Origin of the sequence: Halomonas urumqiensis (assembly GCF_003028575.1) — a bacterium.
Taxonomy (GTDB): domain Bacteria; phylum Pseudomonadota; class Gammaproteobacteria; order Pseudomonadales; family Halomonadaceae; genus Halomonas; species Halomonas urumqiensis.
The window spans coordinates 1-230686 of the sequence record NZ_PYUD01000001.1 but is presented as its reverse complement, the minus strand read 5'-3'; the positions used below and the strand labels follow the sequence as shown (position 1 = coordinate 230686).

Annotated in this window: 185 protein-coding genes, 8 tRNA genes, 3 pseudogenes and 1 riboswitch (1 of these 197 cut by a window edge); of the genes and pseudogenes, 64 read left to right on the top strand and 132 right to left on the bottom strand. The window is 62.7% G+C overall.

The genetic code is table 11. The features are described 5' to 3' along the window. From C6V82_RS00965 to C6V82_RS00925, 9 genes are all read right to left on the bottom strand, one after another. A protein-coding gene (locus C6V82_RS00965) for a PrkA family serine protein kinase (protein WP_102588415.1) crosses the window boundary here: on the bottom strand, positions 1-1601 show its 5' portion. Its footprint begins 322 nt before the window's first position; 1601 of the gene's 1923 nt are visible here — the first part of the coding sequence; it begins with the start codon at positions 1599-1601; the stop codon falls past the left edge of the window. Positions 1602-1800: 199 nt separating this feature from the next. After that, on the bottom strand, positions 1801-2376 hold the full coding sequence (locus tag C6V82_RS00960; RefSeq protein ID WP_102588416.1) for a hypothetical protein: 576 nt from the start codon (positions 2374-2376) through the stop codon (positions 1801-1803). Between the two features lie 101 nt (positions 2377-2477). After that, positions 2478-3419 carry a hypothetical protein gene (locus C6V82_RS00955; RefSeq protein WP_219724515.1) on the bottom strand — a complete coding sequence of 314 codons (942 nt, stop codon included), beginning with the start codon at positions 3417-3419 and terminating at the stop codon, positions 2478-2480. Positions 3420-3598: 179 nt separating this feature from the next. Next, a complete protein-coding gene (locus C6V82_RS00950; protein ID WP_102588418.1) occupies positions 3599-5059 on the bottom strand; it encodes a WD40 repeat domain-containing protein in 1461 nt (486 codons plus the stop codon). Positions 5060-5143: 84 nt separating this feature from the next. Further along, positions 5144-5941, bottom strand: a complete 798-nt coding sequence (locus C6V82_RS00945) for a hypothetical protein (RefSeq protein ID WP_102588419.1) — start codon at positions 5939-5941, stop codon at positions 5144-5146. Positions 5942-6028: 87 nt separating this feature from the next. Then, positions 6029-8248 carry a bifunctional UDP-sugar hydrolase/5'-nucleotidase gene (locus C6V82_RS00940; RefSeq protein ID WP_102588420.1) on the bottom strand — a complete coding sequence of 740 codons (2220 nt, stop codon included), beginning with the start codon at positions 8246-8248 and terminating at the stop codon, positions 6029-6031. Positions 8249-8261: 13 nt separating this feature from the next. Next, positions 8262-10619, bottom strand: a complete 2358-nt coding sequence (locus C6V82_RS00935) for a hypothetical protein (RefSeq protein WP_146009676.1) — start codon at positions 10617-10619, stop codon at positions 8262-8264. A 62-nt stretch (positions 10620-10681) separates the two neighbouring features. Further along, positions 10682-12514, bottom strand: a complete 1833-nt coding sequence (locus C6V82_RS00930; RefSeq protein ID WP_102588422.1) for a hypothetical protein — start codon at positions 12512-12514, stop codon at positions 10682-10684. Continuing rightward, complete coding sequence (locus C6V82_RS00925; RefSeq protein ID WP_102588423.1) at positions 12511-17928, bottom strand: vWA domain-containing protein; 5418 nt, start codon at positions 17926-17928, stop codon at positions 12511-12513. The genes C6V82_RS00930 and C6V82_RS00925 overlap by 4 nt, the downstream gene beginning before the upstream one ends. Positions 17929-18145: 217 nt before the next feature. On the opposite strand from C6V82_RS00925, the gene C6V82_RS00920 reads away from it, so the two are divergent. From C6V82_RS00920 to C6V82_RS00910, 3 genes are read left to right on the top strand one after another with little or no spacing between them, the layout of a single operon-like run. Next, the gene (locus tag C6V82_RS00920; RefSeq protein ID WP_180978286.1) at positions 18146-18610 is read left to right on the top strand and encodes a putative pterin-binding protein; all 465 of its coding nucleotides are present in this window, start codon (positions 18146-18148) and stop codon (positions 18608-18610) included. Then, positions 18610-19977 carry a sensor histidine kinase gene (locus C6V82_RS00915; protein ID WP_180978287.1) on the top strand — a complete coding sequence of 456 codons (1368 nt, stop codon included), beginning with the start codon at positions 18610-18612 and terminating at the stop codon, positions 19975-19977. The genes C6V82_RS00920 and C6V82_RS00915 overlap by 1 nt, the downstream gene beginning before the upstream one ends. Beyond that, positions 19946-21046, top strand: coding sequence for a response regulator (locus tag C6V82_RS00910; protein WP_219724516.1), 1101 nt, complete (start codon positions 19946-19948; stop codon positions 21044-21046). Before C6V82_RS00915 ends, C6V82_RS00910 begins: the two co-directional genes overlap by 32 nt. A gap of 13 nt (positions 21047-21059) precedes the next feature. On the opposite strand, the gene C6V82_RS00905 is transcribed toward C6V82_RS00910, so the two are convergent. From C6V82_RS00905 to C6V82_RS00875, 7 genes are all read right to left on the bottom strand, one after another. After that, complete coding sequence (locus C6V82_RS00905; protein WP_180978288.1) at positions 21060-23072, bottom strand: FAD-dependent oxidoreductase; 2013 nt, start codon at positions 23070-23072, stop codon at positions 21060-21062. A 145-nt stretch (positions 23073-23217) separates the two neighbouring features. Further along, positions 23218-23294: transfer RNA gene (locus tag C6V82_RS00900), tRNA-Asp, on the bottom strand. A 3-nt stretch (positions 23295-23297) separates the two neighbouring features. Further along, positions 23298-23374: transfer RNA gene (locus C6V82_RS00895), tRNA-Val, on the bottom strand. Positions 23375-23441: 67 nt separating this feature from the next. Beyond that, a tRNA-Asp gene (locus tag C6V82_RS00890) sits at positions 23442-23518 on the bottom strand. 101 nt (positions 23519-23619) lie between these two features. Beyond that, positions 23620-23696 (bottom strand) — tRNA-Asp (locus C6V82_RS00885). A 40-nt stretch (positions 23697-23736) separates the two neighbouring features. Further along, positions 23737-23812 (bottom strand) — tRNA-Val (locus C6V82_RS00880). 42 nt (positions 23813-23854) lie between these two features. Beyond that, positions 23855-24580 carry an alpha/beta family hydrolase gene (locus C6V82_RS00875; RefSeq protein WP_229843079.1) on the bottom strand — a complete coding sequence of 242 codons (726 nt, stop codon included), beginning with the start codon at positions 24578-24580 and terminating at the stop codon, positions 23855-23857. 175 nt (positions 24581-24755) lie between these two features. Between C6V82_RS00875 and ccoN the strand changes: the two genes are divergently transcribed. From ccoN to fnr, 10 genes are all read left to right on the top strand, one after another. Continuing rightward, positions 24756-26180 carry a cytochrome-c oxidase, cbb3-type subunit I gene (ccoN, locus tag C6V82_RS00870; protein WP_102588425.1) on the top strand — a complete coding sequence of 475 codons (1425 nt, stop codon included), beginning with the start codon at positions 24756-24758 and terminating at the stop codon, positions 26178-26180. Between the two features lie 23 nt (positions 26181-26203). After that, positions 26204-26812 (top strand): cytochrome-c oxidase, cbb3-type subunit II, encoded by a 609-nt coding sequence (gene ccoO, locus C6V82_RS00865; RefSeq protein ID WP_102588426.1) that lies wholly within the window; start codon positions 26204-26206, stop codon positions 26810-26812. Positions 26813-26814: 2 nt separating this feature from the next. Further along, positions 26815-27054 (top strand): cbb3-type cytochrome oxidase subunit 3, encoded by a 240-nt coding sequence (locus tag C6V82_RS00860; protein ID WP_102588427.1) that lies wholly within the window; start codon positions 26815-26817, stop codon positions 27052-27054. Further along, complete coding sequence (ccoP, locus tag C6V82_RS00855) at positions 27051-27980, top strand: cytochrome-c oxidase, cbb3-type subunit III (RefSeq protein ID WP_102588428.1); 930 nt, start codon at positions 27051-27053, stop codon at positions 27978-27980. Before C6V82_RS00860 ends, ccoP begins: the two co-directional genes overlap by 4 nt. Before the next feature lie 137 nt (positions 27981-28117). Further along, on the top strand, positions 28118-29557 hold the full coding sequence (gene ccoG, locus C6V82_RS00850; protein ID WP_229843080.1) for a cytochrome c oxidase accessory protein CcoG: 1440 nt from the start codon (positions 28118-28120) through the stop codon (positions 29555-29557). 1 nt (position 29558) lies between these two features. Then, the gene (locus tag C6V82_RS00845) at positions 29559-30080 is read left to right on the top strand and encodes a FixH family protein (protein WP_102588429.1); all 522 of its coding nucleotides are present in this window, start codon (positions 29559-29561) and stop codon (positions 30078-30080) included. 22 nt (positions 30081-30102) lie between these two features. Beyond that, positions 30103-32577, top strand: coding sequence for a heavy metal translocating P-type ATPase (locus C6V82_RS00840; RefSeq protein ID WP_102588430.1), 2475 nt, complete (start codon positions 30103-30105; stop codon positions 32575-32577). Next, on the top strand, positions 32574-32804 hold the full coding sequence (gene ccoS, locus C6V82_RS00835; protein WP_102588431.1) for a cbb3-type cytochrome oxidase assembly protein CcoS: 231 nt from the start codon (positions 32574-32576) through the stop codon (positions 32802-32804). The genes C6V82_RS00840 and ccoS overlap by 4 nt, the downstream gene beginning before the upstream one ends. After that, complete coding sequence (locus tag C6V82_RS00830) at positions 32804-33502, top strand: sulfite exporter TauE/SafE family protein (RefSeq protein ID WP_102588432.1); 699 nt, start codon at positions 32804-32806, stop codon at positions 33500-33502. The genes ccoS and C6V82_RS00830 overlap by 1 nt, the downstream gene beginning before the upstream one ends. Before the next feature lie 173 nt (positions 33503-33675). Further along, positions 33676-34416 carry a fumarate/nitrate reduction transcriptional regulator Fnr gene (gene fnr / locus C6V82_RS00825; RefSeq protein ID WP_102588433.1) on the top strand — a complete coding sequence of 247 codons (741 nt, stop codon included), beginning with the start codon at positions 33676-33678 and terminating at the stop codon, positions 34414-34416. Between the two features lie 116 nt (positions 34417-34532). On the opposite strand, the gene ttcA is transcribed toward fnr, so the two are convergent. The 3 genes from ttcA to C6V82_RS00810 all read right to left on the bottom strand — a co-directional run bounded on the left by ttcA (position 34533) and on the right by C6V82_RS00810 (position 38047). After that, positions 34533-35453: a tRNA 2-thiocytidine(32) synthetase TtcA gene (ttcA, locus tag C6V82_RS00820; RefSeq protein ID WP_102588434.1), complete on the bottom strand. Its 921-nt coding sequence runs from the start codon at positions 35451-35453 to the stop codon at positions 34533-34535. 98 nt (positions 35454-35551) lie between these two features. Further along, complete coding sequence (locus C6V82_RS00815; RefSeq protein WP_102588435.1) at positions 35552-36178, bottom strand: 3'-5' exonuclease; 627 nt, start codon at positions 36176-36178, stop codon at positions 35552-35554. Between the two features lie 48 nt (positions 36179-36226). Then, complete coding sequence (locus C6V82_RS00810) at positions 36227-38047, bottom strand: putative nucleotidyltransferase substrate binding domain-containing protein (RefSeq protein ID WP_102588436.1); 1821 nt, start codon at positions 38045-38047, stop codon at positions 36227-36229. A 518-nt stretch (positions 38048-38565) separates the two neighbouring features. Here C6V82_RS00810 and C6V82_RS00805 point away from each other — a divergent pair. From C6V82_RS00805 to C6V82_RS00790, 4 genes are all read left to right on the top strand, one after another. Next, the gene (locus C6V82_RS00805; protein WP_102588437.1) at positions 38566-38826 is read left to right on the top strand and encodes a DUF4212 domain-containing protein; all 261 of its coding nucleotides are present in this window, start codon (positions 38566-38568) and stop codon (positions 38824-38826) included. Positions 38827-38832: 6 nt separating this feature from the next. Further along, on the top strand, positions 38833-40629 hold the full coding sequence (locus tag C6V82_RS00800; protein ID WP_102588438.1) for a sodium:solute symporter family protein: 1797 nt from the start codon (positions 38833-38835) through the stop codon (positions 40627-40629). Positions 40630-40724: 95 nt separating this feature from the next. Then, entirely contained in the window at positions 40725-41240 is a 516-nt protein-coding gene (locus tag C6V82_RS00795) for a hypothetical protein (protein WP_102588439.1), read from the top strand. A 64-nt stretch (positions 41241-41304) separates the two neighbouring features. Then, complete coding sequence (locus C6V82_RS00790; RefSeq protein ID WP_102588440.1) at positions 41305-45252, top strand: hybrid sensor histidine kinase/response regulator; 3948 nt, start codon at positions 41305-41307, stop codon at positions 45250-45252. Here C6V82_RS00790 and C6V82_RS00785 read toward each other — a convergent pair. The 3 genes from C6V82_RS00785 to C6V82_RS00775 all read right to left on the bottom strand — a co-directional run bounded on the left by C6V82_RS00785 (position 45249) and on the right by C6V82_RS00775 (position 48862). Next, complete coding sequence (locus tag C6V82_RS00785) at positions 45249-45911, bottom strand: LuxR C-terminal-related transcriptional regulator (RefSeq protein WP_102588441.1); 663 nt, start codon at positions 45909-45911, stop codon at positions 45249-45251. The genes C6V82_RS00790 and C6V82_RS00785 overlap by 4 nt on opposite strands. Before the next feature lie 283 nt (positions 45912-46194). After that, positions 46195-48144 (bottom strand): acetate--CoA ligase, encoded by a 1950-nt coding sequence (gene acs, locus C6V82_RS00780; protein ID WP_102588442.1) that lies wholly within the window; start codon positions 48142-48144, stop codon positions 46195-46197. A gap of 163 nt (positions 48145-48307) precedes the next feature. After that, complete coding sequence (locus tag C6V82_RS00775; RefSeq protein ID WP_102588443.1) at positions 48308-48862, bottom strand: SprT family zinc-dependent metalloprotease; 555 nt, start codon at positions 48860-48862, stop codon at positions 48308-48310. Between the two features lie 74 nt (positions 48863-48936). Between C6V82_RS00775 and C6V82_RS00770 the strand changes: the two genes are divergently transcribed. After that, positions 48937-49611, top strand: a complete 675-nt coding sequence (locus tag C6V82_RS00770; protein ID WP_102588444.1) for a YecA/YgfB family protein — start codon at positions 48937-48939, stop codon at positions 49609-49611. 165 nt (positions 49612-49776) lie between these two features. On the opposite strand, the gene C6V82_RS00765 is transcribed toward C6V82_RS00770, so the two are convergent. Then, a complete protein-coding gene (locus C6V82_RS00765; protein ID WP_102588445.1) occupies positions 49777-50898 on the bottom strand; it encodes a phospholipase D-like domain-containing protein in 1122 nt (373 codons plus the stop codon). A gap of 125 nt (positions 50899-51023) precedes the next feature. Here C6V82_RS00765 and plsB point away from each other — a divergent pair, with 125 nt between their 5' ends. Continuing rightward, positions 51024-53492 (top strand): glycerol-3-phosphate 1-O-acyltransferase PlsB, encoded by a 2469-nt coding sequence (gene plsB, locus C6V82_RS00760; RefSeq protein ID WP_102588469.1) that lies wholly within the window; start codon positions 51024-51026, stop codon positions 53490-53492. A 15-nt stretch (positions 53493-53507) separates the two neighbouring features. Here plsB and C6V82_RS00755 read toward each other — a convergent pair whose 3' ends face one another. The 6 genes from C6V82_RS00755 to ampD form a co-directional block, all read right to left on the bottom strand. Continuing rightward, positions 53508-54314, bottom strand: coding sequence for a class I SAM-dependent methyltransferase (locus tag C6V82_RS00755; RefSeq protein ID WP_102588446.1), 807 nt, complete (start codon positions 54312-54314; stop codon positions 53508-53510). After that, positions 54311-55015: a tRNA (adenosine(37)-N6)-threonylcarbamoyltransferase complex dimerization subunit type 1 TsaB gene (gene tsaB / locus C6V82_RS00750; protein ID WP_180978289.1), complete on the bottom strand. Its 705-nt coding sequence runs from the start codon at positions 55013-55015 to the stop codon at positions 54311-54313. The genes C6V82_RS00755 and tsaB overlap by 4 nt, the downstream gene beginning before the upstream one ends. A 279-nt stretch (positions 55016-55294) precedes the next feature. Beyond that, complete coding sequence (adk, locus tag C6V82_RS00745; RefSeq protein WP_102588448.1) at positions 55295-55951, bottom strand: adenylate kinase; 657 nt, start codon at positions 55949-55951, stop codon at positions 55295-55297. A gap of 295 nt (positions 55952-56246) precedes the next feature. Further along, complete coding sequence (aceF, locus tag C6V82_RS00740; RefSeq protein WP_102588449.1) at positions 56247-58226, bottom strand: pyruvate dehydrogenase complex dihydrolipoyllysine-residue acetyltransferase; 1980 nt, start codon at positions 58224-58226, stop codon at positions 56247-56249. Positions 58227-58304: 78 nt separating this feature from the next. Next, a complete protein-coding gene (gene aceE, locus C6V82_RS00735) occupies positions 58305-60977 on the bottom strand; it encodes a pyruvate dehydrogenase (acetyl-transferring), homodimeric type (RefSeq protein ID WP_102588450.1) in 2673 nt (890 codons plus the stop codon). 352 nt (positions 60978-61329) lie between these two features. Continuing rightward, positions 61330-61899: a 1,6-anhydro-N-acetylmuramyl-L-alanine amidase AmpD gene (ampD, locus tag C6V82_RS00730; protein ID WP_102588451.1), complete on the bottom strand. Its 570-nt coding sequence runs from the start codon at positions 61897-61899 to the stop codon at positions 61330-61332. A gap of 125 nt (positions 61900-62024) precedes the next feature. On the opposite strand from ampD, the gene nadC reads away from it, so the two are divergent. Beyond that, positions 62025-62867: a carboxylating nicotinate-nucleotide diphosphorylase gene (nadC, locus tag C6V82_RS00725; protein WP_102588452.1), complete on the top strand. Its 843-nt coding sequence runs from the start codon at positions 62025-62027 to the stop codon at positions 62865-62867. A 31-nt stretch (positions 62868-62898) separates the two neighbouring features. On the opposite strand, the gene C6V82_RS00720 is transcribed toward nadC, so the two are convergent. Continuing rightward, a complete protein-coding gene (locus C6V82_RS00720; RefSeq protein WP_102588453.1) occupies positions 62899-63444 on the bottom strand; it encodes a GNAT family N-acetyltransferase in 546 nt (181 codons plus the stop codon). Between the two features lie 152 nt (positions 63445-63596). On the opposite strand from C6V82_RS00720, the gene C6V82_RS00715 reads away from it, so the two are divergent. After that, positions 63597-64472: a tRNA (N6-threonylcarbamoyladenosine(37)-N6)-methyltransferase gene (locus C6V82_RS00715; RefSeq protein ID WP_229843081.1), complete on the top strand. Its 876-nt coding sequence runs from the start codon at positions 63597-63599 to the stop codon at positions 64470-64472. Here the strand turns inward: C6V82_RS00715 and C6V82_RS00710 are convergent. The 11 genes and pseudogenes from C6V82_RS00710 to C6V82_RS18400 all read right to left on the bottom strand — a co-directional run. After that, the gene (locus tag C6V82_RS00710; RefSeq protein WP_180978290.1) at positions 64453-65484 is read right to left on the bottom strand and encodes a fimbrial protein; all 1032 of its coding nucleotides are present in this window, start codon (positions 65482-65484) and stop codon (positions 64453-64455) included. The genes C6V82_RS00715 and C6V82_RS00710 overlap by 20 nt on opposite strands. Further along, complete coding sequence (locus C6V82_RS00705) at positions 65474-68029, bottom strand: fimbria/pilus outer membrane usher protein (protein WP_219908164.1); 2556 nt, start codon at positions 68027-68029, stop codon at positions 65474-65476. Before C6V82_RS00705 ends, C6V82_RS00710 begins: the two co-directional genes overlap by 11 nt. A 72-nt stretch (positions 68030-68101) precedes the next feature. Continuing rightward, entirely contained in the window at positions 68102-68812 is a 711-nt protein-coding gene (locus C6V82_RS00700; protein WP_102588456.1) for a fimbrial biogenesis chaperone, read from the bottom strand. Positions 68813-68919: 107 nt separating this feature from the next. Continuing rightward, positions 68920-69477 carry a fimbrial protein gene (locus tag C6V82_RS00695; protein ID WP_102588457.1) on the bottom strand — a complete coding sequence of 186 codons (558 nt, stop codon included), beginning with the start codon at positions 69475-69477 and terminating at the stop codon, positions 68920-68922. Positions 69478-69824: 347 nt separating this feature from the next. Further along, positions 69825-72200, bottom strand: coding sequence for a CHASE2 domain-containing protein (locus tag C6V82_RS00690; protein ID WP_102588458.1), 2376 nt, complete (start codon positions 72198-72200; stop codon positions 69825-69827). Next, positions 72184-73257, bottom strand: coding sequence for a FecR family protein (locus tag C6V82_RS00685; protein ID WP_229843082.1), 1074 nt, complete (start codon positions 73255-73257; stop codon positions 72184-72186). Before C6V82_RS00685 ends, C6V82_RS00690 begins: the two co-directional genes overlap by 17 nt. Before the next feature lie 594 nt (positions 73258-73851). Continuing rightward, entirely contained in the window at positions 73852-74694 is an 843-nt protein-coding gene (locus C6V82_RS00680; protein ID WP_229843083.1) for an SH3 domain-containing protein, read from the bottom strand. A 226-nt stretch (positions 74695-74920) separates the two neighbouring features. Next, positions 74921-75247 carry a hypothetical protein gene (locus C6V82_RS00675; RefSeq protein ID WP_146009677.1) on the bottom strand — a complete coding sequence of 109 codons (327 nt, stop codon included), beginning with the start codon at positions 75245-75247 and terminating at the stop codon, positions 74921-74923. Between the two features lie 122 nt (positions 75248-75369). Then, positions 75370-76227 carry an OmpA family protein gene (locus C6V82_RS00670; protein ID WP_180978291.1) on the bottom strand — a complete coding sequence of 286 codons (858 nt, stop codon included), beginning with the start codon at positions 76225-76227 and terminating at the stop codon, positions 75370-75372. A 14-nt stretch (positions 76228-76241) separates the two neighbouring features. Beyond that, positions 76242-84374, bottom strand: a complete 8133-nt coding sequence (locus tag C6V82_RS00665; protein WP_146157036.1) for a YadA-like family protein — start codon at positions 84372-84374, stop codon at positions 76242-76244. Positions 84375-84440: 66 nt separating this feature from the next. Beyond that, a pseudogene (locus tag C6V82_RS18400) lies at positions 84441-84530 on the bottom strand (ESPR-type extended signal peptide-containing protein); the annotation flags it as partial. A 1027-nt stretch (positions 84531-85557) separates the two neighbouring features. Here C6V82_RS18400 and C6V82_RS00660 point away from each other — a divergent pair. Then, positions 85558-86301 (top strand): response regulator transcription factor, encoded by a 744-nt coding sequence (locus tag C6V82_RS00660; RefSeq protein ID WP_180978209.1) that lies wholly within the window; start codon positions 85558-85560, stop codon positions 86299-86301. 84 nt (positions 86302-86385) lie between these two features. Here C6V82_RS00660 and purC read toward each other — a convergent pair whose 3' ends face one another. From purC to dapA, 4 genes are all read right to left on the bottom strand, one after another. Then, complete coding sequence (purC, locus tag C6V82_RS00655) at positions 86386-87099, bottom strand: phosphoribosylaminoimidazolesuccinocarboxamide synthase (RefSeq protein WP_102586951.1); 714 nt, start codon at positions 87097-87099, stop codon at positions 86386-86388. A 61-nt stretch (positions 87100-87160) separates the two neighbouring features. Next, positions 87161-87922 carry an MBL fold metallo-hydrolase gene (locus tag C6V82_RS00650; protein WP_102586952.1) on the bottom strand — a complete coding sequence of 254 codons (762 nt, stop codon included), beginning with the start codon at positions 87920-87922 and terminating at the stop codon, positions 87161-87163. Positions 87923-87957: 35 nt separating this feature from the next. Continuing rightward, the gene (locus C6V82_RS00645; RefSeq protein WP_229843084.1) at positions 87958-88947 is read right to left on the bottom strand and encodes a lipoprotein, NlpB; all 990 of its coding nucleotides are present in this window, start codon (positions 88945-88947) and stop codon (positions 87958-87960) included. A 30-nt stretch (positions 88948-88977) separates the two neighbouring features. Next, complete coding sequence (dapA, locus tag C6V82_RS00640; RefSeq protein ID WP_102586826.1) at positions 88978-89862, bottom strand: 4-hydroxy-tetrahydrodipicolinate synthase; 885 nt, start codon at positions 89860-89862, stop codon at positions 88978-88980. A gap of 213 nt (positions 89863-90075) precedes the next feature. On the opposite strand from dapA, the gene C6V82_RS00635 reads away from it, so the two are divergent. Beyond that, positions 90076-90549, top strand: coding sequence for a peroxiredoxin (locus tag C6V82_RS00635; RefSeq protein WP_102586827.1), 474 nt, complete (start codon positions 90076-90078; stop codon positions 90547-90549). A 65-nt stretch (positions 90550-90614) separates the two neighbouring features. On the opposite strand, the gene C6V82_RS00630 is transcribed toward C6V82_RS00635, so the two are convergent. Both C6V82_RS00630 and C6V82_RS00625 read right to left on the bottom strand, forming a co-directional pair. Next, positions 90615-91712 carry an AI-2E family transporter gene (locus C6V82_RS00630; protein WP_102586828.1) on the bottom strand — a complete coding sequence of 366 codons (1098 nt, stop codon included), beginning with the start codon at positions 91710-91712 and terminating at the stop codon, positions 90615-90617. Beyond that, a complete protein-coding gene (locus C6V82_RS00625) occupies positions 91709-91957 on the bottom strand; it encodes a sulfurtransferase TusA family protein (protein WP_102586829.1) in 249 nt (82 codons plus the stop codon). Before C6V82_RS00625 ends, C6V82_RS00630 begins: the two co-directional genes overlap by 4 nt. 307 nt (positions 91958-92264) lie before the next feature. On the opposite strand from C6V82_RS00625, the gene C6V82_RS00620 reads away from it, so the two are divergent. Then, positions 92265-93734: a M48 family metalloprotease gene (locus C6V82_RS00620; RefSeq protein WP_102586830.1), complete on the top strand. Its 1470-nt coding sequence runs from the start codon at positions 92265-92267 to the stop codon at positions 93732-93734. Between the two features lie 113 nt (positions 93735-93847). Here the strand turns inward: C6V82_RS00620 and nadA are convergent, their stop codons facing one another. From nadA to C6V82_RS00595, 5 genes are all read right to left on the bottom strand, one after another. Then, complete coding sequence (gene nadA, locus C6V82_RS00615; RefSeq protein ID WP_102586831.1) at positions 93848-94876, bottom strand: quinolinate synthase NadA; 1029 nt, start codon at positions 94874-94876, stop codon at positions 93848-93850. Between the two features lie 693 nt (positions 94877-95569). Then, entirely contained in the window at positions 95570-95800 is a 231-nt protein-coding gene (locus tag C6V82_RS00610; RefSeq protein WP_102586832.1) for a hypothetical protein, read from the bottom strand. A 135-nt stretch (positions 95801-95935) separates the two neighbouring features. Beyond that, complete coding sequence (locus tag C6V82_RS00605; RefSeq protein WP_219724472.1) at positions 95936-96349, bottom strand: PRC-barrel domain-containing protein; 414 nt, start codon at positions 96347-96349, stop codon at positions 95936-95938. A gap of 22 nt (positions 96350-96371) precedes the next feature. After that, positions 96372-96539: a CsbD family protein gene (locus C6V82_RS00600; RefSeq protein ID WP_102586833.1), complete on the bottom strand. Its 168-nt coding sequence runs from the start codon at positions 96537-96539 to the stop codon at positions 96372-96374. A gap of 300 nt (positions 96540-96839) precedes the next feature. After that, positions 96840-98057, bottom strand: a complete 1218-nt coding sequence (locus tag C6V82_RS00595; protein ID WP_102586834.1) for an NAD(P)/FAD-dependent oxidoreductase — start codon at positions 98055-98057, stop codon at positions 96840-96842. 241 nt (positions 98058-98298) lie between these two features. Between C6V82_RS00595 and C6V82_RS18340 the strand changes: the two genes are divergently transcribed. Beyond that, positions 98299-100662, top strand: coding sequence for a catalase (locus C6V82_RS18340; RefSeq protein WP_180978210.1), 2364 nt, complete (start codon positions 98299-98301; stop codon positions 100660-100662). 168 nt (positions 100663-100830) lie between these two features. On the opposite strand, the gene C6V82_RS00585 is transcribed toward C6V82_RS18340, so the two are convergent. After that, positions 100831-101100 carry a GlsB/YeaQ/YmgE family stress response membrane protein gene (locus tag C6V82_RS00585; RefSeq protein WP_102586835.1) on the bottom strand — a complete coding sequence of 90 codons (270 nt, stop codon included), beginning with the start codon at positions 101098-101100 and terminating at the stop codon, positions 100831-100833. Between the two features lie 200 nt (positions 101101-101300). Between C6V82_RS00585 and C6V82_RS00580 the strand changes: the two genes are divergently transcribed. After that, entirely contained in the window at positions 101301-102593 is a 1293-nt protein-coding gene (locus tag C6V82_RS00580; protein WP_102586836.1) for a DUF2254 domain-containing protein, read from the top strand. Between the two features lie 124 nt (positions 102594-102717). On the opposite strand, the gene C6V82_RS00575 is transcribed toward C6V82_RS00580, so the two are convergent. The 3 genes from C6V82_RS00575 to C6V82_RS00565 form a co-directional block, all read right to left on the bottom strand. Beyond that, positions 102718-103398 (bottom strand): PRC-barrel domain-containing protein, encoded by a 681-nt coding sequence (locus tag C6V82_RS00575; RefSeq protein ID WP_102586837.1) that lies wholly within the window; start codon positions 103396-103398, stop codon positions 102718-102720. A 264-nt stretch (positions 103399-103662) separates the two neighbouring features. After that, positions 103663-104850, bottom strand: coding sequence for an AI-2E family transporter (locus C6V82_RS00570; protein ID WP_102586838.1), 1188 nt, complete (start codon positions 104848-104850; stop codon positions 103663-103665). A 137-nt stretch (positions 104851-104987) separates the two neighbouring features. Then, complete coding sequence (locus C6V82_RS00565) at positions 104988-105167, bottom strand: CsbD family protein (RefSeq protein WP_102586839.1); 180 nt, start codon at positions 105165-105167, stop codon at positions 104988-104990. 270 nt (positions 105168-105437) lie between these two features. Here C6V82_RS00565 and C6V82_RS00560 point away from each other — a divergent pair, with 270 nt between their 5' ends. Further along, positions 105438-105917 carry a PRC-barrel domain-containing protein gene (locus C6V82_RS00560; protein ID WP_180978212.1) on the top strand — a complete coding sequence of 160 codons (480 nt, stop codon included), beginning with the start codon at positions 105438-105440 and terminating at the stop codon, positions 105915-105917. Between the two features lie 231 nt (positions 105918-106148). Here the strand turns inward: C6V82_RS00560 and C6V82_RS00555 are convergent, their stop codons facing one another. Further along, positions 106149-106871: a Crp/Fnr family transcriptional regulator gene (locus C6V82_RS00555; RefSeq protein WP_102586841.1), complete on the bottom strand. Its 723-nt coding sequence runs from the start codon at positions 106869-106871 to the stop codon at positions 106149-106151. 215 nt (positions 106872-107086) lie between these two features. Continuing rightward, positions 107087-107671, bottom strand: coding sequence for a Crp/Fnr family transcriptional regulator (locus C6V82_RS00550; protein ID WP_229843085.1), 585 nt, complete (start codon positions 107669-107671; stop codon positions 107087-107089). Here C6V82_RS00550 and C6V82_RS18205 point away from each other — a divergent pair. Next, positions 107663-107812 (top strand): immunoglobulin domain-containing protein, encoded by a 150-nt coding sequence (locus C6V82_RS18205; RefSeq protein WP_229843087.1) that lies wholly within the window; start codon positions 107663-107665, stop codon positions 107810-107812. The genes C6V82_RS00550 and C6V82_RS18205 overlap by 9 nt on opposite strands. A 487-nt stretch (positions 107813-108299) precedes the next feature. Beyond that, the gene (locus tag C6V82_RS00545; RefSeq protein WP_180978213.1) at positions 108300-109310 is read left to right on the top strand and encodes a diguanylate cyclase domain-containing protein; all 1011 of its coding nucleotides are present in this window, start codon (positions 108300-108302) and stop codon (positions 109308-109310) included. A gap of 476 nt (positions 109311-109786) precedes the next feature. On the opposite strand, the gene C6V82_RS00540 is transcribed toward C6V82_RS00545, so the two are convergent. The 6 genes from C6V82_RS00540 to radD all read right to left on the bottom strand — a co-directional run bounded on the left by C6V82_RS00540 (position 109787) and on the right by radD (position 114791). After that, positions 109787-109862, bottom strand: a tRNA-Lys gene (locus C6V82_RS00540). A gap of 30 nt (positions 109863-109892) precedes the next feature. Then, positions 109893-109968: transfer RNA gene (locus tag C6V82_RS00535), tRNA-Lys, on the bottom strand. Between the two features lie 107 nt (positions 109969-110075). Continuing rightward, a complete protein-coding gene (gene rluB / locus C6V82_RS00530) occupies positions 110076-110927 on the bottom strand; it encodes a 23S rRNA pseudouridine(2605) synthase RluB (protein WP_102586844.1) in 852 nt (283 codons plus the stop codon). After that, entirely contained in the window at positions 110924-111793 is an 870-nt protein-coding gene (gene scpB, locus C6V82_RS00525; protein WP_102586845.1) for an SMC-Scp complex subunit ScpB, read from the bottom strand. The genes rluB and scpB overlap by 4 nt, the downstream gene beginning before the upstream one ends. Beyond that, positions 111790-112725 carry a segregation and condensation protein A gene (locus tag C6V82_RS00520; RefSeq protein WP_102586846.1) on the bottom strand — a complete coding sequence of 312 codons (936 nt, stop codon included), beginning with the start codon at positions 112723-112725 and terminating at the stop codon, positions 111790-111792. Before C6V82_RS00520 ends, scpB begins: the two co-directional genes overlap by 4 nt. A 254-nt stretch (positions 112726-112979) precedes the next feature. Continuing rightward, positions 112980-114791: a DNA repair helicase RadD gene (radD, locus tag C6V82_RS00515; protein ID WP_102586847.1), complete on the bottom strand. Its 1812-nt coding sequence runs from the start codon at positions 114789-114791 to the stop codon at positions 112980-112982. 388 nt (positions 114792-115179) lie between these two features. Here radD and C6V82_RS00510 point away from each other — a divergent pair, with 388 nt between their 5' ends. After that, a complete protein-coding gene (locus C6V82_RS00510; protein WP_102586848.1) occupies positions 115180-115704 on the top strand; it encodes a hypothetical protein in 525 nt (174 codons plus the stop codon). 104 nt (positions 115705-115808) lie between these two features. On the opposite strand, the gene purL is transcribed toward C6V82_RS00510, so the two are convergent. Continuing rightward, on the bottom strand, positions 115809-119777 hold the full coding sequence (gene purL, locus C6V82_RS00505) for a phosphoribosylformylglycinamidine synthase (protein WP_102586849.1): 3969 nt from the start codon (positions 119775-119777) through the stop codon (positions 115809-115811). Between the two features lie 169 nt (positions 119778-119946). On the opposite strand from purL, the gene mltF reads away from it, so the two are divergent. Further along, the gene (mltF, locus tag C6V82_RS00500; protein WP_102586850.1) at positions 119947-121410 is read left to right on the top strand and encodes a membrane-bound lytic murein transglycosylase MltF; all 1464 of its coding nucleotides are present in this window, start codon (positions 119947-119949) and stop codon (positions 121408-121410) included. A 9-nt stretch (positions 121411-121419) separates the two neighbouring features. Continuing rightward, the gene (locus C6V82_RS00495) at positions 121420-123381 is read left to right on the top strand and encodes a GGDEF domain-containing protein (protein WP_102586851.1); all 1962 of its coding nucleotides are present in this window, start codon (positions 121420-121422) and stop codon (positions 123379-123381) included. On the opposite strand, the gene tadA is transcribed toward C6V82_RS00495, so the two are convergent. Then, positions 123373-123846 (bottom strand): tRNA adenosine(34) deaminase TadA, encoded by a 474-nt coding sequence (tadA, locus tag C6V82_RS00490; protein WP_102586956.1) that lies wholly within the window; start codon positions 123844-123846, stop codon positions 123373-123375. The two genes, C6V82_RS00495 and tadA, sit on opposite strands and share 9 nt — an antisense overlap. 63 nt (positions 123847-123909) lie before the next feature. On the opposite strand from tadA, the gene C6V82_RS00485 reads away from it, so the two are divergent. From C6V82_RS00485 to C6V82_RS00475, 4 genes are all read left to right on the top strand, one after another. Beyond that, positions 123910-124728: an acyl-CoA thioesterase gene (locus C6V82_RS00485; RefSeq protein ID WP_102586852.1), complete on the top strand. Its 819-nt coding sequence runs from the start codon at positions 123910-123912 to the stop codon at positions 124726-124728. Between the two features lie 134 nt (positions 124729-124862). Further along, the gene (locus tag C6V82_RS00480) at positions 124863-125579 is read left to right on the top strand and encodes a zeta toxin family protein (RefSeq protein ID WP_102586853.1); all 717 of its coding nucleotides are present in this window, start codon (positions 124863-124865) and stop codon (positions 125577-125579) included. Positions 125580-125584: 5 nt separating this feature from the next. Next, positions 125585-125755, top strand: coding sequence for a hypothetical protein (locus C6V82_RS18065; RefSeq protein WP_180978214.1), 171 nt, complete (start codon positions 125585-125587; stop codon positions 125753-125755). Between the two features lie 187 nt (positions 125756-125942). Beyond that, positions 125943-126018 (top strand) — tRNA-Thr (locus tag C6V82_RS00475). A 48-nt stretch (positions 126019-126066) separates the two neighbouring features. Here C6V82_RS00475 and C6V82_RS00470 read toward each other — a convergent pair. Both C6V82_RS00470 and C6V82_RS00465 read right to left on the bottom strand, forming a co-directional pair. Beyond that, complete coding sequence (locus C6V82_RS00470; protein ID WP_102586854.1) at positions 126067-127344, bottom strand: Y-family DNA polymerase; 1278 nt, start codon at positions 127342-127344, stop codon at positions 126067-126069. Beyond that, entirely contained in the window at positions 127341-127799 is a 459-nt protein-coding gene (locus tag C6V82_RS00465) for a LexA family protein (protein ID WP_180978215.1), read from the bottom strand. Before C6V82_RS00465 ends, C6V82_RS00470 begins: the two co-directional genes overlap by 4 nt. 290 nt (positions 127800-128089) lie before the next feature. Between C6V82_RS00465 and C6V82_RS00460 the strand changes: the two genes are divergently transcribed. Next, a complete protein-coding gene (locus C6V82_RS00460) occupies positions 128090-129370 on the top strand; it encodes an MgtC/SapB family protein (protein ID WP_102586855.1) in 1281 nt (426 codons plus the stop codon). A gap of 58 nt (positions 129371-129428) precedes the next feature. Next, the gene (gene nfo, locus C6V82_RS00455) at positions 129429-130274 is read left to right on the top strand and encodes a deoxyribonuclease IV (RefSeq protein ID WP_102586856.1); all 846 of its coding nucleotides are present in this window, start codon (positions 129429-129431) and stop codon (positions 130272-130274) included. A 52-nt stretch (positions 130275-130326) separates the two neighbouring features. Here the strand turns inward: nfo and C6V82_RS00450 are convergent, their stop codons facing one another. Further along, positions 130327-131334, bottom strand: coding sequence for a zinc-dependent alcohol dehydrogenase family protein (locus C6V82_RS00450; RefSeq protein ID WP_102586857.1), 1008 nt, complete (start codon positions 131332-131334; stop codon positions 130327-130329). 93 nt (positions 131335-131427) lie between these two features. Beyond that, positions 131428-132303: a LysR family transcriptional regulator gene (locus C6V82_RS00445; RefSeq protein ID WP_102586958.1), complete on the bottom strand. Its 876-nt coding sequence runs from the start codon at positions 132301-132303 to the stop codon at positions 131428-131430. Between the two features lie 87 nt (positions 132304-132390). Between C6V82_RS00445 and C6V82_RS00440 the strand changes: the two genes are divergently transcribed. Continuing rightward, positions 132391-133140 (top strand): NAD(P)H-dependent oxidoreductase, encoded by a 750-nt coding sequence (locus C6V82_RS00440; protein ID WP_102586858.1) that lies wholly within the window; start codon positions 132391-132393, stop codon positions 133138-133140. A gap of 51 nt (positions 133141-133191) precedes the next feature. On the opposite strand, the gene C6V82_RS00435 is transcribed toward C6V82_RS00440, so the two are convergent. The 4 genes from C6V82_RS00435 to C6V82_RS00420 all read right to left on the bottom strand — a co-directional run bounded on the left by C6V82_RS00435 (position 133192) and on the right by C6V82_RS00420 (position 138605). Beyond that, positions 133192-135057 (bottom strand): ABC transporter ATP-binding protein, encoded by a 1866-nt coding sequence (locus tag C6V82_RS00435; protein ID WP_102586859.1) that lies wholly within the window; start codon positions 135055-135057, stop codon positions 133192-133194. A gap of 83 nt (positions 135058-135140) precedes the next feature. Then, on the bottom strand, positions 135141-136532 hold the full coding sequence (locus tag C6V82_RS00430; protein ID WP_102586860.1) for a uracil-xanthine permease family protein: 1392 nt from the start codon (positions 136530-136532) through the stop codon (positions 135141-135143). A gap of 199 nt (positions 136533-136731) precedes the next feature. Beyond that, positions 136732-137412 (bottom strand): PAQR family membrane homeostasis protein TrhA, encoded by a 681-nt coding sequence (gene trhA, locus C6V82_RS00425; RefSeq protein WP_102586861.1) that lies wholly within the window; start codon positions 137410-137412, stop codon positions 136732-136734. A 5-nt stretch (positions 137413-137417) separates the two neighbouring features. Then, positions 137418-138605 (bottom strand): M24 family metallopeptidase, encoded by a 1188-nt coding sequence (locus tag C6V82_RS00420; RefSeq protein ID WP_102586862.1) that lies wholly within the window; start codon positions 138603-138605, stop codon positions 137418-137420. 171 nt (positions 138606-138776) lie between these two features. Here C6V82_RS00420 and C6V82_RS00415 point away from each other — a divergent pair, with 171 nt between their 5' ends. Next, positions 138777-139508: a YebC/PmpR family DNA-binding transcriptional regulator gene (locus C6V82_RS00415; protein ID WP_102586863.1), complete on the top strand. Its 732-nt coding sequence runs from the start codon at positions 138777-138779 to the stop codon at positions 139506-139508. 49 nt (positions 139509-139557) lie between these two features. Here the strand turns inward: C6V82_RS00415 and C6V82_RS00410 are convergent, their stop codons facing one another. The 5 genes from C6V82_RS00410 to C6V82_RS00390 form a co-directional block, all read right to left on the bottom strand. After that, a complete protein-coding gene (locus C6V82_RS00410) occupies positions 139558-140316 on the bottom strand; it encodes a creatininase family protein (RefSeq protein ID WP_102586864.1) in 759 nt (252 codons plus the stop codon). A 40-nt stretch (positions 140317-140356) separates the two neighbouring features. Continuing rightward, positions 140357-141226: a PA4780 family RIO1-like protein kinase gene (locus tag C6V82_RS00405; protein ID WP_102586865.1), complete on the bottom strand. Its 870-nt coding sequence runs from the start codon at positions 141224-141226 to the stop codon at positions 140357-140359. Between the two features lie 17 nt (positions 141227-141243). Next, a complete protein-coding gene (dbpA, locus tag C6V82_RS00400) occupies positions 141244-142677 on the bottom strand; it encodes an ATP-dependent RNA helicase DbpA (protein ID WP_229843088.1) in 1434 nt (477 codons plus the stop codon). Positions 142678-142867: 190 nt separating this feature from the next. Continuing rightward, positions 142868-143428 (bottom strand): cytochrome b, encoded by a 561-nt coding sequence (locus C6V82_RS00395; protein WP_102586866.1) that lies wholly within the window; start codon positions 143426-143428, stop codon positions 142868-142870. 100 nt (positions 143429-143528) lie between these two features. Further along, positions 143529-144167, bottom strand: coding sequence for a transglycosylase SLT domain-containing protein (locus C6V82_RS00390; protein ID WP_102586867.1), 639 nt, complete (start codon positions 144165-144167; stop codon positions 143529-143531). 239 nt (positions 144168-144406) lie between these two features. Here C6V82_RS00390 and C6V82_RS00385 point away from each other — a divergent pair, with 239 nt between their 5' ends. Continuing rightward, the gene (locus tag C6V82_RS00385) at positions 144407-144718 is read left to right on the top strand and encodes a hypothetical protein (RefSeq protein WP_102586868.1); all 312 of its coding nucleotides are present in this window, start codon (positions 144407-144409) and stop codon (positions 144716-144718) included. A 75-nt stretch (positions 144719-144793) separates the two neighbouring features. Here the strand turns inward: C6V82_RS00385 and C6V82_RS00380 are convergent, their stop codons facing one another. Beyond that, positions 144794-145195 (bottom strand): HIT family protein, encoded by a 402-nt coding sequence (locus tag C6V82_RS00380; protein WP_102586869.1) that lies wholly within the window; start codon positions 145193-145195, stop codon positions 144794-144796. Positions 145196-145510: 315 nt separating this feature from the next. Between C6V82_RS00380 and C6V82_RS00375 the strand changes: the two genes are divergently transcribed. Continuing rightward, positions 145511-145891, top strand: coding sequence for a septal ring lytic transglycosylase RlpA family protein (locus C6V82_RS00375; RefSeq protein ID WP_102586870.1), 381 nt, complete (start codon positions 145511-145513; stop codon positions 145889-145891). 3 nt (positions 145892-145894) lie between these two features. On the opposite strand, the gene C6V82_RS00370 is transcribed toward C6V82_RS00375, so the two are convergent. After that, complete coding sequence (locus C6V82_RS00370; RefSeq protein ID WP_102586871.1) at positions 145895-146512, bottom strand: LysE/ArgO family amino acid transporter; 618 nt, start codon at positions 146510-146512, stop codon at positions 145895-145897. 132 nt (positions 146513-146644) lie between these two features. On the opposite strand from C6V82_RS00370, the gene C6V82_RS00365 reads away from it, so the two are divergent. Then, entirely contained in the window at positions 146645-147514 is an 870-nt protein-coding gene (locus tag C6V82_RS00365; RefSeq protein WP_102586872.1) for a LysR family transcriptional regulator ArgP, read from the top strand. 9 nt (positions 147515-147523) lie between these two features. Here C6V82_RS00365 and yghU read toward each other — a convergent pair whose 3' ends face one another. The 3 genes from yghU to C6V82_RS00350 form a co-directional block, all read right to left on the bottom strand. After that, the gene (gene yghU, locus C6V82_RS00360) at positions 147524-148399 is read right to left on the bottom strand and encodes a glutathione-dependent disulfide-bond oxidoreductase (RefSeq protein ID WP_102586873.1); all 876 of its coding nucleotides are present in this window, start codon (positions 148397-148399) and stop codon (positions 147524-147526) included. A gap of 149 nt (positions 148400-148548) precedes the next feature. Beyond that, entirely contained in the window at positions 148549-149100 is a 552-nt protein-coding gene (locus C6V82_RS00355; protein ID WP_102586960.1) for a hypothetical protein, read from the bottom strand. 358 nt (positions 149101-149458) lie between these two features. After that, positions 149459-150361 carry a PhzF family phenazine biosynthesis protein gene (locus tag C6V82_RS00350; protein ID WP_102586874.1) on the bottom strand — a complete coding sequence of 301 codons (903 nt, stop codon included), beginning with the start codon at positions 150359-150361 and terminating at the stop codon, positions 149459-149461. 101 nt (positions 150362-150462) lie between these two features. Here C6V82_RS00350 and C6V82_RS00345 point away from each other — a divergent pair, with 101 nt between their 5' ends. Then, positions 150463-151401, top strand: coding sequence for a LysR substrate-binding domain-containing protein (locus tag C6V82_RS00345; RefSeq protein ID WP_102586875.1), 939 nt, complete (start codon positions 150463-150465; stop codon positions 151399-151401). A gap of 114 nt (positions 151402-151515) precedes the next feature. Here C6V82_RS00345 and C6V82_RS00340 read toward each other — a convergent pair whose 3' ends face one another. The 7 genes and pseudogenes from C6V82_RS00340 to C6V82_RS18200 form a co-directional block, all read right to left on the bottom strand. Beyond that, the gene (locus tag C6V82_RS00340; protein ID WP_180978216.1) at positions 151516-152727 is read right to left on the bottom strand and encodes a DNA glycosylase AlkZ-like family protein; all 1212 of its coding nucleotides are present in this window, start codon (positions 152725-152727) and stop codon (positions 151516-151518) included. Positions 152728-152755: 28 nt separating this feature from the next. Beyond that, on the bottom strand, positions 152756-153286 hold the full coding sequence (locus C6V82_RS00335; RefSeq protein ID WP_102586877.1) for a GDYXXLXY domain-containing protein: 531 nt from the start codon (positions 153284-153286) through the stop codon (positions 152756-152758). Continuing rightward, the gene (locus C6V82_RS00330; RefSeq protein ID WP_102586878.1) at positions 153283-154359 is read right to left on the bottom strand and encodes a DUF4401 domain-containing protein; all 1077 of its coding nucleotides are present in this window, start codon (positions 154357-154359) and stop codon (positions 153283-153285) included. Before C6V82_RS00330 ends, C6V82_RS00335 begins: the two co-directional genes overlap by 4 nt. Then, positions 154356-155324, bottom strand: a complete 969-nt coding sequence (locus C6V82_RS00325) for a DUF2157 domain-containing protein (protein WP_102586879.1) — start codon at positions 155322-155324, stop codon at positions 154356-154358. Before C6V82_RS00325 ends, C6V82_RS00330 begins: the two co-directional genes overlap by 4 nt. Positions 155325-155520: 196 nt before the next feature. Beyond that, complete coding sequence (locus C6V82_RS00320) at positions 155521-156045, bottom strand: helix-turn-helix transcriptional regulator (RefSeq protein WP_180978217.1); 525 nt, start codon at positions 156043-156045, stop codon at positions 155521-155523. Between the two features lie 269 nt (positions 156046-156314). Then, positions 156315-156776, bottom strand: coding sequence for a YchJ family protein (locus C6V82_RS00310; protein ID WP_102586880.1), 462 nt, complete (start codon positions 156774-156776; stop codon positions 156315-156317). 45 nt (positions 156777-156821) lie between these two features. After that, positions 156822-156944, bottom strand: a pseudogene (locus C6V82_RS18200) (ectoine hydroxylase); the annotation flags it as partial. A 215-nt stretch (positions 156945-157159) separates the two neighbouring features. Here C6V82_RS18200 and C6V82_RS00300 point away from each other — a divergent pair. Together C6V82_RS00300 and C6V82_RS00295 are read left to right on the top strand one after the other, a co-directional pair. Then, the gene (locus tag C6V82_RS00300; protein ID WP_146157035.1) at positions 157160-157444 is read left to right on the top strand and encodes a hypothetical protein; all 285 of its coding nucleotides are present in this window, start codon (positions 157160-157162) and stop codon (positions 157442-157444) included. A gap of 146 nt (positions 157445-157590) precedes the next feature. Continuing rightward, positions 157591-158589: an NADP-dependent oxidoreductase gene (locus C6V82_RS00295; protein WP_102586882.1), complete on the top strand. Its 999-nt coding sequence runs from the start codon at positions 157591-157593 to the stop codon at positions 158587-158589. A gap of 37 nt (positions 158590-158626) precedes the next feature. Here the strand turns inward: C6V82_RS00295 and C6V82_RS00290 are convergent, their stop codons facing one another. The 7 genes and pseudogenes from C6V82_RS00290 to guaB form a co-directional block, all read right to left on the bottom strand. After that, positions 158627-159004, bottom strand: coding sequence for a VOC family protein (locus tag C6V82_RS00290; protein WP_229843089.1), 378 nt, complete (start codon positions 159002-159004; stop codon positions 158627-158629). A gap of 284 nt (positions 159005-159288) precedes the next feature. Next, positions 159289-161022, bottom strand: a complete 1734-nt coding sequence (locus tag C6V82_RS00285; RefSeq protein ID WP_102586884.1) for a hypothetical protein — start codon at positions 161020-161022, stop codon at positions 159289-159291. Then, entirely contained in the window at positions 161019-162713 is a 1695-nt protein-coding gene (locus tag C6V82_RS00280; protein ID WP_229843090.1) for a hypothetical protein, read from the bottom strand. Before C6V82_RS00280 ends, C6V82_RS00285 begins: the two co-directional genes overlap by 4 nt. A 298-nt stretch (positions 162714-163011) precedes the next feature. After that, positions 163012-163170, bottom strand: a pseudogene (locus C6V82_RS00275) (GMP synthase (glutamine-hydrolyzing)); the annotation flags it as partial. 176 nt (positions 163171-163346) lie between these two features. Further along, positions 163347-164351: a virulence RhuM family protein gene (locus C6V82_RS00270; protein ID WP_102586886.1), complete on the bottom strand. Its 1005-nt coding sequence runs from the start codon at positions 164349-164351 to the stop codon at positions 163347-163349. Positions 164352-164428: 77 nt separating this feature from the next. Continuing rightward, complete coding sequence (gene guaA, locus C6V82_RS00265) at positions 164429-166006, bottom strand: glutamine-hydrolyzing GMP synthase (RefSeq protein ID WP_102586887.1); 1578 nt, start codon at positions 166004-166006, stop codon at positions 164429-164431. A 101-nt stretch (positions 166007-166107) separates the two neighbouring features. Then, a complete protein-coding gene (gene guaB, locus C6V82_RS00260; protein ID WP_102586888.1) occupies positions 166108-167577 on the bottom strand; it encodes an IMP dehydrogenase in 1470 nt (489 codons plus the stop codon). A gap of 162 nt (positions 167578-167739) precedes the next feature. Here guaB and C6V82_RS00255 point away from each other — a divergent pair, with 162 nt between their 5' ends. Then, on the top strand, positions 167740-168318 hold the full coding sequence (locus C6V82_RS00255) for a PRC-barrel domain-containing protein (RefSeq protein WP_229843092.1): 579 nt from the start codon (positions 167740-167742) through the stop codon (positions 168316-168318). Between the two features lie 172 nt (positions 168319-168490). Further along, positions 168491-169843 carry an exodeoxyribonuclease VII large subunit gene (xseA, locus tag C6V82_RS00250; protein ID WP_102586889.1) on the top strand — a complete coding sequence of 451 codons (1353 nt, stop codon included), beginning with the start codon at positions 168491-168493 and terminating at the stop codon, positions 169841-169843. On the opposite strand, the gene C6V82_RS00245 is transcribed toward xseA, so the two are convergent. Beyond that, positions 169821-171902, bottom strand: coding sequence for an EAL domain-containing protein (locus tag C6V82_RS00245; protein WP_102586890.1), 2082 nt, complete (start codon positions 171900-171902; stop codon positions 169821-169823). The two genes, xseA and C6V82_RS00245, sit on opposite strands and share 23 nt — an antisense overlap. Before the next feature lie 339 nt (positions 171903-172241). Between C6V82_RS00245 and C6V82_RS00240 the strand changes: the two genes are divergently transcribed. Next, on the top strand, positions 172242-172895 hold the full coding sequence (locus tag C6V82_RS00240; RefSeq protein ID WP_102586891.1) for a peroxiredoxin: 654 nt from the start codon (positions 172242-172244) through the stop codon (positions 172893-172895). A 102-nt stretch (positions 172896-172997) separates the two neighbouring features. Here the strand turns inward: C6V82_RS00240 and glrR are convergent, their stop codons facing one another. Genes glrR through C6V82_RS00225 form a run of 3 tightly spaced genes read right to left on the bottom strand, consistent with a single transcriptional unit; the run spans position 172998 to position 176475 of the window. Beyond that, positions 172998-174353 (bottom strand): two-component system response regulator GlrR, encoded by a 1356-nt coding sequence (glrR, locus tag C6V82_RS00235; RefSeq protein ID WP_102586892.1) that lies wholly within the window; start codon positions 174351-174353, stop codon positions 172998-173000. 59 nt (positions 174354-174412) lie between these two features. Next, positions 174413-174976 carry a hypothetical protein gene (locus C6V82_RS00230; RefSeq protein ID WP_102586962.1) on the bottom strand — a complete coding sequence of 188 codons (564 nt, stop codon included), beginning with the start codon at positions 174974-174976 and terminating at the stop codon, positions 174413-174415. A 5-nt stretch (positions 174977-174981) separates the two neighbouring features. Next, a complete protein-coding gene (locus tag C6V82_RS00225) occupies positions 174982-176475 on the bottom strand; it encodes a sensor histidine kinase (protein ID WP_102586893.1) in 1494 nt (497 codons plus the stop codon). Here C6V82_RS00225 and C6V82_RS17970 point away from each other — a divergent pair. Continuing rightward, entirely contained in the window at positions 176474-176800 is a 327-nt protein-coding gene (locus tag C6V82_RS17970; protein WP_146009659.1) for a hypothetical protein, read from the top strand. The genes C6V82_RS00225 and C6V82_RS17970 overlap by 2 nt on opposite strands. 616 nt (positions 176801-177416) lie before the next feature. Here the strand turns inward: C6V82_RS17970 and argA are convergent. From argA to C6V82_RS00210, 3 genes are all read right to left on the bottom strand, one after another. Further along, complete coding sequence (gene argA / locus C6V82_RS00220) at positions 177417-178730, bottom strand: amino-acid N-acetyltransferase (RefSeq protein ID WP_102586894.1); 1314 nt, start codon at positions 178728-178730, stop codon at positions 177417-177419. 244 nt (positions 178731-178974) lie between these two features. After that, entirely contained in the window at positions 178975-180240 is a 1266-nt protein-coding gene (locus tag C6V82_RS00215; RefSeq protein WP_102586895.1) for an inorganic phosphate transporter, read from the bottom strand. A gap of 71 nt (positions 180241-180311) precedes the next feature. Continuing rightward, complete coding sequence (locus C6V82_RS00210; protein ID WP_102586896.1) at positions 180312-180992, bottom strand: TIGR00153 family protein; 681 nt, start codon at positions 180990-180992, stop codon at positions 180312-180314. 104 nt (positions 180993-181096) lie between these two features. Between C6V82_RS00210 and C6V82_RS00205 the strand changes: the two genes are divergently transcribed. Then, entirely contained in the window at positions 181097-181930 is an 834-nt protein-coding gene (locus C6V82_RS00205; RefSeq protein ID WP_102586897.1) for a CYTH domain-containing protein, read from the top strand. 73 nt (positions 181931-182003) lie between these two features. Continuing rightward, the gene (locus C6V82_RS00200; RefSeq protein ID WP_102586898.1) at positions 182004-182933 is read left to right on the top strand and encodes an ion transporter; all 930 of its coding nucleotides are present in this window, start codon (positions 182004-182006) and stop codon (positions 182931-182933) included. A gap of 40 nt (positions 182934-182973) precedes the next feature. On the opposite strand, the gene C6V82_RS00195 is transcribed toward C6V82_RS00200, so the two are convergent. Continuing rightward, positions 182974-183597 (bottom strand): L-threonylcarbamoyladenylate synthase, encoded by a 624-nt coding sequence (locus tag C6V82_RS00195; RefSeq protein ID WP_102586899.1) that lies wholly within the window; start codon positions 183595-183597, stop codon positions 182974-182976. Between the two features lie 17 nt (positions 183598-183614). Beyond that, positions 183615-184604, bottom strand: coding sequence for a PHP domain-containing protein (locus C6V82_RS00190; protein ID WP_102586900.1), 990 nt, complete (start codon positions 184602-184604; stop codon positions 183615-183617). Positions 184605-184723: 119 nt separating this feature from the next. Between C6V82_RS00190 and C6V82_RS00185 the strand changes: the two genes are divergently transcribed. Both C6V82_RS00185 and mnmC read left to right on the top strand, forming a co-directional pair. Further along, positions 184724-185023, top strand: a complete 300-nt coding sequence (locus tag C6V82_RS00185) for a YciI family protein (protein ID WP_102586901.1) — start codon at positions 184724-184726, stop codon at positions 185021-185023. Positions 185024-185346: 323 nt separating this feature from the next. Then, positions 185347-187368 carry a bifunctional tRNA (5-methylaminomethyl-2-thiouridine)(34)-methyltransferase MnmC2/FAD-dependent 5-carboxymethylaminomethyl-2-thiouridine(34) oxidoreductase MnmC1 gene (gene mnmC, locus C6V82_RS00180; RefSeq protein ID WP_102586902.1) on the top strand — a complete coding sequence of 674 codons (2022 nt, stop codon included), beginning with the start codon at positions 185347-185349 and terminating at the stop codon, positions 187366-187368. A gap of 46 nt (positions 187369-187414) precedes the next feature. On the opposite strand, the gene C6V82_RS00175 is transcribed toward mnmC, so the two are convergent. The 13 genes from C6V82_RS00175 to ccmA form a co-directional block, all read right to left on the bottom strand. Next, the gene (locus C6V82_RS00175; protein ID WP_102586903.1) at positions 187415-187681 is read right to left on the bottom strand and encodes a YheU family protein; all 267 of its coding nucleotides are present in this window, start codon (positions 187679-187681) and stop codon (positions 187415-187417) included. Beyond that, entirely contained in the window at positions 187678-189762 is a 2085-nt protein-coding gene (gene ligA, locus C6V82_RS00170; RefSeq protein ID WP_102586904.1) for an NAD-dependent DNA ligase LigA, read from the bottom strand. The genes C6V82_RS00175 and ligA overlap by 4 nt, the downstream gene beginning before the upstream one ends. Positions 189763-189913: 151 nt before the next feature. Then, a complete protein-coding gene (gene zipA, locus C6V82_RS00165) occupies positions 189914-191608 on the bottom strand; it encodes a cell division protein ZipA (RefSeq protein ID WP_102586905.1) in 1695 nt (564 codons plus the stop codon). Positions 191609-191833: 225 nt separating this feature from the next. Further along, positions 191834-195349 carry a chromosome segregation protein SMC gene (smc, locus tag C6V82_RS00160; protein WP_102586906.1) on the bottom strand — a complete coding sequence of 1172 codons (3516 nt, stop codon included), beginning with the start codon at positions 195347-195349 and terminating at the stop codon, positions 191834-191836. A gap of 19 nt (positions 195350-195368) precedes the next feature. Next, positions 195369-196613: a c-type cytochrome biogenesis protein CcmI gene (ccmI, locus tag C6V82_RS00155; protein ID WP_102586907.1), complete on the bottom strand. Its 1245-nt coding sequence runs from the start codon at positions 196611-196613 to the stop codon at positions 195369-195371. Then, positions 196610-197101 (bottom strand): cytochrome c-type biogenesis protein, encoded by a 492-nt coding sequence (locus C6V82_RS00150; RefSeq protein WP_102586908.1) that lies wholly within the window; start codon positions 197099-197101, stop codon positions 196610-196612. The genes ccmI and C6V82_RS00150 overlap by 4 nt, the downstream gene beginning before the upstream one ends. Next, positions 197092-197622, bottom strand: coding sequence for a DsbE family thiol:disulfide interchange protein (locus tag C6V82_RS00145; RefSeq protein ID WP_102586909.1), 531 nt, complete (start codon positions 197620-197622; stop codon positions 197092-197094). Before C6V82_RS00145 ends, C6V82_RS00150 begins: the two co-directional genes overlap by 10 nt. Continuing rightward, complete coding sequence (locus tag C6V82_RS00140; RefSeq protein WP_180978225.1) at positions 197619-199613, bottom strand: heme lyase CcmF/NrfE family subunit; 1995 nt, start codon at positions 199611-199613, stop codon at positions 197619-197621. Before C6V82_RS00140 ends, C6V82_RS00145 begins: the two co-directional genes overlap by 4 nt. 24 nt (positions 199614-199637) lie before the next feature. Further along, a complete protein-coding gene (ccmE, locus tag C6V82_RS00135; protein ID WP_102586911.1) occupies positions 199638-200156 on the bottom strand; it encodes a cytochrome c maturation protein CcmE in 519 nt (172 codons plus the stop codon). Next, complete coding sequence (gene ccmD / locus C6V82_RS00130; protein ID WP_102586912.1) at positions 200153-200383, bottom strand: heme exporter protein CcmD; 231 nt, start codon at positions 200381-200383, stop codon at positions 200153-200155. Before ccmD ends, ccmE begins: the two co-directional genes overlap by 4 nt. Beyond that, the gene (locus C6V82_RS00125; RefSeq protein ID WP_102586913.1) at positions 200383-201123 is read right to left on the bottom strand and encodes a heme ABC transporter permease; all 741 of its coding nucleotides are present in this window, start codon (positions 201121-201123) and stop codon (positions 200383-200385) included. Before C6V82_RS00125 ends, ccmD begins: the two co-directional genes overlap by 1 nt. A gap of 63 nt (positions 201124-201186) precedes the next feature. After that, a complete protein-coding gene (gene ccmB / locus C6V82_RS00120) occupies positions 201187-201927 on the bottom strand; it encodes a heme exporter protein CcmB (RefSeq protein ID WP_102586914.1) in 741 nt (246 codons plus the stop codon). Then, positions 201920-202558 carry a cytochrome c biogenesis heme-transporting ATPase CcmA gene (gene ccmA, locus C6V82_RS00115; RefSeq protein WP_102586915.1) on the bottom strand — a complete coding sequence of 213 codons (639 nt, stop codon included), beginning with the start codon at positions 202556-202558 and terminating at the stop codon, positions 201920-201922. Before ccmA ends, ccmB begins: the two co-directional genes overlap by 8 nt. Before the next feature lie 244 nt (positions 202559-202802). Here ccmA and lexA point away from each other — a divergent pair, with 244 nt between their 5' ends. The 9 genes from lexA (at position 202803) to C6V82_RS00070 (ending at position 218002) form a co-directional block, all read left to right on the top strand. Next, complete coding sequence (lexA, locus tag C6V82_RS00110; RefSeq protein WP_102586916.1) at positions 202803-203303, top strand: transcriptional repressor LexA; 501 nt, start codon at positions 202803-202805, stop codon at positions 203301-203303. A 64-nt stretch (positions 203304-203367) separates the two neighbouring features. Continuing rightward, a complete protein-coding gene (locus tag C6V82_RS00105; protein ID WP_102586917.1) occupies positions 203368-203991 on the top strand; it encodes an IMPACT family protein in 624 nt (207 codons plus the stop codon). A gap of 317 nt (positions 203992-204308) precedes the next feature. Continuing rightward, positions 204309-204389: riboswitch (cyclic di-GMP riboswitch) on the top strand. A gap of 86 nt (positions 204390-204475) precedes the next feature. Next, the gene (locus C6V82_RS00100; RefSeq protein WP_180978218.1) at positions 204476-210007 is read left to right on the top strand and encodes a cupredoxin domain-containing protein; all 5532 of its coding nucleotides are present in this window, start codon (positions 204476-204478) and stop codon (positions 210005-210007) included. Beyond that, positions 210004-212037 carry a YncE family protein gene (locus C6V82_RS00095; RefSeq protein WP_102586918.1) on the top strand — a complete coding sequence of 678 codons (2034 nt, stop codon included), beginning with the start codon at positions 210004-210006 and terminating at the stop codon, positions 212035-212037. Before C6V82_RS00100 ends, C6V82_RS00095 begins: the two co-directional genes overlap by 4 nt. An 8-nt stretch (positions 212038-212045) precedes the next feature. Then, a complete protein-coding gene (locus tag C6V82_RS00090) occupies positions 212046-212729 on the top strand; it encodes an SCO family protein (RefSeq protein WP_180978219.1) in 684 nt (227 codons plus the stop codon). Next, entirely contained in the window at positions 212726-213415 is a 690-nt protein-coding gene (locus tag C6V82_RS00085) for an SCO family protein (protein WP_102586920.1), read from the top strand. Before C6V82_RS00090 ends, C6V82_RS00085 begins: the two co-directional genes overlap by 4 nt. Further along, positions 213415-215046, top strand: a complete 1632-nt coding sequence (locus C6V82_RS00080) for an ABC transporter substrate-binding protein (RefSeq protein WP_102586921.1) — start codon at positions 213415-213417, stop codon at positions 215044-215046. The genes C6V82_RS00085 and C6V82_RS00080 overlap by 1 nt, the downstream gene beginning before the upstream one ends. A gap of 27 nt (positions 215047-215073) precedes the next feature. Continuing rightward, entirely contained in the window at positions 215074-216774 is a 1701-nt protein-coding gene (gene gspE, locus C6V82_RS00075; RefSeq protein ID WP_102586922.1) for a type II secretion system ATPase GspE, read from the top strand. 34 nt (positions 216775-216808) lie between these two features. Then, on the top strand, positions 216809-218002 hold the full coding sequence (locus C6V82_RS00070) for a type II secretion system F family protein (RefSeq protein ID WP_102586923.1): 1194 nt from the start codon (positions 216809-216811) through the stop codon (positions 218000-218002). Positions 218003-218024: 22 nt separating this feature from the next. Here the strand turns inward: C6V82_RS00070 and gspD are convergent, their stop codons facing one another. The 12 genes from gspD to C6V82_RS00010 all read right to left on the bottom strand — a co-directional run bounded on the left by gspD (position 218025) and on the right by C6V82_RS00010 (position 229301). Continuing rightward, entirely contained in the window at positions 218025-220196 is a 2172-nt protein-coding gene (gene gspD, locus C6V82_RS00065) for a type II secretion system secretin GspD (RefSeq protein WP_180978221.1), read from the bottom strand. Between the two features lie 78 nt (positions 220197-220274). Continuing rightward, positions 220275-220778, bottom strand: coding sequence for a hypothetical protein (locus tag C6V82_RS00060; RefSeq protein ID WP_102586925.1), 504 nt, complete (start codon positions 220776-220778; stop codon positions 220275-220277). Next, entirely contained in the window at positions 220775-221356 is a 582-nt protein-coding gene (gene gspM / locus C6V82_RS00055) for a type II secretion system protein GspM (RefSeq protein ID WP_102586926.1), read from the bottom strand. Before gspM ends, C6V82_RS00060 begins: the two co-directional genes overlap by 4 nt. Further along, positions 221353-222444 (bottom strand): PilN domain-containing protein, encoded by a 1092-nt coding sequence (locus C6V82_RS00050; protein ID WP_102586927.1) that lies wholly within the window; start codon positions 222442-222444, stop codon positions 221353-221355. Before C6V82_RS00050 ends, gspM begins: the two co-directional genes overlap by 4 nt. Next, the gene (locus C6V82_RS00045) at positions 222441-223388 is read right to left on the bottom strand and encodes a type II secretion system minor pseudopilin (RefSeq protein WP_102586928.1); all 948 of its coding nucleotides are present in this window, start codon (positions 223386-223388) and stop codon (positions 222441-222443) included. Before C6V82_RS00045 ends, C6V82_RS00050 begins: the two co-directional genes overlap by 4 nt. Then, complete coding sequence (locus C6V82_RS00040; RefSeq protein ID WP_180978222.1) at positions 223385-224029, bottom strand: prepilin-type N-terminal cleavage/methylation domain-containing protein; 645 nt, start codon at positions 224027-224029, stop codon at positions 223385-223387. Before C6V82_RS00040 ends, C6V82_RS00045 begins: the two co-directional genes overlap by 4 nt. Beyond that, positions 224026-224442 carry a type IV pilus modification PilV family protein gene (locus C6V82_RS00035; RefSeq protein ID WP_102586930.1) on the bottom strand — a complete coding sequence of 139 codons (417 nt, stop codon included), beginning with the start codon at positions 224440-224442 and terminating at the stop codon, positions 224026-224028. Before C6V82_RS00035 ends, C6V82_RS00040 begins: the two co-directional genes overlap by 4 nt. Then, complete coding sequence (locus C6V82_RS00030; protein WP_102586931.1) at positions 224432-224911, bottom strand: GspH/FimT family pseudopilin; 480 nt, start codon at positions 224909-224911, stop codon at positions 224432-224434. Before C6V82_RS00030 ends, C6V82_RS00035 begins: the two co-directional genes overlap by 11 nt. Positions 224912-224985: 74 nt before the next feature. Then, complete coding sequence (gene gspG, locus C6V82_RS00025) at positions 224986-225414, bottom strand: type II secretion system major pseudopilin GspG (RefSeq protein ID WP_102586932.1); 429 nt, start codon at positions 225412-225414, stop codon at positions 224986-224988. A 422-nt stretch (positions 225415-225836) separates the two neighbouring features. Further along, positions 225837-227159: a sodium ion-translocating decarboxylase subunit beta gene (locus C6V82_RS00020; protein ID WP_102586933.1), complete on the bottom strand. Its 1323-nt coding sequence runs from the start codon at positions 227157-227159 to the stop codon at positions 225837-225839. A gap of 9 nt (positions 227160-227168) precedes the next feature. Further along, positions 227169-229001, bottom strand: coding sequence for a sodium-extruding oxaloacetate decarboxylase subunit alpha (gene oadA / locus C6V82_RS00015; protein WP_102586934.1), 1833 nt, complete (start codon positions 228999-229001; stop codon positions 227169-227171). Between the two features lie 45 nt (positions 229002-229046). After that, positions 229047-229301, bottom strand: coding sequence for an OadG family protein (locus C6V82_RS00010; RefSeq protein WP_102586935.1), 255 nt, complete (start codon positions 229299-229301; stop codon positions 229047-229049). A 180-nt stretch (positions 229302-229481) separates the two neighbouring features. Between C6V82_RS00010 and C6V82_RS00005 the strand changes: the two genes are divergently transcribed. Then, positions 229482-230453: a tRNA dihydrouridine synthase gene (locus C6V82_RS00005; protein ID WP_102586936.1), complete on the top strand. Its 972-nt coding sequence runs from the start codon at positions 229482-229484 to the stop codon at positions 230451-230453. Positions 230454-230686: the final 233 nt, after the last annotated feature.

Genomic DNA, 230686 nt, shown 5'->3' with positions numbered 1-230686 from the left:
TCCAGTTCCTCGTTGAGCGCCTGTCGGTTGAACAGCTCACCGGTCTCCGGATCACGATACTCCTGATCCTGTATCCAGAAGTCAGCGTAGGTGACGTAACGATCGAAGATGTTCTGCCCGTACTCTGAGTAGGACTCGAGATAGGCGGTCTGAATCTCCTTGCCGATGAAATCAACGTAACGCGGCGCCAGGAACTCCTTGATAAAGCGCAGGTAGCGCTCGAAGGTCTCCTTGGGAAGTTGTTCCTGTTCGAGCCGCTGCTCCAGCACATAAAGCAGGTGCACCGGGTTGGCGGCCACCTCGAGACTGTCGAAATTGAATACCTTGGAGAGAATCTTGAAGGCAAAGCGTGTCGAGAGCCCTTGCATGCCTTCATCCACACCCGCGGAGTCACGGTACTCCTGGATCGACTTGGCCTTGGGGTCGGTATCCTTGAGATTCTCGCCATCGTAGACGCGCATCTTGGAGTAGATGCTCGAGTTCTCCGGCTCCTTGAGTCGCGAGAGTACCGAGAACTGCGCCAGCATGCGCAGGGTGTCCGGAGCGCACGGGGCATGGTTCAGCGAGGAATGCTCGAGCAACTTCTGGTAGATCTTCACTTCCTCGGAGACACGCAGGCAGTAGGGCACCTTGACGATGTAGACACGGTCGAGGAAGGCTTCATTGTTGCGGTTATTGCGAAACGCCTGCCACTCGCTCTCGTTGGAGTGGGCCAGCACCACGCCCTCGAAGGGAATCGCCCCCATGCCCTCGGTGGGGTTGTAGTTACCCTCCTGGGTGGCGGTCAGCAATGGATGCAGCACCTTGATCGGTGCCTTGAACATCTCGACGAATTCCATCAGCCCCTGGTTGGAACGGCACAGGCCACCCGAGAAGCTGTAGGCATCCGGATCGTCCTGGGAGTAGAGCTCGAGCTGGCGGATGTCGACCTTGCCGACCAGCGAGGAAATGTCCTGGTTATTCTCGTCGCCGGGCTCGGTCTTGGAGACGGCGATCTGGTTGAGGCGTGAAGGATAGAGCCTGACCACCCGAAACTGGGAGATGTCGCCACCGTACTCCTTCAATCGCTTGGCCGCCCACGGCGACATCACGCTCTTGAGGTAACGCTGGGGAATGCCGAACTCCTTCTCGAGCAACTCGCCATCCTCCTCAGGCGAAAACAGCCCTAGCGGCGATTCATACACCGGGGAGCCCTTGATGGCATAGAACGGAACCTTCTCCATCAACAACTTGAGCCGCTCGGCCATCGATGACTTGCCGCCGCCCACCGGCCCCAGCAGGTAGAGGATCTGCTTGCGCTCCTCGAGCCCTTGGGCGGCATGCCGGAAGTAGGCAACGATCTGCTCGATCGCCTCCTCCATGCCGTAGAACTCGGAAAACGACGGGTAGCGACGAATCACCTTGTTGGAGAAGATGCGCGAGAGCCGCGAATCCTTGGCGGTATCAACGACCTCTGGTTCACCGATGGCTTCGAGCATCCTTTCAGCCGCGGAGGCATAGGCCATGGGTTCCTTGCGGCAGAGTTCCAGGTACTCCTGCAGGCTCATCTCTTCCTGCTGGACACGCTCAAAGCGATTCTGCACATGATCGAAGATGCTCATCGATGCCTCCTGTAATCCCGTTGTCTCGATACCATCCACTAGGGTTCGCACGAGAGGGGTACCTTCAGCGTAGACAGCCACCCACGGTACAAACGGATAACCAATCAACGCTTTGGGCATACCCCTATGAACATCGGGTCGCAGCGAGGTTCTGGATCAAATGTGCAGAATTTATCAACGTTATAAGGACGCAACCGCCTCAGCGAGCCGCCTGTTCACGCACCGCATCGATATCCCATGCCTTGAGGAGATCGACCGCCACGTCCTGGGATTCGAGGTTCTGCCCCTTGACCTGCATCAGAATGCGGCCATCGAGCAGCAAGGTGACCTCGGCACGCGCGCGATCGGATTCCCACTTGACCATCGCCGATTCCCGCCCGATACGCACGCGTTCGGTGTTGGGCTGGGCGGCCATCATCGCAGGGTTATTGAGGATACCGGCCATGGCCTGGATCATCGGGTTGTCGATCATCAGTGAGGCTTCCAGACTGGCGTTCCCGCCTTCCTGGCGATACTGGCGCTGCAGCGTGGTGCCGCCACCTCCCATCATCGCCGCCGCCCCTGCACCGGAAGCGGACTCGGACTCGGCTTCGCTTGCGGTCCACCCTTCTGGCGCCTCGGGAAAGGTCGAGGCAATACGCCCGGACACCAGCTTGCGCAGGTCATTGATGGCGAACTCAAGCTCGGTGATGGCGCCGCCGTAGTCCTGCTCCTGATAGAGCTCGAGCCCCAGCTCGATCTGCTCGATGATCTCATTCTCCTGGGCTTGAGCCATCAGAGGAAGGCTCAGGACAACGGTCAATATCCCCAAACCCAGATGTGTTTGCACGCTACGCATAGGTCATCTCTCTCATTGGTTGGTCCCACTATCGGTCGTTACTCGGAGGCTGGATGCGCGTCGCCTTGCGGCTGACCACCGACCGCCTTTTCCTTTAGCTTGCGAAACTTGCTGGACATGCCATCCAACTTCGATTCCCACTCTGCATCGGGGGCCTGACCCTCGATCACCTTGAAATAGGCCTGCATCATGCAGGTGATGGCGAAAGGCTCGAGTACCGCCACCTTGACACTCCAGGCAAACAGCAGCGCCACCACCACCCCGGTCGCCGACCAGCCACCGGGAATCAGGTACGCCACTGCCGCCGCCGGTGCCAACATGACCAGGAAGACGACGAAGGAGAGCCCATAAACGATCAGCGCCAGCCAAGCCGCATTCTTGAGCATTGGCTTGGCATTCTGGCCATACAGCACCAAAGCATCACGGGAAGAGGCCCAGGCATTTGTCGAGCCTGTGCGAATACAGTAGGCAAGAATCACTTCATCGATGAATCCCACCGCGATCTTCAGGAAAGCTTCGATGAGCCGGATGAACTGTCGGGCGCCAGGAATCGGCACCAGGCCGAAGATTCCCCGCGCAAGGCCAGTGATGGTCCGCAGTACGCCCTTGATCAACTGGTCGATACCGAACAACAGGCTGGCCTGACCGAAGCGCTCCTTGACAACGCTCGAGGCATGATCGATCTGGCCCCGTCCTTGCGGCAGCGATTGGCCATCGATAAGCTCAACCAGCACGGCGATATGCCCTGCCTTGACGAGGTAGAGCAGATACTCGCGTAGCGCATACATCACCGCGCCCACGATACCGAAGCCAACGACACCCCCCCAGAAGGTCGAGGCCGCTCGGAACCCCTCATCGCCCATTCCACCAACCCCCCAGCCGACGCCTGCGCCCACGCCCGTCATCAGCACATAGGCCAGGGCAACGCCAAAGTAGACGACCAGTCGGAAAACGATGAACGGTAGTGTCTTGAGCATCATCCCCAATGCCCGACCAACCTGAAAATCCCACATAGTTCCCCCGGCTTCACTGCAATGGTGTGGCTGGATACGCGTTCCAGTGCCACCCAGACTAGCCAGAAGCACAACGCCCCACCCCGTTGATTCAAAGGGGGCGCCTGAAAAACGTCTCCCTCGCAGGTGGCTGATGCGAAAGAGGCTCATGGACAGAGCTGCGTGATCCACTCGTCAGGATCGATGCCACCTCGCCGACACCGCTGCTGCCGCCCTACCTCGTCGAGTCGCCAACGTCCCTCGTCCGCCGGAGTGAAGTGAAGCCGGTAGCGGATGGCACGCACCGAGTCATCCTTGAGCCCATCCAGGCGCAGCGTGACCACGCTGTCACCACCCGACAGCCTCCGCAGAGTGACCGTTTCCTCGATGAGCGCGTTGGGCTCGCGCAGGCCGTAAAGCTCCCGCGCGAGCGCCACCGGATCGTCAGTGGTCCCTGCTTCGGGCAGCTCGATGACCTGGTAGTCGCTTTCCCCCGTTTGGCCAGGGGCTTGGTTGGCTGTCTTGGTCCGCCACAATCGCACCACCGCTGTGGGAAAGGTCGGCGGTTTGCCCGCCCACACAACCTCCTCGCCCGACGGCCCAAAGGCCAGTGCATCGGCGCCGCCTTGCTGACGAATCAGGATGCCATGCTCGAGCGGTGTGCCATCGAGTGCCAGTAACAGGCCATCACGGAAACCGCCCGCCAGGATCGTGCCATCCGGGCTCATGGCGACCGGCGTCGAATCCAGCAGTGCATGTCGATGGACAATGACGGCACGCTGCCAGTCCCATACCGTCACCTGCCGCGGAGTTTGGCGTTGCTCATCCCCCTGGCCTTGCGCTACCAGGTGGCGACCGTCGGGAGTGAAGGCGAGATCGGTGACACTGGCACCCACCTCGAGAACACCGATCTGGTTGGCTCCCTGCCGCGACAACCCCCACAGCACGATACGCTGGCTGACCTCGGGGTCGGGCCCTACGTTGGCGGCTACGCTGGCCAGGATCTCCCCCTCGGGATGCAAGGCAATGGCCTCGACGGGGCGATCACCCAGGTCACTGGTCATCTCGCCATTCGCCAGGGAATAGCGCTGCACGCCTGCGCCACAGGAGGCCCACAACGCCGTTGCATCGGGCGTGAAGGCCGCGTCATGGCATCCCTGCCCCTCGGCCAGGGCCAGGCGCGCTTCGCCTGTTGCCAGGTCCCAGAGTATCAGCGATGCCTCCGGGGACACTCCCTGACTCCAACTGGTGGTGGCCAGCAACCGGCCATCGGGGCTGAAGGTCAGCGACGAGACCGGCAACGCCATGTCCATGCCGGCGGCAAGGTGTCCAGACAATCGATGACGATGCTCACCCAATTCCATGCCGAAGACGTCCAGTTGCCCTTGCGCCGTCATCGCCAGGTGCAGGCCATCAGGAGACACGGCGATAGTGTCCAGCCGTTCCTCCCCCCATTCGATTTCAAACACCAGTTCAGCACTCCGCCAGTCGGGCATCTCGGCCAGATCATCCTGACCCACGGCATCGGCGAGACCCGCCATCCCCAGCAGCCCGGCGCTGGCCAGCACCAGCAACTTCCGATGACTGTTCAAGACCGATGGCATCGGCCATGCGCTGCGCTGCTTCATGACGCCCCCCCCCTGGCTGACTGGGCAATTGACTCGACAAGCCGAATGGTGACGGTGACGCCTTGAGTGCGGCACCTATCACGCTCAGCGATCCAGGCCGAGCCCGAATTCCAACTGCGTCACCTGTTGAACCGAGGATGACTCGGGAATTTCCATCTCGAGCGTGACATCCTGCCTGTCGCCTACCACCACCAGATTGGACTCGGCATGGGAAGGCTCTGGCGTATCGTCCTGGCCAAGCGCGGTGATGCCCAGCAGGGAGCCTTCCCGCATGAAGCAGAAGAGTTCGAGTGGCTCATCATCCGGTCGCTCACGGCGGTCGTCACGACAGGTGACGGTGTGCCCGCCCGCGTCAATGTCCACGCCCCACCCCGGTATATCAGTGAAGTCGATGTTGTCGACCGTCACGTGTCGAGCGCCGTCCCCGGCAAGCGCAAGCTCCAGTTCAAGTTCAAGTTCAAGTTCAAGTTCAAGTTCAAGTTCCATGCTCAACGATGTCGCTTCCCGATCAGGCACGTCCGGGGCAAACACCGGCACACGCAGCCACTTTTCTTCAAGATTGCTGGTGATCTGATGCCTCATCAAATAGCCATTTTCCGCGGGGTCGAAACCGAATTGCGCCTCTGGCGACACCTCTGTTTCCAGCAAATCGTTGCCCTGGTCATCTTCGAGCGATACGACCCTGGAGTCGTCACCAAGGCTTGCGATACCCGGCAACGAAATCCATAGATCCAGCATCGTATGTTGTTGGTCGGTATCCGTGGCGGGGTGGGTGATCGTCAGCTTTTCTACCTGCACATCGGCCGTCTGCGCCTGAGCCACAGTGACGGTGACGGCCAGCAGGCTCCCCGTGAAAACCACGCGTGGGATGGAATACCACATCATGCTTCTCCTCTTCGTCGACTCTCTTGCGACTTCCTCGAATCGCCATGGTGTGTGAACGGCCTGGCCTGATGCTGGCCATCCACGTCATTCAACGACGACCTGATCGACGTCCCAGGCAATCGGTCGGGACGGGTTGTCGGCAAGCCCACGCACATCGATCAGCCCCTCGCCGGATGGCTCGTCCAAGGGGAAATGCAGGCGCATCCGCCGTGGTTCTCGCGGTGGCAGGTGAGCATTCCAGGCCAATGGCGTGCCATGGGGGTCGGTGATCGCGCTCGGCGTGACTCGCCTCTGGGTAGTGGATGAAGTGATCCCCAGGCGTGATTCCATGGGCCAGAACCCAGGCCCGTCGGTTTCGTTGAACACCTCAACCTCGACTTCCAGCCCCTGCTCGGTGCGCTCCAGGTCGGTGATCCTGACGCGGAGTTGCTCAAGCCCAAAGTCGACAACGGTGTCTCGCTCCTGATAGGCAAAGTCCTCGGCGTTTTCACCGAAGAACATCGGCTCGGGGAAGCCCTGGGTGCCTTCGGTAAGAGTGCCGAAATTGGGGAAATACAGGGAGACACGATAGTCTTCGACTGCCTCGGGCAGCGAAAACACCAGCTGTCCGCCGGAAAGCAGGTCGGGAAGGAAAGTGGGAATACGCTCCATATCACTGAACTCCCAATCCGGCAGGTAGACGTAGCCATCCGAACTGACCAGTTGGATGTGCAGGTCCGCGTAGAGATAGGGCACCACACGCGGGGTCTCCACAGTGGCCTCCGGGTCGGCATCGCCATCATGGTGGTTGGCTGGATTGGTGCGCGTCAGCTGGCTCCGGCCCAGCAGGTCCATCGCCACGACTCGCCGGTCATCGGCCGGTCGGCTCAACTGGCCGGCATCGAGCTCTTGCAGATTGGCAATGCCGAGTTCCAGAAATGGATGCCGCTGAAGGTCGACCTCGCGCTGCACCCATGATGGCTGCTCCGCCTCCTGAATCGTCGCGGCCATGGGCGGGTATTCGCCATGGTAGTAGCGCAGCGACATTGAGCCCGATGTGGTGCCCGTCACCCGGTACGCCACCTTGCCACGCCTCACCTCACCAGGTTGGGGCAGCTCGAAGGTGTCGGGTAACAGGTCATCTCCCGGAAGCTCACGATTAAGCGCGGCATGGGTCTTGCCGCCAGCCAGCAGCACGAGATTCTGATGAAGATTGCCGACTTTCAAGGCACGCTGGCCGCTATCCTGCAGGATCAGATCAAAGGGCTTGCGGTTCTCGAACAGCAGATCCAGGACCAGATAGGCGTCGCCGTTTTCCACGACCTCGCCGTGCCATTCCGTGTGGGTCTCGATGCCCAGCACGCTCATGCCCATGACACGATTGTCCTGCTCGAGCAGCAAGGGGGCAGCGAAGGGTGGCGACAGGTCGGAATCTGTCGACAGGGAGATACCGGGGCGAGACTCTTGCGCCGGTGGCGCATGACGCAGCCCGGCACTCTCCAAGGCCTGGGCCACGGATTCATTGACCGGCGCGCTCAGCGTCACCGGGTGATAATCAGGGGCAAGATCGGGCAACCCTAGCCAGGTGACACGTCGCCCACGCTGGCTACGCGCATCGATCACTCCCTCGGGCGGGACGCTATACAGGTTACCGAACCCGCTGCCCATCACGAAGGCATCGACACGCTCTCCTGCCTGGTCGATGAGGCTGCGCAGAATGCCGTGATCGCCGGCATAGAGCACCACGACCCGGTCGACCTCACCCGGCAACCCATCGAGGGCGTCATTCAAGGCCTCCCCCGCTTCACGCAGCCGAAACAACTCACCGAATGACTGCCAGGCGGGTAGCTGGCGGTACTCAGGCGGCACACCCGAAATGCCGATCACGCCGATTCGTTGGTCGCCCTGCTCTACCACCAACGACGCCGGGACCAATGGCTCTCCCTGACCATCGACGAGACTCGCCGAGATGAGCGCCGGGCTCGAGCCGGAGAGCGCCTCGACCAGGGCCGGACTGACATCCCGCCAGGTCAGATGCAGGGCCTGGATACCCAGACGATCCGCCAGTGCCAGGCTCGCCTCCAGGCCCAGTCGATCCACTTCGCCCCCATCGAGAAAGCCACCGGCATCCAGCCAGATACCCTCATCGGCCTTGTCACGCATCACGCCCACCTGGCGTGCCAGGCCCGGCTCCGACGTCTCCAGGCACTGGAAGCAGGGCAGCAGGGCGCCACGGATATCGCCGGTGATCCAGAGCCCGGCCTGGGCACTGAATGACAGCGCAGTGGCGGCGAACAGGCTCAGCGCCATCAATGAACCCTTCATGCTATACCCTCCGTCATGAGCCACCGGATATCCGATTGTTGACGACATTCGCGCAAAAATTGGCGACTCGTTCAGCCTGGCCACTCGCTTCACTCAAGCTCCAATGAAGGTCATTCCCGAGGCTCGAATAGAGCTTCAACGAGGTCAGCGCCACCGCCATCCCACAGACGAGATGGGTGCCGACAGTGCTCTTGGCCACGGTCGGTGCCAGCGATGCCTTGAGCAGATAGAGCCTGGTCTGAAGCATGAGCGAGTAATCCGTAAAGCTTCCCCAGCCCATGCCTCCGTAACCCAGGGCCTGGCCACTCAGCGGGTCAACGCTCCACCAGGCGTGGGGAAAGGGCTTATCTTCGGGCCACTCCTCGAGTGAGGAGATCAGCGGGAAATAGAGGTGTTGACCACGCGCGAGCTGCGCCTGCATGGCCTGCCGTGCGGGTCTGGACAGTGTGAGATCGTCAAGCCCTCTCGCCTGGGCTTGCGTCAGCCACAGCCCCTCTTGCCCCTTGGCCATGGCGGTTTCCAGACGGAGGGCGGCATTCTCGCCGTCAAGCGCCTTCACCCTGTCGACGGGCGGATTCCGCTGCGCCAGAAGCTCTGCTTCCAGCAGGGTTTCCAGGACTCCCTGGGCGAAACGCCACTGCTGAGCGTCGTCGGCCCGGGGATCGTCGTCGGGGATGGCGTGCAGGGGCACATGGGCCAGGTCGATGGCTCGATAATCCCTGAAGCCCTCGGGTAGCTGCTTGAGTCCCACATGCTCGATGAGGATATTGGGCTCGCCGATATACAAACGCCCGGGATGCAGGGAGGCCGTAAAGCGATGCCTGGCGAACTGCATGGCCGTTTTCGGTAGATCCACCAATTCATCGATGGCACCCTGAAGCAGCTCGATATCGTCATCTTCGAGCCCCATCGTCATGCCCTGCAGCGCATAGGCGTTGCGCAGGAAGGACCCCAACTCCATGCGATACAACAGTGCCTCGGAGGGCTCGGCGGTCTGCAGCACCATATTGGTATCGCGGAGCAGCGCAACGCCACGTTGGAGTCGTTGTTCACGTTCGAGCTCGTAGGGGGGCATGTCTTCCGCGGCCAGCGAGAACCAGGGGCGCGACAACCGCTTGACCACCTCATCCCCATGGCGATGCGTCACCTCCAGGGAGAGGCCGATAAAGGCATCGCGAGATTCATCCTGCTCGGCACGCCCGCCAACGCTGATTCCCCCCAGCAGGCTCGAGGCCTCCTCCATCTGCCTGGCCTGGGCGGGTTGCGCAAGATCCCGGACTCGCCCCTGATCATCGATGAGATCACCGAGCAGGCGCTCCTCGCCATAGCGGATATAAGGTACCCAGCCGGTATTCCCCAACAGGTCTTCCGCCAGCGCCTGCTCGCTGTCGCCTGCGTAGAACTCATCGATGTCGAGCTGTTCGGGTACGATACCGACGCGGATCGGCTGCATGGCAAGCCTATGTGCCTGAACGTCATGCTCGAGCAGAGTGACGCGATCGAACCGACCTTCCTGCCAGCGCTCGGCGACGATTGCGATGTCATAATGATGGGCATGACGGGAGCTAAAGGCCGACAGGCTTTGACTCTCGTCAGGCGGAGCGGGGTCTGCCGCACTGAGGTCACCGTCACTCAGGTCGATGGACGACCAGTTTCCCTGGTCATCTTGCCACCAGACGCGCACGTTGGGTTCGCTCGCTGCCCCCTGTTGGCCTGCCTGCTCATGCCAGGCGGGAAAACCGGAACTCTCCGCGAGCCGTTCCATCAGGCTGGCCGCCCGAATCTGGAGGTCCTGATCGAAGCGGTTCCATTCGGGACGCATCGCGACGTCCGGTTGCGGAGGGTCCGAGGGTGAGCCCATGCGCACCAACAGTTCACGTGTGTCGTCGGACAAGGCCACCGGCGGCGGGCGCGGGCGGTCATCCAACGATGTCGGGGAAGGAGCGGGCGCCCGAGTCGACGAGACCTCCAGCCGCACCGCACGACCGGTTTCATCGATCAGCCGAGCGAGCATCATCGCACGGTCCAGATGATTGCCCAGGCGATCCTGAAGCACACCAAAATCGCCTCTCACCAGCCCCTGGTAAGGCACATGGGTCGTGTGCTCACGCACCCAGCGAGCCAGCGCCTCGGGATCATTGTCCACCTCGTCCAGCAGGGCCGGGACATCGAAGGCGTCGTGCCGCAGCACATCACCCAGGATCAAGCGTACCTGGCGCTGGGTGGCGTCCAGCTCAGCCGTCAGTTCCTCTGCCGTTGGAACGCTTCTGTCGGCCATTGCGATACTTGCCAGCCCGGCCATGGCGGCGATCGTCACCAGCATGGCGTTCCGAATGACCGTCAACATGAGATGCAGATTTATTCTCGTCATCATCACTCCTTCCGGGCTGGGCCTTCACGACCCGCTCGTGTTCGCTCGCCTCTGGTCGGGTATCAGAATTCGTCCAGGGCCGCTTCGGCGACAGGGCTGAAGTCGGGGTCCCCCTGGTCCCTGACCCGGGCCAGGAACTCGATCCACTCGGTTTGCGCCTGCGAGTCCCGCGATAGCCAGCCTGGTCGAGCCGTCATGAGATCGGCCAGCACCTCCGGCGGGAAGGGGGCCTGCCAACCGCTGCCGGTATCGAAGATGACCGGCTCGAGGATGCCGATGATGCCCGCAACGCTGTTGTGCTCGAGATTGGCCAGGGCCCCGCCCCCACGGTTACGCAGGAAGTGATCGCCGATATGGGCGAAGTCGGCCTCGGGATTGACCAGAATCCGGCCCATTTCCATGGAAGCTTGCTCTCGGCTCGCCGAGCGCTCGAGCCCCCGGGTCAGCCCGGAGGACATCAACACCCCTACCGCCGGGTTGATGGCCCAGCGGTCGCGATGATCATCGATGGACTCGAGGATGGTATCGACGACCTGCGGGGCGTGCTCGGCCGAACGCATCGGGGTGCCCAGCAGTTGTTCGGGAAGTTCGGCATCACTCGGAGACTCGGCCTTCCAGAGCAGTGCCACCGCACGCTCGATGACATAGCCCGGGTCGGATTCGACGAGGCGGGCCGGCGACCGTTGCAGCGTCGAGGTCGCCTGTTGGCGCACCAGCTCGGACGTATCGGGTTGCTCCAGAACATCGAAGACGGGCCCCAGCGTCGTCGACGGGGGTGTCTGCGGGTGGCGCTGTTGAAACCTGACCAGGCGCTGAATACCGATCAGGCGATGGTCGTCGCTGGGTCCCTGGGCTATCAGGTCGGCCATGGCATCGCTAAAGCCCGTGAGAGCCGGTTCGGCCTGCGCCGACGAACCGAATCCCGCCGCGCCGGTGGCAAGCTCACGGGCGAGTTGTTCCATGCGGTTGGCCAGATGCGCCGTTTCCTGCTGGGTAATCTCGTCGCGCAGTGCCGCAAGCAACCGCCTGAACACAGGCTCTGGGCCCAGCGGACCCCTGGCGAAGCGATCAAAGAGCTCGCCGCGCTGGGCCGGGGACTCATCGATCGCCAGCGCCAGTTCCAGGGCATCCTGGGTACCGATCTGGGCCAGCGCTGCCTGTACCTCGGCCCGATTCTGCGTGGCCAGGTCGGCATGTTCACGCACGTAGTCAAGCCAGGTCGCGTCATCGACAAACTCGAGATCGTCCATTCGCGCCAGGAAGAAGCGGGTGGCGTCCTCGTCATGCTCGGTATGGAAGAGCGCCTCTGCGAGCGGTGAAAGCACGCTGTCGGGGAGGGCATCGGTCACCATCAGCCTTGACGCATGCTCAGGCTTGCTGTCGGCAAGCGCCAGAAGATCCTGACTCAGAGTCTGCTCGTCGAGGCCGGCGGCGACAGCCCCCAACATCAATTCACGTTGCGTTCGCGGGTTGTCGCTGAAGCCCGGATCCAGGATCGCCTGTCGCAGCAAGGCCTCGGCTTCCGGGGCGCGTATCATGTAGAGCGTGTTCAAGGCCGCCAGCCGTAACTGGTCAGCCTGCCTCGCCGTCATCTCATCGCTGCCGTCCTGCCGAAAGACGCGCCGCACCAGATCGCGGGCAGGCAGGCCATCGACCCCCATCGCGCCAATTCGCTCGAGCCCCATCAGCCGCTGGGTAAAGGCATCCGCCATCAGCAGTTCGGCATGCTCGAGTGCCGTCTTGCCGCGGTAGGTCGCCGCGTCGTCGTGCTCCGGCACCGGCTGTTGCATCATCCGCTCGGGGTCGGGCGCCTGATGGGCCAGCGTGGTGGCCGGCAACATCATGGCGAGAAGGCCAGTCACCAGAATACGCCTTGCCGTCGATACCCTCTTCATGGGGAAGACTCCGTTGGGACGTCGTCCAGACGCAGCTCCATCGTCTGACGTGGCGCCATGTTGAATGTCTGGTGACGCTCGCCATCGTGAGCCTCCACCACCAGGGTGTAGTCGCCTGGAGGGAGTGACCTGGCATCGCCGTCGACTCGCCCATGGGCAATGGTTGCCTTCTCGCTGTCGAGCACTCGCCAGGTGGCGGCTAGCGCATCGGCAAGCCCCTGGCTCAGCTCACTCCCATCCTGGCTGTCGAAATACTCTCCCCCACCTTGGGTGGCAAAACGCTCGAACTCGTCTTGCAGGCCTATCTCGTCGATATGGAAGCCCACGATATTGAGGCGCACATCGACACCCTCATCCACCAGGCGCTCGACCGACTGTTCCAGGTCACCCTCGCAGGTCTCCTCACCATCGGTGAGCATGACCACGAGCCGGCGTTGATCCTGGTAATCCGCCAGGTCGTCGAGTACCACATCCAGGGAATCAGCCAATGGCGTGCGCGCCAGATTGATCGCCTGGATGCCTTCGACGGCACGCCGCACCTGGGCATGGTTGTCATCACCAGGGGCTACCAGCAGCTCGGTTTCGCAGCTATGCGGCTCGGTATGGCCAAAGGCGCGCAGCGCCACGGGCACCGAGGCCGGCACACGCTCGTCGAGCACCCGCTGGACGATGTCTCGGGCAATGTCAATGCGCCGGCCCCCCTCCATCCGCTGCAGCATGGAGCCCGAGGCATCGAAGATCAGTTGCACGGCACCGGCTGCAACGATGGGCGCCTCGCCACTGGTCACCCGCAGGCTGCCGGGCTCGGGAGGTTCCTGATAGCGGCGCTCCACTTCAAGCGCGAAAGTGGTGGGCAGGCGCAGCTCGCGCATGCCCGCCTCGAAGGCGCGGATCAGCTCGCTACGGTTGGTGGTGTAGTCATAGCGGCCATCTGCCACGTTGGCCCAACCGAGCATCTGGTCCTGGTACCAGCGGTACTCCTCGGTATCCCGTCGGCCGCCATGGCCGATTTCCAGGGTAAAGATGCGCGGCCGAACTCCCTCCAGTCGCTGCCAGACCGACATCTCACGACCCAGCTGTTCGGCATCGGTGATCAGGAAGATGGCCTTCTCCCCTTCCTGATTCGCCAAGGCGCGTGAGGCTAGAGCGAGTGCCGGGTCTGAATCGGAACCTGAGAAGCGCCCGTTGTAGGCATTCAGGGTCCGGGCGACCTGGGCGGGAGATTCTGCCCAACCATCGATCAACAGCGGCCCCCCCAGGGGCAGCAAGTTGGCGACTTCCCTGCCCGGCTTCAACCCCTCGGCGAAGCGATTGAGTGCCTGATAGATAGACGGCTGGTGCTCGGAGACACTGCCGCTGCCATCCCACAGGAAGACCACCGAGCGAGGCGGCTCGGCGACTGACAGCCGATAAGTTCCCGGCGTCAGATCCACGGCCTCGGCATGGCGCTTTCCGCCTTCGACATCCCGCCAGTTGAGCGCCTCCTCGGCGCCCTCGGGGCCGGTCAAGCTTGCCTGCAGCCGACCGCGCTGTGACTCCTGCAGCGCAAACGCCAGCGTATTGTCACCTTCCTCCAGATCGATTCGATAGTGGCGTGTGTCACCTGGCTCCTCGACCCTGCCAGTGATTCGCCTCTCCACTACCAACGGCTCATCGGCCTGGCTGTGGGTGTCCTCGACCTCGACCAGCGAAAGCTCGCCAGGGGGCTGCTCGGCTTCCAGCGGCCCACGCGAGTGGTCCATGCCCCAATGCCCCAGTACCGAGCGGCCGCTGCCCAGGCTATCCGCCTCATAGGCCTTCAAGGCTTCAGGAATGCGCCAAGTGGCACGTCGCTCACCCTCGGGAACCTCCGGCTCATCGAAGACCAGCCGGACATAGCGTGCGCGGGGCGACTCGGGCAGTTCCAGGCTGGCCACTCCTTCGTCGTCGCGCTCGAGCGTCCAGTCCGCCTGTGCTTGCCAGGGCCCCACCGGGCTCTCGGTGGCGGTATAAACCTTCACTCCCGCAACAGGCAGGCCTTCCCAGTCGAGGTTTTCCACCCACTGCAGCTCGTCGAGTCGCGCCGCGCGCTGATGCAGGAAGGCAAAGACCATCTCGATGGTGCGCCCTCGGATACGCTCACCGCGGCGGACCGCGCGCTCATCCATGACGCTCCGGTTGGTGGAGCGGTGGCCCTGGACCCCATACAGCGAGCCGATATCCGGTAGCGTGTAGACCCAGTGCCCCCCCAGGTCGTGGTCGAGCAAGTCGTGACGCCGCTCGGCCAGTTCGCCCTCAGGTTCGCCGAGCACGCGCAGCAACCCGGTGCCATGGGCATTGCGGCGAGCCTGGTCATCGCCCCAGACACTCCGGGGCCTGAGCTGGGCATAACGCGCCTCATGGGGTGCCTGGAGCTCGAAGAACTGCTCACCGTCGGCTGAGGAGAGCTCAAGCGTATCGACCACTTCCAGGGTGTCGTGACGATCCCCCAGGGCAATGTCCACTTCGCGCCAGCGGTCTTTGTGATCGTGGTTCGAGCGTTGATTGAAGGCGATGCCCTTGACCCGGCCACCCTCGCCGGCCAGGCGGATCGGCGGCAGCGCTTCACCCAGATCGCGTTCCACCCGGATCGAACTACCGGAACCGGCCATGCCATCGATCAGGAAATGTGCGTAGCCGCTGCGCCGCTGCAGCAGGTCATCGATGGGTTCACCACTTGCGGGATCCACGAAGGTGGCGCCCAACGTATTCCATGCCAGGTCAGTGAGCCCCACCAGCGACGCCGGCACATCCGGCACCACGGAGGGCTCGACTGGCGGCACCCGTGCATCCAGCGCCAGCTCATGGCGCAGCACCTCGTCACCGGCCTTGATGTAAAGCGTCAGCGGTGCACTTTCCAGCATGTTCGGCGGGAACGTCCAGTCAAGCGGCAACTCGGCCTCCTCACCGGGAGCGAGTTCGATGGAATCCGGCAACCCGGACACCGTCGCCCCGCCATGGCTGACATGGGACTCAAGGTCAAGCTCCAGTGATTCTTCACCAGGGTTGTCAAGGATCAACCGCGATCCCAGACGCTGCTCCGTCGCCGCAAAGGGGGGCAGGCGCTCGGCGTCCATCTCCAGGCGCATCTCCAGCGGAGGCGGTGCCGGCAATGGATAGGCCGGATCGGACACCGACACGTCCCGCGATGCCCGACCGAAGGAGACTTCCAGGATCACCGCCTCGCCACCGGGTATCGTCACCACATGCCGACCACGGCCTTCGGCCTCGCCAATCTCCAGCACTTCCCCCCCCTCGGTGCGGAATTCAAGACCGGTAAAGGCACTGTCCAGGCTATCGATGCGCCCTTCGAGGTGGATGTGGCGATCCTGGTCGGTGATCGGCAGGCGTAGCAAGCCACCGCCTGTGCTGACGCCTCCCATGTCACTACTGAGAACGGCATTCTCAGGAAGCAGCGGTGCGTTGGAGGCCACTGAGGAAGGCGCCGGCATGTCATCATGGGTCCACGGATCGGACACCGACACCTTGGCTTGGTAGCGGGCTCGGGATACCCGGTCGCCTTCCAGCACCAGAATGTAATCACCGGGAGGTAGCCACTGGTCCACTGACAGGGGCTCATCCTGGCCGGACACCCTCAACATAGCCTGTTCCTGCCAAAACAAGCGGGCATCCAGCTCCCCGTCCTCGGGCGGGTTCAGCTCGAGCGCCACACGGTTCCATCCCGGCAAGTGAAAGTGGAAACGATCCTCGTCTCGCAAGGCATGGAAAGACCCCTGCACCTGCTCGCCCAACCAGAGCGGATTGGCATCACTATCGTCGTCGTTGGGCTCCTGCTCCCCACCTGGCTGGGGCTGGCCCGTCGGCGAGGCCTGCAGGCGATACTCGGTCTGCTCACCCACCAGGCGCAGCAGATAGCGCCCCGGCAACAGGCGGACATGTTCCAGCCACAAGTCCTCATCGCCGCTTCGCGTGCCACGATTGTCGATGAACGCTGCATTTTCACCGTCATGGTAGAGGGACAGGCGTTCCAGCGACTCGCCCTTGGAGGAAATTTCCCACTGCTGGGTCTCGCCACTGACCTGCAGGGCGAACCAGGCTTCGCGGTTTGCATCGAAGTGCCCACGAACCGGCTCATCGGCGACCAACGGCAGCGCCCATTCCCGGGCGTCGTTGGGACGACTGACAACACCCTGGGCGACCGGCTCGTCCTCGTTGAGACTCAAGGTATACGCAAGCGACTCGTCGCTGCGCCCGCGCCGACGCAGTGCCAGCGCATAATCACCGGCGGGCAGGCTCATCCGCTCGAACAACGTCTCGCTAACACCCTCCCGGCACACCTCATCGGAACCGCCGATCTCGCGCAGACAAACCTCGAGGGGGGGCTCGGCATCTTCGGCGCTGACACCGAATGTCAGCGCCTCTTCTTCCCTTACCTGAAACGCGAGGTAGCGGCGGTCATTGCGACCCATTTCCAGGGTCAACGCTTCGCCGGCCTCGAGCCACAGCCGCGTTTCGGGAGAGCCTGCCACCGTCGGTGCTTGCTGGTCTGGGTCGTGTCCCGCCTCCGCTTCGTCAGGACTCGTTTCCTCCTGGCGCCGGCCATCCTCGACGACCCTGGCACCCAGTCGGCCAATGACACCGCCTTCACTGTGGCGCAGGTGCATCGAAGCACCTTCCGGCAACTCAAGCTGACCCCACTGCTGCTGAAGTGGGGTTCCTTCCATGGCCTCGGCGATAATTTCGCCGTCCGCATCTTCGATCCATGCCTCGAGCGGTACACCCAGTTCACCAAGCACGACCACGCGCCACAGTTGGCGCGCATCATCCTCGGCAACCAGTGGTATGGCTAACTCGGGCACATCGAGCTGGAAATACCATTGTCGCCCTGCCTCGACGGCGATCTCATCGGCCTCGTCCGGCCCAACGGTGCCGCGAATATTGATCCGTTCGTCGGACGTCAGTGTCAGGTGGTACTCCCCCCCCGAACCTTTCGGCAGCATACGAATGAGATGTTCACCTGCCGGCACCATCAACGACCCGCGACGCGCCTGGTCAACGCCAGGTGACACCGCGAGCCGTAAAAGCGAGACATCCTCGCTGGCCTGTGTCTCAGGCTCGGCACCGAAGGTGGTGACACCCGAGGTCTCTGGCGCTTCGCCAGGCCACAGGAATTCCACCTGGAGCTCCCCCTCGCCATCACCCTGCAACTCGAACGTCCAGAGTCGATCGGTCTCTGCATCATCCAGTTGCCAGGCAAAGTGATCCCGATCATCGCCCGACACCTCGCCCACCAATCGGGCTTCTCCACGGAACGACGGAGCCTGCTCGACGCTATCATCGGGTTCCTGGGAAAACATCATGCGTGGAAAGGCCTGGACCTGCTCGAACACCAATAGAGCGGACAGCAAACAGGCTGGAATGGCGACCAGACGCATGGTTGTCTCCAGAGAATCCAAGTGGGCTGACACCCCAGACTAGAACAGCCCCGCTGGTTCGCCCCCCTGCGTTTGAACGGGGTCGGAAAGATGAGGGAAATTTAAGATAGTGTGACGCTGCGTAGACTAAGGTAACCAGGGACATCCGACCGGAGAGGGGTCCGCCATGCAGGCCATCCGCACGACAACACTCAGCCTGACTCTCGCGACAATCATCATGCTTTCTGTCATCGCCCGTGCCGACCCGTTGGCGGAACCTCAGGAAAGCCCGCTACTGCGCATCAGCGGCAACATCGAGCGAACCAACGTGGGTGACGAGGCGCACTTCGACCGAGCCATGCTCGAAAGGCTGCCCAGGAGGACGCTTGCCACCTCCACCGTGGTCACCGACGGCATCAACCATTTCGAGGGATTCATGCTGCGCGACCTGCTCGAGTGGGTGGGTGCCGATGGCCAGCGTGCCATCGCCTCGGCGCTCAATGACTACGAGATCGACATCCCCATGGCCGACTTCCACACCTTCGACGTCTTGCTGGCGGATACCATGGATGGCGATCGCCTGACCGTTCGCGACAAGGGTCCGCTGTGGATCGTCTACCCGCGGGATGATCATGCCAAGCTGCAGGATATCCGTTACGACTACCGTTGGGTCTGGCAGCTCAATCACCTCGAGATCCAGTGATGCCATGGCCTCGACGGCGTCCCGTGCAGGCCATACCGGCCCTCGCCATCCTGGCCTTTGCGGTCTTCCTGACCTTCGCGCTGACCCGCTTGTTTCAGGTCGAACAGGAAATGCGCAGCAATGTCAGCGAAAACATGCTGTGGGTGGTCACTCAGGCGCAGGTGGCCAGTCACCGACTCGATGAGGCGGTCCATCGACGGGTACTGGGTGACAGCGATGTCCAGCCGACGCTGCGCTTCGATGTGCTGGTCAGTCGCCTGACGTTATTGGATGAAGGCCCGCAACGGCGCTATATGGAAGCTCTCGGCTTCGGTGGCGAGTTGTCGATGGCCTTCCAGCGTCTGGAGGCCATCGAGGCCAGGCTGGGTGACGTCGAACCGGGCGCCACTGACGCCGCTGACGACATCCATGCGGAGTCCGAACCGCTGCTCAGGGAACTCAACCGGATTGCCAACGCGGTGATGGTGGAAGAATGGGAGTCCACTGGGGCTCGGCTCGACAAGCATCGCGACAGCCTGGTGCAGGCCATTGCCTCGGTGATGGGCATCACACTCAGCGGCTGTTTGCTCGCCATTCTCCTGCTGGCCTCTCTGCGAGACCGCCTCGAGACGCAACGCCTCGAGCGCTCTCTCGAGCAGGAAAAGCAAGCCAGCGATTTCTACCGTAGTTTCGCCGCCATGGTCTCCCATCAGTTCAGAACGCCCCTGGCGATCATCGATTCCGGCTTGCAGAGGCTACTGCGACGCGGCGAGACGATGACCCAGGAACAGCGTCACACGCGCTACCAGCGCATGAGAGAGGCGATCGCCCAGATGACACGCCTCCTGGAGAGCTCCCTTGCCACCGCGAGACTGGACGGTGGCAAGGTAGAAGCACGCCCCGAAGCCTGTGACCTGGTCGCCCTGACGAAGGTTGCCTGCCACTTGCAGGAGGAAGCAAGCGCACAGCGGCGCATCGAGGTGCACGCCTCGGCCCCCAGTATTCTGGCCTGGTGCGACCGCTCACTCGTCGAGCAGGTGCTGGCCAATCTGCTGTCCAATGCCATCAAGTATTCTCCACCGGACACAGAGATCACCGTTGGCCTGGATGTCGATGGCCAGGGTCGCGTGGTCTGCAGCGTAGCGGATCGCGGCATGGGAATCCCGGCGGATGAGCTGCCGCGGCTGTTCGAACGCTACTTTCGCTCCCGCCATGTGACCAACACGTCGGGTATCGGCCTGGGGCTCAACATCGCAAGGCACCTGTCGCGCCTCCAGCATGGTGATCTGGAGGTTCGTTCACAGCATGGCGAAGGCACTACCTTTACTTTGACTCTGCCCGGCATGAGAGGGAGGCATGAGCATGTCGATCATCAAGCCACCAACTGATGCAAGGCCCTTGGTACTCTGCGCCGAGGACCATGGCGAGCTGCGTCTCGATATCTGTGATGAACTCAGGGAAGCCGGCTATGCCGTCATCGAGGCGGCGGACGGTGATGAGGCTCTCGAGCAGATCGACAACCTGGCAGCACCCCCTGACCTGATCCTTTGCGACATCAACATGCCAGGGCGCAATGGTTACCAGGTTCTCGAGACGCTGCGGGATGACTACCCGAGCCTTGCGGACATGCCCTTCGTGTTTCTGACCGCGTTGTCGGATTCTCGAGACGTCATCGACGGCAAGCGGCTAGGCGCCGATGACTACCTGTCCAAACCGATCGACTACGACCTGATGCTCGCCACCGTGGAAGCACGCCTGCGCCAAGTCAGACGGATACGCGAGCAGACCAACCGCGAGTTTGACACCCTGCGCCAGGCCATGAATGAGCTTCGCCGCAAGGCCTCTCGCCAGGGCTTTGAGTCTACCCTTCGTGCTCTGGACCTGGTCTCCCCCGGCCTGGTGCTCATCGATGAGAATGGTCATGCACTGTTCGCCAATCGCCAGGCCAGGCAACTGATCTGCCAGGCCAATGGCTTGCGACTGGAGAGAACGCTGACAGCATTTGGCGGGGATCGCGCACGCGAGCTTCGCGGCACGCTTCGGACTGCCCTGAAAGCCAGTCAAGCCGGTGAGGAGACGGTCTCCTGCCTGCGCCTGGCACGCCCCGGAGAGCGTCGCGACCTGCTGGTACTTGCCTGTTCCTTGCCAAAAGCCCAAGGCTCGGACCCGAGTGAGCCAGCCGCGGTCATCCTGTTGGCCGACCCCGAACAACGCGCCCGTCTGCCCCAGCAGGTGCTGGCCAACCTGTTCGGGCTGACGCCCACCGAAGCACGCATCGCTCTGGCGCTAGCCGAGGGAAAACGCAGCGAGGATATCGCCGCACAACTATCGATCGCCGCCACCACCGTGGCGTTCCACCTTCGCAACCTGTTCCAGAAGACCGACACTCACCGTCAGGCCGACTTGATCGCCCTGGTGTTGTCCGGCGCCATGTCGGTCTCTCTCGAAGAGGATTGAACGCACATCGCCATCACAGGCTCGCCGCCACCCGCGTCCCCTGGTCGATGGCGCGCTTGGCATCCAGCTCCGCCGGCTCGAAGGCGCCACCGATAACGTGCACCTCAAGGCCCTCGGACTGGAGCGGGGCGAGCAGTTCCTGCACCGCCTCTTGGCCGGCACAGACGACGACGGTATCGACCTCGAGCAGGCGCGGCTCACCGGCGACACGCAGGTGCAGCCCGTCAGCGTCGATGCCCAGGTACTCGCAGCCGGCCAGCGCCTCGACACCCCGGTGCTTGAGCGAGGCGCGATGTACCCAACCGGTGGATTTGCCAAGCCCCTTGCCAGGCTTCGAGCTCTTGCGTTGCAGGAGATAGACCTCGCGCGGCGTTTCAGGGCGGCTTGGGGCCTTGAGTCCACCTGCCTCATTCACGGCAAGATCCACCCCCCACTCATCGCACCACGCCTCGATCACCTGGGCGGGGTGGCCGACATGGGTCAGCAGTTCGGCCACATCGAAGCCGATGCCGCCGGCGCCAATGATCGCCACGCGCCTGCCTACCCGTTCGGGATGGGTGATCGCCGTGGTGTAGCTCACCACTTTCGGATGCTCGATGCCCGGCATGTCCAGGCGGCGTGGCCGGACGCCAGTGGCCAGCACCACCGCATCGAAGCCACGCAACTGATGAGGCGTTGCCTCGACACCCAGCCGCAGCGTCACCGCATGCTTTTGCAGCATCACCCGGTAGTAACGCAGCGTCTCGTCGAACTCCTCCTTGCCGGGGATCTTTCGCGCGTAGTTGAACTGACCACCCAATTGGTGATCGCGCTCGAACAGCGTCACCCGGTGGCCACGGCTGGCCGCGGTGAGCGCGGCCGCCATGCCGGCCGGTCCACCACCGACTACGGCGATATCGCGCGGAGAGTCGCTGGGGGCGATGACAAGCTCCGTCTCATGGCCGGCACGTGGATTGACCAGGCACGAGGTCACCTTGCCCTGGAAGGTGTGGTCGAGACAGGCCTGGTTGCAGGCGATGCAGGTATTGATCTCGTCCCCGCGACCCTCCGCCGCCTTGGTCACCCAGGCCGGGTCGGCCAGGAATGGGCGCGCCATGGAGACCATGTCGGCATGGCCTTCGGCCAGTACCTGCTCGGCCACTTCTGGCATGTTGATGCGATTGGTGGTGATCAACGGGATCGACAGCGCCTCCCTGACCTGGCGCGTCACCTCGGTGAAGGCGGCGCGTGGCACGCTGGTGACGATGGTCGGCACCCGCGCCTCGTGCCAGCCGATCCCGGTGTTGATCATGTCGGCCCCTGCCGATTCGATGGCTCGACCGAGTGCAACGACCTCATCGTGGGTGCTGCCATCCTCCACCAGATCGATCATCGACAAGCGGAAGATCACCAGGAAATCATCCCCCACCGCGGCCCTCACCCGGCGCATGATCTCCACGGGAAAACGGATGCGGTTGTCGAAGCTTCCACCCCAGCGATCCTCACGATGGTTGGTGCGACGACAGACGAACTGGTTGATCAAATAGCCTTCCGAGCCCATCAGCTCGATGCCGTCATACCCCGCTTCCTTGGCCAGGGTCGCACAGCGCACGTAATCGTCGATCTGCTTTTCGATGGCTTCAGCGTCGAGTTGCCGTGGCTTGAAGGGATTGATTGGCGCCTGAATCGCCGAGGGAGCCACCAGTTCCGGGGTGTACGCATAGCGCCCGGCATGCAGGATCTGCAGGCAGATTCGCCCACCTTCGCGGTGCACGGCCTCAACCACCCCCAGATGATCAGCCACCTGCTCGGCCCGCTCCAGGGTCGTCGCGCCCTGGAAGAGCGCGCCCTCGGCATTCGGCGCTATACCGCCGGTAACGATCAGGCCTACCCCCTCCCGTGCACGCTCGGCATAGAAGGCCGCCAGGCGCTCGAAGCCACCCGGCAGCTCCTCGAGGTTAGTATGCATTGACCCCATCAGGATGCGGTTCGGCAGCGTCAGCTGGCCTACCTCGAGGGGGCGGAACAGGTGGGGATAGGGGGTCACGGCTAGCTCCTCGCGGGAATCGGGGATCTCGGCACCAGGCCGGAATTCAAACAACTGTATGACAGCCTGGCGAGATACGCAAAGGTTGCCGCACACGAAAACCCCGATGTCCATAGGACATCGGGGTCGAAATTCGTTATGCAGATGGCGGACCGGACGGGACTCGAACCCGCGACCTCCGGCGTGACAGGCCGGCATTCTAACCAACTGAACTACCGGTCCGCGTGGTGGGTGATACCGGATTCGAACCAGTGACCCCCAGCATGTGAGGCTGGTGCTCTAACCAACTGAGCTAATCACCCACGTGAACTGCTTCTTCAAAACTACTTACACTAGTGCTGCACTGCTGCCGTGCTTGCCTGGACATCGTGGCGGACCGGACGGGACTCGAACCCGCGACCTCCGGCGTGACAGGCCGGCATTCTAACCAACTGAACTACCGGTCCACAAGATGACGCTTGCAATACACTTTCTTGCAATACACTTTCCAGAAATACTGCTTTCCGGAAAAAACCACTTTCCTGGAATACCACTATTGAAACCACGTTGGCGGACCGGACGGGACTCGAACCCGCGACCTCCGGCGTGACAGGCCGGCATTCTAACCAACTGAACTACCGGTCCGCTGCGTGCTTCCTACGTATTCGGGCACTGCACGAGGCAGTGGTGGGTGGTACAGGGTTCGAACCTGTGACCCCCAGCTTGTAAGGCTGGTGCTCTCCCAACTGAGCTAACCACCCCCGGTCACGTGGCGCTGCATTCTACAGGGGCCAAAGTCAAAGTCAACGCGTTTTTGCCTCACTCATGAAGGCCGCGACCACCGCCGCGCCTTCGTCGATCAGCTCATCCTGACGACGCCCCGAGGCACGCCGCGGCTTCCAGTCATGGTCACCATCTTCCAGAATGTGAACACTGGCACCCCAGAGATCATAGCTGGCAAGCTCCTCACGGCTGCCGAAGGGGTCCCGACTCCCCTGCACCACCAGAGTGGGACAGGCAAGCAACGGCCAGTGCGAAAGCCTCAACGCATCCGGCTTCGCCGAAGGGTGGAAGGGGTAGCCGAGCAACACCAGTCCGGCTGCCTGATCTCGAGCCGCCAGCAGGCTTGCTGCCCGTGCGCCCATCGACTTGCCACCGAGCCACGGTGCAGACAAGTCATTGTGCGTCACAAGGTCGCACCAACGCGACAGTTCGTCGACCAGTCGATCGATGCGCGGGGGTGGCCTGCGACGAGCCTCGCGACGCATCTGCCGCATGTAATCGAACTCGATGGCCAGTGTCTGCACCCCCTTGTTCGCCAGTGCCACGCGCACACGTTTCAGGAAGGCGGAATCCTGCCCGGCTCCCGCACCATGCGCCATCAGCAGGCGCCCATGACGTGGCTCTCCAAGAATCTCGAGCGCGCCGTGACCCTTGACCAACACACCACCGGCAAGCCCCGACAACAGCCGCTCGGGAAGCTCCGTCGTGGTCACGCGCTCCTCGATCGGACAAAAGAATTCCGACACTCGCCTCTCCCTTCGAGTTCATTAATCTGGTGAATGATGGCTATGGTATGTTCAGGTTGTGGGCACGCTGCGCTAGAATCCTCGCGGGATTATGACCTGCATCATCACAGCGGGAGGCGCACTGGGGCAGAATGCCACGGAGCAACCCGACTACCGCGTTCGATGGGAACCTGACATGAGCACAGCATTAGAACACCCGACCTACAACTACAAGGTAGTTCGGCAGTTCGCGATCATGACAGTGGTGTGGGGCATCGTGGGCATGACCCTCGGTGTCGTCCTAGCCGCACAACTGGTATGGCCGGAACTGAACCTCGGATTGCCCTGGACCAGCTTCGGGCGCCTTCGCCCGCTGCATACCAATGCCGTGATCTTCGCCTTTGGTGGTTCGGCACTCTTCGCCACCTCCTATTACGTCGTACAACGCACCTGCCAGACGCGCCTGTTCTCCGACAAACTGGCGGCGTTCACTTTCTGGGGCTGGCAGGCGGTCATCATCTCCGCCGTGGTGAGCCTGCCGCTGGGCTACACCACCACCAAGGAGTACGCCGAGCTGGAGTGGCCGATCAATATCCTGATCGCGGTCGTATGGGTCAGCTATGCCATCGTCTTCCTGATGACGGTCAAGCAACGCAAGACGCCTCACATCTACGTGGCGAACTGGTTCTTCGCGGCGTTCATCCTGACCGTTGCCGTGCTGCACATCGTCAACAACGCGGCGATCCCGGTGTCCGCCATGTACTCCATCTCCATCTACTCCGGTGCCATCGATGCCATGGTGCAGTGGTGGTACGGCCACAACGCGGTCGGTTTCTTCCTGACCGCGGGCTTCCTCGGCATGATGTATTACTTCGTGCCGAAGCAGGCTGAGCGCCCGGTGTACTCCTACCGCCTGTCGATCGTCCACTTCTGGTCACTGATCATGGTATACATGTGGGCCGGCCCCCATCACCTGCATTACACCGCACTGCCCAACTGGGCGCAGTCTCTGGGCATGGTCATGTCGATCATCCTGCTGGCCCCCTCCTGGGGCGGCATGATCAACGGCATGATGACCCTGTCGGGCGCCTGGCATAAGCTGCGCACCGACCCTACCCTGCGCTTCCTGGTGGTTGCCCTGTCATTCTACGGCATGTCGACCTTCGAAGGGCCGATGATGGCGGTAAAAACCGTCAACGCACTGTCCCACTACACTGACTGGACCATCGGACACGTTCATGCAGGCGCCCTGGGCTGGGTGGCGATGATCACCATCGGCTCCATGTACCACCTGATTCCGCGCCTGTTCGGCCGCAACGAGATGTATTCGGTGAACCTGATCGCCGTGCACTTCTGGCTGGCCACCATCGGTACCGTGCTCTACATCGCCGCGATGTGGGTGAATGGCATCCTGCAGGGCCTTATGTGGCGCGCCATCAATGACGATGGCACCTTGATGTACACCTTCATCGAGTCCGTCGAGGCCAGCGGGCCAGGCTACATCGTGCGCCTGATTGGCGGCCTGTGCTGGGTACTGGGCATGCTGATCATGGCCTACAACGTCTTCATGACCGTACGGCGTGGTGAAGGTGCCCGTCAGCCGCTTCCGCAGACCGCCTGAGCCAAACAGGGAACGAAACACCAATGAGACACGAGATCGTCGAAAAGAACGTGGGCCTGCTTGCAGTGCTGATCCTGGTGATCATCAGTTTCGGCGGGCTAGCCGAGGTCGTGCCACTGTTCTTCCAGAAGCAGACTACGGAACCCGTCGAGGGGCTGCGCCCACTCACTGCCCTGGAACTCGAGGGGCGAGACATCTACCGTCGAGAGGGCTGCGTTGGCTGTCACTCCCAGATGATTCGCCCGTTCCGCGCCGAAACCGAACGCTACGGCCACTACAGCGTGGCCGGCGAGTCGGTCTACGACCACAACTTCCTGTGGGGTTCCAAGCGCACCGGCCCGGACCTTGCCCGCGTCGGTGGTCGCTACAGCGATGACTGGCACCGCGCGCACATGTACAACCCGCGGGACGTGGTACCCGAGTCGATCATGCCGGCCTACCCTTGGCTCTTCGAGCGCACCCTCGATGGTGAATCCACCCCACGCAAGATGCAGGCCCTGCGTGCACTGGGCGTGCCATACACCGAGGAAGACATCGCCGGCGCGACCCGCGAGGTGCGTGGCGAGCAGGAGATCACCGCATTGATCGCCTACCTGCAGCAACTGGGCACCGTGCTCGAGGGAACCCGCTGATCATGGATACCGGGACCTTTCGAGGCATCATCACCGGGCTTCTGATCCTGGCTTTCATCGGCATTACCGTGTGGGCCTACTCCAGGCGGCGCAAGCCGGACTTCGACGAGGCGGCCAACCTGCCGTTCGCCGACGAAGATGAGCTGAACCGTGATGCACACCACTCGCCGCAGCAGCCTAAGAGCGAGGGCGATTCCCGACACGTGGATTCCCGCAAGAACAAGGGAGACAGGAACACATGAATAATCTCTGGGGTGACTCCCTTTCCAGCTTCTGGAGCGCCTGGATCATCATCGTCACGCTGGGCTCTATCGGCCTTGCCTTCTGGCTGCTCTATGCCAACCGCAAGACCGACAAGATCCCCGATGAACAGGGCAACGTGGACACCACCGGGCACGCCGCCGATGGTATCGAGGAGTACGACAATCCCCTGCCACGCTGGTGGTTTCAGCTCTATGTCGCCACCGTGATCTTCGCGCTGGGTTATCTGGTGCTCTACCCGGGACTGGGTAACTTCAGCGGCGTGCTTGGCTGGAGCCAGGAGAGTCAGTGGGAGGAAGAGGTCGCCCAGGCCGAAGAGCGCTTCACTCCCATCTTTGCCCAGTACCAGGAAGTACCGATCCCCGAGCTCGCCGAGGACAGCGAGGCGATGCAGGTTGCCGAGCGCATCTACCAGAACAACTGTGCGGTGTGTCATGGGGCCAACGCCCAGGGCGGTTATGGCTTTCCCAACCTGACCGACGACGACTGGCTGTATGGTGGCGAGCCGGAAAACATCCTCACCTCTCTGAACCAGGGACGTAACGGCCTGATGCCTTCCTGGCAGCAGTTGGGCGAGGAGAACATCGAAAACGTCACCCAGCACGTGCTGTCTCTGTCGGGTCTCGACCACGACGCCGAGCGTGCCGAGCAGGGTGCCGCGGTGTACGGCTCGGTGTGTGCCGCTTGCCACACGGCGGAAGGCACCGGCAACCAGGCCCTGGGCGCGCCCAACCTGACCAACGACATCTGGCTCTATCAGGCGCCGGGCCAGAGTGTCGCCGATTCGGTTCGCCAGACGCTGCGCAATGGTCGCAACGGCCACATGCCCGCCCAGGCGGCCTATATTGGAGAGGAACGAGTGCACCTGGTGGCCGCCTACATCTACAGCCTGCGCCTCGACGACTGAACGTCGCGAGGCAAGACGCCACTAGCGTGACCGGGAAAGGGTGCGGCGCCGAGTCGCACCCTTTCTCGTGGCAGAACGCCGTCGATACAATATGTGCGTAGGCCATGCCCCCCTCCTCCGCCTGCCGCGAGCCTGACATGAGCGACAAGATTCCGACCCGTGACGTCACCCCGGATCCGGTTGGCCATCATCCGGCCAACGGTGCCGTGCAGCAGGAGATGTATGCCAAGCGCCGACATCTTTACGTGCGTGAGATCAAGGGGCTGTTCCAGCGTCTGAGGCGTGGATCGAACTGGCTGTTGATGCTGGCGTTCTTCCTGCTGCCCTGGTGGCAGTGGGGTGATCGCCCGGCGATATGGTTCGACCTGCCGGGCCGCGAATTCCATATCTTCTCGGCCACCTTCTATCCTCAGGAATTCATCCTGCTATCCTGGCTGTTGATCATCTGCGCCTTCGGGCTGTTCTTCATCACCGTGTTCGCTGGGCGGGTATGGTGTGGCTATACCTGTCCGCAAAGCGTATGGACCTTCCTGTTCATCTGGGTCGAGCACCGTATCGAGGGACCTCGCCATCGGCGTATCAAGCTCGACCGCCAGGCGATGGACCGCGACAAGCTGGCACGCAAGTCCGCCAAGCATGCTGTGTGGCTGATCATTGCCCTGGCGACTGGCGTTACCTTCGTTGGCTACTTCACGCCGATCCGCCAGCTGGTGGTCGACCTGCCGACGCTCGAAGCCCATGGCTGGTCATATTTCTGGGTAGGCTTCTTCCTGGTCTTCACTTACCTGAATGCCGGCTGGCTGCGCGAGCAGGTATGCATCTACATGTGCCCCTACGCACGCTTTCAGGGCGTGATGTTCGACCGCGATACCTTGATCGTCTCCTACGATACCGCCCGTGGCGAACCGCGCGGCCCTCGCAGGAAGGCGCTCTCGCATGATGACGTGCGTGCCCAGGGCCTGGGTGACTGCATCGATTGCGATCTATGCGTGCAGGTCTGCCCTACCGGCATCGACATCCGCGACGGCCTGCAGTATGAATGCATCACCTGTGCGGCCTGCATCGACGCCTGTGACAGCGTGATGGACAAGATGGGCTATCCGCGCGGGCTGATCCGCTATACCACCGAGAATGCCCTGGAGGGCAAGCCCACCCATATCCTGCGGCCGCGCCTGCTCGGCTACCTGGCCGCGCTGGTGGTGATGATCGGCGTGTTCGCCTGGTTCATCGCCGATCGCATGCCACTGGACTTCGAAATTGAGCGGGACCGCAATGCCCTATACCAGTTGACCCGCGAAGGACGCCTGAGCAATGTCTACACACTAACCGTGCGCAACCGCGACGATACCCACCACGTCTATCGGCTGGATGCCTCGGGCCTTGCGGGCATGACGCTCGACACCGACCGCATCGAGGTGCCCGCGGGCGCCGCGCGCAGCAGAGTGGTCGAGATCACCGTCGACCCTGAACAGATCGATATGCCCAGCCATACCATCGAGCTGCGTCTGCAGGCCATCGACGACGACGATATCGGCCTGACGCGTGAAACGCGGTTCATCGGACAGACCCGGAGATGACATGTCCCACCCCGTAACCCCCTGGTACAAGCAGTTCTGGCCCTGGTTCCTTATCGGCTTGCTGGCGATGGCGATCAGTGTCAGCACCACCTTCGCCGTGCTTTCCGTCCGCACGTTCGATGGCATGGCGCAAGAGGATTACTACGAACACGGCAAGGCCATCAACATGGTGCTGGCCAAGCAGCGCACCGCCGCTGACCATGGCATCAGTGGACAACTGCGACTCGACCCGTTGACCAGTGACCTGGTGCTCGACCTGGAAGGCGAGGCACGCCCGGAGCGGCTGATCCTGAAGCTTATCTTCCCCACCGAGGATGACCGCGACATGGCACTGACACTTACTCACGTGCGCGATGGCCGCTATCTCGGCCAGGCGCCGGACAACCTGCGCTACCGCTGGTACCTGCAGCTCGAACCCGACAGCGCATCGCCCGAGTGGCGACTGGTCGGCGAGGCGCGCTTCCCTACCGAGAGCCATATCACGCTGACCCCGGGCCGCGCCGCCACCTCGGATGACGCGTGAGCGGCGCCTACCCAACGTGCCAATGAGCCCCGATGCCACCACGCCGCCGGTCACGGACTGCTATCACTGCGGCAGCCAGGTGCCGGCCGGCGCCCCCTGGTCGATCCGCCTGGACGAGCGGCGCCACCCGCTCTGTTGCCCTGGCTGCGAGGCGGTGGCCCACGCCATCGTCGAAGGGGGCCTTGCCAGTTACTACCGCTATCGCACCGAACTACCCGAGCGCCCCGACGATCGCCAGGCGGTCAAGGCCGAGACCTGGGCGGTATTCGATGATCCCGCCCTGCAGCGGGAGTTCGTGCACCCCGAGGCCGAAGGCGACGCGGTCCATGCCACGCTTGCCGTGGATGGCATCACCTGCGCGGCCTGCGCCTGGTTGATCGAGCACCGCCTGAATGCGCTTGCCGGGGTTGCCGCCAGCGCCGTGAACCTCTCCCATCACCGAGTTCGCGTCAGTTGGAATCCCGCCGAGATCGCGCTTTCGCGGATACTTGCCGAGATGGCGTCGATCGGCTATCAGGCCCAGCCCTACGAGCCGGATGCCGCACAGGCCCGGCTGCAGCACGAGGAGCGCATGGGCGTGCGCCGGCTGATCATCGCCGCGGTGGGCATGGCCCAGGTGATGATGTTCTCGATCCCGATCTACATGTCCGGCCCCGGAGAGATCAGCGAAGACTTCCTGGCGCTGTTCCACTGGCTCTCCTTCGCCCTGGCCACCCCGGTAGTGGTTTTCTCGGCCCAGCCGTTCTTCGCCGGTGCCCTGCGCGACCTGCGCACGCGGGTGCTGGGCATGGACGTGCCAGTATCGATCGCCATCGGCGGCGCCTACCTCGCCAGCGGTTATGCGGTGATCACCGGGCTTGGCGAGATCTATTTCGACTCCGTGGCGATGTTCACCTTCTTCCTGCTGTTCGGGCGTTATGTGGAAGCTCGCGCGAGGCGCCGCAGCGGGCATACCGGCAACGCCCTGACGGGTGCCCTGCCGCTTTCGGCGACACGACTAGACGATGCTGGCGCCGAAAGGATACTGCCGGCAAACGCCCTGACGGTAGGCGACCGGGTACTGGTCAAACCCGGCCATGGCGTGCCGGCCGACGGCGTGATCGAAGACGGTGAATCGAGCCTCGACGAATCGATGCTGACCGGCGAATACCTGCCGGTGACCCGGCGGGTGGGTGACACCGTCAACGGCGGTAGCCAGAACATCGAAAGCCCACTGGTGGTGAGGGTCACACACGCCGGGCGTGATGCTCGCGTCGCCGGCATTGTCGACCTCACCGACCGCGCCTTCGCCAGTCGCCCGCGGATTGCTCGGATGGCGGAGCGCATGGCGCACCTGTTCGTGCTACGCCTGCTGATGGTGAGCGCCGGTGTGGCGATCGCCTGGTGGTTCATCGACCCCTCGCGGGTGCTATGGGTGACACTCTCGGTGCTGGTGGTGACCTGCCCCTGCGCCCTGGCGCTGGCTACCCCAACGGCACTGACCGCCGGCCATGGGCAGCTGCGCAGACGCGGCGTGCTGATCACTCGTGCCGACGCCATCGAGGCACTTTCCCAGCTTGACCGGGTGATTCTCGACAAGACTGGCACGCTGACCACTGGCCGCATGAGCCTGGTCGAGACCCGACCACTCGGTGAGCTTTCCGCCGAGCGGGCACGCGTTGTGGCCGCCGCCCTCGAGGCGCATTCGGAACATCCCATCGCCAGGGCCTTCCATCCCTTCCGTGAGTACACTCAGGCGGCAAGTGCGCTTGCCAGCCAGGCTGGCCAAGGGCTCTCCGGCAGCATCGACGGAAGACGCTGGCGGCTCGGCAAGCCCTCTTTCGCCGCCCCGCAAGCGGGCGTGGAAGCCCCCGACGATGGGCAGTGGCTGCTGCTTGCCGAAGAGGGCGAGCCACGCGCGTGGTTCGCCTTGCAGGATCATGTTCGTGAGGACGCCGCCGACACTGTCGCCGGCCTCAAGGCACTGGGCCTGGAGGTGGAACTGCTCTCCGGCGACACTCCGTCGGCCGTGGGTGCACTGGCCGAGCGGCTGGGGATCGACACCTGGCAGGCGAGCGCCAGCCCCGAGGACAAGCTGGCGCGGATTCGCGAGCGCCAGGCCGCGGGTGAGAAGGTCGCCATGGTCGGCGACGGCATCAACGATGTGCCGGTGCTGGCCGGCGCCGACGTGGCGATCGCCATGAACGGCGCCACCGACCTGGCGCTGACCCGCGCCGATGCCGTCTTGCTCAGCCCGCGGCTGATCCGTATCGTCGAGGCCATCGAGATCTCGCGCGCCACCAGACGGGTCATGCGGCAGAACATGCTGTGGTCGGTGTGCTACAACGCCTCGGCCATGCCGCTCGCCGCCATCGGCATCGTACCGCCGTGGCTCGCCGCCATCGGCATGTCGGCGAGTTCGCTGGTGGTGGTCGGCAATGCCCTGAGACTCAACCGGTTCAAGCTCGCCCCGCCACATGCAGGAGTTCGCATGGCCTCCCGACAGGTGAACGCATGAGCATTCTCTACCTGCTGATTCCTCTCTCGCTGATCCTCCTTGGTCTGGCCGTGTGGGCATTCTTCTGGGCGGTGAAGCATGACCAGTTCGAGGACCTCGAGGGCCCCGCCCACCGTATCCTGTTCGATGAGGATGACAACGACCTGACCGAGGCGGAGCGTGAACGCCGGCGCCAGGGCACCCAAGACGACGCCACGGGCGCGGATCAGGACGAGACGCCGCGCTGATGGATCCCACCGGCCTTGGCCTGCCACCCATGCTGGCGGCCTTCGTCTTCGGGCTGCTGGGCGGCGCCCACTGCATTGGCATGTGCGGTGGCATCATGAGCGCGCTGACCTTTGCCGTTCCCCCCAGCATGCGCTCACCGGCACGGCTGTCGGGACTTCTGCTCGGCTACAACCTGGGGCGCATCGCCAGCTACATGGTCGCCGGTGCCCTGGTGGCAGCGCTCGGCACGCTGATCGCCATCACCCCCCTCGCCCGCCTGGTGCTGCAAGTCCTCGCCGCAGTGATGCTGATTCTGATGGCGCTGTACATCGCCAACTGGTGGAAGGGGCTTCTGGCAGTGGAAGCCGTCGGCAGGCGCCTCTGGCGTCACCTGGAACCGCTGGGCCGCCGCCTGATGCCGGTGATCAAGATCCCCCAGGCACTGGCCCTGGGCGCGGTATGGGGCTGGCTGCCCTGCGGGCTGGTCTACTCGATGCTGGCATGGAGCCTGGCGGTGGCCGACCCGCTTCATGGCGCCGTCCTGATGGCCGCCTTCGGGCTCGGCACGCTTCCCGCGCTACTGGTCACTGGGCTGGCGGCCCGCCAACTGGGAGACTTGATTCGGCACCGTACCACCCGGACCCTGGCGGCGCTTTCGATCATCGCCTTCGCGCTGTGGCAATTGTGGCGCGTGCTGCCGGCCATGACGCACGGCTGAGGAGCGCCGGCTTGACCTGGCGCAATACGCCACCCTCGTCACGCGGCTAGGCTTGACTCACAGCTGAGCTGTACTCAACACCATTGGACTGCCACTGCCTTTGGTGCACGGCTATGCCCTTTGTGCTGATTCCTCCATACTAGCGTTATGCTATTTTTCATGGAGGATTGGTCATGCCTGATGTCCTGGCCCAGCAACGGCGCTCCCTGTTGCACGAGACCCATTGCCAGACCTGCAGCCTGAGCTCGCTATGCCTGCCCCTGGCGCTGGAGGTCCAGGACATGCAGCAGTTCGATGCCATCATCCGCCGACGTGCGCCACTCAAGAAAGGCGAGGCACTGTTCCGCCAGAACAGCCCGTTCAACAGCGTCTACGCGGTGCGCTCGGGAAGCCTCAAGCAGGTGACCACCGAAGGCAGCGAGGATCAGTTGACCAACTTCTACCTGCCCAGCGAGCTGGTCGGACTGGATGGTATCGATAGTGACCGCTATCCCGGCGCGGTGATCGCCCTGGAAACCACCACCGTCTGCGAGATCCCCTTCGACCGTCTCGATGCGCTCTCGGAATCGCTACCGGAGCTGCGCACGCAGCTCTACCGCAGCATGAGCAAGGAATTACGTGATGACCGGCGCATGATGCGCCTGTTGTCGCGCAAGACCGCCGACCAGCGCCTGGCCAGCTTCTTCATCGGGCTATCGGAACGCTTCCGCCGGCGCGGCTATTCGCCCTTCAGCTTTCGCCTGTCGATGCCGCGGGCGGACATCGGCAACTACCTGGGGCTCGCCGTGGAAACGGTCAGCCGCATTCTGGGACGCTTCCAGAACCAGGGGCTGATCGCCGTTTCCGGCCGCGAGGTGAATATCCTCGATATGGATGGCCTGGTGCATGTCGCCGAGGAGGAAGGGGCGAAATGAAAGGCGTGTGAGTCGTGAGTCGTTGAGTCGTGAGTCGTGAGTCGTGAGTCGTGAGTCGTGTGCCATTCTGAGCCGAATCGCCCCGTGACAAGGTCACGGGGCGATTGTCCAGTGACTCAGCGCTCCTGCTGGATATCGATCCGCGCGGCGCGCTGCCGGGCCTGCTTCTCCTCGAGGCCCACGAAGTCGAACAACTCGCGGTCGGCAAGTTGCGACGGGGCCACGTTGGTGACCGCCTTGAACATGTTTTCAAGCCGCCCGGGGAACTTCTTGTCCCACTCGACGAGCATCTCCTTGACCACCTGCCGCTGCAGGTTGGGCTGTGAACCGCACAGGTTGCAGGGAATGATCGGGAAGTCCATCAGCCGAGAGAACTCGGCGATATCGGCTTCGCGGCAGTAGGCCAGCGGGCGGATGAGGATATTCTTGCCGTCGTCGGAGAGCAGTTTCGGCGGCATGGCCTTGAGGCTGCCACCGAAGAACATGTTGAGAAACAGCGTCTCCAGGATATCCTCGCGATGGTGCCCAAGCGCCACCTTGGTGGCACCGATCTGCTCGGCGAAGCCATACAACGAGCCGCGCCGCAGTCGCGAGCAAAGCGCGCAGGTGGTCTTGCCTTCCGGCGTCTTTTCCATCACCACCGAATAGGTGTCACGCTCGAGGATGTGATACTCGACGCCGATGCGCTCGAGGTATTCCGGCAACACGTGCTCTGGAAAGCCAGGCTGCTTCTGGTCGAGATTGACCGCCACCAACGAGAAATCGACAGGCGCATTGCGCTGCAGGCTGCGCAGGATCTCGAGCATGGTGTAGCTGTCCTTGCCACCCGACAGGCAGACCATCACCCGATCCCCCTCATTGATCATCCCGTAATCGATGATTGCCTTGCCCACCTGGCGCCGTAGCCGCTTCTGCAGCTTGTTGAATTCACGCTTGGCCTTGGCATCCAGCAGAGCCTCGGACTCGCTGGCGTCGGTTTCAAGGGCTTGGGTTTCAAGGGCATCGACGTCAGGGTCGAAGGTCACGGCATCTTGCATGGTCACGGCGCTGCCTGAGCGGACAGAAATGTAAGGGGGCAAATTCTACCATTGCCACCGCCGCGAGGCGACGACCCCGTATCCCACTTGCCCGGGCATCACGAAGGGCGCCTGGCCAGCAGGACGCCACGTGTCAGCCGCAGGTGCATCAGTGCTGTGGTCACCGCGTCACCCAGCGCCGTGTTGCGCCCCATTACCGGCACCCCGAGTGCCTCGGCGACCGACTCGAAGCACAGGACAGGGTCGACCTCGGGATGACGACGGCGCAGTAGACGCTGGTAACTCTGCGCCACGTCGATGGTGGCATTGGGCAACGCGAAGCCGAATCGCGGACGCAATTCGCGGTTGATGATCGCCAGGTCGAAATCCAGGTGCCAACCGACCAACGGCCGGTTGCCGACGAAGTCGATGAACCGGCCAAGGGCGGCATCGATCCCCTCCCCATCCGCCAGGTCGATACCGCGCAAGCCATGGATGCGAATCGAATCTCCGGTGAGGCTGGCCGGGCGGGCCAGGCGCAGATCGAGCGATTCGCTGGTCAGCACCCGATCATGGCGCAGCTTGACGGCGGCGAGCGACACCAGTTCGGCGTTTCGGGTATCGAGCCCGGTGGTCTCGGTATCAATGACCACCATCTCGTCACCCGTATACGGATGGAACAACCAGGCATAGTGCCCGTTGGCCTGACGTCGTCGGTCGGCGGCACGCCGCAAGGCCCTGATCATGTCACTGTCTCCATGTGCAATCGTCATCCCGAGGCTGATGGCCTAGCCTCATGAATACTCCAGATGAAAGCGGTGCGAGAGCCGCTGCTTGAAATCCTTGACGATGTGCAGCGCTTCGCGCAGCAGGTCGCGCTCAAGCGACGAGAGCTCCTGCACCACCACCCGGTCGGGATGCCGGGTCGACTCGTTCCCCTCGAGACGCGTGAGTTGCTGCCTCAGGCGCAACTCGGTGAACAATGACAGTGCCTCGCCAAGATCTTCGGCGAAACGCGCCTCGAGCCGACCGTCGGCCGCCAGGGCATCGAGGCGCTCGAGGGTCGAGGTCACGCGGATACCACGTTCTAGCGCCATGGCGCGCACACCATGCACGATGGGGAAGATGCCACCCTTCTTGATATCGATGCCGTGCTGGGGCTTTTTCAGCGAACCGAACAGCGTCAGCGGGGTGGAAAAACTCAGCACCGCACGCGCCAGGTAGGAAAGCAGAATCTCGTCACGCGAGCAGCGCTCGAAGAGTTCATCGCGGATGCGGTCGAGCAGTGCCGGATTGCCGGCAACCGCATGGGCATCGAGCATGATGGCAAGCTTCATCAGGCTGTCACCGTCACGCGCGCTGGCCCAGCCGGCAATTCGCCCCCGCCACTGGGATTCCGTACCCACCCACTCGGGGTTGGACACCATGATATTGCCAGGGCACGGCGGGTAACCGAGATCGATCAGTGTGTCGGTCAGGCGCTGCATGTGCTCGGCGCACTCCGGCCAGGCCAGGTCGTCTTCGAGGATCAACCCATTGTCCTGATCGGTCTTGAGGATCTGTTCACCGCGACCTTCACTGCCCATCACCATCAGGCAGCTGTGCTGGTGGTAACGCTCATCGATGGTGAATGTCCAGGCCTTGTTGATGATTCGCCCATTCAGCGCCGCCAGCAGGCCCATGGCGAAGCGCAGCTTGACACCCTGCGCCATCAGCGCGCGCACCAACTCAGGCGTGCGCTTGCTGGCAACGGCCAGTGCCTCGAGGTCATTGGCCTGCTCCACCTGCAGACTGACCACGTAGCTGCGGCTGGAGAAGTAACTCAGCACATCGGTGAGTTCCACCACCCCAACGGGCTTGCCCCGCTCGATGACCACCACCCGCTCGACCTTGTGGCGGGTCATCATCACCAGCGCCTCGAAAAGGTACTGCCCGGGGGCAACGGTCACCAGTTCGCGATGCGCGATGCCATCAAGCTCGCTTTCGACTCCCTGCCGCTCGACCACCAGGGCATTGAGCAGATCGGTCTTGGTCACCATTCCCGGCCCAGCAGCGCCCTCAACCAACAGGCTGTCCGCATGCCGTTCATTGATATATGCCACGGCCCCGGCAATGGTAGTGGCGGCTGGCACCAGCAAAGGTTCGCGCATGCATTCGTCGACCCGCGCCAGCATGAAACCCGCCATGGTGACGCCGCCTTCGGCACGCTGCTCGGTCAACAGCCGGGTCTTGTGGGCCAGCGACTGGCGGAAGAATTCGGCAAACGCCGGGTAGCTCTCGCACAACGCGAGGAACAGCGACTTGGGCAACAGGTAGCAGAGGCTCTCCTGCTCGGCGCGGAATCGGTAGCGGCTCTTGCCATTGAGAATGCTGATGGCCCCGAACAGATCGCCAGCGGTGTAGTGGCCAATGCGTTGACGCGCGGCCGGCTGGGTGGTGTCGAGTTCGGCAACCTCGCCCTTGTGAATGAGAAACACGAATTCGCCTGGCTGGCCGGTTTCGAGAATGATCTCGTCATGATCGTAGTAGCCAAGGTCGATACCATGACGTACTCGCTGGCGTCCCTCGTCATCGAGAAGCGTGAAGGGGGGGTGAGACAGATCGACATCGACCATGCGGCTACCCAGGCTAGCGTCATGGACATTGCAAAAGCAGCCATGACATGAATGATCATTGCAGAATAGCAAACGGCTCATTTCATATAATAGCTAGACAATCGTCCCATCCATTGGTGCGTTAGACTATTGTCCAACTAACGACAATCGACACATGAAAGCCTAGACAAACGTCTATGTCCGGCAATGCCATAACACGCTATACCAACGTCCTATCCACTAATGGAACGGGCTGACATCGCATCGGGAAAAATAAAATAAACCACTGAAAATAAAGGATTAGTCTAAAGCACTATTAATCGATTTATTCTCATGATACCAAAGTCTGGGATTTATTTTTCGACCTCATTGACCAGAATTCTCGGTGCGACATGCAGGGCAATCGCACGTCTACCTATTGGCGTGGCAATCGACCAGCATCAACAACTACGCATGCAGCCGACGGGCGATTGCCCTGAAAATCCATCAAACTCGCGACACTAAGCCCCACCTCTCAATAACAAGTGGAGAGCAAGACCATGGCAGAAGATAAATCCAATGCCGAAGCTTACTGGAAGGCGAACGTCCGCCTGATCACGGGGTGCCTGATTGTCTGGGCATTCGTGTCCTATGGCTGCGCCATATTGTTCCGGCCTCTGCTGGCCGGCATTCCCGTGGGGGGAACCGACCTGGGGTTCTGGTTCGCTCAGCAGGGTTCCATCCTGACCTTCATCTGCTTGATCTTCTTCTACGCCTGGAAGATGAACAAGCTGGATGAAAAGTTCGGCCTGGGGGAGTAAGCCAGCATGAGTCAATTCGCTATCAACCTGCTGTTCGTGGGCGCTTCATTCGCCCTTTATATAGGTATCGCGATCTGGGCCCGCGCAGGGTCGACCAAGGACTTCTATGTCGCCGGGGGTGGCGTACACCCCATCACCAATGGCATGGCCACGGCTGCCGACTGGATGTCCGCCGCCTCGTTTATTTCCATGGCCGGCCTGCTGGCCTCCGGAGGTTATGCCAACTCGACCTTCCTGATGGGTTGGACCGGCGGCTACGTGATCCTGGCCATGCTGCTGGCGCCGTATCTACGCAAGTTCGGCAAGTTCACGGTGCCTGACTTCATCGGTGATCGTTTCTACAGCAGGGCCGCCCGGCTGGTCGCGGTGATCTGCCTGATCGTCGCTTCGGTGACGTACGTCATCGGCCAGATGACCGGTGCCGGCGTTGCCTTCTCGCGATTCCTCGAGGTCAGCAACACCTGGGGGATCTGGATCGCGGCCTTCATCGTGTTCCTCTACGCGGTATTCGGTGGCATGAAGGGCATCACCTACACCCAGGTCGCCCAGTACATCGTGCTGATCATCGCCTACACCATTCCCGCCGTGTTCATCGCCATGCAGCTGACCGGCAACCCCATTCCGATGTTCGGCATGTTCAGCACCCATACAGAATCCGGTGTGCCGCTGCTTCAGAAACTCGATGATGTCGTCAACGCGCTGGGCTTCAGGGATTACACCGCCGATGTCGACAACAAGCTGAACATGGTGCTGTTCACCCTGTCGCTGATGATCGGCACCGCGGGCTTGCCCCACGTCATCATCCGCTTCTTCACCGTGCCGAAGGTGGCCGACGCACGCTGGTCAGCGGGCTGGGCTCTGGTGTTCATCGCGCTGCTGTACCTGACCGCGCCGGCGGTGGGCTCCATGGCTCGCCTCAACCTGATGACCACCGTCTACCCGGAAATGTCCGGCCAGGTGGAAAACTACGAAGAGGCCGCCAGCAACCCGATTCTCTATGAGGATCGACCTGAATGGGTGCGTACCTGGGAAGAAACCGGGTTGATCACCTTCAACGATGCCAATAACGATGGCCGCATCCAGTTCTACAACGATGGCAACGCGGACTTCGCCGAAACCGCCGAATCGCGTGGCTGGGAAGGCAGCGAATTGACGGTCAACAACGATATCCTGGTACTCGCCAATCCGGAAATCGCCAACTTGCCCGGCTGGGTCATCGGCCTGATTGCCGCCGGGGGTATCGCCGCGGCATTGTCCACTGCGGCAGGCCTGTTGCTTGCGATCTCGTCGGCGATCAGTCATGACCTGATCAAGACAATGATCAACCCCAATATCACCGAGAAGGGCGAAATGCTTGCCGCGCGGATATCCATGGGGGGGGCCATCCTGCTGGCGACCTACCTTGGGCTCAACCCTCCGGGCTTTGCCGCCCAGACCGTGGCACTCGCCTTCGGGATCGCCGGCGCCTCGCTGTTCCCGGCGCTGATGATGGGGATCTTCTCCAAGCGAGTGAACAACAAGGGCGCGGTCGCCGGCATGCTGGCGGGTCTGCTGACCACCCTGCTGTACATCTTCACGTACCTGGGTTGGTTCTTCGTACCCGAGACCAACATGCTGCCCAATACACCGGACAACTGGATACTCGGCATCTCGCCGCTGTCCTTCGGTGCGATTGGTGCGATGTTCAACTTCGCGGTTGCCTACCTGGTATCCAATGCCACCGAAGAGCCGCCCCAGGAGATTCAGGACCTCGTCGAAAGTGTCCGCTACCCGAAAGGCGCTGGCGGTGCCGTCAGCCACTAAGCCATAATGGCACGCGGCCAGGCCCGACCTGGCCGCGGAATCTCACCCGATCGGGCTTCCCATGGGAAGCCCGATTTCGTTGACAAGGTCGAGTTATGATTTGGCACCTGATTGCAGCCATCTTCGCCGGTCTCGGCGCTGCGGGTATCGGCATGCTGCTGCGCCTGCTCAGCGGCAAGCGCCTTCCCCGCTGGATCATCCCGGCCTTCGCGGGCCTTGGCATGCTGGGCTACCAGATTCACTATGAATACGCGTGGTTCGATCACAAGCTGCAGCAATTGCCCGCTACCGCCCACGTGGTCGAGGTGGAGCAGGATGCCATGTTCTGGCGCCCCTGGACCTACCTCCACCCCATGACGACCGGCTTCAGTGTGGTCGATGAACAGAGCATGTCGGTACGAGAGGAGGACGGCGAGCGGCGGGTCGAGTTCCTGCTGTACCGTTTCGAGAAGCAGCTCCAGGACCGGGTCAGCCACCAGACATGGCTGATGAATTGCGCTAGCCGGGAGGTCCTGCCACTGGAGGGCGAGGGGCGCGAGCCGCGCCTGGACGAGATGCGCCGCCTGGGCGATCAGGCCCCCCTCTACCGTGCCATCTGCCGGGAAGCCTGATCGCCACCTGCCCACGGCGGCACCATTGCCCTAGAATGGGCGCCCACACCGTGGGAGGAAGCTCATGTTTTCTGGTTGGTTGCTGGTTGCCATCTCGCTTGCGTACATTGCCGTGCTGTTCGGTATCGCCTGGCGTGGCGATCGGCACGCCCGCCGCCATGGCGCCAGTCGGCGACGTCCGGTGGTCTACAGCCTGGCGCTGGCCATCTACTGCACATCCTGGACCTTCTACGGCGCGGTGGGCCAGGCCGCCACCGCCGGCTGGTCCTTCGCCAGCATCTACGTGGGACCGATCCTAACCTTCCTGCTGTTCTGGCCGGTGCTGGCCAAGATGATTCGCGTCGCCAAGCACCAGAATGTCACCTCCATCGCCGATTTCATTGCCTCGCGCTACGGCAAGACTCAGTCACTGGCGGCGTTCGCAAGCCTGGTCGCGCTGATCGGTACCTTGCCCTATATCGCCCTGCAGCTGAAAGCCGTCTCCACATCGTTCAGCGTACTGACTGACGCCTCGGACATCACCCGCACGCCACTGTTCGGCGATACCGCCTTCTATGTCGCCATGGTAATGGCCGCCTTCGCCATCCTGTTCGGCACCCGGCACACCGACGCGACCGAGCACCACGAGGGACTGATCCACGCCGTGGCCTTCGAGTCGTTGGTCAAGTTACTGGCCTTCCTGCTGCTCGGCGCCTACGTCACCTGGGGCATGTTCGATGGACTTGGCGATCTGCTCGCGCGGGCCGAAGTCCAGCTGGAACTGCAGCGTCAACTGGCCCAGCAGGACTTTGGCCAGAGCTTCTGGGCGCAGACCTTGCTTGCCATGCTGGCGATACTGTGCCTGCCCCGACAGTTCCATGTCGCGGTGGTCGAAAATACCCACCGTGACGACGCCACCAAGGCACGCTGGCTGTTTCCGCTCTACCTGCTCGCCTTCGCCTTCTTCGTCATACCGCTGGCCGCCGCCGGCCTTACCCTGTTCGCCGGGACGGGTGTCGAGCCTGACACCTATGTGCTGGCCCTGCCCATGGCGGCGGGCAACGAATGGCTGACCCTGCTGACCTTCATCGGCGGTTTCTCGGCGGCCACCGGCATGGTGATCGTGGCCGCCGTCGCGGTATCGATCATGATCTCCAACGAGATCGTCATCCCGGCCCTGTTCAGACTGCGCTGGTTTGACACCAAGGCCCGCGACTACGGCCGGCTGGTGCTGCGCGCGAGGCGCATCACCATCGCCGCGGTGCTGGCCATGGCCTATGGCTTCTACCAGTTGATCGGCGAGTTCACGTCGCTTGCCTCCATCGGCATGCTGTCATTCGCCGCCGCTGCCCAGTTTGCCCCGGCACTGATCGGTGGGCTCTACTGGAAACGCGGCAACCGGCTGGGGGTGATCGTCGGCATGAACGCCGGGTTCGCGATCTGGGCCTACAGCCTGCTGATGCCTTCGATGATCGGTGCCGGCGTGCTGCCCACCGACTGGCTCGATGGTGGCCCATTGGGGCTCGCCTGGCTGGCTCCCACCTCGCTGTTCGGTCTCAATGTCGGCGACGGTTTCACCCACGGGGTCATGCTGTCGCTCGGGGTCAATCTTTTCTGCTACATCTTCGTCTCCCAGGTCACCTCGCAACGCGTGGTGGAACGCATCCAGGCTTCGCTGTTCGTCGATAGCGTCGAAACTCGCCAGACCTCGGTAAACCGCCCCTGGACCGGCGCCACCACGGTGGGCGATCTCAAGGTATTGTGCGAGCGTTTCCTGGGTGCCCAGCAGGTCAATCGCGCCTTCGATGACTACGCCCGACGCAACGGTACGACGCTCGAGGACGGCACCCGCGCTTCCATCGATGTGATCCAGTTCACCGAGCGCTTCCTGGCCTCGGTGCTGGGGGCCTCCTCGGCGCGGATCGTCGTCAACTCGGCACTGCAGGGACGCGGCATCGGCATATCGGATGTCATCTCGATCGTCGACGAGGCTTCCCAGGTCCTCGAATTCAACCGCGCGCTGCTGCAGGCCACCATCGAGAACATCAATCAGGGCATCAGCGTGGTCGACCAGAACCTGCGCCTGGTGGTCTGGAACCAGCGCTACCTGGAGCTGTTCCGCTTCCCTGACCATCTGATCCGGGTCGGCGCCCCCATCGACCGGATCTTCCGCTACAACGCCCACAACGGCGAGTACGGTCCGGGAGACCCCGAGGAGCATGTCCAGCTGCTGCTCGACAACATCCGCGAGGGCCAGCCGCATCGCTATGTACGCTACCGCCAGGACGGCAGCGTGCTTGAAGTGCAGGGCAACCCGATGCCGGGTGGCGGCTTCGTCTACACCTACCAGGACATCACCCAGCAGAAGCGAATCGAAGAAGCGCTGATCCGCTCCGAGAACAATATCCGCATCTATACCGACAACGTGCCGGCGCTGATCGCCTACTTCGACAAGGAGTGCCGCTACCTCTTCACCAACCGCGCCTATGAACAGGCCTTCGGCATCGATCGCAACGCGGTGATCGGCAAGCGCGTGGAACAAGTGATCTCGGAGGAGATGGCGCGCGAGCGCGAACCCTGGATCGCCCGCGCTCTGGACGGTGAACGAGTCAGCTTCGAAGTGTCGTTGACGCTGCCCGAAGGGCGGCGCTACATGCTGGTGACCTATACCCCGCACTTCGGTGACAGCGGTTCTATCCTCGGTTTCTTCGCGCTCTATCAGGACATCACCGAGCGCCGCCTGGCGGAAGTGGCATTGAAGGAGACCAATGAGACCCTCGAGGAGCGCGTGCGCGAGCGTACCCAGGCGCTCTCCGAAGCCAACGCCGCGCTACGCCAGGAAAACCGTGTGCGCGCCGAGGCGGAACTGGCACTGCGCCAGGCCAAGCAATTGGCCGAGGATGCCAACGCCTCCAAGACCCGTTTCCTGGCCGCCGCCAGCCATGACCTGCTGCAGCCACTCAATGCCGCGCGACTGTTCACCTCGGCCTTGTCGCAAGAGATGGAAGCACGCGACATGAAACGCACCATCGGCCATATCGATAACTCACTGCAGGCCGCAGAGGAGCTTCTGGGCACGCTGCTCGACATCTCCAAGCTGGATGCCGGCGCCCTGACACCCCGGCGCAGCCACTTCGCGCTGGCTGACATCTTCCGTCCGTTGCGTGCCGAGTTCGAGGTGATGGCCGAAGAGCGTGGCCTGGACCTCGTCGTGGTGCCGACCCGCGCCTGGGTCGATAGTGATGCCCAGATGCTGCGAAGAATCGTCCAGAACTTCCTCTCCAACGCCATTCGCTACACCCAGGAGGGCCGCGTGCTGTTGGGCTGTCGGCGTCAGGGAGCGCGCTTGACCATCGAGGTCTGGGACAGCGGCCCGGGCATTCCCGAATCCAAGCAGGCGGAAATCTTCCAGGAGTTCCGCCGCCTCGATCAGGCCTCGCGACACAAGGAGAGCGAGAAGGGATTGGGGCTCGGGCTTTCGATTGCCGACCGCATGAGCCGAGTGCTGGACCACCCGATCCAGGTTCGCTCACGGGAGGGTCATGGCACCATGTTCTCGGTTTGCGTGCCAGTAGTAGAGGCGCGTAGTGAGGCGCAGCAGGCCGAGGATGCCGCATCGCCGCGACGCGTCGGCAACAAGCTCTCGGGGACGCGTATCCTGTGCATCGACAATGAGACACTGATACTGGAAGGCATGAAAGCGATGTTGTCGGGCTGGGGCTGCGAAGTGTTCACCGCGACTACCATCGGCGGCGCGAAGTCGGTGATGCGCCACCTCGACGGCGACCCCGACGCGATACTCGCCGACTACCACCTGGACAACGAAGTCACCGGCCTGATGGCGCTAGACGCGCTGGCCGAACGACTGAACGGTGCAGTGCCTGGCATCGTGATCACCGCCGACCGCACCGAAGAAGTCGCCGAAGAGGTCAAGCGAGCCGGCTACCAGTTGCTGCTGAAACCCGTTCGGCCTGCCGCCCTTCGCGCGCTACTGACTCGCACTCTACAGGCCAGCCGGGCGTCGACCCCCTAGGACTCCACCTTCGGCGGCTCGACCTCGAGCTTCTGGGCGGCGATCACCGCCTGGGTGCGCGAATGTACGCCGAGCTTGCGAAGAATCGCGGTGACGTGTGCCTTGATGGTCGCCTCGGAGACATTCAGCTCGTAGGCGATCTGCTTGTTGAGCAGGCCTTCGGTGAGCATGTTGAGCACCCGAAACTGCTGCGGGGTCAACGAGGCAATGGCTTCGGCGAACTTGGTCTCTTCCTCGTCGGCCTCGCCCATCACCTCGGCAAGTTCCGCCGGCAACCACACCTCACCATCGAGAATCTCGCCGACAGCCTCGGCGATCAACTGCAGTGACGAGGACTTGGGAATGAATCCCGAGGCGCCGTAATCAATGGCACGGCGCACCACATGGGGTTCGTCGCTGCCGGAGACCACCGCGACGGGAATATCCGGGGTCTGGCCACGCAGTTGAATCAGGCCGGAGAAACCATGGGCGCCCGGCATGTGCAGGTCAAGCAGGATCAGGTCAGCATCAGGGTGACGCGTCACCACCTCGGCGGTGGCCTCCATGGTATCGGACTCGACGATCTCGGCCTGGGGCGCCAGTTGTCGCAGCGCCTGGGTCAAGGCTGCACGGAACAGCGGATGGTCATCGGCAACGATGAATTTCTGGGCAAACGCCATGGATCTTCCTCCGGTTCCTCGAGTAGCGCCAATCGCCGCCACGCTGAACACATCTATATTGTGAAGGCATGTTACCCCATGGCATCGGCGATTCCCAAGCACATCACAGCGCTTGTGACACTCGCCGCCGACGCCACGCCTGGCACAGCACCGCGAATACCTGGATCGCCCAGCCACCTACACGCAGAGGCCGGCACCTGGGCCGGCCTGTTGCACGGCCCGGTCGACGCCGGGCCTTGGGGATTTGCAAGGCAAACCCGGGGGTAGCGCCCCCCGGGATGCATCACCGATTGACGCGGTGCTCGATCAGCTCGTCGACCACCGACGGGTCGGCCAGGGTGCTGGTGTCACCCAGGCCATCGCACTCGTTGGCGGCGATCTTGCGCAGGATACGGCGCATGATCTTGCCCGAGCGGGTCTTGGGAAGGCCCGGCGCCCACTGGATGACATCCGGCGAAGCGATCGGACCGATGTCCTTGCGCACCCACTGGGTCAGTTCCTTCTTGAGCTCGTCGCTGGGCTCCACACCATCGGTCAGGGTCACATAGATATAAATCCCCTGGCCCTTTATGTCGTGTGGGAAGCCCACCACGGCGGCTTCGGCCACCGATTCGTGAGCCACCAGCGACGACTCGATCTCGGCGGTGCCCATGCGGTGCCCGGACACGTTGAGCACATCATCGACGCGGCCGGTGATCCAGTAATAGCCATCCTCGTCACGCCGGCAGCCATCACCGGTGAAGTAGACCCCCTGGTAGGTCGAGAAATAGGTCTGCACGAAGCGTTCATGGTCGCCCCAGATGGAGCGCGCCTGCCCCGGCCAGGAGTCGGTGAGCACCAGGTTGCCATCCACCGCGCCCTGGAGCTCCTTGCCCTCGCTGTCGAATAGCGCCGGCTGCACGCCGAAGAACGGCAAGGTGGCGGAACCAGGCTTCAAGTCGGTGGCGCCGGGCAGCGGAGTGATCATGATCCCGCCGGTTTCGGTTTGCCACCAGGTGTCGACGATCGGGCAGTTGGAATTACCGATCACGCGGTAGAACCATTCCCACGCTTCGGGGTTGATGGGCTCGCCCACCGAGCCGAGCAGACGCAGGCTGTCGCGCTTGCTGGAATCCATGACCGCATCGCCATGGGCCATCAGCGCACGAATCGCGGTCGGCGCGGTATACAGAATGCTGACGTCGTGCTTGTCGACGATCTCCCCCATGCGACCATGAGTCGGGTAACTCGGCACCCCCTCGAACATCAAGGTGGTGGCGCCATTGGCCAGCGGCCCATAGACGATATAGCTGTGGCCGGTGACCCAGCCGACATCGGCGGTGCACCAGTAGACCTCGCCATCCTGATAGTCGAACACGTACTGGTGGGTCAGGCTCGCGTAAACGAGGTAGCCGCCGGTGGTATGCTTGAGCCCCTTGGGGGCACCGGTGGAGCCGGAGGTATAGAGGATGAACAGCGGATCCTCGGCATTCATCTCGACCGCCTGGCACTCGGTGGACTGCTTGTCGACGCATTCGTGATACCAGACATCGCGAGCATCATTCCACTCGATCTCACCACCGGTGCGCTTGACCACCAGCACCTTCTCGCACACCTCGGTGCCCTTGCGGGTCAAGGCGGCATCGACGTTGTCCTTGAGCGGCACCTGCTTGCCACCACGCACGGATTCATCGGCGGTGATCACGAGCTTCGAGTCGGCACCGATCACTCGCTGAGCAAGCGCGTCCGGGGAGAAGCCTCCGAATACCACCGAGTGCACCGCGCCGATGCGTGCGCAGGCAAGCATGGCCACGGCGGCTTCGACGATCATCGGCATGTAGAGCGTGACCACATCGCCCTTGCCGATGCCCAGTTCCTTGAGCGCATTGGCAAGCTGGCAAGTCTGAGCGTGCAGCTCGCGGTAACTGACATGCTTGGAATCATTGGGGTCGTCGCCTTCCCAGATGATCGCGGTCTGGTCACCACGCTTCTCCAGGTGGCGGTCAAGACAGTTGACGCTGGCGTTGAGGGTACCGTCCTCGAACCAGCGAATATCCACATTGTGCGAGTCGAAACTGGTGTGCTTGATCTTGGTCGGCGCCTTGAACCAGTCGACGCGCTTGGCCTGCTCGGCCCAGAACGCATTCGGGTCGTCCACCGACTGCTGGTACATGGCCTGGTACTTGGCCTTGTCGGCCCAGGCCTTGGCGGCGAAATCGTCGCGCACGGGATGTACGTTGTGCTGATCGCTCATGGAATTGCCTCTGTCCTGGGGGTGGCCCCGTCGGTGAGTGAAGCCGATCGAAAAAAATACGATCGGCGCCAGCAAATAGTGCGCTCAGCATAACCTCGCCGAAGCCGACTTCCCTTTAGACATTGGTATGAGCGCTTTTTATTTTCATAACAATGACTTATGATCAGCTTTCAAACACGACCCGGCCTTGATAGACCAAGGTCTCAGCGCAATGGCGGCAGCGATACGCCCGCCCCCGGCGGGCCAGGGCATGGCGGCGCGGGGTGAAGTCATGCTCGCGACAACCACAGGCATAACGGTGCGGAGCAGGGCTTGCCCGGCCGGTATCGAAACGGTGCGTGGTGAGGGGCTCGAGACCGAACAACCGGCGCATCACGGTCTGCCATTCATGGCCATGCGCCCGTGCCAGGTGACCATCCTTGAGGTGATGCACCAGCCAGTGGGCCATTTCGTGGGGCACCACCTCGACCAGAAAGGCCAGGCGGTTCTCCTCGAACAGCACCGGATTGAAGCGCAACCCGCCACGCCCAAAGTGCGCTTGTCCGGCACCCTTGCCACGCAGGTCACACCACACCTCGGGCCTCGGCAACTGAGGATGAACCTCCCGGCATAGCCGCCAGGCGGCCTCGACCCGCGCATGCAGGGTCGCATACAACGCCTGGCGATCGAGTGACGCCAGGGTGTCGGAATCGGGAGTAGGCAGCGCCGGACGGTTCATGGGGTGGTAGAATGGCCCTTCGACCGGCGGCCGTAAACCCCGCCATCCAAAGACACCGTCACAGAGACCCCGTGATGTCCGATACACCGCCAGCGCGCCCGCAGCCCGAGCCTTTACTCGATGACGAGGACCTCGACCTGTTGGATGACTTCCTGGATTCCGAGCGGGTCGGCGAAGATGCCCTCGACCTGATCAGCGCCCACGGCTACCTGGTGGCGCTGGCCGTCGCCCCGCGCGATGTCGAACCCGCAGCGTGGATCGCCGAATTGTTTCAGGGCGAGCCCGTGTTCTCAGATGACGCCGAGCGGGAACAGATACTCGGGCTGCTGGAGCAGTTGCGCCGTAATGCCATCGCCGCCCTCGAGCAGGGCCTGCTGCCGGAACTTCCCTTCGAGTTGACCCTGGACAGCATGGCACCGGAAGAGACACCGATCGGCGACTGGTGCGCCGGCTTCATGGAAGGCGTCTTTCTTGACGAAGCGGCATGGTTCGAGGAGGACGAAGAGGCCACGGCAACGCTTTTGCTACCCTTCATGGCACTCTCCGGGCTCTTCGACGATGAGCCGGACATGGCCGAGTTCACCGCCAACACCTCGCGCCTGGACACCCTGGTGGGCCAGTTGCCGGAACTGGTGCTCGACCTCTACCTGCATTACCGAGTACCACCGGAGGCACCCAAGCCGAAGCCACGCCGCAAGCAACCGGCTGGGCGGGGCCCTGGAGGCGGAAAGGGCAACCGCAAACGCTAGGTACCTGCGGGCAGCCCATAGCGGAAAGCTAGAAGCCCTTGGCCCGCGGCTCGACGGCGACAGACCTTAAGCGGACACGCTGTGAACCCCTCCCTGGGCGCTAACTTTTTCGTCCCTGAAAAAGATGTCCGCTACGGGCTGTCCCCTGCGCCGCTCGGCCTGCAGCTAGCGCAATCTGGTAAGCCAACCGTCCAGGGTACCGAACAGCCACTCCTTGAGACGTTGCCAGCGGGGTCGCCGCGCCCATTGCGCCGGGTCGATCTCCTGGCTGGTGGCGAAGTTGCGCTCGAAGAGCCCGGCGACGTCCTCGGCGAAGCGATGATCCGCCACTTCCTGGTTGGCTTCCAGATTCCACTGCAGGCTCCAGTGGTCAAAGTTGCAGGAGCCAAGGCTCACCCAGTCATCTGCCAAGGTGAACTTGGCGTGGATGAAGGTCGGCTGGAACTCGTAGATGCGCACGCCCGCACGCAGCAGACGACCATAGAATCGCTGCCCGGCATAGCGAATCCCCGGGTGGTCATGCAGCTCGCCGGGCAACAGCAGGCGCACGTCGACACCACGCCGCGCGGCACGCGCCAGGCGAATGCGCAGGCTGATGGTCGGCACGAAATAGGGGGTGCAGATCCAGATACGCTGACGCGCCATGGCCACCTGCCGCTGCAGCGAATGGCGAATCGCCTGATAGCGATACCCCTGGCCCCACACCACGCGCCCACGCATGCCGTGATATCCCTGGCGGGGAGCCACGTCGAGCCCCAGCCCGTGCACCAGCGACGCCGCACCACTGCCGCGGGTCAGCGGGGAATCCCACAATCGGCAGAACAACCGTACCCAATCGGCAACCACCGGCCCCTCGATGCGTACCGCCACTTCGTACCAGGCGTCGAGAAACTCATCCACCGCCCCGAATCCGCCGGTGAAGGCCAGGCGTCCATCCACCACAACCAGCTTGCGGTGGTCACGACTCAGGTTGCGGGCCAGCGAATGGAAGCCCAGGGGATTGAAGAAGCGCAATGCCACACCGCCCTCCTCCAGGCGCTCGCGGTCGTCGCTGGCAAGGCCCATGGCACCGTAGCCATCGAGCAGCAGCAGTACCGTCACACCGCGTTCCACGGCACGCACCAGCGCATCCACCATCGCCGTGGCAAGCTTGCCAGACTCCATCAGGTAGAGCTCGATCAATACCGAATCGCGTGCCTGTTCGAGCGCCTGGAACATGGTCGGCAGAAAACGTGCCGACTCGGGCAGCAGTTCGAACTGGTTACCGTCTCTCCACATGCCGTGCATGGCTGCATCCCTGTTTGCTTGCAAGTCGCGTCCGCGCTGACAGTGCTCGAGCACCTGACCCACCCCACCGCAATGACTATACTGGCCCACTCATGGGCTTTGCCACTCAACGCCGGGGCGATTCGATGGCCAATCTGACCTTTCTGACCACACCCTGGCGCGTCTTTACCGCCAGGCTGATTCGCGCCTGGGTCGCCCCCCGGTTGATCGAGCCCGAGCCCACGACGCTTGATCTGGATCCCGAGCTTCCGGTGCTCTACGTGTTGCCACGTCCCGCCTTGAGCGATGCCCTGCTGCTGGCGTCTCTGACCCGGGAGCAGGGCCTCCCAAGTGCCGCGGGGCGACGCCGGATCGGCCGGGTCGAGTTGCCGGCGTGTGTTTCGCTGCCGGTCTCTCGTCGGCGCCTCTGGCGGCGTGGCCAACGCGCACAAGCCCCCTTCCAGCCGCTGATCGAACAACGCATGTCGGATCCGGCTTACGAGGTGCAACTGGTGCCGGTCAGCGTGTTCTGGGGACGGGCCCCGGGCAAGCCATTCGGCTTCTGGAGGTTACTTGCCGCCGACAGCTGGCAATTGACCGGCCGGCTGCGGCGAGCCCTGTCGGTGCTGGTCAATGCCAAGAGTGTCGAGGTCCACTTCGGCGCGCCACTGACCCTCGGCGCCTTGCTCGATGAGCGCGACCCCAGCCTGACCAATCGCAAGGCGGCACGCCTGCTGCGCGTGCATTTTCGTCGCAAGCGTACCCAGGTGCTCGGCCCCGACCTGTCACACCGCCGTACCCTGATCGAAGGGGTGGCGAAAAGCCCCGAGGTCCGTCGGGTCATCGACGAATTGGTCGCCGAGGACCAGCGTGGCCGGCCGATCTCTCGCCAGCGCCTCGAAGGTCGCGCGCGTCGTTACGGCCGCGAGATCGCCTCCAACATGACCTACCCGGTGCTGCGTTTCATGGACGGCCTGCTGCGCCGGCTGTGGAATCGGCTCTATGCTGGGGTCGAGGTGCGTGGCATCGAGCGGGTAAAGGCGCTGGCCGGCGACCACACGCTGGTCTATGTGCCCTGCCATCGCAGCCACATCGACTATCTGCTGCTCTCATACGTACTCTATCGGGACGGGCTGATGCCACCCCATGTGGCGGCTGGGCGCAACCTCGACATGCCAATCATCGGGCCGCTGCTTAGGCGCGGCGGCGCCTTCTTCCTGCGCCGCAGCTTTCGCGACAACCGCCTGTATGGCGCCGTCTTCAACGAGTACCTGCACCGGCTGATCTCACGTGGCCATCCGCTCGAGTACTTCATCGAAGGGGGTCGCTCGCGCAGCGGGCGCATGCTACCGGCACGCCCCGGCATGCTGCTGATGACACTGCGCTCCTTCCTGCGCAGCGCGGCCACCGGCAGCCACCGGCCGCTGGCCTTCGTGCCGGTCTACATTGGTTATGAACGCATCATCGAGAACGCCAGTTATCAACGCGAATTGCGCGGTGCCAGAAAACGCAAGGAGAGCCCGTTGGCGCTGCTGCGCGTGCTCGGCAAGCTGCGCCAGCCGTTCGGCCAGGTGGCGGTCAATATCGGCGAGCCGTTGTTGCTGGGCTCATGGCTCGATGAACACGCACCGCAGTGGCGAAAGCCCAGTGGCGAGCCACGCCCCGCCTGGCTGACACCGCTGATACCGCGGCTGGGCGCGGAGCTCGGCCGTCGCACCAATGCCGCCGCAGCGCTCAACCCGGTCAATCTGGTTGCCCTGGTGCTGCTGGCCACCCCACATCACGCCATCGAACGGAGCCTGCTTTCGCGCCAGCTGGAACTGCTTGCCGAGCTGCAACGCCATCAGCCGGGTGGACAATACGCCAGCCTGCCGGAGGGCAACCCCGAGTCATGGATCGAGCAGGTCGAGGCGCTGGGCATGGTCGAGCGGCGCCCGCATCCACTCGGCGACCTGATACTGGCCAATGCCGAACAGGCCGGCCTGCTGGGCTGGTACCGCAACAACGTGCTGCACCTTTTCGCCCTGGCGGGGCTCGCGGCATTCGCCTTTCGCCACCAGCAATGCCATACCCTGCAAGAACTTACCGATTTGCTGGCGCCCGGCTGGCCGATTCTGGCCCGGGAGCTCACCGTCGAGCCACCGGCGGCACTCGACGCAGCACTCGGCGACACCCTGGCCCTGCTGGGGGAATATGGGCTAATCGCCAGCGACGGTGAGCGCTGGCAGCGTATCGAGCATTCGCTGGAAGCGGGAGAGTGTCTCGACCTGCTGGGTCAGTTGATGCAGCCTTCGCTGGAGCGTGGTTACCTGCTGCTGTCGGTGCTGCTGGCGTCTCCGCCTGGCCAGCTCAGTGCCGAGCAGTTGGCCGACCAGAGCCGTCGGTTGGCCGAACGCCTGGCGTTGCTGTCCGGCCTCGATGCTCCCGAGTTCTTCGATACCCAACTGTTCGCGAGCCTGGTGGAGAGCCTCGAAGCACAAGGCTGGCTGTGGCGAGAGCAACAGCAGCTTTGCTACGGCGAATCCCTGCGCGACGCCGCCCAGCGCTCTCACCGGTTGTTCGACCCGGCGCTGCGCCATCGCCTGCAGCTGATCACGCGGCAACCATCGGCATGAGGCGTCGGGGGACACTCAACTCAAGGCGCGATGCACATAGAGATCATAGCGACTGGTCTTGCCCTCGATGACATGCCGCGGCGGCGGGCCATCAATGGGCGGCGCCTTGCGCGGACGCTTGACCACCACCCGATGGCTGGCCACGTCCAATGCCGCCTCGAGCAGCCGGGGGGCATCGGCATCGTCGCCGGCCAGCAGGCGAAACAGCCGCATCTCCTTCTTGACCAGCGCTGACTTGTCGCGGTGGGGAAACATCGGATCGAGATGAATTACCTGGGGGGCCACGCCTGACGCCGCCACCAACGCGTCCAGGTCACGGCTGGCATCGCCATGGGCCAGGTGCATCCGGGCGGCGATCTCACCGGTCTGAGGGTCGGCCAGGGCGCGGGCCACGCCATCTTCCAGCAGCGCCATGATCGCCGCGACGCGCTCGACCAACAACACCTCGGCCCCCAGGCCCGCCAGTACGAAGGCATCCCGCCCGAGCCCCGCCGTGGCATCCACCACCGACGGCGTCACCCCCTTGCCAAGGCCGCAGGCGCGCGCCACCAGTTGACCTCGCCCGCCACCATAGCGACGCCGATGTGCGGCGCGGCCGGCGGCGAAATCCACCGCCAGAGGATGACCAAACACCTGAGGGTCGCCACCCAGCGTCAGGCAGCCATCACGCATTTCCAGAGCCAGTTCGGATGCCCCGCCAAAGGGCAAGCCGAGCCGGTCGGCAAGCCCCCGCAGCGCTTCACCGCGGACCGTCACCGGCACGGCCGGTGACTTATCCTCCAACCTACCCGGTGAGGCAATCACAGGTGGGGAGTCACTCATCGAGCCTTCTTCCACGCCACCTGGTCGCGCAAGTAAACGGGCTGCACTTGATCGGCCGGAAGGCCTCCACCGGCACCGAATTCCCTGGCGGCGAGCAACACCATATCAGCGGCATCGGCCTCCATATCGGGCAAGTGCTGGCCCAGCGCAGCCTTCACCTCGGTGGGCATCGCATCCCACAGCGTCCAGCCCGAGCCGACGCCGACCCAGTCGTGGTCTTCGTGCTCTGCCGGCAATCTCAGGCGCTCGGGTGGCATGACCGCCTCGTCGCTGAGCGCCTCGGGCATCCCGTCACGGCACTGCCAGGTGGCCACGTAGATCTCGCCCATGCGGGCATCCAGCGCGGTGACCAGGTAACGGAAATGATGGCGGCGGTGAGCCCCGAGGGCCAGGGCGGCCAGGGTCGAGACACCGATCAGCGGCCGGTCCAGGCCATAGGCGAGTCCCTGGGCGGCACCGGCGGCAATGCGCAGGCCGGTGAAGGAGCCAGGGCCGCGTCCATAGGCAACCGCGTCCAGCGCCTGGGGGGTGATACCGGCTTCGGCAAGCACCTCGTCCACCATCGGCATCAAGCGGCGGGTATGCGCACGCGGCGCCATCTCGAAGCGCGAGAGCAGTTCATCGTCGGCACCTGGACGACGGCGCAACAGCGCGGCGGAGCAGGCGCTCGAGGAGGCATCCAGGGCCAGAAGAGTCGACATGGGCAACGCCCTTCACAGGAAATCAGCTGGCCATTATACGGATCATAGGCCAGAACGACGATGGCCCGCGGGTGCGGGCCATCATAGGGCCGAATGCGGCATTACCCATCGCTTCAGGATCGGGGCTGATCCGGCGACAGGCTCCGGGGTGCCGGACCATCGAGGAGGCGCTGTAAATACATCCCTGTACGCTACCGATTCCATCCCTGGAATCGGACCTCCTCTTCAGCCTGTCCCCGGCGCCCCTTGATCAGCCAGCTGCGGTTTCTATGAAAATGCTCAGCCCTCGAGGGCCTCGATCACCTGCCCGGTAATCTCATCGACGCTGCCGACACCCTCGACGCGATGATAAGCCGGGGCAACGTCAGGGTCCTTGGCGGCCCAGGCCTGGTAGTAGTCGACCAGCGGTGCGGTCTGCTCGTGGTAGACGGCCAGACGGTTACGCACGATGGATTCACGATCATCGTCACGCTGGATCACCGGCTCGCCGGTGACATCGTCCTTGCCGGCTTCCCTGGGGGGGTTGTACTCGACGTGATAGACGCGCCCGGAGCCCGGGTGCACACGGCGACCCTCCAGCCGCTTGACGATCTCCTCGTCTTCGACGGCGATTTCGAGCACGTGGTCGAGTTTCACGCCCGCTTCCTTCATCGCATCGGCCTGGGGAATGGTCCGCGGGAACCCATCGAACAGAAAGCCATTCTGGCAATCGGGCTGGCTGATGCGCTCCTTGACCAGCGCGATGATGATGTCATCGGACACCAGGCCACCGCTGGTCATGATCTCCTTGACCTTAACGCCAAGCTCGCTGCCTTCCTTGACGGCGGCACGCAGCATGTCACCGGTGGAGATCTGCGGGATATTGAAGCGCTCGCAGATGAACTGGGCCTGGGTGCCCTTGCCGGCGCCGGGGGCGCCCAACAGGATCAAACGCATGTTTATGTTCCTCGTAAAATAAGTGGTCGTAAGGAATGAAGAATTGGATGGGAAGGAACGATAACCGTGGCTTCGTCGCCAGACAAGCAACCGGGGCTGAACATCTTCATGAAAAACCGGGAAATCGTTTTCAGATCAAGCCGCTGACGACAAAGTTGCACTTTGGTCTTCCCCGGCCGAATACGCCTCGTGTAGCACAGAACATACTGAACATGTCGCACGTGAACAGTACGCGACCGGAAACACAAACAGCGACGGCGCCTTGCGGCGCCGTCGTCGAATCATCGGCCTGAGTTTACAGCAGCAGGCGACGGATATCAGTCAACAACTGCCCCAACAGTGCGGTGAAGCGCGCCGCATCGGCGCCATTGACCGCCCGGTGGTCGTAGGAAAGGCACAGTGGCATCATCAACCGCGGCTCGAAGGCCTTGCCATCCCACACCGGCTTCATCTGCGCCTTGGAAATGCCGAGGATGGCCACCTCCGGTGCATTGACGATCGGCGTGAACGCCGTGCCGCCGATGGAGCCAAGGCTTGAGATGGTGAAACAACCACCGGTCATCTCGTCGCGCTTGAGCTTCTTCGACTGCGCTTTCTTGGCCAGTTCCACGGACTCCTTGGCGATGTCGATCAGCGATTTCTTGTCGGCATCACGAATCACCGGGACCATCAGACCGTCCGGGGTATCCACCGCCAGGCCGATGTGGACGTACTTCTTCCACACCACTGTCTCGCCATCCGCCTTGAGGCTGACGTTGAACTGCGGGTACTGACGCAGTGCATAAGCACAGGCCTTGACCAGGAACGGCAGCGGCGTGAGCTTGGCACCCTGGGCTTCGGCCTCGGCCTTCATCGACTTGCGGAAGGCCTCAAGCTCGGTGATGTCGGCTTCATCGAACTGCGTGACATGCGGCAGATTGACCCAACTGCGATGCAGGTTGGTCGCGCCCATCTTCATCAGGCGGCCCATGGGTTTCTCTTCCACCTCGCCGAACTGGCTGAAGTCCTGGTCGGGGATCGGCGGAATACCGCTTCCGCCCGCGGCCGCTGCCGCCGAGGCTGCCTGAGACTTGCCCTGCCCCGCCATCACCTGCTTGACGTAGTTGTGCACGTCTTCCTTGAGCACACGCTCCTTGGGGCCGCTGGGCTTGACCAGCCCAAGGTCGACCCCCAGTTCGCGAGCCAGCATGCGCACAGCCGGGCCTGCATGGACCAGCTTGCCGTCACGCGGCTTGTGGGCGGCCATCTGCGCCTCGGGGCTGGGACTGCCCGCAGGTGTCGGCTCAGGGGCCTTGGCCGCGGGTGCCTGCTGCTCGGCCTTGCTGGCAGCCGGCTGGGGCTTGGCGGCGCCGGCCACCTCGATGTAGCCGATAAGGTCACCCTCGGAGACCGTATCGTCCTCCTTGACGGTGAGCTCGAGAAGCTTGCCCTTGTAAGGGCTCGGCACGTCCATGGAGGCCTTGTCGGACTCCAGGGTGATCAACGGATCTTCCTCGTTGACCTCGTCCCCTGCCGCCACACCGATCTCGATGATCGGCACGTCACTGGATCCGGACAGGTCCGGCACACGAATCTCGCGGCGCTCGGGCTCGCCGGAACCACTGGCCTGTTCGGCCGGCGCTTGCTGCTCGGCGGCGGCGGGTTCGGGAGCCGATTCAGCCGGTGCGGCCTCATCGCCACCGCTTTCGCCTGCAATCTCCATGGTGCCGATCACATCGCCTTCAGAGACGGTATCGCCCTCCTTGACGGTGAGGCTGACCACCTTGCCCGCGTGCGGACTCGGCACATCCATGGACGCCTTGTCGGACTCCAGCGTGATCAGGGTCGCTTCCTGCTCGACCTCCTCACCTTCCGACACCGCCACCTCGATGATCTCGACATCCGAGGAGCCACCCAGGTCCGGCACCTTGATATCGACGGTCTGCTTGCCACCGCCGGCGGCCTTGGGGGCCGGTTTCTCGGCAGCTTCGGGGGGAGCCTTCGGCGCCTCGGCGGCCGGTTCCTCCTTCGGTGCCTCAGGTTCGGCGTCACCCCCACCCTCGACTTCCAGTTCGACGATATCGTCACCCTCGGAGACGCTGTCGCCCTCCTTGACCAGTACTTTCAGCACCTTGCCGCCCTTCGGCGCCGGCACATCCATGCTGGCCTTGTCGGACTCCAGCGTGATCAGGGTGTCCTCGGCCTCGATCACGTCGCCTTCCGACACCGCAATCTCGATGATTTCGACATCGGTATCGCCACCGATGTCGGGAACTTTGATGATTTCGCTACTCAAGGTCGCGCTCCTTCCAAATCGTGCCTGGAACAGGCGGGCCTGCTGCGCCCGCCGTCACCGGATCAGTCGATCGACGCCTCACACCACCAGCGGGTTGGGCTTGGCCGGGTCGATGCCATACTTGGCGATGGCTTCACCGACCACCTTGCGATCCAGCTCACCACGGTCCGCCAACGCCTTGAGCGCCGCCAAGGTGACGAAGTAGCGGTCGACCTCGAAGAAGTGACGCAGCTTCTCGCGGGTGTCGGAGCGCCCGAAACCGTCTGTCCCCAGTACATAGTAGTCGCTGGGCACCCAGGCGCGGACCTGGTCGGCGAACAGGCGCATGTAGTCGGTGGAAGCCACCACCGGTCCCTCGCGCCCGGTCAGGCACTTCGTCACATGTGGCTTGGCGGGCTCGGCATCCGGATTCAGGAATGCCTCGCGCTCGAGCCCCAGCGCCTCGCGACGCAGCTCATTGAAGCTTGTGACGCTCCAGATGTCGGCGCCCACGCCCCACTCATCGCTGAGCATCTCGGCGGCCGCCTCGACTTCGCGCAGGATGGTACCGCTGCCAAGCAGCTGGAGACGCGCCTTGTCTCCCTTGGTCTCGCGCAGCAGGTACATGCCCTTGACGATATCCTCGGCGGGAACCGTCTCGAGTTCGGGCTGCTCGTAGTTCTCGTTCATCACTGTCAGGTAGTAGAAGCAGTTCTCCTTGTCGGTGAACATGCGCTTCAGGCCATCCTGAAGGATCACCGCGACCTCATGGGCATAGGTCGGGTCGTAGCTGCGGCAATTCGGGATGGTCGACGCCTGCAGGTGGCTATGGCCGTCCTGGTGCTGAAGGCCCTCGCCATTGAGCGTGGTCCGCCCCGCGGTACCGCCGACCAGGAAACCGCGCGCCTGGAGGTCACCCGCCGCCCAGGCCAGGTCGCCGATACGCTGGAAACCGAACATCGAGTAGTAGACGTAGAACGGCACCAGCGGCAGGTTGTGGTTGCTGTAGGAGGTCGCCGCGGCGATCCACGCCGACATGGCGCCCGCTTCGGAAATGCCTTCCTCGAGGATCTGGCCCTTCTTGTCCTCGCGGTAGAACATGATCTGGCCCTTGTCGACGGGCTCGTACTTCTGGCCCTCGGAGGTATAGATGCCGAGTTGTCGGAACATCCCCTCCATGCCGAAGGTACGGGCTTCGTCAGGCACGATCGGTACCACCTGCTTGCCGATCTTCTTGTCCTTGACCAGGCCATTGAGCACGCGAACGAAGGCCATGGTAGTAGACACTTCACGGCCCTTGGAGCCGCCTGTCTGTGAGGCGAAGGTCTTGTCCTCCAGCGACGGAATCGGCAGCGACTCGAAGTCGCTGCGACGCCACGGCAGGTAGCCGCCCAGGCGCTCGCGCTGCAGGTGCATGTACTTCATTTCCGGCGAGTCGTCTTCCGGCTTGTAGTACGGCACGTCCTTGAGCTGCTCGTCGGAGAGCGGAATACCGAAGCGGTCGCGGAAGGTGCGCAACGCCTCGTACTCCATGCTCTTGACCTGGTGGGCTTCGTTGGCCGCTTCGCCATCGCCGCTGCCCATGCCGTAGCCCTTGACGGTGTGCGCAAGGATCACGGTCGGGCGGCCGTTGGCGTTGTTCACTGCCTGGTGATAAGCCGCGTAGACCTTGAACGGGTCGTGCCCGCCGCGGTTGAGCTTCCAGATATCCTCATCGGAAAGATCCTTGACCAGCTCGGCGGTCTCCGGGTACTTGCCGAAGAAATGCTCGCGTGTGTAGGCGCCGCCGTTGGCCTTGTAGTTCTGGTACTCGCCGTCGACCGCTTCATCCATGCGCTTCTGCAGGATGCCCTTCTTGTCCTTCTCGAAGAGCGGATCCCACAGGCGGCCCCAGACCACTTTCAAGACGTTCCAGCCGGCACCACGGAATACGCCCTCGAGCTCATCCATGATCCGCGAGTTGCCGCGCACCGGGCCATCGAGACGCTGCAGGTTGCAGTTGACCACGAAGATCAGGTTGTCGAGCTTCTCGCGGCTGGCCAGGTGGATGGCGCCAAGGGATTCCGGCTCATCGCACTCGCCGTCGCCCATGAAGCACCAGATCTTGCGATCATGCATGTCCTTCATTTCACGTGAATGCAGGTACTTCATCACGTGGGCCTGGTAGATGGCCTGGATCGGGCCAAGGCCCATGGACACGGTGGGAAACTGCCAGAAATCCGGCATCAGCCAGGGGTGCGGGTAAGACGACAAACCGTCACCATCGACCTCCTGACGATACTTGTCCATCTGGGTCTCGGTCAGGCGACCTTCCAGGTAAGCGCGCGAGTACACCCCCGGCGCCACATGGCCCTGGATGTACACCAGGTCACCCTCGAAATCGCCATTCGGCGCACGGAAGAAGTGGTTGAAACCCACGTCATACAGGGTTGCCGCCGACATGAAGCTGGCAATGTGGCCACCCAAGCCAGGGTTCGCACGGTTGTTGCGGATCACCTGGGCGATCGCGTTGTAGCGGATCAGCGAGCGGATTCGCCGCTCCATGAACAGATCCCCCGGCATGGGGGCTTCGCGATGCACCGGGATGGTGTTGCGGTGCGGGGTAGTCACCGAGAAGGGGGCCTGGGTTCCATCCCGGCGCAAGCGATCAGCCAGGCGGGTCAGCAGGTATCGGGCGCGTTCCTCGCCCTCACGATCGACGACCGATTCCAGGGATTCCAGCCATTCCGTGGTTTCGACCGGATCGAGATCTTCTCTTGCCTCCAGACTCATAGACGTCTCTCCGAATGACGATGGGGGGTGTCGGGTGCCCCGCAGCGCAGGGGGCCTGGGTGCGCTCTCTTGTGAAGAGGCCTACACGCCGCATGTCGGGGGTTGTGTAGTAGTTTTACAAGACGACGCGATCTAAGTGCCGCTGTTGCCAGGAAGATACCGTAAACGCCTGTGCCTGCCAATTCAAGAAAAGATGGAAATTATTTCCGTAAAACCAATATTGCATCGCAACACAAGGCATTACATGCACATGCCTCAGGGGAATTCGACCAAGGACAAGGAGTTGTAGCCGAACTACCGTATGATTCAAAGCCAAGTCACTTAATCGATTAATCCGCTATGTTTTTTCACTCTATTGGGGATTTGCGACCCTACCCAGCATTTGCCGGAAGAATGCCCAGTCGAACGCGGCGCCCGGATCGGTCTTGCGCAGAGGGGCTACATGGGCATGACTGGTGATCCGTTGGGCGTTCAAGGCAGGGTAATGCTCGAGCAAGCTCCACGTCACCGCCGCGAGTGTACGGTACTGAAAAAGCGTGTAGGGCGTGAGTTCATCGCCCTCGAGCTCGATGCCTATGGAGAAGTCATTGAGCGCGTCACGTTCGCGGCCACCATCGCGCCAGCGCGAGCGCCCTGCGTGCCATGCCCGGCCGTCGAAGGGCACGAACTGCACGCACTCGCCATCGCGACGAATCAGCAGATGGGCCGATACTTTCAGGCCCTCGATGGTGGCATAGAAGGGATGCTCCGCCGGGTCGAGCTGGTTGGTGAACAGCTGCTCGATGGCGACCCCACCGAACTGCCCCGGCGGCAGGCTGATAGAGTGAAGCACCAGCAGCGAGATCTCGCCGCTTGGGCGGGTATCGAAATTCGGCGATGGCACCCATCGCGCCCCATCCAACCATCCTTGATCAATCGACATTCCCTTGATCGACATCTCCCCCCCCCTGACGCATCGCTTATCGATTCCCTATAATGAACGTCCAAGACGACCACTGCCTAGCTGTCTCGCCGACCAAGGCTTCACTACGAGAGTGACATTTCGCCATGCATTACCAGGACGCCCTTGCCGAAGAGATTCGCGACGCCGCCGCCCGTTTGCTGGCCGAGGATGTCGGCGCAGGCGATATCACCGCCCAGCTGATTCCCGCCCGCCAGCATGCTCGCGCCCGCGTGATCACTCGCGAAGCGGCAGTGCTGTGCGGCGTGGCCTGGGTGGACGAGCTGTTCCGGCGCCTGGATGCCAGTGTTGCCTTGCATTGGCAGGCAGCCGACGGCGATGCCCTCGAGGCCGGGCAGGCATTCCTCGAACTGGAGGGACCGGCGCGCAGTTTGCTGACCGGCGAGCGCTGCGCGTTGAACCTGCTGCAGACGCTTTCCGCCACCGCTACCCGCACTCGACACTATGTAGAGCTGCTGGCAGGCACCGGCGTTCGGCTGCTCGATACCCGCAAGACACTGCCCGGGCTTCGCCTGGCGCAGAAATATGCGGTGACCTGCGGTGGCGGCCACAACCACCGCATCGGGCTGTTCGACGCGTTTCTCATCAAGGAGAACCACATCGCGGCATGTGGCGGCATCGAGGGGGCGGTCAAGGCCGCACGTTCAATAGCCCGTGAACTTTCCGTGGAAGTCGAAGTGGAAACCTTCGATGAACTGGACCAGGCCCTGGCGGCTGGCGCCGACATCATCATGCTCGACAACTTCTCGCTTGCCGACATGCGCGAAGCAGTCCGGCGCACCAGCGGTCGCGCCATTCTGGAGGCATCCGGCAATGTCGACGAAACCACCTTGCGCAACATCGCCGAGACTGGCGTGGATTGCATCTCAAGCGGCGCGCTGACCAAAGATGTCAAAGCCATCGACCTGTCGATGCGCCTGATCGACTGAACACTCCCGAGCCCCCTAAAAGTCGGCCGCTTCAGGTTTCGACGGCCACCAGGCGCTTCTCGAGGCGCATACGACGCAGTTGCTCGCCGCCCCGCTCCACCGTCTCCTGGCCAAGCTGGATCCAGCCGCGCCGCAGTAGCCCATCGGCCAGCACCAGGCTCGCATCGAGGATCACCCGACTCGCACCGTGCTCCACCAGCAGGCGTTCCGCATGCACCAGGAGATTGCTGCCGATGCCACGCCGGGCCAGAGACGGCCAGACATACAGGGTGACAATGCGTTGCCCCGAGAGATCCAGCTCCAAGAAGCCAACGCAACGCCCATCGCAGCTAGCCACCAGCGTTGTGTAGAGCGCGTGGCGTGCCGCCCAGGCACTGGCATCGCGCGGCAGGGCACTGGCCCAGGCCTCGCGCTGCGCGACATCATAATGCGCCATGGCCCCCTGCATCACCGCATGATGGAAGACCTCAGCCTGGTCGGCGGCATCACGGGCCTGGGCTTGGCGGTAGACGATACGAGGGGCGGTAGGGTGCCTGTCGAGCGCTGCTGACACGTCCTGAGGAATGGTTTGTATCATTATTGACATCAACCCTGCATAGGTAGCGATTCGGCGAGCAAGCGGCAAGACGCGACGCTCCCTGTGCGCAGCCGACACGGCAGACTACACAACTGCAAGAGGCTGGCCAATCCCCTCTCGTCGCGATGCCAGCGAGCAGGCATACTTGCGCCATGTCAACGCACGATCACATGCCCCCCGACGCCTTAACGCTGACCCCCATCGGGGTCATCAAGAGCGACTACCCCGACAAGTTCGGCATTCCACGCCAGCCAGGGCTTGCCCCAGCGGCCCAGGCGAGCCTGGTACTGCTACCGCCCTACGATGACCCGCTGGCGGTGCGCGGCCTGGATGACTTCAGCCATATCTGGTTGACCTTTATCTTTCATCTCAGCCCTGAGCGGGGGTTCACGAACAGCCCTGGGCGGGGGTTCACGAACAGCCCTGGGCGGGGGTTCAAGAACAGCCCTGAGCGGGGTGGAAAAAACAGCCCTGAGCGGGGTGGAAACAACAGCCCCGAACACGGGCCAGAAAAGTGGTCGCCGTTGGTTCGCCCGCCTCGTCTGGGGGGTAATGCCAAGGTCGGGGTATTCGCCAGCCGCAGCACTCATCGCCCCAACCGGCTCGGCCTGTCGCTGGTCGAGCTCGTTGACATCGATACCCGGGGCGGCGTGCGCCTGCATCTGAAAGGTGCCGATCTGGTCAACGGCACCCCAGTACTCGACATCAAGCCCTACTTGCCCTGGGCGGAAGCCCATCCGGAAGCCCGGGCGGGCTTCGCGCCGCAAGCACCTGTTTGCCTGGCCGTCACGTTCTCTGACCAGGCTGAAGTGGACCTGGCCAACCACCCCCACGCCGCCGCGTTGCGCGAGCTGATCGTTCAAGTCCTCGCCCAGGATCCACGCCCCGGCTACCGCAAGGGGGGTGACACCCGACGCTATGGGGTTCGCTTGAGAGACGTGGACGTGCGATTCAGCGTCTCGACGACCGAGGGCCACGAGACGCTGGTGGTGGAAGCTATCGTTTCGTTCAACGATATTCGATATTGAAGGTGGCCTGGGCGCGGGTCAGCCCGGACGTCACGTTTGCCTGCGTCTGGTAGTAACGGGCACGCATATCCTGGGTGAATTGACGTTCCTGGCCGGCCTGTACGGTGCCCAATTCAAGTACCTCGCCATTGGCCACCGGCGCTTCGCCGGGCATTCCCAGCAACTGGATACCCATGCCACTGGCGGCATCGACTCCCTGCTGCAGGCGAATCACGCCCGCCGCCGCAGGGGCAGCGGTGTCGGCCGTGTACTCGAACGACAACGCCGCGACATCCTCGCCGACATTCGGCCCGTTGCAGGTCATGCCGATCGAGAAATCCCGCGGGGTATGGGTCACCCCGACCCCGGTGAAACGGGCACTGGGCACACTGCCGAAATCCACAGCGATATTGCGCGAGCCGGCATCCAGCTTGCAGGACGACGACACCACGGTGATGCCCTCGCCCACGACCTCGGAGGTCAAAATCGGTGTGTCTTGGTAACCGCCAATGTAATAACTGGTGTACTGACCTGGTAACAACGGACCCGACCCAGTCTGCTGGGCGATCTTGAAAATCTCGACGCGAAAATAGCCCTCCGCAAGGCTGTAATTGGTATTGGGATTAAGAGAAAATGTATGTGGATAAACCACCAGATCAGCCAGGCTACTGCCAACGAGCCTACGAGACAGTCGGATCCCCACGCCCTGAACATTGGTGGTATAAATTTCAGGGTCAATTGCACTGGGCTGTTGGCCTGACTGAATATCCCCATAGGCGAAACCACCGCTGCTTCCGCAATCAATGATATCTGCCACTCGTGTGATAGGAAATTCCTGGGCGGCCAGCATCTCACCCACCTCGGCATCCGGGGGAATGATCACCTGACCCAATTCCATGATGATATTCTGGGCCTGATGATACGGATCATTCATCGTGCATGCCTTGGCCGCTTCCGGCAACAGCAGCACCGTAGCCAACAGCGAAAACAATCCGGCCTTGTGCATCTTGGTGCTCTTGAGTTCAGCGTTCACAGTGGGCCTCCAGATGAGTATAGCCAGAATCGGATGGCGTCCCGGACGCGACGCTGTAGTCGAGGTAACAGTCGGGTGCATCGCCCTCGCCTTCGACTCTGAGACGCCCGCTCTCGGCCTCGGTCCGCAGGTAAATACGCCCTCCCTGGGTCACGATGGCCACCGGCTGGCCGGTTTCATCGTAGACCTGGGAGCCGAACTGCAACGGCTCGCCATCGGCGGTCCGCACGCGAATCAACAGCGCACGCCCTGCCACGGTCTCGAACTTGACGTGGGCGATGGCACCGGCATAAGGCGCCACTGTCTGTCGGGTGTTCTTCAGTTCGACCTCGGTGGACATGCCATTGGGGTCCAGCGACACCACGTTCTGGCGGTAAGGAGACACGAACGGCACCACCGCATACCCATTGCCATCGACACGTACGCCAGCTGAGCTGGCCACTTCCGCGCCGGCGGCGCCATCCGCCTCGACCAACACCAGGGTATCGCCACGCTGGGGCGAGAATGTCACTCCCCCGCCATGCGCCACCACGGTGCCACTGGCGCCCAAGTTGGTCTGTCGAGAATTGCGGCTAACACTCTGCGAAGCCCGCAACTGCGCGATATCGCTGCGGTACTGCCCGGTCACGCTGCCCTGGGGGTCGCGGTTCGCGCCGTCACTGGCCGTCACGTTGTAGTTGAAGCGTCCCTCATCACCGGCGCGCCCCGACAAGCCGATACGGCTGCTGTCGTAATCGCCATCCCGCAGGCCAAGGGAACTGGACAGACTTGCCGAGCCGGCACCAGTGGTGATCGGCATCGACAGGTTCAGCGAGTACTGCATGTCATCATCGCCAAACGCGTCGGTGGTGCGCAGCGCCGAGATGCCGTAGTTCACAATGCCCCAACGGTTGTTGTAGCCCACCTGGAAATTCTGAGTGTCGCCTTCGTCATCCCAATAATCCCGCCAGGAGCCGGTGAGGTACAGCGAACCATAGTGTTCCGGCAAGCTTTGGCTGATCGTCAATTGCAGTTCGCTACGCCGACGGCGCAGCGCATCGATATCCAGCCCTTGTTGTTCCAGGTCACGAGCGAGCACCGCCTCGCGCAGGCCGAGGAAGCCTTGAGTAGCATATCGATAGGCGGCCACGCTGATATTGGTGCGTGTCGGGTCAACCAGCTTGCTGTAGCCGAGCCGGTAACTCTGCCCTTGCCGAGTGGGGTTATCGTCGAACTTGGTCTTCGCCTGGGTCACGTCGAAGGAGACCGCCCCCACCGGCGTGGCCACCGCCGCGCCACCTTGAACCGACACATAGCCATCACTGACATTCATGCCGGTGTAGCCGGTCAGGGAGTTGGTCAGGCCGTGTTCGTAGGTCCACTGGGCCAGCATGGGGTCGCTTTGCACGCTCGCCTCGCGCACTTCACCCACGGTGATATCGTAGCGCTGGTGGCCTTCGCGCAGCATGCGCGGAACGGCGGCAAAGGGCACGCTGAAGTTACGCTCGCGACCATCCGCCTCTATCACCGTGACATCCAGGTCACCGCCATAGCCGGTCGGGTAGAGGTCATCGATCACGAAGGGTCCGGCGGAGACTGCGGTCTGGTAGATGAGCTGACCACGCTGGCGCACCTCGACCCGCGCCTCGCTCTCCGCCGTGCCGCGAATCACCGGGGCGTAACCACGCAGCGAGTCTGGCAGCATGCGGTCATCGGTGGCGATGTTGACGCCGCGAAACCCCACCGAGTCGAACAAGTTACCATCGGTGAAGCTGTCCCCCAGCAGCAGTTCGCTGTGCCAACCAGGTAACGGCCGCTTGGCATAGGTGGCGATGTTCTGCCAATCGGCGTCGCCGTCACGCACGCTGTAACTGGCGCTATGGCGCAATTGCCAGGCGCCCAGATTGTAGCCCGCATCCATGTTCAGCAATGCCAGATCCGAGGTGTTCCAGCGATCCACCAGGGTGCCGTCGTCGGCCGCCACGCTGCCCCGGGAGCGGTTATGAAAGGCGTTGAAATTGTAGTTCAGGAAACCGGCATTGATACCGGGCTCCCAAAGCCTCGGGTCGACATAACCACGTGCCGAGCGGCGCATGCTGGCCTGGGGAACGCTGAGGTCGAGCCGCTGCACGCCGGTATCGAAGCGCGCGAAGGCACCTTCTACCCAAGCCTCAAGGGGCAGGCAGGTATCGAGGTTGACATCAGGCAAGTCGAGTTTCTGGGTATCGACGCCTAGCTGGTCAAGACGCTCAAGCGTAAAGCAGGTGCGCGCGTCCTCTTCTCCCTCGGGCACCTTGAACTCCACCTCTTCCCGCCCAAGCCAATCGCCATTGATGTAGACATCGGCCAAGTAGCGCCCCGCCATCACCGGCGAGCCCTCGGCGAAGCGGCTCACATCCATGCCGCGCGATTGCCCCTGGAGAAAGCCACTATCGAAATCAAATCCCTGGCCTTGCGCTTGCTGAGCCTGCGCAGTATTACAGGCGAAGCCCGCCCCCATCACCACCAAGGAGAGAAGCAGACGAGGCACGCTGTGCCCACTTTCCGCGGAGTACCACATAACCATCACCTAATCCTCTCCGGTGCTGTTTCTTTGTAGCGGGAACGTCACTACTACAGGCCTATCTCTACGACTCTCCTAGAAGGAGAACTCCCGCGTGGCGCGGCCACCATAATCATTGATGAAGGTCAGTTCGCCCTGGCGCGGTGATGAAACGCCAGCGGGCAGCGGGTAGGTGGTACTGCCCCGTGGTGGAATCAGGCCCTCGCCAATATCCACCTCGCGGCCGCCGACTATCAGGCCACTGAGATTCACGTGGTACGGAGTGGGGTTATCGACCCGCAGCTCCCCGCCCGCCACGCGCCAGCGCAACTGTTCCGGTGCACCGCTAGCGCGGCCCTCCAGGCTTGCGGGGCGATAGAACAGCTTGATGCGCGAGCGAAATGCCAGTTGCATGAAGTTGCGTGAGCCCTCTTCACCGGCCTGGGGGCGTGGCGGAATATCCAGCACGTTCAACCAGAACAGCGATTCACGATCAGCGGGCAGGCTGCCTTCGCCACTGAAGACAAGCCGCAGCGTCTGCCCGGCATCGGGCTCGACGCGGGAAATCGGGGGAAAGATGACGAACGGCGCGGCGCTATCGTCGGGGCTGACACTGGCATCGCCCTCGTCGACCCAGGCCTGTACCAGCGACGGGGTGTCACCGGAGTTGTTCAACGCCACCGACACCTCACGTTGATTCTCCGGGTAGATGACCCGGGTACCGCCGATCACGATGCTCGCCTGAGTCAACGACGACCAGCCAAACATCAGGCACAGAGTGACAATGGCCAGACGTGTGCGTCGCATGGAAATCTCCTGGTGCGTAATCAAAACCTTGGCTTGCGGTGGCTGCTATTGAATCGGAATGATCCTGCAAGGGTCGCGGCCAGTGGCCACGACCCCGGGTCAAACGATTAACGATAGGAGATGGTGTACTGCACGCTGGACTCGACCAGACCGGGGATGGCGGCCGCTTCGGCGTAGTACTCGGCGTAATAATTCAGGTCGGCGGTACCGGAAGCCTCATCAACAGTGACCCACTGGGAGTTCTGCTGATTGCCATCGGCGCCGATGGCCTGAATCGGCAGGAAGCCGCTGTTCTGCCCCAGCAGCTGGATCATCACGTTCTGGGCGCCGTCCGCTGCCGGATCGACCTGGTTGATCAGGCGGCCGCTAGCGAAGTCGACGGTCGGGCCCGGCTCGAAGTACGTGGACACCTCGGTGGCATCTACACAATCAGTGAGGCTGATGGTGAACGGGGTGCGGCCAGCGGTTTCACCGGCGCCACTCAGCGTCGCGGAGGATACAGTCGGCAGAATCACCGAGAAATCCGGCGCGCCGCTGTTGATGGTGCAGCTGGCCGCGGTGACTTCGCCTTCGAAGTCGATGGTGCCGTCGGCGGCGTTGACGTTGGCGGCCAGGGAAGCGAGGCCGATGGCCAGACTCAGAGTCGCGATTTGCTTGGTGTTCATGTTGAGTTAAGTCCTGTACGTGCGTATGGGCGTTGCGTCTCGACATCCGGCTTGGCCGGTAGTGTGCAAGACAGTGCCGATCCACAATTCAGGGCATCTCATCCACCACGCCGCATGATTTATGAATGAATCATGAAACGGTTATAGTGGTGTTGATTCCTGACTTGCACGAATCGCGACGCAAGGTTCGCAGATTACAGAACTCACACAATAGCTTTTACACTAGTTCACAGCGGAATTAACTGTTGTTTATTTGAAATCGTTTTCACCATAATCGATGTAGGTTATGTCCTACGTCGAGTTGTCTTTGTATTACTCCATCAAGGCTCATTCAACATGAAAAAATATTAATCGATACGATCCCTTTCCGCACCGGTCACCATGTCTTCCTCATCTTCGACATCGATATCTTCACAACGTGGGAGTGTGATCCAGAAGCGGCTTCCCTTTCCCTGCTGGCTTTCACAATTCACGCCCCCGCCGTGCCGTTCCAGCACCGTCTTGACCAGGGCCAGTCCCAAGCCATACCCACTGGCCACCTCATCGGTGTGACTACGGCGATAGCTCTCGAAGATGTAAGGTAACGCCTCACGCTCGATGCCCAGCCCCTCGTCGCTGACTTCCAGCATGACCGACTGTTCGCACTGGTATATCGAGACGTCCACCCTGTCACCCTGCTCGCTGTACTTGATGGCGTTCTCGACGAGATTGTAGATGGCCCGGGAAAGGTAGCTCCTCTCGCCCATCACCGGCCCGCCGCTGTCGTCCTTCATATGGCTCTCGAGATGAATGCCGCGGGTGCGTGCCAGTGGCAAGGCCTGATCGAGCACTTCGAGCAGCACGTCTTCCAGCAGCACGAACCGGAACTCGAATTGAAACGACTCGAGCCGTGTGATCTGGATGAAGTCATCGGTCAACAACAAGGCTGTACGAATACGCTGCTCGAGACGTTCATGAAAAAGCGTTGGTGGCAGGCTCGTGCGTGGGTTGCGCTGCAGATCGATCAACGCCAGGGCGCTGGTTTGTGGTGACTTGAGATCGTGGGAAAGGAAACGCAGCATCTGGCTACGCTGCTCTTCTGCGCGTACCTCGACGGTAAGGTCGACGAACCCCAAGAGCCAAACTCCACCCACCTGACCCGCTGACGTTCGCAGCGCCGAGACTTCGATTCGAAAGCAGTGCTGCCGGGAATCGATGCAAATCTGGCCATGCAGGTCACCCAGGTGCTCATTCCATCCGCCTGGCCTTGTTGTGGTGCCCTCGGCACGGTTCAACATCGCTGCCAGCAGCGTCTCGATATTGGCGAGAGGCCGTGAGAATTCCGTTGCCCGAAGCTCCTGCGCCAGGCGGTTGGAGAGCAGCACATCACCGGTTTCGCTGGTGATGAATACCGCCACCGGCAAGGAGTTCATGGCATCCGTAATGAAACAGCGGGCATCCTTGAGGCGTTGCAGGGCGTGATCCAATGCCAATAGCTTTTGCTGCAGACGCCCACCCCATTGGTCGCGTTCAATATCGTAATGATCGGGTAACACATCCGGCGAGTAGGACAACGATTTCAGTTCATGCTGGAACCAGGACAGTGCCTCCGCCTGGCTTCGCCAACTGAACAGCACGACTACCACCACCAGGCCCAGCAGGCTGACCGTGGGCGGCCACCACCAACCCAATGTCATGGCGCCGCCGACACCCAATAAGGTCGCGAATCCAATGGCAGCGCCCCATCGGGCCAGATAACGAAATCGCCCGATCAACAGGGCAAGCAATAGCGCAAGCGCCGGCAGACACGCCATCCAGGCGCCGAGTTTCCTGTCCACTTCAAGGATGAACGTGCGGTCGCGTAGCGCATCCAGAAGCTGCGCCTGGATCTCCACACCCGGCATGACACCTTGCCCAAGCAAGGAGACGGCATATCGATCCCCCATGCCGAGCGCGGTCATACCGACCAGCACGATGCGCCCTTCGAGCAACGACGCGGGCACTTCGCCGGCCAACACACTGGCATAGGGAACCGAGGCGTAATGGCCCGCGTGGCCACGATAGGGAATTCGCACTCGCGAGCTGTCTCGCTCACGCCAGGGCGGAGTCGAGGCATTGGCGGTCGCCTCGCTCGACACGACGCCCTGCGCTTCGAGCCATTCATGCAGGCGAAGCATCAGTTGAGGCAGGCGCACGCTCTCGAGTTGTTTCTCCAGTTCGATATTTCGTACCACACCATCGCGATCCACCTGCACATCGATATGACCGAGCCCGGTGGCCGCAAGACGCAGTGGCTCGATCGGCAACGTGACCCCGCCCGGCACACCCGCAATGGAAGAGTGAGTGGTGAGAGGCAGGAATACGCCACCATGACGCTCGATGGCGGCAGCAAAGGCACGGTCTTCCTCGGGGTCTTGCGAAGGTTCGAGAAACAGCACATCAAAGGCCACGGCGCGCGCTCCGCCCGCTCGCAACCGATCCAGCAGCCGTGCATGGGTGCTTCTCGACCACGGCCAACGACCTAGTCGAGCCAGACTGCGCTCATCGATATTGACCAGCAGGATATCCGGGGACGCCGGTTCGGCGTGCCAGGAAAGCAACCAATCGTAGAGGTAGTCGTCCGTGAAGGGACGCGATTCATGGTGCAGCCACCAGGTGGCCGGCAACAGCACGACAAGCAGCAGGCACCAGACGCCGAGGAATCGCCGGTATAGGGTTCGATCCCGCCTAGCGAGGGTCGACATTCACACTGCCCGAATCGAGAAGTCGTGTCGGCTCAACGTCGTCATCTTCACGCCATGACTCCAGTTTCCAATACAGGGTACCCGCCGGTAGACGGTTCAAGCGCACAGGCCCGGATTCGTCGGTCTGCACCGCTACCAGTTCATGGCGGTGTGCGGGGTCCGCGGAAAGCTGCAAGCGATACTGAACATCAGGCGACGATGCCCAATCGAACGACCAACTGTCACCGTCCAGCTCGCGGGCCATGACCTGGGTGGGGCGATGATAGATGATTCGCGTGAGGTAGCGGCCTTCCAGCCCCTGCTCATCTAGGGCGGAAGCTCGAACATGGTAGAAGCCTTCATCGACATCGACCAATCTGAGCTCGTCATCTGCCACATAGGCTTCACGGCTAATGGTCAGGAAACCGGGGTCTTGCGAGAGCTGGACGCGATAAGACGCTGCACCATCGACCGACGCCAACTCCAGCAATAGATCTTTCCGTTGGCTGACAATGTCCAAGCGCTGTGGCGCCTCCAGTAGATCGACGACATTCTGGCCACCCTGAGCGTCGATTAGCACACCTTGACCGGCATCCACCAAGCGAGCTGACGCCGAGCCTTGCGTCGATGAGTTGATCCTTCCCTCGAGCACACTTCCTAGCGAACGCGATGGCGTATGGTTAACGCGAAAGTGCGTGCCACGCACCCCAATGACGCCCAATGGTGTGGTCACCTCAAAGCGCTGACGGGGCAATCGGCGCTTGGGAACCAGCGACTCCACCTCCCCTTCCAGCAGTTGGACGCTCAGGCCGTTTTCGTCATCGCTTGCCAGTGTGACGCGCGATTTCGACGGCAACACGACACGTGACGCATCGTTCATCATCAACGTCACGAACGCGTTGCCGCCCGTCTCCAGGGTATCCCCGTTATGGATGGTTTGACCATGCACCAAGGGGTCGGCCTCTCCCTCCCGAATCAGCCAGGCCTCTCCCGAGAGATGAGCGACCGTGACGGGAAAGGGATCGACTTCGCCGAGGTCTATCATCTGGCCTGGCTGAAGGTGACGCGGTTCATCCACCGCGTTGATATCCTGGAGCAAAGGCCATGAGGATGACTCACCAAAATAGGTTTCGGAAATGCCCCAAAGCGTGTCTCCCGGCAGTACCTTGTGGTAAAGGGTGGCAGAGTCGGATGGTTCAGTCGATGGTTGTGCGTGGACCATGCCCGCCAAGACCCCAACACTCATTGCCAGTGTGAGCACGCTCCTTGCGATGCAATCCATGGCTTACCCCCCTATAGGCAATGTCTCAAAAAACCATGATATTTTACATTGCCGCAAATACCACCATGGGATTGATTCTCCAGCACATAATTCACTAAATTTTATACTTGTCCGCTTGTGGAAAATCAACTAACCCTTAGAATCCTGCCTTGCCAACATCAAGGACGTGACACAGGCACGACACCAGGATGTGTCCGATTCCGCATGGACAGCGGAATGTGCATCAAGACTGCCCGGCCAAGGAAGGCCTTCTGATGCTTTAAGCTTAATTAATTCAGGCCGTATAAACGAACCCAAGTCGATCAATGCGTTATTACCTTTTATTTTTTTAATCTAATAAAGCAGTCACAATAAAATACATCCATCAAAATAAGTTCGACCACTCACTGGTTAGTCGAGCAAATTCGACGACACCCAGCCAAGCGTTGGAGTACCTTCGACCTCCAGGTAAATCTGGCTCCATCCGTCCACACTCCCCAACTCCTTGACGTCTTCCCCTCGATCCATGGTGGTGAGGATTTGGCTGTCCGTACCAGCAGCCGCCCTGATGTTCACTCGGCTTCCGGCGATGGCACGTGCCTCGAGATGCTCCAGGCTTGTCTCCAGATTGTCTCTAGCCTGTTGATTGCCCGCCTGAGCCGACATGGCAAACCAGAAGACCGCCCAAGCATGATTTCGCTCGGTGCCACGCCCCCTGGCATGCATCGCTCCCAGGTTGTTCTGGGCCAGGCTATCGCCTTGCAGTGCAGCCTTCTCATACCATTCGATGGCGCGAGTGTCGCTTTGCACGACACCGCGCCCCGCCTCATACAGGCTGCCAATATTGTTCTGCGCTCCCGTATGGCCTTGCTCAGCCGCCACCTCGAGCCATCGCGCCGCCTCGCGTTCATCGACTGAGACACCCGAGCCTTCCAGGTAAAGCAGCCCCAGCTGGAATTGAGCGACGTCATCGCCCGCTTCCGCCGCCTGGCTCAACCACTGAATGGCATCCTCGGGCTTCCCCTCCAGACGCCCAGCGAGATAAAGCTGTCCCAACCTCACCTGCGCGAACGTGTTACCGCTCTCCGCCGCAAGACGAAACCACTTGCCTGCTTCCTCCAGGTTTTCACGAACCCCGAGACCCTGCTCGTACATCCTGCCCAACGCGAACTGGGCTTCGGGGTCCCCACGCTCCGCTGGATCCCGCCACTCGTGAATGGCCGATGCATAGCGCTGTTCCTGGAAGGCGTTCATTCCGGCCTCGAAATCCGCTTGCACGGCTGGTACGGACAGCGACAGCCACGCCAACACGCCATAGGCGCAATGGCGCCACCCACCTACTCGCCCAGCAGATAACCGGAGGGCTGGCTGTCTGACAGGCGAGCGCGGCTCGATGGATGAAACATCCGCAAACGTCATGATGCCACCTTGTCGCCATCTCCATGGACTTTGTGTCGACCCCATGCGCTCAAACCTCTTTCTACTCCTCTTCAGGCGTAGAGATACGCTCATGGGTCAGTATGCAGAGCACTCCGGCCTTGGTCTGGTGGATGGGGTGCTCGATATCACAGTAGAGTGCCATGGTGTTCAACAGGCGGTTCTCCATCATCAAGGTGTTCAGTTCACCCTCCTGCTGGCTCAACCTTGCCATGAACAAGGCACCCTCTGGACAATCCAGCGCCTGTTGATCACTGTTGGCGACACACACTTGGCTTTGATCGATGGAGCTCTGGGCCGGCGCTTCGTGCTGGTCGGCTTCAGCGAAGCCTCCCAGGCTCGCGAGTGAAATGCCTACCGCGGCTATCACCGACACTCCAAATGTCACTATATGGCCATAGTTGATCATGATCAGACCCCTTTTCGCTTTGCTCCAATGTACGCGATGCTGATGCTTACTCGCTTGACTCTCGACACATCATCGAGCCGGTGTCAGGGCGGTGAAGGTTCTGCCCCTTCAGTGACTTCGATGTCGACTCGCCTGTTGGGCTGGAGGCATTCCGTCAACGCCGACGTCACCCTGACACCCGAACACTCGACGACTGGCTCAGCATCGCCTTTACCCTCTGATGTGATGGTGGATGCCTCTACCCCCTGAGCGACCAGATAGGCAGACACGACTTGTGCACGCGACCGGGACAACCCCAGGTTGTAGTCATCATCGCCCAGGCGGTCGGTGTGGCCCATCACGGAGATCGACGGCTGATCGAAGTCCCGATCCAGTATTTCGGCCACCCTATCCAGTGCCCTTCGCCCTTCGAGTTCCAGTTCATCGCTGTTGAAAGAAAACAGTACGTCGGAGGCAAGCGTGAGTTGCTGGACACGTTCTTCCCGCTCGTTCAGCTTCTCCACTTCGATGGGTACCAGCAAGGCGGGGCACTGAGGGGTACGCCAACGCGTTTCATCCACACGCATCTCATCGTCGAACACGACCTTGTACTGGCAAGTGATGTATTCCCGGTCATTGCCCGTATAGACATTGCCCGTATAGAAATTGAAGACATAGTCCCACTCCCGCACCCCAAAGAACCCTTCGCTGAAATGCGGACTGTCGAGCAGTTGCCGAACCTGGTCCTTGTTCTGCCCTCTTGACACTCGCATGACAGCATCGGGGTCGACGAACTTCCCTTCCCCATGCCAGTTGCCTTCGATATCCGGAAACCCATCGTCAGGTGCCCCTTCGCCCACCAAGGAAGATGACGATCCCGCACAGCCTGACAAGGCGACAGCAAGCGCCATGAGGGCCGCAATCGTAGGGGCCTGCCAGCCCCTTGCATCACGCATGTTCATCACTCGGATTCTCCTTACCAGTGCCATCCGGCACCCACCCCGGCACCGAAATTGCTCTGACTATCGCCCGTGGCATTCAGCTTGATCACCCAACGGCCATTGTCCGAAAGACGCGAGACACCCACGGACACCGCGGATTCCCCGCTGTAGGTGCCGGCACCCACCGACACCATGCTCTTGCCGGGCATGAACGCCTGAGGCACCGAAGCCGCGGCAATGGCACTCGCCGCACCGGCATTGGCATTACGTTCGACGCGATCGATTCGGCCATTAACACCATCGAGTTCGCTCGCGAAACGCTGGCCCAACTCTTGAAGCTGGCCCACATTGGCGGCATCGGTGGCATCGACACCCGGCGCGACATTACGCATACGAGTCGGCGTGCCTTCCCGGCCAAGCGTGACCGAGCTGTAATCGACACTGCCATCCTCGTTGCGGTCATAGTTCACCGCCCCGGCCTGCACCGACTCCAACTGCCGCACATTGACCGCATCGGTGGCTTCGGTGCCCCCCGCGACGTTGGTGATCTGGCGTTCGTTGCCCTGGCTGCCCACGGAAACCGCACCCTGGCTCGAGGCGACTTCAACATCGGAGAAGCGTTCGCGCTGGCCATTCATGCCTTCACGGTCGGCGACGGAATCGGCACCCAAGGCGACACCGCCTTCCACCTCGGCCCGCGCCCCGTCGCCTGCGGCAACACTACGATCTCCCTGAGCCACACTGCCGGAGCCCATGGCGATGCTGTCCCCGCCCTGTGCTTCGGCCGCCGGCCCATCGCTATTGGCGCTGAAATACTTCGATCCGCCTTGCTCGATATTGGTGACCTGGTCCTGTAGATCCCAAAGCTGCCCGCCGTTGACGGCGTCGACACTGTTCTCGCTGATATCGCCATCGGCCACATTGGTGATGGTGGTACCGGCATCTCCCGCCAGCGTGATGGTCTCGTAATCGACGCTTCCATCCTCATTGGTGTCGTACTTCACCGCCTGATCATTCAGCGCGTCGACATTGTCTCCCAGGTTGGCCACATCGCCCTCGACGAGGGTCACGCGGTCGCCGAGCTGGCTGACGTCACCCTCGACACCATCGATCCTGCCTTCGACGGCATTCACCGCCTGGTTGGTGGCATGCAACTGACTGCCATTTACCGCATCGGTGCTGTTCGGCGACAGCCGCCCGGCCGCCACATGGGTGATGGTTCGCTCGGCACCGGTGCTACCGACACTGACCGTGGCCACCGGCTGCGTGCCCGCGAATTGATAGGTTCGCCCGGCGATGGTGACAGACTGCGTACCCACCGCGGCACTGGTCTGGGCACCAGCACCCAGCGCCACGCTACCCTGATGCGATGCCACCGCGCGATACCCCATGGCGAGGCTCTCATCCGCCGAGGCAAGCGCCTCATAGCCTACCGCCGTGGCACGCGGCGCTTGTGCGAAAGCATCGCTCTCGTCAATCCCGCTCTCATTGGTACGGACATAGCGGATACCGGTCCCGTTAGTCTCGGTGAAGGTCTCGCTGGTATCGCCACTGACCAGGGTGAAAGCATCACCCAACTCCTCGAGCACCAGGTTGGTGGTATACAACTGCGAGCCATTGATGCCATCGGTGCTGTCGGCCTCGATGCGGCCCGCCGCCATATTGGTCACGGTCCTTTCCAGCCCATCGTCGCCGATACTCAGCGTCGCGAACGGGTTCTGGCCGGCGAAGCTGTAGGTTACCCCCTGAAGCGTTACACCGCTGGTCGCCTGTGCCGCCTGAGTGACACTGTTGCCCCCCAGGGCGATACTTCCCGCCTGACCAGCCGTTGCGCCAGCGCCCAATGCCAGGGCCTGCTCCCCCGTGGCGGAAGCCTGGGTGCCCATCGCGACCGCATCGGCGAGGGTAACAGTGGCCTGTTGCCCGAGCGCCATGCCGCCAGGGGCGGTTGCTTCCACCAGCGCCTGATTGCCCATGCCGATCCCGTTGTCGCCATTGACGATAGTCAACGGACCCACGGCGATCGACTCCTGCCCCACCGCCAGGGAGTCCCCTGCAGTGGAATTGGCATGGAAGTAACGCGTATCCGTCACCGAAGCCGAACCGATGGCGCCCTGTAACTGGCGAATGGTGACCGCATCCTGAGACTGCGTACCGTCGGCGACGTTGGTCACTTGGCGATAGGCGGAGTCATGCCCCACCGATATCGCGCCCATCAGATCTCGATCGGTGGTATTGAAGGTAATTGCCGCCGACCCCGCCGGCAGCGTACCCGAAGTCGGCGCCGTGGCACGGCTGGCCACAGAGTCACTGCCCAACGCCACACTGCCGAGAATCATCGACTCCGAGTCGCGGCCCAGCGCCACAGCATCCTCGCTCATGGCACGGGCGCCAATGCCGGTGGCCATCGAGAACAGCCCAGTGGCACCATCGTTCTCGAAGTTGTCCCTCGCGGTATTGCCATCGTTGACGCTGTAGTAGCGCGTGCGGTTCTCATTGAAGTAAGTCAGGTTGACCGCATCACCCCCATTCACCGGGCCCGCGACATTGCTGATCACCTGGTTGCCGGCATCGATGCCACCACTATTGGTGATGCTGGGACCGCCAACGATCGTCAGGCCGTCATTGTTCAGCGTGCTGTTGCCGGTGGTGACGCTGTCGACGTTGAGGTCGGGGGCCAGGGTAATGTCGATCTGGCCGTCATCGTCCACCCCGCTCTGCGCCACATCAATATTGGCATCACCGCTGAAGGTGACGTTGCCACCGGGGCCGATGTTGGCCGCGTTGGTGCCGTCGGTGACGTTCCAGCCGGCGTTGGCGGCGGTGTTCACCGAGTCAATCGCGTCGTGCACCGTGTCTTGGCCGGTGTTGCCGATGTCGCTGGTGGTGATGGTGCCGTCGGCATTGACGATCGAATTGCCGCCGATGACGGTGTTGATCGAATCGACCGACCCGAACAGCTGGCTGCCGTTGATGGCGTCGGTGCTGGTGCCGCTGACGTCGCCCGCGCCGACACTGCTGATCACTTGATCATTGGCATCGATGCCGCCGCTGGCGGTGATGCTCGGGCCACCGGTGATGGTCAGGCCGTCGTTGGTCAGGTTGGTGACGTTGCCCGCGCCGTCGTCAATGGCCAGGCCATTGGTGTCCAGCACGCTGTTGCCGGTGGTGACGCTGTCGACGTTGAGGTCGGGGGCCAGGGTAATGTCGATCTGGCCATCATCGTCCACCCCGCTCTGCGCCACATCGATGTTGGCATCACCGCTGAAGGTGACGTTGCCATCGGGGCCGATGTTGGCCGCAGTGGTGCCGTCGGTGACGTTCCAGCCGGCGTTGGCGGCGGTGTTCACCGAGTCAATCGCGTCGTGCACCGTGTCTTGGCCGGTGTTGCCGATGTCGCTGGTGGTGATGGTGCCGTCGGCATTGACGACCGAATTGCCGCCGATGACGGTGTTGATCGAATCGACCGAGCCGAACAGCTGGCTGCCGTTGATGGCGTCGGTGCTGGTGCCGCTGACTTCACCCGCACCGACACTGCTGATCACTTGATCATTGGCATCGATGCCGCCGCTGGCGGTGATGCTCGGGCCACCGGCAATGGTCAGGCCGTCGTTGGTCAGGTTGGTGACGTTGCCGGCGCCATCGTCGATAGCCAGGCCATTGGTGTCCAGCACGCTGTTGCCGGTGGTGACGCTGTCGACGTTGAGGTCGGGGGCCAGGGTAATGTCGATCTGACCGGCATCGTCCACCCCGCTCTGCGCCACATCAATATTGGCATCACCGCTGAAGGTGACGTTGCCACCGGGGCCGATGTTGGCCGCAGTGGTGCCGTCGGTGACGTTCCAGCCGGCGTTGGCGGCGGTGTTCACCGAGTCAATCGCGTCGTGCACCGTGTCTTGGCCGGTGTTGCCGATGTCGCTGGTGGTGATGGTGCCGTCGGCATTGACGACCGAATTGCCGCCGATGACGGTGTTGATCGAATCGACCGACCCGAACAGCTGGCTGCCGTTGATGGCGTCGGTGCTGGTGCCGCTGACCTCACCCGCACCGACACTGCTGATCACTTGATCATTGGCATCGATGCCGCCGCTGGCGGTGATGCTCGGGCCACCGGCGATGGTCAGGCCGTCGTTGGTCACATCGGTGGTAGTGGCGCCATCGGTCACGCTGATACCGCCGGCGGTGGTGCTGGTGGTATCGGTGCCGTCGGTGACCTCGCTGCCGGTGGCCGCGTAGCTGGCGACATTGCCCGCGCCGTCGTCAATGGCCAGGCCATTGGTGTCCAGCACGCTGTTGCCGGTGGTGACGCTGTCGACGTTGAGGTCGGGGGCCAGGGTAATGTCGATCTGACCGGCATCGTCCACCCCGCTCTGCGCCACATCAATATTGGCATCACCGCTGAAGGTGACGTTGCCACCGGGGCCGATGTTGGCCGCGTTGGTGCCGTCGGTGACGTTCCAGCCGGCGTTGGCGGCGGTGTTCACCGAGTCAATCGCGTCGTGCACCGTGTCTTGGCCGGTGTTGCCGATGTCGCTGGTGGTGATGGTGCCGTCGGCATTGACGACCGAATTGCCGCCGATGACGGTGTTGATCGAATCGACCGACCCGAACAGCTGGCTGCCGTTGATGGCGTCGGTGCTGGTGCCGCTGACCTCACCCGCACCAACACTGCTGATCACTTGATCATTGGCATCGATGCCGCCGCTGGCGGTGATGCTCGGGCCACCGGTGATGGTCAGGCCGTCGTTGGTCAGGTTGGTGACGTTGCCCGAGCCGTCGTCAATGGCCAGGCCATTGGTGTCCAGCACGCTGTTGCCGGTGGTGACGCTGTCGACGTTGAGGTCGGGGGCCAGGGTAATGTCGATCTGGCCGTCATCGTCCACCCCGCTCTGCGCCACATCAATATTGGCATCACCGCTGAAGGTGACGTTGCCACCAGGGCCGATGTTGGCCGCGTTGGTGCCGTCGGTGACGTTCCAGCCGGCGTTGGCGGCGGTGTTCACCGAGTCAATCGCGTCGTGCACCGTGTCTTGGCCGGTGTTGCCGATGTCGCTGGTGGTGATGGTGCCGTCGGCATTGACGACCGAATTGCCGCCGATGACGGTGTTGATCGAATCGACCGACCCGAACAGCTGGCTGCCGTTGATGGCGTCGGTGCTGGTGCCGCTAACCTCACCCGCACCGACACTGCTGATCACTTGATCGTTGGCATCGATGCCGCCGCTGGCGGTGATGCTCGGGCCACCGGCGATGGTCAGGCCGTCGTTGGTCAGGTTGGTGACGTTGCCGGCGCCATCGTCGATAGCCAGGCCGGCGTTGTTCAGCACGCTGTTGCCGGTGGTGACGCTGTCCACCGCCAGGTCGTCGGCCAGATCGAAGGTGACGTCCTCCTGTGCCCCGTCGGCGGCGTTCTTGGCGATCACCAGGTTGCCATCGGTGTTGCTCAAATCGACCGTATCGCCCGGCGCGACGTTGGTGCCGTTCACGCCCTCGGCAGTCAGGTTCCAGCCGGTGTTGGCGATGGTTTCCACCGCGTCGAGCTGGCTGACGTTGACCGCGTCGTTGTCAGCCACACCGTCGGATACATTGCTGATCACCTGACTGCCCGCATCGATGCCGCCAGTGGTGACGCTCGGGCCGCCAGAGATGGTCAGGCCGTCACTTGTCACATCAGTGGTGGTGATGCCATCGGTCACGCTGATTCCATCGGCACTGGCCACACTGGTGTTGCCGGCACCATCATCATAGGTGGTGTCAGCGGCCGTGGTGGTCGTGGTGTTGGTGCCGTCGGTGACCTCGCTGCCAGTGGCGGCGTAGCTGGCCACATTGCCAGTACCGTCGTCGACTTCCGTGCCTGTGGCCGTCACGTTGGTGACATTGCCCACGCCGTCATCAATGGCGAGGCCGTCGTTATCCAGCGTGCTGTTGCCGGTGGTCACGCTGCCGGCAGCGCCCAGGTCGACATTCTCGGCGAGCTGGATCTCCAGAGTGTCGGTGCCATCGCCCACCACGCCGATGTTTCCGCTGGTCAGGGTGCCGGTGGCGCCACCATTGATGTTCAATGTCTCGCCGAGTTGGCGCTCCACATCGGTGCCGCTGTCACCGGCGAAGGTCAGCGGCGTATCTCCCAGCGCTTGCAGTTGCGCCACATTGACGGCATCGGTTTCGGCGGCACCCGCGGCCACGCCGGTAATCTGGCGAGTCAGGTCATTGGCGGCATCGCCCACACTGATGGCACTCGCGGTGCTCAACCAGGTACTGCCGATATCTGTGCTTGGGGCGCCGCTCAATGGATCATAACCGGCAACCCCGCTGTCGGTGTCGGCAAGCGTACCGCTGCCGATCGCCACGCCGCCATCGACGGTGACATTGGCGTCGTTACCCAGAATGAACGCATCGGCGGCGGCAATGGGTGTGATGGCATCACCATTACTGTTGCCGATAATCCGGCTACCCGTGGCGGTCGCGCCCAGCACGTTGTCGTTGCCGAAGGTACCCGCTTCATCAGCATCGATAGTGTTGTCGTTGCCCAGGGCGTAGGAGCCGCTACCGTTGATGATATTGGGGTCACCGACGGCACCACTACCCGTACCACTCACCTGATTACCCAAGCCGATGCTGATCGACTGGTCACCAGAAGCGGTTGCCCCCGTACCGATGGCAATGGCATCGACACCGCCTGCGGTAGATTCTCCTCCCACGGCAATGCTGTTGACACCCTCGGCCAGCGCCCCCCTGACGGTATTGCCACCAATGGCGGTGGCGCCATCAGCCGTCGCCTGGGCCCCTTGAAAGGACCCCTGCACTCCCCCTCCGCCAAGCGCGGTGGCACTGGCGCCGTCGGCAATCGCGAAATTACCGAAGGCCGAAGCGCCAACACCCAACGCGTCCGAAGAATTACCCACAGCCGCCGAATTGCGACCTGTCGCTTCGGAAAAATTACCCACTGCCATGGAAAAATCCGCTGAGGCTGTTGCGCCGGACCCCGTCGCCATAGAACGAATTCCTGCGGCGTAAGACTCGGCACCAATGGCCAAGGATCGTTGTCCTTCGGCGTGATTCATGGTGCCGATGGCGGTCGAGAACTCGCCTTCCGCCAGCGAGGCGGTACCGACCACCGTTGAGCCAACCGCGTAGGCCACGGAAGAGGTGCCCACCACGGTGCTGCCCAGCTCTCGCGCCTGGCTTTTCAAGAAACCAGAGGGCGTGCCAGTGCCCGTCAACGGATCGATGGAGTCATCATTTTGTTGATAGAGCCAACCCTTGTCCGCGATAAAGTCGACAAAGGTAGAGTCGGCACCATCCAGGTCATCGCCGCCGATCGCGACAGCGGCATAGCCAATGGCACTGGTATCATTGCCAATGGCAATGCCCTGGGATGCTGTGACTCGCGCCCGGGAACCGATAGCGGCAGCCTGCTGGCCTGATGCCAGGGTCTGGTCACCCAGCGCGATTGCTCCTCGAGTGCCCAAGCCACTTGCTGCAGTTGCCTCGAAACCAAGCGCCACATCGAACACACCCGATGACGTGGCGGTTTGGCCTATGGCGATTGTATTGTTTGCCTGAGCCTGAGCCCCGCGGCTTGCCCCACCACCGATGGCAATGGCATCCGTGCCATTGGCACGGGTTTGGGTGGCGGCGTCATAGTCACCCGACTCATTACGCCCCCCGATGGCGATGGCACGGGCACCCTGGGCATTGGAATTGACGCCGATCGCCATGCTGGCCGCGCCCTGGGCGTAAGACACGCGCCCCAACGCCAATGAGTACTGCCCTTCGGCCGCGCTTTGCCGCCCCACCGCAAATGCGCTTCCGCCCGAGGAGATAGAATGGGCGCCGATCGCCACCCCCGAATTGACCGCATAAGCATTGGTGCCAAGGGCGACAGCCCCCCAAGTACCTGTAGATTCAGCTGTGGAGCCTGCACCAATGGCAATCAAGCCATGGGAGTTGCCACTATTTGAGATGGTTCCGGCACCGTCGCCTATGGCGATGGCGCAATCGACATCGGTGTCGTCGTAGAAAGCCGCGACACCCGGATTGCCATAAAATGACCAAGTCCCGCCTGGGCAAACATTAGCGCTACCGCCACCCGCAGAATAGGATTGCGCCTCGGCATTCATCGGCGCCATGGCCCACGCCATGGCCAACACCAGAGTAGAAGGCATCAACCGCAGACTCGACCCCACAGGGGAAGACTCAAGCCCGACAAGACCCACGCAGCCTGACTGCCCGGCCGATTTCCGAGAAGCCCGCGCGGCCTCGGACGCCACCACCAGTCGCCGCAGAGTACGATTCCACACCAGACGAAAAACTCTATTCACAGCCTTGCACTCCTCGATGGGCAGCTGGCACCGCGGCGCACCAGCAGCTCAGACAACCCGATAAAATAACAGCAGGGAACGATCGAAGAATGGTCAACGGTTATCTCCCTGCAAGATAACCCGCCATAGAGGGGAATACGCAGATCCGCGAGCAACGGATGCACTGCTTGGCATATTATTTTGTAAGCAAGCTCATATTTATTTGTAGGAAATTTCTTACAAAGCTTGTAGTATTTATATAGGAAGAAGATTCGCATACGCTCGTTTTATGCCGTTTTTACATGGGCATCATTTCGCATGCAATGAAATGTGACAATTGTTCATATTTACGCTAACTCGTTAGCAGGGTCGCTCATTTAATATCAATAAAAACAATAAATTGACTTTCCCATCGCCGTACAATGACACACTTTTTCATAGTCAATATTCATTTCAGCTGCTAGGGCCTTCCTTGAGGCGGCAGCCCCATCACTCGCTTTAACCCCCATGGGCGAACGGGCATAATACTGGCCCTCACTGAATGGCAAGACTCGTCAGGTGTCGTCAGCACATGCGCCGCAGGCCGTTCATGCAAGTTTACTATGTACCCAGGACGTCAGAGCCGAGATGCAGTAAGGTCGCAATGCTCATGTGGTCGCTCTGCATGAGTTCCCTGCTTTGGGCCTAGGCTTTCTAGGCCTTTTTTTAGTTTTCAACAGGCATTTCACTTTCAGCACAACCCAGCAGCCTGCCTGACAATGAACAAGAACCGATACCCATATCGTCACGCTGATCCACTCACACAGCCACGCCGCAACGCCCATGTCCGGTGATCGGGATCGAACTCCAAGAATCGAATAAGGCGTGGGAACCAAGCGGAAGCCAAACACTCTCAAGATGGCGGGTCAGCATCTTGGATTTCACTGAGCCCGGGAAAATGCTATGAATACCCCTGTGCCAAAAGTGGTTAAGCTTTCCGTGCCAAGCGACATAGTCAAGCCCCCAGACGATCATGGAGAGCTTAGGGAATGACACAGAGGGCCAAGTGATGCGCATTGCCGTAGTGGATGATGACAAGATTGCACTGGAGCATATTGCTCGGACGCTCGAGGCCAATAGCCTGGACATGGAAAGGCGGCCTGACATCCAGTCGTTCGGCACCGCCAAGGATTTCACGCGAGCCGCGGTGCGTGACACCTTCGACCTGGTGGTGCTCGACTGGCAGCTACCGGATGGTGATGGCATCACCTTGCTGGGATGGATGAAGAGCTTCTTCGAGATGCCACCGGCAGTGATCATGCTTACCAACCGACAGGCCGAGGCGGATGTCGTGGAGGCGTTGAGCGCCGGCGCCGAGGACTTCATCAGCAAGCCCTATCGTCCCAAGGAACTTCAGGCGCGGGTCATGGCGGTGCTGCGCAGAAAAAACGCCCATACGTCCCTGGGTAACAAGGCAGGCGGAGTGATTCAGCACGGCAACATCCAGATTGACCTCGGTCGGGAAGCCATCTTCGTGAATAGCGCCGAGATCAAGCTGACGCGCCAGGAATATCGGCTTGCCTATCAGCTGTTCAGTCAGCTGGGCTGCCCCTTGTCGCGCTCCTACCTTTACGAATACGTATGGGGCCGAGCCGATCATCCCAATTCCAGGACCTTGGATGTGCATATCTACCGGGTCAGGAAGAAGCTGGGCCTCACTGCGGAATACGGCTGGAACCTGGTGTCTGTATATGGGTACGGTTACCGCCTGCAGGCGCAGGGCGATGAGGAAGCCGAGTCAGTGGCTGGCTGAGCGATGCGTGCCACGCATGCGCACCTTCACCCTTGATGGCCCCCCCAGTCTATGTCGACTGGGGAGCTCGCGCCTGGACATGGATCAATCCGCACCGATGCCGATACGACGCCCGACCTCTTCGTAGGCCTCGATGACGCCACCGAGCCCCTGACGGAAACGATCCTTATCGAATTTTTCCCGGGTATCGGCATCCCACAACCGGCAGCCGTCAGGCGAAAACTCGTCACCCAGCACGATCTCGCCATTGAACAGGCCAAACTCCAGCTTGTAATCAACCAGCAGCAACCCACCCTCGGCAAACAGCTGCTTGAGCACGGCATTGACCTTGAAGGTCAGGGATTTCATTTCAGCCAACTGCGCCGGCGTCGCCCAACCGAAAGTATCGGCCAGCGACTCGTTGATCATGGGGTCGTGCAGCGCGTCGTTCTTGAGAAACAACTCGAAGGTGGGCGGCGTCAACTCACGCCCCTCCTCCACTCCCAAGCGCTTGACCAGCCCGCCGGCGGCGACATTGCGCACCACGCACTCGACCGGAATCATCTCGAGCTTCTTGACCAGGCTTTCGGTGTCGGAAAGCCTGCGCTCGAAATGCGTGGGAATGCCCGCCAGTTGGAGTTTCTCCATGATGAAGGCATTGAAGCGGTTATTGACCATACCCTTGCGTTCAAGTGACTCCATGCGTTCACCATCGAAGGCGCTGGTGTCATCACGAAAATTCAGGATCAACAAGTCCGGATCATCGGTGGCAAAGACCGACTTGGCCTTGCCGGCGTAGAGTTCTTGACGCTTTTCCACGGAAGCCTCCCAGGGCTGAATGGCAATGCTTGAGTTGAATCGAGAGGGGTGTGTCACCGCTTCACGCGATGGTTTGCCACGCCACGCCTTCATCCTGCAAGGCGACGATCAGCCGAGAATCATCTCCATCAAGGAGTGGCGTGAGAATTTCCAGCACCCGCTCTGGATGATTGTTGTGCTCCGATAGATGTGAACACACGATAGTCTGCAAGCGCTCGATATCCAGACATGGCAGAAGGCTTGCCGCCTGTGCATTCGACAAATGTCCCCAGTTTCCGCCTACACGGCGTTTCAGACGAGCCGGGTACGGGCCTTCGGCCAACATGCGCACATCGTGATTGCACTCCAGCACCAGGGCATCGCAGCCTCGAAATGCCTGGGCGACGTGCTCGGTGGGATGCCCCAGATCGGTCAACACTCCCAGGCTGCGGCCGGCCCCCCGAAAACGAAACTGCACCGGCTCTCGCGCGTCATGCGGCACGGTCACGGGATCAACCACCACACCCTTGATGGCAAAGCGCGCCTGCGGCGTGATCCAGTGGCGAATCGGCAGCTCACCCATCCGACCCGATGCCCAGGCACCAGGCGTCAAGTAGACCGGCAGCGCATGGCGACGGGCCAGGGGGCCTACCCCACGGATGTGATCACCATGCTCGTGAGTCACCAGGATGGCATCCAGTTGCCTGGGGTGTAGCCCCATCGCCGCCAGCCGCCGTTCGGTGTCGCGCAGACCAAAACCACAATCCACCAGTAGATGGGTCTCGCCATCGCTGACCAGTGTCGCATTGCCCTTGCTGCCACTGCCCAGCGAAGCGAAGCGCATCACGCCGGCGGGAGGTGCTGCCACCCGCCGGGTCATCAGCGCAGCAGGCCAGACACCCGCTCGAGCAGCTCACGCTGGTCTTCGGCGGTGAAGGCCCGCTCGCTGGCGTTTTCGGCCCGCAGCACGGTTTCTTGCGCACCACTGGATTCCAGCACCAGCCGGACCTGTTGAGACATTTGCCTCACATCGGCACTGAATACGACCTGCAGCGGGTTACGGTTACGCTCGCTGAGTGTCATGTAGCTGATCAGGAAGTCATGGGCCGCGGGGTCGCTTTCGAGCAACTCACGCCGCTCTTCCACGGTGAAGTCGCGTTCGAGCTGGTAGCTGAGCTCGGCCCAGGTCCGGTCGATGTCCAGCGGCACCACGACCTGCCAACTATCGCCTTGCTGTTCGAATCTCAGGCGCTCCTCACCGGCCATTCGCTGAGCCGCCAACGAGGTTGCCGAACTGGCGGAGGCGCTACGCGACTCGAAGTATTGCTCGAGCGCTCCGAGACATTGCGCAACGGCTGCGCCGCCCTGTTCACATCGCACTTCGCTGTCACCCGCACGAAGTCCCTGACTGACACTCAAGCGCGCCTGACGGGTTTCGATCACGCCGCGCGAGGAGTCGCTTGCCACGACACCAAGATTCCGGGTGCGGGCGAAGTTCTCCAGCTGCGGCCAGACGCTGCCGGGATCTTCGGCGACCACCAGCCAGCTGTCACTGCCGATGTCACGACGCTCGACGTAACTGCGCTCCAACGCCCGACCAGCGGCGAGGGGTTGCGGACTAGGCGCGCTGAAACGGCCATCCGCCGGTGTGAATTCGCCCGCGGCCTCGGGCACCGGCATGGCATTGCGGTAGCGCTGGGCATTGCGAGTGTCGGGCAACACCAGCGGGGTGCTGTCACTGGCATCGGCGTAATCGACATTGCGATCATGATAATACCCATCGGGACGGGCACAGCCGGTTGCGGCCAGGGCGACGACTGCCACCAACGGCATCCATTTCAGCGCGGTATTCATGCGTCCACCTTGCATCCAGTTCTCCAGGTTCCGGCACAGCGCCGATCAATCATCGATCACTCCGGCCAACTGCAGGGCCTCACTGATGGTGGAGTGGTACTTCTCCGAAAGCCAGGTCAATGGCAGGCGAATGCCTGGCTCCATCAACCCCATACGGTGCAGGGCCCACTTGACAGGAATCGGATTGGACTCGATGCCGAGATTGGTATGCAACGGCATGAGTCGCGTATTGAGCTGATGGGCGAGCTCGGCATCACCCGCCACCGCAGCCACACACAGCTCATGCATGGCACGTGGCGCGACATTGGCGGTCACCGAGATATCGCCATGCCCGCCCATCAGCATGAAGTCACAAGCCGTGCCATCATCGCCCGAATAGAGCATGAAGCCGCTGCCCTCGAGCCGCGAGATCAGGTCCTCGGCACGCTCCAGGTTCCCGGTGGCGTCTTTCAAGCCGATGATGTTGTCGACCTCGGCAAGCCGCAGCACCGTCTCGTTGTAGAGATCGGAGCAGGTGCGACCGGGCACATTGTAGAGGATGACCGGCAGCTTGCTGCCTTCGGCTACCGCCTTGAAATGCTGATAAAGGCCTTCCTGAGTCGGCTTGTTGTAGTAAGGGCAGACGGAGAGACAATAATCCGCCCCCACTTCACTGGCATAGCGCGCCAGTTCCACGGCCTCGGAGGTAGCATTGGCGCCGGTGCCGGCAATCACCGGAATTCGGCCGTTGACCTCTTCCACCACCGCGCGGATCACGTCGAAGTGTTCGGCGAAGGACATGGTAGTGGGCTCGCCAGTGGTACCGGCGGCCACGATACCATCGGTTCCATGCTCGAGGTGGAAGTTCACCAGGCGCCGCAGCGCCTCCCAATCGATGTCGCCATTGACCTTCATCGGCGTCGCCAGGGCGACGATACTGCCAGTGATCATCCTCTTTATCCTCTCGATTCGGCTACGGCGTCTGCGGCTTTGACGGGCCGGGGGCGTATTGCCCCCGGCAGGATACCGGAATCGCCAGCATCCAAAGAGCAAATGGTACTCAGGCGACCAGAGAGTGTACAGCATGGCCTTTACAGAGCGTGTCGCGTTGCGTGTAATCAAGGCTCATTTCGACCGCCATATCACACCTCAGGAGATAGCCCAATGAGCCTTCGTATCGGGCAACCAGTCCCCGACTTCACCGCCACCGCCACAGGCGACACCACGCTACGCCTCTCGGACTTCAAGGGAAAACAGGTCGTGGTCTACTTCTACCCCAAGGCCAGCACGCCGGGCTGCACCACCGAGGGGGGTGACTTTCGTGATCGCAAGTCGGACTTCGATGCAGCCAATACGGTAATTCTGGGTGTTTCCCGGGATGGCATCCGTGCACAGGAAAACTTCAAGACCAAACAGTCGTTCAATTTCGAGCTGATTTCCGACAAGGACGAAAGCGTCTGTCAGCTGTTCGATGTCATCAAGCTCAAGAAACTGTATGGCAAGGAGCACCTGGGCATCGAGCGCAGCACCTTCCTGATCGACGCCGATGGCAACCTTGTGCGTGAATGGCGGGGCGTCAAAGTGCCGGGCCATGTGCAAGATGTGCTCGAAGCCGCCCAGGAGCTTCATGCCAGTTAAGCGTCGCGACGCGTGAATGACGTCTGGCGAGGCCGCAACAACCGCGGCCTCGTCTTGCTCATCGGTTACTCTTCGGTCACCACCTCCCTCGAGGCTGCCTGCCGATACTTGATTCCACGTGGCCAGGCATATACCAGCGCCTTGAGCAAAGTCGCCAGGGGAATCGCGAAGAAGATGCCCCAGAAGCCCCAGATCCCACCGAAGAACAGCACCGCGACGATGATCGATACCGGATGCAGGTTGACCGCCTCCGAGAACAAGACCGGGACCAGCACATTGCCATCCAGCGCCTGGATCACTCCGTAAGCGATCAGCACATAGAGAAACTCGTTGGTCATGCCGAAGTGAAAGCCCGCTACCGCCGCCACCGGCAGGGTCGCCACCGCCGCGCCGATATACGGCACCAGTACCGAGAAACCGACCAGCACCGCCAGCAGCGCCGTGTAAGGCAGCCCGAAGTAGGCGAAAGTAAAGAATGCCACCGTGCCGACGATGATGATCTCGATGAACTTGCCGCGCACGTAGTTGGCGATCTGGTCGTCCATCTCCTGCCAGATGCGGGTCATCAGCGTGCGCTTCTGGGGCATCAGCGAGAGCATGAAGCCTACCAGCGTCTGACGATCCTTGAGCAGGAAGAACACCAGAATCGGCACCAGCACCAGGTAGATGATCAACGCCAGGACGTTGCCAAGCGATGCCAGCGAGAGCGTCAGGGCGCGCTGACCGAACTGCGTCATTTCGCGCCCCGCCACCGCGATCCAGTTCTGGATCTGGTCGGGCGTCACCAGGTTTGGGTAGCGTTCCTGCAAATCGTCGAGTAGTTGCTGCCCACTGGCGAACATGCGTGGCGTCTCCTGAATGAGCCCCACCAGCTGATTCCAGATCAATGGCATCAAGATGAACGCCAACGCCATCAACAAGCCGATGAACCCCAGGAATACCACGATCACCGCCAACAGGTGCGGGGTGCCTCGTCGCTCGAGCCAGCTCACGGCACCCTGCAGCAGAAAGGCAATCACGAGTGCGGTGAAGAACGGCGCCAGCATGCGGCCAAGATAGATCACCGCCGCGAAGCCCAATACCAGCACTACCAGCAGAATCACCGCTTCCTCATCCGAGAGGTAGTGATCGATCCAACGCTTGAAAACCGTACGCAAGCTCATGTATCGCGCGCTCCACCCTTGCGGATCCAGTAGTGGTAGACATCGTCGCGTTCCTCGCGGGCGGGCATTTCATGCTGGCTCTGGGCGACGAAGGTGTCGAAGTCATGCCAGGAGCCCGTGTCGGTGGCCATCACCTCCAGCACCTGGCCCACGTCGAGACGTGACAGCGCTTGCTTTGCCTTGAGTAAAGGCAGGGGGCAGGGAAGACCGCGGGCATCGAGCACGTCGTCGGGTTGTAAAGCCATGTTGTCTCCCGGAAAAATAGCGTGGCCAGCCGATCTCGGATTCAGGTTCGGCTGGAAAAATGTTCTATTGCTCTGACGATAACCTTGCTGCCTACTGCGAGGACCGCTCTTTCGGACAATGTCATACGCTCTGATTGGGTAAACAGCAGGCTATTCGCTTCAGCGGATCGATAAGCTTGTCTCGAAACCCGAATCCCTGGTGACGATCGGTCAAGCCCGACAGGCTCACGGAGATTTAAAGGCACTTTGCGTATCGAATCAATGTCGCAGGGTAACCCCGCCACCCGCCAGAGACGAGAGAAACGTCATGCCGCGCAGAATCACCCTACGCCTTGCCAGCCTGGCACTGTGCCTTGCGCTCGCCACACCTGGCGCCGCGCAATGGACCACCCCGCAATGGAATGCCGATGCCGGCCTGCCCAGCCTTGCCAGTAGCACAAGCCACGCGGCAAGCAACGAGGAGTTCAAGCTTGGACGCGCCTGGATGCGTCAGTTCCGTGCCCGCGCCCCTATCTGGCAAGACCCCATTGCCCAGGACTACATCGAATCGATGGTCGAAAGGCTGCTGCCGCACAGCGGCCTGGGAGGCAATCGCCCGCTGGTCACCCTGGTCGAGAGCCGCCAATTGAATGCCTTCGCCGTGCCAGGTGGGGTCATCGGGGTCAATGCGGGGTTGTTCGCCTTCGCGGATGAGGAAGACGAACTGGTTTCGGTACTTGCCCACGAACTCGGACATCTCTCACAGCGCCACTACGCTCGCGGCCAGGCGCGTGCGGAGCAAACCCAGATCCCCGCCATGGCGGCCATGCTTGCCGGCATGCTGATTGCCGCCAGCGGCGGTGGCGATGCGGGAATCGGCATGGCCATGGGCTCCCAGGCCGCCTTCATCCAAGATCAGCTCGCCTACTCACGGCGTTTCGAACAGGAAGCCGATCGTATCGGCCTGCAAGCCATGGCCGAGGCGGGTTTCGACCCCCATGCCATGGTCAGGATGTTTCGTGCCATGCAGCGCATGGTCAGCCTGCAGGGTGGCAACCCGCCAGAGTTTCTGCTCAGCCATCCCGTCACCGAATCACGCATCAGTGATAGCGAAGATCGTGCCAGACAACTGACGCTCGGCCGAAAGCGTAATGACGGCCCGCGCTACCATCTTGTCCGCGCCCGTGCCCTGCTGGTGATCCATCAACGCGACCCGCAGCAGGCCGCTACCCGCCTGAAGCAGGATGGAGCGCCACAGCAGGCAATGCGCTACCTCGATGCCTTGATCACGGCACGCCAGGGGGATACCGATAGCGCCCTGCAAACCCTGGACGCTCTCGCGCGCGAATTGCCTGATCTGGCGATGTTGCCCGCTACAGCAGCACAGGTCGCCTTCGAAGCCGGCCGCTATGACGAAGCCATTGAGCGCAGTCGCCGGCAGCTGCGCCTGATGCCAGGCTACGTACCGGCGCGCCAATTGCTGGGCGAGGCCTTGCTGCAACGTAACCCCGAGCAGGCCTGGCGTGTACTGCGCGAGCTATCCGAGCAACGCAACGAAGATCCGCAGGTCTTTACGCTACTGGCTGAAGCAGCCGGACGCAGCGAGCGCGAAGGCTGGGGGCACCTCGCCCGTGGCGAGCACTTGCAGCTCTCCGGGCGCATCGATGACGCGATCCGCCAACTGGATGTGGCGAAACGCGTGGCGCAGGAGGAAGGAGATGCCACCGCGGTCAGCCGTATCGAGCAGCGCCGCAGTGACTTCATCGACTACCGGGAGACAATGGAGAAGTTTCAATAGCTGGAAGCCGGAAAAGCTTGCTTCCATCCACCCTGGCGTCACGGGGTTCTCTTCCAGCTTCAAACGCAAGCCCGCGCAGCGGGCGCTCTTCCAGCTCCAACGCCAGGCGATGCCTAGCGCTTGAAGTTCAGCATCCGCTCCAGCGGCTTGAGGGCCGCCACACGCACCGCGTCGTCGACATGAATTTCGCCACTGCCATGGCGCAGGGCGCCAGCCAGGTTGTCCAGGGCATTCATCGCCATCCACGGGCAATGGGCGCAACTCTTGCAGGTGGCGCCATTCCCGGCGGTGGGCGCCTCGAAGAGCGTCTTGCCGGGCACTGCCTGCTGCATCTTGAAGAAGATGCCGCGGTCGGTGGCCACGATCAACTTGTCATTGGGCAGTGACTTGGCGGCGCTGATCAACTGCGAGGTGGAGCCCGCCACGTCGGCCAGTTCGACCACCGACGCCGGGGACTCGGGGTGCACCAGCACGGCGGCCTCTGGATAAAGCGCCTTGAGATCCTCGATGCCCTTCGCCTTGAACTCGTCATGCACGATGCAGGCACCATCCCACAGCAGCATGTCCGCACCGGTCTTGTTGCGGATGTACCCGCCCAGGTGCTTGTCCGGTGCCCACAGGATCTTCTCGCCACGCGATTGCAGGTGTTCGATCACGTCCACGGCGATCGACGAAGTCACCACCCAGTCGGCACGAGCCTTCACCGCCGCGGAGGTGTTGGCATACACCACCACGGTGCGATCAGGGTGGGCATCGCAGAATGCCGAGAATTCATCGGCCGGGCAGCCGATGTCGAGCGAGCAGGTCGCCTCCAGGGTCGGCATCAGCACGCGCTTCTCCGGCGAGAGGATCTTGGCGGTCTCGCCCATGAAGCGGACGCCGGCCACCACCAGGGTATCGGCGTGGTGACGCGCGCCAAAACGCGCCATCTCGAGGGAATCGGCGACACAGCCACCGCTCTCCTCGGCAAGCTGCTGAATGGCATCGTCGGTGTAGTAGTGCGCCACCAGCACGGCGTTGTTGGCCTCGAGAAGCTGCTTGATCTCCTCGACGCGGGCCTCGTCCTCGGACGGAATACGGGTGGGGCAATAGGTACGTGTCAGGTGCTCTCGCACCTCTGCACGGGAGGTCATGATCGTCATCGTGTCTACCACTGTGACTGGCAGGGGCTCCCCCTGCATGATACGGGTGCATCGTGGCCGCGCGCTCCGCGCGGACGATACGCCTGAGGCCACCCCTTGCGTCTCTCGCCAGGTCGACCCGAATCTCTATTCTAGACCAGAATGGTGGGATATTGACCACCCCCGGCCACAAATGCGTCACATGGAAACCATGAGATCTGGCTCGTCGGGGGCAAGAGCCGCCGAAACCGCGTTCAGCCTCGGTGGCGAAGGGTACGCAAGCGCACCGACGTTCGCCTGTCGTCGTGCCAATGTCGCGTTACCGATGCTTCACGACGTCGTGAAGACCGGACAGCAACGCGAGGTTCATCATGTCATCCCCCATTCATCATGCTGCCCCTGCCAAGCAACCCCCTCCTATCCAACGCACAACGCCTACCAAGAATACATTCAAGACGTTCAATCGCCTGCCCGAGCGCGAGCCGGGCGAGCAGCAGCATGGCTACCCATTCAGGCCACAACGTTTGCCTGAAATAACATGCCAATCAGACGCCCCTATCCAGTCGAACCTACCCTCAAATAACTGATAATGAGGCTCTCCCGTGTCAGATTTACTGACACGGGAGATTTCCTACCTTTCGGCGTCACGCAGATACGATGTCAATGTCATCTACGATGCCGGCTGGATACCTGGGTCAGCCTGCGAAAACGTCATCAGCTTTTTTTCTTGGGCTCGTCATTGATATTTGCCAGTACGGTGTCGGCCTTGCCACTTTTCTTACCAGCATCTCCTGACTCGGCTGCATCTTTACCGCTACGCTTTCCGGCGTCGTCATTGATATCTGCCAGTACGGCACCACCCTTGCCATCATGCTTGTCGGATTTAGCCTTGCTTCCCTTGCCCTTCGCCTCACTCGCATGACCTTCAATCTGATTCTTGCTCATGACCCAGCCTCCATAACAATATTTCATTTTCACCCTTCCTCATACAATACACCCATGGTGAAAGCATGAGGTTGCCAAGGGCTGTTTAGTTTTATCTCGCGACCAGACAACGTCGAGCAACTCGATAATTAATGCTCAACTTCCTGCGTGATCAGACGGCCTGGCGTAAAAGGAGTCGATGGTCGAATTCCAGGTAGGATCGGCCATATTCGGCCATTGATCCTTGTCGAAGCCCGGCGCGCTCTTCAACTGGTCAACATCCACATCGAGAATGAAACGGTGGTTTTCCCTGTCTTGTGTCAAGGCCTTCCAGGGGACTGCGAACAGACGATCCCCCAAGCCCAGAAAACCACCCGATGCCAGGACGACATACCGTATTTTTCCCTCGACGGTGTCTAGCATGATGTCCTGTATCTTACCGAGCTTTTCATCCTGCCTATTGCAGACTTCATCACCTGTCATGGTGGATGCACTCAACAGCAAGGATTCAGCCTGCATGCCATCGACGGTATCGTGGCTTCTCTTCGACTGCGTTGCCATATCGCTCATACAATCATCCTCTGGTTAATTTTTACTTCTTCTTTTTGTCACCGCCAGCCATCTTGGCTTTCGCCTTACCAACATATTTCTCGGCTTTTCCCTTGTATTCAGTACTCTTGTCACCAGTCACCTTGCCTGCAAACTCTTTGGCCTTACCTTTCGCCTCGGTCGCATGGCCCTTCACCCGATTCTCTTTCATAAGCGGATCTCCATATGTTTGTCGTGTCGAAATTCTGCTTCTTATCACGAACGCATCTAGAAGCAGGGCGAGATTACAAAGATAGTGGAAGCTTGCAAACCGGTCGGTGCGGCATCGAACATATACGGTGTGGCTTCTCGCTTCGCTGCTGAATCGATGACGACACTGACACGCACGGCCATCCCGGCGTGTCTCGACATTTCGTCACGACACCACCTCGGGCGCCTTGAGTCCTGTAGCAATAGATGTATCACCGTATATTGGTATCGATCATCCAGGGCATCGTCATCCCGCTCCTGGTCAATGATTTCCTAACCGGGCAAAGGCAAACAGCTCGGTCAATGGATGCCGGCGGTGTTCGATCTGCGCGCGTAGCAATCCGGCGCCAAGCATGCTGTAGGTGATGCCGTTACCACCATAGGCCAACGCGAACAGCACGCGCGCGCCATACTCAGGGTGGTGGCCGAACAGCGGCAGCCCGTCGCTGGTTTCAGCGAACGTACCTGCCCAGGCAAAGGCCGGTGGTGCATGGAGATGAGGAAACAAACGGGAGACCTTGCGCTGTAGTGTCGCCGCCTTGCGGTCGACAGACCGGTCCCGTCTCGCGGGCATATCGTGCTCGTCGTCTTCCCCACCGACCAACAGCCGGCCATCGCCGGTAGCGCGGAGATAGATATAGGGCCGAGAGGACTCCCACAGCATCGTATCTGCCAACCAGCCCAGCTCATCGGGATCGACGGGGTCACTGATGTAGGCATAGCTGCTGAGATTCTTCGCGACGCGCTGGCGCAACCATTGCTGAGACTCGTAACCGTTGGCAATCACGACGTATTTCGCTGTTATCGAGATACCATTATCGGTGGTCAAACGAACCGAACGCTCCGTGTCTGTGATTGAGGTCACCTCGGTTCTATCGAATACGCGCGCGCCCTGTTGCTGCATCCTGTGCAGCAGTCGTGAGGCGAGCCGATAGGGATCAACGCGAGCGGCCACCGTACTGAGGATGGCGGACGGCGCCGTCAGACCGTACTCATCCTTGAGAGCCGCGCGATTCAGCCAACGAACCGGAAAGCCATATGTTTCCCGCCAGGCGAATTCGTCGACCAGACCAGGATGATCCTTACGATTGCTGGCGTAGTACAAGCTTTCGCAGGTACCGAAATCGACATCCCCGACCGACTGAGCGATCTGCCCAATCTCGCTGACAGCATTCAAGCTGGATTGGTACGCCAGAAGTGCGGCGTCCTGATCATAGCGCTTGACGAGATCGGTCGCGTGGGTATCGATTTCATACTGCAGCAAGGCGGTGCTGGCCGATGTGCTACCCCAGCAGACGTCGCGCTTATCGAGCACGACGACATCGTGACCGTGGGCTGCCAATTCATCAGCGATCAGCGCGCCGGTGATGCCAGCGCCCATCACCACCACTTCGCAACTCAGGTCAACGTCAAGCGGCGGGAACGCATACATCAAGCCATTCTTGACCGCCCAGAACGGGTATCCACTTTTCAAGTCCATGGCGACTCCGACAAATCATTCCTGGTGCGCAAGGCCTGAGACTCGCTCACGGGCACTCGTACCGTCGGTACGTTGCCACACTGAACACAACGTGGAGCTGGATGAACAAGGTGGAAGCAGCTCGGTGCAAGTGTTCGTTATCGAACAGACGACTCTCGGCTGCGGCATGAAAATCCATATGGGCCAGTCCTTAACCCGGTATAACGCTTGTCCTAATCTCCCACCTCCCCGGAGAAAAGCCATGGCTACGAGTAAGAAACCCGCCCGCGCGTCACGAGGAAAAAGTGCAGGTAGCGACCGCGTGCTCAGAACCAATGACATCGTCGTGAAGCAAGCTCGCGCAAGCGAAGGCTTCGTTGCCGCGATACCCTACAACAGCATCAAGGGGCTCGAGCACGGTCACGACAACGGCGTGGCGCCACCATCCGGAGTGCCGGTAGCGCCGGAGTCCAGCGGGTTGACCGCGAGTACAACCACAGAGAATACCGGGACCGCGAAGACGGGTGGTGCAGCACCGCTCGGAACCAATACGACCAACGAGTCGCTTGACCGAGTCCGGGTCGACGCAAGCGATCAACCATTGACGACAAATCAAGGTGTTTCCATTGGCGATAACCAGAACACCTTGAAGGCCGGATTGCGTGGCCCTTCATTGCTTGAAGATTTTATTCTGCGGGAGAAAATCACCCATTTTGACCACGAACGTATCCCGGAACGAATCGTCCATGCAAGCGGCTCCGGTGCACACGGCTTCTTCGAAGCCTATGACGAGTTCACCCGGTACACTCGCGCGGCGCCGTTCAGTAAAAAAGGCAAGACCACTCCCGTGTTCGTACGGTTTTCTACTGTGGCAGGTGAACGCGGTTCGAAAGATACCGCGCGCGACGCACGAGGCTTCGCCGTAAAATTCTATACCGACGAAGGCAACTGGGACCTTGTGGGAAACAACATACCGGTATTCTTCATCCAGGATGCGATGAAGTTTCCTGACCTGGTCCATGCCGTCAAGCCAGAACCGCATCACGGCATGCCTCAGGCGGCATCGGCACATGACACCTTCTGGGACTTCGTCTCATTGATGCCGGAGTCCACTCACATGCTGATGTGGGTGATGTCGGATCGTGCGATACCACGCAGTTTTCGGATGATGCAGGGCTTTGGCGTGCATACGTTTCGTTTGATCAACGAACAGGGCGAATCAACATTCTGCAAGTTTCATTGGAAACCACAACAAGGAACCCATTCACTGGTCTGGGACGAAGCCGTGAAGATATCGGGCGCCGACCCCGATTTCCATCGACGGGATTTGTGGGAAGCCATCGAGTCGGGCGAATTTCCGGAATGGGAACTGGGGCTGCAGATATTCACCGAGGAACAAGCCGAAGGCTTCAGCTTCGATGTGCTCGACTCGACCAAGTTGGTGCCGGAGGAACTCGTACCGGTTATTCCTGTCGGTCGCATGGTGCTGAATCGCAACCCGGATAACTTCTTCGCGGAAACCGAGCAGGTCGCTTTCTGCACGGCGCATATCATACCAGGCATCGACTTTTCCAATGACCCGTTGCTCGCCGGTCGCATCCATTCCTATGTCGATACACAAATCACCCGACTAGGCGGCCCTAACTTCCACGAGATCCCGATCAACTCGCCACTTGCCTCGGTGCAGAACAACCAACGCGATGGCATGCACCGTCAGGTGCTCAATCGCGGGCGTGTCGCGTACGAACCGAATTCCTTGGCGGGCGGTTGCCCCTTCCAGGCCGGAACAAGTGGGTTCGTGTCCTTCCCCGAGGCCACGACCGAAGACAAAGTCCGTGGAAAGCCAGAGAAGTTTGCCGAGCACTATGCTCAAGCAACATTGTTTTTCGACAGCCAGACAGATGTCGAAAAAGCGCATATCGCAGCCGCATTCCGCTTCGAGCTGAGCAAGGTCGGAGTCTCCGCCATACGTGAGCGGATGCTGTCCTCACTGGTGAACGTTTCGCCAGACCTGGCTGCCAAGGTCGCCGCGGGGTTGGGCATGGAAGTGCCCGATGCCATGCCAAAGGCAATGGATAATCCGCAACCCCCTGAAATCACCCAATCTCCGGCCCTTTCGCTGATGGCGCTACCGGGCGAGTGCGGTGTCCGCACACGCCAGATTGCCGTATTGGTGGAAGATGGCGTCCACCATGCCTCACTCGCCAGCTTGCATAGTGAACTGACCGACGCGGGTGCAGTGGTTCATTTCGTGGGGCCGCGGGTGGGCCTGTTTGTCGGCGACTCCGGCGCAAAGATCGAAGCGGACAAGTCGATGGAGAATGCTCCGGGGTTCCTGTTCGACGCGCTGGTACTGCCCGATGGCAGCAAGGCGGTTCAGGCGCTGACAGATAACGGAGATCCAATGGAGTTTGTCAAAGATCAGTATAAGCACTGCAAAACGATTCTTGCTCTAGGCGCCGGGCGAAAGCTGCTGTCAGCGGCAGGCATCGAGTCAGCCGCACAGCAAGATCCCGGGGTTTTTCTCGCGGAGAGCGCCGATGCGGCCGACATCGCGCCCACCTTCATAGACGCAGTCGCCGCGCACCGCCATCCAGCTCGTGAAATCGATCCACCAACCAAATGAGACGGCAGGATCAGCACTATGGACGCGTAAGATAAGGTGCACGCGGTCATCCTGGGGACTGGCGGCTCGTTCAGCGCTGTCGGGCTGGGCGTCGACGGTCCCCATGAGTGCTGCGAGCCCGCCGATCGGTAATCCTCTACCCTCTCAACCGGTTAGGGAAACGCTGATTTATGAGCGCTTCCTGCTGCGCTGGAACAAGTTCAGGATAGCGAGCAATATTACCGCCCCAATCAGCGACACGATGAAGCTCATGATGGTGATGCCGTCGTTGATGGAGCCAGCACCAAGCAGCGGACCGATCAGAAAACCGCCGATCAGTGCACCGACGATACCGACCACGACGTTGAGGATGATGCCCTGCTGAGCGTTGGTACCCATGATTATGCTTGCAATCCAGCCGACCAGACCGCCCATGACGAGCCATACGATGATGCCCATGATCGTTACCTCCTGTGAACCTCGACGCACAACGAGCGCCAGAGGGTCAAGGGTACGACGACCATGCCGCGGTCACAGTGCGCTATCGCACGCTGGCATCACGGGAAGTGCATGGCACCGAACGACGATGTGCGCACTGCATAAGTGTTTTGGGTTACCTTTGAGATATCCTATGAATTATCGCGGAGAGTGTCATCATCATGGCCCAGTCACCAATCTTCAGTTCGGACAAGCTGCGCTTTATTTTCAGCCGCATAAAAGAACGCCTGTGGGTCAAGCCACTGTTACTTTGCTTACTTTCCATTGGGGGTACATTCAGCGCCAGGCTGGCTGACAATTTGGGCCTTTCCAGCCTCTTGCCCGAGATCACCCTGGAATCCGTCGAGTCACTGCTCACTATCATGGCTTCCAGCATGCTGGTTATTGCGACCTTTGCGGTAGGCTCGATGATTGCTGCCTATGCCTCCGCAAGCGCCGGCGCGACGCCTCGCTCCCTACCGCTGGTCATCGCGGATGATGTCACCCAGAACGCTTTGTCTGCCTTTATAGGCGCATTCATCTTCAGCATTGTTTCCCTGGTAGCCATCAAAAATGACCTGTTTGGCTCAGCAGGACGGTTTGCGATCTTCATTCTGACCCTCATGGTATTTGCCATTGTTATCATCACATTTGTTCGCTGGGTGGACAGAATTGCCCGACTGGGCCGGGTGGTGAACACCATCGAGAAAGCGGAGATGGCAACCAGCGCGGCACTGGATCGCCGGCGCCATGCGCCCACGCTGGGGGCTTTGGAAGTCTTGCCGCATCTGACCATAAACAAGAGTGGGCCGGTATTTTCGCCGACAGTGGGCTATGTACAGCATATTGATATGAAGACGTTACAATCCTGCGCCGAAACACTTGACTGCCACGTTATCGTGACAGCACTGCCTGGTAAGTTTGTCAGTACAAGCTGTGCCCTGCTCCATGTTGTGGACTGCATCGAGGAGTGTGAATCATCAGAAAAAGACGCCTTCGCCAGCGCATTCACGATTAGCCCAAACCGTACCTTTGAAGATGATCCCCGCTTTGGAATTCTGGCGCTATCGGAGATTGCCGACAAGGCGCTATCACCTGGCATCAATGATCCGGGAACCGCGATCAATGTCATTGGCACAATGGTAAGATTATTTACGCTTTGGCAATCGCCGCTTGAGCAGGACCAAATACGGGAAATTACCTACGACCGCGTATCGGTACCGAAGCTTTCGATAGACGATTTGTTCGACGATGCGTTTACTGCAATCGCCCGTGATGGGGCAGGCATCGTTGAAGTGTCCACCCGCTTGCAGAAAGCGCTTAGCACGTTGGCCGAAACAGAAGATAAAGCGATGGGCGCCGCCGCGAAAAGACATTCACGGATGGCACTAGCCCGTTCGGAGCACGCGATGTCACTTCAGGACGATATCGATGCGGTGCGCCTAGCTGCTGGAGGCTGGAGTGCACGCTCATGACAGCATCATTCGCCCGTTTGCTGCTTACCCTCTTACAAAGTGGGCTCAAAAAAATGCGCGGCTTAAGCCGCGCCATTCACCACATACCCGTTCATGCCATGGTTCAGCACTTCATGAACAATGCTTAGTTGCTCTGCATGGCCTCACGAAGGGTCTGGCTGCCATCGACATCCTCGTACCGGTCGCTACCATAGTCACCGGATTCTCCATCATCGCTCGAGCTAACCACAAGATGGTCATCGTCGCGAAGCTCTAGATCGCCCACTGTGTAGCCCATCTCGTCTTTACCGAATCCAAGAAAACCTCCTTTAGTAATCACGACATAGATGTCGCCATTCTGGGTGTCTCGCACCACGCGCTCGACCTCACCGACCTCTTCATCGTCTTCCTGGCTATAGACGGTATAGCCTTCGATCTCGCCAACTTCCCTGCTTACGAGATTATCGCTCTCCGCGGCCTGGTCCTGAGAGGCTTCATCTTGATCCTGCTGCGCCCCATCCCGGTCCTGTTCATCCGGATCATGCATTTCAGCCTCGACCTCTTCAGCACGCTCAACATCGACGCTGGCTTCGCCCGCCTCTTCGACTGTGGCTTCATCCGGTTCTCCATCGATGACAACCTCGGCTCCCTGACCTTGCGTATCCTGGTCAGGATTGCTCTCCTGGGCGCCTTGCTGGGTCGTCTGCTGCTGTTCATCCATCTGTGTCTCATCATCCTGGGCAAACAGGGCCTGGGTCAAGCCGATACTCAGGGCGCCAACTGCGATGGCAATTGCTGTCCTTTTCATTATATTCTCCTTCTTCATTAGTTTATCTTGGCTGCCATTCACCTCTATGATGGAGTCACTCGACACCCTTTGGCGCAAGGTGAATGCATGTATTTCAGACACTTCATTTACCCATCACATAGTAAGCATAGGAGGTAAGCTGGGTGCTTTCTGTTCGCTAGCGAACACGGCCTGATGAATGGGCGAACCTTCCACGCTACCGACTGCCCTACCCCAGCAAGCCAAACTCCTGGCTCAGGTAACACATGCGAGTTCACTCGCATCTCAAGAGGCCCGCTTTCTTCATAGGCTTTCATCTCGGTTGCTCAATGTGTGTTTCAAGCTGGCTTTGATCTCGCCCCAGATAGCAACGAAAAACGCCGTCAGAGGAACCGCCAGTACCAGGCCGATAATGCCATTCAAGGCCGTACCCCAAAAGAACAGGGAAATCACCACGAGTGCGGGATGCAAGCCCGACCGATTGGCCATGATCTTCGGTGTCAGTAGCCAGCTTTCCACCAGCTGTACCCCCGCGAACACCAGTCCGGCAAGGACCAGTAACTCAATGCCGCCTTCCGGCTGCAGATAGGCCATGGGCAGTACCACCACCAAACCGATCAGGCTGCCAAGGAAGGGAACGATATTCAGTAGTCCCAGGACCAACCCGAAGAGCACGCCAAAACTCAGACCGATCAGTGTAAAGCTCATGGCATACAAGGTACCCATGAACATGGCGATGATCAGTTGGCCCTGGAAGAAGGCAGTGACGTACCTGACAAACACATCGATGAAATACAGCGCTTTCTGCTGGGTATGTTTGTTGAATATGGATAACAGTTCAGTTACCTGACCTCGAAGCAATTCCCCCGAGAGCAGGGTGAAGAACAGAAACAGGGGCACGAAGCTCAGACTCGCCAACAGTCCCAGGTAGGACACGAGGGTCCCGCCCGGGTTCTTCACGCCTGGAACGACTGACCCTCCTCCCTCCTCACCACCGCCCTCAATGCGGCTGGCTATCATTGCGCTGAGTTCTGGGAAGTAATAGGAGAAATATTCCTGCCAGCTTGCCAGTGTGTCGGGCAAAACAGTCATCAACTGGACGATTTGACGGGCCACGATAGGGACAAGCAAGACAATAATCCCACCGATAGCCACGAAGAAGACCGCAAGGAGAAGCATGATAGCCAGCAAACGCGGCAGGTGAAGTCGCCTTTCGAGAAACTCAATCACAGGATAAAGCACCATCGCCAGTATACCGGCGATGGAGAGTGACAGCAGAAGATTGTAGAACGTATTCAGCACCCATCCGAAAGACCACACGACGACGCCGATCAGTATCATCAGCGTCACCAGGCAAAACATTACCGCTGTGTAGCGAAACAGGCGTAGCTGAACGTGGTTGAAAAATCCTTTTTCCGGACGTGACGACGCTGCTGTCTTATCATCAATCCCTGCCCCGCCAACGAGGGATTCCTGCGTATCATGGGGCATTGCGAATTCCTGTGTTAGTCGTTCACGGATTTACCGAACGGCAGCGTTACAATACCAACCACTGCAGAAACCACGTCCTGCCGATGGACGATCCGTGCATCTACACAAAGACGCCAAGGTCATTTTTTGCTTGTGGTTCATTTCTTTGTCTTCTTGGCTCCGCTATCCATATCTCCTGACTTGGCTTCAGCCTTGCCAACATGCTTTTCCATTTTCCCTTTGTATTCCTTGCTTTTATCGCCTGTCACCTTGCCTGCAACCTCTTTTGCCTTGCCTTTCGCTTCGTTCGCATGCCCTTTGGTCTGATGCTTGTCCATGAACTGATCTCCAGATGTCTTTACGGGTGAGGCCTGCCTCTTTCATGAACGCATGCTTCATGAATCGATGCGGTATGAGATCGTAAGGATAGTTGAAACACCAGACCTGATCAGTGCGGTGTCGTACATAGGATGGTCAGTTCAGTTCGCAACCGCACCGACAGATCACGCTGTTATGACCAAGATAGAATGGCATTCCCACTGTTCGGGAATGGCATTCTAGACCCAGGTGGGTCCGGAAGAATGCCGTCAATTACTGGAGAAACAATGATGAAGAAGCTAACCGCATTGATACTTTCTGCCGCTTTTGTCCCGGCATTGGCACTAAGCACGGCTGTAGTAGCGGAAAACCACGACGACATGCAGACAGAAACCGAGCATAGTCCCGGCGAACAGAATGGCGAAAAACAGCGGAACGGCGACTGGAATTCCGATAAACAGCATGCCAATGAGGCGCAGTTGAGCGGAGTACCCTCTGGTGCATTCTACGCCACCGACGTCATCGGTAATAATGTGATCCACCGCGGTTCAGATGAAGACGTTGGCGAGATCAATGATCTGATCATCGGCGAAGATGGCCGCATCGTCGGCGTCGTGGTGACAACGAGTGGTTTCCTGGGGCTCGGCGGACAGGATGCTGGGCTGAGTTGGGATCAGATAGAGCACACCATGGAAGATGATGAATCGGTGTTCTACACGGATATGGACGAAGAAATGCTGAAGAACTCACCCAAGTTCGAGCGCGATTGATCCAGCCAAAAACGACTGTTGTACAAGCAACGGGGGCGCATTGCGCCCCCGTTGTTTTTCCATCAGTCGTTTTTACATCAATCGTTTGTACAACCTGTAGACGTTCAGGCCCGAACGCTGCAGTCATCACCCGCGAATCGACACATACACTCAAGCCTCATCATCCTGAAGTCATCCTCCATGCCAGCCCTTCCATACCAGCCCTTCCATACCAGAAGGCACCTGCCAACTTCATGGCACATCCGCTTCGGTGATGATTCGACGGTAAAGACCTCGATCAAACGAATAGCAGCCGCAGGACGCTTCGATCAGTCCTTCACGGTCCAGCACCGTGATATCTCCGCGGTGATAGCGAATCAACCCGCGCGACTGAAGCGCCATGGCGGCCAGGGTGATGCCGGCGCGACGCACCCCCAGCATCATGGCCAGAAACTCATGGGTGAGGTGTAGTTGGTCAGAGTGCGCTCGATCCTGGGTCATCAGCAGCCAACGGGCCAGACGCGCCTCGACCTGATGAAAGTGGGTGCATGCCGCTACCCGGGTCAGTTGATGCATCAAGACATAGAGATAGCGATTCAGCAGCGCCTGGAGCGCGGAGCTCTGTTCCAGATGACGGCCAAACACAGCCACCGGCATACGTAGTGCCGTCCCCTCACCCTGTACCAGGGCAAGCAGAGGAGACTCATCGAGGCCCAGAATCAGCGGTATCCCCAACATGCCCTCGCTGCCGACCATCGCGACTTCCAACCGCTCAGTGTCACTCAAATTGGTAATCAAGGAAATGAAGCTGTCGAGAGGAAAATAGGCGTGCTGGATCTGATCGCCGGGTTCGCTGATCACCTTACCGAATGCCAGGTCGACGGTCTCGCAATCGGCAAGCACTGACACCCTGTCCCGATGCGGCAAGCTGTCGATCAGATGGTTAGTCAATGGGCTGTGAATCGGTGAATTCATGTGCACGCTCCTGGTAGGGAAACCGGCGATCGGCACATGGCAGGAAAACACTAGGCCCCGACGTCGACGTCAGCCAGTGAGTCGTCAGCGTTAGCCAACAAAGCATGACTCACAAGCTACCAAGACATTTTAACATGCACCCTATCCAACCGTCGGTACGCTAGGGTACAGGCGGGGCAGGTTTCGCTCATCAGCCGCACCGGCGACATGCACCTTTATCCGGGGCGGTGATAGCTCAGTAGTCGATCATATTCTTTCTTGACGACGCCATAGCATTCACAGACCCGCGCTTCCAGACCAGGTCTGTCAAGGATGCTGATATGTCCGCGATGATAGGAAATCAGGCCTGCTTTCTGGAGCTTGCCAGCCGACTCCGTGACCCCCTCCCGACGGACACCCAGCATGTTGGCGATCAGTTCCTGGGTCATGACCAGCTCGTCGGTCGGCAGCCGATCCAGACTCAACAGCAGCCAGCGACATAACTGCTGATCCAGGCTGTGATGGCGGTTGCATACCGCCGTCTGAGCCATCTGGGTGATCAAGGCCTGGGTGTAACGCAATAGTAAATGTTGAAGCGTTGATGCATGATCGAACTCATCCTTCAACAGTTCTCCCTTGAGGCGATAGGCGCCGCCGGCACTCTGGACAATGGCACGGCTTGGCGTGGTTTCGCCGCCCATGAACAGCGAAATGCCGACAATCCCCTCGGCGCCCACGACGGCAATTTCCGTCGAATCACCATCCTCCATGACGCACAGTAGCGATACGATGGAATCTGTCGGGAAATAGACATGGCGCATTACCTTTCCCGACTCGGCCAACGACTCTCCCAGCTTCAGCTCGACTCGCTCGAGGCTCGGCATCAGTCGCTGGTACTCATCCCGGGGCAGGGCTCCCAGCAAGCGATTCTGACGAGGATCATGTTGCTGCGCCATGCTTGACTTTCTCCAATAAACAAGCCTGCCGATCGTTTATCACGGCAAAAAGGTTTGTCCGGTAATGATCAACGAAACCGACGCTCTAAGTATGTACGCTAACGCACAGAAGCGCACTCGTCACGCCACTACTCTCGCTATTTGTGGGGTAATGCCTCCTTGACTCGGGCCTGGTCAGGCAAACCGCGTCAACAGGTTCTTACACGGACGCAATGGGGAATCGATTCATGCTGGCGCCAACCCTTCTGATGCTAATGCTGCACAACTATGCGACTCCGGCACCCCACTGGTGCAAGCCGCGCTTGCCTTGCCTTTGGCAGTGCCAGCGATCATTGACGCCTACTCCTGGGCCGAGTGCATGAAAGACGACACCTTGCGGCAGGGCAACACGTGGACGCCGGTCACTGCCGCGGCCCCAAGTGCAGAGGATGTGTTGCGGCAAAGGCATGCACCGACAGTCAAAGGCTTCCCAGAACGAAACGCGAGCCCCACCGTGAGATGGAACGTCTCAAGCGCCCTGGAAGCCGAGAGAGCATGGGCTCGAGTGGCCCTGGATACCATTGGCGATGCCGTCCTGACCACCGACCTTCACGGCACGGTCACCTACATGAACCGAGTGGCGGAAACCCTGACAGACTGGTCGGCGACCGAGGCAATCGGTAAGCCCATTTCCCGAGTCCTTCACCTTGTCGATGATAAGACGCTCCAAACGACCATCACCCCTGGGCGGCGTGCGATGGAGGAAAATCAAGCGAAGGGCTTTGCCATGGGTTGTGTGCTGGTTCGCCAGGATGGCAGCAAGCTCAAGATCGAGGACTCAGCGGCGCCTATCCATGACTGGGAAGGGAGAGTCACCGGTGCCGTGATCGTGTTCCACGACGCCTCCCAGTCACAGGTGATACTGGAAAGGATGGCCTACCTGGCGCAGCATGATGCCCTCACGGGTCTACCCAATCGGGTACTACTCACCGAGCGGCTCACCCTCGCCATTGGCCTGGCCCGACGGCACCAGCACCTGGTGGCCCTGCTCTATCTTGACCTTGATGCGTTCAAGCCCATCAATGACACACTTGGCCATGCCCTGGGTGACAAGCTGCTTCAGGCGGTGGCGGGCCGTCTTCAGGACTGCATGCGCGACATCGACACCGTCTGCCGTCAGGGCGGCGACGAGTTCGTGATCCTGCTTGCCGAGATACGGCAGACTGAAGATGCCTGCAAGGTCGCGGAAAAACTGCGTGCCGTGCTGGGCAGGCCATACCATATCGAAGGTCATGAGCTGGTCATTACGCTGAGCATCGGCATCAGCCTCTATCCGGATGATGCCGATAATGCCGATACCCTCATGCGCAACGCCGACACAGCCATGTACCACACCAAGCGCAATGGTCGAAACGGACACCGCTGCTTCACGGCCAAGATGAATACCCTGGCCATTCAGCGAAAGCCGCATGAGCCCGACCTGCACCCCTCCCTCGCGGCGCCGCAATACTTTTTCGATTTCTAATAGCGGCCCCGGCCGCCCACGATTCTTTTCTGTCGTGCCTGGGCCGCTGATGACGCCAGACGCAATCGCCGAGCCGCCATGTACGCTAGCGCACAGATGCACGGCCAACCATGAGGTATCGTCGATATGAGTGGGGCAAGGGAGACGCCTGTACAGGGAGTTGCACTATGCGTCGCAAGGATTGCGGCGCCACCATGACACAAACAGCCCACGGCACCTGAACCAGAAGTAGCGCGATTCAGAAGCATCTGGAGCCGGAACGTGCGCCACCCAAAAGGAAAGCTTTATGAACAATATCGTGTATATCGTTGGCGCAGTGGTCATCGTGCTGGTGGTTCTGTCGGTGCTCGGCCTGCGCTGAGTCAAGCCGAGCACCACAGGCTAAAGGATTCTGCCGGGCGGAGCTGAAGCCCCGGGGAATGCCCCTAATAAAACGAAGCGCCCTCGTCCTGGACGAGGGCGCTTCGTTAGTAAGCTGGTGGGTCGTGTAGGATTCGAACCTACGACCAATTGGTTAAAAGCCAACTGCTCTACCAACTGAGCTAACGACCCGGTGCTTGCAAGCAAGCATGCAGGTTCGGATGGTGGGTCGTGTAGGATTCGAACCTACGACCAATTGGTTAAAAGCCAACTGCTCTACCAACTGAGCTAACGACCCTTCCGAACGGGGGCAGATAGTACTGACCATACCCCCGTGTGGCAAGGATTTTTTTGCCTTTTGTCGTAACACCCGGTGCATCCCGGCCCCGGATGGCAGGCATGGAACTAGCGACGTTCCTTGGGCTTGCGCATCGCCTGAACCGGCCGGCGCTTGTGCTTGTCGCGGCTCCAGCGGTTCTTCTCGTCCGGCGTCAACTCAGGCACCTTGCGCGCGGGCAGCCCCGCCGACTCCGCCAGATCGTCGACTTCATCCTGAGTCAGTTCCACCCACTCGCCGGCCTTGGCGCGCTTGTCGAGAAAGATATTGCCGTAACGCACCCGCTTCAGGCGGCTGACGGTCAACCCCTGGGATTCCCACAAGCGGCGCACCTCGCGATTGCGCCCCTCCATGATCACCACATGGAACCAGGTGTTGATGCCCTCGCCACCGAATTCCTGAACGTCGGTGAAGCGAGCCGGGCCGTCCTCCAGCATCACCCCTTCTACCATGGCGACAATCTGCTCTTTCTTGACCTCGCCCATCACCCGAACGGCGTATTCGCGCTCGACCTGCGTGGAGGGATGCATCAGCCGGTTGGCCAGCTCCCCGTCGGTGGTGAACAGCAGCAGGCCGCTGGTATTGATATCGAGACGCCCGATGGCGATCCAGCGCTCCCCCTTGAGGCGTGGCAATCGGTCGAACACGGTGCGTCGCCCTTCCGGGTCCTTGCGGGTGCACAGCTCGCCCTCGGGCTTGTTGTACATGATCACCCGCCGCGGCACTTCATCGGCACCGCGCAGAGTCACCGGGCGGCTATCGAAGAGCACCTTGTCGCGCATCTCGATGCGATCGCCCAGGGTCGCGACATTACCATTGACCTTGACCCGCCCATCGGCGATGGCCGTTTCCATCTCGCGGCGTGAGCCAAGCCCGGCCCGCGCCAGGACTTTCTGCAGTTTTTCGCTGGTGTTGCTCATCGGTCATCGTTCTCGCTGGATGTGGATTCCGCCCCCGGTGCAGCGTCATCATCGACGCGGCCCCGGGCGCGTTCGGACAGCCTGGCCTCAAGATCGGCAAAACTCAGCGCTGTCCGCTCTGACGCCGTCCCGGCGTGTTCATCGTCGGCCGTCCCGGCCGTCGTGTCGCCATGCGCGAAGGTCTCATCAGGCCCTTCGTGCACTGGCGTGTCGGTGGATGTCTCGGTGTCTGGCTGCCGAGCATCGTCCTCGTCTTGCGGTTCATCCGCCTGGGCCAGCAGGGCCTCCTGCGGCGGTGGCGGGCCTTCGTCGTCGAACGCTGGCTCGTCGAATGACTTGAGCTCATGCATGGGCGGCAGTTCATCGAGCGTTTTCAGGCCGAAATCATCGAGAAAGCTGCGCGTGGTGGCATACACCGCCGGCCGTCCCGGTACGTCGCGATGGCCCACCACCCGAATCCAGCCACGCTCGAGCAGGGTCCGCATGATCGAGCCACTGACCGTGACACCGCGTACCTCCTCGATGTCGCCACGCGTTACCGGCTGGCGATAGGCAATCAACGCCAGGGTCTCGAGAAGAGCACGCGAATAGCGTTGCGGGCGCTCGTCCCACAGCCGCGACACCCAGGCCGAGAGCCTCGGGCGGATACGCAGCTGGTAGCCCGACGCCGTCTCGAGCAGTTCCAGGGCACCGCGCTCATGGCGCACGCCCAACCGGCCAAGGGCTTCGCGAAGCGCTCGCCTGGGCGGCCGCTCGTGCTCACTGAACAACCCCTCGAGCCGATCCAGGCCAAGCGGCTCGCCGGCGGCCAACAGGGCCGCCTCGAGGATCTCGTCCAGCGCTTCGGGAAACTCCATGGCGGTCATCGGCTCGCCTCACCTCCCCCGTGATCATCCTCGAAGGCGCTTTCGCCCTCGTCGGCGAAGACGTCTTCCTCTTCATCCTCACACGCCACCCGCGCCCGCACATGAATCGGCGAGAGCGGGGCATTCTGCACGATCTCGATCATCGCCTCCTTGGCAAGCTCGAGAATCGCCATGAAGGTCACGATCACCCCGGCTCGCCCCTCCTCGAAGGTAAACAGCGATTCGAAGGACGTGAAGTGCTCATGGTTCAAGCGCGCCATGATCGACATCATGCGCTCGCGGGTCGACAGCACCTCGCGGCTGATCTGGTGCGTCTGGTTGAGCTCGGCACGTCGCAGGATACCGGCCAGGGCACCGAGCAGCTCGTCGAGCTGGACATCGGGGTGGATCACCCGGGATTCCAGCGGCGGCAACGCGGCCTTCGCCGGAAACCAGTCGCGCCCCAGCCGCGGCAGCTCGGCCAATGCCTCGGCGGCATTCTTCAAACGCTCGTACTCCTGCAACCGGCGGATCAACTCGGCCCGCGGGTCTTCCTCCTGGTCGTCGCTGCCCTCTTTCGGGGGGCGCGGCAACAGCGTACGCGACTTGATCTCGGCCAGCATGGCCGCCATCAGCAGGTACTCACCAGCCAGCTCGATCTCCAGCGCCTTCATCAACTCCACGTACTCGATGTACTGGCGAGTGATGGCGGCGACATCGATCGCCAGGATATCGAGATTCTGGCGACGAATCAGGTAAAGCAACAGGTCCAATGGCCCCTCAAAGGCCTCGAGGAACACTCTCAGCGCCTCGGGCGGAATGTACAAGTCTTCCGGAAGCTGGGTAATCGGCTCGTCGAAGAGTCGACCAAGCGCCTCGGCCTGCTGGGCCGCGGCGGCTGGCTGCTCGGGACTGACGGTGTCGGGGCTGACGTTGTCGGGGATAGCGCTCACGCGGCGTGCCTCTCCGGGGACGCTGGATCAACAGGGCAGTCTAGCAAGAGCGCAGCGCCGGAGACAGCGCTGACATTCTCCTTGCCGGCCTACTGCCGGCCTACTGGTAGCGCTCGGGGCTTTCCCGGCGACAGGCCTGCAGGGAGGCGCTATGAATCCCTCCCTGGACGCTACCTCGGCCTTCCCTGGTCCTCGGACCTCCCTTCCGGCCCGTCCCCGGCGCCCCGCACTCACGCTGCCAACGCCTTCCCCTATCATACTTCATAGGCCTTGCGGTAACGCCCGGCGTAATCGAACACCTTTTCGCGCACCTGCCAGTGGCGCCCGACCTTGCGCCCGATCACGAAGTCCGGGGCACGCAGGCGCTTCTGTTCATCGACCACCTCACCGGGGGCGGTCGGGCGAAACGCGCTACCGGGCGCACGCAAGTGGTCACGCAGAAAGACCGCCGCGAAGGCTCCCCGCTGAGCGGGAGTCTCCAGCGCGAACCATTCGATGAGCGACGCGCCATCTTCGTCGTGATAGGTCACCTTCAGGCGTGGAAGGCCCCGTGCATTGGTGGTGCTCTCCAGTTGCATGCCGGCGACGCGCAGCACCCGGGCATCGCGCAGGCGCAGCGCCTCCTTGAGCTTGTCGTCGGCATCCACCAGCAGCGCCTGGCAGCCATGACAGCGGCGCGCGGCAATGTCGTTCTCGGCACCGCAATCGCCACACACCTTGAAGCGGTAGCGAAAGTCGCACTGTTGCACAGCACCCCCTTCGCCGGGCAGGGCGGGCTCTCCCGTTGAGGTATCCACCAGACCCTGGCAGCGCCTGCCGAAGTGTTCGATGACCAGCTCACCGTCGCGGCGTCCCCAGAACAGGTTGGCGTGCCCGCATTCCGGGCACGCCACCTGCACCGGCTCGGTGTCCCCCGCCGGTTTCGGCGCACCGACCTCGGGGGCGAACAGGTCCCAGGGGTTACCGGCATAGTCGAGGATCAGGCAGTCGGTCTTGCCGGGCGAAAGGCGCAGCCCGCGCCCGACGATCTGCTGATACAGGCCCACCGACTCGGTGGGCCTGAGAATCGCGATCAGGTCCACATGCGGGGCGTCGAAGCCGGTGGTGAGTACCGCCACGTTGACCAGGTACTTGAGGTGGCGCGCCTTGAAAGCGCCGATCACGGCATCGCGCTCATGCCCGGGGGTAGCGCCGGTGATGAGCGCCGCTTGCCCCGCCGGCAGATAACCCATGATCTCCTCGGCATGCACCACACTGGCGGCGAAGACCATCACCCCCTGGCGCCCCTCGGCGTGCTCGATCACTTCAGCGATGATGCCTGGCGTGGCACGGTGCCCCGCCACCAAGCGGTTGAGCTCGGCCTCCTGAAACACGCCACTGGCAGAGGGGGTGAGCCGCGAAAAGTCATAGCGCGCTACCGCCGCATCCACCCGGCGAGGTGGCGCCAGGTAGCCCTGCTTGACCATCAGCCGCAGCGGTTGTTCGAACACGCAATCCCGAAAGAAGCACGCCTCATCACCACGCACCATGCCGTGATGGTGGCGGTGATAGACGAAGCCCTGACCAAGCCGGTAGGGAGTGGCCGTGAGGCCGAGGATCTTGAGGTGCGGATTCGTGGCGCGCAGCCGCTCGATGACCTGCCGATAGCTCGAGTCCTCGTCCAGCGATACCCGATGACACTCGTCGATCACCAGCAGCGTGAAGGGGCGCTGCGTGGCATCGGCCCCGCCGAATGCCGCGAGGTTTCTAACCACCGACTGCACCGAGCCGAACACCACCTGGCGGCCGGCTTCCTTGCGACCCAGGCCAGCACTGAAAATATCGGCATCAAGCCCGTAGTCCAGATACTTGGCATGGTTCTGTTCGACCAGTTCGCGAACATGAGCCAGCACCAGCACGCGTCCGCGAGCCAGCCTCGCCAGCTCGGCGATCACCAGCGATTTTCCGCTGCCGGTGGGCAATACCACCACAGCGGGCTCGCTGGATGCCCGGAAGTGGGTGACGACACGCGCCACCGCCTCTGCCTGGTAGGGGCGCAGGCTTACTCCGCCAGCGTGAGCATTCATCGGGCTCGCCTGCCGGGCAACCAGTGATGAGTGGCCAACTCGTTGATGATCAGTCGGTTGCTGGTCATCCTCAGGCTTGCCAGTCGCATGGGGGACATGAGCATCATTTAAAAAACACTGTTCTTTTTCCGAGAGTTACGCGCATCTCACCTGGCCAGACTATAGTCATTAGTCACCAACCTCTGACGCACACCATGGTACGTCCCGGGCGTTGGATCGTACGACAGCCCCGGCGATTCACGACCATCGGGATGGCCACCACCGTCATCACATCCGCCCGCAAGGCTTCGCTGGCCCTGGCTCGGCAGCACGTATTCACCTGCTACCCCGCCACCCTCGAATGCTTCTTCCTGCTCCACACCGGTTTCGCCTACAGGAGGACATTGCCGTGCCGACCACCACCCCCAGTCTCGCCAGGCTCGTACTGGTACTCGACAAGCTTCTCAGCCTCGCCGACACACACGAACGCGACGAACTGGCTCGCTACCGCCAGCTGGCCTTCAGTTTCCTGACCTACGACACCGCCGTGAGCCGCCTGATGGCATCGCTCGGCATCCAGTGCGAAATGCGCCTCGAAACCCTCGAGTGGGTCACCAAGGAATTCGGCCTGCCCCCTCGCGCCTCGCGCCCTTCGTCCCACACCCACCAGGCAAACCGTCAACGAACCGCACGCCTGGTCAACCAGCACTTCTTCATCAACGACCCGCGTATGGCGTGCGATGAGCTAAACCACGCCATCGACAAGGCCGCCTTCTCCCTGCACTTCTACGACAACCTGATGGAAGCCAGCGCCATGCCGGCCCTGACGCCAGTGCTGTCGGCCATCATCAAGCAGAAGCGTACCGAGCATGCGGTTCTCGTGGACTATCTCGACAACTTCGCGGAACGTCAGCGCGAAGCAAGCTCCGCCTGACCAGCAGCGGGACGCGACGCCATCGGACTGCGCCCCCGAACCTCAGCATTCACCACGACAAGGCGGCCTTTTGGCCGCCTTGTCGTGTTGGTAGCGGATGCCGATCAACCCAGCCACACCCGCGCATTGCGGAACAACCGCAGCCAGGCCCCATCACGCTGCCATTCGGCGGGACGCCAGGAGTTGGTCACCGCACGCACCACACGCTCGGGGTGCGGCATCATGATCGTTACCCGGCCATCCGGGGTCGTCAGGCCGGTAATGCCGGAGGGGGAGCCATTGGGATTGGCCGGGTAACGGGTGGTGACCTGGCCATGGTTGTCCACGTAGCGCAGGGCGATCTGGCCACTACCCTGCATGCTGCGAAGATGACCACTGTCGCGGAACTCGGCGCGCCCCTCGCCGTGGGCCACGGCGATCGGCAGCCGCGAACCTTGCATGCCCGAGAGCAGGATCGACGGGCTTTCCTCGACCTGTACCATGGCCACGCGCGCTTCGAACTGCTCGGATTCATTGCGCACGAAGCGCGGCCAGTCGGCGGTACCGGGGATCAGCTCACGCAACTGGGCGAGCATCTGGCAACCGTTGCACACGCCAAGCGAAAAGCTGTCTTCACGGGTGAAGAACGCCTCGAACTGCTCGCGAGCCCGCGTATTGAACAACACTGATTTTGCCCAACCCCCGCCGGCGCCCAGTACGTCGCCATAGGAGAAGCCACCGCAGGCCACCAGACCCTTGAAGGCATCCAGCGTTACCCGGCCTTCGAGGATATCGCTCATGTGTACGTCGACCGCCTCGAAACCGGCACGATCGAAGGCCCAGGCCATTTCCAGCTGGCCATTCACGCCCTGCTCACGCAGCACCGCCACCGCCGGGCGTGCCTGGTGGATGAAGGGGGCGGCGATATCCTCGTCGACATCGAAGGTCGGCGTCGCCGAAAGCCCCGGGTCGCGATCATCCAGCAGGTTGTCGAATTCGCTCTTGGCGCACTCGGGGTTGTCGCGCAGCGCCTGCAGTCGGTAGCTGGTCTCGGCCCAGGTGCGTTGGGCCAGTAGCCGGGTGGTTTCGAGCAGCGGCTCTTCGAACAGGGTGACACGCACCTGGTCGTCGTAGCGCGGGCGGGCGATGACCCCGCATGTCTCGATCCCGGCGGCGGCGAACTGCGCCAGCACCTCTTCGGTGTGCAGGCGATTGACCTGGATCACCGCCCCAAGCTCTTCGGCGAACAGCGCGTCCACCGCCTCGGCGGGCTCGTCCACCAGCCAGTCGAGCTTGATCTCGAGGCCCGCGTGGGCGGCAAACGCCATCTCCAGCAGCGTCACCAGCAGGCCGCCATCGCTGCGGTCGTGATAGGCCAAGAGCTTGCCTTCGGCATTCAGCCCCTGGATGACCGCGAAGAAAGCCTTGAGGTCCTCGGGGTCGTCGAGATCCGGGCACGCATTGCCGACCTGGCCATAGACCTGCGCCAGCGCCGAGCCCCCCAGGCGGTTATGGCCGGCTCCCAGGTCGATCAGAATCAGATCCGATTCATCCTGTTCGAGATTGATCTCGGGTGTCAGGGTGCGCATGGCATCACGCACCGGAGCGAAGCCGGTGATCACCAGCGACAGCGGCGAGGTGACGCTCTTGTCTTCTGTCTTGGTGCCATCGGCGTTGTTCGCCTGCCAGGAAGTGCGCATCGACATCGAATCCTTGCCCACCGGAATGGCCACACCCAGCGCCGGGCACAATTCCATGCCAACGGCATGAACGGCGTCGTACAACGCCTGGTTCTCGCCGGGATGGTCGGCGGCACTCATCCAGTTGGCGGAAAGCTTGATGTTCTCGAGCTTGTCGATGGACGCCGCCGCCAGGTTGGTGATGGCCTCGGCCACGGCGAGCCTGGCGCTGGCCGCCGGGTCGATCAGCGCCACCGGCGGGCGCTCACCCATGGCCATGGCTTCACCGGCATGGGTGTCGAAGCTCGCTGTCGTCACGGCCACATCGGCCACCGGCACCTGCCAGGGCCCTACCATCTGGTCACGGGCCACCTGACCGGTGATCGAGCGGTCACCGATGGTGATCAGAAAACTCTTGGAGGCGACGGTGGGCAGGCGCAGCACCCGCTCCATGGCCTCACGCAGATCGAGATTATCGAGCATCATCCCGGACAGCACGTTGTCCTGGCGCTCGAACTCACGCTGCATCCTGGGTGGCTTGCCGAACAGCACGCTCATCGGCAGGTCGACCGGCCTGGTGTTGATGGACTGAGCCTCGAAGTGGCCATCGCGCACTTCGAGATGATGGGCTTCGGTGGCTTCGCCGACCACCGCGTAGGGGCAGCGCTCGCGCCGACACAAAGCCTCGAAGGTGTCGAGATCCTCAGGCGCCACCGCCAGCACGTAGCGCTCCTGAGCCTCGTTGCACCAGATTTCCAGCGGGCTCATGCCGGGTTCGGCATTGGGCACCGCACGCAGGTCGAAGCGCCCGCCGCGCTCGCCATCCTTGACCAGTTCCGGCAGGGCGTTGGACAGGCCCCCAGCGCCGACATCATGGAAAAAGCGGATCGGGTTGGCCTCGCCCATCGCCCAACAACGGTCGATGACCTCCTGGGCGCGACGCTCGATCTCGGGGTTATCGCGCTGCACGGAAGCGAAGTCCAGATCGGCACTCGAGACACCTGACGCCATGCTCGAGGCCGCCCCGCCGCCCAGCCCGATCAACATCGCCGGCCCACCCATCACGATCAGCTTGCCGCCCACCGGAATCACGCCTTTCTGCACGTGGCCGTCGCGGATATTGCCATATCCGCCGGCGAGCATGATGGGCTTGTGGAAGCCACGCCGCTCGATGCCGTTGGCCCCGAGCGCATCCTGCTCATAGGTGCGGAAATAGCCGGCCAGGTTGGGCCGGCCGAATTCATTGTTGAACGCCGCCCCACCGATCGGCCCCTCGAGCATGATGGCCAGCGCCGACTGCATACGCTCGGGCTTGCCATAGTCGAAGGCCTCCCAGGGCTGCACGAACTCGGGAATGCGCAGGTTGGAGACGCTGAAGCCGGTCAGGCCAGCCTTGGGCTTGCCGCCGATACCCGTGGCTCCCTCATCGCGAATCTCGCCACCCGCACCGGTGGCCGCGCCGGGATGAGGGGCAATCGCCGTGGGGTGGTTATGTGTCTCCACCTTCATAAGGATCTGGATCGGTTCTTGAGACGTGCCGTACACCGCCTTCTCGTCCGCCTTGCCGGTCAACGGCGTGGGGAAGAAACGCCCGGCCTCGCTGCCCTCGATCACCGCCGCGTTGTCGCTGTAGGCGGAAAGAATGCCTCCGGGCGACGCCTGGTAGGTGTTCTTGATCATCTTGAACAGCGAATGCGTCTGCGCCTCGCCATCGATCACCCAGTCGGCATTGAAGATCTTGTGGCGGCAGTGCTCGGAGTTGGCCTGGGCGAACATCATCAGCTCGACGTCCGTCGGGTTGCGCCCCAACCCCTGGAAGGCCTCGAGCAGGTAGTCGATCTCGTCGTCGGCCAGCGCCAGGCCCAGTTCGACATTGGCGGTGGCGAGCGCCTCGCGGCCACCCTCGAGGATATCGACGCTGCCGAGCGGTGCCGGTGCGTGGTGGGCGAACAGCCTGGCCGCGTCGGAGGCGTCGGCAAGTACCGTCTCGGTCATGCGATCATGCAGGCCGGCAATGATGCGCTTGAAGGCTTTCTCGGAGAGCATCCCCTTGAGCTTGACCCGATAGGCGATGCCCCGTTCGATACGACGAATGCCGGCCAGGCCGCAGTTATGGGCGATATCGGTGGCCTTGGAAGACCACGGCGACTGGGTGCCGATGCGCGGCACCACCAGGAACAGCTGGCCTTCCCGAGGCATGGCCGTCTGCGCACCGCTCGCCTCGTCTCTTGCGCCATAATCCAGCAACTGCTTCAGCACCGACAGGTCGTCGTCGGACAGCTCACCGTCATGGTCGATGAAATGCACGAAATGGGCATGCAGGGAGTCGATGTCGGCAACGGAGTCGCGCAGCTCGGCCAATAGCTTGTCATGACGGAAGGCGGATAGGGCGGGCGCGCCTCGCAGTTCGAGCATGTCTTGGAACCTCTGAAGCAGGAAAGTTCGGGGGCCGCGGCCAGCGGCAACGAGGGCACATGATACTGGAAAGCCTGGGGCGGAAGAAATCGAGGCGAGAAATCGCACGGATGACAGCCCACCGCCAACTGGCTTATGGTGTGATGCCATCCTGCCTTGCTCTCGACGAATGCCTGCACCCGCCATCGACCACCTGCGGCATCACTGGCGCGGCTATTCATGCCTGGCCGCCACGCTGCTGCTGAGCCTGCTACCCAGCGGCTTCGACACACCCGATGGGGAACATCTCGAAGGCGTGCTGGCACGTGAATTCCTCACCGTGCACACCCGCAACGCCCCCATGACCTACTACGAAGGACGCCAGGGCCCCACTGGCTTCGAGTACGAGCTGATGCATCGTTTCGCCGACCATCTTGGGGTCGGCCTGAACCTCGATGCCGACCACCAGATCGACGAGGTACTCGATGCGGTGCGCCACTCAGGCGACCTGGGCGCCGCGGCCCTGCCACTGCAGCCAGATACCCCCGGGGTGATCTTCAGCCGGCCAATCCTCGAGCTGCAGCCACTGCTGGTCTATCGCCGCGGCCTTCCCCCGGTGGAGGAACTGGACGATCTCGAGTCTCTCAGCATAGGCACACTGAGGGGTGCCGGCACAGACCGCGTGCTGCGCGAGCTGCAGGCCGAACGCCCCGAACTCAGTTGGCAGGAAGCCAGTGGCATCGAAGCCGCCGAACTGTTGCGCCGGGTCGAGGATGGCAATCTCGATGCCGCGGTGCTCTATGACCACCAGTTTCGCCTCAATCGGCTGTTCTTTCCTGGCGTGGAGCGGGGCTTCGTGCTTGGCAAGCCGCTGTCCATGGCCTGGGCCTTACCGTCCGGAGGCGGGCTTGGGTTGCTCAACGAGGCCAATCGCTTTCTCGCCGACATGCTCGGCAGCGGCGAGCTCGACCAACTGGTGGCGAGCTACTTCGGCCACGACGACTACCTGGAGTATGTCGGGGCCCGCACCTTCATCCAGCATGCCCACCATCGCCTACCCGACTATACCGAGCTGTTTCGTCAGGCCGCCCGCGATTCGGGCTTCGACTGGAAGCTGCTGGCGGCGCTTGGCTATCAGGAATCGCACTGGGACCCCGAGGCCACCTCGCCGACCGGGGTGCGGGGCCTGATGATGCTGACCTTGCCCACCGCCGGTGAACTGGGTGTCGATGACCGGCTGGATCCGTCCCAGAGCATCGATGGTGGCGCCCGCTACCTGCGTCACCTAAAGGATCGGCTTCCCGAGTCGATAACTGGAGAAGATCGCTTGTACATGGCCATGGCAGCCTACAATGTAGGACTCGGGCATCTTTACGACGCACGCCACATCACCGAGATACGCGGCGGCAACCCGAATCTCTGGTCCGATGTACGCGAGTCGCTGCCACTGCTCCAGGAGAGCGAGTGGCACAGTCAAACCCGTCACGGCTATGCACGCGGCGGGGAACCCGTGATCTACGTGCGCAATATCCGCCGCTATCACGAGATACTGACCTACGTCGATCGTACCCAGCAGCAGTTCCACCAGCTCAATGCCCGCTTGCCCGACATGGAAGAGAGTGATGTGTTCCAGATCATTCCGCCGAACCTTTAAGGCGTTTGCATGATGCCTCGCGTCACGCATATCGATCGTCTGGCCCTGCTGCTGGCTCTTCTGAGCCTGGTCATGACCACTTCCTCCGTGGCATCAACAAGCTCCCTGCCCGGCACTCTGCCGATACTCGCCGCTAGCCTTGCCCAGCTCGCCTGGCATGAACATCGACCACGGCTGGCACGCCTGATGCTGATGCCCATCCTGCTGATTCTCGGGCTGTGCCTGGCAAGCCACCTGATTCCCGAGTACTGGCTTGCGCATGCCAGCCTCGACAGGCTCGCGGACTACCTCTCTCCTGGCAGCCTGCTGGTCGACTGGCGCCCTCCGCTGCTGATCACACTGTGCCTCGGCACGCTGTGCCTCAGCCTGCTGGTGCGGACTCGCGCAAGCCTCGGCGCGCCGCTGCTGCTGGGAATGACCGGCATGCTGCTGGTCGTGCAACTGATTGGGTGGAACACTCGGCCAACGTTACTGCCACTGGCCGGCGCGCCCCTCGAACAAGCGGTACTTTGGCTGCTGCTGGTGGCACAGCTTGCCCGTGTGTCGGTAGGCTGGAGGGTCACCCGCCCCAGCATACAGCGGGCGCTTTGGCCGAGCCTGGCGCTGACGCTGCTGACTATCCTGTTCTGGCACCAGCAGATGACCCTGAGCGAGCGTGAGTTGCGGACCCAGACGCAACAGCAGGGCCAACGCATGGCGGAACAGCTATCGCGCGAGATCGATGAGCACCTGGCGGCCATGCGCCGCTTCACCCATATCTGGCGACTCACCGATACCCCGCCCAACGCCGCCCAGTGGCAACGTCAAGCCGCTCCCTATCAACAGGATTTTCGCTACTTCCTCAACATCGCCTACATCGATGCGGACAGCCGTATCCTGCATGCCCACCCGCTCAATGCAGTGAATCGTGGGATCATCGGCAGCCGACTCTACGACGACCAGCCCGCCGGTCGCCCCGCGGTTCGGGCGGCCTTGGAAGAAGGGCGCGAGGGCCGCACCGATATCATCACCCTGCTTCAGGGTGTGCCCGGGATCATTCATTATTTGCCGATCTTCCACGCAGATACCGAACAGCCAGCTGCCGCCGTCGCCATGGTGGTAAGCCTGCCGGTACTCGCCGACACGCTGTTCACACGAACCTCTCCGGATGAGCTTGCACTGACACTTCGCGCAGGACAGGAACTCATCGCCCATCAGCCAGCCACCTCGCGCCTGGGTCCCTGGCAATACGAGACGTCCTTGGCGCTTGAAAGCGAAACCCTGGCGCTGATCACTCAACCAACTCTGGCTCAGTTGCTCGGCCAGTTGCCACGCCTGCCGGTGGTCAGTCTGGCCATTGGCCTGGTGTTGGCGACGCTGCTCTATCTGGCGCTTTTTGCCCATCACCAGATGATCACCCAGCACCATTCAGTCACCCGCTCCAACCGCGAATTGCGTACCGAAGTGCGTGAAAGAACCCGCCTGCAGCAGGAGATCGAGTGGCTTGCCGGCCACGACGAGCTCACCAGCCTGCCCAATCGACGTACCTTCATGAAGGCTCTGGAACGCCATGCCGACCAGCGCCCATTGAGCCTGTTGTTATGTGATATCGACCACTTCAAGCGGCTCAATGACCAGCTTGGCCACCTGGAGGGGGATCGCCACCTGACCGATATTGCCAAGTGTGGACGCAAGGTAGTGGAGCGCGCCGGTGGACTGTTCGCTCGTTTCGGGGGGGAAGAATTCGTCGCCTGCCTGCCGTGTCATGACCACCAGCAGGCCAGCCGCGTGGCGGAATCCCTGCGCCAGGCCGTGGAAGGGTTGGGGCTAACCCACGCGGATGGTACCCCCCTGACCATCAGCGCCGGTGTCGCCACCCAGGTCACTGGCCCATTGCAGACCGATGCGCTGCTGCGCGCCGCCGATGAGGCGCTGTATGCCGCCAAGTCGGCCGGTCGTAACCAGGTGGTGCTTGCCGGCATGTCAATCTGACCCGCCCCTGGCCTCCCTTCGGTCGGCGAAGAACGCCTTGAGCAATTGCGAGGCACGGCCCGCCAGCACCCCGCCCAGCACCTCGACACGGTGGTTATACCAGGGCTGGGCGAACAGGTTGGCCTTCGATTCCACCATACCCGAGTGGGGTTCGGCGGCGCCATAGACCAGCCGCGCCAGACGGGCATGGATGATCGCACCGGTGCACATCAGGCACGGCTCCAGGGTCACATAGAGCGTACAGCCATCCAACCGATAGTTGCCAAGCCGTCCGCCGGCATCGCGTAACGCGCGAATTTCAGCATGGGCGCTCGGGTCATGGCCAGCCACCGGGGCATTGAAACCGTAACCGACGATCTCGCCTTTGGCATCGACCACCACCGCACCTACCGGCACCTCGCCCGCCGCCAGCCCTTCGCGGGCCTGGTCGAGCGCCCGATGCATGTAATACTCATCACTGCGCAATGCCATCGACTCCCTGTAGAATCGAGTGAAACGACTGTCTGTTAGCCAGGAGAGCTTCTCAAGATGACGACTGCCCTGAACGACCTGGTCGGCCTGCTGGCCCTGGAGCCCCTCGAGGAGAACCTGTTCCGTGGCGCAAGCCAGGACCTCGGCCTGCCCCAACTGTTCGGTGGCCAGGTACTCGGCCAGGCGCTATCCGCCGCCAGCCAGACCGTCGACCCGGCGCGCCAGGTGCACTCGCTGCATGGCTACTTCCTGCGTCCTGGCGACCCGCTACGCCCGGTAGTCTATCAGGTCGATGCCGTGCGTGATGGCGGCAGCTTCACCACCCGCCGGGTCACCGCCATCCAGAAGGGGCGCCCGATCTTCTTCTGCAGCGCGTCCTTTCATGTCAGTGAAGCGGGCCTCTCGCACCAACCGGCGATGCCGGATGTTCCCAGCCCCGAGCATCTTGCAGGCAACACCGCGCAACTGGAGAGGTTCCCCGGACATCCCATCGAGTTCCTGCGGGTCGGGGATGACGCCGAGCCCGGCCAACCGGCACGCAAGCGGCTGTGGTTCCGCCTGGCCGGCGAACTGCCCGACGACCCGGCCCTGCACCGCTACCTGCTCGCCTACAGCTCGGACTTCAACCTGCTGACCACCTGCCTGGTGCCCCATGGCCTGCACTTTCGCGACCCGGCACTGCGCATGGCGAGCCTCGACCATGCCCTGTGGTTCCATCACGACCTCAAGATCAACGACTGGCTATTCTACGACATGGACAGCCCATGGGCCGGCGGTGCCCGCGGTTTCACGCGCGGCAGCCTCTATGACCGTGATGGTCGTCTGGTCGCCTCCACCGCCCAGGAAGGGCTGGCGAGGCTGACTCAGGAGACATGAGCCCACGCCCCGGGGCCGACAGACGAACGCGTGATCACCCGAGCGCCTAGGCAAACAGGGGCTGCGCTTCGTATCATCGGCTAGGCGTTCTGGTGGGAAGTGCTATCTGAAGGCGGAACGAACAGGGAGGGGGCATGACGGATGAAGAGGTACGCGAAGCCGCTATTCAGCATGCCCGCCGACACAAAAAGGCCATTGCCAAACGGCTGACCGACAAATCGGTATACCCTCGAGAGAAATTGCCGGTTTCGGTCTTCATGGCCGGCTCGCCTGGAGCCGGAAAAACCGAATCGTCATTAGCCCTGCTGGAAACCTTTCGCGAAAAAGCAGGATTGAAGGTACTGCGGATCGATCCTGACGAGCTCAGAGGTGAGTTGCCCGGCTACACCGGGGGCAACTCCTGGCTATTCCAGCATGCCGTTTCCATCCTCGTGGACAAGATGCATGACCTGGCACTGGAGCAAAAGCAAAGTTTTGTGCTTGACGGCACCTTGGCGAACTACGAAATTGCAAAAAGGAACGTGGAACGATCCACCAGTCGTGGGCGCTTTGTTCAAGTACTGTATGTCTACCAGGAACCGAAGCTGGCATGGCAATTTGTCCAGGCAAGAGAATGCTTGGAGGGTCGACGGATTCCGCTAGAAAGTTTTGTAGATCAGTACTTTGAGTCACGCCGGGTAGTGAACGCACTGAAGCGAGAGTTCAAAAAGCAAGTCCATATTGACCTTTTGATCAAGAACAATGACAACAGTGTGAAATCATCAAGGACGAACATCGACCGGATTGACGGGCATCTTCCCGAAAAGTACACTCGGCAGTCCCTGCTCAGGGACCTCATCCCCCACAGGTGACCACCATGTTCGGACTCTCTAAAAAACCAAAAGCCGATACCACCGCTTTCTCTGATTTTATGCGAACAGCATCCTCACGAGAGAAAAAGCGCATCTACGGCAAGGTTCTTACCAAGGCCATCGAGCGCCAGAACGACGTGATCAAGCGCGTAGAGGTAGAGCGCCAGCACTGCTGACCGAGCTCCCTCCCTTGATGACCGACCCGCCCACAGAGGCGGGTTTTTCGTACATGGCTTGGCCGATCACCTACAGCGCCAGGAGACATGAGCCCACGCCCCGGGGCCGACAGACGAAGGCGTGATAACCCGAGCGCCTAGGCAAACAGGGGCTGCGCTTCGTATCATCAAGGTGGTTCCCGCCCATGCCGGTGTAGCTCAGTAGGCAGAGCAGCGCATTCGTAATGCGCAGGTCAGCGGTTCGAATCCGCTCACCGGCACCATCGAGAGCATGGCAGCCCCGGCACATTGCCGCCATGTCATCGGTACATTCAGCCGGTGCGCACCCGCATCAGTTCCTGCCAGTGGGTGGTATAGCGCGGAGTACGCCGCTGGCATCGCAAGGCCCAGGCATTGTCCTTGCGTGGCAGGCCGAAGCGCACGGTGTCACGCCCCATGTCACGGTTGAGGCGGTCCAGCGTCGCCATCAGCCGTTGGCTGCGGTCGCGCTCGACAGCCTGCCCGGAGCCCTCCAGCAGCGACAGCTGATGGCACTGGCTGTCGACCAGATCGAGCAACATCACCCCGCACTTCTGGTAGCGATACCCCTTGCGGTAGATCGCCGCCAGCCCACGGCCCGCGGCCTCGAGCAGTACGCGGTTATCGGCGCTTGGGCCAGGCAATGCGACCACCACGGCGTTGCGGTACTGTGGCTCGCTCGTCTGAAACGGGTTGGTACGCACGAACACCTGGACCGCCCTTGCCAGGCTGCCCTGGCGTCGCAGCTTCTCCCCCGCCCGGCCCATGTGCTGGCGAACCGCCTCCTGCAGGTCGCGGAACTCGCCGGTCAGGCGGCCGAAGGAGCGTGATACCAGGATGCGCTGGCGTGGCGCATCCATGTCGTCGAGGGTGATCGACGCGCGACCCCGCAGCTCCCAGACCAGCCGCTCCATGACCACCGAGAAGCGGCTGCGTACCCATTGGGGGTTAGCCTCGCGCAGTTGCCATGCCGTATCGATGCCCATCAGCGCCAGCCGCTCGCCGGAGCGCCTCGCCACCCCCCACAGCTCGGTCACCGGCCAGCGTTCGAGTACCCGGCGAGTCACCGGGCCATCGGCATCGAGGAGGCACACGCCCTCGAAGGCCGGTTCGCGCTTGGCCAGGTGGTTGGCCACCTTGGCCAGCACCCGGGTCGGTGCCACACCAACCCCCACGGGAATACCCGTCCAGCGCCGCACCGTCTCGCGCAACCGCCGGCAATGCGCCTCGAGCTCGTGTTCGGGAAAGCCCTCGAGGCCCACGAAGCTCTCGTCGATGGAGTAGAACTCCACATCCGGCGAGAACTCGGCGAGCACCAGGTTGACCCGGCGGCTCATATCGCCATAGAGCGCATAGTTGCTGGAAAGCAGCACCGCCTGGCGGCGGATGCCCGGCGGCAGCAGGTGCAGGGGAGCTCCCATGGCTACGCCCAGCGCCTTCAACTCCTGGGAGCGCGCCACCACGCAGCCATCATTGTTGGACAGCACGCCCACCGGCCGCCCTTCCAGGCGCGGATCGAAGACCCGCTCGCAACTCACGTAGAAGTTGTTGCCATCGACCAGCGCAATCATTGCGCTGCTCCCCCCAGCGCATGCACCACGTGGGTCACCACTCCCCACACCTCGCACTCCCGGCCCGCCAGCGGAATCGGTGCGAAGCGCGGGTTGCTGGCCACCAGGTAGACGCCCCCTTCGCGATGCGCCAGCCGCTTGACGGTGGGCTCGCCCTCCAGGGCAACGATCACCACCCGGCCAGGCAACGGCTCCAGACTTCGATCCACTACCAGAAGGTCGCCGTGGTGGATGCCATCCCCCACCATGGAATCGCCCTCGGCGCGCACGAAGTACGTCGCCGCCGGGCGCTTCACCACATGGGCATGCAGATCGATCTCGGCCTCCAGATGATCATCCGCCGGACTCGGAAATCCGGCGCGCACCCGACACCCCATCAACGGCAAGGCAACCGCATGGCCCTCTGAGCTGGCTCGGCCTAGGAGGCAAAGCGACGGCGCTGCAGCGAATGACATGGGCTCCTCCCGCGATATGCCGCATTCAAAAACTGTATTTAAATACAGTATTCAGCAGAATGCCTCACTTGGCAAATGCATCGGTCGGTAGATCAGCGACAGGCGTGCCATGCTTGGGGAAACACTACACAAATGCCTACGCGAGCGAATCGCTGCGTTGCGCGGTGCGCGGAATCCTCACATATACCCCATATGCTCCGGTTCCTGTGCTCCGTGCGCCTTGCGCTTCATCTCGCTCGCCGATTTGTTCAGCGTTTCCCTTGAGGAGAGATTCTCGTTAAGGAGGTGCCATGGACGATGTCGCCAACCATTTCATCACCACCAACCAGACCGCCATCCAGCTGGCGGTAGCACTGCTGCTGGGTGCATTGATCGGCATCGAGCGCGGCTGGGTGGCCCGCGAGCAGAAATCAGGCGAACGCATCGCCGGGATTCGCACCCATGCCCTGGTGGGGCTGCTCGGCGGCATCAGCGCGCTGCTCAGCGACGCACTGGCAAGCTGGGCCTTCCCGCTACTCTTCCTTGCCGTGGCCATCATCGCCCTGGTGGCCTGGCAGGCGCGGGTCAGGGTCAGCCACGATTACAGCATCACCGGGTTGATCGGGCTGCTGCTGACCTTCTGCTTCGGTGCCGTCGCGGTCGCCGTGGACATGGCACTGGCCACGGCACTGGCGGTGGTCACCGCGGTGATCCTCGACAACAAGCACGAGATCCATGGCCTGCTGGGCAAGCTGCAGGCTCACGAGCTCGATGCCGGGCTGAAGCTGTTGTTGATCAGCGTGGTCATGCTGCCTCTGCTGCCCGACCAGGGGGTCGGCCCCGGCAACGTGCTCAACCCTTACCAGATCTGGTGGATGGTGGTGATGATCGCCTCGATCTCCTTCATCGGCTATTTCGCCATTCGCGTCGGCGGCACCGAAAAGGGCATCCTGTTCACTGGGCTGTTCGCCGGGCTCAGCTCGTCCACCGCGCTGACCCTGCATTTCGCCCGCCAGTCTCGCCATGCCCCCGCCCTTGGCCCGCTGCTCGCCGCTGGCATCCTGCTGGCCTGCGGCACCATGTTCCCACGCATCCTGCTGTATACGGCCGTGATCAACCCGGCGCTGCTGCCAGGCCTGCTGTTGCCGGTGGGGCTGATGGCGTTGCTGCTCTACGTGCCGGCGCTGCGCCTGTGGTGGCGCCACCATCGGGCATCCCAGGTCAAGAAGCCGGTGTTGACCCAGAACCCGCTGGAGCTGCGAACGGCCCTGCTGCTGGGCGCGTTGCTGGCGATCATCATGGTGCTGGGCGAATGGCTGCGGGGCGCGATGGGCGATACCGGCATCTACCTGCTGGCGGCTTCCTCCGGGGTCGCCGACGTGGATGCCATCACCCTGTCGCTCAACCGCATGTCGCGGGGCAACCTCGACATGTCCACGGCGGTGCTCGGCATCATCATCGCCGCCTCGGTGAACAACCTGGTCAAGACTGGCCTTGCCGCCGGTTTCGGCAACCGCCATCTGGGCTGGCAGGTCGGCTTGCCGATGGTGCTCTCGCTGGTCACGGGGCTGGGTGTGGCCTGGTGGATGTGAGGCCACATCCACGATGCTATCGTAGGAACCTTTTGGCCATGCGTTACAAGGAGCTCGCATGAAATACCTCGGCGCCCATGTCAGTGCCGCCGGCGGCCCGGATCAGGCGGTGCTGCGCGCCGTGGAGATCGGCGCCGACGCCTTCGCCCTGTTCACCAAGAACCAGCGCCAGTGGAAGGCCAAGCCACTCACCGACGAGGCCATTGAGGCCTTCCGCGGCGCCTGCCGGACACATGGCTTCGGACCGGGGCAGATCCTTCCCCACGACAGCTACCTGATCAACCTGGGCCATCCCGACACGGCGGGGCTCGAGAAATCCCGCGCCGCTTTCCTCGACGAGATGCAGCGCTGCGAACAGCTAGGCCTTGGCCTGCTCAACTTCCATCCGGGCAGCCATCTCAAGAAGATCAGCGAGCGAGAGTGCCTGACCCGTATCGCCGACTCGATCAATCACGCCCTGGCCGAGACCCGCGGCGTCACCGCGGTGATCGAGAACACCGCCGGCCAGGGCACCAACCTGGGCTGGCGCTTCGAGCATCTGGCCGAGATCATCGAGCAGGTCGATGATAAAACGCGGGTCGGCGTGTGCATCGACACCTGCCACGCCTTCGCCGCCGGTTACGACCTGCGTACGCCGGAGGCCTGCACCGCCACCCTCGATGAGCTCGGCAAGGTGGTCGGCTTCGAGTATCTGCGCGGCATGCACCTCAACGACGCCAAGAGCGCCTTCGCCAGCCGCGTCGATCGCCACCATAGCCTGGGCCAGGGCAATATCGGCCTCGACGCCTTCACCACCCTCATGCGCGACCCCCGCATCGACGACATTCCCATGGTGCTGGAGACCATCGAACCGGCGATCTGGGCCGATGAAATTGCCTGGCTGCGTGCTCAGCAACAGCGCTGAGGCCCCCTACACAAGGCATTTCCAAAAATGAATAGCGCACCATCATCGCTACCTAGTACGCAAGGCAGATCTTGCCGAAGTGGCGGCCCGCTTCCTCATGGCGGAAGGCGTCGGCGATCTCGGCAAGCGGGAAGGTGCTGTCGATGATCGGGCGCACGCCTGTGGCTTCGATGGCACGTACCATCTCCTGCTGGTGAGTGCGGCTGCCGACGATCAGCCCTTGCAGACGCGCCTGCTTGGCCATCAGCTTGGCGGTGGGAACCTCGCCACCGCGCCCCGTCAGCACCCCGATCAGCGAGATATGCCCGCCGATGCGCACGGCCTCGATGGATTGCGGCAAGGTACCGGGGCCACCGACCTCGATCACGTGATCGACGCCCTGACCATCGGTCAGCGCCTTGACCCGCTTGCCCCACTCCGGCTCGGTCTTGTAGTTGAGGGTGTGGTCGGCACCGAGCTCCTTGAGCTTTTCGATCTTGGCATCGGATGAAGAGGTGGAAATCACCCTTGCGCCCATCGCCTTGGCGAACTGCAGGGCGAAGATCGAGACGCCACCGGTGCCCAGGGTGAGCACGGTGTCGCCCGCCTTGAGGTTGCCATCCACCACCAGCGCACGCCAGGCGGTGAGCCCCGCGGTGGTGAGAGTGGCGGCCTCTTCGTGGCTGTAGCCACTGGGTGCGAGGGTGAACCAGGTGGCCGGGCGCACCACCCGCTCGCGAGCATAACCGTCCACGCCGTCGCCGGGGGTGGTCCTGAAATCGCCGACTCGCGCCGGGCCGTCGAGCCAGTAGGGAAAGAAGGTGGATACCACCGCATCGCCCACCGCGAACTCAGTGACGCCCTCGCCGACCGCCTCGACCACCCCCGCCCCGTCGGACATGGGGATGCGCCCCTCCTCGGTCGGCATCTTGCCGGACACCACGCCATAATCGTGGAAGTTGAGCGAGCTTGCGTGCACGCGCACGCGGATCTCACCCGGCCCCGGCTCGCCGGGCGCCTCCCGCTCGACGACTGCCAACTGATCCAGCCCGCCGGGGCTGCTCAGAGTCACGACCTGCATTGCCTACTCCTTCCTCATGGATGTGAATCGTCATCGTCGCTCGCCTATCGCGGGTCGAGCGACACCCAGTGTGGCAGGCGCTGGCGCGGTGCGCTAACCGGTGTTGCCGCCGGTCAGTTGCCGCCCTCGCCCTGCCAGCGCCTCGGCAACGAACGCCAGAAAGGCGCGAATGCGTGCCACCCGGCGCAGATCGGGATGGGTCAGCAGCCACAGGTCGGTGGCAAGCTCGGGGATAGGCTCGCCCAGGCGGGTCAGCAGCGAGTCGTCATCGCCGAGGTAGCACGGCAGCACCGTCCGCCCGAGCCCATCGCGGACCGCGGCGTGCATCCCCATCAGGGTGTCGACGCGATAGCGGCAGCGCTCGTTGGCGCCGTTATCGGCCATCCACGCATCCAGCGCCGCATAGCCTAGATGGCGGTCCGGCCCTACCCAGGCATCACCGCCAGCATCGGCACGCGCATAGACCGCCTGGGCAATGCACCCGACCCGGCGGCCGACCAGATGCTCCGGTGGCGAGCGCGACGGCCGCAGGGCGACATCGGCATCGCGCTGGGAGAGATTGAACAGCTGGTTGGAGACCGCCACTTCCAGCGTGATATCGGGCTGTGCTCGCTGAAATGCCGCGAATACCGGCGACACCAGCCCCATCAGCAGGGTATCGGTCGTCGTGACGCGCACCACCCCGGACAGGCGCAGGTCGCGTCCCACCACCCGCCGTTCGGCGCCCAGCACTTCCGCTTCGACCCGCCGAGCCGCTGCCGCCAGTTCCTCTCCAGCCGCCGTAGCGGCATAGCCCGTTCGTGAACGCTCGAACAGCCTGACCCCAAGCCGCGCCTCGATGCCATTGAGTCGCCGAAACAGCGTCGCGTGACTGGTGCCCATGTAACGCGCGGCCCCCGCCAAGGAGCCGGCCGAGGCGATCGCCAGGATCACCCTCAGGTCGTCCCACTGCATTGCCTGTTCATTCATGCAAAGTCCACTTTCGAAAAATGGGAATGTTCGATCATGAATGAACAGCATAGCCTCCCTCTACCCCCTGCACAGGAGTCACCGACCATGAATGTACTGATCGTGTTCTGCCATCCCGAACCCCGCTCCTTCAATGGCGCCATGAAGGAGATCGCGGTGCAATCGCTCGAGCGCCTGGGCCATCGCGTGGAGGTCTCGGACCTCTACGCCGAGCGATTCGATCCGGTGGAAGGGCCGACGCACTATGCCGAACGGGTCGAGCCCAACACCTTCTTTCCACTCACCGAGCAGCGCCATGCCTTCGAATGCACCGCCCTGCCCGCGGACGTGAAGCGAGAGATCGCGCGGCTAGAGCGCGCCGACCTGGTGATCCTGCAGTTTCCGCTGTGGTGGCACGGTCTGCCGGCCATGCTCAAGGGCTGGTTCGATCGGGTCATGGTCTACGGCGGGCTCTACTCCGGCAGCATGCGCTATGACAGGGGACACCTGGCGGGCAAGCGGGCGATCTGCTCGGTGACCACCGGCTCGCCGGCGACAGCGTTTACCCGCCACGGGCGTGGCGGTGACATGGCGACACTGATGTGGCCAACGCACTGCTCTCTCTACTACCTGGGCATGGAGGTGTTGGCACCGCAGGTGGTGTACGGCGTGCAGGGCGGTGGACTCAGTTATCAGGCCGAAAGTGAGTTTCGCGAGCACCTCGAATGTGCCAAGCAGGCCTGGGCGGAGCGCCTGACGCGCCTCGAGGATGCCAGGCCGATTCCCTTCAGCGGCTGGCGGGATTGGGACGAACACGGCGTACTGCAGAGTGAACACCCGCTTGCCTGGCGGGTGTAACCCCTTTTGCAGGGCCGGGCTACCCGGCGCGCCCCTCTAACTTGCAGCCAGTCACTCAAGTGCGGTTTCTTCCTCGAGCTCGACCCCGATGAAACCGCCGGACTGGCGGCGCCACAGAGCGGCGTAGAGACCATCATGCGCCAGCAGTTCCTGGTGGGTGCCGCTTTCGACGATGCGGCCTTCATCGATCACCACCAACCGGTCGAGCATGGCGATGGTCGAGAGCCGGTGGGCGATGGCGATCACCGACTTGCCTTCCATCAGGGTGTAGAGCTGCTCCTGGATCGCCGCTTCCACCTCGGAATCCAGCGCCGAGGTCGCCTCGTCCAGCACCAGGATCGGCGCATTCTTGAGCAGCACTCGGGCGATGGCGATGCGCTGACGCTGGCCACCGGAAAGCTTGACGCCACGTTCACCGACATGGGCGTCGAGCCCGCGTCGTCCCTCGAGATCGACCAACTCATCGATGAAGCTGTCGGCATGAGCCTGGCGCACCGCCTCAAGCACCTCGGCTTCGCTTGCCTCCGGCGTGCCGTAGCGGATGTTCTCGCGCACCGAGCGATGCAGCAGCGAGGTGTCCTGGGTCACCATGCCAATCTGCCGACGCAACGACGCCTGGGTGACCTCGGCGATGTCCTGGCCGTCGATGATGATCCGCCCACCCTGCAGGTCGTAGAAGCGCAGCAGCAGGTTGGCAAGCGTCGACTTGCCGGCCCCGGAGCGCCCTATCAGGCCGACTTTCTCACCGGGACGAATGGTCAGGTCGAGACCGTCGAACACCGCGGCACCCTCGCCATCCACCGCGCCATAGCCGAATCGCAGCGCCTCTAAGCGGATCTCGCCATGCGGCACGTTGAGTTCACCCGCATGAGGGCGATCCTTGACCGCCGGTTCACGCGCGATGGTGTTGATGCCGTCCTGCACGGTACCGATGTTCTCGAACAGACTCGCCACCTCCCAGAGAATCCAGTTGGACATGAAGCGAATGCGCATCACCAGCGCGATGGCCACCGCAATCACCCCAAGCGACACCGCCTCGAAATACCAGGCGCCGACCGCCATGGCCGCGACCCCGGCCAGCAGCAGCGAGTTGAGCAGCGTCAGGCAGAAGGACAGCAGCGTGGCCAGGCGCATCTGGCGATGTACGGTGACCATGAACCCTTCCATTGCATCGCGCGCATAGGCCTGCTCGCGCTGGGTATCGGCGAACAGCTTGATGGTCTGGATATTGCTGTAGCTGTCGACGATGCGCCCGGTCATGCGTGCCCGGGCATCGGCCTGGGCCATGGAAACCCGGCGCAGGCGTGGCACAAACACCCACATTAGTGCGATGTAGCCGGCAAGCCACAGCACAAGCGGCAACATCAACCATGGCTCGGCCTGGCCCATCAACAGCAGGGCGCCAGCGAGATAGACCATGACGTAGACCATCAAGTCCATCAGCTTGGTCACTGTCTCGCGAATCGCCAGCGCCGTCTGCATCACCTTCTGGGAAACGCGTCCGGCAAATTCGTCCTGAAAGAACGCCATGCTCTGGCCGAGCATATGGCGGTGCGACAGCCAGCGCCCGATCATCGGGTAGTTGCCGAAGATGCTCTGGTGGGTAAGCAGCGACTGCAACAGGGTCAACAATGGCAGTGCCACCACCACCAGCGCCGCCATGCCGGCCAGCCGCCAGCCATACTCGGCGAGAAACCCCTCACGCTGGGCATCCGCCAGCCAGTCGACCAGTTGTCCCATGTAGTGGAAGAACACCACCTCGGTGGCCGACACCAGCGCGGTGAGCAGCGACATCACCACCAGCAGCGGCAACACCGGGCGCGAGAAGTGCAGGATGAACGGCACCAGCCCCTTCGGCGGCGTCTCGGGCTCGCCTGACGGATAGGGGTTCACCAGATTTTCGAAGAAGCGGAACATGACGGATCACCGATGACACGCTGGGCGAGAAGAAAGACGCATAGTATCTCACCATCATCGCCAAGCGTGGCTTATCGGTGAACTCAGGTCACGCGTGGCTCGGCATCCGTGGCGGCGTTCGTGTGGTTCATACGTTGCGCCAACCGCTCGCGCTCGGCGGCCTCGTCGGCCAGTGAACGGCGTGGCAACACCAGGTTGAGACTGAAGGCCACCAATGCGGCGACCACAATGGGGGAGCCGCCCACCACCAGTTGCAGCATCTCGGGGAATGCCTCGATCGACTCGGGTGCCGCGTAGATGCCCATCGCCAGGGCCAGCGAAAGGCTGGCGATGGTCATGTTGCGCGACGACATCTCGTCCTTGGTGATCAACTGGATACCGGTCATGGTGATCATGCCGAACACCGTGATGGTAGCGCCACCGAGCACGGGATAAGGGATGGTGGTCATCAAGGCGCCGAACTTGGGCATGAACCCGGCGACCAGCATGAACAGCGCCGCCAGTGCCAATACGTAGCGGCTGATGACCTTGGTCATCGCCACGATGCCGACGTTCTGGCTGTAGGACGAGGTTGGCATGGCGCCGAACAGCGAACCAATCGCGGTGGTCGCGCCATTGCCCAGCAAGCCACCGAACAGTTCGCGCGTGGTGGGTTCGCGGTTCATGCCGCCGACCGTGGTGGCGGAGAGATCACCGATCGTCTGCACCGAATTGACCACGCAGATGATCACCACCGACAGGACCGCCGCGGGGTGGAATTCCAGCGCGAAGGGCATGACACGCGGAGCACTGAACCAGCCGGCCTCATGCACCGGGGTGAAGTCGACCATGCCAAGCCCCAGTGACAACACATAGCCCACCGCGATGCCGCAGATGATCGCCGCCAGCTTCACGAAGCCGCGACCGAACTGCGAGACGGCGAGTACCGTGACCAGGGTGACAAGCGCCACCATCCAGTTGAGTGGGCTGCCATAGTCGCTCTCACCGATACCGCCGGACATGTAGTGAATGGCGATATCGTAGAGCGAAAGCCCGATCACCAGCACCACGATACCAGCCACCACCGGGGGAAACAGGTGGCGGATACGCGTGATGAAAAGGCCCACCAGGATCATCGTGAACCCGCCGATGACCTGGGCACCCAGGATGCCACCGAGACCATACTGGCCGCCCACGGCCACCAGTGTCGGCACATAGGCGAAGCCCACCCCGAAGATCGCCGGCAACCTGGCACCGAAGCGGCCCACTCCATAGAGCTGAACCAGCGTGGAGATGCCAGCGGCGATCAGCGAAACCTGGATCAGCAGCATCTGCTCGGCCAGGCTTCCGCCCACCGCGCCCACCACGATGATCGGCACGGTCACCGTGCCCATGATCATCGCCAGGATGTGTTGCAAGGAAAGGGGCAAGGCCTTGGCCAGTGGCGGCCGACCCTGGAAATCGAAGACGGATTGGCTGTGTTGTGGTGTGCTCATCGATACGCTCGCTGCTGTTTTTATGTATACAAAATAGCAGCAACACTTTCGCCAATCCACCCATTAAATTGACGCCATTTAACTGTATACAGTTATCTCACCAGCGCATTGGCATCCCTCCTTCTCTGGAAAGGAGCGCCGAGGAAAAAAAGGAACGCCCAGAAAAGAAAGGAGTGCCAGGAATCGGATGGGCTTGGGGTCATCGCCCGTACCAGAGAATGGCGAAGTAGTGACAGGTGGTGCCAAGCATCACGAACAGGTGCCAGACGAAATGGCCATAGCGCAGGCGTTCATCGAGCATGAAGAACACCACCCCTACCGTATAGGCCAGCCCTCCGGCCACCAGCCACACCAACCCGGCCATCGCCATGCGGTCGACCAGCGGCACCAGCGCCACCACGATCAACCAGCCCATGGCCAGATAGAGCCCCGTCGAGACCCAGGGATGCGAGACCTTGCCCAGCGTCTTCTGCGCCACGCCCAAGGTCGCCAGGCCCCATACCGCCACCAGCAATGACCACCCCATGGCGCCTCTCAGCACGCCCAGCGTGAATGGGGTATAGGAACCGGCGATAAGCAGATAGATCGCCGAATGCTCGATCACCCGAAAGACATGCTTGAGGCGCCCCCTGGGCAGGGCATGATAGAGCGCCGAGGCGAAATAGAGCAGAATCGCCGTCAGCGCGAACAGGCTCACCCCGGCCACGAACAGCGCATCGCCATGGCGCATGGCACTGCCGATCAGAAACGGCGTGCCCGCAAGGGCCGCCAACACCCCGAGCCCGTGGCTCACGGCATTGGCGGTTTCTTCCCCGCGGGTCTGATGACGGCTGACAGCGGGAAGTCCCTGGTAGTCCTTGTCTTCTGCTGATTGCCCCATACGATTCACTGGCGCTCGTTGAGCTGCCAGTCATTATCGGTGAGTGGCTCCCCGCCATCGGGAGTGACTCGCACCGTGTCGCTGATCCCGATACCCCACTGGCCGGGCAGGCGCAGACACAGCGGCAGATGGAAGACCATGTCGGCCTCGAACTCACGCCGCTGGCCCTGGGCGATGAAGCCGGTGCCCTCCACCCAGCTTGGCGGGAACTGGGCACCCACGGCATAGCCGAACACACCGGAATGAAAGATGCCGCTGGCATGGGGTGCAAGCACGGCATTGGCGGCCCTGGCGGCGGCATCGAAGGTGTTGCCCGGGCGCATCTCGTCGACCAGCGTCTCGTAGAGTGCGCGGCATATATCACGCACGCGCTGCATCTCGTCGCTGGCGCGGCCAGCCACCGCGGTGCGCATCATGGGTGCGGTGTAGCGCTGGTAGGCGGAGCCGAATTCCAGAAACACCGGGTCATCGCGCTCGATCACCGTGCGCTTGTGATTGACATGGATGATGCTGATGCGCTGGCCGGTGGTGACGATGGGTTGCAGGCTCATGAATTCGCTGCCCGCCGCCAGCAGTGCCCTCGCCCCTTCCGCGGCCACGTCGTTGTCGGTGATCCCCGGGGCGATGATCGCCTCGGCGGCACGCAGGCCCTCCGAGGTGATCCGGGCACTCTCGCGCAGGCAATCGAGCTCGGCGGGTGTCTTGACGATACGAATGCCGTCCAGCAGCGCACCGCCCCCGTCATCAAAGCGCTCGGCACCCAGCCGCGCCTGCAGTTCGCGAATCACCGCATGGCGCAAGCCAGCGCCGTAGATATCCAGGCCGATGTGTCGATAAGACGCCAGGGTATCCGCCAGCGGTGCGATCACCTCGTCGATGCCTTCCCAGCGGTAGCCGAGAATTTCATCGACCGCCGCGGTGACCACCGCAGGCCCGGTCTCGATCGACGGCACCTGCAGCACCAGGCGGTCGTTCGACACCACCAGGCAGGTATGCACCGACACCTCGAAGGTGTGGTAACCGGTGAGATAGAAGATGTCGGCAGGGTCGGTCAACAGCAACGCGTCGAGACCGGTGGCCTGCATGACGGCGCGCACCCGGGAAAGGCGCATGGTGAACTCGCCAACAGGAAACGGCAGCTCCGCCCCCTGCAACGACCCGGACAATGCTCGGCGATAGGCATGATGATCCATTCAGGCTCCTGACGTTCCGTGGGTCTGTGAGCAATGCGACATGGTTCTCACGGCAGTGTAGCCCTGAGCGCCCTTGCCATCCGACAAAATATCCCTGTTCGCCTCCGGCCCCATTTCGTAGAATCCCGGTCACAGAATCCAGCCTCGTTCAGCACGCAACAGGACAATGATATGGGTAGGGCCTTCCAGAACCGCAAGGAATCCATGGCCAAGACGGCCGCCGCCAAGACCAAGGTCTACAGCAAGTATGGCCGCGAGATCTACGTGGTCGCCAAGCAAGGCGGCACCGACCCCGCCGGCAACCTCAGCCTGCGCGGCCTGATCGAACGCGCCAAGAAGGACCAGGTGCCAAGCCATGTCATCGACAAGGCACTGGACAAGGCCAGCGGCGTGGGAGGGGAAGACTTCTCGGCGGCACGCTACGAAGGCTTCGGTCCGGGCAACTGCATGGTCATCATCGATTGCCTGACCGACAATCCAAACCGCACCTTCGGCGACGTGCGCGCCTGCTTCACCAAGACCAAATGCAAGATCGGCACCCCCGGCAGCGTCAGCCACATGTTCGACCACTGCGCGATTCTGGCTTTCACAAGCGAGGATGAGGAAGGGGTGCTGGAAGCGCTGATGGAAGCCGACGTGGATGTCACCGACATCGAGAACGAGGATGGCCTGCTGACCGTCTTCGCCCCGCATACCGAGTATGCCAAGGCCAAGCAGGCGCTGATCGATGCCTACGGCGAGCTCGATTTCGAGGTCGACGAGATTCAGTTCGTGCCGCAGACCACCACGCCCATCGAAGGCGACGACGTGGCGATGTTCGAGAAATTCCTCGACATGCTCAACGAGCTGGACGACGTGCAGAACGTCTTCCACAACGCCGAGCTGCCTGAGCAACCTGAATAGGCACAAGCGCACACCCTGCCGCTGTACCCCTGCCGACCCGCCCGGCTGCTCAGCCGGCGGGCGTGTCGCCCAGAAACGCCTGGTAGGCCTCCCAGGCATCTTCCACGCCCAGCGCCAGAAAACGCTCGCCATGCCGGGCACTGGAAAGCGAGGGGTCGGAACCCATGCGGCCATCCGGAAAACGCTGCCGGAAGGTCTCGGCATCACACTCGGCACTGCCGTTGGGGGCTACACGCGGCGACATCGCCACCGGCTTTTCGGTACCCGCCGCGTACCAGGCGAGAGACACTTCCGAGGCGGTAGCGTGGTAACCCTCGTCATCGGCGTAGAGTTTCGCCGCCAGTTCCCGTCCGCGCCGGCCCATGAACCAGTTGAACAGGCCGAGCGCCAGCGGCGATTCTGCCGAATGCGATCCCCGCAGGCTGCGTTCGCTGTAGACCTCGGCAAAGGCGGCCTTCACGGTGGCGATATTGCCGCCATGGCCATTGATGAAGAACACATGGGTGAAGCCATGGCGAGCCAGCGACTCGATGGTGTCGCGCAGCACCGCCACCAGTGTGCTGGGTCGCAGGCTGATGGTGCCGGGGAAGGCCAGGTGATGCTGCGCCATGCCGATGGCCTGGGTCGGCCCGACAAGCACGCCGTGCTGCTCGCCCAGCGCCCAGGCAATCGATTCCGGGCACAGCGCATCGGTTCCCACCAGACCATTGGGGCCGTGCTGCTCGGTGGAGCCGATCGGCACGATGATGCCCCGGGAGTGCGCGAGATAGGCTTCCACTTCCTGCCAGGTGGCGTGTTGCAGTCGCATGGGCAAGCTCCTTGGTGTGCGGGCGCCTGGCCCATCCCACCTAACGTTCGCTGCTGTTCCTGTCGTCATCAAGCTCAAGTAACGCCTGGCGCTCGGCTTCTTCCTCACGGATATCGTCGATGACACTCATCAGGTCATCCATATCGACCGCCGATGTATCATGGGCAAAGCAGCCGGTCAGGCGGCTCTCCGGGTACAACTCGCCGGCCTCGTACAGCGCCCAGATCTCCTTGGCGTAATCGGTCTCGAGCAGTTCCGGTGCGAAGCGACCGAACCAGGCGCGCATGTTGTTGACGTCGCGCTCGAGCATCATCTCGGCACTGTTGTTGCCGGCCGCATCCACCGCCTGGGGCAGGTCGATGATCACCGGGCCCTCCGAGGCCAGCAGCACGTTGAACTCGGAGAGGTCGCCATGCACCAGGCCGGCGCACAGCATGCGCACCACATCGGCGATCACCTTGGCATAGTACTCACGCGCCTGTTCGGCGGTCAGGGTCACGTCATCGAGGCGCGGGGCGGCGAAGCCTTCTCCATCGTCGATCATTTCCATCAACAGCACGCCATCGACGAACCCATAGGGCTTGGGTACTCGCACATCGGCCGCCGCCAGCCGGTAGAGCGCATCCACTTCGGCGTTCAGCCAGGCCTGCTCCTGCTCCTTCTGACCATAGCGTGTCTTCTTGGCCATGGCCCGCGAACGGCGGCTATTGCGCTCGCGGCGCCCTTCCTGGTACTGCACGGCCTGCTTGAAGCTGCGCTGCTTGGCCTCCTTGAAGACCTTGGCACAACGCCGCTCGTCACCGCAGCGCACCACGTAGACCTGGGCCTCCTTGCCACTCATCAACTGGCTCTCGACGGCATCGATCAAGCCGTCATCCACCAGTGGCTGCAAACGCTTGGGTATCTTCAAGGCTCCTCCTGCCTGTATCAGCGGCTGATGCGCCGGGCGCGAAACGAGCGCCCCTTCAGCTTGCCATTGGCCAGTCGGTCCAGGGCGATACTGGCCACCTCCCGTCGCACGGCCACATAGGCGCTGCGATCAAGTACCTTGATCTTGCCGACCTGGTCTGCGCCGAGCCCTGCCTCGCCGGTCAATGCGCCCAGGATATCGCCCGGCCGCAGTTTGTGCTTCTTGCCACCACCAATCTGCAACGTCGCCATCGGCGGTTCAAGAGGCGAGCGCTCGAGCACGCTGCGCGGTGGCAGCGGCGCCTGCTCGAGCGGCTCGCCCAGAAAATCGGCGAGCCGCTCGAGACGATAGGTTTCATCGTCACCCACCAGGGTGCAGGCCAGGCCGGCATCGCCTGCCCGCCCGGTGCGCCCCACGCGGTGCACATGCACCTCGAGTTCGCGGGCAATACGGTAATTGAACACCGCATCCAGCGCGGCGATATCCAGCCCCCTGGCCGCCACGTCGGTGGCCACCAGGATCGAGGCACTGCGATTGGCGAACAGGACCAGCAATCGGTCGCGGTCTGCCTGTTCGAGATCGCCATGCAACGCCACGGCGCTGAAGCCCGCCTGGCAAAGTGCCTGTGCCACCTCATCGGTCTCGCGACGGGTGTTGCAGAACACCACACTGGACTCTGGCCGAAAATGTAGCAGCAGCCGGCGCAACCCATCGAAGCGCGTGCTGTCGTCGGCGACCCGATAGATTCGCTGGTCAATCGTGGTGGCATCATGGGTGTCGGCCACTTCCACGCTCACAGGATCGCGCATCAGCCCATCGGCAATCGCACGCAAGCCCACGGCGCCCGCGCCGTGCAGGCCAGTCGCGCTGAACAGCAGGGTCTGGCGCGACCTCGGTGTCTCGGCAATGATCCCCTCGATGCTCGGCGCGAAGCCCATATCGAGCATCCGATCCGCCTCGTCGAGCACCAGCGTGGTGATCCCGGAAAGTTCGAGCGTCCCCTTGCGCAGGTGTTCTTCCACTCGCCCGGGGGTACCCACGATCACATGGGCACCATGGGCAAGCGATGCCAGTTGTGGACCGAAAGGCGCCCCGCCGCATAGCGTCAGCACCTTGACGTTAGGCAGGGTGCGCGCCAGCCGACGCAGTTCACCCGCCACCTGGTCGGCCAGTTCACGGGTCGGACATAACACCAGCGCCTGGACCCGAAAGCTCGCAAGCTCGAGGCGCGAGAGCAGCCCGAGCCCGAACGCGGCGGTCTTGCCCGAGCCAGTCTTGGCCTGGGCGATCACATCACGTGCGGCGAGAATATGCGGCAGGCTCTCGGCCTGGATCGTGGTCATCGTGTCGAAGCCGAGTGACGACAGGTTGGCCAACAGTTCCGGTGCCAAGGGCAAGGTAGCGAAGGCGCCGTCGGAGACGACGGTGGCATCGATGGGAATATCTGACACGACGATTTCCTGCAAATATGGGAAGCGCAAGCCGAATGAAACAAGCCGCGCGAACCTGGGCCCCGAGGCGAGTGGCGACGGGACGTGGGGAGGCGAGCACAATAGCAGAAAACCACCCTGGACGCCCTGCCGACTTGACGACCGCCCGGTCACCGAAGCCCCGCAGAGCGCCCTCGGGCCCTGCCAACGCTTAAAAAAGACTCATCCGCTTCATCACACCATCATGCTTGACCAGCCAATGGAACAGCGCCCCGGCGATATGCAGCGCCACAAGGCCCAGAATCACCCACGCCAACCGGCCATGCCACATGAACAACTGCTCCGACAGGGCATCGTCACGGCCAATCAGCCCCGGCAGGCGCCAGTGCAGGAACTGCACCGGAAACCCACCACTGGCGGTGGCCAGCCAGCCGAGTATCGGCATGGCCAGAAGCGCCACGTAGAGCAAGTGATGAACGCTGGTGCTGACTACCCTCTGGAAGGGCGTGAGGGGTGGGTCGTGCACCGGCACCTCGAAGATCAACCGCGTCACCACCCGAGCGATCATCAACGCCAGAATCAGCACACCGAAGCTCTTGTGGGCGGTATAGAGCAGGTCGGTCAGCGACTTGCCCAGGCGCTCCATGGCGCCTTCGAAGCCTAGAAACCCCAGGGTGAGGCCACTTGCCAGAGAACACACCACCACCAGGGCGACCAGCCAGTGCAGCAGGCGATGGGGGTAGGCATAGCGGTCATGATCATGTTCGTGCATGGAGGCTATCTCCCGAAGGCAGTGTGAGAAGCGGCGAGCAACGGATGTTAATCAGCTTAGCGGATGCCCGCTTCCGCCGTGCATCCCCCCTGCCAACGGCTCAGGCACGGCAGAACGGCCATACCTGATAGAAGCGCCGGCACTTGAACTCGGCCTCGCAGGCCGCCAGTTGGTTCTGGTAGCGGCTGGCTCGCGCCGCGACCTGGCTTGCCGATCGAAGCACCTGGGGCTTGCCGCGATGGCTGCCACGACGATAGCCGCCGGCTCCCTCGTGATAGGCAAGATAGAGGTGCTCCGGATTGCCGAGCGACACCCCTACCTGGCGGTGGGTGCGTGCGTTGTACCAGCCGATGAAGTCGGTGGCATGCTTCATATGAGTACGCCGAGAGAACAGGCCACCCGCATCGTCACGATACTCCCCCCACACCGGGTCCTGAGCCTGAGCATACCCCTTCGCAGAAGAGGGGCGCGGCCCCGGAATGAAACCGAGAATGCGCTTGCGCGGCGGGCGCACATGGCTGCGAAAGGACGACTCCTGCTGAATGAAGGCCATCTGAGTGGCGATGGGCGTGCCCCAGCGTTGTTCCGACTCACGTGCATGGTCGTACCAGCCGGGCTGCTCGCGGAAGATCTCGCAGATATTGCTCTGATCCTGGGGTGGTGACGGCGCAAACATGGCGCAACCACTGAAGGTCGCCACCATCATCATCACCAGGATCATCCTCAGCCGAATCGCCATTGTCGCCCCTTTTTCCTTGCCCCTTCCTAAACCCCATTCCTTCGACCGATTGCGTTCGATGCTCAAGGCTCAAGTAGAGCCCAGCGGCCACGTTGATTGCAAAACTTCGCCCGCAAGAGCGATCTTGACCGATGAAGCAGCGCAACCCTCATACAAAGTCTGTATGCTGGTGCTGCAACATTCACCATGACGGAGCAAGACACCACGATCGATCATTCCAAGCCAGCACGGAGGTTCACATGAAGGTCTATAAACCTGAATGGCGGTGCACGTTTAGCGTAAACGAAGGCGCGGAAGAGTCAGCCAGTTGGAAATCGCGTTTAGCCTGGCGACTGAGAGACATCGCTGACCGGATGGAAGGCGGCGGAAGAACGATCAAGATCGACTGTAATGTCAGCCCGGAAGTGAGTCGGCAGGAAATGAATACCTGCCTAGGCAAGGGGTTCGAATTGACCCAGAGCCTGCTCACCCAGCTCGCCCACCAGGCCGCTTGCGAGAACGTGATGCGTGATGCCAAGGCGGAGCTGTTCGAGGAAGATTGCCAACGCTAGGTGCAATATGCCAAGCGATACTACGACACCCCATCCGGCCACCAGGCCCGATGGGGTGTTTTCGTTTACTCAAGCTCAATCTTGCAGGTCCAGCGCCTCGCGCAATCGTGAAGCGGCTTCGCTCAGTGCGTCCGAGGTGGCCTGGGGCAATCCTTCCACGCGTATATCCTGCATCGCATCGATAGGCACCAGATGAATGTGGACATGGGGGACTTCCAGGCCAACCACCAACATCCCTACCCGCTCGCAGGGGAAGGCACGCTTGAGTGCCTTGGCCAGCCGCTGCGACACGCTCATCAGGTGCGCAGCCAGCGCATGGGGCAAGTCATCCCAGTGATCGATCTCCTCACGCGGGATCACCAGCAGATGACCGGGCTTCATCGGATTCAAGGTCATGATCGCCACGCACGCCTCGTCCTTCCAGACAAAGTGGCCAGGGATCTCACCCTGGATGATGCGGGTAAAAATGCTTGCCATGCCGATATTCTCCTGTGGGGGAAACCTCACTATGCCACAAGCCCTGTGTCACGAACCCGTGCGTTTCCGACATCCATGGCTCCAGGCCGGGACCGGCTTTATCGCCGCCCGCCATGCTGCGCTGCAGCAGGAGCATCAAGGAGTTAGGGTCAAGTGCCCCGCTGCTTACATCTGTTCACAACCTGCAGCTAACGTCGCCGAACTCCCGAAAGGTTGCCAGCACTTCGGTGAGCGGTTAACATGCCACTGCCTGACGGCACCTCATCGCATCGATGAACGCGCGATCCGCTACACGAGAACATTGAGGCAACCGCCATGGGATGCACTTCCCGAATCTTGCTCACCTGCTGCCTGGCAGGCCTGCTGACGACTGGCATCGTCGGTAATGCCCAGGCCCATGACGCCGATGGCCAGCAAGGCATCGCGTCCTACTATGGCGACCAGTTCCAGGGCCGCCCGACCGCCAGTGGCGAACCCTTCGATCAGCAGGCGTTGACCGCCGCCCACCCGAGCCTGCCCTTCGGCACCAAGGTGCTGGTGACACGCCCGGATACCGGTACCGAGGTGGAAGTGCTGATCAATGATCGCGGCCCGTTCGTGAAGGGGCGAATCATCGACCTCTCCAAGCGCGCGGCACGCAAGTTGGGCATACTCAACCGCGGCGTGGCGCCGGTAATGCTCACCCTGGTGGATTGACCCTCAGGCCACGGGGACTCCATTCCCCATGGCCAGATTGAACGCGATAGCGGCCATCATCATCCCGATGGCCCCATCGATCAGCCGCCACGCCAGTGGCCGAGTCAGCCAGGGCGACAGTGCAGCGCCTCCCCATGCCAACAGACTGAACCACAGCACCGATGCCGTGGCCGCCCCGGCCAGGAAAGTGGCGGAGCTGGCCTGCTGCGCCCCCACCGAGGGAATCAACAGCAACGTATCGAGGTAGACCTGTGGATTGAGCAGGGTCACCGCCAGGGTGGCGAACACCACTTGGCGCAGCCCCGGCGCCTCGCCGCCAGCCAAGCCCAGCCCCTGCTGCCCGGTCCACGCCCGGCGCAATGCGTGGAAGGCCAGCCAGCAAAGGAACGCCACCCCCGCCCAGCGTAGCACCGCGAGCGTACCCGGCATGGCCAGCAACAGCGCGCTGATCCCGAACATCCCAAGCGTCAGCAGCAGCAAATCCGCGCTCATGCACACCCCCGCCGACCACCAGTGGAACCGACGGCGCGTTGCCAACCCCAGCACATAGGCGTTCTGCGCGCCGATGGCGACGATGATCCCGCCACACACCACCAATCCAGTCAGGTAGCTCTCAAGCATCGCCTCGCCTCCGCCATCATTGTCGAATGGCCGTCAGGTTATCCGGCTTTTGCCATGCACAAAAATCATCCTGTTAATGGTTAATCAGTTTTGCTTATGATGACGTCATGATCATCACCCGGATGAGACATCATGCTGGACTACAAGCTGCTCGAAGCGCTGGCCGCGGTGATCGAGTGTGGGGGATTCGAGCGCGCCGGTGATGCCCTTGGGCTCTCGCAGTCGGCGGTGTCCCAGCGCATCAAGGCGCTGGAGGTGCGACTGGGCCAGCCGGTGCTGGTGCGCACCCCGGCGCTGGCGCCAACGCCCGCCGGCCAGCGGCTACTCAATCATTTTCAGCAGGTGCAATTGCTGGAGCGCGACCTGCGCCAGGCACTGCCCACCCTGGAAAGCGCCTCGCCGCGGCTGCGCATCGCGCTGAACGCGGACAGCCTGGCCACCTGGTGGGCGGATGCGGTGGGAACGCTGTGCCACGCCGAAGGGCTGCTGCTCGACCTGGTCGTGGAGGATCAGGACGTGGGGCTCAAGCGCCTGCGCGATGGCGACGTGGCCGCCTGCCTGTGCGCCAGCCCCCAGCCAATCGCTGGCGCGCGCTGCGTGCCACTGGGCACCATGACCTATCACCCGCTGGCCACACCGGCGTACCGCGCGCACCACTTTCCGGCGGGACCGACGCCCGAGGCCTTTCGCCACGCGCCGGCCATCGTCTACGGCCCCCACGACCAGTTGCAGCACCGCTTCCTGGCGCAACACGGGTACCGCGGCGCCTTCCCCTTCCACCTCTGTCCCTCATCGGAAGGCTTCGTGCGGCTGGCCCGCGCCGGCATGGGCTACGGCATGATGCCGCTGATGCAGGTCGACGAGTGGGTGGCGCAGGGCAAACTGGTCAGCATCGCCCCGGGCGAGGTGCTGGAGGTGCCACTCTACTGGCACTTCTGGCGCCACAGCGGTGAGCTGATCGAGCGCCTGACAGCAGCGTTGAGCGCATTGTCTCTGCGCTGACGACCGCCGCTACTCGACGTCGGCGAGCTTGTCCTGGGTCTTGAGATCGAAATCGCTGGCGTCATGGCGTTCGTGCAGTTGCATCTCGGGGTCACCGAAAGTGCGATTGACCATACGGCCACGTTGCACGGCCGGGCGCACGTCGATCTCCTTCGCCCAACGCAGCACATGCCGGTACTCCTGAACCTGCAGGAACTCCGCCGCGTCATAGAGCCGCCCAAGCACCAGCTGCCCATACCAGGGCCAGGTGATGATATCGGCGATGGTGTAGGTATCGCCCGCCAGGTAACGGTGCTCGGCCAGATGGCGGTCGAGCACGTCGAGCTGGCGCTTGGCTTCCATGGCATAGCGGTCGATGGGGTATTCGAGCTTCTCGGGCGCATAGGCATAGAAGTGCCCGAAGCCACCTCCCAGGAACGGCGCGCTGCCCATCTGCCAGAACACCCAGTTCATGGTTTCGGTACGCGCCACCGGCTCGGAGGGCAGGAATTCACCGAACTTCTCCGCGAGATGCATCAAAATCGAGCCTGACTCGAATACCCGCAGCGGCTCAGGCCCACTGCGGTCCATCAGGGCGGGAATCTTGGAGTTCGGATTGATCTCGACGAAACCACTGCCGAACTGCTCGCCATCACCGATCCTGATCAGCCAGGCATCATATTCGGCATCCTTGTATCCCAGCGCCAGCAGTTCCTCGAGCATCACCGTGACTTTCACCCCATTGGGCGTGGCCAGGGAGTAAAGCTGAAACGGATGCTTACCGACGAGTAGCGCTTTCTCGTGGGTCGGCCCGGCAATAGGACGGTTGATACTGGAAAACTGACCACCGCTGGACTTCTCCCACGTCCAGACCCTGGGTGGCACATAGGCGTTGTCCTTGCTCATGAAGACTCCTGACAAAAATGCATGGCGTGGCTCGGAAGCTGAAAATGAACCACGTGGTACGTTCCTTATGGGACAAAGGATAGGCTGTTAAGGTTTCAACTTCACACCTATCGGTGCGATAGCCTGACAGCATGCACGCGGGCCCCCGGTCACTCGCGATGCTCTGGAGGATCGGTCCGGGTCGACGACTTGGTGACCTTGCTGATCAACTGCGGCACGAAACGCTCCGAGAACCCCGCAACGAATGACCAGAACAGCAACTTGGCCAGGTCAGGCCCGGTTGCCGGGTAGGTTTCCTTGAACACCCGCTGCATGAAAGCTTGACCGGTCACCGGCTCATCGTCGGCGCCGGTGGGCGGGCGCGGGAAATCGAAGGCGGGAAAGAGCTCGCCCGAGATGATATCAGCGAGGAACAACAGATAGAGCACCAGCGCGAAGATGCCACCGAAGATCGGCACCAGCAGGACCTGGAACCAGGAGGCGTCGAGCAGCGCCAACTCTTCGTCGGTGAGCTTGCTGAGGCGCTGCTGAATGCTGACGAAACCACCGATGATGCCGCATACCGGCACCACCCAGGTGACCATGAACTGATGATTGAAGAAGAAGGTCAACCCGAACATCATCCCCAGCACCACCACGGCGGCAGTGGTCATGATGACCAGGCGCTTGGTCACGAGGTTGAGCTGGTGAATGCGATCCATGTGCCACCCTTTGGCCATCATCGTCAGGCACCTGGCCCGTTGACGGCGCCATTGGCGTGAGCGACGGCTCACGTTACCCCTGAACTTAGTGGATCATCCCGTCACCAGCCATACCCGGCTATGCCGATTGGCCGGATACAAGCCGATATCACACGGCAACACCCGGAATCGGCTGAAATGCGCATGGCGGATCGTTATTTGCTGCAATGCAGCAGACAAGGGTCTATGGTGTAAGAAGTCCACTCAGGAGGACTGTTATCATGACCCACTCCAACGCTGTCGCCTTCGACAATGAAGTCCTTGCCTTCTGGTACCAGCAGGCTCAATGGCAACGTGCCGCCTTCGATCGCTATGTCGACTACCTAGGCTGACTGCCTGCCGCAGACGGCTCCGAGTTTCGGCGGCCGTCACCCTCCGGGCCTCCTGGCTCCAGCGAGACCGCCGTGCCGCTTACCCGGATGCCGCCATGTTCGGGAAGCGTCACCTCGAGACGGCTCGGACGTCCCATCGTCTCGCCCTGGATAATCGTCAGGCTCGCAGGCGCCGCGACCAGCCCTGCATCACGCAGGTAGCCACCCAGGGCCGCCGCCGCGGCACCCGTAGCGGGATCCTCCACCACGCCTCCCACTGGGAAGGGGTTACGTGCGTGGAAGACTCCTTCGTCGTCGCGCCAGACCAGTTGCAGCGTGGTCAGCCCCTCCCGCGACATCAGCGCCTCGAGCGCATCGAAGTCGTAATCCAGCCGCGCCAGGCGCTCGTGGCTGGCTGCCGCCAACACCAGGTGCCAGACTCCGGCATAGGCCAACACTGGTGGCAGGTCAGGGTCCAGCTCATCGGGGCGCCAGCCGAGGCACTCGAGCGCCTCGGCTACCAGGGCCGGCGGCGCCGGGCGCTGTTGCGGCGAAACCGATTCCAGGGTGGCCCACCAGGCCCCGCCTTGGTGGGATGCCTCCAACGGCACCTCCCCCACCGCGGTCTCCAGGCGGTAGGTACCCTCGCCCTTCAATGATCCCAGCAGCACCCCGGCGGCTATGCTGGCATGTCCGCAGAAGTCGATCTCCCGGGCAGGGCTGTAATAGCGCGTCATATAGCGGCCCGCCCCAAGCGGGGCCAGGAAGATGGTCTCTGAATAGCCCACTTCGGCGGCAATGCGCTGCATGGCGTCGGCCTGGGGCAGTGTATCGCCCAGCCAGACACCGGCGGGATTGCCGCCCTCCGGGTCTTGGGTGAAGGCGGAAAGACGATGGAGAGTCTCGTTCATGGTCAGCTCACGTATCACGGTGGAAGAGGTTACCATTCTGTCGTTAGCTGGTTTAATGACAACGAATGCTTTCTCACCCTTAGGCTTAGCAGGGCTAACCCATGCACCCGAGACGCCTCCCCCTGGCCACCCTGAATGCCTTCGAAACGGCGGCGCGCCTGGGCAGCTTCCGAATCGCGGCAGAAGAACTGCATGTCACCCCCGCCGCCGTCAGCCATCGCATCAAGGCGCTGGAGGCCGAACTGGGCACACGCCTCTTCGAACGTCGTGCCCGGGGTGTGACCCTGACCCGGGCGGGTGAACGCTACCAGAAGCGCATCGCCGAGGCCTTCGCGATGATCGAACAGGCCACCGCCGAGCTCGGCCAATCCCCCATCGATGGCCCACTGACGATATCGGCCCCCCAGTCATTCACCCGTCACTGCCTGCTGCCGAGCCTCGACGGCCTTCTGCGCCGCCATCCGGGGCTACGCCTCGACCTGATAGGCGCCGACCACCTGGTGGACCTGCACCAGGGCGAGGCCGACCTGGCCATCCGCTTCGGCGGCGGCCACTACCCCGGCCTGCATACCCATTACCTGCTGGGCGATGCCATTACCATGGTGGGACCAGCGGAAGCCGCCGCCGGCGACTGGCGAAACCAGCGCTATATCGAAGATGGTGGCGCCACCGCCACGGAGCCCTGGAGCCATTGGCCCCCCTGGTGGCATGCCGAGGGGCTCCACGACACCGACGACCTGCCCCGCCTGCGGGTCTCCGATGCAGGCCTTGCCCTTGCCGCCTGTGACCAGGGCCTCGGAGTCTGCCTGGCGCGCTTCACGGTGGCCCAGCAGACGCTGCGGCAGGGAACCCTCTTCCCCCTACGGCCCTGGCGGCGCACCGAATTCGGCTACTATCTGGTTGGCCTCCCCGGGGTGATGGCAACCCCTCGGGCAGCCGCCTTCCGCGAATGGTTGCAAAGCGCCCTCGTGCCTCAGGAACAGGCGCTTCAGGCGGCCCTGGCCGGCTCCTCCACGCGCTCTCCTCACCGGTCGGCGTGACGTTGACCGGACAGATTGCACGGATTTCGACGAATGGGGCAGGCAAGGGTTCGACAACGCTCTGCCCTCTTTGGGGATGGCCGGCAAGCCATCATGGCGCGAGCTTGCCGCCCCTCAGTGCACCGCCCGCTGCCAGGCGCGTCGCGCTTCACGCCCCAGCCCCCGGGGCAGCACGACACGGGACGCGCCAAGGTAGTCGACGAACGCACTGGCGGCCCGCTGCAGCGCTTCGGCCAGCCCTTCGGGCAGCCTGGCGGGGTGGATATCGGGTTCCCAGTGCCACGCCAGCAGGGTCAAGGTGCCCTGTCGGCACTTGGCATCGAAGCGGGCGACGAAGCGCTCGCCCCACATCACCGGCAGCACATAGTATCCCCAGCGGCGCAGTTCCTGGGGCTTGTAGACCTCCCAGACGTAATCGAAGCCGAACAACCGGGCGACGCCGCCGCGATCCCACATCAGCGGATCCAGCGGGGCGAGAAAGCGCACGCCCCCGATGCCGGTCGGGGCAGGCGCCTCATCCAGCCGCGAGAGGACCGCAGGCGTGGCCCAGTAGCGCGTGCCTTCCACATCGAGTTCGACCAACTCGCCCTGGGCCACGGCCCGGGCGGCGATGCGATCTCTTTCGCCGCGCTGACAGGGCAATGACCAGACGGCGGCATCGGCGGTGGGACGCAGCAGGCCGGCGGCCTGAACGCGGCGTACCACCAGCCGTTGCAGGGCATCGTCTTGCGTGGCGCTTGCCTCTCCCTTTCCCATGCCCTGTGGCAGCACGCGCTCGGGCAGGTCGTAGGCGTGGCGCCCGCCCACCCGATGGTGGGTCATCAAGTGCCCGGCATCCCATAACGCCTTGAGCAGATGCCGCGAACGCTTGGGCCCGTACCAACTACCGCGCAGGGCGGGGTCGGCCCGTTGATCGCCAAGCTCGAGGCTGGTGGCGGGGCCATGGCGAGCCACCTGCTCGACCAGGGCACGCGCCTCCGGGGCATCGACATCCACGCCGTGCTTTTGCCAGCGCCGGGCGAACCAGCGCTGAAACGGCGCCTGGGCCCACCACTCAGCGGGCTGGATCAGGCTGGCCTGCTTGTCCCAGCCATCGACCAGCAGCCGCCGCTCATAGGCCGCATGCCGCCAGTCACCCTGCCGATACCCTGGCACCCGGGCCTGCAGGACCAGATCCGGATTGGTGCCCACCGGCGCCAGGGGATCGAACTGAATGGTGCCCAGACGACGGATGACGGCTTCCAACGGCGCCGCCTGGAAGTGATAGCGCACCAGCAGACGGCGGGCATCGCCGGCTGCCAGGGTGAAGGGTTGTCGGGCGGTCATCGGGTCTCCTCGTTTCGGCGCCAAACCCTTAACGCTCCATTTCCCCGAGCGGCTCCAGCTCGGGGCCGTGCAGGGCGACCAACAGCGGCTCGCCGCGCTCGTTGACACGGAACAGGCCGTAGCGAGCGGGCTCATAGCGTTCGGCGTGACCCTCCTGAAAGAAGAAGGCATCGGTGGCGAAGCGCACCTGGCCGTTGCGCAGCCGGTAGCGCAGGCGCATCTCGTCGGCACTCAGTGCCTGTTCGCCGGCGCCCAGCCGCTGAAAATGGGCGATCCGCTGGTCGTCCAGACGCACGACCACATGGCCATCGACGGCCTGGGTCTCGTCGTCGAGCCTTTCGTGCAGCGCGCCCCGAATGCGGTTGCCGATCTCGAAGTTCAGCGCCATGTAGTCGCCCTGCATCAATGAACGCGGGTCTACCGGTGCCAGTTCCAGATACACCACCTCGCCCTCGGCCAGGTGGCGCTCCTTGGCCCAGATAGCCCAGTTGACCACCGCCAGAATCAGCAGCATGGCGGCCACTACCACGATCTTGTTCAGCCTGTTTGCCGGCATCATTGGCCCGCGTCCTCCCCTCGCCCGGCCCGCCACCAGTGCCGCAAGGCCCAGCGGATCGCCAACAGCAGCACGCCGAGAACGAGCAGCGTCAGCGCCTTGATCAGCAGTGTCGCGTCGAGCCAGTAGTAGTAGCTCGTTATGGAGAGCAGCAGCAGTACTCCGCCGAGCCCCATGACCAGACGATTGCCGATGGCGAATCCCAGCGCAACCACCACGGCCCCTTGGGTCAAACCATGCGCCTGAAGCGACGCCAGCATCAGCACGGCCACGACGCCATAGGCGGCGGCACGCGCGGACGATGCGACTGTCCGGGTGTGGCGTTGAAATACGTGCCGAAGCAGCAGCAACAGCGCCAGCGTGCCCAGGGCATCCCCCACCCAAGGCTCCAGCCAGGCCAGGCCACTACCGAGGTGGTAGCGCCCGATGAGCAGCGAATGGCCGAAATCTTCCATGGCCTGAATGGCCAAAAGGCCCAGCAGCAGGCCATAGCCCCAGGCCTGCATGGACCGCAGACGGGCCGGCCAGCGAAACTCGTTGAGCCATAGGGCGGTGGCCGCCAACAGCACCAGGCCGCCGGCCAGCGACGGCGCCGAGACGCCTTCGGTCAAGGCCAGATAGAACGCCAGACTGGCGGCGAAGGCGGAGAAGGTGCGATGGGTGAGGCTCGGCATGGCCAGCGCCAGCGAGCCCTGAAGCACCAACAGCCCCCACCAGAATGGGGTATTTGCGTCTTCCAGGGCGGAGACCAGCGCCCAGGCCACCAGCAACTGTCCCGCTAGGCTCGCGGCCAGGGCCAGGTGTTCGACAAAGTCGCCGGGTGCCCGGTGCAGGAGCGCATAGGCGCCAGCGATCATCGCACCACCCAGCACCGCGGAGGCGACGCTGCTCTCGATCACGAACACCACGCCCATGGCGATGAACCCCAGCAGGAACAGCGCCGCCAACCAGCCCGAGAACGCCTGCAGCGTGCGCACGAACCAGGGCATCTCCAGCGGGGGCGCCTCTTGCTCGCCGCTCACCTCGATACCAGCCCGGCCAAGCCTGTATCTCAGTCGCCTCGCAGGGTGAGTCATGACGACATCTCCACGTGGAGCCGCTTGAGCCACAACACCGCCGCGGAACCCAGGCCCAATACCACCAGCGACATCATCAGGAACCCGGCCGCCTCGGCTTGCCCGAACAGGTGCCTGCCGAGGAACAGCGTCGTCACGACAATCGCCGACAAACAGCCCCCCGCCAGCATGAACAGGTCCGGTTTCCAGTGGCGGTAGACGACGTAGAGCGCCAACAGCCACAGGGCATACACCAACAGCGACGGAGAGAAGTCCGCCCGCTCGTTGAAGATGAACGTGATGACCAGCAGCGTGATCGGGATGCCCCCGCCCAGCGCCAGCAGGCGGGTGGGCCACCCGGCCGCGAGCCAATACCAGCGCCGCGCCGCCAACTCCCAGGCAACCAGCGCCAGGGTATTGAGCACGAACAGTCCCCACAGGGCGGCCACGTCGCTGGCGAACAGGCCGAATGCCCCTCCCCAGATGCGGAAATAGAGCGCCAGTGACACATTGAGCAAGCCAAGCCACGCGACCCAGAGCACGTCGAAGCGGGCGACCAGCACCCAGGGCAGCATCAACACCGCCCAAATGAAGAACAGCTGCCAGGGGTCGGCGCCGGTCTGGTACACCTGGCCGAACAGCGCCAGCAGCACGCCCAGCAGCAGCGAAGCCGCCGTCAATGATGCCCGGGCCACCTCCGGCCGCCTCGCCCCCCAACAGTAGACCGCGATAGCCGCCACCAGCGCGACTTGCACCAACCCGAAGCGCAGCCAGCGGGTCATCTCGGCCCAGTTGTAGGCAATGAAGAACAACACCGCGAAGGCCAGCGCCAGCGTGCCCAGCCACAGCAGCAATCGATCCACGAACACGGACCAGGCCCGGCCCGTGGGATGCAGCCCGGAGAGCCGAACGGCGCGCTCCACCTGCTCGCGCGGTATCGCCTCTCGTTCGATCAACCCGACCAGTTCACGGCGAATGGAAGCCATGTCGTTTCCCTGTGTTTGAATCGCCCCAGCCAGTCCAGGCGCCGTTCGAGAACGCCTAATTACTCGTGAACACCCGATACCCTGCCTTGCCACATCAACTCGGATGGCCGTGGCGGATACGTCAGGATAGTAGGGCGAATGCAGTCAGTACGCACGAGTAGAGATGCAGCGACTCCGTTTTCTGGAACGCGAGCCGTCACGAAGCCAGGGCGTCGAAGCGCTGGATATCCTCTGGCGGCAAGCGACGAGTCTCGCGAGCGACGTTGGCCTGCATGCTGACTCTGGCTACCTCACGCAGCGTCTCATCAATCGCCTTGTGATGGTGTGTACCAAACCACTCCAGGACCTCGGCCAGATGCCAGAGTGAGGCTCGCCCTTCATGCAGCGGCAACGGGAAGGTCGCCAAATGTGACTGCAGCAGCTTGCGCATATTCTGGCGGCTGAATTCAAACAGCTCAGCGATATCGGTCACACCCACCAAGTCAGGACCGGCTTCGATCAGGCGCGCTTCTGATATGGCGCACTTCACATCCGCCATGGCGCTGGTGATCGCCTCATGGGCAGAGGCCGCTTCACGTGAAAACTCCAGAGCCAGACGGCCTTTCTGCCCAAGCCCGATAAGTGCATCGTCACAGCCTGCCTCGAAAAGACGGGCTTCCAGCGTTTCCATGTCCAGCACATCAGGAACGGCAAATTTCAGAGTAAAGTCGTAGTGAATCATGGCTTGTCGTCCTCCTCAGAGGATGGACTACCCGTGCAGTTATCAACGACACGGCGTAGCTGCCTGGCATGGTTGGCTGGGTTCTTCGGCGTGCTCCACACGCTCACGATACAGAACTCGCCACAGCGGCATTCACCAAGGCTACTTCGACTTCCTTTTTACTATGGCGAGAACGTGGCATCTAAGCCCCCATGAGCAAAGAATAGGACACATCTCGAATGGTTGTCAATTGACAACCTACGGACAACACTACGACGCAACCTCAACCCTCATACCAGGCCGCAACAGGCCTTGAACTTGCGCCCACTGCCGCAGGGACAAGGCGCGTTGCGGCCGGGCTTGAGCCGATGGATGGCGGGGTTGCCATCGACATAGCACCAGCGTCCCGCCTCGCGCACGAAGCGCGACGACTCCTCCAGCACCGACCAGCGCCTGCCCTCGCGGAAAGTGGCGCGGAACCGCACCCAGCCCCGCTCGCCCTCCTCGCCGCTCTCGAGCACCTCGAGACGCTTCCAGGTGGTCGCGGCGTCCGCTTCCAGGCTCGGCGGCCGGGTGCTCGGGTGCCAGGTCGCCAACAGGTAGTCGGTGAGCTCGAGATCGAAGGCACTGTAGCGCGAGCGCATCAGCGCCTCGGGGGTCGGCGCCGGCTCGCCGGCGTGATAGCGCCCGCAGCAACCGGCGAGCGGTTCGCCGCTTCCGCAGGGGCAGGTGCTGTGATCGTACTGTCTCATGCACACCTCATGGGGTGAGGGCCACTCGTATCAGGCATCCACCAGCGTGCGACCGACACAAGGAATGAAATACTGGTGCAGGCCGGGTATCAACCTCAGGGAGCCATTGAACTGGCCATTGTCCGTCAGAATGATCGAACAGCTCAAAGAGCGCATGCGTGACATGCCAAGCCATACCCAAGTGGTCAGTGAGGCAAGAGGGTGTGTCAGCGCACCGACATCGATCGTAGTTGACGCTATCTTGAACCAATCCTGCCTCTCGATGACCCTACGGCGAGGTTCGGGTGGCGATAACCGCCATCCACAGGAGGCGGGAGCATGAACCAGCACCAAGCCGACGGTAAAAGCCATGAGGAGTAGCAGACGAAATGAAGAATAACCCGATGGACATGATGGTCACATGGATGAAGGTCGCATCTTCCTACAACATGATGATGGTTTCTGCCACTGAAGTGATCTACCGCCGCACCATGATGATGGCCAGCGGCGCCATGACCGGCCCAGAAGCCATGGGCATGGTGATGGAGAAGGCGACAATTTACGCCACCGCGACCGAGCGAGCGGCAGTGGCGGCGGCCCAAGGTGCCGACCCCGCGCGAATCACCGCGGCGGCGCTGAAGCCCTACAGCACCAAGACGCAATCCAACGCCCGCAAGCTGCGTGGCTGAACACAGCCACCTCTTCCCGCGGCGATCGCGGACCAGGAAGCCCACAACGCAACACCGCCACCCGGAGTGATCCGCACGTGGCGGTTTCATTGATGGAGAAAATCGACCACCCTGGCGTGTTAATCGTCATCTGAAGGAGAAACACCATGCAGTCACGCTACTTCTCCATCCGCGACTTTCCCCAGGGCACGCCGAACCGCGAGCTCTTCGAGTTGCACGAGACCGAGCTTCCCGCCCTGGCCGAGGGCGAGGTGCGCATCCGCAACACCTGGCTGTCGGTGGACCCCTACATGCGCGGGCGCATGACCGGGGTGAAGACCTACGTCGACCCCTTCGTCATCGGCGAGCCGCTGGAAGGTGCCGCGGTGGGCGAGGTGGTCGAATCCCGCGACTCCCGCCTGGCCGTGGGCGACAAGGTGCGGCACATGGGCGGCTGGCGAGACATCGCTCAGCTTCCGGGTGACCAGGTCGAACCGCTGCCAAGCATCGAGGTCCCCGAACAGGCCTACCTCGGTGTGCTCGGCATGCCGGGCATGACCGCCTGGACCGGGCTGAACAAGATCGCCGAGATGCGCGACGGCGACAACGTGCTGGTCAGCGCGGCCAGCGGCGCGGTGGGCTCGCTGGCCGTTCAACTGGCCAAGGCCCGAGGTGGCACCGTGGTGGGCATCGCCGGGGCACCCGAGAAACTCGAGTGGCTGGAATCCCACGGCATCAAGGCGGTGAGCTACCGCGACCGTGATACCCGAGAGCTCACCGAAGCACTCACGGCCGCATGCCCCGATGGCTTCGATGTCTACTACGAGAACGTCGGCGGCGTCTGCCTGGAAGCGGCCCTCAACACCCTGCGTACCGGCGGCCGTATCGCCGTGTGCGGGATGATCGCCCACTACAACGCCGAGCAGCCGACACCGGGGCCGAGCAACCTCGCGATGCTGCTGATCCGGCGCCTGCGCATGCAGGGCTTCATCATCTTCGATCACTGGGCCGACTATCCGCGCTTCCTGGAAGAGGTCGGCCCGCAAGTCGCCCGGGGCGAGATCGACTACACGGAAACCGTCGAAGAGGGGCTGGAGCGCACGCCGGACGCCTTCCTGGCGCTGTTCGAAGGCGCCAATACCGGCAAGATGCTAGTGCGGCTGTAACCGGGGCCCTCAACCGAGCCAGGTATTGCCCTGGCCATCAATAGGGATTGTGCGCCACCTCCCAGAGGTGGCCATCGGGGTCGGCGAAATAGCCGGAGTAACCGCCCCACTCCGCCTTGCTGGCCGGCTTGACGATACGCCCGCCGGCGCGCTCCGCTTCGCTCAGCACGCTGTCCACCTCGGCCTGGGAGCCCACATTGTGGGCCAGGCTGATGCCGGTGAAGCCACCGCCTGAATCCGGCACGCCAGCGTCCTTCGCCAGATCGACCCGGGAATAGAGCGAGAGGATCACCCCGTTGAGCAGGAAGAACACCACCTCATCCTCCACGGCCAACCCCACCCGCCAACCCAGCCCCTCCTCGTAGAAGCGGCGCGCCCGCGACAGATCGTCCACCCCCAGAGTGATCAAGCTCATGCGCTGGTCCATACGGACACCTCCCGCTCTGTGGCGGTAGTCAGTAGCATCACCTTAGCAGTGGGAAGCAACGCCCGTGAGGTGACACATCGCACAGACCAACTCCGCCACTCAAGTAGTGGCCACAGAGGCCAGTTGCGCAGACTTCGAGAGTGGCTGAAACGCCATTTAACCAACTTGCGAATCACAAGAATGAGAGTCCGTCCCCAATTGCGGTCTGTTGGGTCTGTCTTACAGCAGAGCGTTTCGAAGCGTGTTCCTACCAAAGACTACCCACCTTGCGACTACTGCATCCCAGGATCCGATACGGATTGATCAGAGGCGGTACTGTCCGGTGAGGAACGATCATGAGCTTGCCAAGCGTGCGGTGGCACAGGCATGCGATAATGGCGGCAGGCCGTAAGGAAAATAGGGATAAGACCTATTCTCACAGCACTTACTCGCTCATGCAGCGGATGCTCCATAATTACGCGATTGATGAGATCAAAGACGGCTTCGAGCGACTCGTTGAGCGGCAGACCTGGTACCGACAGGCCATGTTCTCGGCCACCATCCCAGAAGACCTCATCCGTTTGGCCGTCAGGAATCCAGATTTGGTGTGTCATGTGCGGAGCGTGCTCAAGCAAGGTGCTTCGCAAGCGTTCTGCGCGTTCATTATCTCCAATCATCGCAAGCCAAGCGAGCACAAAAGTGTAAAGAATCCCAGCACGCGTATGCTCTTCGAAGTATGCATCACTGCGGTCTCTGGGATGGGCTAGGACGTCTCGATAATCTGTCATCGGCGTAGGATAGTGCTTCCGAATTCTCAGTCCATTGCACAGGTGATCGGACATCCCACGGATGTAGTCGGCAACATTGGAAATACGGCCACGCACGTCTGCAAGACGCATAAACATAGTCAGTTCAATCGTGAAATCGTCCCGAACGGGGGCGGCAAGCACTGGGTTTGCATTTAGCATCCCAATCGCTATGTTTAGCACCTTATCCGCCCCTTCACTCATTGCCTGCGAAAATGCCTCGTCCTGCGAGGAACTCATGGCATCCAACCATAGTCCGTGCAGAGACAACCTCCCCAGCGTCTCGAACAGTGCAATGTTAATATCGACCGCGTTGCGTGAATTTACGGCCATAGAAAGCGCGTAACGCTTATCGGCGAACGGCCCAATCTTCTCAACGAGAAGAAGGTGGGCAATGATGTTATGAAGCTTCAAGACCTGATCGAAATGAGTTAGCCTCTCCCGTTGTATCGGCCCTTTGCGCAGACGGGTATTATCGCAATGTGGCCAGCTACGTAGTAGTACCAGCTCAGATGCTCGGTACGCCGCTTCAAGGTTGCCCGTATCACGAGCCCATACGAAAAGAACCCAAAGGCAAAGATAGGTCTTACGTAGCTGACGTGTACGCTCTGCCTGGTTCTTAGGCTTGGTGAAGATGGCATTGAGCAAGTCACGGAAATGCCGATATGCGATGTCGGGATGGTCAAGCATCGCTAGCGCCTTCTGGAACGATCCCCGGTTCTCATCCTCAATTAACTCTGCACGCAGCACGCCGCTAAGGATCAAATCCGCGAGGCGTTCTCCGTTCCACTCGGCGAAGTGAACGGTGGCTTTCTCGTTCGTCCGGCAGAAGCCACTCCACTGGGCACGAACATTCTCACGCATCTCGCCACCCATGCAGACACAAATGACGATGGGTAGATCCGATAGGTGGGGAGGGATGCGGTTCGGGATATAGTCATCTAGAACCTGGTTAAGAGACGGCCGAACAGCCTGCTGACCGGTATCCCAATGCTCTCTCGTCAAATCACCGGATTTTATTGTAAACAGGAACAAACTTCTAACGTTATCGCGGTCAGGATTGGGACCGACTGCAGCGACGTCGACACCGGCTTGACCCGTGCCACGGCGGGGGCGGGTTAGAACTTCAAACCCACTCTCAGCCAGAAGATCGGGCAAAATTGCGTCGAGTTCCTCGCGTTCGCGCAGCGAGCGCAGATAGTGCGTCAAGACAAGTTTCATCGCTGTTCTCGTGGCTCAAATTTGAGGTGAACAAGCAAGTAGTCGAGACCAATCGGGTCAACAATATTGAGGAGAGGTAACTCGGACGAGATCGAGAACGACTTCATTTCGTTCTCGGTGAGATGCGTAGCGCCCGCACCGGTATGAATCGGCGTCAGCGACGAGCGGCCATACAGGATGTATTGTTTGGTGAAGAGATTCTCAAATATAGATTCCCGCTTCCCCTGTTCCATGCCCCTTTCCATCTGCTCGTTCCACTGAACACGCTCTGTCTCGCGCTGCATTTCACTAGGGTGCAGTTCGACCAATTTTTCAATGCCTTCCAATGCGTCCTTGAATGCAACCTTTCGGGCGAGCAGTTCCGTAATACCAAAGCCATTCGCTCCGCCATCTTCAACGTAGCGTTCAAGATAGTCCTTCAACTTGCCACCATAACTTAGGAGCAGGGGGTCGTAGATCAGATTGAGGACGTCACTGGCAATATCCTGACATCCGTCGCGAAGTACCGCTAATGGTATGGCAACTGCTGCCAGTGGATCGATAAAGAACCATCCGACAGCCTTCCGGCAAAGGAACAGCTGGTCTGATGAGTCCGTAGGAAGAGAGGACTTGGGGACTGAGAAAGATGGGCCATCTTTCCCAACGCTACACACTTCATTCGCCACGCATTTACGAGTGTATACACCCCCATTGAGCAGCCAATACACAACCGCACTACCAAGCACTTCAGAGCCTGCATGCTTCAACGCATGGCACGTACTTTGGAACGCGTCCAGCGTGATCCGCCCCTCCGAACGATCAAGCAATTCAGCAAGAAGGTGAATCACTTGTTCAGCTCGACCAGCGCTCACAAGTTGGTATGAGGCATGATCGATGTGAGAGATGGTTCCAATATTGTCTGGGTCAACATCTGCAACGGCGTTGAGGCACAGGTCCATGGCGTTCTCTGTAAGGCCCTCTTGGTTACGCCATAGGAGCTCTGCAGCCAAGTGAATCGCTAGCGAACTCTGACTCTGAAGAACCCGTTCGAGTTGTTCGTCGAAACTGGTTGGAGCGGTTACTTTTCGTTTTTCAACAGCGCGGTAGCATGCTTCAAGTGACCGAAGAGCGATGCCCTCATCGTCGCTAGAGGCTCCTTGGAGAAGTGTATCGAGTACCTCATGGTAGCGTTCACCCAATTCCATAGTTCCTAAAGCCGAGATGGCTGCGAGCTTCGCTTCGCGCTCTTGAGCTTGCGCGAAAATTAGGCCTTCCTCGACATCAGCGTTCATTATGAGAACCGTGAATAGTTGACGCAAAGCGAGGTTATCGCCTGTACGTGCTGCCTCATAGACCTTGGAAGATCTGGCTGGGACCTTCTTCGTCCACTCGCCAAAAGCGGTACTCGGAGCGCCAGCAGCCAAATCGTTGCCACCTGTATCGAGCAGGCGCGTGATGAAGGTGAGAAGGACGTCTTGATCTACGTTCAGAAAAGGTATCAGATCGCATAGAACATGCTGGACGCGGAAGAAGCGCGGTCCCTCCAATTCTGCCAGCGCATCTTCGATGTGTAGGTCAATCGGTGGCGCATCGGTAGCGTTCAAGATGGTCGAGAGCGTCTCGAGAAATGTAGAGCGGTTATCATCCAGACGCCAGCACTCTCGATCCGCAACAGTACGAACCAAGCCGCGTGTGCGGAGCTGAGCAGCCAACTCCGACTCGTCTATCGGGGCTCCCTCTGTTGCCATTGTTCTGTCCATTTGACACTTTACTCACAAAAGAGCTTACAAGATTCTCTAAGTCGATTAAATCCCCTCAATCTATTTCGCACTCATGGTGCCACATAAGAGCCTCATTTCCACTAATACTACTTGGCTACCACGCTAAAGCGGTGCTTCCCGCTGCCATTAGTTGCCATATTCTGCCAGACGAAAAAACAAAAAAGCCCATGAACGCATGGGCTTTTTAGGGTTTCTTACCGTCTGGTGCCAGCTAGCGACTAACGCTTGATCACTCCCACTCAATCGTCGCGGGCGGCTTGCTGCTCACGTCGTAGGTCACGCGGGAGACGCCGGCGAGCTCGTTGATGATGCGGTTGGAAACCTTCTCCAGCAGCTCGTAGGGCGGATATGCCCAGCGCGCGGCCATGAAGCCGATGGTTTCCATTGCACAGGACCACCCCCAACGACTACGTTTCTGAGCATCTTCCAGCACTTGCTTCTGGCGTGCACTGGCATTGCTGATGACCTTGGCACGCAGCGCCTACTTCTTCTCATCGGTGACACGTCGATGAAACCAGGTCAGCAAGGTTTGCTCGACCGGTGCTGGCCGGTCGTCGTTCCTGTTCATCCGTTCTTATCCCGCTTGACCTGCTGTTCCAGAGACTCCAGCGCCCGCAAGTCATCAAGATCAGCCTCGGCGGCTTCTCTCTGCCGGCGCTGGGCATCGAACTGCTCATAACGTTCATGGACAATGGTCCTGGCCCGTTCCGCACTGATGTTACCTGAACCCTCAAGTGTCGGGCTGTCGTTGAATGCCAACAGGCGGTCGACATTCTGGCGCCAGTATTCCAGTGTCAGCTCTTTACGTTGCTTGGCCCGCAGCTCCGCCTGTTCGAGGAAGATTACCACCAGCCGGTTAAGGGTATCGATCTCGTCGGCCGTCAGGTAATTCTTGGCCACCGTGACGTCCTGCTTGCGCACCCGTGCCCCCTTCCAGGTGGTCAGCGCCATGTTGGGCGCCCCAGCATCGGCACGATTCACGACGACCTCGGCGGCGGTCTGCTCGGTAACGGCATACAGGAACTTGTTCTGCACCTCGGCAAAGAACAGCTGTGCATCCCGGTCATCAGCACGGTAGTCGCTGCTCAAGGCGAAGAGATCCCGCACCTTCTGATAGAAGCGCTTCTCCGACGCGCGGATATCGCGGATGCGCGCCAGCAGCTCGTCGAAGTAATCCCACCCGCCAGGCTCCTTCAAACGCTCGTCGTCCATGACGAAGCCCTTGATGAGATATTCGCTGAGGTTGGCCGTGGCCCATTGCCGGAACTGCGTGCCGCGTGGCGAGCGCACGCGATAGCCGATCGCCAGAATCATCGGCAGGCTATACCACTTGACTTTGTAGCGCTTTCCATCTGCAGCAGTTGTCAAGGATTCCTTGACAACTGAATCCGGAGATAACTCACCATCTTTCAATATGTTGCGAGCATGAAGGCTAACGTTCTGCTTGGTCGTCGCAAACAGATCGGCGATCTCAGCCTGGGTAAGCCAGACGGTGCCCTCCTCGGCACGCAGGTGGATGGCGGTGCGACCATCCTCGGTCTGATAGAGAATCAGTTCACTAGCATCCATGCGTTCCCCCTCCTTATCTCAGAGACAGAAAACCCGCCATGCAGGCGGGTTTTCTGAAGAGTAGCACTGCGAGAGGCTCACTCCCACTCGATCGTCGCAGGCGGCTTGCTGCTGACGTCGTAGGTGACGCGGGAGACACCGGCGAGCTCGTTGATGATGCGGTTGGAGACCTTCTCCAGTAGCTCGTAGGGCAGGTGGGCCCAGCGGGCGGTCATGAAGTCGATGGTTTCCACGGCGCGCAGGGCGATGACCCATTCGTAGCGGCGGCCATCGCCGACCACGCCGACGGACTTGACCGGCAGGAACACGGCGAAGGCCTGGCTGGTCTTGTGGTACCAGCCCGCGTTGTGCAGTTCCTCGATGAAGATGGCGTCGGCGTCACGCAGGATGTCGGCGTACTCCTTCTTCACTTCGCCGAGGATACGCACGCCGAGGCCCGGCCCCGGGAAGGGGTGGCGGTAGACCATGTCGTAGGGCAGGCCGAGTTCCAGGCCGAGCTTGCGCACTTCGTCCTTGAACAGTTCGCGCAGCGGTTCGACCAGCTTGAGCTTCATGGTCTCGGGCAGGCCGCCGACGTTGTGGTGCGACTTGATGACATGCGCCTTACCGGTCTTGGCGGCGGCGGATTCGATCACGTCCGGGTAGATGGTGCCCTGGGCCAGGAAGTCGACGCCGTCGATCTTGCTGGCTTCGTCATCGAACACGTCGATGAAGGTGTTGCCGATGATCTTGCGCTTGGCTTCGGGGTCGGCCTCACCCTTGAGCTTGTCGAGGAACAGGTCCTCGGCGTCCACGCGGATCACCTTCACGCCCATGTGCCGGGCGAAGGTTTCCATCACCTGGTCGCCCTCGGCCTTGCGCAGCAGGCCGTTGTCGACGAACACGCAGGTCAGCTGGTCGCCGATGGCCTTGTGCAGCAGTGCCGCCACCACCGAGGAGTCCACGCCACCGGAAAGGCCGAGCAGCACATGGCGGTCGCCCACCTGCTCGCGCACGCGGGCGATCTGATCTTCGATGATCTGCGCCGGGGTCCACAGCCGCTCGGCACCGCAGATCTCCAGCACGAAGTGCTCGAGAATGCGCTGGCCCTGCAGGGTGTGGGTCACTTCCGGGTGGAACTGTACGCCGTAGAACTGCTTGGCTTCCCAAGCCATGGCGGCGATGGGGCAGCTCGGCGTGGAGGCGGTGACAGTGAACTCCGCGGGCACTTCGGCGACCTTGTCACCATGGCTCATCCACACGTCGAGCAGGTTCTTGCCGGTGGCGTGGTCGATATGGTCGGAGATATCGCGGAACAGCTCGGTGGGCTCGTCGATGCGGATCTGCGCGTAGCCGAATTCGCGGATGTTGGAGCCCGCCACCTTGCCGCCAAGCTGCTCGGCCATGGTCTGCATGCCGTAGCAGATGCCGAGTACCGGCAGGCCCATCTCGAACACGCACTGCGGCGCACGGGGCGAACCCAGTTCGGTGACCGATTCCGGGCCACCGGCGAGAATGATGCCGTTGGGGTCGTACTCGCGGATCTCGTCTTCGGTGATGTCGAAGGCGCGAATCTCGGAGAACACACCGATCTCGCGCACGCGGCGGGCGATCAACTGGGTGTACTGGGAGCCGAAGTCGAGGATCAGGATCTTGTGGGCGTGAATATCGGTCATCTGGCCGTTCCTTTGAGAGGCAAACATGCCGAAAACGCGAAAGCTGGAAGAGGCAGTGGGCCCACTTCCAGCGTCAAGCGTCCGGCTTCAAGCTTACGGTCTTAGCCCGCCCGGTAGTTCGGGGCTTCCTTGGTAATCTGCACGTCATGCACATGGGATTCGGCGAAGCCGGCCCCGGTGATCTTCACGAACTGCGGCTTGGTGCGCATTTCCTGGATATTGGTGCAGCCGGTGTAGCCCATCGAGGCGCGCAGGCCACCCATCAACTGGTGGACGATGGCGCTCATCACGCCCTTGTAGGGCACGCGACCTTCGATGCCTTCCGGCACCAGCTTTTCGGCACCTTCGCTCTTGTCCTGGAAATAGCGGTCGGCACTGCCCTGATTCTGCGACATGGCACCCATCGAGCCCATGCCACGGTAGGCCTTGTAGGTGCGGCCCTGAAACAGTTCGATTTCGCCCGGGGCTTCCTCGGTACCGGCCAGCAGGCCACCCACCATGATCGCACTGGCGCCGGCGGCGATGGCCTTGGCCAGGTCGCCGGAGAAGCGTATGCCACCATCGGCGATCAGCGGGATATCGAAGGGCTCCAGCGCCGCGGCGACATTGGCAACCGCGGTGATCTGCGGCATGCCGACACCGGCGACAACGCGCGTGGTGCAGATCGAACCCGGGCCGATACCCACCTTCACGGCATCCGCGCCCGCTTCGGCAAGTGCCGTGGCTGCCTCGGCGGTGGCGATGTTGCCACCGATCACCTGAATCTGCGGGAAGTGCTCCTTGGCCCAGCGCACCCGGTCGATCACGCCCTTGGAGTGGCCATGGGCGGTGTCGATGATGATGGCGTCGACACCGGCTTCGGCGAGTGCGGCGATACGATCCGGCGTTTCCGGGCCGGTGCCCACGGCGGCGCCGACCAGCAGGCGGCCATCGGCATCCTTGGCGGCGCTGGGGAAGGTGCGTGCCTTCTCGATGTCCTTGAAGGTGACCAGGCCACGCAGGTGGAACCGATCGTTCACCACCAGCATCTTTTCGACGCGGTGCTCCTGCATCATCGACTTGATGACGTTGAGGTTGGTGCCTTCGGCCACCGTGACCAGACGCTCGCGCGGGGTCATGATGTCGGCCACGCTGTCGCCATGATTGGGCTGGAAGCGCATGTCACGCTCGGTGACGATGCCGACCAGGGTCTCGCCCTCGACCACCGGGAAGCCGGAGAAACCATGCTCGTTGGCCATCGCCAGCAGGTCTTCGAGCTTGGCCTTGGGCCCCACGGTAACCGGGTCCTTGACGATCACGCTCTCGTGCTTCTTGACCTTGCGGACTTCGGCGGCCTGAGAGGCGATGGTCATGTTCTTGTGGATGATGCCGATGCCACCTTCCTGGGCCATGGCGATGGCCAGGCGGGCTTCGGTGACGGTATCCATGGCGGCCGAAGCGAGCGGGATATTGAGGAAGAGGTTGCGGGTCAGGCGGGTCCGGAGGCTGACGTCCTTGGGGAGGACATCGGAGTAGCCGGGCACGAGCAATACGTCGTCGAACGTAAGTGCTTCTTGGGCCATACGTAGCATAATCGGCAACACCCAGTGAGCTGGTGAACGGAGGGGAAGTTAATCAACCATTATAACGGCCAAGGGTGGGTCTCGTCACGGGGGGTATGCAGGTTGCAACGATCTGCTCTAGGGTGGGTCTACACTGCGTCACTGCAGATTCGCAGGATCAAGGAGAGACCCATGACGAAGATGACAACCCCCCTCGCACTGACCATCGCGGCCCTTGCCGCCGGCATCAGTGCCAGTGCTATGGCAGAAAACCATGGCCATCAACCCCAAGGCCATCAACCCCAGGGCCTCTACTCCGCCGAGGACATCATCGATGCCGATGTCTACTTGAGCGCCAACCCCGAAGAGGAAGTCGGTGAGGTCGAGGACATCCTGCTCGACGAGGGCATGGGCGTCGCCGCTCTGGTCATCGAAAGCGGCAGCGTGCTGAACCTTGGCGGGCAAGAGTTTATCGTCAAGGCTGGCCAGTTCAGCCTGACGACCTACCAGGACGACGACGGCGACACCGAGCACCGCGTGATGCTGGATGCCAGCGCCGACGAGATCGAGGGCTATCCGGTCTACGACAACGACTGGTGGCAGCAGGCCCGTGAGCGTTCCCGCGAGGCGTGGATGGAAACCCAGGAAGGCGCCCAAAGCGCTTGGGAAACCACCCAGGAAGGTGCGGAAAGCGCCTGGGAAACCACCCGCGAGAACGCCCAGCGCGCCTGGAATTCGGCCCTGGATGCGATGTCCACCGACGGCAACTGATACGCGACCGAAGGATTCTCGCAGCACCCATCATCAATACCCTTCAGCAAAACCCTTCAGCAAAACCCACCTGCGCCCGGCCCTTGGCCGGGCGCAGCCGTGTCCAACGCCCTGAATTCAATCCATCCGCGGCTGCGTGGTAGTCTGGCGCTTCATCATCAGGAGCCGCGCCATGCCGCCCCCCGCACCCACCGCACCCACCGCGCTAACCGTCAGCGAGCTGAATCGCAGCGCCCGCCAGATGCTGGAGGGGCGCTTCGGCGATGTCTGGGTGGAAGGTGAGCTCTCGGGGGTCTCGCGGCCAAACTCCGGGCATGTGTACTTCACTCTCAAGGATGACCAGGCCCAGTTGCGCTGCGCGCTGTTTCGCAATCGGGCGCGCTTCGTTGGCGCGCCGATGCGCGATGGCGACCTGGTGCGCGTGCGGGGGCGGCTCTCGATCTTCGAGCCGCGCGGCGATTACCAACTGATCGTCGAAGCGGTTCAGGCGGCGGGCATCGGCGAACTGCTGGCCGCCTTCGAACGCCTCAAGACCCGGCTCGCCGACGAAGGGGTCTTCGCCAATGCCCGCCCTCTGCCCTACCCACCCCGCCACCTGCTTGTCGTGACATCTCCCACCGGGGCGGCGATTCGCGATGTGCTGGCGGTGTTGAAGGCGCGCTGGCCGCTGGCCAGCGTCACGCTGATTCCGGTGCCCGTACAGGGTCGTGAAGCGGCACCCGCGATCATCGCGGCACTGGGGCTGCTCAATCGCCAAGCGATGCTTGACCCGAGCCGCGACGCCATCCTGATCACCCGCGGGGGTGGCAGCCTGGAAGACCTGTGGGCGTTCAACGACGAGCACCTGGCCAGGGCGATCTTTCATTCACGCTTGCCGGTGATGTCGGCGGTCGGCCACGAGGTAGACGTCACACTGGCCGATTTCGCCGCCGATATGCGTGCCCCCACCCCGTCGGCGGCGGCCGAGCAGCTGGTACCGGACCAGCGCGAACTGGCCACGCGCCTGGCACTGCTGGGCAGCCGGCTCGAACGCGCCCAGTCGGCACGGCTCGAACGCGAAGGGCAGCGGCTGGATCATCTGAAGGCCAGGTTGCGGCATCCCGGCGACGTACTGGCCCGCCAGCGCACCACCCTCGCCCAGCTGGAAGCGCGGCTGGCGCGCGGCATGCAGGGGCGCCTGGAAGCAGACAGGCACCGCAAGCGCCATCTAACGGCCCGCCTGGCCGCCCACTCGCCACAACGGCAACTGGCCCAGGCAACCCGCCAACTGGGCACCGTGCAAGCCAGGTTGTTCGCTGCCATACCGCGCGAACTGGCCCGTCAGCGCGAACGGGTGGCGGGGCTCGCCCGTGAGTTGCAGGCCGTCAGCCCCTTGGCCGTACTGGGGCGCGGCTATGCGATTCTGGAGGACGATCAGGGTGGGGTGATTCACCGCGCACACGACACCCAGCCGGGGCAGACATTGACCGCGCGGCTGGGCGAAGGACGACTGCGCGTCGAGGTCAAGCGGCGCCACCAGCGCTAGCCGTGCCGAGCCGCTTGATTCGCTCGGGTTTGGGGTTCAGGTACTCCTTCATGAATTCCTGGAAGCCATCCGGCGGAAGCGCCGGGCTGTAGCACCAGCCCTGCACCAACAGGCCACGATGGCGGCGCACATGAACGAGCTCCGCCTCGGACTCGACCCCCTCGACGATCACCGCAAGCCCCATGGATTGAGCGAACTCGATGACACTGTCGAATAGCCGAATGCCGTGGCTCTCCGTCAAGTTCAGCACGAAGCTGCGATCGAGCTTCACGGCATCGGGCCTGAACCGCGAAATGTAACTCAATGACGAGTACCCGGTACCGAAATCGTCGATATCGATGGCGATTCGCTGGGCCTTGAGCAGTGCCAGCGACTCCTTGGCGACAGCGTCCGTCTGGGCCAGCACCTCTTCGGTGATTTCGACCCGAATGAACTCGGCGACCGGCTGGAGCGTCTTCACTATCTGCTTCATCACCTGTTCATCGGCGAGCGTCTCGGCATCGAGATTGACACTGATCGGCACCAGGTGATGGCCGGTATCTCGCCACTCCTGAATTTGCTCCACCACCTCGAGAAATACCCACTGGTCGATATGCTTCATCATTCGCCCATCGTGAAAGGTCGGCAGAAAGACACCTGGAGATACCAGCCGGCCCTCCTTGTCCTGGGCACGGATCAGCGCCTCGGCCCCCATCACAGTTCCGCGTACAGGATCGACCTTGGGCTGGTAGAACATCTTGAAGGAGAGGTTCTGGACCGCCCTGAAGCGATCGATCAACTCCTCCACCCTGGCCCGCCGCACCTGAGATTCGGTGACCGGATCGCCAGCCAGATAATAGATATCCTCGTAGCGGGTGCTGAAGGTGGCGTTGAGTTGCTCCAGCTGGACATGGGCATTGGCCTGACGCCGATCGTTCCAGACCATGAACGGCAGGTAGAGGAAGACCCCCACCAGCACCAGCACCACCTGCACGATAGGCCCCATCAAGCTGCCATCGGTACTGATCCAGGCATTGAACAGCACCGGACTGTTGATCGGCATGGCGCCGGCATGGACCGTCAACACCTCCTGCTGGATCAGCGCCAGCCCAACCGCACAGTTCAGCATCGGCAAGGCGACGAAGGGTACCAGCAGGCGGTAGTTGAGGATGATCGGCAGGCAGAACAGCAGCACCTCGTTGATATTGAACAACGCGATGGGGATCGAGATGATCGCCAGCTTGCGATACAGCCGGCTACGCGAGAACAGCAGGATCGCGATCAGAAGCGACATGGTGGCCCCCACCCCACCAATGAACACGAAGCTGCCGAAGAACGAGAGCCCGCCGCTCAGCAGTCCACTCTCCACCGCCACCAGATCCTCGATCAGCGGAGTGATGGCGAAGTACCCATGGACGCCAATGAACCAGAACAGCGAGTTCAGCAACACCATCAACAATCCGGCGCTGTAGGGCTCTTCCACCATGTCCAGTGCCGGGGGGGTGATGGGCAGCATCTCGACCAGCAGGTAGATGACCTGCAGCACGCCAACCGTAGTCAACAGCACGCAGAACCCGGGGATGATCAGATTCAGGGAATCACGCACATGGATGCCAGTGATATTCGACTTGACCAGCCGGCCGAAGCCACGCCGGTGCAGGAAGGCCATCAGCGGCACGGTGAGGAACGGCACGATGAAACCGAAGATTCCGTGGAAATTGTAGGTATCGGGAAAGTAGAGATCGAGCTGGGCCAGAATCACCACCAATACCACCAGAGCGAACAACGCGACCGGTGGACGCGGCAGATCATAATCCATGCACAGCCGGCTCGAGAGCGCCACCCCGATCAGGAATGGCAACAGGTTGTAAAAGTGCTCGTGAAATACCTCGAGGTAGTAAGCGACCTGCGGGAATGGCAGCCCGAAGAAGTTGATCAGGCTGGCGAAGAATGCAAGCAGTGACGAGGCGACGAAGCACGGCACCAACCAAAGCAAGCTATCGCGAATGGATTGCAGTGGCGTAAATGGCTGAAAGTGCCCCGCTGGACACTTCTGTGGGGCCATACCCTGAGTGCTCATAGGACACTCCAGTGATGGGAATTTAACCTTAATTTACCGATTGAGCGGTGATGAGATATGACCATAGGAGCAAAAAGAGTGAACGACCATGAATAAGCCATCACTAAAGCACAATTAACAAAATTTCATATTGCGGTGTGCTAAAGAGCTTTTTTTGGTGCGTGACATTGTGCTGATTGAGGCACTACAGGGCGCGAATGGCATAAAGTAAGCACGCTAGGAACTGACGACGGGACTTCACGCTCCGGCGAGAGCATGCCATTCTGATGACACGACAGGCCACTCGGCGCCGAGCCGTCGATTCGGGCCGTTCATCCAAACCCAGAGGAGAATGCCATCATGTCTTTGCGCATCAACGAAGTCGTACCGGATTTCGAGGCCGAGACCAGCCAGGGGCCGATTCGATTCCATGAGTGGATCGGCGACAGCTGGGCCATCCTGTTCTCGCATCCGAAGGACTTCACCCCGGTGTGCACCACCGAGTTCGGCGCCGTCTCAAAACTCGCCGAAGAATGGCGCAAGCGTGGCACCAAGGTGATCGGTGTGTCGGTGGATGGCGTGGAGGATCACAAGCGCTGGATCGGTGACATCGAGAGTTACGCCAGCAGCCAGGTGGACTTTCCGATCATCGCCGATGATGGCCTGGCGGTTGCCAAGGCCTTCGACATGCTGCCGGCCGATGCCTACCTGCCTGACGGTCGCACACCGGCCGACAGCGCCACCGTGCGTACCGTGTTCATCATCGGTCCCGACAAGCAGCTCAAGCTGTCGATGACCTACCCGATGACCGTGGGCCGCAATTTCGGCGAGGTACTGCGCGCGCTGGATGCCCTGCAGGCCACCGCCAAGCACGGTATCGCCACCCCCGCCGACTGGACGGTCGGTGAGGACGTGATCATTCCACCCAGTGTCTCGAACGAAGATGCCAAGGCGAAGTTCGGCGACTACGAGACGATCTTCCCGTACCTTCGCAAGACACAGATCAAGGAGTGATCCGCCGCGGCCGACCGGCCAGGCGTTGAACCAATCGAGCCCCCTGCCCAGGCAGGGGGCTCGACGTTGAGGGGTGCAGACGGGTCACGCGGGGTGAAAGGGTTACCCGCTATGGTGGGCGGCCGGCTTGAAGGTGCTGGGTTCCAGCTCGTGGCGGGCAAGCAGTTTGTAGAAGTCGGTGCGGTTACGGCCGGCAATACGTGCCGCCTGGGTCACGTTACCCTCGGTGATCTTCAGCACCTTGATCAGGTAACTGCGTTCGAAACCGGCTCGGGCATCGTTGAAGGTAGGCAAGGCGTTGTCTTCGGCCACCAGGGCCTGGGAGACCAATGCCTCGGGAATCATCGCCGAGCTGGTCAACGCCACGCACTGCTCCACCACATTGACCAGCTGGCGCACATTGCCGGGCCAGGCGCTGGCGGCCAACAGGTTCAGGGCTTCCGGCGAGAATCCCTTGACGAAGGGTTTGTGACGCTCGGCCGCCTGGGCCACCAGATACTTCGCCAGCAGCGGTACGTCTTCGGCTCGCTCCTTGAGCGGCGGCAGGCGCAGGTTGACGACGTTCAAGCGGTAGTAAAGATCCTCGCGGAACTCCCCTTCGCGCATGGAGCGATCGAGGTCGCGATGCGTGGCGGAGATGATGCGCACGTCGATCGGAATCGACTGGGTAGACCCCAACGGGCGGACCTGCCGCTCTTGCAGCACCCGCAGCAGTTTTACCTGCAGGGTCAACGGCATGTCGCCAATCTCGTCGAGGAACAGCGTGCCACCGTCGGCCGCCTTGAACAGGCCGTTGTGCTCGCTCACCGCACCGGTGAAGGCGCCCTTGGCGTGGCCGAACAACTCACTTTCCAGCAGTTGTTCGGGCAAGGCGCCGCAATTGATCGCCACGAACGGCTTGTCGGCCCTGCGGCTGGCCTTGTGAATGGCGTTGGCGAGCAATTCCTTGCCCGACCCAGAGGGACCCGTGACCAGCACACTGACATCCGACCCCGCCACCATGCGCGCCTGCTCGAGGATACGCTCCATCTCGGGGCTGCGGGTGATGATCGCCGAACGCCAGGCATCATCGCCTTCGGCGGAGGGCCCTGGGGTCTGGGCCAGCGCCTGGTCGATGGCGGCGAACAGCTCGTCACGGTCCACTGGCTTGGTGAGAAAGCTGTAGACCCCCTGGCGAGTAGCACTCACCGCGTCGGGAATCGAACCATGGGCGGTGAGCAGTATCACCGGAAGCCCCGGCGCCTGGCGCTGGATCTCCCGAAAAAGCTCCAGGCCATCCATCTCGTCCATGCGCAGGTCGGTCAGCACCAGGTCTGGGCGGTCGCTCTCGAGCACCTTGAGCGCCTGGCGACCGCTTTCGGCGGTGGTGACACGATAGCCACGACTCTCCAGGCGCATACCCAGCAATTTGAGCAGACTGACATCGTCGTCAACCAGCAGAATATGGGCACTGGACATTCGGCTACTCGAAGCCCGCGTGTACGATTGGCTGGCATGCTTCACGTTATCATCTCCCGTCACTCGGTCTGCTGTCGCAGATTCATACTGCGTTCAATCGCGGTCAGCGCCTCGAGCTTCTTGGTTAGCTCATCGTTCAGGGTTTCCAGTTCATCTCGTTCCTGGCGGGTGCCCTCCAGTTCCTGGCCGGCTTCCGCCAGTCGAGCGGCCATCGCTCGCCGGCCTTCGAGCTCGTTGAGCCAGTACTGCAGTAGTGGCTGCAACGCCGCCGGTGCGGCGTGCATATCGGACTTGTAGAGTTCGGCAGCCTGATCCCACTGGCGCTCGGAGCCCCAGGAAAGCACCATGGCACGTGCCAGACGCCGTTCGGCACCGCCCCCTTCAAGACGCTCGAGCATTTCACCTCGCCAGTCCCGGTCGCCTCGCTGTGCCGCCAAGCCGAAATCCACCCACTCGGGGAACAGGCATGCCTCGTTGTCGAAATCGGGAATCTCGTCGTAACACACCGTCGAGGGACTCGCGGGGGTCATGGACTCCCTCGGGTCGATGGCGGAATCGGGTAACAGTTCACAGCCGGCAAGCCAGGCCGCCGCCAGACACACCAGCAGGGGACGAAGGTGCATGATCATCAATTCCTTGCGTGCAGGCCCATCTCATGCGCGAGCCTTGGATTATCATCGTTCGCCACGGCCATCGCTTCGGCCGGTGGCAGGGTAAGGCGAAAACAGACGTCCAGCTGCCGATCATCCACCAGGGCGAGCCGGCCGTGTTGCAGACGCGCGCAATCCGCCGCTACCGACAGGCCAATTCCGGACCCTTTAAGCGGCCCCTTGCGGCGCGCCTTGCCCTGGTAGAAGGCTTCGAAGAGTCTCAAGCGATCTTCCTCGGCGATCGGCTCGCCACTATTGGCCACCTCGAGTTCGAGCCGCTCGTGGCTGCGCCGCGCGCGAATTTCAAGCCTGCCGCCATCTTCACCATAGGCGATGGCGTTGGAGATGAGGTTGTCCAGAATGCATGACGTGGCGGCACGGTCGGCATGCCACTCAAGCGGACCATCGAAACAGGTCACCCGCATGCCCTTGTTGGAGAGCGCCAGGCGGTGCTTTGACAGCACCTCCTTGACCACGGTGGCGGCATCCAGGCGTTCCGGGCTCATCTGTCGGTTGTGCTGCAGCAGATTGTAGTCGAGCAGCTGTTCGATCAACCGCTGCAATTCGCCACCACTGGCGTCAATCAAATCGAGGATTTCGCGCTGGCGCTGCGTGACCTCGCCGGCCACGCCATCGGCCAGCAGTGCCGAGCCTTCGCGAACGCTGGCAAGCGGTGTCTTGAGCTCATGGGACATATGGCGCAGGAACTGCTGCTTCTGGGCCTCCAACTCATCGAGCCGCGAGGCCAGCCAATCGAGGCGGTCATCGAGCTGAACCAGCTCGGCCGGCCCTTGAATGCTGTGGCGCTTCTCCGGCCGTGCACCACTGCCGATGCCCAGAATACGCCGCTCCAACTGGCGTACCGGGCGAATGATCAGCCAGGAGAACAGCAACATCAGTACCAGGCTCGCCGATACCAGTGCGGCGGTCTGCAACCACAGGCGGGTCTGCACCGTCCCGGCGCGGGCACGAATCATCTCGATGCGTGCATCGATGTGTTCGTTGGTAGCCCGGCGCATTGCCTCGGTGTGCTGGGCGAAGGCCAGAAACTCCCCAAGTCGTTCCTGGAAATCCTCCATGGGTAGACCGGGCAGCTCGGCGAGCTCCTCCAGCTGATCCTCCAGCGCGGCCACGTCGGGGTCCTGTGGCAAGAGTCGGCGTTGCTGGGCCAGCAACTGCCGATACTCTTCCAGGCGCTCGGCGTAGATCGCCAGCAGGCTCTCCTGCTCGACCACCGCGTACTGGCGTGCGCTGCGCTCCATCTCGAGCGCCAGGGCACCCAGGGTGCGGGCACGGCGGGTTTCTTCCACGGCCTGACGCGCGCTCACATCGGCCAACCGGGAGAGCTCCGTGAGTGCCTGGCCAGCCTGAAACATCAGCACACCCAGCGGCAACATCACCGCCAAGAAGGCCAGCAAGACAAGCTGCAACAACGATCTGGGGCGCCAACGGCGCGACACACGAGTGGTCATGATCAACGTTCTATACAGGAAAGATCCGTGCCGGATACCGCCAGGCTGGACATCAGAAGAAACCACCATCGACTACCACTCAGGATACCAGAGTTATACCGAAGCGCGTTCCGCCACCTTCGCCCCACCTCTGGGCTGTGAATACGAAGTGCCCGGGGAAAGCTCAAAAAAAGGGGCCGGCATGGCCGGCCCAATACGCAGGGAACTGAAGGGTCTGGAAAAAAGACTGCCATACCGCCTGGCCGGTGCAGCGATCAGTTTTCCATGGGCCAAAGGCCCCGAAGCCATGCGCGGTCGTTGGTCGCCAGGGCCTGACCTCGCATGAGGGTGGTGCGCCATCGCGCGGCGCGCCGACCTGCTTCGTTTCCGGCACCACCGCCCGGCAAGAACCGAGGCGATGCTGCACAATTCGATCCCCTAGAAAGGGGAGAGGCATCCTTGCCAGGGCATCCTTGCCCTCGTGGTACACGTCCTTGACAGTTGTCGGTACCGGTCTCATCGCAACCTAAGTCACACATCGCTTGGAGCAAACGCTGATCGCTTCCGGGGAAACAGGCGCACAGGGCAGTGTTGACCCGAAACCCCTTTGGCGATCAAAAACGGTTCGAGCCGTAATGAACCGTTCTTGTTGCTCACCCAGGGTGTTGCCAGCACCATGCCAAAAACCTTGTTATCCTCTAATAAACAATCACTTAGAAAGGTAGCAACACGGAAAAACAGAGGGAACATCGTCAGTTGCCCGAGCGAGGCAACATCAAACGTTCGTTTTCGTTGCCATTCAGCGACAAGGATCGGGGGGTAAGCTAAAAAAACGTTGAAATACAATGATATGAAGTGTTGCCAACTGGAGACACCGGAGTAAAGGCTGACGCCCAGAGGTGACAGCCCTTCTCGTAACGACAAACCGCTGGACGGGTTGACGCGCGCTCAACCTTCCGTCTTCAGCCCAGCGTCTTGACCAGGATCTTCGACTTGCGGGCGTGGTTGTAGGTATCGCGCTTGAGCATCGGCAAGGTATCGATGTCGGCCAAGCGGAAGCCATGCTCGAAGAACCAGTGCGCGGTGTGGGTGGTCAGCGCGAACAGTGCCGACAATCCTAGCCGCCTGGCACGGCGTTCGATCTCGGCCAGCAACAATTCACCGCGAGCCCCACCTCGATAACCGTCATGTACCGCCACGCAGGCGAGTTCAGCCATCTCGGCATCGTCGAAGGTATGCAGCGCCGCACAACCGATGATCATGCCGTCACGTTCGATCACCAGGTAATCGTCGATTTCGTGCTCGAGCCGCTCTCGGGAGCGCGGCACCAGCATGCCTCGATGCTCCAGTGGATCAAGCAGTTCCAGCAGGCCGCCGATATCGGCAAGCTCCGCGTCACGCAACTGCTCGTAGCGGTGCTGGGTGATCATGGTGCCCACGCCGTCGCGGGTGAACAGCTCGCCCAACAGGGCATCATGGTCGTGCCAAGACAACAGGTGGGTGCGCGCCACCCCATGCCGGGCCGCCGCACAGGCCGCCCCCAGATGGCGGGCCAGCTCGCTGCCGGGCTCTGCCTGGCCAAGCAACGGCTCGGCCTCTGCCGGGGTCAGTTGGCGCTGCAACTGGCCACTCTGATCGAACAGCCCGCTGGCCTCGCCAAGCAGGATCAGCTTGTCGGCCGAAAGCGCCATGGCGGTGTGCTGAGCGACATCCGAGGCATCCAGGTCGAACACTTCACCGGTACTGGAGAACCCCAGCGGCGGCAGGATCACCAGCGAGCCGCGCTCGAGAAGCGCGCTGATCGCCTGGGCGCGAACACGGCGCACCTCGCCGCTATGGTCGAAATCGATCCCGTCACGAACCCCCAGGGGCTTGGCCATCACCAGGTTGCCGGAAACGGCGGTCAGCTCGACCCCATGCATCGGTGTGTTGGGCAAGCCCAGCGATAGCCTCGCCTCGAGCCATAGCCGCTGCTCGGCGGCCACCCGCTCGATGTGCGGCATCAGCATGGCATCCGCCACCCAGCGCCCCTGATGGGTCTCCGGCGTGATCCCGGCTATCTCCACCACCTGTTGTGCCTGGGGACGAGTGCCGAACACCACCACCAGGCGCACGCCAAGGGTATGCAGCAGCGCCAGGTCTTGAATCAGTTGCTCTCCTCGACCACGCGCCATCGCCTCGCCCTCGATCAGGATGACGAAGGTTCGCCCGCGGTGGGCGTTGATGTAGGGCGACGAATTACGGAACCAGTCGACGAACGGGAAGCGAGTATCCAAGGCCGCACTCCGGCAGCAGGTGAGTGAAAGATACGCAAGGAAACCCGACTATAGCAGAGCAACGAAAACGGCGGCACCACCGCCGTGGCACCGCCGCTTGGGGGGGGGTAGACACGCGGCTATCCCGGCGGCAGGCCTTTCGGGGGCGCTGTGAACCCCTCCCTGGGCGCTACTTTTGCCTTCCCTGGCAAAAGACCCCCTTCAGACCTGCCCCCGGGGCCGCTCACCCTGGCGGAGCTCCCGCTTAGCCGAACATGCCCTTGAACATGAAGAAGAACAGGATCGCAAGGCCCGCACCCGCCGGCAGCGTAATCAGCCAGGACATCACGATGGTGCCGATGACCCGCAGGTTCAGCGCCGCCATGCCGCGCGCCAGGCCCACGCCCAGTACGGCGCCCACCAGGGTATGGGTGGTGGAGATCGGCAACCCCGTGCCGGAGGCCAGCACCACGGTGGTGGCCGCGGCCAGCGTCGCGGCAAAGCCACGGCTGGGGGTCAGCTCGGTGATACCCGTGCCAACGGTGGCGATCACTTTATGACCATAAGTGACAAGACCCACCACGATGCCACCGCCGCCGAGCACCAGCACCCACCACGGCACTAGCGCGGCGCTGTCGATGACGCCTTCGGTACGCACCACGCTGATCACCGCGGCGAGCGGACCCACGGCGTTGGCGACGTCATTGGAGCCATGCGCGAACGCCATGGCGCAGGCGGTGAAGATCATCAGCACGCCGAACACGCGCTCGACATTGCCGTAGCCGAAGTGGTCATCGGCACGCCGCTCGTAGACCACGCGCCGCTCCATGACGATGCCGATTCCCATGATCACGGCACCGATCAGGATCGACAGCAGAAGGCTCTGGCCAAAGCCAAGATCGAGCCCGACATGCTTCAGGCCCTTGGTCAGGGTGACCATGGAGACGATGAAGCCGACCAGGAAGATATAAACTGGCACGTAGCGCCTGGCGGCGGCGAACGGGTCATTCGATTCAAATATCAAGTGCTGGACCGACTTGAAAAGCACGAAGGCAATGGTACCGGCCAGCAGGGGCGACACCAGCCAACTGGAGGCGATTTGCCCGACCTTGCCCCAGGCCACCGCCTCCATGCCAAGGCCCACGGCACCGAAGCCGACGATGGCACCAACGATGGAGTGGGTGGTGGAAACGGGCCAGCCCCGTGCCGAGGCGATCAGCAGCCAGATGGCTGCCGCCAACAGCGCCGAGAGCATGCCGTAGACCAGGAATTGCGGGTCGGCCTCGAGCAGGGCCGGGTCGATGATACTACCGCGAATGGTCGATGTTACCTCGCCACCGGCAAGCCAGGCACCCAGAAACTCGAAGACCACGGCGATCATGATCGCCTGCTTGATGGTGATGGCGCGGGAACCCACCGAGGTGCCCATGGCGTTCGCCACGTCGTTGGCGCCAACGCCCCAGGCCATGAAGAAGCCGAAGAGGCAGGCCAGGATGATGAAGATTTCGCCGTGCTGCGCGATGATCGACATAGGGATTGCTTCCTATGTGGCTGTCAGAAGATGGTCAAGGCCCTGAATCGGGCATGTGCCAGCGGGACGAATCAGCGAGCCGTGAGGATCTGCAGACGACTGCCGACACGTTCGGCGCGATCCGACACTTCGCCGACCCAGTCGATGATCTTGTAGAGGAAGATCACGTCCACCGGCGGCAACTCGCTCTCGAGCTCGAACAGCCGGCGGCGGATATCGACCTGCTGGGCGTCCGCCTGGTGTTCGAGCACATGCAGTTCGCGAATCAGCGTCTGCATGACATCGGCGGCATTGCGACCGAACCCGGACTCGAGCAGCTCCTTGAGCTCCTCGAGCGCCTGGCGTGACTGCGCCACACAAGCAACAGACGTGCGCATGTAGTCACGCATGCTCTGGGCAAGGGCTTCCGGCACCTGCATGCGGCGCCCCAGCATGATGCCGGTGATGTCACGCACCTTGTTGGCGATCTTGTCCTGTACGCTGATCAGATCGAGGATGTCGGTGCGCGAGACCGGCAGGAACATGGTGTTGGGCAGGTTGAGCCGCAGTTCGGTCTTGAGCTCGTCGGCCTCGTGCTCCAGTCGGGTGATGGATTCGCGGACCCTGCCGGCCTCGTCCCAGTCACCCACCAGGGTGGCTTCGAAGAACGGCAACAGTTGGTCGGCGCAATCATTGGCCTTGACGATGTGGGCCAGCAGCGGCTGGAATGGCGAACGGCCGAACATCGCGGAAAACGGATTGGGTGTAACCATGGGCGTTGTATGCACTAGGAAAATGGCGGCGTCAGTATAGTGATCACCACCGCCTTCGTCATGAAAAAATCATCAAAAGTTCATAAAAACGAGGTGGCAACGTCATGAATCAGGAGATAGAGCTCAAGCTGGCCCTGGGGTCTACCGGGCCGCAAGCGCTACGTCGCCACCCCCTGCTGGCCGGACTTTCGTCGCGGATGTCAGACCTCGGCAACACCTATTACGACACCCCCGACGCCACCCTCGAGGCCAGGCGCATGGCGCTGCGCCTGCGTCGCGTCGATGGCCGGCTGGTGCAGACCCTGAAGACCCGTGGAGAGGGCGGCGGCGGGCTTTCCAGCCGCGGTGAGTGGGAGTGGGACGTACCTGGGCCGGGGCTTGATCTCGCAGGACTCTCCACCGTGCCAGCCGCCGCCGAACTTGGCGAAGCCACCCTTGCCCGCCTGGCGCCGCGCTTCGCCACCGATTTCCACCGCGAAACCTGGTGGCTGAACCATGCCGGCAGCCGCATCGAACTGGCCCTGGATGAGGGCGAGATCATCGCCGGTTCGAGGCGTGTGGCGATACGCGAGCTGGAACTGGAGCTCAAGGAGGGAGAGCCCGACGCACTCTGGTCGCTGGCCCTGGCCTTCGCCGACAGGGTTTCCCTGCGCCCCTCGGATACCAGCAAGGCGGCCCGTGCCGGGGCGCTGCTGAGCGGCAACTGGACACTACCCGCCGGCGGCACCCCCGCCGCCTGGCTGCGTCGCGCCATGGTCGCCCTCGATGCACTGGCCGACACCGGCGAGGCACACTGGCGAGACGACGCGCGCAGCGCCCTGGCCACCCTTAGCCAGCCCCTTGCCGACGAACTCGATGCCGAGGCGTTTCCCACCCTGGCCTTCGGCCGATTGGCGCTTGCCCTGTCACGCGACCTCGCAGCGACTCCCCGCGCATGAGCGGGTTGCAAGACAGCGGCGATCATGTGATCACTGACCACGACAAGAGTCGAACGCCAACCGGGAGGGCGCCATGAGCGGGCATTTCAACAAGGGAAATTTCAAGCCCGGCGGTGAGGGACTGCGCACCCGCGTCTTCCAGATCATCTTCGAGTCGGACACACCCAGCGCCAAGGGCTTCGATATCGCCCTGATAGTGATGATCCTGGCCAGCGTGCTGGTGGTGATGCTCGACAGCGTGGCGGCCTACCATGCGCGCTATGCCGATCACTTCTACTGGATAGAGTGGGGCTTCACCATCGTCTTCACCCTCGAGCTTGCGGTGCGGCTCTACTGCCTGGAGCGCCCGCTGCAGTATCTGCGCAGCTTCTACGGGATCGTCGACCTGATCGCCATTCTGCCCACCTGGCTTACACTGCTGATCCCGGGCGCCCAATCGCTGGTGATCGTGCGGATACTGCGCGTGCTGCGCATCTTCCGCATCCTGCGGCTGATGGAGTTCGTTGGCGAAGGACAATTGCTGCTCGGGGCGCTGCGCCGCAGTACCCACCAGGTCTTCCTGTTCCTGTTCACCGTGTTCATGCTGGTAACCATCTTCGCGGCGATGATCTACCTGATCGAGCCCGCCGAGGCAGGCTTCACCAGCATTCCCAAGGCCATCTACTGGGCCATCGTCACCCTCACCACGGTGGGCTATGGGGATATCGTGCCGGTGACCCCCATTGGCCAGGCGATCTCGGTGATGGTGATGCTGACCGGCTATTCGATCATCGCCGTGCCCACCGGGATTTTCTCGGCGGAGGTGATTCGCTCGATTCGCGCCGACCGCTACTCCGATGAGGCCTGCCCGGGCTGCGGCCACGACCGCCACGAGCAGCGGGCGAAATATTGCCTGCGCTGCGGCACCTGGCTCGACGAGGAAACACCGGACCCCAGGGCCCCGGCGCCCGAGGCGTCATCAGCAGATGATCACAGCAGCGACGATCCAAATAACGAAACATGACGTGGCAAGGCCTGCGACCGGCTCAGACAGACCACCCTGGTTATTCCCGAAACGGCTCCACGTCGCCGCGTCCTTCCCTCACGATCACCGGCGGCAGGTCACGCAGGTCGATCACGCTGGTCGGCTCCAGGTGGCAGGCGCCGCCATCGATGATCAAGTCGAGGTGAGCGGCGTAGCGGTCGCGAATCTCCTCCGGGTCGGTCATCGGCAACTCCTCACCCACCGGGATCAACGTCACGCTCATCAGCGGCTCGCCCAGTGACTCGAGCAGCGCAAGGGTGAGGCGATGATCCGGCACGCGCACGCCGATCGATCGGCGTTTGGGATGCAGCAACAGCCGTGGCACTTCAGTGGTGGCGTTGAGAATGAAGGTATAGGCACCCGGCGTATGGGCCTTGAGCAACCGGAACACCGCATTGTCCACCTTGGCGTAGGTGCCGATCTCGGAGAGGTCGGAACACACCAGAGTGAAGTTGTGCTTGTCGTCCAGCGAGCGCAGCCACTTGATCTTCTCGATGGCCTTCTTGTCGCCCAGGTGGCATCCAAGCGCATAGCCGGAGTCCGTGGGATAGGCGACCACGCCACCGTCGCGAATGATCTGGATGGCCTGGTCGATCAGCCGCTTCTGCGGATTGTCGGGATGAATCTGGAAGAACTGGCTCATGGGAGCTCCCTGTTCCATCAATGAGATGTTGCCGACGATAACATGCCCGCCGCGCCACCGGCGGCCTCACCGCCTGCCCCGTCATCCACCGCTGGGTCAACGCCCGAACAGGGACGGCAAAGGTGCGCAAGCCTCGGGTGTGTCCACACCGGCGGGATAGCCGTGCGCGGCACCGAACTCATGCTGCCGGGGGCCAGGTGGCCACCTGGAAAGTGAAAGTCACTGCCCACCGAGGCGTAGAGTTCACGCTCCTGCAACTGCCTGGCGAGATCCCGGGTCTTGTCGGTATTCTGGAAACCGCTGACCAGTTCCGCCGCCTGTCCGCCTGCGGCCCGGAACGCATCCAGCAACAGGCCACGCTTTCGGCGTGTCAGGCCGTGGCGCATGGGATGGGCCAGTACCGCGACGCCACCGGCGTCGACAATCCAGCCCACCGCCTCGGCAAGCTCCGGCCACATGGCCTTGACGTCACCGGCCTTGCCATCGCCCAGATGCTTCTTGAACGCCGTGGTGATATCCGGCACCAGGCCCGCCGCCACCAATGCACGGGCGAAGTCCGGCCGCCCCAGTGGGCGCTCGCTACCGGCCTGCTCGCGGGCCTTGGCCAGGGCCCCCGCGAGCCCGATCTTCTCCATGCGTTCGGCGATGCGCAGGGCGCGTTTCTCGCGCGACTCGGCCTGAGCCTCTAGCCCTTCGACCAGCGCCCCGCGCACGCCCTGCGGCAGCAAGCCCACCACATGGATATTGACGCCCGACCAGCGTGTCGACAGTTCCGTGCCCGGCAACAGGCGAATACCCTCGCGCGCGGCGGCGCGCTCGGCCTCCGCAATGCCTGCCACGGTATCGTGATCGGTCAACGCCATGTGGGTGAGCCCACGCGCCTTGCATAACGCCACCACCTCGGCGGGCGGCAACGCGCCATCCGAGGCGGTGGAATGCATGTGCAGATCAATGGTCAGCGGAAGGCTCGTGCCCTCGAATCGGGCGGGAAGTGCATTCATTGGCATGACGCGGGCAGGTGACTTTGTCAGAATAGTGCTCCATGGTGCGCGCGGCGCCGACCCCGGTCAATGCCGCCACCGGGTACCCTGCGGCATGCGCCGCTCAATCCAAGGAAGCGACTGCGATGCTTTACGCCATCATCAGCGAAGACGTGAAGAACAGCCTGGAGCGGCGCCTGGCCGCCCGTCCCGACCACCTGAAGCGCCTCGAGGATCTGCGTGACGAAGGCCGCCTGGTACTAGCCGGCCCCCACCCGGCCATCGACAGCACCGACCCCGGCGATGCTGGCTTCAGCGGCAGCCTGGTGGTGGCTGAATTCGACAACCTGAAAGAGGCTCAGGCCTGGGCGGATGCCGACCCCTTCGTGATTGCCGGCGTCTACGACAAGGTGACGGTGAAACCGTTCAAGAAGGTGCTGCCCTGAGGAAACACTGCACAAATGACTGCGCGAGCGAATCGCTGCGTTGCGCGGTGCGCGGAATCCTCACATATACCCCATATGCTCCGGTTCCTGTGCTCCGTGCGCGTTGCGCTTCATCTCGCTCGTCGATTTGTTCAGCGCTTCCCTGGCACGGCGCCTCTGGAAAACAGGTTATCAACAGCGGGTTTTGCACAGCATCTGTGGATAACACTGTTGAAACGCCGCGGATGCCTTGCGCCAACGCGCTGATGAGGCGGCCGCGGCGACATTGATCAGTTCCTGATCACTGGCGCGTCTACTTCAACCCCGTGACCTCGGAGCCCTTCGTGACTGCCGCCCCCGATGGCTTGCCGGCACTCGCCGCCCTCGATACCGCCCGCCTCGACTGGCAGCGCGACGACACCGGAGAACAGGCGCCGCGCTCGCTTGCCTTCGATGATGTCTACTTTTCACGCCATGACGGGCGTGCCGAGACCGAACATGTGTTCCTTGCCGCCAACCGGCTGCCGGAGCGCTTCGCCGCGTGGCGGCAGACCCGCCCCTTCGTGGTCGGCGAGACCGGTTTCGGCACCGGGCTCAACATGCTCTGCGCCTGGGCCTGCTTCGACCGGCATGCCCCACCCAGCGCTCGTCTGCACCTGGTTTCCACCGAGAAGTATCCGCTGCAACGCGACGATCTCGCTCGCGCGCTCGCCAACTGGCCGGACCTGGCACCACGCGCCGAGCGCCTGATCGCCCAGTGGCCGGAACCGGTGGCCGGCGTGCACCGCCTGTGGCTCGATGAACGCGTCACCCTCGACCTGCACTTCGGCGATACCAGAGAGCGGTTGTTGCGCCTGGATGGGCGAGTGGATGCCTGGTTCCTGGATGGCTTCGCCCCGTCCGCCAACCCGGAAATGTGGCACCCGGCACTGTTCGCTGCCATGGCGGCGCGCTCACGGCCCGACGCCACTTTCGCAACCTTCACCTGTGCCGGCGTGGTCAAGCGGGGGCTCGCCGCCGCCGGTTTCACCTGGCGCAAGGTACCGGGGTTCGGTCGCAAGCGGGAGATGCTCGCCGGGGAGATTGGCACGCCACCGGTGGATGACCGCCGCGACGCCACCCCCTGGTTCACGCCACCGCCCCCGCAGCGGGCGCGCCATGTCGCGGTGATCGGGGCCGGCATCGCCGGCGGCAGCGTGGCGGCGGCCCTGGCGCGGCGGGGAATCCGCGTCACTCTGCTGGATCGAGACGCGCCCAGTGCGGGAGCGTCGGGCAATGCCCAGGGGGCGCTCTATGTGAAGCTTGCGGCGGATACCAACCTGCAGAGCCGTTTCTACCTCGCCGGCCTGATGACCAGCCAGCGCTGGTTCTCCCAGCTCGACCCCGACCATTGCCTTTGGCAACCCTGTGGTGTGTTGCAACTGGCAAGCAGCGACAAGGCCGCCAGCCGGCAGGCGCGTTTTCTCGCTCATCACCCATTGCCGCCGGGCGTGGTGGAAGGCATCGATGCCGCCGAGGCAAGCCGCCGGGCTGGGCTTGAGATCGCGGCCCCGGCGCTGGATTACCCCCAGGCCGGCTGGGTTCGCCCGGCAGCGCTGTGCCAGCGGCTTGCTGAATCACCGGGGGTAATGTTCCGGCAGGCAGATGTCGAGGCACTGACCCGGGACACGCCGACCGAGTGTTGGCGCCTGACCATGACCGATGGCGACACCCTCAACGCCGACCAGGTGGTGATCGCCACGGCCACACTGGCCAACCGCTTCGCCCAGACCCGCGAGCTACCGCTACAGCCGGTACGTGGCCAGGTCAGCCAGCTGAACCTGCCGCCGGGCGCCCCGGCGCTGTCCCGCGTGGTCTGCGATACCGGCTACGTCGCGCCCGCGGCCGAGGGCGTGCTGACCTTTGGCGCCACCTTCAGCCCCCATGACAGTGATACGGCTCTGCGCGAAGCGGATCATGCTGCCAACCTGGCGGAACTCGAGGGGATGCTGCCGGGATTCGTCGACGCGCTGCGCGAGGCAGGCGCCGAGCTTGACCCGGCACAACTGACGGGGCGCGCCGCCGTGCGCGCGGCCAGCCCCGACAAATCGCCCTATGCCGGGCCCGTACCTGATGCCCAGGCGTGGCGGGACGCCTACGCGGCACTGGCCAAGGACGCCACGCGCGTACCCGCAACGCCGGGGCGTCACCATGGCGGGCTGTGGATCAGCGCCGCCCACGGCTCACGAGGCCTGGCCAGCGCTCCGCTATGCGCCGAACTGATCGCCTCGCGGATCTGCGACGAACCGCTGCCGCTTGAGCAACCACTGGTCGACCACCTGCACCCCGGGCGGCGACTGATCCGCGACCTGATCCGGGGTGCCTGACCGAAGCCCTTTGCCCTTTGTCCCATCAAGGATGAGCGGCGCCAGCCTAACCCTCCTCGTCATCGGCCAGGTCACGGCCGAAAGCGCGCCACTGGGCGAGCGTCATCACCTCGGTGGTTTCGGTCTGCAGATCGTGGGCGATCAACAGCTCGCTACGGTCGAGTTGCCCCTTGAGCTCGGCGACCCAGCCACGCATGCCCTCGCCGGTATCGCTGGTGTCATAGCCCTGGCGCGTCACGAAAGTCTCGAGCAGCGCGTCCAGCGTTTCGGCCGGCAGCATGCGATAGGGCACTTCCACGAAACGTGCGTTCATTCATCCTCCTGTTCGTTCGGCCCGCGGGTATCGTTCAGAGCCGATGCATCCCCCGCCTCCCAGCGGCCCAACTGGTCGAGGAATTGCGCCTCATCGAACACTGGCACGCCGAGTTGCTCGGCCTTGGCAAGCTTGCTGCCGGCACCGGGACCCGCCACCACGCCCGCGGTCTTCTTCGACACACTGCCGGCGACCTTGGCGCCCAATGCCTGGAGTCGCGCCTTGCCCTCATCACGGGTCATGGTCTCCATGGTGCCGGTGAGCACCCAGGTCTGGCCTTCCAGCGGCGTCGGGCCGGCTTCCACTGCGCTTTCCTCCCAGTGCAGCCCGACGTCGATCAATGCCTGGATCGTTTCACGGTTGTGAGGCTGCTGGAAGAAGGTATGCACATGGGCGGCGACGATGGGACCGACATCGTCCACCGCCTCCAGTGCCTCGAGCTCGGCTGCCATCAACCCCTCGAGCGTACCGAAGTGGCGCGCCAGATTGGTGGCGGTAGCCTCGCCTACCTCACGGATTCCCAGGGCATAGATAAAGCGCGAAAGGGTCGTCTTCTTGGCCTTGTCCAGCGCCGCAACCAGGTTGTCGGCGGACTTTCGCCCCATGCGTGGCAGGTCGGCCAGCGGCTCGGCACTCAGCCGGAACAAATCGGCAGGCGTTGCCACCCACGCCTTATCGACGAGTTGCTCGATCAGTTTCACACCGAGCCCATCAATATCCAGCGCCCTGCGGGAGGCAAAATGCTTGAGTGCCTCCTTGCGCTGGGCGGCGCAGTAGAGCCCGCCGGAGCAGCGTGCCACGGCTTCCCCTTCGAGGCGCTCGATCTCGGAGTCGCACACCGGGCAGCGCTCCGGGAAGACGATCGCCCGAGCGTCGGCGGGTCGCTCTTCCTCGAGCACTCTCACCACCTGGGGGATCACATCGCCAGCCCGGCGGATCACCACGCTATCACCGATCATCACGCCCAGGCGTGCGATCTCGTCGGCATTGTGCAGGGTGGCATTGGAGACGGTGACACCGGCCACCGAGACCGGCTCGAGGCGTGCCACCGGGGTAATGGCGCCGGTACGCCCGACCTGGAACTCGACGTCATTGAGGCGTGTGGTCTGCTCCTGGGCGGGAAACTTGAAGGCGATCGCCCAGCGCGGCGCCCGGGCCACGAAACCAAGCTCACGCTGCAGGCGCAAGTCATCGACCTTGATCACCACGCCATCGATGTCGTAGCCGAGCGAATCGCGCTTCTCACCCAGGCGTCGGCAGTAGTCGACAAGCCCCTGGCTACCCTTGACCACCGTCAGTTCACCACTGGTGCGAAAACCAAACTCACCTAGGTGTGACATCAATGCACTGTGCGTCGCATCGCCCTGGTCAGGCTCAATGCGCGCCACCTGATAGGCGTTGAACTCCAGAGGACGGGTCGCGGTGATGTGCGGGTCCAGCTGACGCAGGCTACCGGCGGCGGCATTGCGTGGGTTGGCGAACACCTTACCCCCGGCCTCCCGCGCCTGCTCATTGAGCGCCTCGAATCCGGCATGACTCATGATCACTTCGCCGCGCACTTCAAGCAGCTCAGGATAGCCCTTGCCACGCAGTTTCAGCGGGATCGAACGCAAGGTGCGCAAGTTGGAGGTGATTCCCTCGCCGGTGCGGCCATCCCCACGGGTCACGCCAACCATCAGGTTGCCGTTTTCATAGACCAACGACACCGCCGCGCCGTCCAGCTTGGGTTCGCAGCAAAACGCCAGTTGTTCGCCATCGACCTCAAGACGGTCGCCAACGCGCTTGACGAAGGCGATCAGCTCATCTTCATTGAAGGCGTTGTCCAGCGACAGCATCGGCACCGCATGCTGGATCTCGGGGAAGCCGGCATCCGGCGCCGCGCCAACCCGCTGAGTGGGGGAATCCGCCGTGACCTGATCGGGGTACTCGGCCTCGAGCTCCTGCAGGCGACGCAGCCGACGGTCGTAGTCGGCATCGGTAAGCCGAGGCTCATCGAGCACATAGTAGCGGTAATTGGCATCGTCGAGCTCATCGCGCAGACGGGTGATCTCATCGAGGGTCTTCTGGTCGGGCTGGGTCATTGCGTCCTGGTTCTCGATCCATGGCGAGGGCCCCGTAGCTCGAAGCTCGAAGCTCGAAGCCGACATCATCGCCTAGCTTACCAAAGCAACAACCCCCGTGGGGCTACCTCACGGGGGTTGTCTTGCTGCTTGCTGCTTCAAGCGTCCGGCGTCAGTTCACCTGATAGCGATTGAGGCGATTGCGTCGTTCGAATTCCTGCACGCGCTGGCGAGCGAAGCCCACCGTCTGGGCGGTCATCACGCTCAGGTTCTCGTCCTTGAGCTCCCCACCCAGGTGGCGCACGATCACCATCGCCGTCTCGACCATGGCTTCGAAGGCCGCCGCTGTGTCGCTGGCCCCGGGAAGCGGCATCAGCAATGTCACGCCAGACGTGCGGAAGTCATCCATGGCCTCGATGGGGAAGGTGCCGGGCTTGAGCACATTGACCATCGAGAACTGCAACGGGCTGTCCGGATCTTCTGTCTCGAAGCGATGGAAGATCCCCATGTCACTGCTGTAGCGCAAGCCACAGGCCAGCATCAGGTCGAGCAGTGCGGTGCCCGAGAAACCTTCCGGCTCACGACACATCACGCTGATCACGATGATCTCACCGGCATGACTCAGTGCATGGCGCGCCTGCTCGGCGCTGACATCGTGGCGCAAGGCACGCTCGAGCACTGGATGCACCCTGACCTTGTCGGCACCACGCGCAGGCTCATCCTGGGCCTGTTCGTCGAACGGCTCATCTAGTTGCGCGTTCAACCGCTCGTCTTGATCGTTCACCTGCTCATCCGCTGTATCCGCCATGCTCAGTGTCTCCGCATGCTGAGTCTGAACGTCGCGGTTTCGCGGAGGTGCGAACAACGGATCATGATCATCGGCGGCGTCTATCGCCTCGGCCTCGCGCCGCAAGCGCTCTTCTTCGCGAGCCGCCTTCTCGGCGTCGGCTCGCTCGCGGGCCAGACGTCTCTGCTCGGCATCGCGCGCGGCCTTTTCAGCCTTCTCGACACGCTTCTGTTCGCTGCGCTCACGCATGCTCTTGCGCATCGAGGCACCGAAACGCTGCACGGAGGAACCGACACGCCGTGAACGATCCTTGAAGGAATCACTCATCCCGTCGAGATCGACGAGCCGATAGCGCTCGGCATCATGATGCTCGTCGTGATCCTCGGGGTTGGCCACCAACGGCTCTTCACGGGTGGCGTCATACGGACCGGAAGTCGCAGCGTCAGCGTCACGCCGACGGGTATGGGCCGACGTGGCAAGCTCGTCATCCGACGTTTGCTCACCCTGGGGCTTATCACCCTGGGGTTTAACACCCGAGGAGTGATCGTCCATTACGGAGACGCTGGGCTCGCGACGCTCGCCACTTGCGCTCACCTGCGGCTCGGCTTTCTCAAACCCATGCTCAAACCCATGCTCCTGCTCAAACCCATGCTCCTGGCGGGATTGCGCAGCGGCATTGGTGACGCGTGCGTCATCAGACACTTCGCCTGGACGTTCGTCACGCCACTCGCCTGCCGTGGAATCATGTGTTCCAGATGCATCGGTCTTAGATGCATGGGACTTGAACGCCGCCAACACGCGGGAAGGCCCCGGGTGCTCCTGGCGAACAAGCTTTGGCTTGGGTTGCACACGGCTGTAGTCCGCGGGCCTGACGACTCGCGCCCCTCCGTTGGGCAGCTCCCAGTTTATCTCGGCCTCGCGGGCCTTTTCTTCCGGGTCGGGACTTGTGTCCCGAGCATCGGTTTCCACCTCGTCGAGGCGAGGAGTCCGCCGCTGGCGTTGCAGGCGACGCACACCATCGATAACGATGAGGGTCACCAACGCCAACCCCAGGATGATCAGCCACTCTCTAAGTTCCATGGGTCGTCAGCCTTTGCTAAGGCGCCATGCCTGATGGTTGTCCGTCAACAGCATAGCGCGATTGCCAAAAAAAGGGCCACTTTTTTTGTTTGTCAACACTTGTTCTTTTTTCGGCCTGAGTTGCCGGTGCCCTGTGCAATCGCCCTTCGATAATCCCCGGTCGTCCTTGCAATGCATCATAGATCACATCCTTGTTACCCGTTTTATGGCTGCGGTTCAAGCCTGTCATGCCTCGGCGAGAGCGGCAGCCTCGTCTACACCCACCGCTACCAGACGTGAAACACCCGGTTCCTGCATGGTCACACCCATCAAGCGTTCCGCCGCTTCCATGGCAATCTTGTTGTGCGTGATATAGATAAACTGAACGCTGTCTGACATCTCCTTCACCAGCTTGGCATACCGCCCCACGTTGGCATCATCGAGCGGCGCATCGACCTCGTCGAGCATACAGAATGGTGCGGGATTGAGCTGGAAGATGGCGAATACCATCGACAGCGCAGTCAATGCTTTTTCCCCACCCGAGAGCAGGTGAATGGTGCTGTTCTTCTTGCCGGGAGGCCGTGCCATGATGGCCACACCCGTCTCGAGCAAATCCTCGCCGGTCAGCGTCAACCATGCGGTTCCCCCACCGAAGACTCGTGGAAAAAGCGCCTGCAGGCCATCATTGACTCGCTCGAAGGTCTCGCGAAAACGGGTACGGGTTTCCTGGTCGATTCTGCGAATCGCCCTGTCCAGTGTTTCCAGTGCCTCACTGAGTTCGGCGTGCTGGGCTTCCAGGTAATCCCGTCGCTCGGCTTGCTGGTCGTACTCTTCAATGGCGGCGAGGTTGATCGCACCCAGCCTGCGGATGCGCTCACCAAGCTCCTCCAGGCGGGTCTGCCAGGTGGATTCGGTGGCATTGGGGTCGAGCTGCTCGGTAAGCGCCGCGGCATCATGGCCAAGCTCGGCGAGTTGCTCATCCTGGGTCTCGGCCTTGAGACGCAGCGCCTGCACCTGCATGCGCGCGTCCTGCAGGCGCTCACGGATCCCCTCGAGGTTGCGCTCATGGGCCTGGCGCGCCTGCTCGTCCTCGCGCAGCCGTTCGACGAGCTCGGCCGCCCTGGCACGCACCGCGTTCAGCGCCCGCTCTTCGGTTTCACGACGATCAAGCAGTTCATCGAGACGTTCGCGGCGCTCCTCTTCTGGCTCGGCGAGCAGTTCGCGCTCTTCGGCGAGTTCGGCGGCGCGCTGCTCGAGTCGCTGACGGGTCTCGCCGGCCCGGCCCTGCTGCTCGGCGATGCCGGCGCGCTCGGTGGTGAGTCGTTCCTGCTCCAGGGCGAGGCGCTGAAGCTGCTCGGCTAGCGGCCGCTGGCGGGCACGCAGCGACGCCAGCCGTTCGCGTGCCTCGCTTCGCTCGCGCTCCAGGCGCTCACGCCGTTCGGCACCCTCCTCGAGCCGCGACATGGCTTGCTGCCAGGCGTCTCGGCTGGCCTCGATGGTCAGCATGGCTTCCTCGCGGGATTCGCCAAGACCCTCGAGTTCCTCGGCAAGCTCGGCGGCACGCCCTTCCAGATGCTCCAGGCGGCTGGCCAGGCCACTGTCCTGCACCGCCAGGTGCTGGCGGCGACGATCGAGTTCACGCTCTTCGAGCCGACAGGCTTCCAGCGCACTTTCCGCCTGTTCGTCCTGTTCGGAGGTCGACGCCATCCGTTCGGCGAGCGCTTCCAGGTCCACCTCGACGCCGGAGAGCTCTTCACGCACCTGATCGGCTCGCCGACGGCTGACCAGCAGGGCATCGGGGCCATCGCCCTGGCCGCGCAGGCGCGACCACCCCGGCCCCAGCCACAGGCCATCCGGGGTGATCACGCTCTCTCCGGCCGCCAGCCCTCCGCGGGTGGCCCAGGCGTCTTCAGCAGTCTCCACGCAGTGAATACCGGCCAGCCACTGGGCGGCCGCGCCGGCGCCGCGCACCTTCGAGATCAGGCGTACGTCATTGTCTTTGCCACCCTCGTTGCCACCCGCCCATGCCGATGAAGCATCCAGCAGGCCAAGCTCGGCCGGCGCCTTGTCGATGATCCGGCGAGCGGCATCCGGTGCCACCAGCCGGGCACGCAGCCAAGGGGCGAGCACCCAGGAAACGACGGCTTCCCAGCCGGCATCCACCGCCAGGCTTTCGCCGAGCCGGGGGGCATCCGCCAGGCCGTGTTCGGCGAGGTGGGCATCGAGGGTTTCGTCATGGTCGGCGAGTCCGGCCTGAATCAGCGCCTCGAGCGAGGCCAGTTCGCCCTGCAGGGTGCTGCGCGCCTGGCGGCCCGTCTCACGCTCCTGCTCTTGCGTGCGCTGTTGCTCCCGGGCCTGGTCGCGTTGCTCCTGCCACTGGCCACGACGCTCCTCGAGGGCCTCGCGTTCGAGGTCGAGCTCGGCAAGCTGCTCGCCGAGCTCGCTGCGCTGAGCGGCGAGCTGGGCGATGTCGGGAAGTTCCTCGTGCTGCTTGTGCCGACGCGTCAGCTCGGCGTCCAGACGTTCGAGCCGCGCCTCCAGGTCGCGCAACCGATCCTGACTGCGTTCGGCTTCGCGGCTGGCCTCGCGCCACTGCTCGTTGAAAGCCTCCCAGGCGCTGTCGGCGTCCTCGGCCAGCGGCTCGGCGTCTTCCAGAGCCGCCTCGAGTTCCTCGAGCTGCTCGGCCAGTTCCTCGCGCTCTGGCGTCAGGGTCTCGAGGCGTTCGTCGAGCCTGACCAGGCGCTCACCGTCGTCCTCGCCGAGCCGCTCGAGCTCACTCAGTTCGCGTCGCGCGCTTTCGAGGTCGCGAGCCAGTTGGCCATCGCGCGAGCGGGCGTGTTCGATGTCCTGCTCGATGCGCGCGATGGCGGTGGTGGTTTCGAAGAAGCTCGCCTGGCGGCTGTCGAGTTCGCCGGCCAACCGGTCGTGGTCGGCACGTGCCTCTTCGAGACGTGTCTCGCACTGCCTCAACCCCAGCACCTCGCGCTCCACGCCCGTCTCGAGTTCACGGACCCGGGTCTCTTCCTCAATCTGTGAGGCACGCAGGGCGCGAGCGCGCAACAGCGCAAGCTCACCCTTCACACGGTGCTCTTCCTGCTTGAGGGTCTGATAGCGCCGGGCGGCTTCGGCCTGGCGCTTGAGCCGTTCGAGTTGCTTGTCGAGTTCCTCGCGGATGTCATCCAGGCGTTCGAGGTTCTCCTGGGTGCGACGCATGCGGTTCTCGGTTTCGCGGCGGCGTTCCTTGTACTTGGAGATGCCGGCGGCTTCCTCGAGTGTCGAGCGCAGCTCTTCCGGGCGCGCCTCGATCAGCCGCGAGATCATGCCCTGGCCGATGATCGCATAGGAACGCGGGCCAAGCCCGGTACCGAGAAACAGGTCGGCGATATCGCGACGCCGGCATTTCTGGCCATTGAAGAAGTAGCTGGACTGGGCGTCGCGGGTGACCAGGCGCTTGACGGCGATCTCGGCGTACTGGGCATAGGCCCCACCCATGACGCCATCGCGGTTGTCGAATATCAGCTCGATGGAGGCCTGCCCCACCGGCTTGCGGCCGGTCGAGCCGTTGAAGATCACATCGGTCATCGATTCGCCGCGCAGGGTCTTGGCCGATGACTCGCCCATCACCCAGCGCACGGCGTCGATGATATTGGACTTGCCACAGCCATTGGGACCGACGATGGCGGTCATGTTGCCATCGAAGGGCACGGTTACCGGGTCGACGAACGACTTGAACCCGGCCAGGCGAATCGACGTGAGCCTCATCCTTGGCTAGCCGCCTCCTTCATTCGAAGACACGATTGATTACCACCTCGACAGGATCGCCATCGACGGCACCGACCGAGATGCCCGACAGTTCGCCAAACAGATCGCCAGCCTGGGGAGTGGCCTGCCCGCTGGATGAGGCGCGCACCACCAACCGCGCCTTGTCGACATCGGCAAGGCTCGCCTCGGGCGACATGGCGTAACGCTCATCGAGTACCAGTTCGGTGGGCAGATCCGCCAGGGTCAGCCGGGCAACGGCAAGCGGAGGAAGCTCCCCCTCGATGTCGCGGGCCACCACGAACACCGCCACATCATCGTCGAGGCGACCTTCCAGATCATCATCAAGGCTCACTCGCAGGTGGATCCCCGGTCCTTCGGCCTGCGCCTGCTGCGATTCCTCCGGCGCCAGCCCCAGGCGCTGCTGGGCAACCTGAATCCCCTGTCGCAAGGCATCGCCCGACGCGGGATCGTTCATGCCGGCAATGGCGCGCCGCCAGTTGTCGATGGCGGCTTGATAGTCGCCGCGGTCGAAGGCGGTGATGCCGAGAATCCCCAGCACGGTGGGCTGGCTCGAGTCGCGTTCCAGGGTCTCGTCGATCAGCGACTGGACGCGTGGCGTCATTTCTCGGTCGGCAACGAAGAATTCGATCTGGGCAAGCTGGCCGAGCAGTTCCGGCTGGCGTCCCTCGATCTCGATCAGGCGCTGCAGGGCGCCGATGGCCTGCTCGCCGCGCCCCATCTCGCGGTAGAGCGGAAACAGCGACTGCCACACATTGGGATTCTCGGGCTGCCGCGCGGCCTGTTCCTCGAGCCTTTCGACCATCAGCTCGGTGGAGCCCTCCGGGTCGTTGGCGACTTCGCGCTGCACGGCCAGCAGTGTGAGGTCACCTTCGGCTCCCTCGTGCTGGTACCACAGCACACTTGCCACCACCACGCCGACCATCACCAGCGGCACTACCAGCCGCCCCGAGGCCGAAGGCTTGAGGGCGGCACGCTCGAGCGCCGAGGTATCCTCGAGCAGGCTGCGCTCGAGTTCCAGGCGACTCTCGTCGAAGCGCGCCTGGTCGATGCCACCCTGGGCCATGGCGTCTTCGAGCGACGCCAGGCGGCGCCGGAAGATCGCCACGTTCTGCTGGGCGGTACGGTCATTGGCTTCGAAATCACGCTGGGCGTCGCGCAGCGATCGCGCCCGCCGCAGTGGTGCCACCAGCAACCAAAGCGCCGGCAGCAGCAACACCGCGAAGGCAATCCATAACTGGGTCATTCGCTTCTCTCGCCATTGATCAGTGCATCCAGGCGCGCGCGCTCCGCGGCCGTTAGCTTGCTGGCCGAGGCCTTACGGCGGGTCCGCACGATGAATACCACCAGCACGCCCCCCAGCAGCACCAGCGCGCCTGGCAAGCCCCACAGCAACAACGTGCGGCCTTCCAGGCGCGGGTTGTAGAGCACGTAGTCGCCGAAACGCTGCACCATGAAGTCACGGATCTCGATATCCGAGCGGCCGTCCTGCAGCAATTGGTAGACCCGCTCGCGCATGTCGCCCGAGACCGGCGCATCGGAGTCGTTGATCGCCTGGTTCTGGCAGGTGGGGCAGCGCAGCGAGGCGGTCAGGCTGTCATAGCGCTGCTCGAGTACGGGGTCATCGAATTCGCGCATTTCGATGGCCGCCCCATGACTTGTCGCGCTTGCCAGCAGCATCAACACCAGCAGTGCCAACGGCAGGGCCGCGCAACGAAATCGATTCAACGCCATTTCTCGACCTCCGCCAGAATGGTGTCACGTACTTGATCGGGGGCGATATAGCCGGTGTGGTGGTAACGGATCACCCCATCGGCATCGACCAGGAAGGTCTCGGGGGCACCGTAGACGCCAAGGTCGAAGGCCAGGTCGCCCTCGGGGTCGAAGATGTTGACCTCGAAGGGGTTGCCGAACTCATCGAGAAAGCCGAGCCCCTTCTCGCGGGTGTCCTTGTAGCTGATGCCGACCAGGCGGATTCCCCGGTCGGCGAGGTCGAGCAATTGCGGCATCTCGCGCTTGCACTCCGGGCACCATTCGCCCCACACGTTGACCAGGGTGAGTTCGCCGGTGGCCAGCAGCGATTCATCGACTCGTCGCTCGGCGTCCTCGAGGGTCGCCAGCTCGAAAGCGGGAAATTCCCGGGCCATCAGCGCCGAATCGCGCTGGAAAGGGTTCAGCGACAGCCCCTGGTAGAGAAACAGCGCCAGCGCCAGAAAACCGATCAGCGGCAACAACAGCAACAGACGAAACTTCATGCCGTGGCCTCCCGCTGGTTGGTATCGCTGGCGACACGCTCAGGATCACGCGCGGTCGCCATGCGCCGATAACGCTTGTCGGCCACTGCCAGCACCCCGCCCGTGGCCATCAGCAAGGCACCGAGCCATAGCCAGCGCACGAACGGCTTGTACTGTACGCGCATGGCCCAGTTGCCTTCACCCAGGTCCTCCCCCATGGCCACGTAGAGGTCACGAAACAGGCCGGGGCGCAGGGCCACCTGGGTCATCGGCATGCCGCGGGCGATGTAGAGACGCTTCTCCGGGGTCATGGTGAAGCGGCGCTGACTGTCACCACGCTGCACCTCGATCACCGCACGGTCGGCCAGGAAGTTGGGGCCACGGCGCTCGACCAGTTCCATCATGGTGAAGGTGTATCCAGCGACTTGTGCGCTGTCGCCCGGCCCCATGCGAACATTGCGCTCGATGCTGTAGTTGGATACCACGGCAACCCCGACGATGGTCACCGCGACCCCCAGGTGGCCGAGTTGCATGCCCCAGTAAGCCAGCGAGAGTTTCTTGAGCCCGGCGCCGAAGGAGGCAGCATGACGCGTCTTGTCGAACAGGTCGCGCAGCATCGGCAGCACGATCCACAATGCCGCAATCAGCCCAATGGCCACCCGGACGTTCCAGTGCTCGGCGAAGATCAGCGGCAACAGCATGCCAAGCACCAACGCACCAACGGCCGCCACCCACAGGCGCCTGACCAGCAGGCGCGTGTCGGTCTGCTTCCAGCGCGCCACCGGGCCAAGGCCCATGAACAGGCACATGATCAACGTCAGTGGCACGAACAACGCATTGAAGTAGGGCGGCCCCACACTGATCTTGCCGAGGTCCATGGCATCCAGGATCAAGGGATACACCGTGCCCATCAACACGGTCACGGTGATGATCACCAGCATGATGTTATTGATCAGCAGCAAGGCATCCCGCGACAGCCAGTTGAAGCCGACCTGGTGACTGACCCGCGGCGCACGCAGCGCGAAGACCAGCAGCGACAGCCCCACGGTGATACCCAGCAACACCAGGATGAACAGCCCCCGCGAGGGGTCATTGGCGAAGGCGTGCACCGAGGTGAGCACCCCGGAGCGCACCAGGAAGGTACCCAGCAACGACAGCGAGAACGTGGTGATCGCCAGCAGCAGCGTCCAGCTCTTGAAGGAGCCGCGCTTTTCGGTCACCGCCAGTGAGTGGATCAGCGCGGTGCCGCTGAGCCAGGGCAACAGCGAGGCGTTCTCCACCGGGTCCCAGAACCACCAGCCGCCCCAGCCGAGTTCGTAATAGGCCCACCAACTGCCGAGCGCGATACCCACGGTCAGAAAGGCCCAGGCCAGGTTGGTCCAAGGGCGCGCCCAACGTGCCCAGGCGGCATCGAGGCGCCCACCGAGCAACGCGGCAATGGCGAAGGCGAAGACCACCGAGAAGCCCACGTAGCCCATGTAGAGCATCGGCGGATGGATGATCAGGCCAACGTCCTGCAGCAATGGATTGAGGTCGGCGCCATCGGAAGGAATGTTCGGGAGCAAGCGTTCGAACGGATTGGAGGTGATCAGGATGAACAGCAGAAAGCCGACGCTGACCAGTCCCATCACGCCGATCACGCGGGCCACCACATCGCGGGGCAATTCGCTGGAAAAGCGCGCGGCGAAGTACCCCCAGCCCGCCAGCATCAGGCTCCACAGCAACACCGAACCTTCGTGATTGCCCCACACCGCACTGGCCTTGTAGTACCACGGCAGCAGCGAGTTGGAGTTGTTGGCCACGTTGGCCACACTGAAGTCATCCAGCAGGTAGCTGGCGGTCAGACACACATAGGCGATCAGCACGAACAGCAACTGACCGGCCGCCATTGGCCTTGCGTAGGCCATCCACAGTGGGCGCCGCGTCGCCACGCCGGCAAGCGGCATGACCGCTTGCACCATGGCCATCAGCAGCGCGATGACCAGCGCGTAATGGCCGACTTCGGGAATCATCAGGGGCTGCATGGCGTCTCCGGATCAGTTGTCGCGCTGGAGGGCATCATCGGGCCGCTGCTCAGACTCCAGGCGTTTGCCCACCTCGGCGGCCTTGGCCTGGTAATCGGCGGGCGAATAGCCGGCCTCTTCCAGCGCCTGGGCGACCTCTGGCGGCATGTAGTTCTCGTCGTGGCGCGCCAACACCTCGTCCGCTTTCAACCAGCCGTCCTGCTGCAGTTCGCCCACCACGACAACGCCCTGCCCCTCGCGGAACAGGTCGGGCAGGATACCGCTGAAGTGCACCTCGAGGTCATCGACGTAGTCGGTGACGGTGAACTCGACATCCAGGCTGTCGGGATTGCGCGCAACGCTGCCCTCCTTGACCACACCGCCAGCGCGAATCGAACGCTCGAAGGGCGCATCACCCGCGGCGATCTGCACCGGGCTGAAGAACAGATTGATATTGGCGCGCAGCGCATAAAGGGTTAGCCCCACGGCAATGGCGGCCAGCGACACCAGGCCCAGGATCACGAAGAGCTTCTGTTTGCGTTTTGGGGTCATGACTCTCCACCAGATTGATGACTTTCCATCGTTGCCTCGCCACGCCGCGCCGCGAGCCGCTGTTCGCGACGCTCTCGGCGCGCCAGGCTGCGCATCAGTTGACGCCGTTCGGCGCGGGCGTGGAGAACGCATCCCGCCAACAGCACGCTGGTGACGCCCCAGGCGGCCCACACGTAGGTGGCGTGCCCACCCATGGCGATGAACTCGGCGAAACTGGCAAATGCCATCAGCGCTCCTCCACGGCCAGTTCGCGCACCCAACGCTTGGAAGACTCGCGACGCAGGATCTCGCTGCGCGTGCGCATCAGGGTCAAGGCGATGAAGAAGCTGTAGAAGCCGAGCACCATGATCAGCAGCGGCAACCACATCTCGGTGGGCATCGCCGGGCGCGAGGTGATGGTGAACGAGGCTGGCTGGTGCAGTGTGTACCACCAGTCCACCGAGTACTTGATGATCGGGATGTTGATCACCCCGACCATGGCCAATACCGAGGCAGCGCGCGAGGCGCTGTCACGGCTGGTGAAGGCGCCACGCAGGGCAATCACCCCAAGATACAAAAACAGCAGGATCAGCATCGAAGTCAGGCGGGCATCCCACATCCACCAGGTGCCCCAGGTGGGCACCCCCCACACCGCGCCGGAAAACAGCGCGATGAAGGTCATGGCGGCGCCGAGCGGCGCCATCATGGCGGCGGCCATGTCAGCGACCTTGATCTTCCAGACCATGAACACCACGCCCGCCACCGCCATGGAAACGAAGATCGACTGCGCGAGGAACGCCGCCGGCACGTGCACGTAGATGATGCGAAAGCTGTTGCCCTGCTGGTAGTCGGCGGGCGCGAAGGCCAGCCCCCAGACACTGCCGACCGCGATCAGCACCGCGGCCGCCACCCAGAACCACGGCATCAGTCGCGCGCTGATGCCGTAGAACCACTTGGGCGAGCCCAGCTTGTGAATGAAGGACCACATGTTCAGCCAACACCTCTCGCCAGTTCGTTCGCAAGTTCATTCGCAAATTCGTTCACAAATGTGTCAACCATTGATGCTGATTCTCAGTGCTGCCGCGATGGCCCACGGGGCGAGCATCAGCGCCAGCGCCAGCAGCGCCCCGAGAATCGCCAGATGCGCCGCCGCCCCGTCTCCCAGAATCGACGCCTGCACGGCGCCGGCCCCGAAGATCAGTACCGGGATATACAATGGCAACACCAGCAGCGACAACAACACGCCACCCCGCGAAAGCCCCACCGTGAGCGCCGCACCGATCGCCCCGATCAGGCTCAGGCTTGCCGAACCCAGCGCCAGCGACACCGCCAGCATCAGGTAGCTACCCGCCGGCAGCGACAGCATGATGCCAAGCACCGGCGCCATCAACGCCAGCGGCAAGCCGGTCAGCAGCCAATGAACCGCTACCTTGGCCAACCCCAGCATGGGCAACGGATGAGGCGCCAGCAGCAGTTGTTCCAGCGAACCGTCATCGAAGTCACTGCGAAACAGGCTATCCAGCGACAGCAGCGCCGAAAGCAACGCCGCCACCCATAGAAGCCCCGGCGCAATGGTGGCCAGGAGTTCGGGATCCGGCGAAATGCCGATCGGAAACAGCGTGATCACCAGGGCGAAGAAGACCAACGGGTTGAGCACATCTCCGCGTCGTCTCGCAAGCTGCGTCAGGTCACGCTTGAGCGTTGCCCAGACTGCGACCGCCAGGCCTGTGCGAGGTTCCCCCCGTGAAGCAAGCCGGGCGTCATCGATCAAGCGTGATTCCCCCCTAGGCATCACGAGCTCCCTGTCCCAACGCAATGCACGTGAGCACATCACTTGCCGCAAGCTCGTGATGGGTGGTGACCAGTACACAGCCACCCTGACGAGCATGGGCAATCAAGCGTGCCTCCAGCGCCGCCACCCCATCACGGTCGATGGCCGTGAAAGGTTCATCGAGCACCCACAAGGGGCGTGGCGAAAGCGCGAGTCGCGACAGCGCTACACGCCGCTGCTGGCCGGCCGACAATTGCCCGGCGGGCACATCCTCGAAACCCGCCAGACCGAATTCATCAAGCGCCGCGAGGCATGCCTGCTCGCCGCCTGCACCTCCCCCCAACGCCTGGTACCACCGCAGGTTCTCGAGCGGCGTCAGCGTCACCTTGACCCCCGGCGCATGGCCGAGATACAGCAGACCCTCGAGGAAAACCTGGCGTACATCACGCATCGGCTCGCCGTTCCAGAGCAGTTCGCCATGATAGTCGGCGAGTTGTCCGGAAAGGATCTTCAGCAGAGTGGTCTTGCCACTGCCGTTGGGCCCTTCGACTCTCACGACCTCGCCACCGCCGATGTCCAGATCAAGATCTTCGAACAACCACCGGTCATCGCGTTCACAGGCCAGCTTTCGGGCTTGCAGGCGCAGGGTCAAGGTTCACTCCGGGGGTGGATAATCTGGCCCGGAACTCTACACGGAAAGCCATTTTCCCGCCAGTTGTCCGCTGCGTCAGCGGGTCGCAGCTGACCGGCGTCAAGACCGTCAACGCAGCGCCACCTTGCCAGAATGCCATGCCCTGCTATGCTTCCTTTCGTACTGTATGTTTTAACAGTCATGTTTTCACAGCCAAGTTTCAACAGGGTTATCGCGACTGGCTCGCCGACAGGAGACGCATGCCATGCCTGAGGTCATATCACCCGCGCCACGCCACTATCTCTACCGTCGCCCCAACCTGCCCATGGCCGAGGCTTGGGAGCCGGTACCGGATGATGAGCTCGTGGCCGACTCGCTGATCGAGATCCCCTTGCTCGGCCAGGTCTCGGCGGGTATGCCCATCGAGGCGTGCCTGGAGACGAGCCGCATTCATGTGCCCACGCGCATGGTGCGCCGAAATACCTACGCCCTGCGCGTGCGTGGCAACTCGATGATCGACTGCAACATCTTCGACGGCGACGTGATCATCATCGAGCGGCAGGAGAGCGCCGAGAATGGCGAAACCGCCGTGGTGATGATCAACGACGAGGAAGTCACCCTGAAGAAGCTGTATATAGAGAAGTCCGGGGTCCGCCTGCAGCCCGCCAATGAGAGCATGGCCCCGATCTATCTGAAGAACAGCGACATCCAGGTGCTGGGGTTGGTGATGGGGGTGGTGCGCCAGGCCGGTGAACTGGCCGCCTGACCCGGCAGCGGTCGACCCGTTCAGGTAACATCGCACCCTGAACATCCGCTGCCGCGAGCCCGTGATGCGCTATCCCGTACCCGACCTGCCGGTCGGCGAGCACCTCGAACACACCACGGAAGTGGAAAAAAGCCGCTTCCTGGCCTGGCTATCGCATGCGCCCACCCCCTCGACCATGGATGCCCTGCTCGCCGAGGCACGCCGAAAGCACCCCGATGCCAGCCATCACTGCACGGCATTCATCGCCGGCCCACCGGGCGAACAGCACGCCATCGGTTTCTCCGACGACGGTGAACCCGGCGGCACCGCCGGCCGCCCCATGTTCCAGGTCCTCGAGGGCGCAGCCCTTGGCCAGATCGCCTGCGTGGTGATCCGCTACTTCGGTGGCACCAAGCTGGGTACCGGCGGCCTGGCCCGCGCTTATGCTCAGGCGGTATCCGAGGCCCTGGCCGCGCTGCCACGTCGCGAAGAGGTGGAACGCGACGCCGTTCATCTCAAGCTCGATTTCGCCGGAGAAGCCGAGGCACGCGGCTGGCTTGCGCAGCAGTCGATTCCCGTCGAGGGCGCCGACTATGGCGCCGACGGCGTGGTGCTTCGAGTCGGCTGGCCCCGTGATACCGAGGTCGATTTAGCGCCTGTGGCTTCGCGACTGCGAGGCCGGATCGAACGGCTCATTATCGATCAGTAATGCCCGAGATGCGCCATATCAGTGCATGAAATATCAACTTCTTATTTGGAACCATTTCCCCCTAATCATTTCCTGTTACGCCCCCTCATACCATTGTCCCAAGGTCATACGACACCCCTCCTCATTACCCTGCTAACCTGGCGCGATTATTTTAATAGAATATTGATTTAAAAGCACTTTGTTGAATTACATCGCTTTACAAAAACTCACTCCCCACTATTCTTATGGTCAGAGCCAAGCACTATGGGCCAGCAACTCCGTTACATGATTTAGCCAAAAATCATGCATGAAGTGATCAATATTCAACGACAAGGAGAGCTCCGAAACGGCAAAACCGTCGCAAGGCGGTGACGCAAAGCCTTGGGTCTCGGTAACGTCGAGATCGCCAAGCTGCCGAAGAGCCCTCGATGAGCCAACGCTCGGCGAGGGAAATAAAATGATAATTCAATACGCAGGGGACCATGCTACGACATCCGTATCATGGATGACGCGGCTGCCACGCTGGGTAGGGGTTCCCTGCCTGTTGGCCGCTTCCATCAACCTGGCCCATGGCGCCACCACCGACGCCCAGTGCCAGCGCACCTTGACCGCCGATGTCGTGGCGTTCAACCAGCCCTATTTCTACAACCGGCTTGGTGCCGTGGCACCCACTGGCCAGATTTTCGCCCTGCGCGGGGATGTGGTCGATGCCAATGGCAAGTTTCTGGATCAAGGCGGTAGCGCCATCGCCGGGCAGGTTCACCTGCGCGAGGACAAGCGTCCGCGCCCGCTGACCCTGCGCATGAATGTCGGCGACTGCCTGGAGGTCCACTTCCAGAACCTGCTCGACCCGGACCGCGAAAATGTCAGCGGCGGCGAAGACTTGCCAAGCGACCGCCACGTCGGGATTGCCGTCACCGGTTTGAATGCGGTGAACAGTATCACCGACATCGGCATGGCCGTGGGCGCCAATCAGGATGCCACGGTGGCCCCGGGAGATTCACGCACCTACACCTTCCACGCCGAGGGTGAAGGTGGCTACCTGCTCTACGATGGCGCCGTGACCTGGGCCGGGGAGTCCACCTCCGGCAGCCGCTCCCATGGCTTGTTCGGCGCGGTCAACGTGCAGCCCGTGGGCGCCGACTATCTGCGCAGCAAGGTCACCCAGGCCGATCTGGCCCTGGCAACCAGCGGTTACAACGACAGCGGCCACCCGATCATCGACTACGACGCCCTCTACCCCAACGAGGAGCCGTGGATCTCCAAAGGACTCGCCGGCCGGCCGGTGCTGCGCATGCTTGACGCCTACGGAGAGCTGGTGCACTCGGATCTCGAGGCGATCATCGTCGGCCCCGATGACGGCAACTTCCCGGCCAGCGCCTATGCTCAGGCCAACAACCCAAGTCTTCCCAACCGCCTGGAGCCGTACCGCGAGTTCACCACGATCTTCCATGACGAGGTCAAGGCCGTGCAGGCCTTCCCCGGGTTCTTCGAGGACCCGGTATTCGGCTTCACCCTGGAGTCGGTACGCGATTCCTTCGCCGTCAACTACGGCATCGGCGGCATCGGCTCCGTCGTGCTGGCCAACCGCATCGGCGTGGGGCCGATGCATGACTGCCTGGGCTGCAAGTACGAGGACTTCTTCCTCAGCTCCTATGTGGTGGGCGACCCGGCCATGGTGGTGGATATGCCCGCCAATGTCGGCCTCGAGGACCTCGCCCCTGGCGATATCCACCAGGTCGACGAAGCGCTGCTCGGCCCCAAGGCGAGCAAGGCGCTGTATCCGGATGACCCGTCGAACGTCCATCACAGCTACATCGGTGACTTCACCAAATTCCGCAACCTGCACGTGGGTCACGAACACCACATGTTCCACCTGCATGCCCACCAGTGGCTCTTCAACAGCGAGGACGACGGTTCGGCCTACCTCGATAGCCAGGCAATCGGCCCCGGGTCGTCCTACACCTACGAGATCGCCTTCGGCGGCAGCGGCAACCGCAACCGTACCCCGGGCGATGCCATCTACCACTGTCACTTCTACCCCCACTTCGCCCAGGGCATGTATGGCCACTGGCGCAATCACGACGTGCTGGAACTCGGCACTGAGCTTGACGAGAACGGCAGGCCGCTGCCAGGCAGTCGCGCCTACCCCGATGGCGAGATACTCGTCGGCACACCGATTCCCGCCGTGGTGCCGATTCCCGGCAAGCCAATGCCCCCGATGCCGGGGCGTGTCGAGGTGGTGGCCGTCGACATCGATAACGATGGCAAGCACGATTCCAGCCAGGCACGGGTCATCGACCGTGACCTCAACCCCGGCTTTCCCTTCTACATCGCCGGCATCGAGGACACCGTGGGCCAGCGCGGCACCACCCCGCCGCTGGCCCTGGAAGAGGATGGCGGCCTTCCCCGCCATATCCTGCGCGGCTACACGGCAGGCGGAGAGGCGGTTTCCACGGAAAACCGCTGGGACATGAGCAAGGCCGTGGAAGTCGCCGACGCGATGTTCTTCGACGAAGCCGGCACCGATGTGGAACGGGTCGCCATGGCATTCCATGCACGACGTTTCCATGACAGCTACCTGCCCAATGGCTTCCCGGCCACCGGCGAACAGGGCTTTCGTACCAATGGTGCGCCGCCGACCCCCGGTGCGCCCTTCGCCGACCCCTGCGTGGATGACCGCGGCATTCGCCTGGACGAGGACAACCTGAGCCCCTGGTTCATCGGCAACACCTTGTACAACTCGCCCTACAACGCCGATAACCCACGGCACTACCGTGCGGCGGACATCCGCATGGACATGGTGCTCAACAAGGTCGGCTGGCACTTCCCGCAGCAGAACCTGCGGGTGCTCAATGAAGACGTGGCCGCCACCCTCAACCAGCAGCGGCCTCCAGAACCGCTGACCATCCGGCTCAACAGCTTCGACTGCGCCCTGTACCACCACACCAACCTGCTGCCCTTCGAGTACGAGCTCGACGATTTCCAGGTGCGCACCCCCACCGACATCACCAGCAGCCACATCCATCTGGTGAAGTTCGATGTCACCGCCTCCGATGGCGCCGCCAATGGCTGGAACTATGAAAGCGGCGCCCTTTCTCCCCAGGAGGTGTACGAGCGCATCCATGCCATCCGGCGCTTCAACAACTGCATTGGGCTTGATGGCGGCGACCCACGCGATGACACCTGGCAGTGCCCAACCGCGGCGTCGCACAGCTACTTTGCCGGCATACCCGAAGTGAGCGACATGGCAAGCGGAGCGCGCACCACGGTTCAGCGCTGGTTCGCCGACCCGATCATCAATAACCAGGGCGTCGACCGCACCCTGGGCACGGTGTTCTTCCACGACCACTTCGGCCCCTCGACTCACCAGCAAACCGGCCTCTACTCGAGCATGCTGGTACAGCCGGCGCGTTCGCAGTGGGTGCATAACGAAACCGGCGAGCCCATGTATACCCGTAACGACGGCGGGCCAACCAGTTGGCAGGCCGCTATCCTGCCCGGCGACGGCAGCGAACCGCATCGTGAATTCTCGCTGCAGATCGCCGACTTCCAGCATGCCTACGAGGCGGGGCGCGGCGTGGACAACCAGGGCCGGCCTGTCCCCGATTTCGCAGGGGCCATCAACCCGCCCCTGCGCGAACCGACCGACCCCCTGTTTCCGGAAACCGTGCGCTCGCCCAACACCTGCCCCGGCGGCGCGCCACGCCCCTGCCCGGAAGCCGTGTCGTCGTTCGATCCAGGCACCTATGTCGTGAATTACCGCAACGAGCCGGTGGGCCTGCGCATCTACGACCCGGAGCGTATTGGCGCCGATGGCAAGCGTGGCTGGCAGGCCGATGGCCAGCCAGGCGACCTGGCCTTCGCCTTCTCCTCCAAGGTCAGCCGGCGCATCCCCGAGCTCAACGATGCACTGGGCGCCTCGCCCTACCCGGCACTGACTCTGGACAGGGGCGATCGCGACCCCTTCACGCCGATGATGCGCACCCTGGCGGGTGACACCATCAAGCTTCGCGTACAAGCAAGCGCCCACGAAGAAGAGCACAACCTGACCATCAACGGAATGCGCTGGCTCAATGACATGGGCAACCCGGCATCGGGCTGGCGCAACAGCCAGATCCTGGGTATCTCGGAGCAGTTCAATGTCCAGACGCCGACCATTGCGGCTTTTCGCCAGGATGGTGACCAGGCGGATTACCTGTGGAACATGAACGCCAACAACGATGGCATCTGGAACGGCATCTGGGGGCTGGTACGCGCCTATAACAAGCCGCGCCAGGACATCTACAAGCTTCCCAACAGCCGGGTGCCGCTGATGGTCGGCAACCCCTCCCAGTACGACAACATGTGTCCCGTGTACGCGCCGGTTCGCGAGATGGAGATCCAGGCGGTCACCGCCGGCGACGTGTTGCCACCCCTGCGCGATGCCAACGGCGCAACGATCGTTGGTGGCAACCCGTTTGGAGACGACCGGGGGACGCTTGTCTACAACGCCCGGGAAACCGAGATAGACGGTAAGCGCGGCCCGCTGCACGACCCCTCGGCACTGCTCTACGTGCTGACCGAGGATCTCGAGCCCATCGATGCCCAGCACAACGAGTGCCGGGCCGACAAGGGCGGCACCAGCAATCCGCGTTGCCCGGTGAGACTGCGCCCGGAGCGCAACATCGAACCACTGGTCGTGCGCGCCAACGCCGGGGAGTGTCTTGATGTGACGCTGATCAACCGCCTGCCGGAGGAGATGGTCGATATCGATGGCTTCACCACCGCCCCGGCCATCGTCAACCGTGACTTCAACCCCAACCGTGGCAAGACCACCTTCCAGCTCAACATGGTGCTGCCCTCCAGTGAAGTGGGCCTGCGCCCGCAACTGCTCAGCTACGACGTGACCCGCTCCGATGGCATGAATGTGGGGCAGAACCCGGAGCAGACCGTCTCGCCCGGGGAGTCCCGCACCTACCGCTGGTACGCCGGTACGCAGGATCTCGTCAAGGGCGTCACGCCCGGCGTGGGTAACGGCAAAGGCAAGGGCGAGGCCGGCAACCAGGGCGGCAGCGTGGGTGGCTATATCGGCATGAGCTCCACGGCCGCCGAGTTCGGTGCCACCAACCTGATGCCCGCCGACCCCATCCAAGGTAACGAGAAGGGCCTGGTGGGGGCGCTGATCATCCAGCCGGAAGGCGCCACCTGGCAGGAAGACCCTGGCACCCGGACAGCCGCCACCGTCACCCAGGTGGATGGTAGCCAGTACCGTGACTTCGCGGTGGTTGCCCAGCTCGCGCTCAACTGGCTGTATGCCGATGGCACGCCAGTGCCGCATATAGACACCGAAGGCGGTGTGCCTTCCGACCCGAAGGATTCGGGCCATCACGGCATCAACTATCGCAGCGAGCCGATATGGTTCCGCTACGGCTTCAAGCCGGATCTCGATCTTGGGGAGCAGAACAGCGTGGTGGACAACCATCGCCTGGCCCACAGCAACCAGCTGACCGCCGGGCAGGACCCCGAGACCCCCGTGTTCCAGGCCGCCGCCGGCATGCCGACACGCTTCCGGCTGGTCAACCCGGGTGGCAACTCACGCAACTGGGTATTCGAGATCGCAGGCCACAGCTGGCAGCGCCACCCCTACGAGCCGGGCAGCTGGTCACGGAAAATCGGCGACAACCCCTACACGTTCCGGCGTGGCGCCCAGGAGGGCATCGGTGCGTCGGCCCACTGGGACTTCGTGCTGGAGAGCGCGGGCGGACCCTTCGCGGTACAGGGGGATTATCTCTACCGCGACAATGGCTCGTTCGGTGACTTCAAGGGCGGCTGGGGTATCTTCCGGGTGACCGAACCCGGCCAGGCGACAGTGACGCCGCCTTCCACCGATCCCGCACCCACGCCGTATCCTGCACCTGGCAACAGCGGCAATGCCCCGGGCAACAGCGGCAATGCCCCGGGCAATAGCGGCAATGCATCAGGCAATAGCGGCGCGGCACCCGGCAACAGCGGGGCCGCACCGGGAGGTGGCAAAGGCAAAGGAGCCAAGGCATGAAGCAACTCGTGACTGCCGGCTCACTACCATGGCGCCTCATGGGCGCGAGGCGCCAGGCAACGGCTTGCCTGGCGGGGCTTGCGCTGGCGGGGCTCGCCCTGCCCGGTTTTGCCAGTGAACTTGCCGGTGAAGAAGCCGGCGCCCCCCAGGTCATCGAACGCGAGGGGGTGCGTATCGCGTTCACCACGCATCCCCTCGGTGCGCACGACGAGAACGTCGAGGCGCTGCGCGAGGCCGACCATGTCGAGGTGCGCTTTCGCATCACCGACCCGGCTTCCGGACAACCGGTCACCGGGCTCTATCCGGCGGCGTGGATGGACCTGGCCGCCTCCAGCGCGGTGATGGCGGGAGGCGCGGCGTTGAGCTGTGATCAGAAGATTCAGCGCTATGCCCAGGGCAATCTGAATTTCCGCCCGCTGATCGATCTCAACAGCTATCACGTGCTGACGCTCAATCGCGATGCCACCATCTCGGTGCTCGACCCGATCGTCAATGTCGCCGGCCTGACGTCCACCTACGCCATGCTGCCACTGCGCAGCCCAGGCGCGGACTGGGCGCTCAGCCCCACGGGGCGCCGGCTGTTCGTCAGCATGCCGGGCGAGGGCGAGATCGGCGTGTTCGATACCGACAGCTTCGAGCTGGTGGGCAATTACCCGGTCGGCCATCAGCCGGTGCGCCTGGCACTGTCCGCCGATGGCCAGAGGTTGTGGATAGGCGACGATGCACCGGCTGCCGACCAGGGCGGCGTTTTGATCCTCGATACGGCAAGCCTCGAGGTGATCGCAGCCATCGCCACCGGCGCGGGTCACCATGACATTGCGCTCACGGCGGACGGTCGCCTGGCCTTCGTCACCAACAGCGAGGCGGACACGCTGAGCGTGATCGATGCCGAGACTTTCGAGGTCCTTGGCGAGCTAGACACCGGCGACGAGCCCGTCTCGGTGGCCTATTCCCGCCACGCCGAAGCCGCCTTCGTGGCGGCCCGTGACGGCACCGTGACCGTGGTCGACGGCATCACGGGGGAAGTGCGCACCCGGCGCGAACTCGAGCCGGGCCTGCGCATGGTGCGCTTTTCACCGGATGGTCGGTGGGCCTTTCTGGTCAACACCGACACCGACAGCGTGGAAGTCATCGACCCGGCCACCCACGAGACCCGTCACCGCCTGGCGGTGGAGCCGGGGCCCGATCAGGTCAGCTTCACGCAGGCCTACGCCTACGTACGCTCGCTCGGCAGCCCGAAAATCAGCATGATCCCGCTGGAAGGGTTGGGGCGCCAGGCTGCCCCGCCAGTGATGAGCTTCGCCAGTGGGTCGAGCGAGCCGGCGCGCGCCTCGCGAGTCGGGCTCGATAACGCCGTCAGCCAGACCAACATCGATCATGCCGTGCTGGTCGCCAACCCCACCGCCGACTCCATCACCTTCTACATGGAAGGCATGGCGGCACCGATGGGCACCTTTCGCAATTTTGGCCATTTCGCGACCAGCGTGAAGATCGTCGACCGCAGCGTCAGCGAGCGCGAACCGGGCCTGTATACCACCCAGTTGCGCCTGCCCGCCGCCGGGACCTATGACCTCGCCCTGCTGCTGGATAGCCCGCGCATGACGCATTGCTTCGCTCTCGAGGCCGAGGAGAACCCGACACTGGCCAATCCGGCTCACTACGCGGTGAGCTTCGACGAGCGCCCAGCAAGCATCACCGCCGGCAACTCGGCGCAACTGCGCTTTCAGGTCTCGCGCGAGGAGCGCCGCACCTCCACCGCCATCGACGACCAGCCGGTCTATCTATCGTATTTCCTGTCGCCAGGCCTGCACCGCACCCGGGTACCCGCCAGGGTGCTCGGCGACGGCCGCTATGAAGTCGACCTGGCATTCGAGCGCGCCGGGGCCTACTACCTGTTCGTCGAGGTGCCGGCCCTGGGCATCGGTGCCGGTGACATCCGCCCGACAGTGATCCTCAGCCGGCCACAAGACGCGGTGCGGGAGCGGGTGTCATCGCCGGCAAATGCTCAAACCGACGTGGACAGGGGGTAGAAATGGCCATGACGCCGCCACTTCAGCCTGGCCGCCCCAACCACTCGCCCGGGGACGCACGGCATCGCGTCCTCTCCGGAGCCGTGAGGCGCCTGTCCGCCATCCCCTTGTTCGCCTTGAGCCTGGCGCTGCTCACCGGCACCGCGCTGGCGCACGAGCCCCACACGGGAGACCGCTCGAATCACCGTACCGCCGCATCGCAGGTCGCCGTCGAGCTGGTGGATCTGCCGCTGGTCGATCACCAGGGCACCACCCGGCGTTTTCGCAGCGAGGTGATCGGCGACAGCATCGTCGCGGTCACGGTGGTGTACACCAGCTGCACCACCGTCTGCCCGGTGATTTCGGCGGTTTTCCAGCGCGTGCAGGCACAGCTTGAGGAGGAACTCGGTGAGCGGGTGGTATTGATCAGCATCAGTGTCGACCCCGCACGGGACACCCCCCGCCGCCTGGCCGACTACCGGCAACGCTTCGCCGCCCAACCCGGCTGGGTGTGGTTGACCGGTGAGCGCGGCAATGTCATGCGCGTACTCGATGGCCTGGGCGCCTACACCCCGGACCCCGACGATCATCCGATCATGGTGGTCGTGGGGGACGGTCGCAGCGACCAGTGGCGACGCGATTTCGGCCTGCAGGCGCCTGACGACATCGTCGCCAGAATCCACACACTGCTCGCCCAGCGGGAGGCTCCATGATCAAACCCCCAGTACGCCATGCGACATCTGGCGGCCTCATCGGTCTACTTCTCACGATCCTGGTTTGCCAGATGCTAGCGTTGACGATCCTGCTGCTCGCAAGCCCGGTGCTCGCCCACGAGGGCCATGACCACGTCGAGCCGACCGAAGTCAACGGCAACCCCCCGACCGTCGTGCTCGACGACAGCCGCGAACAGGCCTACTTCACCGACCTGCCGGTGGTCGACCAGCATGGCCGGACCCACCAGTTCTACTCCGATCTGCTGCGTGATCGCCTGGTGCTGATCCATTTCATCTACACCGACTGCACCGATTTCTGCCCCGCGATGACCGCCAAGCTCGCTGCCCTGCGGCCACTGCTCGACGAGAAGGTGGTGTTCATCTCGATCAGCACCAACCCCACCACGGATACCCCCGAGGTATTGCAGGCCTTCGCCGAGCGACATGGCGCCGACGATGATCAGGACTGGCTTTTCCTGACCGGCGATGAGAACGACATCCAGGACATTTCCCAACGCCTGGGCCAGGTCTCGGAGGATTACTGGGAGCACTCCACGCTGCTGATCGCCGGCAACGTGCCGGCACGCGCCTGGACCCGCATCCCGCCGCAGTCACCGCTGCCGGCCATCGCCATGAAGCTTTCGGCGCTGGCCGAACATGGTGGTGGCCAGTTGGGCGCCAGATAATGAACCGGCTCGCCACGCTCTGCGCTATCGCCTGCAACAGGGCCTGCAACCTGGCCTATGCCATGGCGTGGGTTGCCGGCGCGAGCGCGGCTGGCATCGTGTCCGCCAACGACATGTACGCCAATGACGCGGACGCCATCGAGCGTGGCCACTCGCTGTATACCACCGGCCAGAGCGCGCGTGGCAACGAGGTCTCGGCGCTGGTCGGCGAGCGCGACATCGAGCTGCCCGGACACACCCTGCCCTGCGCCAGCTGCCACGGCGAGGATGGCCTGGGTCGCGCCGAATCGGGCGTCCACCCGAGCGAGCTCAACTGGCGACACCTGAGCCGCCCCTCCGGTCACTTTCACCTTGCCACCGGACGGCATCACCCACCCTTCACCGCAGAAAGCCTGTGGGTGACCTTGACCAGGGGGCATGACCCGGCCGGCAACCGGCTCGATACCACCATGCCGCGCTATCGGCTATCGCGTGAGGATGTCGACGACCTGATCGCCTACCTGAAGGTGATCGAACAACGCCTCGACCCCGGCATCGAGGAGCACCGACTGCACCTGGCTACCGTAGTACCCAGTGCCGGGCCGCTGGCCCCGTTGAGCCATGAAGTGGCACGGTTGCTGCAGCACATGGTGGCCGACATCAACGCCCGCGGCGGCCTCTATGGTCGGCGGCTGGCGCTGCAAGTGGCCGACGGAGGCGCCAGCGCCGACGAGACCCTGGCCGTGGCCCGCGAATTGGCAAGTTCAGGCACGGTATTCGCCCTGGTGGCGGTGGTCGCGCCGGGTGCCGAGACGGCGCTCGCCGAACTCTCGGCGGAAACCGGCACCCCCATCATCGGCCCGCTGAGCCAGGTGAGCCCGGACAGCGCCACGCTGACCGGCCCAAGCTTCTTCCTGTTCGCCTCGGCCAGTCAACAGGCCCGCGCGCTGCTGAGCCATCGCATCAGCCGCAGAGGCGGTTCCGATACGCCCGCGCCGCTGGTGGTGGTGAGTGACGACGAGGCGCTGGTAACCGCCATTGAACGCTCTCGCGAGGCAGAGCCCTGGTCGGCGATCCTGCACGTCGAGACACCCGGCGATGATCAGGACGTGAGGCGAATGGCGCGGTTTCTCGACCAGACCGAGACACCGGGCAGCGTGCTCTACCTGGGCAGGCCAGAGACGTTGCCAGCACTTGCCGCAGAGCTCGACACACTGCCTCGTCCTCCCGGCTGGCTGGTGCCCGGCCACCTGACCAGTCGTGAACTGTTCCTGCTGCCCGAAGGCCTGCGACAGCGCATCTGGATCGCTCTACCCTCGGCCCCCATCCACGGCCGCACTCCGCGCGACGAAGCCTTCATGAGACTGGTTGGCCAGGCCGAGCTGACACCGCTGCATCGCCAGGCTCAGCAAGCCGCCCATGCGGCCATGGGCGTGACACTCGAAGCTTTGCGCATCGCAGGCCGCGCGGTATCACGCGAACGCCTGACCGAGGCCATCGAGACCCTCTACCGCTTCGAGACCGTGGGCACTCCCCCGCTGAGTTACCGAGGCGGGCGCAGGGTGGGCGCCAGCGGTGCCTATATCGTCCAGCCACTTGGCGAGGCCGGGGGCTACCCATCACGCAGCGATTGGGTGGATGTCGGCGAATGAACGCGTATCCCCCCTGAAGGAGTGCCCATGAACCTCGACTTTCCCGCGTTGATCGGCCGCGCGTTCGACCCACTTGATGAATGGCTGCTCGAACGTGGCCTGCTCTCCGCCGAGCGGCTCCAGGCGCTCGATACCCTGCTCCCGGAATCCGCCGAACCGCGTGCCGTGATGATCAGCCGGCTGGGGCTTGTCGGCGAACGCGAGGTCGCCAATGCCATCGCCGCGTTGACCGGTCTCGAGCCGATCGGCGCCAATGCCTATCCCCAGCAGGCGGTCACCGACACGGAGCTCTCGCCGCGCTTTCTGAGTACCGCCGTGATGGTGCCGCTGGGCGACGACGGGCACACCTTGACGCTGGCCATGGCCGACCCGCGCGACACGGACGCTCTGCAGGGCGTGGCGCTGGCCACCGGGCGGTGTGTCGAGGCACGCCTGGGCCTGCCCTCGGAGATCGAGCAGGCCATCGAGCGCTGTCATGGCAGCCGGCGCTCGCGCATGGACCGAATCGCCGACGATCTGGGGGGCGAGCCCGACGTCGAGCACCAGCAGATTGCCCACCTGCGCGATATGGCGAGCGAAGCGCCGGTGATCCGCCTGGTCAACCTGGTGATCGAACGCGCGGTTGCCGCGCGCGCCTCGGATATCCATATCGAACCCTTCGAGGAAGGCCTGAAGATTCGCCTGCGCATCGACGGCATGCTGGTGGACCAGGAGTCGCCGCCGGCACGCTCGACGGCCGCGGTGATATCCCGGGTCAAGATCATGGCGCGCCTGGACATCGCCGAGCGCCGCCTGCCCCAGGACGGCCGTATTCGCCTGCGCGTGCAGGGGCACGACCTGGACCTGCGTGTTTCGACGGTGCCCACCCTGCATGGCGAAAGCGTGGTGATGCGGCTGCTCGACAAGGGCGGCGTGGTTTTCGACTTCGCGCCGCTGGGGCTTGGCGACGCACTGCGTGAACGGCTGCTCGCACTGCTGGCTCAACCCCACGGCATCCTGCTGGTCAGCGGCCCCACCGGCAGCGGCAAGACCACCACGCTGTATGCGGCGCTCAGCCGACTCAATACGACACAACGCAAGATCCTCACCGTGGAAGACCCGGTGGAGTACCAACTGGCTGGCATCAACCAGATTCAGGTCAAGCCTGGCATCGGGCTGACCTTCGCCAGTGCGCTGCGCGCCATCGTCCGCCAGGACCCGGACATCATCATGGTCGGCGAAATGCGTGACCTGGAAACTTCGCGCATCGCCGTGCAATCGGCGCTCACCGGGCATCTGGTGCTCTCCACCGTGCACACCAACAACGCCGCCGCCTCGATCACGCGCCTGCTCGACATGGGCCTGGAGGATTACCTGATCACCTCGACGCTCAACGGCATCCTCGCGCAACGCCTGGTGCGCCGGCTGTGCCCCCTGTGCCGCACCGAGATGCGCGCCGACGACGCCACCGCCCGGGCCGAGCCACGGCTAGCCGGCCAGCGCATCTTCCGTGCCCAGGGCTGTAGTGCCTGTCACCACAGCGGCTACCAGGGGCGAATCGCCATCGCCGAATTGCTGGTGATGAGCGAGTCGCTGCGCCAGCGGGTACTGGCCCATGCCGAGGCAGCCGACATCCAGCGGCTGGCGGTGAGCGAAGGCATGCGCACGCTCTACCAGGATGGCATCGACAAGGTGCTGGCCGGCGATACCAGCCTGGAAGAGGTGTTGCGAGTCACCCAGGACAACTAAGCCCCAGGCCACACACGACGAGGGAGGGCCGGCCATGCCACGCTATCGCTACAAGGCCGCGCGGCCCGATGGAGACATCGAACAGGGCAAGCTCGAGGCCGACTCCATGGCCGCGCTGGCGGCAAGGCTTCAGGAAAGTGGCTGCATTCCGATTCGTATCGCCCCCGTGCGCGGTGCAAGCCTGCCAAGGCGGCGCGCACGGCGAGTCGATGTGGAGACCCTGGCGCGTGACCTGGCCGTGCTGCTGAGCGCCGGACTGCCCCTGGAACAGGCACTTCAAGCCCTGCAGGAGGTGGCCGATACGGCTGCTAGCCAGCGCCTGCTTGGCGCGCTGCTGGAGGCGGTGCGTGGTGGTGCGTCGCTGTCGGCGACCATGCAGGCGCATGGCGATACGTTCACGCCGCTTCCGGTCAGCATGGTGCGGGCCGGCGAGGCTGGCGGCAACCTCGCCGAGGTGCTGGGCGACCTGGCCGGTTATCTGGAACGCTCACGCGCATTGCGCCAGGAAGTCCTCTCGGCGCTGCTCTATCCGGCGATCCTGGTGGTGGTGGCGATGCTGTCGCTGTTCCTGTTGCTGGCCTATGTGGTGCCCCAGTTCACCGGCATGTTCGCGGAACTGGGCGGCACCCTGCCGCTGGCCACGCGGGTGGTAATGGCCGCTGGTGACCTGACACGCCATTACGGCTGGCTAGTGCCTGGCCTGGCATTGCTGGGCATCTGGCTCAACCGGTGGGTGGCGGCGGACCCGGCCAGATGCGCGCGACGCGATGCCTGGCTGCTGCGGCTGCCACTGTTCGGTTCACTGATCAGGCGCTCGGAAGTGGCGCGTTTCAGCCGCACCCTGGGGGTGCTGGTCACCAACGGTGTGCCACTGCTCGAGGCGATGCGTATCGTGCCCGGGGCCATCGGCAACCAGGCGTTGCGCCAGGTAGTGGAAGCGGCCGCGCGCGACCTCCAGGCGGGGCGTGGCCTGGCACGGCCACTGGCGGAGAGCGGCCTGTTCCCGGGGCTTGCGGTGCGCATGATTCGCGTCGGCGAGGAGGCCGGCGAACTCGGCCCGATGCTGATCAAGGTCGCCGGGATTCACGACGCGGAGGTGCGCACGGCCGTCAAGCGCCTGCTGGCCCTGCTCGAGCCGGCACTGATCATCGGCCTGGGGGTGGTGATCGCCGGCATCGTGCTGTCTATCCTGCTGGCGATCCTCGATACCCACCAGTTGCTGCTCTAGCGAAGCCTCGACGCTGCGTCGATCACGGCGCATCCACCTCGCGGATGGCGGGCTCGCTGCCTCTGGGCAACGCGCGGGGATCCCAGTCGCGCAGCCGGCCAAGCTTGCTGCGAAACTCCTCGGTGACTCGCCCGGCATCCTCGCGGCTGCGTATTGCGCGCGGGGTGATCAGCACCAGCAACTCGGAGCGATTGGCGGCGTTCACCGTCTGCCCGAACAGCGCCGGGCCAATCACCGGCAGGCGGTAGAGCCCAGGCACGCCACTACGGGTCTGGGCGCGATTCTCGCGGATCAACCCCCCCAGCACGAGGGTATCACCGCTCTGCACCGCCACCTTGCTCTCGATGTTGCGCTGCAGGAAGGCACGCTGGCCGGTGGCGGCGTCGGTCTCGCCAACATCGGTGACCTCCTGGCGGATATCCATGGTGATCAACCCACCGCTGTTGACCCGCGGGGTGACATCAAGGATCACCCCGGTATCACGAAACTGCACGGATTCGGCGATCAACCCGCCCTCGGTGATGATCGAGGTGGTCACCGGCTGCTGGTCGCCGACCTGGATGCTGGCCGTGTGATTGTCCAGCACCATCAGCGACGGCGAGGAAAGCACCTCGACCTTGCCCTCGTCGGCCAGGGCCCGCAGCAATGCGCGCACCTCGCCGGCCGAATTGCTCAGCGTCAGCGAGAAGCTGGAGCCGAAGGAGAGCGCCTGGCCGAACTGTGCCACCGCACGGCCCCCGTTGATGCGGTCACGCAGAAACCACTGAATGCCATAGGCGAGTTCGTCGGACAGCGTGACATCCACGATGGTCGCCTCGACCAGCACCTGCAGCGGCCGGATGTCCAACTGGCGCAGGGCATCCTCCACGGTGCTGTAGTCACTGGGCGTGGCCAGTATCACCAGGGCGTTGTTGGCTTCGTCGGCGATCACGCCGATATCACCCATGCCGCCGCTGCGCGCTGCCGTGCCGTTATCGAATGCCGACATGCCGTTGTCGGCGGCCGAAGTCGCAGTCCCGGAGACCAGCGGTCCACCCAGATCGACCTGGGGCGGGTCGTCGCCTTCCCTGGGCGGCGAGTAGATACGCGTCTGCCTCAAGCCAGGCGCCAGCTCGGCGGCAGACCTGCCATTGCCCGCCTGCTGCCCATTACCGGCGGCGGCGAACAACTCGCGCATGATCTCGGCCAGGTCCACGGCGTTACCATTCTCGACCCGATAGACATACAGGCGACGCCCCTCGCCACCGAGTGGCTGATCGAGGCGATTCAGCCAGTTGCGCATCTCCCCGAGGTAGCGACGCTGGGGGGTGACCACCAGCACCGCGTTCAACCGTTGCAGGGGAATCAGCCGGATCAGGTCGCCGATCGGGCTGGCCTCCCCCAGCATCGCGCCCAACTCGTCGACGACAACATCGGCGCGGGCATGCTCGAGCGCCACCAGGCCCACCGACATGCCGTCGAGCCAATCGACATCGAAGGTCTCGACCATTTCCTGCAACTGGTCGAGGTCGCGGGCGCTACCGGACAGCACCAGCAGGTTACGTCCCGGGTCGACGCGCAGGATGCCCTGTTCCGGGGCGAACGGCTCGAGCAGATCGGCCATTTCCGCGGCGCTGACGTACTCGAGCGGCACCACCCGGGTGCCGAAACCCGCCCCGCCCCACTGCAGGTTACCGCGACTGACCCCCGCGGCATTGGCCGCCGTCACCACCTGATAGACCCCGTCGCGTTCGACCAGCGCCAGGCCACTGGCGGTCAGCACGTCCTCGAGGATGCGCAGTAGCGCATCCGCCGTCACCGGTCGGCTGGTCTGCAGGGTCACCTGACCGCTCACATCCGGCGCCACCAGGTAATTCAGGCCAAGCAATTCGCCAAGGATGGTATTGACCACCTCGCGCACATCGGCCATTTCGAAATTGAGGGTGATATCGCCCTGCTCGGTCGTGACCTCGGCGCTTGGCTGGCGAAGCCTGACGAACTCCCCGGTGCCGGGGTAGAGCGCGGAGCTCACTCCCTGGGTATCCCCGCCAAGCGCCACCGAGGCCACACCGGTCTCGAAGGGGGCGGTCTCGACGCCACCGCCAGTCACCCCGGTGGAACCAGCTCCCTCCCACCAGGGCCTCGGAGGCTGCTGGGGTGTGGCGCTGCAGGCGGCCAGCACGCCACACCCCAGCAGCACGATGAACGGTTTCACGCGCTTTCCTGCGTTACCCATTATTGTCATTGTCACGATCCCTTGATGGTTCCCTCTGGCCGAGCGTGTCCAACCCCCTCAATAGCGGCGCAGCGCCAGCTCATGGCGTTGCCCCATGTTCTCGATGGTCAGTCGTTGCGCTTCGACCTCCACCGCGGTCCAGCCATTGGCGACATCCCCCTCGCGGAGCCGCAGGTAGCGCCCCTCTCGCTCATCCCACAGCACCGCACGTGGCTGCCCGTCAACGATCACCACCCCGACCAGCCGCCAGTCGGGCCGCGCGGCGGGCCTGGGTGGCGACACCGGGGCCGGCTCGGCGACCTGAGGCGCCGGGGGGCGCCGGGTCTCGCTGAACAGGGGGCGCTCGACCATTGCTGCATAGTCATCGACATCGGCTACCGCCGTCCATCCTGCCTGTCCACGCTGGGGCTCCGCTGCGCCTGGCTGCCCCGACGTTCCGGCGGAGTGCGACCCGGTTTGCCGGGTGAGCTCGCGGGTCAGTTCGAACCACAGCCAGGCGCATAGCATCGCCACGCATACCACAAGACCGACCATCCAGATGCCCTGCTGCTGGCGTCTCATGGCGTGTCCTCCCTGAGAAAGCCCGCCACCTGAAGACGGATATCCAATTGCTCGGTGGCTTGCCCCACACGTCCGACCCGCCCGGGGGCCAGACGCCGAACCAGCAGTTCCTCGACGATCAGCAGCGGCGTCGCGGCTTCCAGACCGTGCAGCAGGTCACGCAGTGCAGGGCTGTCACCGCGCAGGGTGACGCGCAAGCGAATCGGCACCAGTCCCTCATCGCTCTGGGCCGCGAGCGACTGGATGCTGACCAGCTGTGCACCCGCGGCATTGACCCGCTCACGCAGCGCCTGCTGCAGGCTGGCGGCGGCCACCGGCGGCCGTTGCGGTGGCAGCAGTTGCGCGGCCAGCGCCGGGTCATCGAATGCCGATTCGCGCTGCTCGGCACGCAGGCGACTCTCCTGGCGCAGTTGCTCGAACTGGACAAGCTGGGTCTGGAGCCCGAGCAGTCGCTGGCTGCTGGCCTCGCGCTGTGCCAGGTAAGGCATCGCCATAAGCCACCACAGCGCTACCAGACATGCCGCCAACAGCGTCAACGCCATCAGTCGATCCCGCCAGCCGGGTGTCGTGGCGTTCATGGCGCACCTCCTCCATGCAGACGCAAGGCGATACGAAAGCGCTCCTGCCCGGAGGTTGGGTCGGTATCCACCGGCGCCTCGAAGCTCGCCGCCCCCAGCAAGGGTGATGCCTCCAGGCGCTCGATCAGCGCGGCGGCGCGCGCCGATTCGCCCTGCACGATCATTCGCCCATCACCCAATTCCAGTTGTTGCAGCCAGGTGTCATCGGGCAGCACCCGGGCAAGCTCGGCAAGCCTTGCCACCACAGCGGGCTCTCGCTGGCGCCGTTCCAAAAGCTGTTGCAGGCCGCCATGACGGCGCTCGATGACGTCTAGCCTGTCCACCACCGCCAGGGCGTCTGCCCTGGCCGCCTCCACCTGGTCGCCAAGCTGACGCTCTGCGAGTTGCATGCGCCATGTCGGCACCACCAGCACCGCCACCAGCAAGCAAAGCCCTGCCAGCGCCAGGCCGCGATTGATGCGCCTCTGCGTACCGCCTTTGCCTGTGGCAGCCTCACTCGCCAGCAAGTCCACACCCAGCCCTCGAGCCGCCGGTTCCGGCTGGCCAGCCAGTACGTCGATGCACTGCGCGGCAAACCCGAGCACCGCCAGGCGTGAGCGCCACTCCTTCAGACGTTCACGCGGCACCACCACCAGCTCGAGCGTCAGCGCATGGTTGGCCACCGAGCGTTCCAGCACTCGCCAGTCGAAGACCACGTCATCGGCACGAAACGGCGTGCGGCGATCCATCTCGAACTCCAGTACCTGTCGCAGGTTTTCCTCAGCGGCCAACGGCAGCACGAGCTGGCGGCGCGCCACCAGCGAGGGGTCGAGCAACAGCTGGACGCGGGCCAGGCCACGCGGCATCGTCATCTCCCGGGAGGCGGGCGGCGGCAGGGGCTGGCGTTGCCACCGTCCGTCGGGCCGTGGCGTGGCGAGTATCAGCTGCTCGCCTTCGACCCTAAGCACCTGGCAAGGCAAGGTGCCGGCATCTGCGCGCAGCGCGCGGGGCAGGCAGGCGACTAGCGAGCGCCGCCACCACGCAAGGAACCGGCGCAGCGAAGCAAACGACTCACCCCTGACAAGCCGGGGCTGCAGCTGAGATGTCATCGGTCATCCTCTCCCGCCACCATCGAGGTGGCAGCGAACAGATCCCGTGAGTGGTGTTGCCACTCAAGTATCGTATAGGGCTCCCGCTGCCCTGGATGCAGACGCACCACCGCGCGCACCCCACGGCTCACCCCTCCCGGCTGGCGGGCACTCGCCAGCATCTCGACCACGTGGCCGCTGCCGCGGGCGAAGCGGGAGACCGCCGGGGGAGGCGAATCGGCGCGCAGCGCAAGTAACGCCTCGACCTGGCCGGACGTGGCGCCCGGCAGCGCCATCAGCACCTCTGACGGCGCGACCAGTCGATCAACGGAACGCTCGCCATGCACCGTTACCAACGGCAGCAGACGTTGGTAAAGCCGCCGATCCATGCCGATCACCAGGGCCAGTTCGGCAACGTCGGCAAATGGGCGATCGGCGGGACCGTGAGCAAGGCCGGCGCGGCGATAGTCATCCGCCTCGGCGCCATGCAGGCGCCTCAGGTCATCGGCATCACGAAAGTCCTGAACCGCATCCACCAGGGCGTCGCGCCGCGAGTCATCCTCGACGTAACGGCCGAACAGGGCCGCCAGTTGCGCCGCATCCGCGTGGTTGATATCGATACGGCCGCGCAACGCCTGCACCGACAGCCGCAGCGAGCCCGTGTCACGGTCGGGATCATCAGCGTCAAGATCGAGCTCGAACGGTTGGCCATCGAGCGCGATGACGACGTCCTGGCGGCCAGCCAGCAATTCCAGCACGCCTTGCCAGATCGCCCCCTCGGCACGCGCCCTTGCCATGGCGGCATCCAGGGCCGTGCGGGTATCACGGGCCTGGCCCGCCGTATCGACCGCGAAGGCCGATGCCAGCAAGCCAAGCAGCATCACCACCCACAACACCACCAGCAGCGCCGCGCCCCGTTCGCGGGGCAGCCCTGGCAGTGAGTGAGCATGCCGCACCCCGCTCATGGCCTGGCCTCCCCTTCATTGCCGGCATGCGCCTCGAGCCTGGTGGACAGTGTGAGTGCGGGGCGCAGTGACTCGGCCGACGGCTCGATGACGATCCGCACGGCCCTTGGCAGGCGGGAAGAGTCGCGCCAGTCGTCATGCCAGGCCAATGCATCATCGGCCGAGCGGCGACCAAAATAGGCAAAGCGCACGCTTTCCAGTGACTCCTCGAGCAGCACCCGGCGTGTGGTCTCATCGACCTGGCTGTCTTGCTCCTGCTGGCCCCACAGCGGGTAGGCGACAGACAGCGTCGCTGCGCGCGGGTCGACCTGCAGGTGGATGAGCCGCAACCCAGGCGGTCCATGGTGAGCAGCCAGCGGCGCGACCAGGGTCATTGCCTCGGCGCTGCCGCTGAACACCACGGGCGGGGAAGCCGTTGCGGCCGGGTTCAAGGGCAAATGCCGCGCGGCAGCCAGCTGGCGGACGATCCATTGTTCGACGAGACGCTCTTCACGCGCCCATTCTCCATGCCGGTTGCCTGACTCCCAGGCCGCCACGGCGACATGCAGGCCGCCAAACGCGGCGCCAAGCACCACACCGGTGATGACCAACGCCACCAGTACCTCGACCAGGGTCAGCCCGCGTTGCGCCCCGCGGTTCATGGAGACACCCGCTGGGGTCTCAGGGTGCTCAGCGCGACCTGACGCTGCCGCCCAGCGTCCACCCAACTGACCGTGACATGAATCTCGAAGGCGGCAAGCCCGGTGTCCAGCGCGGCCTGTTCCGTCCACCAGGGCGCGTGGCTCACCCGGCGCTGCCATTGGTAAGCGTCTTTCAGCACCCCCTGTTCCTGCCCCTCGGCAAGGGGCGATTCAAGCCCACTTTCGGCGAGCAGGGACTCCGCAATGGTCAGTGCCCGGGAGATATCACCGCCCACGCTCACCACCCGCAAGCCGCTGGTGAACACCGAGAGTGCAGCGCCTAGCACCAGGGCCAACACCGCGAAGGCGACCAGCACCTCGACCAGCGAAAACCCGGCGCAGCGGCGCTGATGGAGCTGCCGCTCAGTATTCATCGAGGGTCACCCGCCCGGTCAGCCAGTCGATGTCGACCACCCATTCGCGCCCACGCCAGGCGAGGCTGGCACGCCCCCCGGACGCACTGCCATCGGGATAGAAGTGAAATTGCCCACGCGTTCCCACGGCGTCCCCGGTGAGCACGTCGAGTGCCACATGGGACGGCAGCTCTGCTCGGATACGCTGCCCCTGCCAATGGTAGGTACGTCGCTCCAGGTCGATCTCGACCACCACCTCGCGGTTGTCGGCCATCGCGGTGCTACGCGCCTCGCGCAAACCGCTTGCCAGTTCCCGCGCCGCCGCCTGGGCCTGCATGGCCGGCATCACCTTGACCACCAGCGGCGGCACCACCGCCACCGTCATGGCGACGATGGCCAGTACCACCATCAGCTCGACCAGGGTAAAACCGGCGCGACGCTCAACCCCACACGCTTGTGGTGCTGGCCCGGATGCGCCATGTCGTGTCATGGGCCACCTCCTTCACCGCGGCGCTTCACCACGGTGCTTCATCGCGGGCTCCACCGCAGCGCTCGGCCTCGGGGTCAATCCCGCACGGAAATGTCCAGGTTCTCGCCACTGCCACCCGGCGCACCATCGGCGCCGAGGCTTGCGAGATCGTAGGGGTCACCGCCGTCATCCAGCACCCGGTACTGGTAGTGATTGCCCCAGGGGTCGAGAGGCACCGCGCGCTTGGTGAGGTAGGGGCCATTCCAGCGCTCCTCGCCCGGCGGTCTTTCCACCAATGCCGAAAGCCCCTCCTGCTCGTTGGGATAGCGCCCCATGTCGAGGCGATAGAGATCGAGTGCGGTGGCGAGGTCGGCGATCTGCAGCCGCGCCGTCTCGGTCCGCGACGACCCGACGTACTGCATCACCCTGGGCCCCACCAGGCTCGCCAGAAGCCCCAGAATCACCAGTACCACCAGTAGCTCGACCAGGGTGAAGCCCTGGCCCCGTCTTTTCGACCTGCGCATCGTTTGTCGAACCTCCCCCGAAACGAACCTTGGGAATCACTGCACAAATGCCTGTGCGAGCGAATCGCTGCGTTGCGCGGTGCTGGTGCGCCAGCCCGGACGGAATCCTCACATATACCCCATATGCTCCGGTTGACTCGAAACCTTCGGTTTCTCGCCCCTTCGGGGCCATCCTTCGGATGTTTGTCGCTCCGCTCGGTGCTGTGCTCCGTGCGCCTTGCGCTTCATCTCGCTCGTCAATTTGTTCAGCGTTCCCTTGCGAGGCTGGCGGTGTTTATCGGAATCTCCGCATGGAGTTACGCTTTCTCACCCCTTTTTACAGTTTAGACACATTTCGCGGGTGCACATGGCAATTTTGTCCGCACGGAAACGCCAACGGCGCCCCGAGGGACGCCGTTGGCGATACTGCAACTCCTTCGGGATCACCCCAGGTACTTGATCATCACCCCGGCGGCCACCGCCGAACCGATCACCCCGGCCACATTGGGCCCCATGGCGTGCATCAGCAGGAAGTTGTGGGGGTTGGATTCCAGCCCCACCTTGTTGGCGACCCGCGCGGCCATCGGCACCGCCGACACGCCGGCCGCGCCGATCAGCGGGTTGATCGGCATCTTGCTCATGGCATTCATCAGCTTGGCCATCAATACCCCGGCCGAGGTGCCGATGCCGAAGGCCACCATCCCGAGCCCCAGGATGCCGAGCGTCTCGAAGGCCAAGAAGCTCTCGGCCATCAGCTTCGACCCCACCGCCAGGCCCAGCACGATGGTGACGATATTGATCAGCGCGTTCTGGGCGGTGTCGGAGAGCCGCTCGACCACGCCGCACTCGCGCATCAGGTTGCCGAAGCAGAACATCCCAAGCAATGGCGAGGCATCCGGCAGGAACAGCGCCACCAGCAGCAACAACGACAGCGGGAAGACGATCTTCTCGAGCTTGGACACCGGGCGCAGTTGGGTCATAGTGATCTCGCGTTCCCGCTGGCTGGTCAGAAGCTTCATGATCGGTGGCTGGATCAGCGGTACCAGCGCCATGTAGGCGTAGGCCGCCACGGCAATGGCACCCAGCAGTTCCGGCGCCAGCACGCTTGCCACATAGATCGAGGTCGGCCCGTCGGCGCCACCGATGATGCCGATGGCAGCGGCCTGATTGAGCGAGAAATCCATCACCCCAAGCGCCGACAGGCCCACCGCACCGAACAGCGTGGCGAAGATGCCGAACTGCGCCGCGGCGCCAAGAAACAGCGTCCGCGGGTTGGCAAGCAACGGTCCGAAATCGGTCATCGCCCCAACGCCCATGAAGATGAGCAGCGGGGCCACGCCGGAAGCAATCGCCACCGAATAGAAGTTGTAGAGCATGCCATTGTTGTAGCCCACACCCGTGGCGACATCATGCGCGGCGCGTAGCTGGTCGGGCGAGGCTCCCTCATCGACGACCGCCTTCAGGGTGTCGCGCCACACCTCGGGCTGGGCCAGCGGGTCGAGGGAGGCACCCAGGGCGGTGGCCAGTTGATCGAGCAGTGCCGGCTTGGCCACGTCGATAGCCTGGTCCAGCGCCGAGATGGCAAGGCCAGCCTCGGGGATGTTGGCGAGAATGCCACCGAAGCCGATCGGCACCAGCAACAGGGGTTCGAACTTCTTGTGAATGGCCAGGTAGAGCAGCAACATCCCGACAGCGATCATCGCCGCTTGTCCGAGTGTCAGGTTGTAGAGCCCCGAGCCATACCAGAGTGTCAGTAGCTTCTCCACGGGGGCTCCTTACAGCTCGACCAGCACATCACCGACGGCAACACTGTCGCCCTCGCTGACCTTGACGGCGGTGACGGTACCGGCGCTGGACGCCCGTACCTCGGTCTCCATTTTCATGGCCTCGAGAATGATCACCACATCGCCTTCGGCCACCGCGTCGCCTTCACGCACATTGACCTTGAAGATGTTGCCGGCCAGCGGCGCGCTGATCGTCTCGCCACTCGGCGCGGGCGCTGCCTCTTCGGCCGGTGCCGCGGCGCTTGGCTGCTCGCTGACCTGGCCAACCTCGCCACCCTCGGCGACCTCGACCACATAGGCCTTGCCATTGACCTTGATGGTGTAGGTCTCGGGGCCGGCAGACTGGGCCGCCGGCACCTGAGCCGGTGCCCCACTCGTCTGGGCAGTGGCCGGGAGGTTGGCCGCCTCGTCCTTGCCAGTCGCCTGGGGCACCGGCTCGAAGGCGTCGGGGTTGTCGCGGTTCTTGAGGAACTTAAGGCCGATCTGCGGGAACAGCGCATAGGTCAGGACATCGTCGATCTCGCGCTCGCCCTCGGCCAGGCGAATGCCCTCGACCTTGGCCTTGTCCTTGAGCTCCTTGCTCAGCTTGTCCATCTCGGGGCTCAAGTTATCCGCCGGACGGCAGGAGATCGGCTCGGCCCCTTCCAGCACGCGCGCCTGCAACTCCTTGTTGAACGGCGCCGGGGCGGCTCCGTACTCGCCCTTGAGCAGCGCCTGCACTTCCTTGGAGATCGACTTGTAGCGCTCCCCCATCATCACATTCATTACCGCCTGGGTACCGACGATCTGCGAGGTGGGCGTGACCAGCGGAATGAAGCCAAGGTCCTCGCGCACGCGGGGAATCTCCTTGAGCACGTCGTCGAGCTTGTCGCCGGCGCCCTGCTCCTTGAGCTGGCCTTCCATGTTGGTGAGCATGCCGCCCGGCACCTGGGCGATCAGGATGCGCCCGTCGATGCCCTTCAGCGAGCCCTCGAAGGCCGCGTACTTCTTGCGAACCTCGCGGAAGTAGGTGGCGATCTCCTCGAGCAGCTCCAGGTTCAGGCCGGTGTCACGCTCGGTGCCCTGGAGTATGGCCACCAGTGACTCGGTGGGGCTGTGGCCGTAGGTCATCGACATTGACGAGATCGCGGTATCGACGTTGTCGATGCCCGCCTCGGCGGCCTTCAGCGCGGTGGCGGTGGACATGCCGGTGGTGGCGTGGCACTGCATGTGGATCGGGATATCCACGGCGGCCTTGAGCTTGGTGACAAGCTCGAAGGCGTCATAGGGCTTGAGCAGGCCCGCCATATCCTTGATGGCCAGCGAGTCGGCGCCCATGTCGGCAATGCTGCGGCCGAGTTCGACCCAGCCATCCAGCGTGTGGACTGGGCTAACCGTGTAGGACAAGGTACCCTGCGCGTGGCCCTCGACCTTGCGCACCGCCTGGATGGCGCGCTCGAGATTGCGCGGGTCGTTCATGGCATCGAAGATGCGGAATACGTCGACACCATTGGTCTTGGCGCGCTCGACGAAGCGATCCACCACGTCGTCGCCATAGTGGCGGTAACCGAGCAGGTTCTGACCGCGCAGCAGCATCTGCTGGGGGGTATTGGGCATGGCTTGCTTCAACGCCCGTATCCGCTCCCACGGATCTTCGCCGAGATAGCGGATACAAGCGTCAAAGGTGGCGCCACCCCAGGATTCCAGCGACCAGAAGCCGACCTGGTCGAGTTTCTCGGCGATCGGCAGCATGTCGTCCAGGCGCATGCGGGTGGCAAACAGCGACTGGTGGGCATCGCGCAGGACGACATCGGTGATGCCAAGTGGGCGTGTCTTGTCAGTCATGGTCGTGACCTTGTCGTTATGAATGTAAGGGGAGAGAGGATCGGCTCAGCGGCGATGACGTTGCCGGTAGCGATGCACGGCGGCGCTGAGCACCACCATGAGCTCGCTGTCGTCCTGCCGGGCAGGCGCCGCGCGACGCCCCGCATCGGTGGTGGCCTTGGCAGGCTCAGGGAAGCAGCGTCCGATGATCCGGGACATCAAGGTAGTGATGATCACCAGCAAGGTAAGAAAAACAAATACGAAGCCCATACCGAGGCCCATCAGGGCGAGGCCTTCCTGCAGCAACTGGGTGTCCTGCATGTGGCGTTCTCCTTGATTCAGTACTTGGCCATGCTCCGATCTAGCGCGATCAGGATGACATGTCTAATTATAATGACCGTATAACCTGCCACACCCCCGGAAGATTGCAAGGACGGCATAGTGGAAGTCAGCGTTGTTAATTTACTACAAAGCCATCCGGGTCGCATTGGGCTCGCCCCCATGGAGGGCGTGATCGATGCCCACACCCGCGATCTGTTGACCCGTCAACCCGGCTTCGACTGGACGGTCACGGAGTTCGTGCGCGTTGTCGATACCCGCCTGCCGCCCAGAGTCTTCCTCAAGCACTGCCCTGAGCTGGCCAGCGCCCCGCAGCGCTTGTGCACGCCCAGCGGAGTCCCCGTGACCTTGCAGCTGCTCGGCTCCCACCCCGCCGCTCTGGCAGCCAATGCCCGCCAGGCCCTTGCACTCGGCGCCACCAGCCTGGATCTCAACTTCGGCTGTCCAGCGAAGCTGGTCAACCGCCACGACGGCGGGGCGTCACTGCTGCGCGACCCCAGGCGCGTTCGGGCCGCAGTGGCGGCGGTACACGACGCCGTGGGCGACGCAATCCCGGTGACTGCCAAGATCCGCCTGGGCTTTGCCGACCGGCGCCTTGCCCTGGCCTGCGCCATGGCCGCCGAACAGGGCGGCGCCCAGCAACTGGTGGTGCATGGCCGGACCCGTAATGAGGGCTATCGTCCGCCCGCCCACTGGGAGTGGATCGGACGCATTCGCCAGCGACTGTCGATCCCGGTGGTCGCCAACGGCGACATCTGGACGCTGGAAGATTACTGGAAAGCCCGCACCCTGTCGGGTTGCCGTGACGTGATGCTTGGACGTGGCGCCCTGGCCGACCCCTGGCTTGCCCCGCGCATTCGCCACTGGCAACTCAGCGGTGAGCGCTTGCCTGACACCACCTGGGAAAGCCGGGCAACGACGCTTGTCGATTTTGCTGCTTTGCAGCGTAGCACACTTCCCGCCAAGGTGGTCACGTCACTACTCAAGCAATGGCTCAACCACATGCGCGCCCGTGACCCAGAGGCGGCGCGCCGCTTCGAGTCGCTCAAACGAATCACCCAATTGGATGAACTGCTCGACGGGCTGATGGCCGAACAGCCGGCCATGCCCCGTGCAGCGCGACTTCCCGCCTGACCGATCACGGCCCGGCGACTGACTCGCTCGGCACAAGCAGGCAGATCACGAGCCAGCAGATCGAGAGCAAGGGAGACACAAGGAGGGAAGGTTCAAGGAGGGGGACTGGTGTGGCCCTGAAAAAGTAGACACTTTGTCAGGCAGCGGCTTCATAGGTCCGGGGGGAGACTCCGCCCAAGGCCCCATGGAGCCGCACGTTATCGTAATACTCTTCGATGTAGTACTGAGCCTCA

What these genes read in the sequence shown, in the direction of transcription:
- C6V82_RS00960 (WP_102588416.1), bottom strand. Translation starts at nt 2,376, where the DNA reads ATGGCTCAAGCCCAGGAGAATGAGATCATCGAGCAGATCGAGCTGGGG.
- C6V82_RS00955 (WP_219724515.1), bottom strand. Translation starts at nt 3,419, where the DNA reads ATGATGCTCAAGACACTACCGTTCATCGTTTTCCGACTGGTCGTCTAC.
- C6V82_RS00950 (WP_102588418.1), bottom strand. Translation starts at nt 5,059, where the DNA reads ATGAAGCAGCGCAGCGCATGGCCGATGCCATCGGTCTTGAACAGTCAT.
- C6V82_RS00945 (WP_102588419.1), bottom strand. Translation starts at nt 5,941, where the DNA reads ATGTGGTATTCCATCCCACGCGTGGTTTTCACGGGGAGCCTGCTGGCC.
- C6V82_RS00940 (WP_102588420.1), bottom strand. Translation starts at nt 8,248, where the DNA reads ATGAAGGGTTCATTGATGGCGCTGAGCCTGTTCGCCGCCACTGCGCTG.
- C6V82_RS00935 (WP_146009676.1), bottom strand. Translation starts at nt 10,619, where the DNA reads ATGACGAGAATAAATCTGCATCTCATGTTGACGGTCATTCGGAACGCC.
- C6V82_RS00930 (WP_102588422.1), bottom strand. Translation starts at nt 12,514, where the DNA reads ATGAAGAGGGTATCGACGGCAAGGCGTATTCTGGTGACTGGCCTTCTC.
- C6V82_RS00925 (WP_102588423.1), bottom strand. Translation starts at nt 17,928, where the DNA reads ATGCGTCTGGTCGCCATTCCAGCCTGTTTGCTGTCCGCTCTATTGGTG.
- C6V82_RS00920 (WP_180978286.1), top strand. Translation starts at nt 18,146, where the DNA reads ATGCTTTCTGTCATCGCCCGTGCCGACCCGTTGGCGGAACCTCAGGAA.
- C6V82_RS00915 (WP_180978287.1), top strand. Translation starts at nt 18,610, where the DNA reads ATGCCATGGCCTCGACGGCGTCCCGTGCAGGCCATACCGGCCCTCGCC.
- C6V82_RS00910 (WP_219724516.1), top strand. Translation starts at nt 19,946, where the DNA reads ATGAGCATGTCGATCATCAAGCCACCAACTGATGCAAGGCCCTTGGTA.
- ccoN (WP_102588425.1), top strand. Translation starts at nt 24,756, where the DNA reads ATGAGCACAGCATTAGAACACCCGACCTACAACTACAAGGTAGTTCGG.
- ccoO (WP_102588426.1), top strand. Translation starts at nt 26,204, where the DNA reads ATGAGACACGAGATCGTCGAAAAGAACGTGGGCCTGCTTGCAGTGCTG.
- C6V82_RS00860 (WP_102588427.1), top strand. Translation starts at nt 26,815, where the DNA reads ATGGATACCGGGACCTTTCGAGGCATCATCACCGGGCTTCTGATCCTG.
- ccoP (WP_102588428.1), top strand. Translation starts at nt 27,051, where the DNA reads ATGAATAATCTCTGGGGTGACTCCCTTTCCAGCTTCTGGAGCGCCTGG.
- ccoG (WP_229843080.1), top strand. Translation starts at nt 28,118, where the DNA reads ATGAGCGACAAGATTCCGACCCGTGACGTCACCCCGGATCCGGTTGGC.
- C6V82_RS00845 (WP_102588429.1), top strand. Translation starts at nt 29,559, where the DNA reads ATGTCCCACCCCGTAACCCCCTGGTACAAGCAGTTCTGGCCCTGGTTC.
- C6V82_RS00840 (WP_102588430.1), top strand. Translation starts at nt 30,103, where the DNA reads ATGAGCCCCGATGCCACCACGCCGCCGGTCACGGACTGCTATCACTGC.
- ccoS (WP_102588431.1), top strand. Translation starts at nt 32,574, where the DNA reads ATGAGCATTCTCTACCTGCTGATTCCTCTCTCGCTGATCCTCCTTGGT.
- C6V82_RS00830 (WP_102588432.1), top strand. Translation starts at nt 32,804, where the DNA reads ATGGATCCCACCGGCCTTGGCCTGCCACCCATGCTGGCGGCCTTCGTC.
- fnr (WP_102588433.1), top strand. Translation starts at nt 33,676, where the DNA reads ATGCCTGATGTCCTGGCCCAGCAACGGCGCTCCCTGTTGCACGAGACC.
- ttcA (WP_102588434.1), bottom strand. Translation starts at nt 35,453, where the DNA reads ATGCAAGATGCCGTGACCTTCGACCCTGACGTCGATGCCCTTGAAACC.
- C6V82_RS00815 (WP_102588435.1), bottom strand. Translation starts at nt 36,178, where the DNA reads ATGATCAGGGCCTTGCGGCGTGCCGCCGACCGACGACGTCAGGCCAAC.
- C6V82_RS00810 (WP_102588436.1), bottom strand. Translation starts at nt 38,047, where the DNA reads ATGGTCGATGTCGATCTGTCTCACCCCCCCTTCACGCTTCTCGATGAC.
- C6V82_RS00805 (WP_102588437.1), top strand. Translation starts at nt 38,566, where the DNA reads ATGGCAGAAGATAAATCCAATGCCGAAGCTTACTGGAAGGCGAACGTC.
- C6V82_RS00800 (WP_102588438.1), top strand. Translation starts at nt 38,833, where the DNA reads ATGAGTCAATTCGCTATCAACCTGCTGTTCGTGGGCGCTTCATTCGCC.
- C6V82_RS00795 (WP_102588439.1), top strand. Translation starts at nt 40,725, where the DNA reads ATGATTTGGCACCTGATTGCAGCCATCTTCGCCGGTCTCGGCGCTGCG.
- C6V82_RS00790 (WP_102588440.1), top strand. Translation starts at nt 41,305, where the DNA reads ATGTTTTCTGGTTGGTTGCTGGTTGCCATCTCGCTTGCGTACATTGCC.
- C6V82_RS00785 (WP_102588441.1), bottom strand. Translation starts at nt 45,911, where the DNA reads ATGGCGTTTGCCCAGAAATTCATCGTTGCCGATGACCATCCGCTGTTC.
- acs (WP_102588442.1), bottom strand. Translation starts at nt 48,144, where the DNA reads ATGAGCGATCAGCACAACGTACATCCCGTGCGCGACGATTTCGCCGCC.
- C6V82_RS00775 (WP_102588443.1), bottom strand. Translation starts at nt 48,862, where the DNA reads ATGAACCGTCCGGCGCTGCCTACTCCCGATTCCGACACCCTGGCGTCA.
- C6V82_RS00770 (WP_102588444.1), top strand. Translation starts at nt 48,937, where the DNA reads ATGTCCGATACACCGCCAGCGCGCCCGCAGCCCGAGCCTTTACTCGAT.
- C6V82_RS00765 (WP_102588445.1), bottom strand. Translation starts at nt 50,898, where the DNA reads ATGCACGGCATGTGGAGAGACGGTAACCAGTTCGAACTGCTGCCCGAG.
- plsB (WP_102588469.1), top strand. Translation starts at nt 51,024, where the DNA reads ATGGCCAATCTGACCTTTCTGACCACACCCTGGCGCGTCTTTACCGCC.
- C6V82_RS00755 (WP_102588446.1), bottom strand. Translation starts at nt 54,314, where the DNA reads ATGAGTGACTCCCCACCTGTGATTGCCTCACCGGGTAGGTTGGAGGAT.
- tsaB (WP_180978289.1), bottom strand. Translation starts at nt 55,015, where the DNA reads ATGTCGACTCTTCTGGCCCTGGATGCCTCCTCGAGCGCCTGCTCCGCC.
- adk (WP_102588448.1), bottom strand. Translation starts at nt 55,951, where the DNA reads ATGCGTTTGATCCTGTTGGGCGCCCCCGGCGCCGGCAAGGGCACCCAG.
- aceE (WP_102588450.1), bottom strand. Translation starts at nt 60,977, where the DNA reads ATGAGTCTGGAGGCAAGAGAAGATCTCGATCCGGTCGAAACCACGGAA.
- ampD (WP_102588451.1), bottom strand. Translation starts at nt 61,899, where the DNA reads ATGTCGATTGATCAAGGATGGTTGGATGGGGCGCGATGGGTGCCATCG.
- nadC (WP_102588452.1), top strand. Translation starts at nt 62,025, where the DNA reads ATGCATTACCAGGACGCCCTTGCCGAAGAGATTCGCGACGCCGCCGCC.
- C6V82_RS00720 (WP_102588453.1), bottom strand. Translation starts at nt 63,444, where the DNA reads ATGATACAAACCATTCCTCAGGACGTGTCAGCAGCGCTCGACAGGCAC.
- C6V82_RS00715 (WP_229843081.1), top strand. Translation starts at nt 63,597, where the DNA reads ATGTCAACGCACGATCACATGCCCCCCGACGCCTTAACGCTGACCCCC.
- C6V82_RS00705 (WP_219908164.1), bottom strand. Translation starts at nt 68,029, where the DNA reads ATGGTTATGTGGTACTCCGCGGAAAGTGGGCACAGCGTGCCTCGTCTG.
- C6V82_RS00700 (WP_102588456.1), bottom strand. Translation starts at nt 68,812, where the DNA reads ATGCGACGCACACGTCTGGCCATTGTCACTCTGTGCCTGATGTTTGGC.
- C6V82_RS00695 (WP_102588457.1), bottom strand. Translation starts at nt 69,477, where the DNA reads ATGAACACCAAGCAAATCGCGACTCTGAGTCTGGCCATCGGCCTCGCT.
- C6V82_RS00690 (WP_102588458.1), bottom strand. Translation starts at nt 72,200, where the DNA reads ATGTCGACCCTCGCTAGGCGGGATCGAACCCTATACCGGCGATTCCTC.
- C6V82_RS00680 (WP_229843083.1), bottom strand. Translation starts at nt 74,694, where the DNA reads ATGAACGCCTTCCAGGAACAGCGCTATGCATCGGCCATTCACGAGTGG.
- C6V82_RS00670 (WP_180978291.1), bottom strand. Translation starts at nt 76,227, where the DNA reads ATGAACATGCGTGATGCAAGGGGCTGGCAGGCCCCTACGATTGCGGCC.
- C6V82_RS00665 (WP_146157036.1), bottom strand. Translation starts at nt 84,374, where the DNA reads ATGCCTTCTACTCTGGTGTTGGCCATGGCGTGGGCCATGGCGCCGATG.
- C6V82_RS00660 (WP_180978209.1), top strand. Translation starts at nt 85,558, where the DNA reads ATGCGCATTGCCGTAGTGGATGATGACAAGATTGCACTGGAGCATATT.
- C6V82_RS00650 (WP_102586952.1), bottom strand. Translation starts at nt 87,922, where the DNA reads ATGCGCTTCGCTTCGCTGGGCAGTGGCAGCAAGGGCAATGCGACACTG.
- C6V82_RS00645 (WP_229843084.1), bottom strand. Translation starts at nt 88,947, where the DNA reads ATGCAAGGTGGACGCATGAATACCGCGCTGAAATGGATGCCGTTGGTG.
- dapA (WP_102586826.1), bottom strand. Translation starts at nt 89,862, where the DNA reads ATGATCACTGGCAGTATCGTCGCCCTGGCGACGCCGATGAAGGTCAAT.
- C6V82_RS00635 (WP_102586827.1), top strand. Translation starts at nt 90,076, where the DNA reads ATGAGCCTTCGTATCGGGCAACCAGTCCCCGACTTCACCGCCACCGCC.
- C6V82_RS00630 (WP_102586828.1), bottom strand. Translation starts at nt 91,712, where the DNA reads ATGAGCTTGCGTACGGTTTTCAAGCGTTGGATCGATCACTACCTCTCG.
- C6V82_RS00625 (WP_102586829.1), bottom strand. Translation starts at nt 91,957, where the DNA reads ATGGCTTTACAACCCGACGACGTGCTCGATGCCCGCGGTCTTCCCTGC.
- C6V82_RS00620 (WP_102586830.1), top strand. Translation starts at nt 92,265, where the DNA reads ATGCCGCGCAGAATCACCCTACGCCTTGCCAGCCTGGCACTGTGCCTT.
- nadA (WP_102586831.1), bottom strand. Translation starts at nt 94,876, where the DNA reads ATGACGATCATGACCTCCCGTGCAGAGGTGCGAGAGCACCTGACACGT.
- C6V82_RS00610 (WP_102586832.1), bottom strand. Translation starts at nt 95,800, where the DNA reads ATGAGCAAGAATCAGATTGAAGGTCATGCGAGTGAGGCGAAGGGCAAG.
- C6V82_RS00605 (WP_219724472.1), bottom strand. Translation starts at nt 96,349, where the DNA reads ATGAGCGATATGGCAACGCAGTCGAAGAGAAGCCACGATACCGTCGAT.
- C6V82_RS00600 (WP_102586833.1), bottom strand. Translation starts at nt 96,539, where the DNA reads ATGAAAGAGAATCGGGTGAAGGGCCATGCGACCGAGGCGAAAGGTAAG.
- C6V82_RS00595 (WP_102586834.1), bottom strand. Translation starts at nt 98,057, where the DNA reads ATGGACTTGAAAAGTGGATACCCGTTCTGGGCGGTCAAGAATGGCTTG.
- C6V82_RS18340 (WP_180978210.1), top strand. Translation starts at nt 98,299, where the DNA reads ATGGCTACGAGTAAGAAACCCGCCCGCGCGTCACGAGGAAAAAGTGCA.
- C6V82_RS00585 (WP_102586835.1), bottom strand. Translation starts at nt 101,100, where the DNA reads ATGGGCATCATCGTATGGCTCGTCATGGGCGGTCTGGTCGGCTGGATT.
- C6V82_RS00580 (WP_102586836.1), top strand. Translation starts at nt 101,301, where the DNA reads ATGGCCCAGTCACCAATCTTCAGTTCGGACAAGCTGCGCTTTATTTTC.
- C6V82_RS00575 (WP_102586837.1), bottom strand. Translation starts at nt 103,398, where the DNA reads ATGAAGAAGGAGAATATAATGAAAAGGACAGCAATTGCCATCGCAGTT.
- C6V82_RS00570 (WP_102586838.1), bottom strand. Translation starts at nt 104,850, where the DNA reads ATGCCCCATGATACGCAGGAATCCCTCGTTGGCGGGGCAGGGATTGAT.
- C6V82_RS00565 (WP_102586839.1), bottom strand. Translation starts at nt 105,167, where the DNA reads ATGGACAAGCATCAGACCAAAGGGCATGCGAACGAAGCGAAAGGCAAG.
- C6V82_RS00560 (WP_180978212.1), top strand. Translation starts at nt 105,438, where the DNA reads ATGAAGAAGCTAACCGCATTGATACTTTCTGCCGCTTTTGTCCCGGCA.
- C6V82_RS00555 (WP_102586841.1), bottom strand. Translation starts at nt 106,871, where the DNA reads ATGAATTCACCGATTCACAGCCCATTGACTAACCATCTGATCGACAGC.
- C6V82_RS18205 (WP_229843087.1), top strand. Translation starts at nt 107,663, where the DNA reads ATGGCGCATTACCTTTCCCGACTCGGCCAACGACTCTCCCAGCTTCAG.
- C6V82_RS00550 (WP_229843085.1), bottom strand. Translation starts at nt 107,671, where the DNA reads ATGCGCCATGTCTATTTCCCGACAGATTCCATCGTATCGCTACTGTGC.
- rluB (WP_102586844.1), bottom strand. Translation starts at nt 110,927, where the DNA reads ATGAGCAACACCAGCGAAAAACTGCAGAAAGTCCTGGCGCGGGCCGGG.
- scpB (WP_102586845.1), bottom strand. Translation starts at nt 111,793, where the DNA reads ATGACCGCCATGGAGTTTCCCGAAGCGCTGGACGAGATCCTCGAGGCG.
- radD (WP_102586847.1), bottom strand. Translation starts at nt 114,791, where the DNA reads ATGAATGCTCACGCTGGCGGAGTAAGCCTGCGCCCCTACCAGGCAGAG.
- purL (WP_102586849.1), bottom strand. Translation starts at nt 119,777, where the DNA reads ATGCTCGAACTGCGAGGCGCGCCCGCCCTATCCGCCTTCCGTCATGAC.
- mltF (WP_102586850.1), top strand. Translation starts at nt 119,947, where the DNA reads ATGCCTGCACCCGCCATCGACCACCTGCGGCATCACTGGCGCGGCTAT.
- C6V82_RS00495 (WP_102586851.1), top strand. Translation starts at nt 121,420, where the DNA reads ATGATGCCTCGCGTCACGCATATCGATCGTCTGGCCCTGCTGCTGGCT.
- C6V82_RS00485 (WP_102586852.1), top strand. Translation starts at nt 123,910, where the DNA reads ATGACGACTGCCCTGAACGACCTGGTCGGCCTGCTGGCCCTGGAGCCC.
- C6V82_RS00480 (WP_102586853.1), top strand. Translation starts at nt 124,863, where the DNA reads ATGACGGATGAAGAGGTACGCGAAGCCGCTATTCAGCATGCCCGCCGA.
- C6V82_RS18065 (WP_180978214.1), top strand. Translation starts at nt 125,585, where the DNA reads ATGTTCGGACTCTCTAAAAAACCAAAAGCCGATACCACCGCTTTCTCT.
- C6V82_RS00470 (WP_102586854.1), bottom strand. Translation starts at nt 127,344, where the DNA reads ATGATTGCGCTGGTCGATGGCAACAACTTCTACGTGAGTTGCGAGCGG.
- C6V82_RS00465 (WP_180978215.1), bottom strand. Translation starts at nt 127,799, where the DNA reads ATGTCATTCGCTGCAGCGCCGTCGCTTTGCCTCCTAGGCCGAGCCAGC.
- C6V82_RS00460 (WP_102586855.1), top strand. Translation starts at nt 128,090, where the DNA reads ATGGACGATGTCGCCAACCATTTCATCACCACCAACCAGACCGCCATC.
- nfo (WP_102586856.1), top strand. Translation starts at nt 129,429, where the DNA reads ATGAAATACCTCGGCGCCCATGTCAGTGCCGCCGGCGGCCCGGATCAG.
- C6V82_RS00450 (WP_102586857.1), bottom strand. Translation starts at nt 131,334, where the DNA reads ATGCAGGTCGTGACTCTGAGCAGCCCCGGCGGGCTGGATCAGTTGGCA.
- C6V82_RS00445 (WP_102586958.1), bottom strand. Translation starts at nt 132,303, where the DNA reads ATGAATGAACAGGCAATGCAGTGGGACGACCTGAGGGTGATCCTGGCG.
- C6V82_RS00440 (WP_102586858.1), top strand. Translation starts at nt 132,391, where the DNA reads ATGAATGTACTGATCGTGTTCTGCCATCCCGAACCCCGCTCCTTCAAT.
- C6V82_RS00435 (WP_102586859.1), bottom strand. Translation starts at nt 135,057, where the DNA reads ATGTTCCGCTTCTTCGAAAATCTGGTGAACCCCTATCCGTCAGGCGAG.
- C6V82_RS00430 (WP_102586860.1), bottom strand. Translation starts at nt 136,532, where the DNA reads ATGAGCACACCACAACACAGCCAATCCGTCTTCGATTTCCAGGGTCGG.
- trhA (WP_102586861.1), bottom strand. Translation starts at nt 137,412, where the DNA reads ATGGGGCAATCAGCAGAAGACAAGGACTACCAGGGACTTCCCGCTGTC.
- C6V82_RS00420 (WP_102586862.1), bottom strand. Translation starts at nt 138,605, where the DNA reads ATGGATCATCATGCCTATCGCCGAGCATTGTCCGGGTCGTTGCAGGGG.
- C6V82_RS00415 (WP_102586863.1), top strand. Translation starts at nt 138,777, where the DNA reads ATGGGTAGGGCCTTCCAGAACCGCAAGGAATCCATGGCCAAGACGGCC.
- C6V82_RS00410 (WP_102586864.1), bottom strand. Translation starts at nt 140,316, where the DNA reads ATGCGACTGCAACACGCCACCTGGCAGGAAGTGGAAGCCTATCTCGCG.
- C6V82_RS00395 (WP_102586866.1), bottom strand. Translation starts at nt 143,428, where the DNA reads ATGCACGAACATGATCATGACCGCTATGCCTACCCCCATCGCCTGCTG.
- C6V82_RS00390 (WP_102586867.1), bottom strand. Translation starts at nt 144,167, where the DNA reads ATGGCGATTCGGCTGAGGATGATCCTGGTGATGATGATGGTGGCGACC.
- C6V82_RS00385 (WP_102586868.1), top strand. Translation starts at nt 144,407, where the DNA reads ATGAAGGTCTATAAACCTGAATGGCGGTGCACGTTTAGCGTAAACGAA.
- C6V82_RS00380 (WP_102586869.1), bottom strand. Translation starts at nt 145,195, where the DNA reads ATGGCAAGCATTTTTACCCGCATCATCCAGGGTGAGATCCCTGGCCAC.
- C6V82_RS00375 (WP_102586870.1), top strand. Translation starts at nt 145,511, where the DNA reads ATGGGATGCACTTCCCGAATCTTGCTCACCTGCTGCCTGGCAGGCCTG.
- C6V82_RS00370 (WP_102586871.1), bottom strand. Translation starts at nt 146,512, where the DNA reads ATGCTTGAGAGCTACCTGACTGGATTGGTGGTGTGTGGCGGGATCATC.
- C6V82_RS00365 (WP_102586872.1), top strand. Translation starts at nt 146,645, where the DNA reads ATGCTGGACTACAAGCTGCTCGAAGCGCTGGCCGCGGTGATCGAGTGT.
- yghU (WP_102586873.1), bottom strand. Translation starts at nt 148,399, where the DNA reads ATGAGCAAGGACAACGCCTATGTGCCACCCAGGGTCTGGACGTGGGAG.
- C6V82_RS00355 (WP_102586960.1), bottom strand. Translation starts at nt 149,100, where the DNA reads ATGGATCGCATTCACCAGCTCAACCTCGTGACCAAGCGCCTGGTCATC.
- C6V82_RS00350 (WP_102586874.1), bottom strand. Translation starts at nt 150,361, where the DNA reads ATGAACGAGACTCTCCATCGTCTTTCCGCCTTCACCCAAGACCCGGAG.
- C6V82_RS00345 (WP_102586875.1), top strand. Translation starts at nt 150,463, where the DNA reads ATGCACCCGAGACGCCTCCCCCTGGCCACCCTGAATGCCTTCGAAACG.
- C6V82_RS00340 (WP_180978216.1), bottom strand. Translation starts at nt 152,727, where the DNA reads ATGACCGCCCGACAACCCTTCACCCTGGCAGCCGGCGATGCCCGCCGT.
- C6V82_RS00335 (WP_102586877.1), bottom strand. Translation starts at nt 153,286, where the DNA reads ATGATGCCGGCAAACAGGCTGAACAAGATCGTGGTAGTGGCCGCCATG.
- C6V82_RS00330 (WP_102586878.1), bottom strand. Translation starts at nt 154,359, where the DNA reads ATGACTCACCCTGCGAGGCGACTGAGATACAGGCTTGGCCGGGCTGGT.
- C6V82_RS00325 (WP_102586879.1), bottom strand. Translation starts at nt 155,324, where the DNA reads ATGGCTTCCATTCGCCGTGAACTGGTCGGGTTGATCGAACGAGAGGCG.
- C6V82_RS00320 (WP_180978217.1), bottom strand. Translation starts at nt 156,045, where the DNA reads ATGATTCACTACGACTTTACTCTGAAATTTGCCGTTCCTGATGTGCTG.
- C6V82_RS00310 (WP_102586880.1), bottom strand. Translation starts at nt 156,776, where the DNA reads ATGAGACAGTACGATCACAGCACCTGCCCCTGCGGAAGCGGCGAACCG.
- C6V82_RS00300 (WP_146157035.1), top strand. Translation starts at nt 157,160, where the DNA reads ATGGACATGATGGTCACATGGATGAAGGTCGCATCTTCCTACAACATG.
- C6V82_RS00295 (WP_102586882.1), top strand. Translation starts at nt 157,591, where the DNA reads ATGCAGTCACGCTACTTCTCCATCCGCGACTTTCCCCAGGGCACGCCG.
- C6V82_RS00290 (WP_229843089.1), bottom strand. Translation starts at nt 159,004, where the DNA reads ATGAGCTTGATCACTCTGGGGGTGGACGATCTGTCGCGGGCGCGCCGC.
- C6V82_RS00285 (WP_102586884.1), bottom strand. Translation starts at nt 161,022, where the DNA reads ATGAAACTTGTCTTGACGCACTATCTGCGCTCGCTGCGCGAACGCGAG.
- C6V82_RS00270 (WP_102586886.1), bottom strand. Translation starts at nt 164,351, where the DNA reads ATGGATGCTAGTGAACTGATTCTCTATCAGACCGAGGATGGTCGCACC.
- guaA (WP_102586887.1), bottom strand. Translation starts at nt 166,006, where the DNA reads ATGACCGATATTCACGCCCACAAGATCCTGATCCTCGACTTCGGCTCC.
- guaB (WP_102586888.1), bottom strand. Translation starts at nt 167,577, where the DNA reads ATGCTACGTATGGCCCAAGAAGCACTTACGTTCGACGACGTATTGCTC.
- C6V82_RS00255 (WP_229843092.1), top strand. Translation starts at nt 167,740, where the DNA reads ATGACGAAGATGACAACCCCCCTCGCACTGACCATCGCGGCCCTTGCC.
- xseA (WP_102586889.1), top strand. Translation starts at nt 168,491, where the DNA reads ATGCCGCCCCCCGCACCCACCGCACCCACCGCGCTAACCGTCAGCGAG.
- C6V82_RS00245 (WP_102586890.1), bottom strand. Translation starts at nt 171,902, where the DNA reads ATGAGCACTCAGGGTATGGCCCCACAGAAGTGTCCAGCGGGGCACTTT.
- C6V82_RS00240 (WP_102586891.1), top strand. Translation starts at nt 172,242, where the DNA reads ATGTCTTTGCGCATCAACGAAGTCGTACCGGATTTCGAGGCCGAGACC.
- glrR (WP_102586892.1), bottom strand. Translation starts at nt 174,353, where the DNA reads ATGTCCAGTGCCCATATTCTGCTGGTTGACGACGATGTCAGTCTGCTC.
- C6V82_RS00230 (WP_102586962.1), bottom strand. Translation starts at nt 174,976, where the DNA reads ATGCACCTTCGTCCCCTGCTGGTGTGTCTGGCGGCGGCCTGGCTTGCC.
- C6V82_RS17970 (WP_146009659.1), top strand. Translation starts at nt 176,474, where the DNA reads ATGATCAACGTTCTATACAGGAAAGATCCGTGCCGGATACCGCCAGGC.
- C6V82_RS00225 (WP_102586893.1), bottom strand. Translation starts at nt 176,475, where the DNA reads ATGACCACTCGTGTGTCGCGCCGTTGGCGCCCCAGATCGTTGTTGCAG.
- C6V82_RS00215 (WP_102586895.1), bottom strand. Translation starts at nt 180,240, where the DNA reads ATGTCGATCATCGCGCAGCACGGCGAAATCTTCATCATCCTGGCCTGC.
- C6V82_RS00210 (WP_102586896.1), bottom strand. Translation starts at nt 180,992, where the DNA reads ATGGTTACACCCAATCCGTTTTCCGCGATGTTCGGCCGTTCGCCATTC.
- C6V82_RS00205 (WP_102586897.1), top strand. Translation starts at nt 181,097, where the DNA reads ATGAATCAGGAGATAGAGCTCAAGCTGGCCCTGGGGTCTACCGGGCCG.
- C6V82_RS00200 (WP_102586898.1), top strand. Translation starts at nt 182,004, where the DNA reads ATGAGCGGGCATTTCAACAAGGGAAATTTCAAGCCCGGCGGTGAGGGA.
- C6V82_RS00195 (WP_102586899.1), bottom strand. Translation starts at nt 183,597, where the DNA reads ATGAGCCAGTTCTTCCAGATTCATCCCGACAATCCGCAGAAGCGGCTG.
- C6V82_RS00190 (WP_102586900.1), bottom strand. Translation starts at nt 184,604, where the DNA reads ATGCCAATGAATGCACTTCCCGCCCGATTCGAGGGCACGAGCCTTCCG.
- C6V82_RS00185 (WP_102586901.1), top strand. Translation starts at nt 184,724, where the DNA reads ATGCTTTACGCCATCATCAGCGAAGACGTGAAGAACAGCCTGGAGCGG.
- C6V82_RS00175 (WP_102586903.1), bottom strand. Translation starts at nt 187,681, where the DNA reads ATGAACGCACGTTTCGTGGAAGTGCCCTATCGCATGCTGCCGGCCGAA.
- ligA (WP_102586904.1), bottom strand. Translation starts at nt 189,762, where the DNA reads ATGACCCAGCCCGACCAGAAGACCCTCGATGAGATCACCCGTCTGCGC.
- zipA (WP_102586905.1), bottom strand. Translation starts at nt 191,608, where the DNA reads ATGGAACTTAGAGAGTGGCTGATCATCCTGGGGTTGGCGTTGGTGACC.
- smc (WP_102586906.1), bottom strand. Translation starts at nt 195,349, where the DNA reads ATGAGGCTCACGTCGATTCGCCTGGCCGGGTTCAAGTCGTTCGTCGAC.
- ccmI (WP_102586907.1), bottom strand. Translation starts at nt 196,613, where the DNA reads ATGACCCAGTTATGGATTGCCTTCGCGGTGTTGCTGCTGCCGGCGCTT.
- C6V82_RS00150 (WP_102586908.1), bottom strand. Translation starts at nt 197,101, where the DNA reads ATGGCGTTGAATCGATTTCGTTGCGCGGCCCTGCCGTTGGCACTGCTG.
- C6V82_RS00145 (WP_102586909.1), bottom strand. Translation starts at nt 197,622, where the DNA reads ATGAAGTTTCGTCTGTTGCTGTTGTTGCCGCTGATCGGTTTTCTGGCG.
- C6V82_RS00140 (WP_180978225.1), bottom strand. Translation starts at nt 199,613, where the DNA reads ATGATTCCCGAAGTCGGCCATTACGCGCTGGTCATCGCGCTGCTGATG.
- ccmE (WP_102586911.1), bottom strand. Translation starts at nt 200,156, where the DNA reads ATGACCCCAAAACGCAAACAGAAGCTCTTCGTGATCCTGGGCCTGGTG.
- ccmD (WP_102586912.1), bottom strand. Translation starts at nt 200,383, where the DNA reads ATGGCATTTGCCAGTTTCGCCGAGTTCATCGCCATGGGTGGGCACGCC.
- C6V82_RS00125 (WP_102586913.1), bottom strand. Translation starts at nt 201,123, where the DNA reads ATGTGGTCCTTCATTCACAAGCTGGGCTCGCCCAAGTGGTTCTACGGC.
- ccmB (WP_102586914.1), bottom strand. Translation starts at nt 201,927, where the DNA reads ATGCCTAGGGGGGAATCACGCTTGATCGATGACGCCCGGCTTGCTTCA.
- lexA (WP_102586916.1), top strand. Translation starts at nt 202,803, where the DNA reads ATGCCTGAGGTCATATCACCCGCGCCACGCCACTATCTCTACCGTCGC.
- C6V82_RS00105 (WP_102586917.1), top strand. Translation starts at nt 203,368, where the DNA reads ATGCGCTATCCCGTACCCGACCTGCCGGTCGGCGAGCACCTCGAACAC.
- C6V82_RS00100 (WP_180978218.1), top strand. Translation starts at nt 204,476, where the DNA reads ATGACGCGGCTGCCACGCTGGGTAGGGGTTCCCTGCCTGTTGGCCGCT.
- C6V82_RS00095 (WP_102586918.1), top strand. Translation starts at nt 210,004, where the DNA reads ATGAAGCAACTCGTGACTGCCGGCTCACTACCATGGCGCCTCATGGGC.
- C6V82_RS00090 (WP_180978219.1), top strand. Translation starts at nt 212,046, where the DNA reads ATGACGCCGCCACTTCAGCCTGGCCGCCCCAACCACTCGCCCGGGGAC.
- C6V82_RS00085 (WP_102586920.1), top strand. Translation starts at nt 212,726, where the DNA reads ATGATCAAACCCCCAGTACGCCATGCGACATCTGGCGGCCTCATCGGT.
- C6V82_RS00080 (WP_102586921.1), top strand. Translation starts at nt 213,415, where the DNA reads ATGAACCGGCTCGCCACGCTCTGCGCTATCGCCTGCAACAGGGCCTGC.
- gspE (WP_102586922.1), top strand. Translation starts at nt 215,074, where the DNA reads ATGAACCTCGACTTTCCCGCGTTGATCGGCCGCGCGTTCGACCCACTT.
- C6V82_RS00070 (WP_102586923.1), top strand. Translation starts at nt 216,809, where the DNA reads ATGCCACGCTATCGCTACAAGGCCGCGCGGCCCGATGGAGACATCGAA.
- C6V82_RS00060 (WP_102586925.1), bottom strand. Translation starts at nt 220,778, where the DNA reads ATGAGACGCCAGCAGCAGGGCATCTGGATGGTCGGTCTTGTGGTATGC.
- gspM (WP_102586926.1), bottom strand. Translation starts at nt 221,356, where the DNA reads ATGAACGCCACGACACCCGGCTGGCGGGATCGACTGATGGCGTTGACG.
- C6V82_RS00050 (WP_102586927.1), bottom strand. Translation starts at nt 222,444, where the DNA reads ATGACATCTCAGCTGCAGCCCCGGCTTGTCAGGGGTGAGTCGTTTGCT.
- C6V82_RS00045 (WP_102586928.1), bottom strand. Translation starts at nt 223,388, where the DNA reads ATGAGCGGGGTGCGGCATGCTCACTCACTGCCAGGGCTGCCCCGCGAA.
- C6V82_RS00040 (WP_180978222.1), bottom strand. Translation starts at nt 224,029, where the DNA reads ATGAACCGCGGGGCGCAACGCGGGCTGACCCTGGTCGAGGTACTGGTG.
- C6V82_RS00035 (WP_102586930.1), bottom strand. Translation starts at nt 224,442, where the DNA reads ATGAATACTGAGCGGCAGCTCCATCAGCGCCGCTGCGCCGGGTTTTCG.
- C6V82_RS00030 (WP_102586931.1), bottom strand. Translation starts at nt 224,911, where the DNA reads ATGACACGACATGGCGCATCCGGGCCAGCACCACAAGCGTGTGGGGTT.
- gspG (WP_102586932.1), bottom strand. Translation starts at nt 225,414, where the DNA reads ATGCGCAGGTCGAAAAGACGGGGCCAGGGCTTCACCCTGGTCGAGCTA.
- oadA (WP_102586934.1), bottom strand. Translation starts at nt 229,001, where the DNA reads ATGACTGACAAGACACGCCCACTTGGCATCACCGATGTCGTCCTGCGC.
- C6V82_RS00010 (WP_102586935.1), bottom strand. Translation starts at nt 229,301, where the DNA reads ATGCAGGACACCCAGTTGCTGCAGGAAGGCCTCGCCCTGATGGGCCTC.
- C6V82_RS00005 (WP_102586936.1), top strand. Translation starts at nt 229,482, where the DNA reads ATGGAGGGCGTGATCGATGCCCACACCCGCGATCTGTTGACCCGTCAA.